The sequence below is a fragment of the Sphaerotilus sp. FB-3 genome, from assembly GCF_023706025.1.
GTDB classification, from domain to species: domain Bacteria; phylum Pseudomonadota; class Gammaproteobacteria; order Burkholderiales; family Burkholderiaceae_C; genus Sphaerotilus; species Sphaerotilus sulfidivorans.
In genome coordinates this window covers 1-229,241 of record NZ_BQWE01000006.1, presented here as the reverse complement: position 1 = coordinate 229,241, position 229,241 = coordinate 1, and the positions used below count along the sequence as shown (strand labels likewise).

General features: G+C 69.7%; 190 protein-coding genes, 4 tRNA genes, 1 CRISPR repeat array and 1 riboswitch (1 of these 196 running past the window's edge). Of the genes, 84 read left to right on the top strand and 110 right to left on the bottom strand.

Annotated elements, in window-relative coordinates:
* The 7 genes from NFT33_RS02545 to NFT33_RS02515 all read right to left on the bottom strand — a co-directional run.
* Positions 1-583, bottom strand: partial view of a 3-hydroxyacyl-CoA dehydrogenase NAD-binding domain-containing protein gene (locus NFT33_RS02545; RefSeq protein WP_251672927.1) — the beginning only. It extends 1,517 nt beyond the left edge of the window; only the first 583 of its 2,100 coding nucleotides appear in the window; it begins with the start codon at positions 581-583; its stop codon lies off the left edge, out of view.
* A gap of 205 nt (positions 584-788) precedes the next feature.
* Complete coding sequence (locus NFT33_RS02540; RefSeq protein ID WP_076459038.1) at positions 789-1,490, bottom strand: ABC transporter ATP-binding protein; 702 nt, start codon at positions 1,488-1,490, stop codon at positions 789-791.
* A gap of 11 nt (positions 1,491-1,501) precedes the next feature.
* Positions 1,502-2,275, bottom strand: coding sequence for an ABC transporter ATP-binding protein (locus NFT33_RS02535; RefSeq protein ID WP_246606930.1), 774 nt, complete (start codon positions 2,273-2,275; stop codon positions 1,502-1,504).
* Complete coding sequence (locus NFT33_RS02530) at positions 2,275-3,603, bottom strand: branched-chain amino acid ABC transporter permease (RefSeq protein WP_251673052.1); 1,329 nt, start codon at positions 3,601-3,603, stop codon at positions 2,275-2,277. Before NFT33_RS02530 ends, NFT33_RS02535 begins: the two co-directional genes overlap by 1 nt.
* A gap of 49 nt (positions 3,604-3,652) precedes the next feature.
* Positions 3,653-4,630 carry a branched-chain amino acid ABC transporter permease gene (locus NFT33_RS02525; protein WP_251673050.1) on the bottom strand — a complete coding sequence of 326 codons (978 nt, stop codon included), beginning with the start codon at positions 4,628-4,630 and terminating at the stop codon, positions 3,653-3,655.
* Between the two features lie 160 nt (positions 4,631-4,790).
* Positions 4,791-5,966, bottom strand: a complete 1,176-nt coding sequence (locus NFT33_RS02520; RefSeq protein ID WP_251673048.1) for a branched-chain amino acid ABC transporter substrate-binding protein — start codon at positions 5,964-5,966, stop codon at positions 4,791-4,793.
* A 253-nt stretch (positions 5,967-6,219) separates the two neighbouring features.
* Entirely contained in the window at positions 6,220-7,884 is a 1,665-nt protein-coding gene (locus NFT33_RS02515; protein ID WP_309296100.1) for a 3-(methylthio)propionyl-CoA ligase, read from the bottom strand.
* Positions 7,885-8,093: 209 nt separating this feature from the next.
* On the opposite strand from NFT33_RS02515, the gene NFT33_RS02510 reads away from it, so the two are divergent.
* The 4 genes from NFT33_RS02510 (at position 8,094) to NFT33_RS02495 (ending at position 11,453) form a co-directional block, all read left to right on the top strand.
* Positions 8,094-9,608: a protein adenylyltransferase SelO gene (locus NFT33_RS02510; protein WP_220784459.1), complete on the top strand. Its 1,515-nt coding sequence runs from the start codon at positions 8,094-8,096 to the stop codon at positions 9,606-9,608.
* A 102-nt stretch (positions 9,609-9,710) separates the two neighbouring features.
* Positions 9,711-10,343, top strand: a complete 633-nt coding sequence (locus NFT33_RS02505) for a septation protein A (protein ID WP_251672925.1) — start codon at positions 9,711-9,713, stop codon at positions 10,341-10,343.
* Positions 10,340-10,606, top strand: a complete 267-nt coding sequence (locus NFT33_RS02500) for a BolA family protein (RefSeq protein ID WP_037478136.1) — start codon at positions 10,340-10,342, stop codon at positions 10,604-10,606. The genes NFT33_RS02505 and NFT33_RS02500 overlap by 4 nt, the downstream gene beginning before the upstream one ends.
* A 40-nt stretch (positions 10,607-10,646) precedes the next feature.
* Positions 10,647-11,453, top strand: a complete 807-nt coding sequence (locus tag NFT33_RS02495; protein ID WP_251672923.1) for a peptidylprolyl isomerase — start codon at positions 10,647-10,649, stop codon at positions 11,451-11,453.
* A gap of 74 nt (positions 11,454-11,527) precedes the next feature.
* On the opposite strand, the gene alaS is transcribed toward NFT33_RS02495, so the two are convergent.
* Positions 11,528-14,170: an alanine--tRNA ligase gene (gene alaS / locus NFT33_RS02490; protein ID WP_251672921.1), complete on the bottom strand. Its 2,643-nt coding sequence runs from the start codon at positions 14,168-14,170 to the stop codon at positions 11,528-11,530.
* Positions 14,171-14,227: 57 nt separating this feature from the next.
* Positions 14,228-15,682 (bottom strand): aminotransferase-like domain-containing protein, encoded by a 1,455-nt coding sequence (locus NFT33_RS02485; RefSeq protein ID WP_251672919.1) that lies wholly within the window; start codon positions 15,680-15,682, stop codon positions 14,228-14,230.
* Positions 15,683-15,885: 203 nt separating this feature from the next.
* On the opposite strand from NFT33_RS02485, the gene gabT reads away from it, so the two are divergent.
* The 6 genes from gabT to speB all read left to right on the top strand — a co-directional run bounded on the left by gabT (position 15,886) and on the right by speB (position 23,287).
* Complete coding sequence (gabT, locus tag NFT33_RS02480) at positions 15,886-17,190, top strand: 4-aminobutyrate--2-oxoglutarate transaminase (protein WP_251672917.1); 1,305 nt, start codon at positions 15,886-15,888, stop codon at positions 17,188-17,190.
* A 766-nt stretch (positions 17,191-17,956) separates the two neighbouring features.
* A complete protein-coding gene (locus NFT33_RS02475; protein WP_251672913.1) occupies positions 17,957-19,042 on the top strand; it encodes an ABC transporter ATP-binding protein in 1,086 nt (361 codons plus the stop codon).
* A 68-nt stretch (positions 19,043-19,110) separates the two neighbouring features.
* Entirely contained in the window at positions 19,111-20,151 is a 1,041-nt protein-coding gene (locus NFT33_RS02470) for an ABC transporter substrate-binding protein (RefSeq protein ID WP_220784452.1), read from the top strand.
* A gap of 48 nt (positions 20,152-20,199) precedes the next feature.
* Positions 20,200-21,462 (top strand): ABC transporter permease, encoded by a 1,263-nt coding sequence (locus NFT33_RS02465; protein WP_149503632.1) that lies wholly within the window; start codon positions 20,200-20,202, stop codon positions 21,460-21,462.
* A 38-nt stretch (positions 21,463-21,500) separates the two neighbouring features.
* A complete protein-coding gene (locus tag NFT33_RS02460; RefSeq protein ID WP_220784450.1) occupies positions 21,501-22,334 on the top strand; it encodes an ABC transporter permease in 834 nt (277 codons plus the stop codon).
* Positions 22,331-23,287: an agmatinase gene (gene speB, locus NFT33_RS02455; RefSeq protein ID WP_251672910.1), complete on the top strand. Its 957-nt coding sequence runs from the start codon at positions 22,331-22,333 to the stop codon at positions 23,285-23,287. Before NFT33_RS02460 ends, speB begins: the two co-directional genes overlap by 4 nt.
* Before the next feature lie 6 nt (positions 23,288-23,293).
* On the opposite strand, the gene NFT33_RS02450 is transcribed toward speB, so the two are convergent.
* From NFT33_RS02450 to NFT33_RS02415, 8 genes are all read right to left on the bottom strand, one after another.
* The gene (locus NFT33_RS02450) at positions 23,294-26,419 is read right to left on the bottom strand and encodes a type I restriction endonuclease subunit R (protein ID WP_251672907.1); all 3,126 of its coding nucleotides are present in this window, start codon (positions 26,417-26,419) and stop codon (positions 23,294-23,296) included.
* Positions 26,416-28,224 (bottom strand): AAA family ATPase, encoded by a 1,809-nt coding sequence (locus NFT33_RS02445; RefSeq protein ID WP_251672904.1) that lies wholly within the window; start codon positions 28,222-28,224, stop codon positions 26,416-26,418. The genes NFT33_RS02450 and NFT33_RS02445 overlap by 4 nt, the downstream gene beginning before the upstream one ends.
* Complete coding sequence (locus tag NFT33_RS02440) at positions 28,202-29,509, bottom strand: restriction endonuclease subunit S (protein ID WP_251672901.1); 1,308 nt, start codon at positions 29,507-29,509, stop codon at positions 28,202-28,204. Before NFT33_RS02440 ends, NFT33_RS02445 begins: the two co-directional genes overlap by 23 nt.
* 175 nt (positions 29,510-29,684) lie before the next feature.
* Positions 29,685-31,526, bottom strand: a complete 1,842-nt coding sequence (locus NFT33_RS02435; RefSeq protein WP_251672899.1) for a type I restriction-modification system subunit M — start codon at positions 31,524-31,526, stop codon at positions 29,685-29,687.
* 203 nt (positions 31,527-31,729) lie between these two features.
* Positions 31,730-32,272 (bottom strand): excalibur calcium-binding domain-containing protein, encoded by a 543-nt coding sequence (locus NFT33_RS02430; RefSeq protein ID WP_251672898.1) that lies wholly within the window; start codon positions 32,270-32,272, stop codon positions 31,730-31,732.
* Positions 32,273-32,325: 53 nt separating this feature from the next.
* Complete coding sequence (ccoG, locus tag NFT33_RS02425; RefSeq protein ID WP_251672895.1) at positions 32,326-33,750, bottom strand: cytochrome c oxidase accessory protein CcoG; 1,425 nt, start codon at positions 33,748-33,750, stop codon at positions 32,326-32,328.
* Between the two features lie 55 nt (positions 33,751-33,805).
* On the bottom strand, positions 33,806-34,492 hold the full coding sequence (locus NFT33_RS02420; protein WP_251672892.1) for an acyl-CoA dehydrogenase family protein: 687 nt from the start codon (positions 34,490-34,492) through the stop codon (positions 33,806-33,808).
* A 64-nt stretch (positions 34,493-34,556) separates the two neighbouring features.
* Positions 34,557-35,462, bottom strand: a complete 906-nt coding sequence (locus tag NFT33_RS02415; protein ID WP_251672889.1) for a DMT family transporter — start codon at positions 35,460-35,462, stop codon at positions 34,557-34,559.
* Positions 35,463-35,497: 35 nt separating this feature from the next.
* Here NFT33_RS02415 and NFT33_RS02410 point away from each other — a divergent pair, with 35 nt between their 5' ends.
* Both NFT33_RS02410 and NFT33_RS02405 read left to right on the top strand, forming a co-directional pair.
* Entirely contained in the window at positions 35,498-36,934 is a 1,437-nt protein-coding gene (locus NFT33_RS02410; RefSeq protein ID WP_251672887.1) for an aminotransferase-like domain-containing protein, read from the top strand.
* A gap of 10 nt (positions 36,935-36,944) precedes the next feature.
* Positions 36,945-38,540, top strand: coding sequence for an ATP-binding protein (locus NFT33_RS02405; RefSeq protein ID WP_251672886.1), 1,596 nt, complete (start codon positions 36,945-36,947; stop codon positions 38,538-38,540).
* On the opposite strand, the gene clpB is transcribed toward NFT33_RS02405, so the two are convergent.
* Entirely contained in the window at positions 38,515-41,103 is a 2,589-nt protein-coding gene (clpB, locus tag NFT33_RS02400; protein ID WP_251672883.1) for an ATP-dependent chaperone ClpB, read from the bottom strand. The two genes, NFT33_RS02405 and clpB, sit on opposite strands and share 26 nt — an antisense overlap.
* Before the next feature lie 136 nt (positions 41,104-41,239).
* Here clpB and NFT33_RS02395 point away from each other — a divergent pair, with 136 nt between their 5' ends.
* Complete coding sequence (locus tag NFT33_RS02395; RefSeq protein WP_251672881.1) at positions 41,240-42,268, top strand: radical SAM protein; 1,029 nt, start codon at positions 41,240-41,242, stop codon at positions 42,266-42,268.
* Positions 42,269-42,290: 22 nt separating this feature from the next.
* Here NFT33_RS02395 and NFT33_RS02390 read toward each other — a convergent pair whose 3' ends face one another.
* Genes NFT33_RS02390 through NFT33_RS02380 form a run of 3 tightly spaced genes read right to left on the bottom strand, consistent with a single transcriptional unit; the run spans position 42,291 to position 48,130 of the window.
* Positions 42,291-43,685, bottom strand: a complete 1,395-nt coding sequence (locus tag NFT33_RS02390) for an efflux transporter outer membrane subunit (protein WP_251672878.1) — start codon at positions 43,683-43,685, stop codon at positions 42,291-42,293.
* 20 nt (positions 43,686-43,705) lie between these two features.
* The gene (locus NFT33_RS02385) at positions 43,706-46,882 is read right to left on the bottom strand and encodes an efflux RND transporter permease subunit (protein ID WP_251672876.1); all 3,177 of its coding nucleotides are present in this window, start codon (positions 46,880-46,882) and stop codon (positions 43,706-43,708) included.
* Positions 46,883-46,903: 21 nt separating this feature from the next.
* Complete coding sequence (locus NFT33_RS02380) at positions 46,904-48,130, bottom strand: efflux RND transporter periplasmic adaptor subunit (protein ID WP_376744116.1); 1,227 nt, start codon at positions 48,128-48,130, stop codon at positions 46,904-46,906.
* 135 nt (positions 48,131-48,265) lie between these two features.
* On the opposite strand from NFT33_RS02380, the gene NFT33_RS02370 reads away from it, so the two are divergent.
* Complete coding sequence (locus NFT33_RS02370) at positions 48,266-48,904, top strand: TetR family transcriptional regulator (protein ID WP_309296099.1); 639 nt, start codon at positions 48,266-48,268, stop codon at positions 48,902-48,904.
* Here NFT33_RS02370 and NFT33_RS02365 read toward each other — a convergent pair.
* From NFT33_RS02365 to NFT33_RS02320, 10 genes are all read right to left on the bottom strand, one after another.
* On the bottom strand, positions 48,861-50,225 hold the full coding sequence (locus tag NFT33_RS02365; protein WP_149503651.1) for a sigma-54-dependent transcriptional regulator: 1,365 nt from the start codon (positions 50,223-50,225) through the stop codon (positions 48,861-48,863). The genes NFT33_RS02370 and NFT33_RS02365 overlap by 44 nt on opposite strands.
* 4 nt (positions 50,226-50,229) lie before the next feature.
* Complete coding sequence (locus NFT33_RS02360) at positions 50,230-52,236, bottom strand: sensor histidine kinase (protein ID WP_251672873.1); 2,007 nt, start codon at positions 52,234-52,236, stop codon at positions 50,230-50,232.
* 5 nt (positions 52,237-52,241) lie between these two features.
* A complete protein-coding gene (locus tag NFT33_RS02355) occupies positions 52,242-52,976 on the bottom strand; it encodes an amino acid ABC transporter ATP-binding protein (RefSeq protein WP_037483544.1) in 735 nt (244 codons plus the stop codon).
* Positions 52,977-52,999: 23 nt separating this feature from the next.
* Complete coding sequence (locus NFT33_RS02350) at positions 53,000-53,665, bottom strand: amino acid ABC transporter permease (protein WP_149503652.1); 666 nt, start codon at positions 53,663-53,665, stop codon at positions 53,000-53,002.
* Between the two features lie 19 nt (positions 53,666-53,684).
* Positions 53,685-54,428, bottom strand: a complete 744-nt coding sequence (locus NFT33_RS02345) for an amino acid ABC transporter permease (RefSeq protein WP_251672870.1) — start codon at positions 54,426-54,428, stop codon at positions 53,685-53,687.
* A gap of 89 nt (positions 54,429-54,517) precedes the next feature.
* Positions 54,518-55,411: an amino acid ABC transporter substrate-binding protein gene (locus tag NFT33_RS02340; RefSeq protein ID WP_251672866.1), complete on the bottom strand. Its 894-nt coding sequence runs from the start codon at positions 55,409-55,411 to the stop codon at positions 54,518-54,520.
* Between the two features lie 69 nt (positions 55,412-55,480).
* The gene (locus NFT33_RS02335) at positions 55,481-56,371 is read right to left on the bottom strand and encodes a transporter substrate-binding domain-containing protein (protein WP_376744115.1); all 891 of its coding nucleotides are present in this window, start codon (positions 56,369-56,371) and stop codon (positions 55,481-55,483) included.
* Positions 56,372-56,657: 286 nt separating this feature from the next.
* Positions 56,658-57,227: a TMEM165/GDT1 family protein gene (locus tag NFT33_RS02330; protein WP_251673042.1), complete on the bottom strand. Its 570-nt coding sequence runs from the start codon at positions 57,225-57,227 to the stop codon at positions 56,658-56,660.
* 32 nt (positions 57,228-57,259) lie between these two features.
* Positions 57,260-57,431, bottom strand: a riboswitch (yybP-ykoY riboswitch).
* Positions 57,432-57,476: 45 nt separating this feature from the next.
* Positions 57,477-57,830 carry a YegP family protein gene (locus NFT33_RS02325; RefSeq protein WP_251672862.1) on the bottom strand — a complete coding sequence of 118 codons (354 nt, stop codon included), beginning with the start codon at positions 57,828-57,830 and terminating at the stop codon, positions 57,477-57,479.
* A gap of 83 nt (positions 57,831-57,913) precedes the next feature.
* Positions 57,914-58,975 (bottom strand): MerR family transcriptional regulator, encoded by a 1,062-nt coding sequence (locus NFT33_RS02320; RefSeq protein ID WP_251672860.1) that lies wholly within the window; start codon positions 58,973-58,975, stop codon positions 57,914-57,916.
* A 195-nt stretch (positions 58,976-59,170) separates the two neighbouring features.
* Here NFT33_RS02320 and NFT33_RS02315 point away from each other — a divergent pair, with 195 nt between their 5' ends.
* The 3 genes from NFT33_RS02315 to NFT33_RS02305 are packed head-to-tail and all read left to right on the top strand — an operon-like array spanning position 59,171 to position 62,278.
* Positions 59,171-60,280 carry an NAD(P)/FAD-dependent oxidoreductase gene (locus NFT33_RS02315; protein WP_251672858.1) on the top strand — a complete coding sequence of 370 codons (1,110 nt, stop codon included), beginning with the start codon at positions 59,171-59,173 and terminating at the stop codon, positions 60,278-60,280.
* On the top strand, positions 60,277-61,590 hold the full coding sequence (locus NFT33_RS02310) for an FAD-binding domain-containing protein (RefSeq protein WP_251672856.1): 1,314 nt from the start codon (positions 60,277-60,279) through the stop codon (positions 61,588-61,590). The genes NFT33_RS02315 and NFT33_RS02310 overlap by 4 nt, the downstream gene beginning before the upstream one ends.
* Positions 61,511-62,278, top strand: a complete 768-nt coding sequence (locus NFT33_RS02305; protein WP_251672854.1) for an SDR family NAD(P)-dependent oxidoreductase — start codon at positions 61,511-61,513, stop codon at positions 62,276-62,278. The genes NFT33_RS02310 and NFT33_RS02305 overlap by 80 nt, the downstream gene beginning before the upstream one ends.
* Positions 62,279-62,341: 63 nt before the next feature.
* Positions 62,342-64,326: a CRISPR direct-repeat array (repeat unit 29 nt; unit sequence CGGTTCATCCCCACGCCCGTGGGGAACGC).
* Positions 64,327-64,407: 81 nt separating this feature from the next.
* Here NFT33_RS02305 and cas2e read toward each other — a convergent pair.
* The 10 genes from cas2e to NFT33_RS02255 form a co-directional block, all read right to left on the bottom strand.
* Complete coding sequence (gene cas2e, locus NFT33_RS02300; RefSeq protein ID WP_220784421.1) at positions 64,408-64,695, bottom strand: type I-E CRISPR-associated endoribonuclease Cas2e; 288 nt, start codon at positions 64,693-64,695, stop codon at positions 64,408-64,410.
* On the bottom strand, positions 64,676-65,602 hold the full coding sequence (gene cas1e / locus NFT33_RS02295; RefSeq protein ID WP_220784420.1) for a type I-E CRISPR-associated endonuclease Cas1e: 927 nt from the start codon (positions 65,600-65,602) through the stop codon (positions 64,676-64,678). Before cas1e ends, cas2e begins: the two co-directional genes overlap by 20 nt.
* Positions 65,599-66,306 carry a type I-E CRISPR-associated protein Cas6/Cse3/CasE gene (gene cas6e / locus NFT33_RS02290; RefSeq protein WP_251672852.1) on the bottom strand — a complete coding sequence of 236 codons (708 nt, stop codon included), beginning with the start codon at positions 66,304-66,306 and terminating at the stop codon, positions 65,599-65,601. Before cas6e ends, cas1e begins: the two co-directional genes overlap by 4 nt.
* A 5-nt stretch (positions 66,307-66,311) precedes the next feature.
* Complete coding sequence (gene cas5e, locus NFT33_RS02285; protein WP_251672850.1) at positions 66,312-67,079, bottom strand: type I-E CRISPR-associated protein Cas5/CasD; 768 nt, start codon at positions 67,077-67,079, stop codon at positions 66,312-66,314.
* A gap of 5 nt (positions 67,080-67,084) precedes the next feature.
* Positions 67,085-68,146, bottom strand: a complete 1,062-nt coding sequence (gene cas7e, locus NFT33_RS02280; RefSeq protein WP_251672848.1) for a type I-E CRISPR-associated protein Cas7/Cse4/CasC — start codon at positions 68,144-68,146, stop codon at positions 67,085-67,087.
* 68 nt (positions 68,147-68,214) lie between these two features.
* Positions 68,215-68,751 (bottom strand): type I-E CRISPR-associated protein Cse2/CasB, encoded by a 537-nt coding sequence (casB, locus tag NFT33_RS02275; RefSeq protein WP_251672846.1) that lies wholly within the window; start codon positions 68,749-68,751, stop codon positions 68,215-68,217.
* A gap of 30 nt (positions 68,752-68,781) precedes the next feature.
* Entirely contained in the window at positions 68,782-70,437 is a 1,656-nt protein-coding gene (casA, locus tag NFT33_RS02270) for a type I-E CRISPR-associated protein Cse1/CasA (RefSeq protein ID WP_220784415.1), read from the bottom strand.
* 317 nt (positions 70,438-70,754) lie between these two features.
* Positions 70,755-73,547: a CRISPR-associated helicase Cas3' gene (gene cas3 / locus NFT33_RS02265; protein WP_251672844.1), complete on the bottom strand. Its 2,793-nt coding sequence runs from the start codon at positions 73,545-73,547 to the stop codon at positions 70,755-70,757.
* A gap of 153 nt (positions 73,548-73,700) precedes the next feature.
* A complete protein-coding gene (locus NFT33_RS02260; protein ID WP_251672842.1) occupies positions 73,701-74,117 on the bottom strand; it encodes a signal peptide prediction in 417 nt (138 codons plus the stop codon).
* Positions 74,114-74,512: a VOC family protein gene (locus NFT33_RS02255; protein WP_220784412.1), complete on the bottom strand. Its 399-nt coding sequence runs from the start codon at positions 74,510-74,512 to the stop codon at positions 74,114-74,116. The genes NFT33_RS02260 and NFT33_RS02255 overlap by 4 nt, the downstream gene beginning before the upstream one ends.
* A gap of 114 nt (positions 74,513-74,626) precedes the next feature.
* On the opposite strand from NFT33_RS02255, the gene argA reads away from it, so the two are divergent.
* The 6 genes from argA to moaA all read left to right on the top strand — a co-directional run bounded on the left by argA (position 74,627) and on the right by moaA (position 80,096).
* On the top strand, positions 74,627-75,967 hold the full coding sequence (argA, locus tag NFT33_RS02250; protein ID WP_149503668.1) for an amino-acid N-acetyltransferase: 1,341 nt from the start codon (positions 74,627-74,629) through the stop codon (positions 75,965-75,967).
* A gap of 32 nt (positions 75,968-75,999) precedes the next feature.
* Positions 76,000-76,272, top strand: coding sequence for an oxidative damage protection protein (locus NFT33_RS02245; RefSeq protein WP_037477070.1), 273 nt, complete (start codon positions 76,000-76,002; stop codon positions 76,270-76,272).
* Positions 76,273-76,459: 187 nt separating this feature from the next.
* A complete protein-coding gene (locus NFT33_RS02240) occupies positions 76,460-77,512 on the top strand; it encodes an extracellular solute-binding protein (protein ID WP_251672840.1) in 1,053 nt (350 codons plus the stop codon).
* 123 nt (positions 77,513-77,635) lie between these two features.
* Positions 77,636-77,989 carry an H-NS histone family protein gene (locus tag NFT33_RS02235; RefSeq protein WP_149503670.1) on the top strand — a complete coding sequence of 118 codons (354 nt, stop codon included), beginning with the start codon at positions 77,636-77,638 and terminating at the stop codon, positions 77,987-77,989.
* Between the two features lie 336 nt (positions 77,990-78,325).
* Positions 78,326-78,859: a C40 family peptidase gene (locus tag NFT33_RS02230; protein ID WP_180692943.1), complete on the top strand. Its 534-nt coding sequence runs from the start codon at positions 78,326-78,328 to the stop codon at positions 78,857-78,859.
* A 61-nt stretch (positions 78,860-78,920) separates the two neighbouring features.
* Positions 78,921-80,096 (top strand): GTP 3',8-cyclase MoaA, encoded by a 1,176-nt coding sequence (moaA, locus tag NFT33_RS02225; RefSeq protein ID WP_251672838.1) that lies wholly within the window; start codon positions 78,921-78,923, stop codon positions 80,094-80,096.
* Positions 80,097-80,109: 13 nt separating this feature from the next.
* Here moaA and ispF read toward each other — a convergent pair whose 3' ends face one another.
* The 3 genes from ispF to ispD form a co-directional block, all read right to left on the bottom strand.
* Positions 80,110-80,622, bottom strand: a complete 513-nt coding sequence (gene ispF / locus NFT33_RS02220) for a 2-C-methyl-D-erythritol 2,4-cyclodiphosphate synthase (RefSeq protein WP_251672836.1) — start codon at positions 80,620-80,622, stop codon at positions 80,110-80,112.
* Positions 80,623-80,636: 14 nt separating this feature from the next.
* A complete protein-coding gene (locus NFT33_RS02215) occupies positions 80,637-81,212 on the bottom strand; it encodes an NYN domain-containing protein (protein WP_149503672.1) in 576 nt (191 codons plus the stop codon).
* A gap of 72 nt (positions 81,213-81,284) precedes the next feature.
* Positions 81,285-81,989, bottom strand: coding sequence for a 2-C-methyl-D-erythritol 4-phosphate cytidylyltransferase (ispD, locus tag NFT33_RS02210; protein WP_251672834.1), 705 nt, complete (start codon positions 81,987-81,989; stop codon positions 81,285-81,287).
* Positions 81,990-82,083: 94 nt separating this feature from the next.
* Here ispD and NFT33_RS02205 point away from each other — a divergent pair, with 94 nt between their 5' ends.
* Together NFT33_RS02205 and mfd are read left to right on the top strand one after the other, a co-directional pair.
* A complete protein-coding gene (locus NFT33_RS02205; RefSeq protein ID WP_149503673.1) occupies positions 82,084-82,725 on the top strand; it encodes an FABP family protein in 642 nt (213 codons plus the stop codon).
* Positions 82,726-82,771: 46 nt separating this feature from the next.
* Complete coding sequence (gene mfd, locus NFT33_RS02200) at positions 82,772-86,233, top strand: transcription-repair coupling factor (RefSeq protein WP_251672832.1); 3,462 nt, start codon at positions 82,772-82,774, stop codon at positions 86,231-86,233.
* Between the two features lie 95 nt (positions 86,234-86,328).
* Here mfd and NFT33_RS02195 read toward each other — a convergent pair whose 3' ends face one another.
* From NFT33_RS02195 to NFT33_RS02140, 12 genes are all read right to left on the bottom strand, one after another.
* Positions 86,329-87,603: a patatin-like phospholipase family protein gene (locus NFT33_RS02195; RefSeq protein WP_251672830.1), complete on the bottom strand. Its 1,275-nt coding sequence runs from the start codon at positions 87,601-87,603 to the stop codon at positions 86,329-86,331.
* A 123-nt stretch (positions 87,604-87,726) separates the two neighbouring features.
* Positions 87,727-89,784, bottom strand: coding sequence for a phenylacetic acid degradation bifunctional protein PaaZ (gene paaZ / locus NFT33_RS02190; protein ID WP_251672828.1), 2,058 nt, complete (start codon positions 89,782-89,784; stop codon positions 87,727-87,729).
* Positions 89,785-89,798: 14 nt separating this feature from the next.
* Complete coding sequence (locus NFT33_RS02185; RefSeq protein WP_251672826.1) at positions 89,799-90,953, bottom strand: ABC transporter substrate-binding protein; 1,155 nt, start codon at positions 90,951-90,953, stop codon at positions 89,799-89,801.
* Positions 90,950-91,576, bottom strand: a complete 627-nt coding sequence (locus NFT33_RS02180; protein ID WP_251672823.1) for a TetR/AcrR family transcriptional regulator — start codon at positions 91,574-91,576, stop codon at positions 90,950-90,952. Before NFT33_RS02180 ends, NFT33_RS02185 begins: the two co-directional genes overlap by 4 nt.
* A gap of 69 nt (positions 91,577-91,645) precedes the next feature.
* On the bottom strand, positions 91,646-92,737 hold the full coding sequence (paaE, locus tag NFT33_RS02175) for a 1,2-phenylacetyl-CoA epoxidase subunit PaaE (RefSeq protein WP_251672821.1): 1,092 nt from the start codon (positions 92,735-92,737) through the stop codon (positions 91,646-91,648).
* Positions 92,738-92,759: 22 nt separating this feature from the next.
* Positions 92,760-93,299 carry a 1,2-phenylacetyl-CoA epoxidase subunit PaaD gene (gene paaD, locus NFT33_RS02170; RefSeq protein ID WP_251672819.1) on the bottom strand — a complete coding sequence of 180 codons (540 nt, stop codon included), beginning with the start codon at positions 93,297-93,299 and terminating at the stop codon, positions 92,760-92,762.
* The gene (paaC, locus tag NFT33_RS02165; protein WP_251672817.1) at positions 93,299-94,090 is read right to left on the bottom strand and encodes a 1,2-phenylacetyl-CoA epoxidase subunit PaaC; all 792 of its coding nucleotides are present in this window, start codon (positions 94,088-94,090) and stop codon (positions 93,299-93,301) included. The genes paaD and paaC overlap by 1 nt, the downstream gene beginning before the upstream one ends.
* A 16-nt stretch (positions 94,091-94,106) precedes the next feature.
* On the bottom strand, positions 94,107-94,427 hold the full coding sequence (gene paaB / locus NFT33_RS02160) for a 1,2-phenylacetyl-CoA epoxidase subunit PaaB (RefSeq protein WP_149503681.1): 321 nt from the start codon (positions 94,425-94,427) through the stop codon (positions 94,107-94,109).
* On the bottom strand, positions 94,424-95,455 hold the full coding sequence (paaA, locus tag NFT33_RS02155) for a 1,2-phenylacetyl-CoA epoxidase subunit PaaA (protein ID WP_149503682.1): 1,032 nt from the start codon (positions 95,453-95,455) through the stop codon (positions 94,424-94,426). Before paaA ends, paaB begins: the two co-directional genes overlap by 4 nt.
* A gap of 29 nt (positions 95,456-95,484) precedes the next feature.
* The gene (gene paaK / locus NFT33_RS02150) at positions 95,485-96,798 is read right to left on the bottom strand and encodes a phenylacetate--CoA ligase PaaK (RefSeq protein ID WP_251672815.1); all 1,314 of its coding nucleotides are present in this window, start codon (positions 96,796-96,798) and stop codon (positions 95,485-95,487) included.
* A gap of 18 nt (positions 96,799-96,816) precedes the next feature.
* Positions 96,817-97,266 (bottom strand): hydroxyphenylacetyl-CoA thioesterase PaaI, encoded by a 450-nt coding sequence (gene paaI, locus NFT33_RS02145; RefSeq protein WP_251672813.1) that lies wholly within the window; start codon positions 97,264-97,266, stop codon positions 96,817-96,819.
* Between the two features lie 22 nt (positions 97,267-97,288).
* The gene (locus NFT33_RS02140) at positions 97,289-98,143 is read right to left on the bottom strand and encodes an enoyl-CoA hydratase-related protein (RefSeq protein ID WP_251672811.1); all 855 of its coding nucleotides are present in this window, start codon (positions 98,141-98,143) and stop codon (positions 97,289-97,291) included.
* Positions 98,144-98,233: 90 nt separating this feature from the next.
* On the opposite strand from NFT33_RS02140, the gene NFT33_RS02135 reads away from it, so the two are divergent.
* On the top strand, positions 98,234-98,836 hold the full coding sequence (locus NFT33_RS02135) for a phenylacetic acid degradation protein PaaY (RefSeq protein ID WP_251672808.1): 603 nt from the start codon (positions 98,234-98,236) through the stop codon (positions 98,834-98,836).
* 43 nt (positions 98,837-98,879) lie between these two features.
* Here the strand turns inward: NFT33_RS02135 and NFT33_RS02130 are convergent, their stop codons facing one another.
* From NFT33_RS02130 to NFT33_RS02110, 5 genes are all read right to left on the bottom strand, one after another.
* A complete protein-coding gene (locus tag NFT33_RS02130) occupies positions 98,880-99,839 on the bottom strand; it encodes an LD-carboxypeptidase (RefSeq protein WP_251672806.1) in 960 nt (319 codons plus the stop codon).
* A complete protein-coding gene (gene tadA, locus NFT33_RS02125) occupies positions 99,836-100,498 on the bottom strand; it encodes a tRNA adenosine(34) deaminase TadA (protein WP_251672804.1) in 663 nt (220 codons plus the stop codon). Before tadA ends, NFT33_RS02130 begins: the two co-directional genes overlap by 4 nt.
* Positions 100,499-100,537: 39 nt before the next feature.
* Positions 100,538-101,614, bottom strand: a complete 1,077-nt coding sequence (locus NFT33_RS02120) for a GGDEF domain-containing protein (protein ID WP_251672801.1) — start codon at positions 101,612-101,614, stop codon at positions 100,538-100,540.
* 159 nt (positions 101,615-101,773) lie between these two features.
* On the bottom strand, positions 101,774-102,478 hold the full coding sequence (locus NFT33_RS02115) for a winged helix-turn-helix transcriptional regulator (RefSeq protein WP_251672799.1): 705 nt from the start codon (positions 102,476-102,478) through the stop codon (positions 101,774-101,776).
* Positions 102,479-102,570: 92 nt separating this feature from the next.
* Complete coding sequence (locus NFT33_RS02110) at positions 102,571-103,260, bottom strand: nucleoside/nucleotide kinase family protein (protein WP_251672797.1); 690 nt, start codon at positions 103,258-103,260, stop codon at positions 102,571-102,573.
* A gap of 192 nt (positions 103,261-103,452) precedes the next feature.
* On the opposite strand from NFT33_RS02110, the gene NFT33_RS02105 reads away from it, so the two are divergent.
* The 12 genes from NFT33_RS02105 to NFT33_RS02050 all read left to right on the top strand — a co-directional run bounded on the left by NFT33_RS02105 (position 103,453) and on the right by NFT33_RS02050 (position 117,351).
* Positions 103,453-104,784, top strand: coding sequence for an NAD(P)/FAD-dependent oxidoreductase (locus NFT33_RS02105; protein ID WP_251672795.1), 1,332 nt, complete (start codon positions 103,453-103,455; stop codon positions 104,782-104,784).
* A 157-nt stretch (positions 104,785-104,941) separates the two neighbouring features.
* Complete coding sequence (locus tag NFT33_RS02100) at positions 104,942-105,742, top strand: gamma-glutamyl-gamma-aminobutyrate hydrolase family protein (protein WP_251672793.1); 801 nt, start codon at positions 104,942-104,944, stop codon at positions 105,740-105,742.
* A 100-nt stretch (positions 105,743-105,842) separates the two neighbouring features.
* Entirely contained in the window at positions 105,843-107,210 is a 1,368-nt protein-coding gene (locus tag NFT33_RS02095; protein ID WP_251672791.1) for a glutamine synthetase family protein, read from the top strand.
* Between the two features lie 182 nt (positions 107,211-107,392).
* Complete coding sequence (locus tag NFT33_RS02090; protein WP_251672789.1) at positions 107,393-108,790, top strand: aspartate aminotransferase family protein; 1,398 nt, start codon at positions 107,393-107,395, stop codon at positions 108,788-108,790.
* Positions 108,791-109,673: 883 nt separating this feature from the next.
* Complete coding sequence (locus tag NFT33_RS02085; protein WP_251672787.1) at positions 109,674-111,167, top strand: aldehyde dehydrogenase; 1,494 nt, start codon at positions 109,674-109,676, stop codon at positions 111,165-111,167.
* A gap of 141 nt (positions 111,168-111,308) precedes the next feature.
* Positions 111,309-112,436, top strand: coding sequence for a polyamine ABC transporter substrate-binding protein (locus tag NFT33_RS02080; RefSeq protein WP_149503698.1), 1,128 nt, complete (start codon positions 111,309-111,311; stop codon positions 112,434-112,436).
* Between the two features lie 31 nt (positions 112,437-112,467).
* Entirely contained in the window at positions 112,468-113,568 is a 1,101-nt protein-coding gene (locus tag NFT33_RS02075; RefSeq protein WP_251672785.1) for an ABC transporter ATP-binding protein, read from the top strand.
* Between the two features lie 12 nt (positions 113,569-113,580).
* Entirely contained in the window at positions 113,581-114,519 is a 939-nt protein-coding gene (locus NFT33_RS02070; protein WP_251672782.1) for an ABC transporter permease, read from the top strand.
* Complete coding sequence (locus NFT33_RS02065; protein ID WP_251672780.1) at positions 114,516-115,361, top strand: ABC transporter permease; 846 nt, start codon at positions 114,516-114,518, stop codon at positions 115,359-115,361. Before NFT33_RS02070 ends, NFT33_RS02065 begins: the two co-directional genes overlap by 4 nt.
* Positions 115,358-116,308: a DMT family transporter gene (locus NFT33_RS02060; RefSeq protein WP_251672778.1), complete on the top strand. Its 951-nt coding sequence runs from the start codon at positions 115,358-115,360 to the stop codon at positions 116,306-116,308. The genes NFT33_RS02065 and NFT33_RS02060 overlap by 4 nt, the downstream gene beginning before the upstream one ends.
* A gap of 92 nt (positions 116,309-116,400) precedes the next feature.
* A complete protein-coding gene (locus tag NFT33_RS02055) occupies positions 116,401-116,877 on the top strand; it encodes a MarR family winged helix-turn-helix transcriptional regulator (RefSeq protein WP_149503702.1) in 477 nt (158 codons plus the stop codon).
* A gap of 48 nt (positions 116,878-116,925) precedes the next feature.
* Positions 116,926-117,351: an organic hydroperoxide resistance protein gene (locus NFT33_RS02050; RefSeq protein WP_220784376.1), complete on the top strand. Its 426-nt coding sequence runs from the start codon at positions 116,926-116,928 to the stop codon at positions 117,349-117,351.
* A gap of 45 nt (positions 117,352-117,396) precedes the next feature.
* Here the strand turns inward: NFT33_RS02050 and NFT33_RS02045 are convergent, their stop codons facing one another.
* Positions 117,397-118,389, bottom strand: a complete 993-nt coding sequence (locus tag NFT33_RS02045; protein ID WP_251672776.1) for an asparaginase — start codon at positions 118,387-118,389, stop codon at positions 117,397-117,399.
* A gap of 54 nt (positions 118,390-118,443) precedes the next feature.
* Here NFT33_RS02045 and lexA point away from each other — a divergent pair, with 54 nt between their 5' ends.
* Entirely contained in the window at positions 118,444-119,115 is a 672-nt protein-coding gene (lexA, locus tag NFT33_RS02040) for a transcriptional repressor LexA (protein WP_251672774.1), read from the top strand.
* Positions 119,116-119,270: 155 nt separating this feature from the next.
* Positions 119,271-119,708: a hypothetical protein gene (locus NFT33_RS02035; RefSeq protein ID WP_251672772.1), complete on the top strand. Its 438-nt coding sequence runs from the start codon at positions 119,271-119,273 to the stop codon at positions 119,706-119,708.
* Between the two features lie 89 nt (positions 119,709-119,797).
* On the opposite strand, the gene phbB is transcribed toward NFT33_RS02035, so the two are convergent.
* From phbB to phaC, 3 genes are all read right to left on the bottom strand, one after another.
* On the bottom strand, positions 119,798-120,535 hold the full coding sequence (gene phbB, locus NFT33_RS02030) for an acetoacetyl-CoA reductase (protein ID WP_251672770.1): 738 nt from the start codon (positions 120,533-120,535) through the stop codon (positions 119,798-119,800).
* Between the two features lie 79 nt (positions 120,536-120,614).
* Complete coding sequence (locus NFT33_RS02025; RefSeq protein WP_149503708.1) at positions 120,615-121,793, bottom strand: acetyl-CoA C-acetyltransferase; 1,179 nt, start codon at positions 121,791-121,793, stop codon at positions 120,615-120,617.
* A gap of 71 nt (positions 121,794-121,864) precedes the next feature.
* Positions 121,865-123,493, bottom strand: a complete 1,629-nt coding sequence (gene phaC / locus NFT33_RS02020; RefSeq protein WP_251673040.1) for a class I poly(R)-hydroxyalkanoic acid synthase — start codon at positions 123,491-123,493, stop codon at positions 121,865-121,867.
* Positions 123,494-123,664: 171 nt separating this feature from the next.
* On the opposite strand from phaC, the gene NFT33_RS02015 reads away from it, so the two are divergent.
* Complete coding sequence (locus tag NFT33_RS02015) at positions 123,665-123,961, top strand: hypothetical protein (protein WP_251672768.1); 297 nt, start codon at positions 123,665-123,667, stop codon at positions 123,959-123,961.
* A gap of 72 nt (positions 123,962-124,033) precedes the next feature.
* On the opposite strand, the gene pgeF is transcribed toward NFT33_RS02015, so the two are convergent.
* Both pgeF and maiA read right to left on the bottom strand, forming a co-directional pair.
* Positions 124,034-124,888 carry a peptidoglycan editing factor PgeF gene (gene pgeF, locus NFT33_RS02010; protein WP_251672766.1) on the bottom strand — a complete coding sequence of 285 codons (855 nt, stop codon included), beginning with the start codon at positions 124,886-124,888 and terminating at the stop codon, positions 124,034-124,036.
* Entirely contained in the window at positions 124,875-125,516 is a 642-nt protein-coding gene (maiA, locus tag NFT33_RS02005; protein ID WP_149503712.1) for a maleylacetoacetate isomerase, read from the bottom strand. The genes pgeF and maiA overlap by 14 nt, the downstream gene beginning before the upstream one ends.
* Positions 125,517-125,633: 117 nt before the next feature.
* Between maiA and NFT33_RS02000 the strand changes: the two genes are divergently transcribed.
* The 4 genes from NFT33_RS02000 (at position 125,634) to NFT33_RS19200 (ending at position 136,846) form a co-directional block, all read left to right on the top strand.
* Positions 125,634-126,179 (top strand): NUDIX hydrolase, encoded by a 546-nt coding sequence (locus tag NFT33_RS02000; RefSeq protein WP_149503713.1) that lies wholly within the window; start codon positions 125,634-125,636, stop codon positions 126,177-126,179.
* Between the two features lie 20 nt (positions 126,180-126,199).
* Complete coding sequence (locus tag NFT33_RS01995) at positions 126,200-128,422, top strand: type I secretion system permease/ATPase (protein WP_251672764.1); 2,223 nt, start codon at positions 126,200-126,202, stop codon at positions 128,420-128,422.
* A gap of 19 nt (positions 128,423-128,441) precedes the next feature.
* Positions 128,442-129,869 (top strand): HlyD family type I secretion periplasmic adaptor subunit, encoded by a 1,428-nt coding sequence (locus NFT33_RS01990; RefSeq protein ID WP_251672762.1) that lies wholly within the window; start codon positions 128,442-128,444, stop codon positions 129,867-129,869.
* 233 nt (positions 129,870-130,102) lie between these two features.
* Positions 130,103-136,846 (top strand): Calx-beta domain-containing protein, encoded by a 6,744-nt coding sequence (locus NFT33_RS19200; RefSeq protein ID WP_309296097.1) that lies wholly within the window; start codon positions 130,103-130,105, stop codon positions 136,844-136,846.
* A gap of 104 nt (positions 136,847-136,950) precedes the next feature.
* Here NFT33_RS19200 and NFT33_RS01970 read toward each other — a convergent pair whose 3' ends face one another.
* Entirely contained in the window at positions 136,951-138,852 is a 1,902-nt protein-coding gene (locus tag NFT33_RS01970) for a bifunctional diguanylate cyclase/phosphodiesterase (RefSeq protein WP_251672760.1), read from the bottom strand.
* Positions 138,853-138,932: 80 nt separating this feature from the next.
* The gene (locus NFT33_RS01965) at positions 138,933-139,601 is read right to left on the bottom strand and encodes a transglutaminase-like cysteine peptidase (protein ID WP_251672758.1); all 669 of its coding nucleotides are present in this window, start codon (positions 139,599-139,601) and stop codon (positions 138,933-138,935) included.
* Positions 139,602-139,952: 351 nt separating this feature from the next.
* On the opposite strand from NFT33_RS01965, the gene NFT33_RS01960 reads away from it, so the two are divergent.
* From NFT33_RS01960 to NFT33_RS01940, 5 genes are all read left to right on the top strand, one after another.
* Entirely contained in the window at positions 139,953-141,818 is a 1,866-nt protein-coding gene (locus NFT33_RS01960; protein ID WP_251672756.1) for a TolC family outer membrane protein, read from the top strand.
* A gap of 286 nt (positions 141,819-142,104) precedes the next feature.
* Positions 142,105-143,181, top strand: coding sequence for a TonB-dependent receptor (locus NFT33_RS01955; protein WP_251672754.1), 1,077 nt, complete (start codon positions 142,105-142,107; stop codon positions 143,179-143,181).
* The gene (locus tag NFT33_RS01950; protein WP_251672752.1) at positions 143,181-144,671 is read left to right on the top strand and encodes a TolC family protein; all 1,491 of its coding nucleotides are present in this window, start codon (positions 143,181-143,183) and stop codon (positions 144,669-144,671) included. The genes NFT33_RS01955 and NFT33_RS01950 overlap by 1 nt, the downstream gene beginning before the upstream one ends.
* Positions 144,672-144,786: 115 nt before the next feature.
* Positions 144,787-146,088 carry a diaminobutyrate--2-oxoglutarate transaminase gene (ectB, locus tag NFT33_RS01945; protein WP_251672750.1) on the top strand — a complete coding sequence of 434 codons (1,302 nt, stop codon included), beginning with the start codon at positions 144,787-144,789 and terminating at the stop codon, positions 146,086-146,088.
* Between the two features lie 31 nt (positions 146,089-146,119).
* Positions 146,120-150,253, top strand: coding sequence for a Pls/PosA family non-ribosomal peptide synthetase (locus tag NFT33_RS01940; RefSeq protein WP_251672749.1), 4,134 nt, complete (start codon positions 146,120-146,122; stop codon positions 150,251-150,253).
* A 31-nt stretch (positions 150,254-150,284) separates the two neighbouring features.
* On the opposite strand, the gene NFT33_RS01935 is transcribed toward NFT33_RS01940, so the two are convergent.
* The gene (locus NFT33_RS01935; RefSeq protein ID WP_251672748.1) at positions 150,285-151,160 is read right to left on the bottom strand and encodes an alpha/beta hydrolase; all 876 of its coding nucleotides are present in this window, start codon (positions 151,158-151,160) and stop codon (positions 150,285-150,287) included.
* Positions 151,161-151,353: 193 nt separating this feature from the next.
* Between NFT33_RS01935 and NFT33_RS01930 the strand changes: the two genes are divergently transcribed.
* Positions 151,354-151,941 carry a DUF4124 domain-containing protein gene (locus NFT33_RS01930; protein WP_251672747.1) on the top strand — a complete coding sequence of 196 codons (588 nt, stop codon included), beginning with the start codon at positions 151,354-151,356 and terminating at the stop codon, positions 151,939-151,941.
* Positions 151,941-152,510 carry a hypothetical protein gene (locus NFT33_RS01925; RefSeq protein WP_251672746.1) on the top strand — a complete coding sequence of 190 codons (570 nt, stop codon included), beginning with the start codon at positions 151,941-151,943 and terminating at the stop codon, positions 152,508-152,510. The genes NFT33_RS01930 and NFT33_RS01925 overlap by 1 nt, the downstream gene beginning before the upstream one ends.
* A gap of 108 nt (positions 152,511-152,618) precedes the next feature.
* Here NFT33_RS01925 and NFT33_RS01920 read toward each other — a convergent pair.
* The 8 genes from NFT33_RS01920 to tolB form a co-directional block, all read right to left on the bottom strand.
* A tRNA-Lys gene (locus NFT33_RS01920) sits at positions 152,619-152,694 on the bottom strand.
* A gap of 41 nt (positions 152,695-152,735) precedes the next feature.
* Positions 152,736-152,811, bottom strand: a tRNA-Lys gene (locus tag NFT33_RS01915).
* A gap of 56 nt (positions 152,812-152,867) precedes the next feature.
* Positions 152,868-152,943: transfer RNA gene (locus NFT33_RS01910), tRNA-Lys, on the bottom strand.
* A 49-nt stretch (positions 152,944-152,992) separates the two neighbouring features.
* Positions 152,993-153,068 (bottom strand) — tRNA-Lys (locus NFT33_RS01905).
* 69 nt (positions 153,069-153,137) lie between these two features.
* Positions 153,138-153,905 carry a tRNA threonylcarbamoyladenosine dehydratase gene (locus tag NFT33_RS01900; protein ID WP_251672745.1) on the bottom strand — a complete coding sequence of 256 codons (768 nt, stop codon included), beginning with the start codon at positions 153,903-153,905 and terminating at the stop codon, positions 153,138-153,140.
* Positions 153,906-153,943: 38 nt separating this feature from the next.
* The gene (gene ybgF, locus NFT33_RS01895) at positions 153,944-154,765 is read right to left on the bottom strand and encodes a tol-pal system protein YbgF (RefSeq protein WP_251672744.1); all 822 of its coding nucleotides are present in this window, start codon (positions 154,763-154,765) and stop codon (positions 153,944-153,946) included.
* A gap of 1 nt (position 154,766) precedes the next feature.
* Positions 154,767-155,330, bottom strand: a complete 564-nt coding sequence (gene pal, locus NFT33_RS01890; protein WP_251672743.1) for a peptidoglycan-associated lipoprotein Pal — start codon at positions 155,328-155,330, stop codon at positions 154,767-154,769.
* Between the two features lie 28 nt (positions 155,331-155,358).
* Entirely contained in the window at positions 155,359-156,645 is a 1,287-nt protein-coding gene (gene tolB / locus NFT33_RS01885; protein WP_251672742.1) for a Tol-Pal system beta propeller repeat protein TolB, read from the bottom strand.
* 185 nt (positions 156,646-156,830) lie between these two features.
* Between tolB and NFT33_RS01880 the strand changes: the two genes are divergently transcribed.
* From NFT33_RS01880 to NFT33_RS19195, 5 genes are read left to right on the top strand one after another with little or no spacing between them, the layout of a single operon-like run.
* Complete coding sequence (locus NFT33_RS01880) at positions 156,831-157,607, top strand: glycosyltransferase family 2 protein (protein ID WP_251672741.1); 777 nt, start codon at positions 156,831-156,833, stop codon at positions 157,605-157,607.
* 21 nt (positions 157,608-157,628) lie between these two features.
* Entirely contained in the window at positions 157,629-158,246 is a 618-nt protein-coding gene (locus tag NFT33_RS01875) for a peroxidase-related enzyme (RefSeq protein WP_251672740.1), read from the top strand.
* Positions 158,247-158,253: 7 nt separating this feature from the next.
* Entirely contained in the window at positions 158,254-159,135 is an 882-nt protein-coding gene (locus NFT33_RS01870) for a glycosyltransferase family 2 protein (protein ID WP_251672739.1), read from the top strand.
* 7 nt (positions 159,136-159,142) lie between these two features.
* Positions 159,143-160,258: a glycosyltransferase family 9 protein gene (locus NFT33_RS01865; RefSeq protein ID WP_251672738.1), complete on the top strand. Its 1,116-nt coding sequence runs from the start codon at positions 159,143-159,145 to the stop codon at positions 160,256-160,258.
* The gene (locus NFT33_RS19195) at positions 160,150-161,337 is read left to right on the top strand and encodes a glycosyltransferase family 4 protein (RefSeq protein WP_309296096.1); all 1,188 of its coding nucleotides are present in this window, start codon (positions 160,150-160,152) and stop codon (positions 161,335-161,337) included. The genes NFT33_RS01865 and NFT33_RS19195 overlap by 109 nt, the downstream gene beginning before the upstream one ends.
* Here the strand turns inward: NFT33_RS19195 and NFT33_RS01855 are convergent.
* From NFT33_RS01855 to NFT33_RS01805, 11 genes are all read right to left on the bottom strand, one after another.
* Positions 161,286-162,416, bottom strand: a complete 1,131-nt coding sequence (locus NFT33_RS01855; RefSeq protein ID WP_251672737.1) for a glycosyltransferase — start codon at positions 162,414-162,416, stop codon at positions 161,286-161,288. The two genes, NFT33_RS19195 and NFT33_RS01855, sit on opposite strands and share 52 nt — an antisense overlap.
* A gap of 94 nt (positions 162,417-162,510) precedes the next feature.
* Positions 162,511-164,268, bottom strand: a complete 1,758-nt coding sequence (locus tag NFT33_RS01850; protein WP_251672736.1) for an ABC transporter transmembrane domain-containing protein — start codon at positions 164,266-164,268, stop codon at positions 162,511-162,513.
* Positions 164,269-164,284: 16 nt separating this feature from the next.
* Complete coding sequence (gene rng / locus NFT33_RS01845) at positions 164,285-165,766, bottom strand: ribonuclease G (RefSeq protein ID WP_220784347.1); 1,482 nt, start codon at positions 165,764-165,766, stop codon at positions 164,285-164,287.
* Positions 165,767-165,830: 64 nt separating this feature from the next.
* Complete coding sequence (locus NFT33_RS01840) at positions 165,831-166,445, bottom strand: Maf family protein (protein ID WP_251672735.1); 615 nt, start codon at positions 166,443-166,445, stop codon at positions 165,831-165,833.
* A 16-nt stretch (positions 166,446-166,461) separates the two neighbouring features.
* The gene (gene rlmH / locus NFT33_RS01835) at positions 166,462-166,932 is read right to left on the bottom strand and encodes a 23S rRNA (pseudouridine(1915)-N(3))-methyltransferase RlmH (protein ID WP_037478939.1); all 471 of its coding nucleotides are present in this window, start codon (positions 166,930-166,932) and stop codon (positions 166,462-166,464) included.
* 15 nt (positions 166,933-166,947) lie between these two features.
* Positions 166,948-167,634 carry a ribosome silencing factor gene (rsfS, locus tag NFT33_RS01830; protein WP_149503730.1) on the bottom strand — a complete coding sequence of 229 codons (687 nt, stop codon included), beginning with the start codon at positions 167,632-167,634 and terminating at the stop codon, positions 166,948-166,950.
* Positions 167,634-168,314 carry a nicotinate (nicotinamide) nucleotide adenylyltransferase gene (gene nadD, locus NFT33_RS01825; protein ID WP_251672734.1) on the bottom strand — a complete coding sequence of 227 codons (681 nt, stop codon included), beginning with the start codon at positions 168,312-168,314 and terminating at the stop codon, positions 167,634-167,636. Before nadD ends, rsfS begins: the two co-directional genes overlap by 1 nt.
* Entirely contained in the window at positions 168,304-169,290 is a 987-nt protein-coding gene (gene hemF / locus NFT33_RS01820; protein WP_246606918.1) for an oxygen-dependent coproporphyrinogen oxidase, read from the bottom strand. Before hemF ends, nadD begins: the two co-directional genes overlap by 11 nt.
* Position 169,291: 1 nt before the next feature.
* Positions 169,292-170,590 (bottom strand): phosphoribosylamine--glycine ligase, encoded by a 1,299-nt coding sequence (purD, locus tag NFT33_RS01815; RefSeq protein WP_251673036.1) that lies wholly within the window; start codon positions 170,588-170,590, stop codon positions 169,292-169,294.
* A 12-nt stretch (positions 170,591-170,602) separates the two neighbouring features.
* Entirely contained in the window at positions 170,603-172,246 is a 1,644-nt protein-coding gene (locus tag NFT33_RS01810; RefSeq protein ID WP_251672733.1) for a phosphoethanolamine transferase, read from the bottom strand.
* A 130-nt stretch (positions 172,247-172,376) separates the two neighbouring features.
* On the bottom strand, positions 172,377-173,096 hold the full coding sequence (locus NFT33_RS01805) for a YebC/PmpR family DNA-binding transcriptional regulator (protein WP_149503734.1): 720 nt from the start codon (positions 173,094-173,096) through the stop codon (positions 172,377-172,379).
* A gap of 87 nt (positions 173,097-173,183) precedes the next feature.
* Here NFT33_RS01805 and NFT33_RS01800 point away from each other — a divergent pair, with 87 nt between their 5' ends.
* From NFT33_RS01800 to NFT33_RS01760, 9 genes are all read left to right on the top strand, one after another.
* Positions 173,184-174,719, top strand: a complete 1,536-nt coding sequence (locus NFT33_RS01800) for a helicase HerA-like domain-containing protein (protein ID WP_251672732.1) — start codon at positions 173,184-173,186, stop codon at positions 174,717-174,719.
* A 79-nt stretch (positions 174,720-174,798) separates the two neighbouring features.
* On the top strand, positions 174,799-175,155 hold the full coding sequence (locus NFT33_RS01795) for a heavy metal-binding domain-containing protein (protein ID WP_251672731.1): 357 nt from the start codon (positions 174,799-174,801) through the stop codon (positions 175,153-175,155).
* Between the two features lie 149 nt (positions 175,156-175,304).
* Positions 175,305-175,919: a hypothetical protein gene (locus NFT33_RS01790; protein WP_251672730.1), complete on the top strand. Its 615-nt coding sequence runs from the start codon at positions 175,305-175,307 to the stop codon at positions 175,917-175,919.
* Positions 175,916-176,626: an ABC transporter ATP-binding protein gene (locus NFT33_RS01785; RefSeq protein ID WP_251672729.1), complete on the top strand. Its 711-nt coding sequence runs from the start codon at positions 175,916-175,918 to the stop codon at positions 176,624-176,626. The genes NFT33_RS01790 and NFT33_RS01785 overlap by 4 nt, the downstream gene beginning before the upstream one ends.
* Complete coding sequence (locus NFT33_RS01780; protein ID WP_251672728.1) at positions 176,623-177,852, top strand: ABC transporter permease; 1,230 nt, start codon at positions 176,623-176,625, stop codon at positions 177,850-177,852. Before NFT33_RS01785 ends, NFT33_RS01780 begins: the two co-directional genes overlap by 4 nt.
* A 12-nt stretch (positions 177,853-177,864) precedes the next feature.
* Positions 177,865-178,656, top strand: coding sequence for an outer membrane lipoprotein-sorting protein (locus NFT33_RS01775; protein ID WP_251672727.1), 792 nt, complete (start codon positions 177,865-177,867; stop codon positions 178,654-178,656).
* A 6-nt stretch (positions 178,657-178,662) separates the two neighbouring features.
* Positions 178,663-179,748, top strand: a complete 1,086-nt coding sequence (locus tag NFT33_RS01770) for a hypothetical protein (protein WP_251672726.1) — start codon at positions 178,663-178,665, stop codon at positions 179,746-179,748.
* Positions 179,748-180,899 carry a sensor histidine kinase gene (locus tag NFT33_RS01765; protein ID WP_251672725.1) on the top strand — a complete coding sequence of 384 codons (1,152 nt, stop codon included), beginning with the start codon at positions 179,748-179,750 and terminating at the stop codon, positions 180,897-180,899. Before NFT33_RS01770 ends, NFT33_RS01765 begins: the two co-directional genes overlap by 1 nt.
* The gene (locus tag NFT33_RS01760) at positions 180,896-181,726 is read left to right on the top strand and encodes a LytR/AlgR family response regulator transcription factor (RefSeq protein WP_251672724.1); all 831 of its coding nucleotides are present in this window, start codon (positions 180,896-180,898) and stop codon (positions 181,724-181,726) included. The genes NFT33_RS01765 and NFT33_RS01760 overlap by 4 nt, the downstream gene beginning before the upstream one ends.
* 15 nt (positions 181,727-181,741) lie before the next feature.
* Here the strand turns inward: NFT33_RS01760 and NFT33_RS01755 are convergent, their stop codons facing one another.
* From NFT33_RS01755 to puuE, 3 genes are read right to left on the bottom strand one after another with little or no spacing between them, the layout of a single operon-like run.
* Positions 181,742-183,001 (bottom strand): M20 family metallopeptidase, encoded by a 1,260-nt coding sequence (locus NFT33_RS01755; RefSeq protein WP_251672723.1) that lies wholly within the window; start codon positions 182,999-183,001, stop codon positions 181,742-181,744.
* Positions 182,998-184,779 carry a 2-oxo-4-hydroxy-4-carboxy-5-ureidoimidazoline decarboxylase gene (gene uraD / locus NFT33_RS01750; protein ID WP_251672722.1) on the bottom strand — a complete coding sequence of 594 codons (1,782 nt, stop codon included), beginning with the start codon at positions 184,777-184,779 and terminating at the stop codon, positions 182,998-183,000. Before uraD ends, NFT33_RS01755 begins: the two co-directional genes overlap by 4 nt.
* Before the next feature lie 5 nt (positions 184,780-184,784).
* Positions 184,785-185,741 (bottom strand): allantoinase PuuE, encoded by a 957-nt coding sequence (puuE, locus tag NFT33_RS01745; RefSeq protein WP_251672721.1) that lies wholly within the window; start codon positions 185,739-185,741, stop codon positions 184,785-184,787.
* 89 nt (positions 185,742-185,830) lie between these two features.
* Here puuE and uraH point away from each other — a divergent pair, with 89 nt between their 5' ends.
* The 9 genes from uraH to NFT33_RS19190 all read left to right on the top strand — a co-directional run bounded on the left by uraH (position 185,831) and on the right by NFT33_RS19190 (position 194,019).
* Positions 185,831-186,187, top strand: a complete 357-nt coding sequence (gene uraH / locus NFT33_RS01740; protein WP_251672720.1) for a hydroxyisourate hydrolase — start codon at positions 185,831-185,833, stop codon at positions 186,185-186,187.
* A gap of 3 nt (positions 186,188-186,190) precedes the next feature.
* Entirely contained in the window at positions 186,191-187,408 is a 1,218-nt protein-coding gene (locus NFT33_RS01735; protein ID WP_251672719.1) for a urate hydroxylase PuuD, read from the top strand.
* 6 nt (positions 187,409-187,414) lie between these two features.
* A complete protein-coding gene (locus NFT33_RS01730) occupies positions 187,415-188,239 on the top strand; it encodes a J domain-containing protein (protein WP_251672718.1) in 825 nt (274 codons plus the stop codon).
* A 106-nt stretch (positions 188,240-188,345) separates the two neighbouring features.
* A complete protein-coding gene (locus NFT33_RS01725) occupies positions 188,346-189,623 on the top strand; it encodes a glycerate kinase type-2 family protein (RefSeq protein WP_251672717.1) in 1,278 nt (425 codons plus the stop codon).
* A gap of 163 nt (positions 189,624-189,786) precedes the next feature.
* The gene (locus NFT33_RS01720) at positions 189,787-190,440 is read left to right on the top strand and encodes a hypothetical protein (RefSeq protein WP_251672716.1); all 654 of its coding nucleotides are present in this window, start codon (positions 189,787-189,789) and stop codon (positions 190,438-190,440) included.
* Positions 190,441-190,551: 111 nt separating this feature from the next.
* On the top strand, positions 190,552-191,643 hold the full coding sequence (locus NFT33_RS01715) for a carbonic anhydrase (RefSeq protein ID WP_251672715.1): 1,092 nt from the start codon (positions 190,552-190,554) through the stop codon (positions 191,641-191,643).
* A gap of 70 nt (positions 191,644-191,713) precedes the next feature.
* Positions 191,714-192,391, top strand: coding sequence for a riboflavin synthase subunit alpha (locus tag NFT33_RS01710; protein ID WP_251672714.1), 678 nt, complete (start codon positions 191,714-191,716; stop codon positions 192,389-192,391).
* On the top strand, positions 192,388-192,948 hold the full coding sequence (locus NFT33_RS01705; protein WP_220784323.1) for a DUF1415 domain-containing protein: 561 nt from the start codon (positions 192,388-192,390) through the stop codon (positions 192,946-192,948). The genes NFT33_RS01710 and NFT33_RS01705 overlap by 4 nt, the downstream gene beginning before the upstream one ends.
* A gap of 483 nt (positions 192,949-193,431) precedes the next feature.
* Entirely contained in the window at positions 193,432-194,019 is a 588-nt protein-coding gene (locus NFT33_RS19190; protein ID WP_309296095.1) for a septal ring lytic transglycosylase RlpA family protein, read from the top strand.
* 7 nt (positions 194,020-194,026) lie between these two features.
* Here NFT33_RS19190 and NFT33_RS01695 read toward each other — a convergent pair whose 3' ends face one another.
* The 6 genes from NFT33_RS01695 to NFT33_RS01670 form a co-directional block, all read right to left on the bottom strand.
* On the bottom strand, positions 194,027-194,980 hold the full coding sequence (locus NFT33_RS01695) for a hydroxymethylglutaryl-CoA lyase (protein WP_309296094.1): 954 nt from the start codon (positions 194,978-194,980) through the stop codon (positions 194,027-194,029).
* Positions 194,981-194,988: 8 nt separating this feature from the next.
* Positions 194,989-197,007, bottom strand: coding sequence for an acetyl/propionyl/methylcrotonyl-CoA carboxylase subunit alpha (locus tag NFT33_RS01690; RefSeq protein ID WP_251672713.1), 2,019 nt, complete (start codon positions 197,005-197,007; stop codon positions 194,989-194,991).
* Positions 197,008-197,010: 3 nt separating this feature from the next.
* Positions 197,011-197,838, bottom strand: coding sequence for an enoyl-CoA hydratase/isomerase family protein (locus NFT33_RS01685; RefSeq protein WP_251672712.1), 828 nt, complete (start codon positions 197,836-197,838; stop codon positions 197,011-197,013).
* A 13-nt stretch (positions 197,839-197,851) separates the two neighbouring features.
* Positions 197,852-199,459, bottom strand: coding sequence for a carboxyl transferase domain-containing protein (locus NFT33_RS01680; protein ID WP_251672711.1), 1,608 nt, complete (start codon positions 199,457-199,459; stop codon positions 197,852-197,854).
* Positions 199,460-199,469: 10 nt separating this feature from the next.
* Positions 199,470-200,642 (bottom strand): isovaleryl-CoA dehydrogenase, encoded by a 1,173-nt coding sequence (locus tag NFT33_RS01675; protein WP_251672710.1) that lies wholly within the window; start codon positions 200,640-200,642, stop codon positions 199,470-199,472.
* A gap of 83 nt (positions 200,643-200,725) precedes the next feature.
* Complete coding sequence (locus NFT33_RS01670; RefSeq protein WP_251672709.1) at positions 200,726-202,411, bottom strand: AMP-binding protein; 1,686 nt, start codon at positions 202,409-202,411, stop codon at positions 200,726-200,728.
* Positions 202,412-202,614: 203 nt separating this feature from the next.
* Here NFT33_RS01670 and NFT33_RS01665 point away from each other — a divergent pair, with 203 nt between their 5' ends.
* Both NFT33_RS01665 and NFT33_RS01660 read left to right on the top strand, forming a co-directional pair.
* Positions 202,615-203,349, top strand: coding sequence for a TetR/AcrR family transcriptional regulator (locus NFT33_RS01665; RefSeq protein ID WP_149503756.1), 735 nt, complete (start codon positions 202,615-202,617; stop codon positions 203,347-203,349).
* Positions 203,350-203,441: 92 nt separating this feature from the next.
* Entirely contained in the window at positions 203,442-204,821 is a 1,380-nt protein-coding gene (locus NFT33_RS01660) for a dicarboxylate/amino acid:cation symporter (RefSeq protein ID WP_251672708.1), read from the top strand.
* On the opposite strand, the gene NFT33_RS01655 is transcribed toward NFT33_RS01660, so the two are convergent.
* Together NFT33_RS01655 and NFT33_RS01650 are read right to left on the bottom strand one after the other, a co-directional pair.
* Positions 204,797-205,951 carry an acyltransferase family protein gene (locus tag NFT33_RS01655; RefSeq protein WP_251672707.1) on the bottom strand — a complete coding sequence of 385 codons (1,155 nt, stop codon included), beginning with the start codon at positions 205,949-205,951 and terminating at the stop codon, positions 204,797-204,799. The two genes, NFT33_RS01660 and NFT33_RS01655, sit on opposite strands and share 25 nt — an antisense overlap.
* Positions 205,952-205,985: 34 nt before the next feature.
* Positions 205,986-206,189 (bottom strand): hypothetical protein, encoded by a 204-nt coding sequence (locus NFT33_RS01650; RefSeq protein ID WP_149503759.1) that lies wholly within the window; start codon positions 206,187-206,189, stop codon positions 205,986-205,988.
* A gap of 284 nt (positions 206,190-206,473) precedes the next feature.
* Here NFT33_RS01650 and NFT33_RS01645 point away from each other — a divergent pair, with 284 nt between their 5' ends.
* Positions 206,474-207,088: a CAP domain-containing protein gene (locus NFT33_RS01645; protein WP_251672706.1), complete on the top strand. Its 615-nt coding sequence runs from the start codon at positions 206,474-206,476 to the stop codon at positions 207,086-207,088.
* A gap of 22 nt (positions 207,089-207,110) precedes the next feature.
* Here NFT33_RS01645 and NFT33_RS01640 read toward each other — a convergent pair whose 3' ends face one another.
* From NFT33_RS01640 to coaBC, 7 genes are all read right to left on the bottom strand, one after another.
* Positions 207,111-207,827, bottom strand: a complete 717-nt coding sequence (locus tag NFT33_RS01640) for an energy transducer TonB (protein WP_251672705.1) — start codon at positions 207,825-207,827, stop codon at positions 207,111-207,113.
* A gap of 19 nt (positions 207,828-207,846) precedes the next feature.
* Positions 207,847-208,287, bottom strand: a complete 441-nt coding sequence (locus NFT33_RS01635) for an ExbD/TolR family protein (RefSeq protein WP_251672704.1) — start codon at positions 208,285-208,287, stop codon at positions 207,847-207,849.
* A gap of 13 nt (positions 208,288-208,300) precedes the next feature.
* The gene (locus NFT33_RS01630) at positions 208,301-208,744 is read right to left on the bottom strand and encodes an ExbD/TolR family protein (protein ID WP_251672703.1); all 444 of its coding nucleotides are present in this window, start codon (positions 208,742-208,744) and stop codon (positions 208,301-208,303) included.
* The gene (locus NFT33_RS01625) at positions 208,741-209,460 is read right to left on the bottom strand and encodes a MotA/TolQ/ExbB proton channel family protein (RefSeq protein WP_251673033.1); all 720 of its coding nucleotides are present in this window, start codon (positions 209,458-209,460) and stop codon (positions 208,741-208,743) included. The genes NFT33_RS01630 and NFT33_RS01625 overlap by 4 nt, the downstream gene beginning before the upstream one ends.
* The gene (locus tag NFT33_RS01620; RefSeq protein WP_251672702.1) at positions 209,426-209,857 is read right to left on the bottom strand and encodes a Fur family transcriptional regulator; all 432 of its coding nucleotides are present in this window, start codon (positions 209,855-209,857) and stop codon (positions 209,426-209,428) included. The genes NFT33_RS01625 and NFT33_RS01620 overlap by 35 nt, the downstream gene beginning before the upstream one ends.
* Positions 209,858-209,909: 52 nt before the next feature.
* The gene (locus NFT33_RS01615; RefSeq protein ID WP_251672701.1) at positions 209,910-212,660 is read right to left on the bottom strand and encodes a TonB-dependent receptor domain-containing protein; all 2,751 of its coding nucleotides are present in this window, start codon (positions 212,658-212,660) and stop codon (positions 209,910-209,912) included.
* A gap of 111 nt (positions 212,661-212,771) precedes the next feature.
* Positions 212,772-214,049 carry a bifunctional phosphopantothenoylcysteine decarboxylase/phosphopantothenate--cysteine ligase CoaBC gene (gene coaBC / locus NFT33_RS01610; RefSeq protein WP_251672700.1) on the bottom strand — a complete coding sequence of 426 codons (1,278 nt, stop codon included), beginning with the start codon at positions 214,047-214,049 and terminating at the stop codon, positions 212,772-212,774.
* A gap of 92 nt (positions 214,050-214,141) precedes the next feature.
* On the opposite strand from coaBC, the gene NFT33_RS01605 reads away from it, so the two are divergent.
* Positions 214,142-216,463, top strand: a complete 2,322-nt coding sequence (locus NFT33_RS01605; protein ID WP_251672699.1) for a TonB-dependent receptor plug domain-containing protein — start codon at positions 214,142-214,144, stop codon at positions 216,461-216,463.
* 61 nt (positions 216,464-216,524) lie between these two features.
* The gene (locus NFT33_RS01600; protein WP_251672698.1) at positions 216,525-217,598 is read left to right on the top strand and encodes an RNA methyltransferase; all 1,074 of its coding nucleotides are present in this window, start codon (positions 216,525-216,527) and stop codon (positions 217,596-217,598) included.
* Between the two features lie 29 nt (positions 217,599-217,627).
* Here the strand turns inward: NFT33_RS01600 and NFT33_RS01595 are convergent, their stop codons facing one another.
* Positions 217,628-218,359, bottom strand: coding sequence for an IclR family transcriptional regulator (locus NFT33_RS01595; protein WP_251672697.1), 732 nt, complete (start codon positions 218,357-218,359; stop codon positions 217,628-217,630).
* Between the two features lie 66 nt (positions 218,360-218,425).
* On the opposite strand from NFT33_RS01595, the gene NFT33_RS01590 reads away from it, so the two are divergent.
* On the top strand, positions 218,426-219,415 hold the full coding sequence (locus NFT33_RS01590; RefSeq protein ID WP_251672696.1) for a hydroxymethylglutaryl-CoA lyase: 990 nt from the start codon (positions 218,426-218,428) through the stop codon (positions 219,413-219,415).
* Positions 219,412-220,671 carry a CaiB/BaiF CoA transferase family protein gene (locus tag NFT33_RS01585; RefSeq protein WP_251672695.1) on the top strand — a complete coding sequence of 420 codons (1,260 nt, stop codon included), beginning with the start codon at positions 219,412-219,414 and terminating at the stop codon, positions 220,669-220,671. The genes NFT33_RS01590 and NFT33_RS01585 overlap by 4 nt, the downstream gene beginning before the upstream one ends.
* Here NFT33_RS01585 and NFT33_RS01580 read toward each other — a convergent pair whose 3' ends face one another.
* Positions 220,672-222,105: a phenylacetate--CoA ligase family protein gene (locus NFT33_RS01580; RefSeq protein ID WP_251672694.1), complete on the bottom strand. Its 1,434-nt coding sequence runs from the start codon at positions 222,103-222,105 to the stop codon at positions 220,672-220,674.
* Positions 222,106-222,264: 159 nt separating this feature from the next.
* A complete protein-coding gene (locus NFT33_RS01575) occupies positions 222,265-226,551 on the bottom strand; it encodes a beta strand repeat-containing protein (RefSeq protein ID WP_251672693.1) in 4,287 nt (1,428 codons plus the stop codon).
* 532 nt (positions 226,552-227,083) lie between these two features.
* Here NFT33_RS01575 and NFT33_RS01570 point away from each other — a divergent pair.
* The gene (locus tag NFT33_RS01570) at positions 227,084-227,392 is read left to right on the top strand and encodes a DUF485 domain-containing protein (RefSeq protein ID WP_220784300.1); all 309 of its coding nucleotides are present in this window, start codon (positions 227,084-227,086) and stop codon (positions 227,390-227,392) included.
* Positions 227,389-229,203 carry a cation acetate symporter gene (locus tag NFT33_RS01565; RefSeq protein ID WP_251672692.1) on the top strand — a complete coding sequence of 605 codons (1,815 nt, stop codon included), beginning with the start codon at positions 227,389-227,391 and terminating at the stop codon, positions 229,201-229,203. The genes NFT33_RS01570 and NFT33_RS01565 overlap by 4 nt, the downstream gene beginning before the upstream one ends.
* Positions 229,204-229,241: the final 38 nt, after the last annotated feature.

Here is a 229,241-nt window from a genome sequence, read left to right as displayed (position 1 = left end):
CGTCGGCGATCTCCTCGGCGAAGGCCACCGCGCCGGCGATCAGCTCGCCCTCGATCAGGCGGTCGATCAGGCGCTGGCCCGGCACCTGCGCGAGCTGCTCGCTCCTGACCGGCTCGCCCGAGACGATCATGTTCAGCGCCGTCTCGACGCCGAGGGCGCGCGGCAGCCGCTGCGTGCCGCCGGCGCCCGGCACCAGGCCGATCTTGACCTCCGGCAGCGCGATGCTGGCGCCCGGCGCGGCCACGCGGTAGTGGCAGCCCAGCGACAGCTCCAGGCCGCCGCCCATGCAGGTGCCGTGGATCGCGGCCACCACCGGCTTGGTCGCACGCTCGACCAGCAGGATCAGGCTGAGCAGATTGGGCTCGGCCACCGCCCTGGGCGAGCCGAACTCCTTGATGTCGGCTCCGCCCGAGAACACCCGGCCGGCGCCGGCGATGACCATCGCGGCGATCTGCGGATCGGCCTCGGCGGCGTGCACCTGCGCGGCCAGCGCGCGGCGGGTCTCCAGGCCCAGGCCGTTGACCGGCGGGTTGTCGAGCGTGATGACGGCAACGCGGCCGTGGCGTGCGAGGGAGGCGGTCATGGAAGCAATCTCCATCCAGTCCAGGGGCTGAGAGCAGGGGCTGAGAACCAGTCTAGGAGGCCCGATCCCGCACTTCGTGTCCGATTCGGGACAATCCGAGGGAATGCCCGGGCACGGGACTTCATGTCTTGCAGCCACGCCCAAACAGAAGCCAGAAGCCCCGCAGTGCGGGGCTTCTCGGGGCTTCTTGTGGGAACCAGCCGGATCACACCTCCAGCCACTCCCGCCTCACCCCCGCATTGGCGCGCAGCTCCGCCGGCGTGCCCTCGAAGACGATGCAGCCGTGGCCCATCAGCAGGCAGCGCTGCGAGACTTCCAGCGCGATGGTGAGCTTCTGCTCGACCAGCAGCACCGCGATGCCGCGGCGCTGCAGTTCGCGCAGGTAGTCGGCCACCAGTTCGACGATCTTGGGCGCCAGGCCCTCGGTGGGCTCGTCGATCATGATCAGGTCGGGGTCGCCCATCAGCGTGCGGCACAGCGTCAGCATCTGCTGCTCGCCGCCGGAGAGCACGCCGGCCTCGGTGTGCTGGCGCTCCTTCAGCCGCGGGAACATCGCGTACATGTCGTCGAGCTGCCAGCGCGCGCCGGGCGTGCCGCCGGCCTTCTTCTGGCCGAGCAGCAGGTTCTGATGCACGGTGAGCCGGGGGAAGATGTCGCGGCTCTCGGGCACGTAGCCCAGGCCGTGGTGCGCGATCTGGTGCGCCTTCAGCCCGAGCAGCTCGCGGCCGCCCCAGCGCACCGAGCCGCTGCCCTCGACCAGGCCCATGACGGCCTTGACGGTGGTGGAGCGCCCCGAGCCGTTGCGCCCGAGCAGCGCGACGATCTCGCCGGGCGCGATGCGCATCGTCACGCCGTGCAGGACGTGGCTCTTGCCGTAGTAGGCGTGGAGGTTGTCGATTTCCAGCATGGTGAAGACGCTCAGTGGCCCTGGGCGAGCACGGAGCCGAGGTAGGCTTCCTGCACCCGCGGGTCGGCGCGCACGCGCTCGGGCGTGTCGAAGGCGATGACCTCGCCGTAGACCAGCACCGCGATGCGGTCGGCCAGGCCGAAGACCACGCCCATGTCGTGCTCGACGGTCAGCAGCGTGCGGCCTTCGGTGACCTCGCGGATCAGGCCGATGAAGCGGGTGGTCTCGCTGCGGCTCATGCCGGCGGTCGGCTCGTCGAGCAGGATCACGCGCGCGCCGCCGGCGATCGTCAGGCCGATCTCGAGCGCGCGCTGCTCGGCGTAGGTCAGGTTCATCGCCAGCACGTCGCGGCGGCGGTCCAGATGCAGCCGTTCGAGCAGCGCCTCGGCGCGGGCGTTGGTCTCGTCCAGATCGGCGAGGAATTTCCAGAAGGCGTAGCGGTGGCCCTCGCTCCAGAGCATCGCGCAGCGCAGGTTCTCGAACACGCTCAGCTTCGGGAACAGATTGCTGACCTGGAAGCTGCGCGCCAGGCCGCGCCGGTTGATCTCGTGCGGCGTGCGGCCGTCGATGCGCTCGCCGAACAGGCGGATCTGCCCGGCCGAGGGCGCCAGCCGGCCGCTGATCAGGTTGAACAGCGTCGACTTGCCGGCGCCGTTGGGGCCGATGATGGCCACCCGCTCGCCGGCACGCACCTGCAGGCTGGCGCCCCGGATGATCTCGGTGCGGCCGAAGGACTTGCGCACCGCGTCAAGCTCGACGGCCAGGTTCATGGTCACGGGCTTCATCACAGGCTCTCCCGGCGCTTGATTTCCTTCTCGATCGCTTCCTGCGTCTCGTCCCATTCGCGGCTGAACTGGCGCCGCGCCAGCTCGAACAGGCCGGCGCCGGTCAGCAGCAGCAGCAGCGCACCGATCCAGGCGTCGGGGCTGCGCACATCGAGCGTGGCGCCCAGGAAGCGCATCCGGTCGCCCAGCGCGGCATCGAGCTGGCGGTGGTAGACCATTTCCACCATCGCGCCCAGACCGGCCAGCGCCGCCAGCGCGGTGCCGGCCAGACCGAGCCAGGCGCACCACAGCGTGCGCAGCCGCCCGAAGGCCGCCACCCGCAGGTTCATCATGATCAGGCTGGCCAGCCCGCCGGGCGCGTACACCACCATGAACAGGAAGACCAGGCCCAGGTAGAGCAGCCAGGCCATCGTCAGCTCCGACAGCAGCACCAGCGCGATCACCATCAGGATGGCGCCCAGGATCGGCCCGAAGAAGAAGATCGCGCCGCCCAGGAAGACGAACAGCAGATAGGCGCCCGAGCGGTGCGCGCTGACCACCTCGGCGGTGACGATCTCGAAGTTCAGCGCCGCCAGACCGCCGCCGATGCCGGCGAAGAAGCCGGCGATGGTGAAGGCGATCCAGCGGATGCGGCTGGCGCTGTAGCCGATGAACTCGACCCGCTCGGCGTTGTCGCGCACCGCGTTGAGCATGCGCCCCAGCGGTGTGCGGGTGAAGGCGAACATCAGCGCGGTGCAGACGAAGCAGTAGAGCGCGATCAGGTAGTAGACCTGGATCTGCGGCCCGAAGGTGATGCCCAGCACCGGCGGACCGACGACGCGGTTCGACGAGATGCCGCCCTCGCCGCCGAAGAACTCCGGCAGCATCAGCGACATCGACCAGACCAGCTCGCCCACGCCCAGCGTGATCATCGCGAAGGTGGTGCCCGACTTGCGGGTGCTCACATGCCCGAGCAGCAGCGCGAACAGCCCGCCACCCAGGCCGCCCACCAGCGGCACCAGGCTGACCGGCAGCGCCAGGGTGCCGGCGCCGACCTGGTTGAGGGTGTGGATCGCCAGATAGGCGCCCAGGCCGCTGTAGACCGCATGGCCGAAGCTGAGCATGCCGCCCTGGCCGAGCAGCAGGTTGTAGGACAGGCAGACGATGATCGCGATGCCCATCTGCGACAGCATCGTCAGCGCGAAGCTGCTGCGCCATAGCAGCGGCGCCAGCACCAGCAGCAGCGCGAATCCCCCCCAGACCAGCCAGCGCCCGACGTTCCAGGGCTGGAAGCGGTAGCTGCGCCGGCGCGTGGCGGGCGTCTTCTTCTGCGTCGTCGTCGTTGTCATCGGCATGGCCTCGGAGCGGGCGGAGGTCAGGGAGGTCGCGGCCATGTCTTCAGCCCTCCCGGGTGCCCAGCAGGCCACGCGGACGCAGGATCAGCATCAGCACCAGCAGCAGATAGGGCAGGATCGGCGCGGCCTGCGCCAGCGTGATGCGCAGCAGCGGCCAGCCCGGCGAGTCCGGCCCGATGCCGGCGTCCAGCAGCCGGTTCAGCAGCGTCGCCAGCGAGGCGTCGACGGTCAGCGGCAGGGTCTGCAGCAGCCCGACCAGGATCGATCCGGCAAAGGCGCCCGCCAGCGAGCCGATGCCGCCGACCACCACCACCACGAAGATGATCGAGCCGACCACCGCCGCCATCGACGGCTCGGTCACGAAGGTCACCCCGCCGATCACCCCGGCCAGGCCGGCCAGCGCGCAGCCGCTGCCGAAGACCAGCATGAAGACGCGCGGCACATCATGGCCGAGCGCCTCGGCCATTTCAGGATGGGTCAGCGCGGCCTGGATCACCAGGCCGATGCGGGTGCGCGTCAGCAGCAGCCACAGGGCCAGCAGCATCAGCAGCGCCACCAGCATCATGAAGGCGCGGGTCATCGGAAAGCGCGAGCAGGCGATCTGCACGCCCTCGGCGGCGCGGCACATCGCCTCGGGTGCCGCGCCCCAGACCAGCGACAGCCCGTCGCGCGAGGACTGCACCAGCGTGAAGGCCGGCCCCTGCAGCTCAGGCGGCGGCGTGAACGGCACCGAGCTGCGGCCCCACACCAGCTGCACCAGCTCCAGGATCACGTAGGACAGTCCGAAGGTGATCAGCAGCTCCGGCACATGGCCGTGGTGATGCACCCGGCGCAGCACGCCGCGCTCGAACAGCGCGCCCAGCACGCCCACCGCCAGCGGCGCGAGCACCAGCGCCGGCCAGAAGCCGACCGCGCCGGAGATCATGAAGGCGATGTAGGCGCCCAGCATGTAGAAGCTGGCGTGGGCGAAGTTCAGCACGCCCATCATGCTGAAGATCAGCGTCAGGCCCGAGCTGAGCATGAACAGCAGCAGGCCGGAGCTCAGTCCGTTCAGGAGATTGATGAGGATCTGGTCCACGGTGGATCCACGGTGCGAGGGGGTTGCGTGCCTGGAATCATCGCGCAGGCGCGGCGTGGGCCCTCGCCTTCGCGAGGGTGACGGCTCAGGGCCCCGCCGGTCTTCACCCCGGCCGCTTCATCTGGCACGAGGTCGGCGTGCTGGCGACATAGGGCTCGTAGGTCGCCACCGGGGCCAGCGTGTAGCCGGTGTTCTCCGGCGAGTACGGGAACTTCGCGTCGGCCTTCTGCCAGCGGGTGATGTAGAGCGTCTGCTGCAGCTGGTGGTCGGTGCGACGCATCTCGACCTCGCCGTTGAAGCTCCTGGTCTTCAGCCCCTCCAGCGCGGCGGCCACCTTCACCGGGTCGGTCGACTTCGCCTTGGCCATCGCCTCGCCCAGCAGCGTGTAGATGTGGATGACGCTGCCGGTGTAGAAGTCGGCATTGAACTTCTTCTGGAACTCGTCGCGCCAGGCCGCCATCTGGCCGGGCAGGTGGTAGTGGTTGTAGGAGACCTGGAAGACGCGGCCGTCGCCCTGCCCGCCCAGCGCGGTGGGCGTGCCGGTCACGCCGGTGTAGTAGGTGTAGAACTTCGCCGTCAGGCCGGCCTCGTTGGCGGCCTTCAGCAGCAGCGACAGGTCCGAGCCCCAGTTGCCGGTGATGACGGTGTCGGCGCCGCTGGCGCGGATCTTGGCCACATAGGGCGCGAAGTCGCGCACCTGTGCCAGCGGGTGCAGATCCTCGCCGACGAACTGCACATCCGGGCGCTTGCGGCCCAGGATTTCCTTGGCGTACTTGGCGACCTGGTGGCCGTGCGCGTAGTTCTGGTTCAGCAGGAAGACCTTCTGGATGTCCTTCTGGTCCTTCATGAAGCTGGTCAGCGCCTCCATCTTCATCGAGGTGTCGGCGTCCATGCGGAAGTGCCAGTAGCTGCACTTGCTGTTGGTCAGGTCGGGGTCCACCGCCGAGTGGTTGAGGTAGACGACTTCCTTGCCGGGGTTGCGCTCGTTGTGCTTGTTGATCGCGTCGATCAGCGCAGCCGCCGCGCCCGAGCCGTTGCCCTGGGTGACATAGCGGATACCCTGGTCGATGGCGGCCTTCAGCGCGGTCAGCGACTCGGCCGGGCTGAGCTTGTTGTCGAAGGGCACGATCTCGAACTTCACGCCGGCCGGATTGCCCGCGCCGCTGAACTTCTCGGCGAAGAAACGGAAGCTGTTGACCTGGTTCTGGCCGACCGGCGCCATCAGGCCCGACAGCGGATCGATCCAGGCGATCTTCACCGTCTCGCCCTTCTGGGCCATCGCGCCCGAGCTGGCCGCGGCCAGCAGCGCGGTCAGCGCGAGCGAGCGCACCGTCAAGGACCAGGAAGGGGAGCCATGGGAACAATGGGAAGAAGCGGAAGCGGGGCTGCGAACCATCTCGTCGTCTCCTTTTCATGTCGCCGGACCGGCCGGGCTGGATGTGGAAAGGATGGTGGCCCCGCGTCGTCATCGCCGCGTCAGGGATGTCCATTAGCGGCTGTCGCCGCCGGGACAAGACCGCGACAGCCCCGTCTCAGACCCCGGGCAGCCGGTGCTCGCGGAACATCTCGCGCAGCCGGGCCTTGAGCATCTTGCCGGTGGCGGTGTGCGGGATCTCGTCGACGAAGACCACGTCGTCGGGGATCTGCCACTTCGCGATGCGGCCTTCGTAGAAGTCCAGCATCTGCTCGCGGCTCAGCTCGCGGCCGGGCTTGCGCACCACCACCAGCAGCGGGCGCTCGTCCCACTTCGGGTGATGGCAGGCGATCGCGGCGGCCTCCAGCACGTCGGGATGCGCCATCGCGATGTTCTCCAGCTCGATCGAGCTGATCCACTCGCCGCCGGACTTGATCACGTCCTTGCTGCGGTCGGTGATCAGCATGAAGCCGTCGGCGTCGATCGAGGCGACGTCGCCGGTCGGGAACCAGGCCTTGCCGTCGATCTGCTGCAGCGGCGAGTCGTCGCGGTTCAGGTAGCCGCTGACCACCCAGTGGCCGCGCACCACCAGGTCGCCGGTGCTGCGGCCGTCCCAGGGCTGGGGCTCGCCGCTGGCGCCGATGATCTCCATGTCGATGCCGTAGACCACCCGGCCCTGCTTCTCCAGCAGCCGGTGCTGCTGCTCAGGAGGCAGGTCGCGGTGCTTGGCCTTGAGCCTGGACAGCGTGCCCAGCGGCGACAGCTCGGTCATGCCCCAGGCGTGAATGACCTCGACGCCGAAGTCGTCCTCGAGGGTGCGCATCATCGCCGGCGGGCAGGCGGAGCCGCCAATGACGGTGCGCTTCAGGGTCGAGAGACGCAGGCCGTTCTGCTTCATGTGGTTGATGACGCCCAGCCAGATGGTCGGCACGCCGGCGCTGAAGGTGACGCGCTCGGACTCGAACAGCGCATGCAGCGACTTGCCGTCCAGGTGCGGCCCCGGAAAGACCAGCCTGGCGCCGACCAGCGGCGCGCTGTACGGCAGGCCCCAGGCGTTGACATGGAACATCGGCACCACCGGCAGGATGGTGTCTGCCGAGGAGCTGGCCATCGCGTCAGGCAGCGCCGAGGCCAAGGCGTGCAGCACCGTGGAGCGGTGGCTGTAGACGGCGCCCTTCGGGTGACCGGTGGTGCCGGAGGTGTAGCAGATGCAGGCCGCCTCGTTCTCGTCGAACTCCGGCCAGGCCCAGTCGCCGTTCTCGGCCTCGACCAGCTCCTCGTAGCACAGCAGTGCGGGAATCGTCGTGCTGGCCGGCATGTGGGCGCGGTCGGTCATCAGCACGAAATGGCGCACGCCGGGCAGATGCGGCGCGAGCTTCTCGACCAGCGGCAGGAAGTTCAGGTCGAAGCACAGCACCCGGTCCTGCGCGTCGTTGATGATCCAGGCGATCTGCTCCGGGAACAGCCGCGGGTTGATGGTGTGCAGCACCCGGCGCGAGCCGGAGCTGCCGTAGTACAGCTCGAAATGGCGGTAGCCGTTCCAGGCCAGCGTGCCGATCCGCTCGCCCGGCGCGCAGCCCAGCCGCTCGATCGCCTGGGCCAGCTTGCGGCTGCGCAGCTCCGCGTCCCGGTAGGTGTAGCGGTGGAGGTCGCCCTCGACGCGCTTCGAGACGATCTCGGTGTCGCCGCTGTGGCGGGCCGCATGGACCAGCAGCGAGGAGATGGTCAGCGGCATGGTCATCATGTGCGCGCTCAGGCTCAGTGCAACGGGGGTCGTGTTCATGTCGGTCATGGGGGCGCCATCAGGTGGATCGGTCGCCCCAGTCTAGGAATCTCCCCCGGCGGGCGGGACGCGGTTTTCCCGGGTGAAATGTCGTCTTGGTGACGGCCTGGCGTCGATCTCCGAACGATTTCCGCACGATCTCAGTGCGATCCTCGCGCCGAATTCCCCCGGCCGGCGGCCCCGCAGGCCCCTCGCCTACACTGCCGCGCATGACTGCCGATGCCCCCGCCTTCGATCCGCTCACGCTGCGCTGGATCAACCGCCATGCCCGACTGCAGGCCCCGTTCGCCACGCCACAGGCCGGCGAGGCGCTGCCGGCGCCGCACTGGATCGCCACCAGCGAGGCCGCGGCAGCCGAGCTGGGCTGGCCGGCCGACTGGTGGCAGGCGCCGGGTGCGCTCGAGGCCTTCTCGGCCGGAACGCCGTGGCCGGGCATGGCGCCGGTGGCCACCGTCTACAGCGGCCACCAGTTCGGCCAGTGGGCTGGCCAGCTCGGCGACGGCCGCGCGCTGCTGCTCGGCGAGGTCGACACGCCCGCCGGCCCGCGCGAGATCCAGCTCAAGGGCAGCGGCCGCACGCCCTATTCACGCCGGGGCGATGGCCGCGCGGTGCTGCGCTCGTCGATCCGCGAGTTCCTGTGCTCGGAGGCGATGCACGGCCTGGGCATCCCGACCACCCGCGCGCTGGCGCTGATCGGCTCGCCGCTGCCGGTGCAGCGCGAGCGGGTCGAGACCGGCGCGATCGTCGTGCGCACCGCGCCGAGCTTCCTGCGCTTCGGCCATTTCGAGCACTTCTGCCATCACGCCCGCGCCGGCGACTATCGCGCGCTGCAGCAGCTGCTCGACTTCGTCATCGAGCATCACCACCCCGCCTGCCGCGAGGCGGAATTCCCCGCGGTGGCGATGCTGGCGGAGATCGCCCGGCGCACCGCCGAGATGATCGCCGCCTGGCAGTCGGTGGGCTTCTGCCACGGCGTGATGAACACCGACAACCTCTCGGTCCTGGGCCTGACGATCGACTACGGCCCCTTCGGATTCCTCGACGGCTTCGACCCGCAGCACATCTGCAACCACTCCGACCACCAGGGCCGCTACGCCTTCGCGCAGCAGCCGCAGATCGCCTGGTGGAACCTGCACGCGCTGGCGCAGGCGCTGGTGCCGCTGGCCGGCAGCGTGCCCGAGGAGGCGGCCGAGCGGCTCGGCGAGGCGCTCGGCGCCTATCCGGACACGCTGCAGGCGGCGATGGGCCGGCGCATGTTCGCCAAGCTCGGCCTGAGGACCCGCCAGGACGGCGACCGCGAGCTGCTCGACGACCTGATGCGCGAGATGGCGCGCTACCGCGCCGACCACACCCTGGTCTGGCGCCGGCTGGCCGATCAGCGCGCCGACGGCGGCGCGCCCGACACGCCCGAGCCCGCGCGCGATCTCTTCGTCGACATCGCCGCCTTCGATGCGTGGGCAGTGCGCTATGCCGCGCGGCTGCGCGCCGAGGGCAGCGTCGACGCCGAGCGGCGCGAGCGCATGAACGCAGTCAACCCGCGCTTCGTGCTGCGCAACCACCTGGCCGAGATCGCGATCCAGCGCGCCGAGCGCGGCGACTTCTCCGAGGTGCAGCGGCTGCTCGCGGTGCTGTCGCGCCCCTTCGACGAACAGCCCGACCAGGCCGACTGCGCCGCGCTGCCGCCCGACTGGGCGCAGACGCTGGCGGTGTCGTGCTCGTCCTGATCGCGGCCCCCATCCCGGGAACAGGCGGCGGCGCCGCGCGCAAGCTTCGCTAGACTCCGCCCTGCCCCGGCTCCAGCCGTCCCGTCCTGAGAAAACCGCCTGATGAAGATCCTTCTCGACTTCCTGCCGATCGTCCTGTTCTTCCTGACCTTCAACCAGGCCGAGAAGCGCCCGGACGAGGCCGCCGCGCTGGCCACCGACTGGTTCGGCTTCATGGTCTCGGGCGGCGCGGTCGGCGCCAAGGAGGCGCCGGTGCTGCTGGCCACCGTGGTGGTCATCCTGGCCACCGTGCTGCAGGTGGTCTACCTGAAGCTGCGCGGCCAGAAGGTCGACACCATGCTGTGGGTCAGCCTCGGGCTGGTCACGGTGATGGGCGGCGCCACCATCTACTTCCACAGCGAGACCTTCATCAAGTGGAAGCCCAGCGTGCTGTACTGGGTGATGGCCGCGGCTTTCTGGCTCAGCCCGATCCTGTCGGGCCGCAACCTGCTGAAGATGATGATGGGCGAGCAGGTGGAGCTGCCCGGCTTCGTCTGGCGCAACCTGAACCTGGCCTGGATCGGCTTCTTCAGCCTGATGGGCGTGCTCAACCTCTGGATCGCCTACAGCTACGACACCAGCACCTGGGTCACCTTCAAGTCCTTCGGCGGCATGGGCCTGATGCTGGTCTTCATGGTCGCGCAGGGCATCTACATGAGCCGCCACATGAAGCCGGCCGAAGGCGACAAATCATGAACGCACCGAGAGTCTCCGTTTCCGCCATCGAGCAGGCGCTGCGCGATGCGCTGGCGCCCGAATCCCTGCAGGTCATCGACGAAAGTCACCTGCATGCCGGCCACGCCGGCGCCGCCTCCGGAGGACATTACCGGGTGCTGATCCGCAGCGCGCGCTTTGCCGGATCGAGCCGGATTGCCCGACATCGCCTCGTGTATGATGCCCTCGCCGGGCTGATCCCCCTGGGCATCCATGCCCTGGCCATCGAAGCCGATGCAGCCTGAGCGCCCCGACCGCTGAACAAAGCAAAGGCTCACCCACTCCATGAAGAAGCTCTCGATCGCTGTCTCCGCCGTCGCCATCGCTGCGGCGCTGCTGCCGGCCCTGGCCTCGGCCCAGAACATCGCCATCGTCAACGGCAAGGCCGTGCCGAAGGCGCGCTTCGAATCGTTCATGACCCAGATCACCAAGCAGGGTGGCCAGGAACGCACGCCGGAGCTGGAGCAGCAGGTTCGTGACGAGATCGTCCTGCGCGAGATCTTCGTGCAGGAAGCCGAGCGCCGCGGCCTGCAGCGTGATCCGGAATTCCGCGCGCAGATGGAAGTCGCGCGCCAGAGCCTGCTGATCCGCGAGCTGTTCAACAACTACCAGAAGACCAGCCCGGTCAGCGACGATGACCTGAAGGCCGAGTACGAGCAGATCAAGTCCGCCAACAGCGGCAGCGAGTACCGCGCCCGCCACATCCTGGTCGAGAAGGAAGACGAGGCCAAGGCGCTGATCGCCCAGCTCAAGGGCGGCGCAAGCTTCGCCGAGCTGGCCAAGGCCAACTCGAAGGACCCGGGCTCGGCGCCGAACGGCGGTGACCTCGACTGGGCCTCGCCGGGCAACTATGTGCCCGAGTTCTCGCAGGCGATGACCAAGCTGACGAAGGGCCAGTTCACCGACGCGCCGGTGAAGAGCCAGTTCGGCTACCACGTCATCCTGCTGGAAGACACCCGCTCGGCCTCCTTCCCGTCCTTCGAGGAAGTCAAGCCGCAGCTGGCCCAGCGCGCCCAGCAGCAGAAGCTGGCCAAGTACCGCGATGACCTGAAGAACAAGGCCCGCACCGACTACAAGTTCGGCGCGCAGTGATCCACCCCTGAGATCCTCGGCAAGAAAAGGCCCCGGCCGCGCGAGCGACCGGGGCCTTGTGCTTCAGGGGCGCATCAGACCTTGGCCGCGACCCAGCCCTGAACGCTCGCCAGCGCCTCGGCCAGCTTCGACGCGTCGGTGCCGCCGGCCATCGCCATGTCCGGCTTGCCGCCGCCCTTGCCGCCGACCTGGCCGGCGACGAAGTTGACCAGCTCGCCGGCCTTGACGCGGGCGATGCTGTCGGCGGTCACGCCGGCCGCGATCTGCACCTTGGCGCCATCGACCGCAGCCAGCACGATCGCGGCGGTCTTGAGCTTGTTCTTCAGCTGGTCCATCGTCGTGCGCAGCGTCGCGGCGTCGGCGCCTTCCAGGCGCGCGGCCAGCACCTTGAGGCCGCCCACGTCCACCGCCTGCGCCAGCAGCGCGTCGCCCTGGCTGGAGGCCAGCTTGCCCTTGAGCGCGGCGATTTCCTTCTCCAGCGCGCGCAGCTGCTCCTGCAGGCCGCCGACCCGGGCCTCGACCTCGCTCGGCGCGGCCTTCAGCGCGCCGGCCACGCCATTGACGGTGGCTTCCAGCGACTGCAGATAGGCCAGCGCACCCTCGCCCGTCACCGCCTCGATGCGGCGCACGCCGGCGGCCACGCCGGATTCCGCGACGATCTTGAACAGGCCGATGTCGCCGGTCGCCTTGACATGCGTGCCGCCGCACAGTTCCTGGGTACTGCCGATGCTCAGCACGCGCACCGTCTCGCCGTACTTCTCGCCGAACAGCATCATCGCGCCGGTCTTCTGCGCGTCGTCGATCGACATCAGCTGCGCGACGGTGCCGACGTTGCCGAGGATCTCGGCGTTGACGATCGCCTCGATCTGGCGGATCTGCGCATCGGTGACCGGCGCGTTGTGCGCGAAGTCGAAGCGGGTGCGCTCCGGCGTGACCAGCGAGCCCTTCTGCTGCACATGCGTGCCGAGCACCTCGCGCAGCGCCTTGTGCATCAGATGGGTGGCGCTGTGGTTGCGCACGATGCGCGCGCGGCGCTCGCCGTCGACCTTGGCCGTGAACACGTCGCCGACCTTCACCGCGCCTTCGACGACGCGGCCCTGGTGGCCGAACACGTCAGCCTGGATCTTCATGGTGTCGTCGATGACCACGCGGGTCGTGCCGTTGCGCAGCTCGCCCGAGTCGCCGACCTGGCCGCCGGACTCGGCGTAGAACGGGGTGTGGTCGAGCACGATCACCGCATCGTCGCCGGCGCCGGCCGACTCGACCTGCGTGCCGTCGACATAGACCGCGACCACCTTCGAGGTCTCGCAGACCAGGTGCTCGTAGCCGTGGAAGGCGGTGGCCACGCCGTCATAGGCCAGACCCGCGGCCATCTTGAACTTGCCGGCGGCACGCGCCTGCTCGCGCTGGCGGTTCATCGCCGCCTCGAAGCCGGCGCTGTCGACCGTCACGCCGCGCTCGCGGCAGACGTCCGCGGTCAGGTCGACCGGGAAGCCGTAGGTGTCGTGCAGCTTGAACGCCGTCTCGCCGTCGACCTGCTTCGTGTCGCCGGCCAGCGCGCCTTCCAGGATCTCCATGCCGTTGGCGATGGTCTGGAAGAAGCGCTCTTCCTCGGTCTTCAGCACCGCGAAGATGCGGTCGGCGCTCTGGCGCAGCTCGGGGTAGGCCTCGCCCATCTCGACCGCCAGCGGGTGCACCAGCGTGTGGAAGAACGGCGCGCGCGCGCCGAGCTTGTAGCCGTGGCGGATCGCGCGGCGGGCGATGCGGCGCAGCACATAGCCGCGGCCTTCGTTGCTCGGGATCACGCCGTCGGCGATGGTGAAGGCGCAGGCGCGGATGTGGTCGGCGATCACCTTCAGGCTCGGGCTCGCCGCGTCGCAGCCGGCGCTGCCGTCGGTCACGCCGGCGGCGAAGTCGACCGCGTTCTTCGCTGCGGCCAGCAGGTTCTGGAACAGGTCGATCTCGTAGTTGCTGTGCTTGCCTTGCAGCACGGTGGTGATGCGCTCCAGGCCCATGCCGGTGTCGACCGAGGGCTTGGGCAGCGGGTGCATCACGCCGTCTTCGGTGCGGTTGAACTGCATGAAGACGTTGTTCCAGATCTCGATGTAGCGGTCGCCGTCTTCATCGGGGCTGCCCGGAGGGCCGCCGGCCACGTCCGGACCGTGGTCGTAGAAGATCTCGGTGCACGGGCCGCAGGGGCCGGTGTCGCCCATCATCCAGAAGTTGTCGGACATGTAGCGGCCGCCCTTGTTGTCGCCGATGCGCACGATGCGCTCTTGCGGCACGCCCACCACCTTGTTCCAGATCTCGTAGGCCTCGTCGTCCTCGGAGTAGACGGTGACCCAGAGCTTGTCCTTCGGCAGCTTGAAGTGTTCGGTCAGCAGCTCCCACGCGAACGAGATCGCGTCGTGCTTGAAGTAGTCGCCGAACGAGAAGTTGCCCAGCATCTCGAAGAAGGTGTGGTGCCGCGCGGTGTAGCCCACGTTGTCGAGATCGTTGTGCTTGCCGCCGGCGCGGATGCACTTCTGCGAGGTGGTGGCGCGGCTGTAGGCGCGCTTGTCGAAGCCCAGGAACACATCCTTGAACTGGTTCATCCCGGCGTTGGTGAACAGCAGCGTCGGGTCATCGCCCGGCACGACCGGGCTGGAGGCGACGATCTGGTGGCCCTTCGACTCGAAGAACTTCAGGAAGGTGGAACGGATTTCGGAGGCTTTCATCCTTGGGCTTTCGACGGCTGGCCGGGTGGCCTGGGGTGAGCGGAGCAAAGTTTTCGATTATAGAAGTTCGCCCTCGGGGCGGTCGCCGGAGTCGCCGCCGTCGCGCCCGCCGGCGCGGATGCGCTCGGCCAGGAAGTCGAACAGGCGCTCCTCGCCGCAGAAGGCGACGTTGAAGCGGATCCAGGCGGTGGGCTGCATCGCGGCGGTGAACAGGTGGCCGGGGCCGAGCATGATGTCGCTGCCGGCGGCCTGGTTGGACAGCATGCCGGCGTCGGGCAGCTGCGGATGGCGCGCCCACAGGAACATGCCGGCCTTCGGCTCCGAGAAGATCTCGAATCCCAGGCGCGCCAGCCGACCCGCGACCCGCTGGTGCGCCTCGGCCAGGCGGTCGCGCAGCGCCTTCAGGTGCTTGCGCCAGCGCCCCTCGGTGAGCGCGCCGTAGACCAGCCGCTCGCTGAACTCCGACGAGGTCAGGCCCGAGATCATCTTCAGCTGCGCCAGATCCTCGATCAGGTCCGGATGCGCCACCAGATAGCCCACCCGCAGGTTCGGCGAGATGGTCTTGGAATAGCTGCCGACATAGAGCACCCGCGAGAGCTGGTCCAGGCTGGCCAGCGACGGGCGCGGCTCCGGATCCAGATCGACATAGATGTCGTTCTCGACGACGAGGAAGTCATGCTTCTCGGCCAGCTGCAGCACCCGGTGCAGATGCGCGAGCTGTGCGGTCGAGCCGGTCGGGCTCTGCAGGCGCGGCTGGGTGAAGAAGATCTTGGGACGGTGCTCGATGATGAGCTTCTCGAGCGTGGGCAGGTCGTAGCCGTGCGGCGTGCGCGGCACACCCACCAGCTTGGCGCCTGCGAAGCGCAGCGAGAACAGCAGGTTGGCGTAGCCGGGATCGTCGACCAGCACCGCGTCGCCGGCGCGCACCAGCCGGCGCGCGGCCAGGTCGAGCGCCTGGCTGGATCCCTGCGTCAGCAGCACCTGCTCGGGCGCGATGGCGATCTCCTGCTCGGCCATCGCGTCGCGGATGAACTCGCGCAGCGCCGGAAAGCCCTTGGGGTCGCCATAGCCGCCGAGGTCGATGCTGTCGGCCGCCAGCGCGCGCAGGCTGCGCCGCACGCCGTCCTCGAACAGCCACTCGTGCGGCAGCCAGCCGCAGCCGGCCTTCATCGACAGGTGGCGGTTCTCGAAGATCTTGCGCAGGTACCAGGCCGAATCGAAGCTGTAGCCGCCGCCGGGCACGCCAGGCGGGCCGGACTCGCGGTTCTCGACCGCCGCGCGCTTGCGCACGAAGAAGCCGGAATGCGGTCGCGAGACCAGATAGCCGAGCGCGACCAGGCGGTCGTAGGCCTCGACAACGGTGAAGACGCTGACCTCGTGCGCATGGGCGAACTGGCGGATCGAGGGCACCTTGGTGCCGGCACGCAGGGACCCTTCGTCGATCAGGCGGCGCAGGCCGTCGACGATCTGGGTGACCAGCGGGATGGAGGACTGGGGCTGGAGGGTGAACATGGCTGGCGACAAGTCTAGCGCCGCGCTGCAGCATGATCGCCGAGGCTGTACCGGTGCAGGAACCTGCACAGTGCGCAAGCCGATCACGCTGGCTGTACATGGTCCGTCGCGGAACAGGCCCCTAGAGTCGACGCCTAGTCGAAGCCTGCCACGGCTCACCCTCGCCACCCCGACTTGCCCTCCCCCCCGACCAGGACCTCCCGATGCAACGCGAACCGAACCTGACCAACGCCGCCCTGATGGCCCGCCGCCGCGCCGCCCTGCCCGCCGGGCTGGGCCAGGCCCACGAAGTCTTCGTCGACCGGGCCGAGAACGCCGAGGTCTGGGATGTCGAGGGCCGTCGCCTGATCGACTTCGCCGGCGGCATCGCGGTGCTGAACACCGGCCACCGCCACCCGGCGCTGGTCGAGGCGGTCAAGGCCCAGCTCGACCGCGTCACGCACACCTGCTTCCAGGTGCTGGCCTACGAGCCCTATGTCGAGCTGGCCGAGCGCCTGAACACGATGGCGCCGGGCGCCTTCGCGAAGAAGAGCTTCTTCATGACCACCGGCGCCGAAGCGGTCGAGAACGCGGTCAAGGTCGCGCGCGCCTACACGAAACGCTCGGGCGTGATCGCCTTCGGCGGCGGCTTTCACGGCCGCACGATGATGGGCATGGCGCTGACCGGCAAGGTCGTGCCGTACAAGGTCGGCTTCGGTCCCTTCCCGGCCGAGGTCTATCACGCCAAGTTCCCGTGTGCGCTGCACGGCGTGAGCACCGCCGATTCGCTGGCCTCGATCGAGGCGCTGTTCAAGTACGACGTCGAGCCCTCGCGCGTGGCCGCGATCATCCTGGAACCGGTGCAGGGCGAAGGCGGCTTCTATGAAGCCCCGATCGACTTCGTCAAGGCGCTGCGCGAGCTGTGCGACCGCCACGGCATCCTGCTGATCGCCGACGAGGTGCAGACCGGTGCCGGCCGCACCGGCCGCTGGCTGGCCTGCGAGAGCTGGTTCGAGCAGGCGGGCGTGGCGCCGGACATCATCACGATGGCCAAGTCGCTGGGCGGCGGCTTCCCGCTGTCGGCGATCATCGGCCGCGCCGAGGTGATGGACGCGCCGGCACCGGGCGGCCTGGGCGGCACCTACTCCGGCAACCCGCTGGCCTGTGCCGCCGCGCTGGCGGTGATCGAGACCTTCGAGAAGGAAAGCCTGCTCGCGCGCAGCCAGGCGGTGGGCGAGCGCCTGAAGGCCAGCCTGAAGCAGATCGCCGAGCGCCACAGCGCGATCGGCGACATCCGCGGCCCCGGCGCGATGATCGCCATCGAGCTGTTCACCGACGGCGACCTGGCCCGCCCGGATGCCGACCGCACCCGCCGCATCGTCGCGGAAGCCCTGCGCCGCGGCCTGATCCTGCTGTCGTGCGGCGTGTACGCCAACGTCATCCGCATCCTGGTGCCGCTGACCGCCTCCGACGCGGTGCTCGACGAAGGCATGGCGGTGCTGTCGGACTGCTTCGACGCGACGGCCTGACGGTCCGGGGGACCGCGTGGGTGCCCGCCTGCGCGGGCATGACGGGGATGGATGGGCGTGACGGAGGCGAATTTCGCGTCATGCCGGCATCACATCCCCATGCCGTCATCCTCGCGAAGGCGAGGACCCACGAACACCCCACCGCCCATCCCCGCCTCACCCCTCTTCCCGCCCCCCGCCACGCCACGAGGCCGGCAAAAGCGCTTTTCTTGGTCAAGACTGCCGGCGGAGCCGGAAGGCTCTGGATCGGTTTGCCATGCCTGAGTGAATTGCACGGGTTGTTTCTTGATGGTTTGCAAACCGCTTAGCTGTTAGTATTTAAAATGACCGAAAAGGGTGGGAGCCCGAACCTGTTCCAGACCTGAACAGCAGCGGCGACACCTCGGCACGCTGTCAACTTTCTGCAACACGGCGTGGGAGACGGAAAAATTTTTCTGCCCCTCGCCTGGGCCTGATGGCGCGCATCGGTGCGGATTTCATGCGTTTCTGCCGCATCGTGAACGATTGCGATGGGGTTTCGCCGTGTGATCGCCTCTTTTCGGGGCATGCACCGCACCAGTGCCAGACATGCCGCACCGCTCTTGAACAGAGGGCAAGTCTGTACAGGCAGTACCGCCTGCACAGTGCGTCGGAACCGGGCCCTGTCTGTGCATGTTGTCGCGACAAGCCCCCTCCTACAGTCCGGGCGTCCTGCAGCACGGCCCCCCCAGTCCGCCGCGCCCCGCGTCGAGCCTTTCCCCGATCCACACCCGAGCACCCGAAGACGATGAGCAACCCTGCCCTGGTTCAATTCAAAGGCGTCCAGAAGACCTATGACGGCCTGAGTCTGGTGGTGCGCAACCTCGATCTGGACATCCGCCGCGGCGAGTTCCTGTCGCTGCTGGGCCCGTCGGGTTCGGGCAAGACGACCACGCTGATGATGCTGGCCGGCTTCGAGTCGCCGACCGCCGGCGAGATCCTGCTCGACGGCCGGCCGATCACGAAGACGCCGCCGCACAAGCGCAACTTCGGCATGGTGTTCCAGAACTACGCGCTGTTCCCGCACATGACGGTGGCGGCCAACGTGGCCTATCCGCTGACGGTGCGCAAGGTGCCGAAGGTCGACATCGACAAGCGCGTGGCGCGTGCGCTCGACATGGTCCAGCTCGGCGGCAAGGGCGACCGCTTCCCCTCGCAGCTCTCCGGCGGCCAGCAGCAGCGCGTGGCGCTGGCACGCGCGCTGGTGTTCGAGCCGCAGCTGGTGCTGATGGACGAGCCGCTGGGCGCGCTGGACAAGCAGCTGCGCGAGCACATGCAGATCGAGCTGAAGGAGCTGCACCGCCAGCTCGGCGTGACCTTCGTCTACGTCACCCATGACCAGGGCGAGGCGCTGACGATGAGCGACCGCGTCGCCGTCTTCAACGACGGCCTGATCCAGCAGATCGACATCGTCGACCGCCTCTACGAGACCCCGTCGAACCGCTTCGTGGCCGGCTTCGTCGGCGACAGCACGGTGCTGGAGGGCACGCTCGGCGCCGACGACCACCACGGCCGCTGCGAGCTGGTGCTGCCCACCGGCGAGCGCCTGGCCGGCGTCAATGTCAACCAGGTCCAGCCCGGCAGCCGCGTGACCGCCTCGGTCCGCCCGGAGCGCATCGAGGCGATGCTGACCGCGCCGGCAGCCAACGACAGCAACATCATCCAGGCCGCGATCAACGACGTCATCTACTTCGGCGACCACCTGCGCCTGCGCTGCGCGGTGGCCGGCCAGGCCCAGGCCACCGTCAAGGTGCCGCTGGGCGACCAGGCGCCGCAGGCCGGCCAGCCGGTGTGGCTGCGCATCGCGCCGCAGTTCCTGCGCGTCTACGCCTGACGCCGCCCCGATTCCCCATTCCCCTGATTTTCCCCCGCCCCTTCCGCTCTCACTGAGGAACCCTCGTCATGAAGAACGCTACCGTTTCCCTGGTCGTGGCCGCCGCGGCCTCGCTGCTGGCCGGCTCGGCGCTCGCGCAGAGCCAGCTGACCGTCGTCAACTTCGGCGGGGCCAATGGCAACGCGCAGAAGAAGGCCTATGTCGAGCCCTTCGAGAAGGCCACCGGCACCAAGATCGTCGGCGTCGAATACAACGGCGAGCAGGCCAAGATCAAGGCCATGGTCGAGACGAAGAAGGTGACCTGGGATGTCGTCGAGGTCGAGAGCCCGGACGCGGCACGCGGCTGCGACGAAGGCCTGTTCGAGAAGATCGACTGGGCCAAGGTCGGCAACAAGGCCGACTTCCAGCCGGCGGCGGTGCAGGAATGCGGCGTCGGCATCTTCATCTGGTCGACCGTCATGGCCTACAACGGCGACAAGCTGAAGGACGGCCCGAAGACCTGGGCCGACTTCTGGGACACCAGGAAGTTCGCCGGCAAGCGCGGCATGCGCAAGGGCGCGCGCTACAACCTCGAGTTCGCGCTGATGGCCGACGGCGTGCCGTCGAAGGACGTCTACAAGGTGCTGGCCACGCCGGCCGGCGCCGAGCGCGCGTTCAAGAAGATGACCGAGCTGAAGCCCTCGATCCAGTGGTGGGAGGCCGGCGCGCAGCCGCCGCAGTTCCTGGTCGCCGGCGACGTGGTCATGACCACCGCCTACAACGGCCGCATCGACGCCGCGCAGCGCGAAGGCAAGAACCTGCAGATCAGCTGGACCGGCGGGATCTATGACCTGGACTACTGGGTCATCCCGAAGGGCACGCCGAACAAGGACCTGGCGATGAAGTTCATCGCCTCGGCCTCGCAGCCGGCCGCCCAGGCCGAATACGCCAAGCTGATCTCCTACGGCCCGACCAACAACAAGGCCCTGGGCAGCCTGGATGCCAAGACCCTGGCGCTGCTGCCGACCTCGCCGGCCAACTCGAAGGACGCGCTGAAGTTCGACATCACCTTCTGGGCCGACCAGGGCGAGGCGCTGGAGAAGCGCTTCGCCGCCTGGGCCGCCCAGTAAGCCGCGCGCTCGAGCCGAACGCCCCTCCGCCCCCGCCCGACTGACGCCATGCACAGCCTCGCCCTCGACGAACAGGAAGCCGCCGCCCCGCGCGGCCAGGATCTCGCCCGCGCGCTCCAGCGCGCCGAGCGCCGCCGCAAGCTGACGGCCGCCAGCCTGACGCTGCCGCTGCTGGTCTTCCTGCTGCTGACCTTCCTGGTGCCGATCGGCGCGCTGCTCAAGCGCGCGGTCGAGAACCCGGAGGTGGCCGACGTGCTGGTGCACACCGGCGAGGCGCTGTCGGGCTGGGACCGTCACGGCACGCCGCCCGCGGCCGCCTATGCGGCCCTGGTGCGCGACCTGGGCGCGCTGCCGGAGACCGCGCAGGCCGGCACGCTGGCGCGCCGGCTCAACTCCGAGGTGCCCGGCGCGCGCTCGCTGGTGATGGGCACCTACCGGGCGCTGCCGCTCGGCGAGGGCCTGAGCCCCGAGCAGACGCGCGATCGCCTGCTCGAGATCGACGCGCGCTGGGGCGAGCCGCTCTACTGGCAGGCGATCGCCAAGAACGCCAGCCGCTGGACGCCCGACTACCTGCTCGCCGCGGTCGACCTGCGCCGCGATGCCGAAGGCCATGTCGAGGCCATGCCGGCCGAGCAGGCGGTCTTCGGCAAGATCCTGCTGCGCACCTTCAACATCTCGGCGGTGGTCACGGTGCTGTGCCTGCTGCTGGCCTACCCGCTGGCCTACTGGCTGTCGACGCTCGACGCGCGCCGCGCCAACCTGCTGATGATCCTGGTGCTGGTGCCGTTCTGGACCTCGATCCTGGTGCGGGTCGCGGCCTGGATCGTGCTGCTGCAGCGCGAGGGCCTGGTCAACTCGGCGCTGGTCGGCATGGGCCTGATCGAGGAGCCGCTCGCGCTGCTGTTCAACCGCACCGGTGTGGTCATCGCGATGGTGCACATCCTGCTGCCCTTCATGATCCTGCCGCTGTACAGCGTGATGAAGTCGGTGCCGCCGACCTATCTGCGCGCGGCCATCAGCCTGGGCAGCTCGCCGCTGGCGGCCTTCTTCCGCGTCTATGTGCCGCAGACCTGGTCGGGCGTCGGGGCCGGCGCGCTGCTGGTCTTCATCCTGAGCATCGGCTACTACGTGACGCCGGCGCTGCTGGGCGGCGCCGACGACCAGATGCTGTCGTACTACATCGCCCAGTACACCAACGTCGAGGTCAACTGGGGCATGGCCTGCGCGCTGGGCGCGGTGCTGCTCGCCGCCACGCTGATCCTCTACGGCGTCTACCGCCGCGTGGTCAAGTCCGAGCTGAGCCTGGGCTGAGCGCCGCCCGCAAGAAGCAAGAAGAAGGAAGACGACCGATGAACGCGATCCTGTCCGCGATGAACCCGCAGTTCCCGGCCTACGCCACGCTGGCCGACAAGCTCGGCTGGTGGCTGATGCGCCTGTTCTGCATCGGGATGCTGGTGTTCCTGCTGCTGCCGATCCTGGTGATCGTGCCGCTGTCCTTCTCGTCAAGCTCCTTCCTGGCGTATCCGATGCCGGGCTGGTCGCTGCAGTGGTACGAGAACCTGTTCAACGCGCCGGAATGGGGCCGCGCCGCGCGCAACAGCTTCATCGTCGCGCCGGCGGCCACGCTGATCGCCACCGTGCTGGGCACGCTGGCGGCCGTGGGCCTGTCGCGCACCGACTTTCCCGGCAAGGGCCTCCTGATGAGCATCCTGATCGCGCCGATGGTGGTGCCGATCGTGGTGGTGGGCGTGGCCTGCTACCTGTTCTTCGCCAGGCTGGGCTTCGCCGACAGCTACCTCGGCCTGATCGTGGTGCACGCCGCGCTGGGCGCGCCCTTCGTGCTGACCACCGTGCTGGCGACGCTGCAGGGCTTCAACCACAACCTGGTGCGCGCCTCGCTGAGTCTGGGCGCCGGCCCGGTCGAGACCTTCTTCCGCATCACGCTGCCGGTGATCGCGCCGGGCGTGATCTCGGGCGCGCTGTTCGCCTTCGCGACCTCCTTCGACGAGGTGGTGGTGACGCTCTTCGTCGCCGGCCCCGACCAGGTCACGCTGCCGCGCCAGATGTTCACCGGCATCCGCGAGAACATCAGCCCGACCATCGCCGCGGTGGCCACGCTGCTGACGATCTTCACCACCGGCCTGATGCTGGCGCTCGAATGGATCCGGGGCCGCCGCGCATGAGCCGCCCAGACGCACTGAACCAGCCGCTCGGCGGCAACGAGATGCCGCGCTTCGGCGGGCTGGCCTCGATGATGCGCCTGCCGGTGGCCACCCATGCCGCCGGCCTGGACGCCGCCTTCATCGGCGTGCCGCTGGACATCGGCGCCTCCAACCGCGCCGGCGCGCGCTTCGGCCCGCGCCAGATCCGCGCCGAATCCAGCCTGATCCGGCCCTACAACATGGCCACCGGCGCGGCGCCCTTCGACGCGCTGCAGGTCGCCGATCTGGGCGACGTGCCGATCAACACCTACTCGCTGGAGAAGTCGGTCGGCATCATCACCGACTTCTACCGCGAGGTGCTCGGCCACGGCTGCGTGCCGCTGACGCTGGGCGGCGACCACACCATCGCGCTGCCGATCCTGCGCGCGGTGGCCGAGCGCCACGGGCCGGTCGCGCTGATCCATGTCGACGCCCACGCCGACGTCAACGACGAGATGTTCGGCGAGCGCATCGCGCACGGCACGCCCTTCCGCCGCGCGGTGGAGGAAGGCCTGCTGCAGACGAACAAGGTCTGGCAGATCGGCCTGCGCGGCTCCGGCTACGCCGCCGACGACTTCGACTGGCCGCGCCGCCAGGGCTTCACGATCATCCCGGCGCACGAGGTCTGGTGGCAGTCGCTGGCGCCGATCATGGACAAGGTGCGCGCGATCATCGGCGACGCGCCCTGCTATCTCAGCTTCGACATCGACGGCATCGATCCTTCTTTTGCCGGCGGCACCGGCACGCCCGAGATCGGCGGATTGAGCGTGCCGCAGGCGCTGGAGATCATCCGCGGCTGCCGCGGCCTGAACCTGGTGGGCGCCGATCTGGTCGAGGTCTCTCCGCCCTACGACCCCAGCGGCAACACCGCGCTGCTGGGCGCCAACCTGCTGTACGAGATGCTGTGCGTGCTGCCGGGGGTGCCAGTGCGGTGAGGCCCGTCATCCTCGCGAAGGCGAGGACCCACGCCCCGCCCACGCGCGCTCGCGCAGCGCCTCCCAGAGCTGCCCCGGCCCGAGCAGCACGTCGCGCAGGCCGTCCTGCAGCCGCTCCGAGCCCAGGGCCTGCGTACTCATCGTCTGGTGCGCGTCGAGCGCGTCCATGATGGCGTCGAGCAGCGCCGAGCGCAGGTCGGGCGAGCTGGCGAACTGCTCCTTGCTGTTGCTGGCGGCCTGCTGCACCAGCAGCGCGTTCTCCAGCAGCTTGCCGCGCAGCACGCCGTTGACGTAGACGAGCTGGTCGGTGTCGGACAGCTCGCCCTCGAACAGGCCGTTGACCTTCTCGATGATCTCGGCCAGATAGTCCTTCTGCTTCTCCTGCACCTGGCCGGTGCCGGTGCCGTCCAGACCGGCGAGCGGATAGAGGCCGCCGGCCGTCAGCGCCAGCGGCTGCGCCCCGCGGTTCTTCAGCGTGTGGTGGGTCAGCACCACCTGGCTCAGGTCGACGGTGTCGCGCTCGCGGCCGAAGTCCAGCAGCGGCAGCAGCCGGCGGAAGAAGAGAAAGCGCTTTTCCAGCGCCGTCTGGCCGTAGTCGAAGATCTGGCTGAGGAAGGCATACAGCCGCACATAGGCGCCGAGGTCGCCCTTGAACAGCAGCAGCGCATCGCGCGTGTCCTGGGCCTCGGGGCCTTGCGCGGCCTTGTAGCGGCGCAGCAGCCGGTCGGCCACCGGCGCGATGGCGGCATCGAGCTGCTTCTGCGTGCCGGCCGGATCCAGATCGACGCGCGCCACGCGCTCGACCTCGGCCTCGGTGTAGTGGCCGGCGGCGTCGAGCTTGGCGCGCAGGTCGAAGACCTGGTGCGGATCGGTCGGCATGTCCAGCGCCGCGGTCTGGTAGTAGGTCTGGAAAGCCGCCAGCACCTCGGCCGGGTCGTTGACGAAGTCGAGGATGTAGGTGGTGTCCTTGCCCGGGTGGGCACGGTTCAGGCGGCTGAGCGTCTGCACCGCCTGGATGCCGCCGAGCCGCTTGTCGACATACATGCCGCACAGCAGCGGCTGGTCGAAGCCGGTCTGGAACTTGTTGGCCACCACCAGCAGGTGCTGATCCTCCCGCGCGAAGGTCTCGCGCAGGTCGCGGCCCTGGAGCGCCGGATTGACGTCGGCGCTGGCCTCGCTGACCGGTGCCGGGTAGCTCTCGGCATCGTCCACCTCGCCGGAGAAGGCGGTCAGCACGCCCAGCATGTAGCCCTGGCGGGCGATGTAGGCGCGCATCGCCTTCTGCCAGCGCACGGCCTCCTTGCGGCTGGCCACCACCACCATCGCCTTGGCGCGCCCGGCCAGCAGCGGCTGCACGTTCTCGCGGTAGTGCTCGACGACGATCTGCACCTTCTGCGCGATGTTGTACGGGTGCAGCCGCACCCACTGCATCAGGCCCTTCATCGCGGTGCTGCGCTCGACCTGCTGCTCGTCGAGCGTGCGGCCCTCGTGTGCCAGCCGGAAGGCGAGCTGGTAGCTGGTGTAGTTCTTCAGCACGTCGAGGATGAAGCCCTCCTCGATGGCCTGGCGCATCGGGTAGACGTGGAAGGGCTGCGGCAGGCCGTCGGGCCCGTCGGCCGGGTCGCGGCGGCCGAACAGCTCCAGCGTCTTGGCCTTCGGGGTGGCGGTGAAGGCGATGGAGGTCAGGCCTTTCGGGCTGGCCTTGGCGGCCATCTGCGCGGCCAGCAGCGCCTCGGTGTCGATCTCGCCGCCGTCCTGAAGACTGCCGGACAGGCTGGCCCAGTCCTCGGCCGACAGCAGCTGCTTGAGCCGGGCGGCCGCCTCGCCGGTCTGCGAGCTGTGCGCCTCGTCGGCGATGACGGCGAAGCGCTTGCCCTCGGTGGCGGCCAGCGCCTGCACCGCCGCCAGCGCGAACGGGAAGGTCTGCAGCGTGCAGACGATGATCTTCTTGCCCTCTTCCAGCGCCTGCGAGAGCTGGCCGCTCTTGCTGCCGGACTCGCTGGTGATGGTGGCCACCACGCCGGTGGTGCGCTGGAACTCGAACAGCGCCTCCTGCAGCTGCGCGTCCAGCACATTGCGGTCGCTCACCACCAGCACGCTGTCGAAGACCTTGCGGTGCTGGTCGTCGTGCAGATCGGCCAGGAAATGCGCGGCCCAGGCGATCGAGTTGGTCTTGCCCGAGCCGGCCGAGTGCTGGATCAGGTAGCGCAGGCCGCCGGCATCCTCGCCGCGGTTGACGCTCTGGCGCACGTCGTCCACCAGCCGGCGGGTGGCGTCGAGCTGGTGGTAGCGCGGGAAGATCCAGGTCTGCAGCTGCTGCCTGCGGTCGCGCCTGGGCGTGAGGTAGCGGTGCAGCAGGTCGAGCCAGCTCTCGCGCGCCCAGACCTCTTCCCACAGGTAGGCGGTGGCGAAGCCCTCGGGGTTGGGCGGATTGCCGGCGCCGCCCTCGCAGCCGCGGTTGAAGGGCAGGAAGCGGGTGGCCGGGCCGGCCAGCCGGGTGCACATCATCACCTCGCTCTGGCTGACGGCGAAGTGCACCAGCGCGCCGCCGGGGAAGCCCAGCACCGGCTCGGGCACGCCGCCCTTGGGGTGGGGATGGCGGTCGAAGCGGTACTGGTCGACCGCGTCGTGCACGCTCTGGGTGAAGTCGCTCTTGAGTTCGGCGGTGGCCACCGGCACGCCGTTGAGGCACAGCACCAGGTCGAGCGCGTCGCGCGGCTGGTTGGGCGAGTGGTGCACCTGGCGCAGCACCCGCAGCCGGTTGGCGGCCAGGCGCGCCTGCGTCGTCGGGTTCAGCGCCAGCGCGGGCCGGAACTGCGCCAGCGCCAGCGGCTCGCGCAGGCCCAGCATCTCCACGCCGCGGCGCAGCACCTCCAGCGTGCCGCGCTCGTCCAGCAGCTTGCGCACCCGCTCGGCCAGCACGCGCCCGGCGGCCGCGCCGTGGCTCTTGCTCAGGCGCTGCCAGGCCTCGGGCTGGCTGGCCTCGATCCACGCCAGCAGATCGGGCAGGTAGAGCCCGCGCGCGGCGTCGAAGTCGCGCGCGGCGCCGTCCTCGTGCAGCCAGCCGTGCGCGCCCAGGTGCTGGCAGATCTCGGTCTCGAAGTGGATTTCGCGGTGCAGCGTGCTGCTCATGTCTCGCTCGCCTCCTCGGTCTCTGGCGGGACCGCCTGCGCAAACAATCCTGCCAGCAGATCGAGCTTTTCCACCACTTCGGTGGGCAGGTCCTCGACCGGGGCGAGCGCGACCAGACGGTGCAGTTCCCCCTTGGTCAGCAGCATGGGGCCGCCGAGCCGGGCAGCCAGTTGGCGGAAGAACTCCTCGGCCAGCCGACTGAGCTTGCGGCGCTCGGTCTTGGTGTCCCAGACCAGGCGCGCCACCTCCGGGGGGGACTGTTTCCAGATCCGGAAATCGCTTTCGATGCCGTCGAACACCTGGTCCTGCACCAGTTCGTCGAGCACCGCATCGATTTCCAGGCGGTGGGCGTCGAACAGATCGAGGTCGGCGTAGCACGACAGCGCGTAGCGGCGCAGCAGTTCGGGCGTGACGAAATAGTTTTCGGTCTCGTAGCGGCGCCAGTAGCTGATGGTCAGCCCGCCCAGCCGCACGGATCGGCGGTCGCGGCCGTCGTTGTCGAGGATGGCCAGCCCGCGCAGTTCGGGCAGCAGGTTTCGCAAGCCCATGAAATGGTCCTTGGGCGTGATGCCGAAGCCGCCTTCCACCCGCTCCAGCTCGGCCTGCAGGTCCTGGTCCGGGTAGTTGTTCTGCACGTAGAAGGAATTGACGCGCTCATCCCAGCACGCCGCCGCCGGGTGCTGCAGCCGCCTGGCCAGCGCGCGCAGCATGTCCACGTCGGTGCCGCCCTCCACGTACAGCACATAGCCACGCTCTCGCGCCTTGATGTAGTGGTCGGCGCCGAAGTGCTTGAGGCTGTTGCGGATCTCGGTCTTCCTGGCCAGGTTGTCCGCCTGGCCGTCCAGCAGCAGCGTCAGGTTGGTGTCGAGTGCCTCGTCGAGGATCACCTCGGAGTGCGTCACCAGCACCACCTGCGAGCCGTTCTCGCTGGCGATGTCGCGCAGCAGCACGTAGACCTGCTTCTGGCGCAGGATCTCCAGATGCGCATCCGGCTCGTCCACCAACAGCACGCTGCGCGGGTGCGAGTACAGGTAGGCCACCACCAGCAGCATCTGCAGAAAGCCGCGTCCGGCCGACGACACGTCGAGCAGCTCCTTGGCGCCCGGCTGGCGGTAGTGCAGCGCGATGCTGCCGCGTGCGGTTTCCTTGGGCTGCTGCAGCTCGACGCCAAACAGCCGCTGCATCAAGGTGGTGATGCGCTGCCAGTCGTCGGCGGACGACTTCACCACGCTCAGGCAGAGGTTGCGCAGCACATCGGCGGTGCGGCCCTGGCCGAGCAGCACGTCGATGCGGCCGGGCTGCAGGATCGGCTCCTCGGTGTCGAGGCCCGACATCGGGTAGAGCAGTTCGACGTTCAGCGAGGCGGCGTGGGCGATCAGCTCCAGGTCGCCGATCACGGCCGGGTCGGGCGTGCAGTAGACCAGCTCGTCGCCCTGGTTGCGAAAGCGCATCGACAAGGGCCGCACCTGGCCGCGAAACTCCACGCCGACCGTGATGACCAGCGGAATGTCGCGGTTGCCGGTGCGCACCTGCGTGTTGTGCCAGAAGAAACGCGTGCGCTGCACCGGCACTGCGACGATGTTGAGCCGGTTCAGCGAGGTGGCGGTGCGCTCGCGCGCCGAGGAGGCCTTGCGCACGTCAAACCAGGTCTGCACCGCCTGCGACCACAGCGCCAGCGCCTGGATGGCACTCGTCTTGCCGCAGTTGTTCGGCCCGATCAGCACCGCCGGATGATCCAGCTCGATGCGCTGCAACTCGCCGAAGCGCTTGAAGTTCTGGATCTCAAGATAGTGCAGCAACCGCATCGCGCGACTCCCCGCCGTTCAGGATTTCCGAATTCTGCCGCACGTCAATCTGCCCGGTCACCGCCGCCGCGATGAGCGCCGCGCGGCGCTCCTTGAGCAGGGCGATGGCGCGTTCGGCTTCGTTCTGCAACTGCGCAAGCCTTGTCATTTCCTGTTCAATGAATTGCGCAATCCGTGCCTGCTCCGGAATGGGCGGAACAGGCAAAAGCATCGACGCCCACGCATCCATTCTCAGCGCCTTGGTTCCATGCCCGGCTTCATCCAGTCGCCGAAGGGAATCATCGGACGTGCCACGCAGCAGCCAGGCTAGAAACTCGGAGTCTATTCTTTCGCCTGGAATGACCGCCTTCAAGTCCTGATTGATCGCCATCGGCGTATCCACGATCGACACCGGGAACATCCGAGCCAAGATCATTCCCCGAACCACGACGAGAACCGCACCGCGCGGAACCAGATCGGCCGCCTTTTCCTCAATCGCGACTGCCGTGATGTGATCGATGGTATCGGCCAGTCGATCGGTTTTCATGTCCTTGGCTGAAGCCCAAGGCACATCGCCATTCCAGTAGTTCAGCTTTTCTTTGCTGGGGGTTCCGCCGCTGCGAAAATTCACAAGATGCTTGAGAGGCGTCACAGTCCAATGCGCCGGCACCTCCCCCAGCCACGCCACGCCGGAATCCTTCATCGGCGCGGCGGGGTCGAGGCCGCGCGTGACGGCGTGCGAAATGGTGGCCTGGCGCTTCTCGGCCAGCAGATGGATGAGCTTCTCCTGCTCGGCGATCAGGGCGTCGATCTTGGCGGTTTCGTGGTCGAGGAAATGCGCGATGGCGGTTTGCTCCGCAATACTTGGCACAGTCACTGCAACCACATGAATATCGTTTCTATCAACCCCTGGAACAGCCGCCTTCAAAGAGTTCAAAACAAAATGCTCTGATATGCTTTGAAGCATATACCAAGCCCATCGCGGTGAATTCCCGAAAAGATCGATAGAGTAAAGTGCCGTATTCAGAGGCCAGTAGTCGGTCTCAATGAAAGAGAAATTTCCTATAGAACCATATCGACCAGTAACAATTCCTGGGGCACTCGCAACAGCCTTTGAATGCGTTCCTGTTACACCGCCAGACGAAACAACTGGAATATCTCCCTCTTCACGCTGATCGGATGGCAAGTCATGTCCGCGCTGGAAATAAACCACACGCCTTAAGGCACTCACTTCCCAATGCGCCGGCACGTCGCCCAGCCATTGCACGCCGCTGGGCTTGTAGTGCGGATATTTCGGCAAGCTCATATGGCGTCCTTCTGCCAGACCGGCCGCGTGCGCCAGTCTTGTGGGAATCCTATGGCGGCATGAACCCGCCCCCAAAAGATAAACCCCCCGGTTTGAGCATCAGGGCAGCGCGCTGTCCGAGAGGCTTGGGGGGTGTTGTTGCCGCCCATCCTACCCGCATTTCTTTGCCCACGGCTCATTCCGCCAGCTCCCCCAGCATCTTCATGATGTTGGCCGAGACCGCCTTCAGCTCCTCGTCGATGGCGTGCAGGCTGCGCGGCGGCTCGAAGACGTAGAAGTGGCGGTTGAAGGGGATCTCGTAGCCGACCTTGCTTTTCTCGGTGTCGATCCAGGCATCGGGCGCGTGCGGCAGCACCTCGCGGGCGAAGTAGGCGCTGATGTCGTCAGCGAGGGGCACGTTCTCGGTGTCGCGCAGCGCGCTGTCGGGCTGGGGGCGGCCTTTCTGCTTGCCCTTCTGGCCGAGGACCACCGCGCCGGCGGCGTCGCGCAAGGGGCGCTCGACGGTGATGGTGGTGTAGCCGAACTCCTCGTTGCGGAAAATGCGCGCGATCGGCACGCGCTTCAGGCGCCCGCCCTCGGGCGGCCGCGGCGCGGTGTCGGTGCCGGTGACCAGACTCGGCTCGGCCACCGGCTGGCCCTGGGCGTCGAGCACCGTCACCTGCTCGGCCTCGGCGAAGTCGCCGAAGAGGCGCGTCACGGTGGCGATGTGCTCGTCGCTCATCTCCCGGCGCTTCGAGCCCAGGCTCTTCCTCATCTTCTGCCAGAAGCCGCTGGCGTCGATCAGCTGCACGAAGCCGCGCCGGTCCTCGGGCTTGCGGTTGGAGACGATCCACACATAGGTGGCAATGCCGGTGTTGTAGAACATGTCGGTCGGCAGGCCCACGATGGCCTCGACAAGGTCGTTCTCCAGCAGATGGCGGCGGATCTCGCTCTCGCCGCTGCCCGCGCCGCCGGTGAACAGCGGCGAGCCGTTCAGCACGATCCCGAAGCGGCTGCCGCCCTCGGCGGGCGGGCGCATCTTGCTCACCAGATGCAGCAGGAACAGCATCGAGCCGTCGCTCACCCGCGGCAGGCCGGGGCCGAAGCGGCCGTCGAAGCCCTTGAGCTCATGCTCCTGGCGCACCTGGCGCTCGACCTTCTTCCACTCCACGCCGAAGGGCGGATTGGCCAGCATGTAGTCGAAATGGCGCTGGGCATGGCCGTCGTCGCTGAGCGTGTTGCCGCAGACGATGTTGGCCACGTCCTGGCCCTTGATCAGCATGTCGGCCTTGCAGATCGCGAAGGACTCGTCGTTGAGTTCCTGGCCGAACATGGTCAGGCGCGCCTGCGGGTTGTGCGCCAGCAGATGCTCGGCCGCCACCGACAGCATGCCGCCGGTGCCGGCGGTCGGGTCGTAGACGGTGCGCACCACCGCGCGGCCGGGCGCCAGCACCTCGCTGTCCTCGATGAACAGCAGGTTCACCATCAGCCGGATCACCTCGCGCGGGGTGAAGTGCTCGCCGGCCGTCTCGTTGGAGATTTCGGCGAACTTGCGGATCAGCTCCTCGAAGACGCTGCCCATCGTGGCGTTGTCGACCGCGTCCGGGTGCAGATCGATGCGGGCGAACTTCTCGGTGACCAGATAGAGCAGGTCCGCCTTGGCCAGCCGCTCGACCTGGGCGTGGAAGTCGAAGCGCTCGAAGATGTCGCGCGCCGCCGGCGAGAAGGCCTGCAGGTAGGCGTGCAGGTTCTGGCGGATGTGGTCCTGGTCGCCCAGGAGCGTGGGCAGGTCCAGCGGGCTGGCGTTGTAGAAGCCCACGCCGGTCTTGCGCAGCAGGAAGGGCTCGGGGTTCAGCCCGGCCTGGGTGCGCGCCGCATGCTCGGCCAGCACCGCCGGCTTGGTGGCCTCCAGCACGCAGTCCAGCCGGCGCAGCACGGTGAAGGGCAGGATGACGCGGCCGTATTCGCTTTGCTTGTAGTCACCACGCAGCAGGTCGGCGACCGACCAGATGAAGGACGAGAGGGCTTGGGAATTCATTCAGGGCAGCGGCGATCAGACCGGTCGGCTTCAGGGCCGGGCGATGATAGCCGCGGGCCTGGCGTCTCTGCCGCTCGTGGGTGCCCGCCTTCGCGGGCATGACGGAGGTGAACGGCCCCGCCACACTCGCGGACCATCCCGTCATCCTCGCGAAGGCGAGGAACCACGCCCGCCACCCTGCCCCACCCCTCAGCCCCGCCGGCTCACCACCCGCTGCGGCACCACTGCTTCTCGCACGGCACGCCGTCATGGTTGCCGTCCATCTCCACGCCGGGGCAGTTGGCCAGGAAGAACTTCGCCTCCTCGCAGGAACTCATCTGCGAGCAGTGGCGGCGGCCGTCGCAGCGCCAGCGCGAGGGTGCGGTCGGCAGAGAAGATGTCGCCGTGCCCGCTGCGGTCGGCGGAGGGATGATCGCCGGAGCCGCTGCCGTCGCAGGCAGGCGCCCGGCGGGTACGGCAGACGCTCCAGCGGCGGCGGCCGCAGCGCGCGGCGCCACCGGACGGGTTTCGCGATGCCGACTCTCAGCCGCGGCGCGGTCGCGCTCCAGGCTGCGCGCCGGGCCGGTGCCCGGACAGGGCGTCTGCTGATACGTCACCTGGCCGCCCTGGACGCATTTGTGCAGCGTCTGCGCCGCAGCCGGCAAAGACAGCGCCATGCCCAGCAACACGGCGCCAATCCACGCAGCAGCCCGACTCGCCTGACTCTTGTGCTGCGTCATCGTTTTCAACGCGGGGGAAATCCTCATCCCGGTCCTCCTGATTTTTCGAATCAGGATTATCTACAGGCGCCGTCTCGCCCTCACCTCGGCACGATGAAGGTGCTGCGCTCGCTCACCCGCTCGCCGGTGGGCAGGGTGACGCGCAGCTCGACCGGCAGCGTGCGGCCGGCGCGCTCCAGCGCGGCCTCGGCCGGCAGGCGCACGCTCAGCACCATGTCGGCCGTGCCGGCGGCCGGCAGCGGCGCGATGCGCGCGGGCTCGGCCCCCAGCGCCAGCCCGTCGTCGGTGCGCACCGCGAGCTGTCCGTCGAGCGGGCGGCCGGTGTGGTTGCGCAGCCGCAGGCGATAGACGTTCTCGACCGCGCCGTCCTCGACCGGACGGGCCATCACGCCGCGGTCGCGCAGGATGTCGAAGCCCAGCGGCGCGCGCGCCGCCAGCCCCCAGGCCATCGCCGCCAGCGTCAGCGCCAGCAGCCCGGCGTAGACCGCCACCCGCGGGCGGGCCAGCCAGCCGCGCAGCCCCGCCAGACCGCCGGCCACGGCACGGTCGCGGGCGGCGAAGCGGATCAGGCCGGTGGGACGCTGCAGGCGCTCCATCACCCGGTCGCAGGCATCGATGCACACGCCGCAGCCGATGCACTCGTACTGCATGCCGTCACGGATGTCGATGCCGACCGGGCAGACCTGCACGCACATCGTGCAGTCGATGCAGTCGCCGGCGCCGGGCGCCTTGTCCTTGCCCGCCTTGGCCGGCTGGCGCGGCTCGCCGCGCGGCAGGTCGTAGCTCACCACCTGCGTGCGCGGATCCATCAGCGAGCCCTGGAAGCGCGCGTACGGGCACATGTGCAGGCAGATCTTCTCGCGCAGCCAGCCGGCATTGCCCAGCGTGGCCAGACCGTAGAACAGCACCCAGAAGATTTCCCACGGCCCCGTGGTGCCCGCCGGCACCGAGGCCGCCAGCTCGCGCATCGGCGTGAAGTAGCCGACGAAGGTGAAGCCGGTCCACAGGCTGAAGAGGATCCAGGCCAGATGGCGCCCGCCGCGGCGCAGGATCTTGTCCGCCGTCCACGGCGCCGCGTCCAGCCGCAGCCGCGCGCTGCGGTCACCCTCGAAGCGGTGCTCGATCCACAGGAAGATCTCGGTGTAGACCGTCTGCGGGCAGCTGAAGCCGCACCACACCCGCCCGGCCAGCGCGGTGGCCAGAAAGAGCAGCAGCGCCGAGGCCACCAGCACGCCGGTCAGATAGATCAGGTCCTGCGGCCACAGCACCAGGCCGAACACGTCGAAGCGCTGGCGCTCCAGATGGAAGAGCAGCGCCTGGCGGCCATCGACCTGCAGCCACGGCACACCGAGGAAGAAGGCCTGCGTCAGCAGCACCATCGCCCAGCGCCAGCGGGTGATGCGCCCCTGCGTCGCGCGGGGCTGGATGCGGCGGGCCGGCTCGATGACCGGCTGGATCGGGATCACCCGCGGCGTCACGCGCGCGGGCAGGTCGTCGGGTTTCATGAGGATGGGGTCGGTTCGGGTTGGGGAAGGTGCGGGCTCGCGGCTCAGGCTCGGCTCAGGTCAGTGCGGCGCGCAGCACCCGGTCGACCGCGGCGATCTCGGCCCGGCGCTCGGCGCTCAGGCCGGCGTCGGGCTCGTCGGCGATGTCGAGGATCTCGTCGTCGCGGAAGAACAGCGCCTGCGCCTGCAGCTCGGCGGTGCGGGTGCCGTGCCAGTCGGCCTCGGGCCGGTCGGGACTGCGGCGCAGGCCGTCGTCGTCGCCGCTGAGCAGCACCCGCGCGCGGCGGCCGCCCTCGAAGCAGGCCGGCGCCACCAGCACGAAGCCGGCCCACTGCAGATTGGCCGCCAGGCCGAGCCGCCCCTGCAGCCGCCAGCCGCGCTCGAGCCGGCGCGCCGCCAGCGGCACCGGCGCCGAGGCGGACGGCAGCAGGCAGGCGCCGGCGCGGTGCCCGGCGATCAGGTCCGGCAGCAGGTAGTCGGCCACCGCGCGGTTGTGCGCGGCGTGCAGCTGCTCGATGCACAGCCGCTGCGCCCACAGCACCCACGCCGCGCCGGGCGCATGGCGCGCCAGCGTCCGGGCCGCACGGCCCAGCTCGGCCAGCGTGCCGCCCTGCCCGCCGGCCTCGGGCGGCAGCGCCAGCGCGGTCAGGCCCTCGCGGGCGATCCAGGCAAGCCACAGGTCGCCCTGGATGACCGGGTTCAGATGGGCGGGAACGGCGGCAAAGACAGGATCAGCAAGCATGGCGCCGACTGTGCGCGCACCCCTTCTGATCCGACAGACTCAGAAATCGTCAAAACAGACCGGATCAGATGCTACGCAGCCGGCGCCGCGCCAGCGCGTTGTCCCAGGCGATCAGCAGCCCGGCGGCGACGATGACCAGACAGCCGGTCACCATCGCCGCATCCACCCGCTCGCCGAAGACCAGCGCGCCCACCGTCAGCCCGAACAGCAGCCGGGTGTAACGGAACGGCGTGACGGTGGCCAGATCGCCGGTGCGCATCGCCTTCATCAGCGCCGCATAGGCCAGCGTGCCCACGCCGACCGCGCCGGCCAGCAGCGCCAGCACTGCCGACGAGGGCCGCGTCCAGGCCGCGGGATGCCACAGGCCGTAGAGCGCGCCGGCCAGCGCCAGCGTCAGGAAGCCGAACACGCCCAGATGCAGCGTGCCCAGCGCCGGCGGCACCGCGCGGCTGGCCAGATCGCGCCCGGCAAAGCCGATCATGCCCACCACCGCCAGCAGCGACAGCGCCGAGAAGTCGCCCGCGCCCGGACGCAGCACGATCAGCACGCCGAGCAGCCCCACCCCGACCGCCACCCAGCGCCGCCAGCCCACCCGCTCATGAAAGAACAGGCTGCCGCCCAGCACCACCAGCACCGGCGTGGCCTGCAGGATCGCGGTGGTCGTGGACAGCGGCGTCAGCGCGATCGCCAGCGCGTAGAACAGCCGCCCGACCAGCTCGAACAGCGCCCGGCCCGCCATCAGCCGCGAGCGCGCCGCCGGCTGCAGCAGCCGCACGCCCTGACCCCAGGCCAGGACCGCGAAGACCAGCGCGCCGCCCAGGCCGCACAGCACCAGCACCTCCGACAGCGGCAGCGCCTGCACCGCGCGCTTGACGAACAGGTCCTCCAGCGCAAAGGCGGCCATCGACAGCGTCATCCACAGGATGCCCTGGACATTGGGAGGAAGCGAAGGCTTCAGCGAATGTGTCATCGGGCGATTGTCGTGGCCCCGCGACAATCGCGCCCATGCCCCTCTACACCGATCTGGCCGACGAACTGGCCGACGCGATCCGCCGCGGCGCGCTGCGACCGGGCGAGCGCCTGCCCTCGGTGCGCCAGGCGCGCGCCAGCCGCCGGGTCAGCGCCGCCACCGTCTTCAAGGCCTATGACCTGCTGGAGTCGCGCGGCCTGATCGAGTCGCGGCCGCGCTCGGGCTTCTTCGTGCGGGCGGCCCGCGCGGGCAGCGCCGCCGAGCCGCAGGCCGCGCCCGCCTCGCCCGAGGCCACCGAGGTCAGCATCGGCGACCTGGTGATGCAGGTGCTGGGCTCGACCCGCGACCGCGATGTCGTGCCGCTGGGCTCGGCCTTCCCGAGTCCGCGGCTGTTCCCGCTGCGGGAACTGGCGCGCTGCGGCGCGCGGGCGCTGCGGGCGCTCGACCCGGACCGGCTGCTGGAGGACCTGAGCGCCGGCAACGAGCGGCTGCGCCATCAGATCGCCCGGCGCCAGGCGCTGGCCGGCATCGCGGTCGATCCGGACGAGATCGTCATCACCCACGGCGCGATGGAGGCGCTGGACCTGTCGCTGCAGCTGCTGACCCGGCCGGGCGACATCGTCGCGGTCGAGTCGCCGACCTTCTACGCGGCGCTGCAGGCGCTGGAGCGTCACGGCCTGCGCGCGGTCGAGCTGCCCACCGATCCGCGCGACGGCGTCGATCCGGACGCGCTGGCGCAGGTGCTCGAGCGCCACCGGGTGGCCGCCTGCTGGCTGATGCCCAATTTCCAGAACCCGCTCGGCAGCCTGATGCCCGAGGAGCGCAAGCGCGCGCTGGTGGCGCTGCTGGCACGCCACGGCCTGCCGCTGATCGAGGACGATGTCTACGGCGAGCTGCACCACGGCAGCCGCCGCCCGCTCCCCGCCAAGGCCTTCGATGCCGCCGGCGAGGTGCTGCACTGCACCTCGTTCTCGAAATGCCTGGCGCCGGGCTACCGGGTCGGCTGGGTCGCGGCCGGGCGGCATGCGCCGGGGCTGCGCCGGCTCAAGACGCTCACCTCGCTGGCCACCGCGGTGCCCTCGCAGCTGGCGATCGCCGAATACCTGGCACAGGGCGGCTTCGACCGCCACCTGCGCGGGCTGCGCCGCCAGCTCGCGGCGCAGCAGGCGCGCATGCATGCGCTGGTCGAGGCGCATTTCCCGGTCGGCACCCGGCTGGCGCGACCGCAGGGCGGCTATTTCCTGTGGGTCGAGCTGCCGGAGGGCGGCGACAGCCTGGCGCTGCAGGCGCGGGCCGCCGCGCTGGGCATCAGCCTGGCGCCGGGCGCGCTGTTCAGCGCCTCGGGCGGCGACCGGCGGCTGCGGCGCGGCCTGCGGCTGAACTTCGGCCACGCGCCGGGCGATGCGCGCATCGAGCCGGCGCTGGCCGCGCTGGGCCGGCTGGCCACCGCAGGCGGCACGCCTGGCACGTAAACTTGCTCGCATGACCACCTCGTCCACGCCGCCCCGCCTGAAGCTGCCCCTGGGCCTCCAGAACCTCCGCGAGATCCGCGAGGGCGGGCACTACTATGTCGACAAGAGCGGCATGGCGGTCGACCTGGTCGAGGCGGGCAAGTACTACTTCCTGAGCCGCCCGCGCCGCTTCGGCAAGAGCCTGCTGATCGACACCTTGAAGGAGCTGTTCGAGGGCAACCAGGCGCTGTTCACCGGCCTGGCCGCCGAATCGCGCTGGGACTGGTCGACACGCCATCCGGTCATCCGCATCAGCTTCGCCGGCAGCGTCAGCGATCCCGCCCGCCTGGAAGAGCGCATTCACGAACTGATCGACGAGAACGAGCGGCGCCTGGGCGTGCAGTGCAGCTACCGCAGCGTGACCGGGCGCTTCACCGAACTGATCCGGCTCGCGCACGAGCGCCATGGCGCACCGGCCGTGGTGCTGATCGACGAGTACGACAAGCCCATCCTGGACCGCATCGCCGAGCCGGCGCAGGCCGAGCGCATGCGCGAAGGTCTCAAGGAACTCTACGAGAGCTTCAAGGCGGTCGACGAGCACCTGCGCTTCGTCTTCCTGACGGGCGTGTCGAAGTTCAGCAAGGTCAGCCTGTTCTCCGGGCTCAACAACCTCACCGACATCACGCTCGATGCCCGCTGGAGCGCGCTGTGCGGCTACACCGACGAGGACATCGACACCGTCTTCGCGCCGGAGCTGCCCGGGCTCGACCGCGACGAGATTCGCCGCTGGTACAACGGCTACAACTGGCTCGGCACCGGGGTCTACAACCCCTACGACGTGCTCAACCTGTTCCAGAAGCGGGTGTTCGGTGCCTACTGGTTCGAGACCGGAACGCCCTCCTTCCTGGTCAGGCTGCTGGCTGAGCGCAAGGTCTTCCTGCCGCGGCTGCAGGCACTGCACACCAATGCGGCGCTGCTCTCCAGCTTCGATGTCGACCGCATCGCCCCGGAGGCGCTGCTGTTCCAGGCTGGCTACCTCACCATCCACGATGTGCGCCAGCCGGTGCTGGGCAGGTGGATGTACACGTTGGGCTATCCGAACCGCGAGGTCGAAGCCAGCCTGAACGAGGTGCTGCTGCCCGAATACGGCGTGCAGGGCGACGCCGAGGCGCAGGAGCGGCTGACGGTGATCCTGCAGCGTGGCGCACTCCACGAGCTGGAGACCCTGATCCGATCGCTGTTCGCCAGCATACCGAGCGACTGGTACCGCAGCAACCCGCTCGCCGGCTTCGAGGGCCACTACGCCAGCGTCTTCTACAGCCACTTCGCTGCACTCGGACTGGATGTGCGGGTGGAGGACGCTACCAGCCACGGCCGCATCGACATGGCGGTTCTGCACGCCGGGCGGGTGTTCCTGTTCGAGTTCAAGGTCGTTGACCGCCAAGCGACCGGTGCAGCGCTCCAGCAGATCAAAGCGCGGGGCTACGCCGACAAGTACCGCGCCCGGGGCGAGCCGATCCATCTGGTCGGCATCGAGTTCGGGCGCGCAGAGCGCAATGTCGTCGGCTTCGAGGTGGAGACGATCCAGGGGCTCGCGCCCCTCAGTGCACCGTCCGCCCGAAGCTGAAGCCGCCGTCGGCGCCGACCTCGATCGGAATCACGTCCTTCGGCCCGAACTTGCCCTCCAGGATCAGCCGGGCGACCGGGTTCTCGATGCGCTGCTGGATCGCGCGCTTCAGGGGCCGCGCGCCGAACACCGGATCGAAGCCGACCTTGGCCAGCTCGGCCAGCGCCGCCGGCGACACCTCGAGCTGCATCTCCATCTTCGCCAGCCGCGCCTCCAGGCCCTTGAGCTGGATCTTCGCGATCGACTCGATGTGCGTCTGGTCGAGCGCGTGGAACACCACCGTCTCGTCGATGCGGTTCAGGAACTCCGGGCGGAAGTGCTGCTTGACCTCGCCCCAGACCGCGTCCTTGATGTCCTGCGGCGGCTGGCCGGCCATCGACATGATCAGGTGCGAGCCGAGGTTGCTGGTCATCACGATCACGGTGTTCTTGAAGTCCACCGTGCGACCCTGGCCATCGGTCAGGCGCCCGTCATCGAGCACCTGCAGCAGCACGTTGAAGACATCCGGGTGCGCCTTCTCGACCTCGTCGAGCAGCACCACGCTGTAGGGCTTGCGCCGCACCGCCTCGGTCAGGTAGCCGCCCTCGTCGTAGCCCACGTAGCCCGGCGGCGCGCCGATCAGGCGGCTGACGGTGTGCTTCTCCATGAACTCGCTCATGTCGATGCGGATCATGTGGTCTTCCGAGTCGAACAGGAAGCCGGCCAGCGCCTTGCACAGCTCGGTCTTGCCCACGCCGGTCGGGCCCAGGAACAGGAAGCTGCCCAGCGGCCGGTTTGGATCCGACAGGCCCGCGCGGCTGCGCCGGATCGCGTCCGAGACCGCGACGATCGCCTCGTCCTGGCCGACCACGCGCTCGTGCAGGCGGCCCTCCATCTTCAGCAGCTTGTCGCGCTCGCCCTGCATCAGCTTGGACACCGGGATGCCGGTGGCGCGGCTGACCACCTCGGCGATCTCCTCGGCGCCGACCAGGGTGCGCAGCAGCTGCGGCTTGCCGCCGGCGGCCCTGCCGGCCTCCTTGGCCTGCGCCTCCTTCAGGCGCTTCTCCAGCTCCGGCAGCTTGCCGTACTGCAGCTCGGCGACCTTGTCGAAGTTGCCCTTGCGCTTGAGATCCTCGATCTGCACGCGGATGCGATCGATTTCCTCCTTCACCTGGGCCGAGCCCTGGGCCTGCGCCTTCTCGGCCTTCCAGATCTCCTCGAGGTCGGCGTACTCGCGGCCCAGGCGCTCGATCTCCTCCTCGAGCAGGCCCAGGCGCTTGATCGAGGCCTCGTCCTTCTCGCGCCGGACCGCCTCGCGCTCGATCTTCAGCTGGATCATGCGGCGGTCGAGCTTGTCCATCACCTCCGGCTTGGAGTCGATCTCGATCTTGATCTTGGCCGCGGCCTCGTCGATCAGGTCGATCGCCTTGTCGGGCAGGAAGCGGTCGGTGATGTAGCGATGGCTCAGCTCGGCCGCGGCGACGATGGCCGGGTCGGTGATCTCCACGCCGTGGTGCACCTCGTACTTCTCCTGCAGGCCGCGCAGGATGGCGATCGTGGCCTCGACGCTCGGCTCGTCGACCAGCACCTTCTGGAAGCGGCGCTCCAGCGCGGCGTCCTTCTCGACGTACTTGCGGTATTCATCCAGCGTGGTCGCGCCGATGCAGTGCAGCTCGCCGCGCGCCAGCGCGGGTTTCAGCATGTTGCCGGCATCCAGCGCGCCCTCGCCCTTGCCGGCGCCGACCATGGTGTGCAGCTCGTCGATGAAGAGAATGATGCGGCCCTCGTCCTGGCTGACCTCCTTCAGCACCGACTTCAGACGCTCCTCGAACTCGCCGCGGAACTTGGCGCCGGCCAGCAGGCCCGCCATGTCCAGCACCAGCACGCGCTTGTCCTTCAGGCTCTCGGGCACCTCGCCGTTGACGATGCGCTGCGCCAGGCCCTCGACGATCGCGGTCTTGCCCACGCCCGGCTCGCCGATCAGCACCGGATTGTTCTTCGAGCGGCGCTGCAGCACCTGGATGGCGCGGCGGATCTCGTCGTCGCGGCCGATCACCGGGTCGAGCTTGCCCAGGCGGGCGCGCTCGGTGAGATCGAGCGTGTATTTCTTCAGCGCTTCGCGCTGGCCCTCGGCCTCGGCCGAGTCGACGTTCTGGCCGCCGCGCACCGCGTCGACCGCGCCTTCCAGCGCCCGGCGGGTCAGACCGCAGGCACGCACTGCATTGCCGTAGTCGGTCTTGGCGTCGCTCAGGGCCAGCAGCACCATTTCGGTGGCCAGGTACTGATCGCCGCGCTTCGAGGCCTCCTTCTCGGCGGCCTGCAGCAGCGCGACCAGGTCCCGGCCGGGCTGGAGCTGCGCGCCGTCGACCTTGGGCAGGCGCGAAAGCGCCGCGTCGGTCGCCTCTTCGAGCGCGCGCAGGCTGACGCCGGCGCGCTGCAGCAGCGAGCGCGGGCCGTCGTCCTGGTTCAGCAGCGCCTGGACGAGATGGGGGGGTTCGATGTAGGCATGGTCGGCCGTGTTGGCCAGGCTCTGCGCGTCGGCCAGGGCCTGTTGCAGCAGCGTGGTGAGCTTGTCGAGTCGCATGGGGATGGCTCCTTCCAGTTGAGCTGCACTTGGGGAGGCGACGGAGGCATTTCAAGAGGCGAAGCGGCGCGAGGCCCTGCGGCCCGGATTGATCCATCGCAAGGGCGGTCACGGGCGCATGGCAGACTTGCGGCTCATGCAATCCGACCTTCCTGCCCGCCTGGAGCGGCTGCGGCGGCAGACAGAGCGCGAGGGCTGGGATCCCCCGGAGAATGCGCCCGGCGCACCGCCGCCTCCGGTGACGATCGACGAGCCCTGCCGCAGCCTGCTGCGCGCCAACGACTCGCCCGATGTCGACATGCCGCTGTCGATCAACCCCTACCGGGGCTGCGCGCATGCCTGCCTTTTCTGCGAGGCGCGCCCGGACGGGACCGAGGCCCGCCTCTTCGCCAAGACCCATGCCGCCGAGCGGCTGCGCGAGGAGCTGCGCCGTCCCGGCTACCGGCCACGACCGATCAATCTCGGCGCGGCCACCGATGTCTACCAGCCGGCAGAGCATCGGCTGGGCATCACCCGCGCGCTGCTGGAAGTGCTCGAGGAGGCGCACCATCCGCTGGCCATCGTCACCCGCTCGGCCGGCATCGTGCGCGATCTGGACCTGCTGGCGGCGATGGCCGCACGCGGCCAGCTGCTGGTGCTGATCAGCCTGATGACGCTGGACGTGGCGCTGGCGCGCCAGCTCGAGCCGCAGGCCTGCGCGCCGGCGCAGCGCCTGGCGGCGATCCGGGCGCTGGCACGGGCGGGCGTGCCGGTCGGGGTGAACCTGTCGCCGCTGGTGCCGCTGCTGAACGAGCCGGAGATCGAGCCGATCATCGCCGCGGCCGCGCGGGCCGGCGCGCGCACCGCGCACGGCACGGCGCTGCGGCTGTCCGACACCACCGCGCCGCGCCTGAGGCGCTGGCTGCAGGACCACCGGCCCGAGCTGGCCGCGCAGGTGCTGGTGCAGGTTCAGGTCGACGACAGCCCGGACATGACGGCCGACCCCGGCACCGCGGCAGCCGCGGCCGACCGGATGCGCCACCGCCTCGAGGCCGCCGCCGCACTGCACGGCCTGGCCCTGACACCGCCCGCGCTGGACCTGGGCGGCTTCCGCCCCCCGCGTGCACCGCTGCCCCGGCATGCCGCGCACTTCGAGCACCGCACCGGGCAGGGCCGGCTGTTCTGATCGGACCCGGTCGAGGAACGGCTCACCCGCCCAGCACCTTCCACAGCGCCACCCGGTTGAGCTGCTCGCCCAGGCGGACCTGCACCAGGGCCTGCTCGGCCGACAGCAGGCTGCGCTGGGCGTCGAGGCGCTCGAGCTCGCTGGCGGCGCCGTTCTGGTAGCGCAGGTCGGTCAGGCGGGCGGTCTCGCGGGTCGCGTCGAGCTGGGTCTGCTGGGCGGCGAGCTGGTCGCGCCAGGTGTCCAGGCCGGCCAGCGCGTCGGCGGTGTCGCGGAAGGCGGACTGCACCGCCTTCTCGTACTGGGCGACCGCGATGTCGCGGGCGATCTTCGCGCCCTCCAGATTGGCCTTGTTGCGACCGGCGTCGAAGACGGTCGCCAGCAGCTGCGAACTCATCGTCCAGGCGAACTGGCCGGCGCTGAACAGGTCCGACAGCGAGGTCGAGGCCTGACCGGCGCTGGCGGTCAGCGTCAGGCGCGGGAAGAAGGCCGCGCGGGCCACGCCGATGTTGGCGCTGGCCGCCACCAGCTGCTGCTCGGCCTCGATCACGTCCGGGCGCTGCAGCAGCACCTGCGAGGACAGCCCCACCGGCACCGCCGCGAGCGTGTCGCCCGCCATCGCCGAGGTCGAGGCGGTCGGCAGCAGCTCGGCCGGCACCGGGCCGCCGGCCAGCAGCGTCAGCGCGTTCAGGTCCTGGTCGCGCTGACGCTGCAGCTGCGCGCGGGCCGCGCGGGCCTGCTCCAGCAGCAGGCGTGCCGACTGCAGCTCCAGCGAGGAGGCCGCGCCCTTGTCGAAACGCAGCTGCGCCAGCTTCATCGAGGCCTCGCGGCTCTCGACCAGCCGACGGGTGCTGGCCAGCAGATCGGTGTCGGCCGCCAGCGTCAGCCAGCTCGAGGCCACACCCGCCACCAGCGCCAGCTCGGCGCTGCGCCGGCCGGCTTCGCTGGCCAGCACCTGGGCCTGCGCCGCCTCGCCCAGATTGGCCAGACGACCGAACAGGTCGATCTCCCAGCCGCTGACCTGCAGGCCGGCGGTGTAGCTGCGCGCCGTGCCGCCGCCGCTGGGCGTGGCCGACTGGGTCAGGCCGGCACCGACGGTGGGGAGCCGATCGGCGCGGGTCACGCCCAGCTGCGCCTGCGCACGCTGCACGTTCAGCACCGCCAGGCGCAGATCGCGGTTGCGCTCCAGCGACAGCTTCACCAGCTGCTGCAGCGGCGCGGAACGCAGGAAATCCGGCCAGGCGGTGGAAGCGGCGGCGGCCGGGGCCGAGGCGGCCAGCGAGGCCGGCAGCGGCAGCTCGGCCGGCACCGGCGCGGCCGGGCGCTCATGGCGCGGCGCCAGGCTGGTGCAGCCGGCCAGCACCAGGGAGGCCACCAGCGTCGAGCCCATGGAGAGGAAGCGCGGCTTCGTGGAGATCATGTGGGGGATCATGTCGACGGTCACTTCTTGTCGTCCTTCAGCAGAGCGGCCAGTTCGGCATCGGCGACCGTGCTGAACTGCCCCGGCGCATGCGGCACCTCATGACCGCCCGGGAACAGGCGGCGAATGACGACGAAGAACACCGGCACCAGGAACACCGCCAGCACGGTCGCCGTGATCATGCCACCCATCACGCCGGTGCCGATCGCGCGCTGGCTGGCCGAGCCGGCGCCGGTCGAGACCGCCAGCGGCAGCACGCCCAGGATGAACGCGAACGAGGTCATGATGATCGGGCGGAAACGCAGGTGGCAGGCGGTGAGCGTCGCCTCCAGCAGGCCCGTGCCCTCGGCCATCAGGTCCTTGGCGAACTCGATGATCAGGATGGCGTTCTTCGCCGACAGGCCGATGATGGTGATCAGGCCGACCTTGAAGTAGACATCGTTGGGCATGTCGCGCATCCACACCCCGGCCAGCGAGCCCAGGATGCCGAGCGGCACCACCAGCAGCACCGCCACCGGGATCGACCAGCTCTCGTAGAGCGCGGCCAGGCACAGGAACACCGCCAGCATCGAGAACGCCAGCAGGATGGTCGCCTGCGAGCCCGAGAGCTTTTCCTCACGCGACTGGCCGGTCCACTCGAAGCCGAAGCCGGCGGGCAGCTGCGCGGCCAGACGCTCCATCTCGGCCATGCCCTCGCCGGTCGAGCGGCCCGGGGCCACGTCGCCGGAGATCTTCATCGCCGGATAGCCGTTGTAGCGCACCGTCTGCACCGGGCCGGTCACCCAGCGGGTGCTGGCGAAGGCCGAGAACGGCACCTGCTGGCCCTTCGTGTTGGTCACGTTGAGCTTGAGCAGATCCTCGGGCGCCATGCGCGCCGGCGCGTCGGCCTGCACGATCACCCGCTGCAGGCGACCGGCGTTGGGAAAGTCGTTGACATAGGTCGAGCCGAAGGCGGTGGCCAGCACCGAGGCGATGCTGTCGTAGCTCACGCCCAGCGCGGCCGCCTTCTCGCGGTCGATGTCGAGCTTGACCTGCGGCGCGTCCTCCAGGCCGTCGGGGCGCACGCCCGCCAGGACCGGACTCTGCGCGGCCATGCCCAGCAGCTGGTTGCGTGCGGCCAGCAGCGCCTCATGGCCCTGGCCGGCGCGGTCCTGCAGCCGGAAGCTGAAGCCGGTGGCATTGCCCAGCTCCGGAATCGGCGGCGGCGACAGCGGGAAGACGAAGGCGTCGCGGATCTGCATCATCGCGCCGAAGGCCCGGCCGGCCAGCGCCTGAGCGCTGTGCTCGGGGCCCTGGCGCTCGCTCCAGTCCTTCAGCGGCACGAAGGCCAGCGCGGCGTTCTGGCCCGAGCCGGAGAAGCTGAAGCCCGTCACGCCGACGACCTGGTCGACCTCGGGCTGCTTCAGGAAGAAGCCCTCGACCTGCTGCAGCACCGCCTCGGTGCGGCTGACGGTGGCGCCCGGCGGCAGCTGCACATTGACGATCAGATAGCCCTGGTCCTCGTTGGGCAGGAAGGAGGTCGGCAGCCGGGTGTAGAGCCAGCCCACCGCCGCCAGCACCGCGACATAGATGACCATCCAGCGCCCGGCCTTGCGGATGATGCGCGCCACCAGTCCTTCATAGCCGTGCGTGGTGCGGCTGAACACCCGGTTGAAGGCGCCGAAGAAGCCCTTCTTCTCGTGGTGGCCGCCCTCGATCGGCTTGAGCAGCGTGGCGCACAGCGCCGGGGTGAGCGTCAGCGCCATCAGCGCCGAGAACAGCATCGAGGCCACCATCGACAGCGAGAACTGCCGGTAGATGTTGCCCACCGAGCCGCTGAAGAAGGCCATCGGCACGAACACCGCCACCAGCACCACGGTGATGCCGATGATGGCGCCGGTGATCTGGCCCATCGCCTTGCGGGTGGCCTCGGCCGGGCTCAGGCCCTCCTCGGCCATGATGCGCTCGACGTTCTCGACCACCACGATCGCGTCGTCGACCAGGATGCCGATCGCCAGCACCATGCCGAACAGCGTCAGCACATTGATCGAGAAGCCGGCCGCCAGCATCACGCCGAAAGTGCCCATCAGCGCCACCGGCACCACGATGGTCGGGATGATGGTGTAGCGCCAGTTCTGCAGGAACAGGAACATGACCAGGAAGACCAGCGCGATGGCCTCGAGCAGCGTGTGGATCACCTGCTCGATCGAGATCGAGACGAACTTCGAGCTGTCGTAGGGCACCTCGTAGCTCACGCCCTCGGGCATGAACTTCTGCAGCTCGGCCATGCGCGCGCGCACCGCCTTGGCGGTGGCCAGCGCGTTGCCGCTGGGCGCGAGCTGGATGCCGATGCCGGTGGCGGTCACCCCGTTCAGGCGCGAGGTGGTGGCATAGGCCTGGCCGCCCAGCTCGATGCGCGCGACATCCTTCAGCCGCACGCTCGAGCCGTCGGCATTGGCGCGCAGCAGGATGCGGCCGAACTCCTCCACCGAGGTGAACTGGCCCGAGACGCTGACGGTGGCGTAGAAGCTCTGCGCGGCCGGATTGGGCGTTCCGCCCACCGTGCCCGCCGAGACCTGCACGTTCTGGGTGCGGATCGCATTGACGACCTCGGCGGTGCCCAGGCCGTAGCCGACCAGCCGGGCCGGATCGATCCAGACCCGCATCGCGCGCTCGGTGCCGAAGAGCTGGGCCTGGCCGACGCCGGGCACCCGCAGCAGCTCGGGCTGGATGTTGCGCGCGGCATAGTCGCCCAGCGCCACCGGGTCATAGGCCGGGTTCTTCGAGCTGAGCATGACGAACAGCAGGAAGTTCGAGCGGGCCTTGTCGACCCGCACGCCCTGCTGCGTCACCGCCGAGGGCAGGCGCGGCGTGGCGCGGCTCAGGCGGTTCTGCACCTCGATCTGCGCGATCGACACATCGGTGCCCGGCTCGAAGGTCACGGTGATCGAGCCCGCGCCGCTGGCGTCGGCGCTCGACTCCATGTAGATCAGGCCGGGCGCACCGTTGAGCTCCTGCTCGATGACCGCCAGCACGCTGTCCTCGAGCACCTGCGCCGAGGCGCCCGGATAGGCGGTCGAGATGATGATGGACGGCGGCGCCACCGTCGGGTACTGCGCCACCGGCAGCTTGGTGACCGCCGCGCCGCCCAGCACCAGGATGAACAGCGCGATCACCCAGGCGAAGATCGGCCGGTCGATGAAGAATCGGGAAGACATCGTGTCGTCTCTCCTGGGCGATCAGCGGCTGGCCGCCGAGGCGGCGGGGGCCGCGGCGGCGACCGGCGGCGTCCACGGCACCGGCGTGACCGGCGTCGGCGTGCGCGGGTTCATCTTCTGGAAGCCGTCGACGATGACGCGCTCGCCCTCCTTCAGGCCGTCGAGCACCACCCAGCTGGCACCGCGGCTGCCGCCGATCTTCACCGGACGACGTGCAGGCAGATTGCCCTCGCCGACCACCATCACGGTGTCGCCGGCGCTGCCGCGGGTCACCGCCTGCTGCGGCAGCAGCATCGCGCGTGGCGCCTCGGCCTGCGCGGTGCGCACCCGCACGAACAGACCCGGCAGCAGGGTGCCCTTGGGGTTGGGCACCTCGGCGCGCAGCGTCACCTGGCCGGAGGTGGCATCGACCGACAGGTCGGAGAACAGCAGCCGGCCGGGCTGCGGATGTTCGCTGCCGTCGTCGAGCACCAGGCGCACCTCGGCGCCGCGCCCGCCCCCCTGGCCGAGCTGGCCGGCCTCGACCGCGCGGCGCAGCCGCAGCACCTCGGCGGCGGACTGGGTGAAGTTGACATACATCGGGTCGGTCTGCTGGATCAGCGCCAGCTGCGTGACCTCGCCCTGCCCGACCAGCGCGCCCTCGGTGACCAGCGCACGGCCGATGGTGCCGGAGATCGGCGCCCGGACCTGGGCGTAGTCGACATTGAGCCGCGCGGTGGTGACCGCCGCCTTGGCGGTGGCGACATCGGCCTGCGCCTGCTTCAGCGCGGTCTGCGTCGCCACCCATTCGGTCTGGCTGATCGCCTTGGCCGCGGCCAGCGGCTCGTTGCGCGCCAGATTGGCCTGGGCCTGGGCCAGATTGGCCTCGGCGCGGGTCTGCGCGGCCTGCGCGCTGTCGAGCGCCGCGCGATAGGGCGCGTCATCGATCTGGAACAGGGCCTGACCGGCCCTGACCTCGCTGCCCTCGGTGAACAGGCGCTTGCCGACCACGCCGGCCACCCGCGCGCGCACCTGTGCGGTGCGCCAGGCCTCCAGCCGGCCCGACAGCTCAGTGTCGATCGCCACCGGCTCGGCCTTGACCGTCAGCACGCCGACGGCCGGCGGCGGCGGGGCGGCACCGCCACCCGCGGCGGCCGGCTTGTCGCCGCTGCCACCGCCACAGGCCGTCAGCACGGCCGCCAGCACCGCCACGCTCAGCGTCGCGGTCATGCGCGCACCGCCGACCAAGCGGCGCGCGCGGCAATTCATCTCGGGGAAAGCGTTCATCGCAGGCTGTCCAGGCAATTTGGGTCTTGAGAACGATCAGGATGGCGCCATCATACATACAATCATAAATGTATGTTCGCGAGACGTACCATCGCGCCCCTGCAAGGAGACTGGACCGTGGCAAGGAAGACAAAGGAAGAGGCCGCCGAGACCCGCGAGCGGCTGCTCGACACCGCCGAGGAGGTGTTCCTGCGCGAGGGCGTGACACGCACCTCGCTGCAGCGCATCGCCGAGGCGGCCGGGCTGACCCGCGGCGCCATCTACTGGCACTTCCAGGACAAGGTCGACCTGTTCAACGCGATGATGGAGCGGGTCTGCCTGCCCTGCGAGGAGGCCTGCATGCTCGACACCCAGGCGGATGCGGCGCAGGCGCTGCGCGAGTTCGCGCGCCAGCCGCTCGAGCGCATGATGGAGGACGAGCGCACCCGGCGGGTCTTCACCATCGCGATCCACCGCACCGAGTACAGCGAGGAGATGCGCGCCGCCTTCGAGCGCCACCTGGAGGCGATGGAAGCCTTCCGCACCCAGGCCGAGTCGATCGTGCGCCGCGGTCAGGCCGAGGGCGACTTCGAGGCCCGGCTCGACAGCCGCGCCGCCTCGGTGGCGATGATCGCGCTGATCGACGGCCTGCTGTCGCGGGCCACCTCGGCGCCGACCGGCCCGGACGAACTGCACGACGCCTTCGCGGCGATCGACCTGTTCGTGGCTGGGCTCACTCCCCGGCCTGAAGCCGGTGCTTGCGGATCTTGTCGTTGAGCGTGGTCTTGGGCACGCGCAGCGCCTTGGCGGTGCGGGCGATGTTGCCCTGCTGGCGGCGCAGCTCGGCGGCGATCAGGCTGCGCTCGTAGCTGTCGACCGAGTCGGCCAGCGACAGGCCCTCCTCGCCCGCGCCCTCGCCGGGCTCGGACGCCTCGACCGGCGGCGGGCCGAGCAGATCGTCCTTGCGCACGCCCAGCACCAGGCAGTCGGCCGCATTGCGCAGCTCGCGCACGTTGCCCGGCCAGTGGTGCGCCATCAGCCGGTGCATCTGCTCGGTGGTGACATTCGGCGGCGGGCGGTTGAAGCGGCTGGCCGCCAGCACCATGAAATGGTCGAGCAGCACCGGAATGTCCTCGCGGCGCTCGCGCAGCGGCGGCAGCTCGATGGTGACCACGTTCAGCCGGTAGTACAGGTCGGAGCGGAAGCTGCCGGCCTGCGCGCGCGCGATCAGGTCATCCTTGGTCGCGGCCACCACCCGCACATCCACCCGCAGCGGCTGGTTCGAGCCCAGGCGCTCGATCTCGCGCTCCTGCAGCACCCGCAGCAGCTTGATCTGCATCGGCAGCGGCATGGATTCCAGCTCGTCGAGAAAGAGCGTGCCGCGGTCGGCATGCTCGATCTTGCCGATGCGGCGCTTCTGCGCGCCGGTGAAGGCGCCCTGCTCGTGGCCGAAGAGCTCGCTGTCGAGCAGGCTGTCGGGCACGCCGCCGCAGTTCAGCGCCACATAGGGCCCGGCGCGGCGGCCGGAGAAGTCGTGCAGCGCACGCGCCACCACCTCCTTGCCGGTGCCGGTCTCGCCGTGGATCAGGATGTCGACCGGCGAGCCGGCGACCTCCGAGATCAGCCGGCGCACCCGCTGGATCTGCGGCGAACGCCCGACCAGCTTGCCCTCCAGCCCGTCGCGGCCGGCCAGCGCCGCGCGCAGCGTGGCCACCTCCAGCGTGAGGCTGCGCTTCTCGATGGCGCGGCGCACCACCTCGACCAGCAGCTCCGGCGAGAAGGGCTTGGGGATGAAGTCGTAGGCGCCGCTGCGCATCGCCTCGACCGCCAGCGTCACGTCGCCGTGGCCGGTGATCATGATGACCGGCAGGTCCGCGTCCAGCCCGTGGCAGTGGCGCACCAGCGACAGGCCGTCGGCGCCGGGCAGGCGCATGTCGGTGACGATCACGCCGGCAAAGCCCGGCGTGATCAGGCCCATCGCCTGCTCGGCCGAATCGACCGCCTCGACCGACAGGCCGGCGAGCTGCAGCGCCTGGACGCAGCCGAGCTGCATGTGGAAGTCGTCCTCGACGACAAGAACGGAGAGTTCGCGGGTCATGGGGTCAGGAAATGGAAGGCGAGACCGTGTCGGGGTCGGACGCCGCCTCGGCCGGGGGCAGCGGCAGCCGCAGCGTGAAGCATGCACCACCTTCCGGGTGGTTGCTCGCCTCGAGCTCGCCGTGGAACTCGCGCACGATGTCGCGCGAGATCGCCAGGCCCAGCCCCAGGCCGACGCCCGCCTCCTTGGTGGTGAAGAAGGGCTCGAACAGCCGGGCACGCACCGACTCCGGCACGCCGGGTCCGCTGTCGACCACATCCAGGCGCAGCGGCGGCTCGCCGTCCCGGGCCGCGGCATCCGGCCCGGCCGAGATGCGCAGGCGTCGCACCGGGCTGTCCTTCATCGCGTCGGCGGCGTTGCCGATCAGGTTGATCAGCACCTGCTCGAGCCGGTTCGGATCGCACCAGGCGACCACCTCGCCGGGCACGCACAGATTGCGCACCTCCACGCCCTCGCGGCGCAGGCGCTGGTCGTAGAGGAAGAGCGCATTGGCCACCGCATGGGCCACATCGGTGGCCGCCGGCACCGCGGCCGACTTGCGCGCGAAGCCCTTGAGCGGCTGGATGATCTGACCCATCTGGTCGGCCAGCCGGGTGATGATGCCCAGGTTGCCCGACACCGCCTTCTGGTCGCCGCGGCGCTGGAACTCGACCGCATTGCCCGCCAGCGTGCGGATCGCGCCCAGCGGCTGCGCCAGCTCATGCGTGATGCCGGTGGCGAGCTGGCCCAGCGCGGCCATCTTCCCGGCGTGAACCAGCTCGTCGTGGGCCTCGCGCAGCGTGCGCTCGGCCTGCTCGCGCTCGGCGATCTCGCGGCGCAGCCGGGCATTGGTCTCGGTCAGCGCCCGGGTGCGGCGGGCGACCTTGTGCTCGAGCTCGGCATTGGCGCGCTCGAGCAGCTGCTTGGCCTCGAGCTTCTCGCGCATGCTGCGCCGGCGCTGGTTCAGGAACAGCGTCAGCAGCAGCACGAAGCCGACCGCCACCGCCGACAGCATGCTGTGCAGCACCGCCTGGTTGCGCACCACCCGCAGGTCCGGGAAGATCATCAGCCGCCAGTCCATGCCGTCGAGCGCCCGTCCGAGCACCAGCACGCGGGTGCGCACCGGGCGCTGACCGTCCTCGGGCGGCAGCAGGCCCGGCGGCAGCACATCGTCGACTTCCCTGCTGGCCTCGATGCCCGCACTGCCCTCGCTGTCCTCGTCGCCGTCGCCGCTCTCGGCATCGGCCAGGCGCAGCGGCACCGGGAAGCGCGGCAGCGGCTGCTCGTCGTAGAGCCGGGTGATCTGCATCTCGACGCGCTGCTCCAGCGTCGGATCGCTCAGCGTGGTGTAGCGCCACTCCGGACGCGACGACAGGATGACCACCCGGTTGGTGTCGGCCAGCAGCGCCGGCGCGCCGAGCATCTCCCACATCTGCTCGATCGGCTCGAGGCTGATCTTGATGGTGGCCACGCCCAGCACCCGCGCGCCGTCGCGGATCGGATGCGAGACGAAATAGCCCGGCTGGTGGGTGCGCGCACCGATGGCGAAATGCCGCCCGACCTGGCCCGACAGCGCCTCCTGGAAATAGGGGCGGAAGGAGAGATCCTCGCCGAGCTGGCTGTCGTCGCCGGCCTGGTCGCTGCTGGTGGCCACCACGATGCCGCGCTCGTCGAGCACGAACACCGCCAGGCTGCCCAGGTGCGCATTGAGCCGGCGCAGATAGCTGTTGGCCGCGCTGACCCGCAGCGCATGATGCGGCTCGAGCAGCAGCGCCTGGACCTCGCGGTTGAGCTGGATGGTGGCCGGAATGTGCTCGAGCCGGCGGATCGCGCCCTGCGCGGCCGAGGCGAACAGGTCCAGCCGGTGGTCGGCGTCGTCGCGCAGCAGCGCCAGGCCGTGGCGCTCGCTCAGCACGAAGCCGCTCCAGCCGGCCGTCAGCACCGTCAGCAGCGCCAGCAGCACGCCGGCGAGCTGACGCACCGCCGGCCACAGCGGACGGCGCGGCCCGAACAGCCGGGACGGAACGGACACAGGCCTCAGTGGCCGAGAATCTTCGACAGGAACTCCTTGGCGCGCGGCGAGCGGGCGTCCGGATTGCCGAAGAACTCGTCCTTGCGGCAGTCCTCGATGATCTGGCCCTTGTCCATGAAGATCACCCGGTGGCTGACCTTGCGCGCGAAGCCCATCTCGTGGGTCACGCACATCATGGTCATGCCCTCGTTGGCCAGCTGCACCATCACGTCGAGCACCTCGCCGACCATTTCCGGGTCGAGCGCCGAGGTCGGCTCGTCGAACAGCATCACGATCGGGTCCATCGACAGCGCGCGCGCGATCGCCACGCGCTGCTGCTGGCCGCCGGAGAGCTGGCCCGGGAACTTGTCCTTGTGCGCCATCAGCCCGACGCGGTCGAGCATCTTCAGGCCGCGCTTGACCGCATCGTCCTTGGAGCGGCCCAGCACCTTGATCTGCGCCAGCGTCAGGTTCTCGGTCACCGACAGGTGCGGGAACAGCTCGAAGTGCTGGAACACCATGCCCACGCGCGAGCGCAGCTTGGGCAGGTCGGTCTTCGGGTCGGCGATCGAGATGCCGTCGACGACGATGTCACCCTTCTGGAAGGGCTCGAGCGCATTGACGGTCTTGATCAGCGTGGACTTCCCCGAGCCCGAGGGGCCGCAGACGACGACCACCTCGCCCTTCTGGATCGAGGTGGTGCAGTCGGTCAGCACCTGGAAGCTGCCGTACCACTTGGAGACGTTCTTGATGTCGATCACGATGGGAGTCCTCGATCAGGAATTCAGCGAATGATGGCGATCTTCTTCTGCAGGTGCTTGACCAGCATCGACAGCGAGAAGCAGATGACGAAATAGATCAGGGCCGCGACGATGTAGGTCTCGACCGGGCGGTTGAAGTTCTTGCCGGCGATCTCGAAGCCCTTGAGCATGTCGTAGGCGCCGATGGCGTAGACCAGCGAGGTGTCCTGGAACAGGATGATGGTCTGCGTCAGCAGCACCGGGATCATGTTGCGGAAGGCCTGCGGCAGCACGACCAGCTGCATCGTCTGGCGGTAGCTCATGCCCATCGCGTAGCCCGCGAAGACCTGGCCGCGCGGCACCGACTGGATGCCCGCGCGCATGATCTCCGAATAGTAGGCCGCCTCGAACAGCGTGAAGGTGATCAGCGCCGAGACCTCCGCGCCCATCGGCCGGCCGATCATCAGCGGGATCAGCAGGAAGAACCACAGGATCACCATCACCAGCGGGATCGAGCGCATGGTGTTGACATAGGCCGCGGCCGGCCCGGCCAGCCAGGGCTTGCCGGAGAGCCGCATCAGCGCCAGCAGCGTGCCCAGCACGATGCCGCCGACCATCGCCACCAGCGTGAGCTGCAGCGAGAACAGGAAGCCCTTGGTGACGTAGGTGGCGATGACCTCGCCGCTCAGGAAGGAAAAGTCGAGTTGCATGGGAAGCCTTTGCTGCCGCTCACTTGCCGGCGCCGATCGTGCCGGGAATGCGCAGGCGCTGCTCGATCAGCCGGGCCACCTGGTAGACCAGGATCGAGGTGATGAAGTAGAGCGCCGTCACCGCCAGATAGATCTCGATGCCGCGCGAGGTCTCCTCCTGCGCCTGGCGGGCGAACATCGTCAGCTCCGCCACCGAGACCGAGAAGGCCACCGACGAGTTCTTGACGATGCCCATGCTCTCGCTGGTCAGCGGCGGAATGACGATGCGCAGCGCCGAGGGCAGCAGCACATGGCGGTAGGTCTGCGGCAGCGTCAGGCCCAGCGCCTGGCCGGCCATGCGCTGGCCGCGCGGCAGGCTCTGGATGCCGGCCTTGACCTGCTCGGACACCCGCGCCGAGGTGAAGAATCCCAGGCCCAGCACCACCAGCAGGAAGCTGGGAATCTGCTTGAGCGCCGGCACCAGCTCGGGCACGACGAAGTACCAGAGAAAGACCTGCACCAGCACCGGAATGTTGCGGAACAGCTCCGTCCAGGCATCGCCCAGCAGCACCAGCCAGCGGTTGGGCGTGGTGCGCAGGATGCCCATCAGGCAGCCGAACAGCATCGCCACCGCCAGCGCCAGCAGCGAGACCGATGCCGTCCAGCCCCAGGCCGAGAGCATCCAGTCGAGATAGGTGATGTCACCGCCTGCGCCAAAGCAGCTCGGGCGGGCCTCGCCGTCGATCGTGTCCCTGCAGAAGACCTGCCAGTCCCAGTCAGCCAATTGATTCTCCTCGTCGTCCAAGGCGGACGGGCCGCATGTCGCGGCCCGTCCGCTGTGGATGACCCTGCGGGTCATCCGATGCCTTCATCTCACTTCTTCGCGTACTCTTCGGCCGGCTTGTCGTTGGGGTTGGCCCAGGCCGCCTTGGTCGCCTCCGACAGCGGCAGACCCACCGGGGTGTTGGACGGCGGGATCGGCTGCATGAACCACTTGTCATAGAGCTTGGCCAGGTCGCCGCTCTTGATCATGCCCTTGATGCTGTCGTCGACCGCGGTCTTGAACGCCGGGTCGTCCTTGCGCAGCATGCAGGCGATCGGCTCGACATTGAGCACCTCGCCGACGATGCGGAAGTCCTTCGGATTCTTGGCCTTGGCGATGTTGCCCGCCAGGATCTGGCCGTCCATCACGAAGGCGTCGGCGCGGCCCGACTCCAGCAGCAGGAAGCTGTCGGCATGGTCCTTGCCGAAGACTTCCTCGAAGTTCACGCCGTTGGCGCGCTCATGCTTGCGCAGCAGCTGCACCGAGGTCGTGCCGGTGGTGGTGGCGACCTTCTTGCCGTTGAGCTGCGAGATCGAGGTGATGCCCGAGTTCGCCTTGACCGCGATGCGCACTTCCTCGACATAGGTCGTCACCGCGAACGACACCTGCTTCTGGCGGGCGGCGTTGTTGGTGGTGGAGCCGCACTCGAGGTCGACCGTGCCGTTCTCGATCAGCGGAATGCGGTTCTGCGAGGTCACCGGCTGGAACTTGACCGTCAGCGACGACAGGCCCAGCTTCTTGCGCAGGTCGCCGGAGATGCGCTCGGCCATCTCGGTGTGGAAGCCGACATACTTGCCGTCACCCAGCGTGAAGCCGAGCGCACCGGAGGACTCGCGCACGCCCAGCGTGATCGTGCCGCTCGACTTGATCTTGTCGAGGGTGCCCGAGGCCTGCACGACACCGGCGGCCAGCAGCGCCGCGACGAGAACGAAGGATTTCTTCATGGCTCTTCCTTGTGGGAGGGGTGGAATGGGTGGGTGAATGGGCAAGGGGTTGGAGGTGGGGCCGCGGCCTCAGCCCAGGGGCCGGTCGTTCGGGCTGCGCTGCAGCTGCAGCATCGCCGGCGAAGGTGGCCAGTTCAGGTTCAGGCCCCAAGGCGGTATCGGCTCCTGGAACCAGCGCTGATAGGTGCGCATCGCCTCGCCGGACTGCATCAGGCGCACCAGCGCACGGTCGACCGCCGCCTTGAACTCGGGGTCGCCCCGGCGCATCATGCAGGCGTAGGCCTCCTGGGACATCGGGGTTCCCACGACCTCCCAGTCGCCCGGGCGCACCGCGCGGGCCCGCGCGCCATACAGCAGCGCGTCATCCATCATGAAGGCCTCGGCGCGGCCGGACTCCAGCGCCAGGAAGGCCTCCTCATGGTCGCGCACGGTCACGATGCGCACCTCGAGCCGGCGCCGTTCGACATGCGTGCGCAAGAGGCGCTCGGACGTGGTGCCGGCCGTCACCACGGCGGAGCGTCCGGCCAGATCGGAGAAGTCGCGGATCGGCGAGCCGCGCCGCACCAGCAGCCGGGTGCCGGCGATGAAGAAGGTGGTCGAGAAGGCGACCTGACGCGCCCGGTCCGCGGTGTGGGTGGTGGAGCCGCACTCCAGGTCGACCGTGCCGTTGCGCACCAGCGGAATGCGGTTCTGGGTGGTCAGCGGCACCAGGCGCAGCGTCAGCGCCGGCAGCTTCAGCTCGGTCTTCAGGCTGTCGACCACCCGCAGCATCAGCTCATGCGAATAGCCGACCACCCGCTTGCGGCCGTCGTAGTACGAGAACGGCACCGAGGACTCGCGGTGCCCGAGGCTGATCGTGCCGGTCTCGACGATGCGGCGCAGGGTTTCCGACTCCGGCAGCGACTGCTCCGGCGCCGGGCGCGGCTGGGCCAGCGCCAGCATCGGCGCCAGCGCCAGCATCGGCGCCAGCGCCAGCAGCAGGGCCGCACCCACGCGCACCCGGGCCGTCAGGCGGCCGGGGCTCGAAAGGTCGGGGGTCTTCGCGTCGTTCATTGCACCAGAACAGAGCATGACTCGTGCCAGCCCGTGACGAGGCCGCCGTCGCCCCAGCCTGCCGACGAAAAGCAGGGCCGACCGGGACCGAGCGACGCGTGCCGGGTCCGGCAATCCGTCACGGCCACCGGCCAGGCAATCGGATTTCCGGCCCGGCGCGCGAATGCAGCGTCAGCCTGCAGCGCCAGAGCAGTCAGAGCATCCGGCCGACATTGAACAGCGTCATCACGCCCAGCACCGCGAAGATGGCCGCTGAAATGCCGTGCACCAGCCGCATCGGCAGCCGGGTCGCGGCCTTCTCGCCGATCAGCACCGCCGGCACATTGGCCAGCATCATGCCCAGCGTGGTGCCGCAGACCACCTGGACCAGCTCGGTGTAGCGCGCCGCCAGCGCGACCGTGGCGATCTGGGTCTTGTCGCCCATCTCGGCCAGGAAGAAGGCGACCACCGTGGTGCCGAAGACCCCGAATCGACCCGCCTCGGCCTCGGCCTCGTCGATCTCGTCGGGCACCAGCATCCAGCCGGCCATCGCCAGGAAGGACAGGCCGATGACCCAGCGCAGCACATCCGGCCCGAGCAGCCGGGCCACCGTGTCGCCGACCAGTCCGGCCAGCGCATGGTTGAGCAGGGTCGCGGCCAGGATGCCGAGAATGATCGGCACCGGGCGGCGGAAGCGCGCCGCCAGCAGCAGCGCCAGCAGTTGCGTCTTGTCGCCGATCTCGCCCAGGGCGACGATGCCGGTCGAGACGAGGAAGGGTTCCAGGGCGAGGGCCATGTGATTGTTCTCCGGGGCCGGTGGTGCAGGATCAGCGATGACCATGCAGCACCACCGGCCCGTCCGGAGGCTGCATGGTCATCGGTCTTGCCAGGCCCGGAGGGGGCTGCCCGCGCCATGTCCGTGAGGGACAAGCATGTTGACGCGAGGCACCGGACAGGGTCCGGTCAGCTACTCCCCGATGACGGGAAGGCCGCGATTGTGCCTGCGCAGGCGCCCTTGCGGCGAGTGCCGGGCTCAGCTCGCGCTCAGATCCTTCAGCTCGGCCTCGGGTGCGTTGCGCGCAACCGACAGGATGCCGTTCTCCATGCCGGCCGCCGACGAGTACATCTCGCTCTGGCCGATGATCTGGCCGTTGCCGGCCTTCAGCACGAAATACGGCTCGCCGGCCTTGGACTCGCGCCGGTCGAAGCGCTCGGGCAAGGCCGCATTGGTGCGCACCGACTCGATGCCGCCGAGCGCCGCCGCATGGCTGGCGTAGCTCTGGCTGCTCAGGATGACCTGGTGATTGCCGGCCTTCAGCACGAAGCGGAAGCTGCCGGTGCCGGACGGGTGAAGCTCGAAGCGACCTGCTGTCATCGCGATGTCCATCACGGAAGTGGAGGGTTCGCACAGCCTAACGGGTGGTCGCCGCCCTGGTCCCCGGGCGAACCCGGGTCCGATCAGGGTGTTCATCACGCCTTCATCAGGCTGTCATCGACATCGAGCTGCCAGCCCTCCTCGGCGGCGATGCGGCGCAGCGCCTGCTCGAAGCGCTGGCGTGCCAGCGCCGCGGTGCGGCCCAGCTCGTCATGCAGGCGCCGGTCGGCCGGGGTGTCGACCGCGCAGCGGGCGCTGTAGTCCTCGAAGTCGCCCAGCAGCTGGATCAGCTCGGCAAGATGGCGCGGACATTCGCACAGCACCCGGCTGGTCAGGCGGGCGGCACGCGCCAGCGCCTCGGGCGACAGCGCCGGCTGCGCGGCCACCGGCGGGTCGGCCGGCTCCTGAGGCCAGCGGGTCTCGGCGCCGGCCAGCTCGAGCAGCGTGGCGCGCAGCAGCCGGGCCATCTCGGCGCGCCCGAGCGGGCCGCGCCAGACCGACACGCCCGCCTCGCGCAGGCGCTGCACCAGCCGGTCCGAGCCGAAGCCGTAGACCACCACCAGCTCGCGCGCGATCTGCTCGCGCTGCAGGGCCAGCAGCCGCTCGACCCCGTCCGGATGCAGCGTGTCGATCTCCAGGGCCAGCAGGTCATGATCGCCCCGGGACAGCGGCAGCGCCGACTGCGCCGCCCAGTCCAGCAGCCGGTGCTCGCCCGGCAGCGCGCCGAGCTGCACGGCCAGCACCGCCGGCAGGGTGCGCCCGCCGCCGCACACCACCAGCGCCCGCGCACGCGGCGCCGGCTCGCCGCGCGGCCGGGCCGACAGGCGCGAGGCGGCCGGCTCGGTCGCGGCCGGCGCCGTCTGCCCGTTCACCAGCAGCTCCTGCAGCGCCGGCTCGGCCAGCGGCGCCAGCGTGCCGATCGCATGGCCCTGCTCGACCAGCGACCGGATCATGCCCAGCCGGCGCACATCGGCCGAGGAATACAGCCGGTGGCCCGACACCGACTGCGGCGGCGCGACGATGCGGTAGCGCCGCTCCCATACCCGCAGGGTCGCCACCGCGATGCCGGTCATGCGGGCCACCGCCGCGGTGCGGAAGCGCGGCACCGCGTCATCGCCCCGGGACACCGGTTCGCCGTGAAAGAGGGCTGTGTTCATGTTGATCACCTTTCTGGTCTGGATCGCTTCCATCGTTTGTCTCTGATTTGTCCTCGTCTTGACCCGCATGACTTGGACAGACAAACCCAGGAATTCAGATGAACCGATTTTGCATCGCTTCAAAGCGGGTTCATGATACGCCCCATCGGCCGATCATGCAGTGCAGATCGGTCACGAAACCTCCGGAGCCCTTCGATGTCCTCTTCTTGTCTCACCTCCATCGGGACGCCGCGGATTGCGGTCATCGGCGCGGGCGTGTCCGGCGCGCTGTGCGCGCAGGCCCTGGCGCAGGCCGGCGCGCAGGTCGAGCTGTTCGACAAGGCGCGCGGCCCCGGCGGGCGCATGGCCACCCGGCGCCATGGCGAAGACGCGCAGGCGCTGCACTTCGACCATGGCGCCACCGGCTTCGAGAGCCACTCGCTGGCCCTGCAGCCCTGGATCCGGCGTGGCGCCCAGGCCGGCTGGCTGGCGCCGTGGCGGGCGCAGCGCCCGGACGGTGCGGACCCGGTGCGCTGGGTGGCGACGCCGGGCATGAACGAGATGGTGCGCCAGCTGGTCGGCACGCTGCCGCTGCAGCTCGGCCAGGCGGTGAGCGCGCTGCATGCGCAGCCGCAGCACACGACCGCACCGGAGAGCGCGCCGCGGCGCTGGCGCCTGCAGCTGGGCGAACAGCCGCTGCTGCCGCGCAGCCATGACGCGGTGGTGCTGGCGATGCCGCCGCAGCAGGCCGCGGTGCTGCTGGAAGCGCATCGGCCCGACTGGGCCGAGGCCGCCCGGCAGGTCGAGATGGAACCCTGCTGGACGCTGATGGCCGAGACGGACGATCCGCCCGCGTGGCCGGCCTCGCTGCTGCGCCCGGCGCATGGTCCGATCGCGCTGCTGCTGCGCGACGACCACAAGCCGGGACGGCGACTCCGCCCGGGGCGGGCCTGCTGGGTGGTGCAGGCCCGCCCGGAATGGTCGCAGGCGCACCGCGACGAGCGGCCCGAGCAGATCGTGGCGCGGCTGCTCGACGCGCTGCGCGCCGAGGTCAATCCCGGCGGCGACCTGCCGGTGCATGTCGCGATGGCGCATCGCTGGCTCTACAGCCGCCCTCGCCCGCTGCTGCGCGCCGGCCCGAGCTGCTGGTGGGATGCCGAGCTGGGCCTGGGCGTCTGCGGTGATTTCCTGGGCGGCGGCACGGTCGAGCTGGCGGCGCTGTCGGGCCTGGATCTGGCCGAGCGCATCGGCCGCGAACCGCCGCGCCCGCTGCTGCGCGAGCGGCCCGCCCCGGCCGACCTCCATCGCCAGGAACAGCCGGCATGACCAGCCCCGACCCCAGCCGGCCTGAGGCCCTGCGCCGCATCGCCGCGATCGATGCCGAAGCCTATGCCCGCACCCGCAACGCGCTGGACGGCGCGGTGACCGGCCTGTCGCCGTGGATCACGCACGGCATCGTCACGCCCGCCGAGGTGCTGGCCGGCGCGATCGCCGCCCACGCGGCGGCCGGGCGCCGCACGCCGATCGGCCTGCAGCACCGGCTGGTGATGGAGCTGGGCTGGCGCGAGTATTTCCGCCATGTCTGGCACCACCGCGGCGACGCGATCCTGCGCTCGCTGCATGAGGGCGTGCTGCCGGGTGCCGCCTATGCCGATGCGGTGCCCGACGATGTGCGCCAGGCGCGCACCGGCGTGCCGGTGATCGACCGCGCGGTGCGCGAGCTGCACGCCCGCGGCCATCTGCACAACCATGCGCGGCTGTGGCTGGCCAGCTATCTGGTGCATCTGCGCAAGGTGCACTGGCGCGCCGGCGCCGACTGGCTGTGGCCGCGACTGCTCGACGGCGATCTGGCCAGCAACCACCTGAGCTGGCAATGGGTGGCCGCCACCGGCAGCCGCAAGCCCTATCTCTTCAACGCCGAGAACATCGCCCGCCATGCGCCGCCCGAGTGGCACAGCCCGGGCAGCGTGCTCGACACCGACTACGACAGCCTGGAGCGCATCGCGCGCAGCCCGACACCGGTGCGCACCCGGCCCCGGCCGGATGCCGAGGGCCTTCCCGAGCCGGCGCTGCAGGCCGAGCCGCCGGACGGCATCCCCACCCGCATCGGCGCCGAACTGCACGAGCAGGTGCGCGGCCGCGAGGTCTGGCTGGCGCACCCGTGGGCGCTGGGCGATCCGCCCGCCGACCTGCCGGCCGGCACGGTGGTGATCGGCCTGCTGGTGGCCGAGACGCACCGGGCGCGGCCCTGGAGCGCCGCGCGCTGGAACTTCGTGATGCCCCGGCTGCGCCAGCTCGCGCCGCACTGTGCGCTGGCGCCGCTGGCGCAGTGGCGCGCGCTGCTGCGCGACGCGCGCCGGGTGCATGCCCGCGACGACCCGCATCTGCGCCCGGCGCTGGAAGCGCTGGCGACCGATCTGCGCCCCGCGCCGCGGCTGTTCCCGCACATCGCGCGGCCCTGCGATTCCTTTTCCCAGTGGTGGACCCGGGTCGGGCGCGAACTCTCGCCGGCGGATCCCGTCTTTTCCCTTGTCTGTCCCGTTCCAGGAGACCCTGATGCCGACCTCGTCGCCTACCCCGTCCTCCCTCCCCCCCGTCGTGCTGGTGACCGGCGCGCGCGGTGGCATCGGCCGTGAGCTGTGCCGCCGGCTGAAGGCCGACGGCCTGCGGGTGGCCGCGGTCGGGCGCGATGCCGGCGCCCTGCAGCCGGTCGAGGCCGATCTGCGCATCGCTGCCGACACCACCACGCCCGAGGGCGCGCAGCTCGCGGTGGCCGCCTGCCAGGAGGCCTTCGGCCAGGCGCCGCAGCGGCTGGCGCACTGCGTCGGCAGCACGCTGATCGCGCCGCTGCACCGCACCCGCGCCGAGCAGTGGGCCGAGCTGCGCCGCGTCAACCTCGACAGCGCGGTCTTCATGCTCGGCGCCTGGATCGAGGCGCTGCGCGCGGCCGGCCAGCCCGGCGCGGCGGTGCTGTGCAGCTCGGTGGTGGCGCGCATCGGCGTGGCCAACCATGAGGCGATCGCCGCGGCCAAGGGCGGCGTCGAGGCCCTGGCGCGCAGCGCGGCGGCCACCTACGCGCCGGCCGGCCTGCGCATCAACGTGGTCGCGCCCGGCATGACCGAGACGCCGATGACCGCCCCGATGCTCAAGGTCGAAGCCATGCGCGAGGCCGCCGCGCGCCAGTACCCGCTCGGCGGCGTGCAGGGCGCCGACACCGTGGCCGCCACCACCGCCTGGCTGCTGAGCGACGAGGCCTCGCGGCTGACCGGCCAGGTGATCGCGGTGGATGGGGGGTTCAGCACGGTCAGGCCGCTGGTGAGGTGAAGCCTGCCACGGCCAGGCTATTGAACACGTCCCCGGTTCAGCAGGCGCACTTTCAAATGTGGCCTGTTCATCCCCACGGAGGTGGGGAACGCCTGGTCGGCGGGCAGCCGGCCACGTCGTGGACCGGTTCATCCCCACGCCCGTGGGGAACGCTTTGACATCGAGGACACAGCCATGCCCCAGGTCGGTTCATCCCCACGCCCGTGGGGAACGCCCGGCCGGGATCGACCCCGTGATCGGCGCGACCGGTTCATCCCCACGCCCGTGGGGAACGCGGACACCCGGCGGTTCTCGAGCGTGGCGACCTGCGGTTCATCCCCACGCCCGTGGGGAACGCTCTTCGATCGACTCGCGGGAGATGCCCAGCGTCGGTTCATCCCCACGCCCGTGGGGAACGCGGGAGACGGCAGCCCCTCCCACTCCTTCGAGTGCGGTTCATCCCCACGCCCGTGGGGAACGCCGCATGCGCGGCACGATGCAGGTGCCGGTGATCGGTTCATCCCCACGCCCGTGGGGAACGCACGGCACTCTGAACGACGCCGCACATCGGGCACGGTTCATCCCCACGCCCGTGGGGAACGCTCCAGCTCGGCCGGCACGATCTCGCCGCTGACCGGTTCATCCCCACGCCCGTGGGAACGCCGTCTCGGATCGACAGCGACCTGGACGCGGCCCGGTTCATCCCCACGCCCGTGGGGAACGCTCCGGCGGCGCCACGAAGTCGATGGTGACTCGCGGTTCATCCCCACGCCCGTGGGGAACGCCTCTACATCCTCGTTCGCGACGAGTGCGAACCCGGTTCATCCCCACGCCCGTGGGGAACGCGAGGGCTTGCGGCAGCAGATAGCGGGCGTCCTCCGGTTCATCCCCACGCCCGTGGGGAACGCTCCATATCGGCTGACTCGATCATGAAATCGTGCGGTTCATCCCCACGCCCGTGGGGAACGCTACTCGCCGATGGCCTGATGATCGGGCAGAACCGGTTCATCCCCACGCCCGTGGGGAACGCCGAAGCCGCCCGACTCAAACGGGATCATATGCCGGTTCATCCCCACGCCCGTGGGGAACGCCGGCTTCTGGGGGGTGTTCACAGCTCACCTCCCGGTTCATCCCCACGCCCGTGGGGAACGCCCCTCAAGCAGCAGGGCCGCCATCAGATGAGTCGGTTCATCCCCACGCCCGTGGGGAACGCCGAATGATGATCATCAGCGGCCGGCGCTGTTCCGGTTCATCCCCACGCCCGTGGGGAACGCGTCGCGGAATCTCGTCTAGCGTCATCGTCTGGCCGGTTCATCCCCACGCCCGTGGGGAACGCCTCCTCTACGTCCACGCCCAAGGCATCCGCTACGGTTCATCCCCACGCCCGTGGGGAACGCCCGGCTGGGATGCTGGTCGCCACCTTGCCATACGGTTCATCCCCACGCCCGTGGGGAACGCACCCGCATCCGCGCACTGCGCGACATCCCCCGCGGTTCATCCCCACGCCCGTGGGGAACGCACGTGCACCGTTCCCTCGGCCGCCTCGCGGACCGGTTCATCCCCACGCCCGTGGGGAACGCGCGCCTGACGTGGCGGAGCGCTGGGCGCCCGTCGGTTCATCCCCACGCCCGTGGGGAACGCTCGGTCGTGGTGTGCGACAGCACATAGACCCGCGGTTCATCCCCACGCCCGTGGGGAACGCTCGGCCGGCGCCAGGTTGCGCATGCTGGCCGACGGTTCATCCCCACGCCCGTGGGGAACGCTGAAACAGGCGAAACACCAGTAACATCAACGACGGTTCATCCCCACGCCCGTGGGGAACGCACCCTGATGGAAACCTCAGGCGACAGGGCCAGCGGTTCATCCCCACGCCCGTGGGGAACGCTGGACGCGGCCCTTGACGATGCTGAGGACGAACGGTTCATCCCCACGCCCGTGGGGAACGCCCGCCCGCCCGTGCTGCGCCCCGGCGCCCTCGACGGTTCATCCCCACGCCCGTGGGGAACGCCGGAGAACGTCAGGCTCGGTCAGGATGCGCATCGGTTCATCCCCACGCCCGTGGGGAACGCTCTAATCCTATCTCATTGATTCGGAAAGAGTTTTCAGCCTCTCAAAAATCTACCGAGGAAAGGCAGGTTCGAGTCGAGTTGTTAAAGAGCGGTGTCGGGATGGAAGCTCACCAGCTGCACGCCATCGAAGTCGGCGGGCATGCGACGGTTCGTTCCGAGGGTCTTGAACTCGAAGCCGGCTTCGGCGCTGCTGCGCCAGACCATCACCGCGTTGCCGTCCTCGATGCCTTCCTCGACCTGCGACCAGATCTGCTCGCGGACCCGCTTCGAGTAGTTGCCGACGTAGACGCCAGCGCGGACTTCGAGCAGCCAGACCGCCAGCCGCCCGCGCAGACGCGGCGGCGCGTTCTCAAGCACGATGACCAGCATCACCGAAACCTTCAGGATTGGGCAAGGCCGGGCCGACGGCATCCGCCGGTGCCTCGGGCCGGGGCACCTCGCCGGCGGCCAGGATCTCCTCGATGTCCGGAATGATCCGGTCCAGCAGCTTGGTCTGCCGGAAGATGTCGCGGCATCCCAGCCGTACCGCCCGCTCGGGATTGCCCTCAGGCTTGCTGGCCGCCACCCTGAACGCGATCGGCACGACCGTGTCGAACTTGTAGATGTCGGCCATGTCGTAGACGAAGGACAGCGGCTTGCCGGTGTGAATGAAACCGACGGCCGGCGCATAGCCGGCAGCCAGGACCGCCGCTTCCGTCACGCCATACAGACAGGCGGTCGCGGCGGACAGGCAGCGGTTGGGCAGATCCGCCGCATCCCAGTCCTCGGCGTCATAGTCGCGGCCGGTCCACGGCACGCCGTACTGCCGGGCCAGCAGCTGGTAGGTGCGGCGCACCCGGGCGCCCTCGATGCCGCGCAGCTGGTCCACGCTGCGCCGCGCCGGAGGCTCCTCGCCGAAGCGCACCGCATACATCTTGCGCACCACCTTCAGCCGCAGCGTCTCGTCCAGCGCCAGCCGGGCCTGGTAGAGCAGCCGGTCGGCCCGCGCACCGCCCGGCTGCCCCGACGAGTACAGCCGCACGCCCGCCTCGCCGACCCACACCAGCAAGGTGCCCACCCTCGCCGCCAAGGCGGCAGCCCGGTGCGACACCCGCGTGCCCGGCTCCAGCATGATGCAGGCCACGCCGCCCACAGGCACATGCGTGCGCACGCCCGACACATCGACCACGACGAACGCGCCATCGAGCACGTCGATCTCGCCACGCTCGATGAAGATGACCGACATCCGCTCCTTGATCGGAATCGGCCGGAGCGGCGGCAGCAGCGCACCACTCATGGTCCGGCCGGCGCAAGACGACGGACCAGCATCAGACCACAGCCGAATGCCTTCGCACTGCCGATCCCGGACATCAGTGCAACGCGAAATGCCTCGGGATCGACCACGGTCAGCTGCCCCGAGAAGTCCACGGTCGAGAAGCGCAGATTGCGGTCGGGCTGCTCATGGTGCTGGTCATAGCCCTCGACCCGCAGCGACGAAGCCTCGACGGCAAAGCCGCAGCGCAGCGCGCGCTGGTCCAGCCACGCGGAGCAGGCGTCATGCACCAGCTGGGCCGACGACGGCCGGCTCTCGTCCTCCTCAGGCCAGTCAGCCCAGCGCGCCAGCCCGCGGCCGTCCAGCAGCATGCGCTTGGCATTCATGACCACGTCATGCCGGCGGGACTTGCCGCCGTGGCCGTGCCGCACCGTGGGGTTGGCGCGCAGCTCGAACGTCAGCACATCGCCGCCATCGAGCTGGGGCGCATAGGGCCGGGTCACCGCGCGCCAGGCCCCGAGCTGCTCCAGCGGAGGCCGGGACGACAGCAGGTAATACCGCAGCCCGTCCGGCCCCTCGTGTCGGCGGAAGAGAAAGTCGCGCCGGGCCTGCGGATCGACAGGAAACCAGCGCCAGAGCCATTGATGGTCGGCATAGGGGCCGCCGAAGCGCTCGTGCAAGGCCTCGCGGTCCTGCCCGGCCGCCGGGGTGATGAGACTGAAGAACATCGGCGTCAGGTCTCCATGGCCACGGTGGACGGTGGTGGTGCGGAAGGCACCAGGGCAATGTGCTCGTTGCGATCACCGAACTGCCAGCCCCGACGCCGGATCAGCCGGTCCTTGCGCGACACGGTCAGGTCACGCGGCAGGCCGGCGACGACATGGTCATCGAAGGTGATCCGTCGGATGGGTGGCAGCGGCTCCAGCATCGTGGCCTTCTGGCGCGCGGCCTCGAAGCGCTCCACATACTGCTGAAAGGCGATCCAGGCCGATTCCGCCTCGATCACCTGCGGCCACAGCGGTGCGCCCGGCGCACAGGACTTGCGCCCCAGGTACAGCGTGAACTGCGGCGTTCTCAGCGCCTGCGCCAGGCCACCGAGAGCGTGCGGCGCCTCAGGGCGCGGCTGCAGGGCCACCAGGCTGGCCGCGTTCTGGCGATAGTCCCGCGTGGACAGGATGGTGCCGAGATCATGCCGGGGCACCTGAAGCTCCTGCCGCCGGGTGGCACGGGGACGGCCCTTGAGATGCGCCCGGGAAGGCACCTGGGCGGTGTGATAGTCGCGCAGCAGGCTGCCCGGCGACAGCAGCGCCACCGCGATGCCGTAGCCATCGCGCAGCGCGACATGCGCCGCCTCGTCACCCCGATCCAGACCCAGGGCCGCCCCCAGCAGACCGACCACGGCCGACTGCGTCGGGGCATCCCCGGTGCCGCGGAATTCGCCCACTGCCGGTTCACCCCAGGACGACAGGGGCGCCTGCAGCTGAAAGACCAGATGCTCCATGGCCGTCACTCCGAGACGAACCGGATCAGGTCATCGATGCGGCCCTGCGGCTTCTCGACGTTCACCGTCTGCCGACTCTCGGCGCAGATGCCATACACCTCGTCGAAATTGGCGCAGCGGGTTTCCAGGGCACCAACCGCCTTGTCGAACAGGCTCTCCTCGCCATAGGGCTTGACCGGCTTGAGGAAGGCCTGGGCCAGCGAGCGGGGCTGCTGGTCGCCCTTTTCGGCCATGACATAGCCGGCATAGGCCCGCGACGCGAAGCTGTTCTGCATGCCGGTGGGCGCCACCCGGGTCACGGCAGTCACCAGGGCCGCCAGGGCACGCGCCGTCAGGGCATCGTCATGGCCGAGGTTCTTCCTCAGCAGGGCGCGGTCGATGGCGATGTAGAGATAGAACAGGCCGGCGCCATAACCACGTTCGCCGATGTGACCGGCCCCCGTGGCCCCACGCGTGTTCAGGTCATCGACGGCGCTGAAGTAGTCGTCCTCGACCGCGGCACGGTGCACGGTGATGGCGTGCGCCACCTGCACGGCGGCCTCGACGTTGTGAGCCGGCGAGTCGGCCAGCATGCGGCCGAACATGGCAATGTCCACCGCCTGACGCGGGTGGGCCAGCAGCTTCAGCTCGTCCTCGGTCGGCTTGTCCTTGCGCTCGATCAGCCGGCCCACCAGCGCCTCGATGGCCGCCAGTTCCTCGGGGCTGAAATGCGCGAGCTGCTCGATATCCAGATCCTCGTTGTTCTCCGTCTTCTTGTCCGACTTGGGCTTGCCGAACTGGCGCGCGATGTCCTTGGCCCACTCGCGGGCCGACTTCTCGCCCACCCCGCCCTCGACCAGCTGGTCGAAGACCTGTCGGCCGATCTGCTTGGTGCGGGTGCCGAGATGCCCGGCCAGGGCCGACTCGAAGGCCTCGGAGGTGCGCCAGGCCCGCTTGAGACTCTGGGACGACACGCGCAGCCGGTTCGCGTCACCGACCAGCGCGGTCTTCGGGCGACCGGTGTCGTCGCGGTTCAGGTTGGAAGGCGGGTAGCTGGTCAGGACATGCAGCTGGATGAAACGGGACATGGTCAACCTCTCTGTCTCTCGAATGAATGAACGTGCGTGCGTGCAGGCAGGCAGGCGGATGGGCGGACTCAGGCGCCCGGCTTGTCGGGCCAGCGATAGGCGTAGGCCCACTGCTTGCGGACAAAGTCACCCCAGCCGAACAGGTCGTCTGCCAGGCGGGCCGGATCGGCACGGTGCTCGATCAGGGGCAGGGTTCGCCTCAGGCCGACGAACAGAGCATCCAGATCGGGCGACTCCAGCAGCCGGGCAAACCTCAGCTCGCTGACGGCATTGCGGTCGGACCCTTCCGCACGCCGGCTCATGGCGTCCGGCAGAGAGCTGCCATCCTGATCTTTCAGGTGCGCAGCCAGGCCGATCAGCGCCGCGATGCGGTCCTGTTCGTGAGGCAGCCAGGGCGCACCTTCATGCCGGTCAAGCAGACGCCGGTAGATGCGCTGATAAGCCGGCAGGCAGACCACGGCAGAAACGGACTCGGCACGTCTCAGGGACGCACGGTCGGCACGCACAGGGCCAGGCGCGGTCTCGCTGTGAAGCTGGTGCCACCAGGACAGGAATTCGGCCTTCACGGCGGACTGCAACCGATGGCGGGAATGTGGGCTGGACATGGTTCCTCCTCTGGCAGGGGTCGGTGGGATTCACTTTCCGGTTCGGACCGGACTCGCCTTGCCAGCCTTGCCGGCCTTTTCCTTCTTGGCAGGCTTGGCCTCGACGGGCAGCGCCAGGGCGGTGCGCAGCTTCGGTCCGTACAGACTCTTGCGCAGCTGCTCATGCGCCTTGGCAATGCGGGCCGGGTTCTGACGCTCGATCACGCCCGTCCCCACCCACTCGGTCTCGAACAGCGCCAGGACATGGCGCTGCAACGCAGACAGCCAGCGCTCCGCCAGCGAAGCGCTCGGCTCCGCGGACCGATTGCGCGCAGCGTGAATCAGATCGCGCAGCAGCCGATAGAAATCCGCTTCAGTGCGCGACCAGAACGACGCATCGACATGGCTGAACTCGCCCCGGGCGTCATGACTGAACCAGGCATCCTTGACCGCACCGCGCAGATAGCTCGCCGCCAGCTCCGCGCCGTTGATCCAGTCGGTCACAGCCTCACGGATCCGGGACTGTGCCGCTGTGTCGCAGCCCGTCAGGTCATAGAGAGGCATGGCGGACTCGTACCAGCAGCGAGCCTTCATGTTGTCCATGTCATAGCCAAAGGCCCACAGCCTCAGCCCGATGCCCAGATCCGTCTCGCCCTGGGCCATGAAGAAGGCGGCCACCACAGTCGCCTGCTCGACCCGGCGCTTCTCGCTGGTCATGCCCAACACCCAGCCCAGCCAATGCCGGTAGCCGAAGCCCCCCGGCTGGGGATGCATCGGCAGCATCCCTTCCTTGGCCTGGTAGTAGGGACTGAGCGGATGCTTCCACGCTCCCTTGTAGTTGAGCCCCTGAGGGCGAGCCACATACTGCTGCAGACAGCGCTCCGAGGCACGGCCACAGATGTCGCAGGAGCCGGACGTGACAGCATCGAAGTCCAGCCGGATGCGCCTGGGCATGCCCCAGTACGCATGCAGCGGATGAACCTGAGAGGGGGCCGTCTCGCCGCCCGCCTTCTGGATGCGTCCGATGCTGGCCATCCATGGAAAGATGCGGAACAGCTCGTCGGACTCCGGGTCATCGCCGATCGGACTCAAAACGACCTGTTCCAGAACATTGAGCCAGAGCGTACGCCACAGCGGTGCGTCGCCCCCCGCATCCTGATTCGCCAGCAACAGCGTGGTCAGTGGCCCACCTCCTCTCAGGCCTGTGCGATTGCCCGCTCCGCCCGACGGCGCATTCGTCTGCAAGGTGAACAAGGCCAGGCCGGCACAGTGCGGGCACATGAGGCGGACATGGTCGCGCTTGATGAAGTGATCGCTGTTGTTCTTGATCGTGTTTTCGCCAGGGGATTCGATCAGGAGGCTGCTGATGTTCACCGCATCGCCATCGGCTGCCCGCAGGTCGAAGTCCTGCATGAACCGGGGGCCATCGCCATCAAGCTCGAAAGCGGCGGCATGAGGCTCAAACGCCGCCTGCAGAGCGGCTTCGTCCGGCGGGGTCGCCAGCAGCCTTTTCCACCGTGCGACGCTTTTCGGCGCCATGCTGCTTTGCAGCAGCGCGATCGCGAACTGGGCCAGAGCGCCGTTGAAATCGGCCCGATCGGCGTCAAACGCCACCCAGGCGGGATGGCTCAGCTGACAGGGCCGAATCCAGACTCTTTGACCATCGGCAGCGCGAACCGGGATCCAGGACTCTGCAAGAAGGTTCATGACAGGCTCCTGTTCGCGCAGATCGGCTCACGGCTCTGCTCCTCGCCCCACCGGGCCTTGATGACAGACCCTCGCCAAAACACGTCACTCCACATCTTTCACCTCCCGTCAGATCCGGACCCGTGTCAGTGCACAGAACAGCCCGCAGTCTATACAAAAGCAGGTTGTCCGAGTCCATAAATCTGAAAAATCTTGATGTGCCACACTCGCGCCGCAAGTTCTCCTTCCAAAGCTAAGGAGATGAACCGCAGGTAGGCCGTGTCCAGATGGCCGAATCGGTCTGTTCCTCATCGCGATGGGGATCCGGCGCCGGGTGTTCAACCATCCGGCGCCATGTTCACCAGACCGCTGCGGGCGTCATATCGCCACTGCCGGATGACCTCGCCGTCTCGCGCATTTGCAGCGACGGCCTGGCCGGTGAACTGCCCCCCGATGGCCTCCAAGGGCAGCAGCACCACCCAGCGCCCGCCTCCGGGCAATGACTCCGCAACAGCCTCGATCTCGGCCTGACGCACCGGATCGGTTTCCACAGGCGTGCTTGCGATCAACCGCCGCGGCACTTTCACGGTGCTGTAGGCCCAGGCATGGGCGATGGGCTTGTCATGGCGCCAGGGCAGCAGCCGCCCCCCATCCCAGCAGCCGAGCAGCACATCCATCGTGTCCTCGCCAAGACGCGAAGGCGCCACCGTGTCCTCACTCCAGTCGAGCCCAAGGCGCCGATAGCCCCGATCCAGATGCGCCCCGTTGCGGTCCGCAAGCGAGCGATCTCCCCAGGCCTCGCCCTCGGCGCGGTTGGCATGACCCTGCAAGCCCGGCGGCACGGCACTGTCCTCACCGAAGACGCCCTCGATCAGCGCGCGGGCATCGTCAGGCATGGCAAATGCGCCCCGCTGCAACCAGCGCGCCGTCAGCCACAGATGACCAGGGTTCGGATAGACCCTCGCAGACTTCGGGAAGACCTTCTTGAACCACGACGCCTCTGGCGCCTCGCTCCAGGCCGGCCCCAGCACCCACAGGCACGGCTCGCCGCGCTGGTCGGCTGCGCTGCGGTCCGCAAGCCGATGCCCCAAGGCATCACGCACATGGCGCCGCAGGCGCCCGGCACGCTGGATGAGTCGATCGATCGGCGCGAGGTCGGACACCACCAGATCAAGATCGATGTCCAGCGACTGCTCAGCCACCTGAGTGGCGATGAGCAGGCGGCCAGCCCGCTGCCGGGGACCGCTGGCCGGGCCGAAATGCGTCAGCACGTGCTCCTCGATGTCCAGCCGATCGCCGAGCGTGAATCGGGCATGGAACAGCACGATGCGATCTGCATCGATGAGGGCCGACAGCTCGGCCTGGGCCTCCAGGGCATCGCTGACGGTGTTGCGGATCCAGGCCGCGCACTGCCCGGCATCCAGCGCCGCACGGATGGTCTCGACGACCGCAGCACGGTCCGACTCGTAGCGAACCCGTACCGTACGGCGCACGTCCGGCCGTGTGGCCACAGGCGTCTCGACCACAAGGGATGGCAAGGCGGCACACCAGGAAGTGGTCAGCGGATAGCGCTGCTGTGCCAATGCCGGCAGGCGACGCTGACCACGGCCCTTGGCAAAGGCTTTCAGCAACGCACTCTTCATGGCCTGCGGCAGCGTCGCCGACAGCAGCACCGCACTGCCGCCCGATCGGGCATGGAACTCCAGCAGCAACTCCAGCACGCGCTGCATGTAGGCGTCGCAGGCATGAACCTCGTCGATGACCAGCACCTTGCGCATCAGCCCAAGCAGTCGCAGCGACTGATGCTTGCTCTGCAAGGCCGCCAGCAGCGCCTGATCGACCGTGCCCACACCGGCAGGCGCCAGCAAGGCCCGCTTGTTGTGGTCGGCCAGCCAGCGTGTGCAGCGCCGCGTGGCGCTTTCGTCGGCCTGCCGTGGATCGTGTTCGTCGACGCCCGGCGGAAGAATCGAGCCCGCGAACTCCTCGACCAGCTTCTTGTTGCGGTGCGCCAGCACCAGGCTGACGGGGTGAGCGAAGAGCCGGTCGTACAGGTCAGCGATGCGTCCGTACATCGCATTGGCCGTGGCCATCGTGGGCAGGCCGATGAAGAAGCCATCAGCACACCCGGCCGCCATCAGCCGGTGAACAAGCATCACGGCGGCTTCCGTCTTGCCTGCCCCAGTGACATCCTCGAGCAGATGGATCTGGGGCCCGGAGGCCAAGGGCACAGCACGGGCCCAGTCCTGCAATGGGGACGGCACCGCGATGTGCGGAAACAGGAAGTCGAACGCATGCTCGACCGCGCGACTCGCCGGCAGAACCCCACAGGCATCGACCGCCCGCTCGGCCTTGGTCTGGGCGAGCACCCAGTAGTCGCCGAGCGCCATGGGAACCGACTGGTAGTCGAAGACTTCGGCATTCGATCCGATCCAGTCGGCCAGCACGGCCAGCCCGGCCATCCACCAGGAGAGCTCCTGACTGATCTCACAGAACGCATCGACATCGAACAGACGCGGGAACGCCACGGCCTCGGAGGGCAGCAGCAAGGTGCGAACGCTGCGAACGAACTCGATGGCCGCCTCGATGTCCTGCGGGCGGAAATGGCGGTGAAGCGCATGGGACTGCTCGATGGGCGGCTGCCCGTGGTGCCCCATGACGGATCGAGCCCAGTACAGGAGACCCTCGCCGATCTCGGCATCGTCGCCGAACCAGGCTTCCTGCCTGGCAACAGGCTGAATCACGCTGGCCCACAGCCACATGCCCAGGCTGTCATGCCTGACCCCAGGCAAGCCCAGATTGGCAGGCACCACGCCCTGCAGACGAGCCACCAGCTCCGGGCACTGCCCTTGAAAGCTGATCGAGAACTTGCCAAGGTCGTGAATCGCCAGCCAGAAGGCAAGCCAGGCGATGACGGCCTCCTCGCTCAGCTCTTCTTCACAGGAAGTTCGCAGCCTCTCCTGAATCCACCGCAGCAGTCCAGGCGCTCGCCGCAGATAGGCCCGCCCCACGGCAGCGACATCCAGACAGTGGAAGGCCAGCAGATGATGATCTGGCCCCGAGCTGTCCGCGACGGGGCGAGCCTTGCCCCAATAAGGCGATACACCGACAAAGAGTCGATCTTTTTCCAGCATCACATCCTGCCCTGAATGCATGTGCCCGAAGTCTCTTCGCTTCGATAGGCACAGGCACCATAGCCGGGGAAGTGAAAGTCACATTTCCGGCACCGTGCGGCATCACCGCTTGCCGTGAAAAATCACACACCAGCCAAGGCAGGCGGCGCCGGCTCATGCGCGGCGCGCCGGCCGGTGCGCACGCGCCTCGGCCTGCCGCTCGAACAGGTTGTCATGGTAGAGATGCCCTCCGCGCGCCCAGGCCCACAGGCTGGCCAGCGGATAGGCGAGCAGGAACAGCGCCCCGAGCTGCTCGTACTGGCGCACATGCACCTGCTCGTGCGGCCGCAGCCGCGCCAGCAGCTCGTGGCTCTGGCCGATGACCACATGCCCGAGCGTGATCGCGCCGAACGGCAGCGCCCTCACCCGCCGCAGCAGCCCCGCCTGGAGCGGCCGCAGCCCGACCTCCAGCACGCCCTCGACACGCCGCGCGCTGCCCCCGGCCAGCAGCACCGGCGCCGCGGCGACCAGGCCGACAAGGGTGCAGGGCAGCGCCCACAGCCGAGGCAGCAGCCGGCCCGCCCCGATCACGGCACCGCCGGCAGATACCCGATCACCCCGAACACCGCCCCCTGAGGATCCTGCAGCATCGCGAAGCGGCCGATCTCGGGAATGTCGGTCGGAGGCAGCAGCACCCGGCCGCCGAGCGCGGCGCATTCGCCGGCGGTCTCGTCGACGTTGTCGACCGTCACATAGCTGCCCCAGTGCGGCGGCATCGCCGGCGGGGCGTCGGGCGGCATGGGCATGATGCCGGCGACCGGCTCGCCCTCGAGATGGGCAACGCGGTAGCCCTCGGGCAGGTCCGGCATGGCGCGGGTCTGGAAGGTCCAGCCGAAGAGCTGGTGGTAGAAGTCGGCGGCACGCGCCGGGTCGGGCGTCATCAGCTCGTTCCAGCTGAACACACCGTGGGTGTTGACGGGATCCATCAAGCTGCTCCTTTGGCGAGAGAGTCGGAGGACGCAGCGATCGTGTGACGCGAGGTGCGGCGCGTCAACCGGCTCCGACCCCGATCGGCCTGCTCGGGCACAATGCCGCTCACCATGAGTCTCGTCTTCCCGCACACCTTCGTCCCCTGGTTCCGTTCGGTCGCGCCGCACATTCATGCGTACCACGGCAAGACCTTCGTCGTCGGCATGGCGGGCGAGCTGATCGCCGCCGGCAAGCTCAACGCCTTCGCGCAGGACCTGTCGCTGCTGCACGCGATGGGCATCCGCCTGGTGCTGGTGCACGGCTTCCGGCCGCAGGTCGACGAGCAGCTGCGCGCCAAGGGCCAGACCTCGCGCTACAGCCACGGCAAGCGCATCACCGATCCGGTCGCGCTCGACTGCGCCCAGGAAGCCGCCGGCCAGCTGCGCTTCGAGATCGAGGCCGCCTTCTCGCAGGGCCTGCCCAACACCCCGATGGCCAACTCGACCGTGCGGGTGGTCTCGGGCAACTTCCTGACCGCGCGGCCGGTGGGCATCGTCGACGGCGTCGACTTCATGCACAGCGGCCTGGTGCGCAAGGTCGACTCGGGCCTGATCCGCCGCGCCATCGACATCGGCGCGCTGGTGCTGCTGTCGCCCTTCGGCTTCTCGCCGACCGGCGAGGCCTTCAACCTGACGATGGAGGATGTCGCCACCGCCACCGCGGTTGCGCTGCAGGCCGACAAGCTGCTGTTCCTGACCGAGATCGCCGGCATCCGCGAAGACCTCGACGACCCGGAAAGCGCCATCGACACCGAGCTGTCGCTGGCCGAGGCGCGCCGGCTGCTCGAGCGCCTGCCCGCCCCCACCCGCCCGACCGATCCGGCCTTCTACCTGCAGCACTGCGTCAAGGCCTGCGAGGGCGGCGTGGAGCGCTCGCACATCCTGCCCTTCGCCGCCGACGGCTCCATCCTGATGGAGATCTTCACCCACGACGGCGTGGGCACGATGGTGGTCGACGAGAAGCTCGAGAGCCTGCGCGAGGCCACCTCCGACGATGTCGGCGGCATCCTGCAGCTGATCGAGCCCTTCGAGCGCGACGGCACGCTGGTCAAGAGGAGCCGCACCGAGATCGAGCGCGACATCGGCGCCTACACCATCATCGAGCACGACGGCATCATCTTCGGCTGCGCCGCGCTCTACCCCTACCCCGAGGCGCGCACCGGCGAGATGGCCGCGGTGACGATCTCGCCGCAGGTGCAGGGCCAGGGCGACGGCGAACGCATCCTCAAGCGCATCGAGCAGCGCGCCCGCGCGATGAAGCTCGACAGCATCTTCGTGCTGACGACCCGCACCATGCACTGGTTCGTCAAGCGCGGCTTCCAGCAGGTCGACCCCGACTGGCTGCCCGAGGCCCGCAAGCGCAAGTACAACTGGGACCGGCGCTCGCAGGTGCTGGTCAAGAAGCTGAACTGATCCCTCTCCACGACAAGAAAGGAAGAATCCCCATGGCACGTACCGTCCAATGCGTCCTGCTGAAGAAGGAAGGCGACGGCCTCGACTTCGCGCCCTATCCCGGCGAGCTGGGCAAGCGCATCTACCTGAACGTCTGCAAGGAAGCCTGGCAGCAGTGGCTCAAGCACCAGACCATGCTGGTCAACGAGAACCGCCTGAACCTGGCCGATGCGCGCGCACGCCAGTATCTGGCCCGCCAGATGGAGAACTACTTCTTCGGCGCCGGCGCCGACCAGCCGACCGGCTACGTGCCGCCGTCGGCCTGAATTCCCGGGCCCCGGCCCGAACCGGACCGAGCCGGCCGCGTGCCGGCTTTTTTGCGTGCGTGCGCGCCACGCCATGCCGCGGCAAACCAGACCGTCATCCGTGGACAAAAGAACACAATTGCGAATGATTCACGTTAACTGATATCATGTCCTGGCTCACCAACCTGCCGGCGCTGGCCGGACTGCCATGACTGCAAAGAACACCCTGAAGACGCTCGCCGGACTGATTTCCTGCCTCGGCGCCCTGGCGGCCACCCCGGCCCTGGCCCAGGAACAGGTGCTGAACCTGTATTCGGCGCGGCATTACCAGACCGACGAGGCCCTGTTCTCGAATTTCACCAAGGCCACCGGCATCAAGATCAACATCGTCAGCGCAGACGATGCCGGCATTCTGCAGCGACTGAAAAGCGAAGGCGCCGCCAGCCCGGCCGACGTGATCCTGCTGGTCGATGCGGCGCGGCTGTGGTTCGCGCAAACCAATGACCTGTTCGCACCGGTCAAGTCGAGCTATCTGGAGCAGCGCATTCCGGCGCAGCTGCGCGGCAAGGACGCCGGCCAGGGTTCGGAATGGTTCGGCTATTCGACCCGCGCCCGGGTCGTCGTCTACAACAAGCTGAAGGTCAAGCGCGAGGATGTGGACAGCTACGCCAAGCTGGCCGATCCGAAGCTCAAGGGCCAGTTCTGCTCGCGCAGCGGCTCGCATCCCTACAACCTGTCGCTGTTCGGCTCGTATCTGGAGCATGCCGGCCCGGCCGCGACCGAAGCCTGGCTGAAGGGCCTGGTGGCCAATCAGGCGCGCGACCCCAAGGGCGGCGACACCGACCAGATCAAGGCCACCGCCTCGGGCGAATGCGGCGTGGCGCTGAGCAACACCTATTACATCGCCCGGATGATGCGCTCGAACAAGCCCGACGAGCGTGCCGCGATGGAGCAGGTCGGCGTGGTCTTCCCCAACCAGCAGAGCTGGGGCACGCATGTGAACGTGGCCGGCGGCGCGATGGCCCGCCATGCCAGGAATCGTGTCGCCGCGGTCAAGTTCCTCGAATATCTGGCCACCGATGAGGCCCAGCGCTACTTCGCCGATGGCAACAACGAATATCCGGCAGTCAGCGCGGTCAAGATCTCCAATCCGGCGCTGGACACGCTGGGCCCTTTCAAGCAGGAACTGATTCCGCTGTCGGCCGTGGGCCAGAACACCCCGAAGGTGCAGCAGATGCTGGACCGCGCCGGCTACAAGTGACACCACGCGAAGTGGCACGGTTCAGGATAACTTCCTGATTTTCCCGACAGGGATGGACAGCACGGGCGGATTGTTTCTAGAATCCGCCCGCACATCCATCCACCCTTCCGTTGGGAAAACAACATGAGCACCTATCAGGAACTCCTTGCCCGCCAGCAGGAACTCGCCCGCGAGCAGGCAGAACTCGAACGCCAGATCCAGGAAACCCTGCGCGCCGAGCGCGCCGGCGTGATCCAGCAGATCAAGGCCATGATGGCCGAACACGGTCTGACGGTCGCCGACCTGAGCAGCGGAAAACCCGGCCGGCCGGCCCGCGCCGCTTCGTCCGGAGATACCACGCCGGCCCGCAAGGTCGCGCCGAAATACCGCGACCCGGAGACCGGCGAGACCTGGTCGGGCCGCGGCCTGAAGCCGAAGTGGCTGTCGCACGCGATCGAGAATGGCCGCACGCTCGAGGAATTCACCATCGCCCAGTGATTCGTCCGAGTCACGAACGCAGCGGTCGCTGCACATGGCCGGGCTCGGCCAGTGCGACCGGTGCTGCAAGGCTGCCTGCGGGCAGCCTTTTTGCTGGTGCTCGCACGACGCCCGTGTCCGCAAATGTTTCTGATACATTTTCGGACTTTTGCAGATGCCGGAAGTGGCACCGAACGAAAAACCAACCCGTACCCCATCAGATCAGACTTTGGCGAGTCTTAAACCTTGCGCAGCCGTTCGGCATTGACATCTGCACACACCGTCCCTATCCTCGCCGGTGACTTTTCTCACACTTCCTCACCCATGACAGGCTTGCGCACAAAGACTCGCTCGAAGATGCTGATCGGTTCGGTGCTGCTGGCCCTGTCGATGAGCAGCACGGGGGTCCGGGCTGCCCCGGAAGATGCGGCGGATCCGATCCTGCGCTTCCTGGGTCAGCAGACCCAGAAGGCCTCCGAGACCGCCTCCGACCTGATCATGTCGGCGATGAACTTCCTGGGCGTGCGCTACCGCTTCGGCGGCACCAGCGAGGAAACCGGTTTCGACTGCAGCGGCTTCACCCGTCATGTGTTCGAGAACAGCGTCGGCCTGCTGCTGCCGCGCCGTGCCTCCGAACAGGCCGAGGCCGCAGGCCTGCTGACGGTGCGCAAGGAAGATCTGAAACCCGGCGATCTGGTGTTCTTCAACACCATGCGCCGCGCCTTCTCGCATGTGGGCATCTATGTCGGCGACGGCAAGTTCATCCATGCGCCGCGCACCGGCAGTTCCATCCGGGTCGACGACATGAACCAGTCCTACTGGACCACCCGCTTCGACGGCGCACGCCGCGCGCCGCAGGTCAATCCCGACGCGCCGGTGGTGCTGCGCTGAAGCGCTGAAGCCCTGACGCCGTGCAGATGCACGGCCTGCCCTTCGGGCACAATCGCGCCTCATGTCCGAACGCAACATCATCGCGATCCATGACCTGCGCAGCCCGGCGACAGGCGCGGGAATCCCGGAAATACCCGCGCTGCCTGCAGGCACCGAACTCTCGCCCGGCCTGCTGTCGGATTCCCTCGGACGCACGCTGCACGACCTGAGAATCTCGGTCACCGACCGCTGCAATTTCCGCTGCAGCTACTGCATGCCGAAGGAAGTCTTCGACAAGGACTATCGCTTCCTGCCGCAGACCGCCCTGCTGAGCTTCGAGGAAATGCTGCGCATCGCGCGCATTTTCGTGGCCTGCGGCGTGCGCAAGATCCGGCTGACCGGCGGCGAGCCGCTGCTGCGCCGCCATCTCGAGCATCTGGTGGCGATGCTGGCGGATCTGCGCACCCCGGACGGCGATCCGCTCGACCTGACGCTGACCACCAACGGCTCGCTGCTGGCGCGCAAGGCCGCTGCGCTGCGCCAGGCGGGTCTGCGCCGGGTCACCGTCAGCCTGGACGCGATGGACGACCGCATCTTCCGGGCGATGAACGATGTGGACTTTCCGGTGGCCGACGTGCTGGCGGGCATCGACGCGGCGGTGGCGGCCGGCCTGGGACCGGTCAAGGTCAACATGGTGGTCAAGCGCGGCACCAACGAGAACGAGATCGTTCCGATGGCACGCCATTTCCGCGAGCGCCATGGCGGCCAGGTGGTGCTGCGCTTCATCGAATACATGGATGTGGGCGCCACCAATGGCTGGCGCATGGACCAGGTGCTGCCTTCGGCCGAGGTGCGCGCGCGGCTGCATGCGGCCTTTCCTCTGGTGCCGCTGGACGCCGCCCAGCCCGGCGAGACAGCCGAGCGCTGGGCCTATGCCGACGGACGCGGCGAGGTGGGCTTCATCTCCAGCGTCACCCAGGCCTTCTGCGGCGACTGCAACCGCGCGCGGCTGTCGACCGAAGGCCAGCTCTATCTGTGCCTGTTCGCCGAACGCGGCCACGATCTGCGCACGCTGCTGCGCGGCGCACACCCCTCCGGCCGACCGTGGAGCGATGCGGAGATCGCCGCGGCGATCGGTCTGATCTGGCAGCGCCGCGACGACCGCTACTCGCAGCTGCGCGCCAGCCGGCCGGCCGAGACCGACACGCCAGAGAGCGGCGGCCGGCGCCGCATCGAGATGAGCTACATCGGCGGCTGAACACCGCCGGAATTCAGACCCGGGCCAGCAGACAGACCGCGCGGGCCTCGATCGACTCGCCGCGGCCGACCGGCCCGAGCTTCTCGGCGGTCTTGGCCTTGACATTGACGCAGGCCACATCGATGCCGACGCAGCGGGCGATCGACTCGCGCATCGCGCCGATGTGCGGCGCCATCTTCGGCGCCTGCGCGACGATGGTGCTGTCGATGTTGAGGATCTGCCAGCCCTCGGCGCGCACCCGGCGCGCCGCCTCGGCCAGCAGCCGGGCGCTGTCGGCGCCCTTGAACTCGAGCGCGGTGTCGGGGAAGTGCCGGCCGATGTCGCCCAGCGCAGCCGCGCCGAACAGCGCATCGGTGATCGCGTGCAGCAGCGCGTCGGCGTCCGAGTGGCCCAGCAGACCGCGGTCATGCGGGATGGTCACGCCACCCAGGATCAGCGGCCGGCCGGCGACCAGCGCATGCACATCCCAGCCCTCGCCGATGCGCAGCGCCGGCATCGTCATCGCAGCAGTCGTCGTCGTGCTCATGGGGCCGGTCGCACTCATGCGTGCGCGTGGTGGTGGGCGCCCGCCATCGCCGGCTTGTCCTTGTCGATCGCCGGGTGCATGTCGTCCATCCACAGCACCTGGTCGGCATAGCACTGCAGGTCGGTGGAGAGGTTGGACATCGCGCCGTGCAGCCAGAACTCCTTGTGCAGCTCGGACTTGATGTAGGTGATCGCCTCCTGGAAGTCGCCGTCGCCGGCCGACAGGATCAGGCGGTCGTAGACGCCCTGGGCCGCCAGCTTGACGATCAGCGTGGCGATGCCGACATCGACGCCCTTCTGCACCGAGCGGTGGAACTGGTGCGAGCAGTTCGGGCAGGTGGTGTTGAGGTCCTTGATGGTGTAGAGCTGCACGCGCATCTTCGGGCCGCGCGGCGGCGCCGACTTCAGCCAGCTGTGAAAGGCGTTCTGGCTCTCGGTGGCCGCATCCGGCGTCGAGTTCAGGTAATAGCACTCGTGCAGCGGGCCGCCGTTGGCGCGGGTGATCTCGGCCTTGAGCTTCAGGTAGTCGAAGGGCCGGTTGCGGCCATAGTTGAAAAGATAGGCTCCATCAACAATCCAGACAGTCTTCATGTGTTTTGTCTAAGTTAATCAGTAAAAACCAGATACGGCAGCGCATCATGCCACGATGGGCACAAGCGGAAATTAGACCGCGCCGAGCAGCCGTTCGGCGAGGGCAAAGTCCTCGGGCCAGGTGACTTTCAGATTGAGCAGATCGCCGCGCACCAGACGCGGGTCGTGGCCAAGGGCCTCGATCGCGCTGGACTCGTCGGTGATGTGCTCGCCGGCCTGGCGCAGCGCCGGCTGCAGCAGGCCCAGGCGGAACATCTGCGGCGTCTGCGCCACCCACTTGCCGGCACGGTCGACGGTGGCGGCCACCCGCGCGTGCGGCGCCTGCGCGGCCTGCTGCTTCAGGGTGTCGGCCACCGGCAGCGCCAGCAGGCCGCCGACCTCGTCGTCCCTGCAGGCGTCGATCAGCCGGTCGACCCAGGCCGGCTCGACCAGGCAGCGCGCGGCGTCATGCACCAGCACCCAGTCATGCGGCATCACGCCCTGCTCGAGCAGCGCCTGCAGGCCACCGGCGACGCTCTCGGCACGGCTGGCGCCGCCGCAGCGCGCCACCCGCAGCCGGGGATCGTGCGCCAGCTCGCCCACCGCGGCCTCGAAGGCGGTGTCGTCCGGCGACAGCACCACCAGCACCGAGGCCAGCCGCTCGACCTTCAGCAGCGCGCGCAGCGTGTGCACCACCATCGCCTCGCCGGCGATCGCGCGGTACTGCTTGGGCGCGCCGGCACCGGCGCGCTGGCCGACGCCGGCACAGGGCACCAGCGCATGACAACAGGGGGACATTCCGATCAGCATCCCGCGATTGTCGCCGCTGCGGCGATATAGAGTGATCGCAGCCTGCCATTGCAGCCACAGCCACAGCCACGAGCGATTCCCCATGAGCGACTTTCCTCAGGACATCTACACCGAACCGTCCGGCTACAGCCTCGACACCCTCGCCTGCCTGGGCCCGCTGCGGCGCATGGCCGGCGTCTGGACCGGCCGGCGCGGCCTGGACGTCAAGCCCAAGGCCGACGGCCCGCGCAAGCAGGCCTATGTCGAGCGGCTGGAGCTGCAGCCCGTCGACCCGGTCACCAACGGTCCGCAGCTGCTCTACGGCCTGCGCTATCACACCCACATCACCAAGCCCGAGCAGGTCAAGACCTACCACGAGCAGGTCGGCTACTGGCTGTGGGAGCCGGCCACCGGCTGCGTCATCCACACGCTGACCATTCCGCGCGGCCAGGTGGCGATGGCCGCCGGCCAGGCCAGCGCCGAGGCCGACCACTTCGAGCTGCACGCCACCCAGGGGCTCGACACCTGGGGCATCTGCTCCTCGCCCTTCCTGGACCATGCGTTCAAGACCACCGCGTTCCGCATCCGCGTCGACTTCCATGACGACGGCAGCTGGTCCTACGAGGAGGACACGGTGCTGCAGATCCGCGGCCGCGACGAGCCCTTCCACCATGTCGACCGCAACCACCTCGAGCGCGTCGCCGAAGCGACGCCCAATCCGCTGGCGCGGGTGAAGGCCGGCTGAGCCGCCGGCCGGCAGGCCCGGGGCGGCGCGCCTAGAATCGCCGCCCATGCAGCTGCCCCAGATCGCCCCCGGAAAACGCTTTACCGTTCCCCGCCCGACCGGCTCGGCCGACGCGCTGCTGCTGGCGCGCTTCGCCGAGCGGCAGGCCGAGCAGAAGAAGGTGCTGGCCGTCATCACCGCCGAGCCCGCCGACGTGCAGCGCCTGCCCGACGAGCTGGCCTTCTTCGCACCCGGCCTGCGGGTGGCCGTCTTTCCCGACTGGGAGACGCTGCCCTGGGACAGCTTCAGCCCGCACCAGGACCTGATCTCCGAGCGCCTGGCCACGCTGTGGCGCATCCACTCCGGCGAGGTCGACGTGGTGCTGCTGCCGGCCACCACCGCCCTCACCCGGCTGGCGCCGCCGGCCTTCCTCGCCGGCTACACCTTCCATTTCAAGAAGGGCCAGAAGCTCGACGAGGCGGGCCTGAAGTCGCAGCTCACGCTGGCGGGCTACCAGCATGTCAGCCAGGTGGTGTCGCCGGGCGAGTACGCGGTGCGCGGCGGCCTGATCGACCTCTACCCGATGGGCTCGGCCGTGCCCTACCGGGTCGACCTGTTCGACGACGAGGTCGACTCGATCCGCGTCTTCGACCCCGACAGCCAGCGCAGCCTCTATCCGGTGCCGGAGGTGCGGCTGCTGCCCGGGCGCGAGTTCCCGATGGACGAGCGCGCCCGCCAGGACTTCCGCGCCCGCTGGCGCGAGCGCATGGACGGCGACCCGAGCAAGGCGCGGCTGTACAAGGACATCGCGCAAGGCATCGCCGGCGGCGGCATCGAATATTTCCTGACGCTGTTCTTCGACGAGCCGGGGACGATCTTCGACTACCTGGGCGACGGCGCGGTGCTGGCCCTGCACGGCGAGGTGGGCGAGGCGATCGAGCGCTTCCATGCCGAGACGCGCGAGCGCCACCGGCTGATGCAGCTCGACCCCGAGCGGCCGATCCTGCCGCCCGAGGAGGTCTTCCTGCGTCAGGAGGACTTCTTCCAGCACTGCAACCGCCACGCGCAGCTCTCGGTGCGCGGCGCCGAGCCGGTCGAGTGGGCGCGGCCCCTGCCGGACCTGAGCGTCGACCGCAAGGGCCAGGACCCGCTGCACCGGCTGGAGGCCCACCTGGCGCGGCTGAGGAACGAGACCGGCGGCGCGCGCCTGCTGCTGGTGGCCGAGTCGGCCGGCCGGCGCGAGAGCCTGCTGGAGCTGCTGCGCGACCACCGGCTGGAGCCGCCGGCGGTGGACTCGCTCGCCGCCTTCCTGGCCAGCGATCACCGCTACGCGATCACCACCGCGCCGCTGTCGTCCGGCTTCATCTGGACCGACGCCGGCCCCGGCGGCGCGGTGCAGATCGTCACCGAGACCGAACTCTTCGACAGCGCGCCCACCACCCGGCGCCGGCGCCGCCAGGAGGCCACCAGCGATGTCGACGCGCTGATCAAGGACCTCTCCGAGCTGAAGATCGGCGACCCGGTGGTGCATTCCAGCCACGGCATCGGCCGCTACCAGGGGCTGGTCAGCATCGACCTGGGCGAAGGCCCGACCGAGTTCCTCTTCCTGGAATACGCCGACAAGGCCACGCTCTATGTGCCGGTGTCGCAGCTGCAGCTGATCAGCCGCTACACCGGCGTGAGCGCCGACGAGGCGCCGCTGCACAGGCTCGGCTCCGGCCAGTGGGAGAAGGCCAAGCGCAAGGCGGCCGAGCAGGTGCGCGACGCCGCCGCCGAGCTGCTCAACCTCTACGCCCGCCGCGCCGCGCGCGAGGGCTTCGCCTTCCGCTATTCGCCGCAGGACTACGAGGCCTTCGCCACCAGCTTCGGCTTCGAGGAGACGCCCGACCAGGCCGCCGCCATCCACGCGGTCATCCAGGACATGATCAGCCCGCGGCCGATGGACCGGCTGGTGTGCGGCGATGTCGGCTTCGGCAAGACCGAGGTGGCGCTGCGCGCGGCCTTCGTGGCCGTCACCGGCGGCAAGCAGGTGGCGCTCTTGGCGCCGACCACGCTGCTGGCCGAGCAGCACTACCAGACGATCGCCGACCGCTTCGCGCCCTGGCCGGTCAAGGTGGCCGAGATGAGCCGCTTCCGCTCGCCCAAGGAGGTCAAGGCGGCGATGGAGGGGCTGGCCGCCGGCACCATCGACATCGTCGTGGGCACCCACAAGCTGCTCAGCCCCGACACCAAGTTCAAGAATCTGGGCCTCTTGATCATCGACGAGGAGCACCGCTTCGGGGTGCGCCACAAGGAGCAGATGAAGGCGCTGCGCGCCGAGGTCGACGTGCTGACGCTGACCGCCACGCCGATTCCGCGCACGCTGGGCATGGCGCTGGAAGGCCTGCGCGACCTCTCGGTGATCGCCACCGCGCCGCAGCGCCGGCTGGCGATCAAGACCTTCGTGCGCAACGAGAACAAGGGCACCATCCGCGAGGCGGTGCTGCGCGAATTGAAGCGCGGCGGCCAGGTCTATTTCCTGCACAACGAGGTCGAGACGATCGAGAACCGGCGCCAGGCGCTGCAGGAACTGATTCCCGAGGCGCGCATCGGCGTCGCGCACGGCCAGATGCCCGAGCGCGAGCTGGAGAAGGTCATGCGCGACTTCGTCGCCCAGCGCCACAACCTGCTGCTGTGCTCGACCATCATCGAGACCGGCATCGACGTGCCCACCGCCAACACCATCGTGATGAGCCGCGCCGACAAGTTCGGCCTGGCGCAGCTGCACCAGCTGCGCGGACGCGTCGGCCGCAGCCACCACCAGGCCTACGCCTACCTGCTGGTGCCCGACATCGAGGGCCTGACCAAGCAGGCCGCGCAGCGCCTGGACGCGATCCAGAGCATGGAGGAGCTGGGCTCGGGCTTCTACCTGGCGATGCACGACCTGGAGATCCGCGGCGCCGGCGAGGTGCTGGGCGACAGCCAGAGCGGCAACATGATGGAGGTCGGCTTCCAGCTCTACAACGAGATGCTGGCCGAGGCGGTGCGTGCGCTGAAGGCCGGCAAGGAGCCCGACCTGCTCTCGCCCACCGGCTTCTTCGGCGGCACCACCGAGGTCAACCTGCATGCGCCGGCGCTGCTGCCCGACAGCTACTGCCCGGACGTGCAGGTGCGCCTGAACCTCTACAAGCGCCTGGCCACCGCCGACCGGCTGGACAAGATCGACGCGATGCTCGAGGAATGCGTCGACCGCTTCGGCAAGCTGCCGGCGCAGGGCCAGGCGCTGTTCGACCTGCACCGGCTGCGGGTGCAGGCGCGGCCCTACGGCATCCAGAAGATCGATGCCGGCCCGGCGGTGATGAACATCCACTTCCGCCCCAACCCGCCGATCGACCCGATGCGCATCATCGAGCTGGTGCAGAAGAACCGCAGCGTCAAGCTTGCCGGCAACGACAAGCTGCGCATCGAGCGGGCCTACCCGGACGCCAAGGACCGTGCGCAGTATGTGCGCGACGTGCTGCGGGCGCTGGGGCAGCCGCTCGGCGCGTGATCGAAGCCCACCGCAGCACGCCCGCTGCGCCCCGCCCGCCATCCCGCGTGGGTGCCCGCCTGCGCGGGCGTGACGGCAGGGGCGGGCCGCAGCCTCTACGTCATCCGCATCCGCCCGGTCGTCGAGGCCGAGGCGGTCGGGAAGACCAGCCGCGAGCGCAGCTCCCGGTAGGCCTCCCAGTCGAAGCGCTCGAGAAAGTCCACCGCCCGGGCGGCGCCTTCGCGGAACAGCGCGGCGCGGGCGCGGTCGTCCATGCTGAAGTCCAGCCAGTTCACGTCGCGGCAGGCGATGTGCTGCACCAGCTGGCGGTAGTCGTGGTTGTTCGACAGGAAGTCGTAGTCCAGCGCATGGCGGGCCGAGTCGAAGACCGCACCGAACAGGCTCAGCGGCCCGTCGATGCGGCGCCGGCGCTCATCCTGCTGCAGCTTCACGCCGAAGGTCGGCCGGGTCGGAATGCGGCTGTAGTTGTGGAAGAGATGGATCGGGAAGTTCGAGATCACCCCGCCGTCGACGAAGATGCCCTGCGACGGCAGCCCGCCCTCCTGAGCGGCGTCATAGCCGACCGCGTCGCGCCAGCGCCGCACCGCGCCGTCGTCCTGCGGCACGCTCAGGCGCAGCGGCTCGAAGAAGAAGGGAATCGACATCGACGCCCGCGCGAACAGCGCCGGATCGGCCCGCGCCGGGTCGGCGAAATACAGCGCCGCATGGTCGGGAAAGACCACCTTGCTCTCGGAGGCCACATCGGCAGCGACGATCGCCAGCCGCCCACGCGCCTCGTGCGGCTCGAGCAGCCGGTTCTGGCGCCGGTTCCACAGCCCCGGCGGCGACTCGGCCAGGCGCGCCTGCAGCGCCTCGAGCGTGCCCACGCCCTCGCGCGCCAGCACGCCGTGAATCCAGTCCTGGAAGACCGCACCCGGATTGAGCCCGAGCCGCGCCTTCAGCAGGCGGCGCACACGCCAGGCCCGCCAGGCCAGCCGCCAGGGGCTGGGGTCGGGCTCCAGCGCCGCATCGATCAGCCGGCGGCTGCGGCGCCCGCCGTCGACGAAGCCGCGAAAGTCCAGCGCCGCCAGATCCTGCAGCAGCTGCGACCCCTTGGCCTGGGCCGGCGGCCCCAGCGCCGCCAGCAGCAGCGCGTTGATCGAGCCGGCCGAGGTACCGCCCAGCCCCAGGAAGCGCAGCCCCGCCTGCTCCAGCGCCCAGGTGTAGCCCACCAGCGCGATGCCGAGCATGCCGCCGCCCTCCATCACCAGGTCCACATACTGGTGGCCCTGCTGGTCGACCAGATCGCTGAAGCGCTTGTCGCGCAGGCGCTCCAGCCGCGGCATCAGCGCCTGCAGCGACGGATGACGGATCAGCGCATCGATGTCCATGGCCTGTTGCTCCCCCCGGAGATGGCACGGAGTGCCTCAGGCGCGCAGTATCGCCCGCGGACAGGGCTGGCACATCCTCGGGATGGAGGATGCGGGGAACGGCTGCCGCCCCCCGCCCCGCCCTCACCCCCGCTTGGCCACCAGCGTCAGGATGTCGTAGCTGGCCACCAGCTCGCCGTGCTGGTTGCTGACCTCGACATCCCAGGCCACCACGCCCTGGCCGACGCCGCTGGGATCGACCCGGTTGCGGTCGATCTTGCGCTTGCAGGTCAGCCGCGCGCGGATGGTGTCGCCGATGGCCACCGGCTTGACGAAGCGCAGCGTGTCCAGCCCGTAGTTGGCCAGCACCGGCCCCGGCGCGGGCGACACGAACAGGCCCGCGGCCGCCGACAGCACGAAATAGCCGTGCGCGATGCGCTGGCCGAACTGCGTCTGCCGGGCCGCGACCTCGTCGAAGTGCATGTAGAAGAAGTCGCCCGAGATGCCGCCGAAGGCGACGATGTCGGCCTCGGTCACGGTGCGCCGGTGCGTCAGCAGCGACTCGCCGACCTGCAGATCCTCGAAGTGGCGCCGGAACGGGTGCACCTCGGTCTCGATGAGGTCGGCGCCGCGCACATGCTCGCCGGTGACGGCCGCCAGCATCGTCGGCGAGCCCTGCACCGCGGTGCGCTGCAGCAGGTGCCTGACCGCACGGATGCCGCCCAGCTCCTCGCCGCCGCCGGCGCGCCCCGGCCCGCCATGCTTGAGCGACGGCAGCGGCGAGCCGTGGCCGGTCGACTCCTTGGCGGAGACGCGGTCCAGCACATGCAGCCGCCCGTGCAGCGCCGCCATCGCCGGCACCACCTGCGCGGCCACCTTCGGCGAGCGCGTCACCAGCGAGGCCACCAGCGAGCCGCGCCCGCGCGCGGCCAGCTCGACCGCCTCGTCCATCGAGTCGAATGGCATCAGCGTGCTGACCGGGCCGAAGGCCTCGACATCGTGCACCGCGCCGTGCTGCCACGGGTCGCGGCTGAGCAGCAGCGTCGGCGCGAAGAAGGCGCCGTGATCGGTCCCGGCGCCGAGCGGGATCACATCGGTGCCGCCACCGCAGACCAGCTCGGCATGCTCGCGCAGCAGCGCCACCCGCTCGGCCACATCGGCCTGCTGCGCGTGCGAGGCCAGCGGACCCATCTTCACGCCCTCCAGCGCCGGGTCGCCGACGACGATGCGGCCCAGACGGGCCTTGAGCCGCTCGGCCACCGCGTCGAGATGGCGCCGCGGCACCAGCGCGCGGCGGATCGCGGTGCATTTCTGCCCGGCCTTGACCGTCATCTCGCGCGCGACCTCGCGCACGAAGAGCTCGAACTCCTCGTCGTCCGGCGTCACGTCGTCGGCCAGCACCGCGCCGTTGAGCGAATCGGCCTCGGCGTTGAAGGGCACCGACTGGCGCACCAGGTTCGGATGCACCCGCAGCCGGGCGGCGGTGTCGGCCGAGCCGGTGAAGGTGACCACGTCGCGGCCGTCGAGCCGGTCGAGCAGGTCGCCGGTGGCGCCGATCACCAGCTGCAGGCTGCCCGCCGGCAGCAGGCCGCTGGCATCGATCAGCCGCACCAGCGCCTCGGTCAGGTAGCTGGTCGCGGTCGCCGGCTTGCCGATGCACGGCAGCCCGGCCAGGAAGCTGGGCGCGAACTTCTCCAGCAGGCCCCAGACCGGGAAGTTGAAGGCGTTGATGTGCACCGCAAGGCCCCGGCGCGGCACCAGGATGTGCGTGCCGGCAAAGCCGCCGCCCTTGCCCAGCGGCATGACCGGGCCCTCGTGCAGCACGTTGCCCGAGGGCAGCTCGCCCGCGCCCAGGCTGGCGTATGCGAACAGCGTGCCGATGCCACCCTCGATGTCGATCCAGGCATCGCTGCGGGTGGCCCCGGTGGGCACGGAGGCGGCGTAGAGCGTCTCCTTGTGCTCGAGCAGGTATTTCGCCAGCGCCTTCAGCCGCTGCGCGCGCTGCTGGAAGTCCAGCGCCAGCAGCCCGCGCAGGCCGGCCGCACGGGCGAAGTCGACCGCCTCGCCGAAGTCGATCGCCTCGGCATGGGTGTGCGCGACGACGCGGCCGTCGATCGCGCTGCGCAGCGCCGCGGCCGGCTCGGCGCCGATCCAGCGCCCGGCGATGAAGCTCTGCAGAGGCATCACGGTGCTCGTGCTCATGATCGGCACCCCGCTCACGGTGCGTACTTCCAGGTGCCCTTGTCGATCCTGACCATCACGCGGGCGCGCTGGTCCAGGCCCAGGTGATCGGCCGCCGACAGGCTGAAGATGCCGTGCGCGCCGGGCAGCTCGCGCACCTGCTCGATCGCGTCGCGTAGCGCGGCGCGGAATTCCGGCGTGCCGGGCCTGGCCTTCTTCAGCGCCACCGGGGCGGCGGCGCTCATCAGCAGGCCGGCATCCCAGGCATGGCCGCCGAAGGTCGAGACGCTGCCCTTGCCGTGCGCCGCCTCGTAGGCGGCGACATAGGCCAGCGCCGACTTGCGCACCGGGTGGCTGGCGGGCAGCTGCTCGGCCACCAGCACCGGGCCGGCCGGCAGGAAGGTGCCCTCGACATCCTTGCCGCCCACCCGCAGGAAGTCGGCATTGGCCACGCCGTGGGTCTGGTAGAGCTTGCCCGCGTAGCCTCGCTCCTTCAGGGTGCGCTGTGGCAGCACCGCCGGCGTGCCCGAGCCGGCGATCAGGATCGCGTCGGGCTGCGCCGACATCAGCTTCAGGATCTGGCCGGTGACCGAGGTGTCGGTGCGCGCATAGCGCTCGCTGGCCACCACACGCAGCTTCTTCAGCTCGACCGCCTTGGTGAATTCCTGGAACCAGCCCTCGCCGTAGGCGTCGGCGAAGCCGATGAAGCCCACCGTGCGCACGCCGGCAGACGCCATGTGCTCGGCGATCGCCAGCGACATCTGGATGTCGTTCTGCGGCGTCTTGAAGACCCAGCGCTTCTTGGCGTCCTGCGGCTCGACGATGCGCGCCGAGGCCGCCATCGAGATCATCGGCGTCTGCGCCTCGGCCACCGCGTCGATCATCGCCAGAGAGTTGGGCGTGGTGGTCGAGCCGATGATGATGTCGACCTTGTGCTCGGTCAGCAGCTTGCGGGTGTTGGCCACCGCGGTGGTGGTGTCGGAGGCATCGTCCAGCACGATGTAGTTCACCTTCTCGCCGCCGATCGTCTTGGGCATCAGCGCGATGGTGTTCTTCTCCGGAATGCCCAGCGAGGCGGCCGGGCCGGTGGCCGAGACGGTCACGCCGACGTTGATGTCGGCCAGCGCGGCGGTGCTGAGCAGCGCGGCAGCCAGCGCCAGCAAGGTGCGGGGGGCGGGGGTCTTCTTCACGGTGTGTCTCCTCTGGGGGGTGGGGCGGGCACGCTCACATGCGGCAGCCCGCCAAGAAAGAGATCGGCGACGATCGGGGCCATCGCCTCGTGGTCCAGCGAGCCGTCGGGCCGCAGCCAGGTGAACATCCAGTTGATCATGCCGAACAGCAGCATCGACACCGGCACCGCCAGCCGCGCCGCGTCCAGGTCCGGGCGCAGTTCGCCCAGCGCGCGCGCGAAGCCGTCGACCACCCGGCGCTCGGTCACCAGGATGCGCTCGCGGTCGGTTTCTTCCAGGAAGCGCACATCCTCGGTCAGCACCCGGTGCGCGTTCTGCGCGCCGGCATATTCCTGCACGAAGCGGATGATCAGCCGGTGCAGGCGCGGCCGCGCCGGCAGGCCCTCGGCCTCGATCTCGGCCACCAGCTCGGCCAGCCGGCCGACATGGCCCTCGGCGATCTGCACCAGCAGCGCGTACTTGTCGCGGTAGTAGTGGTAGAGCGTCGGCTTGGACAGGCCGCAGGCCTCGGCCAGCTGGTTCATCGAGGTGGCGGGATAGCCGCGCCGCGCGAACAGGTCGGCGGCATGGGCGAGGATCATCTCGCGCTGGTCGTCATAGGCGGGGGAGCGGGTACGGGCCACGGGATCAGGATGCGTCGGGGGTCGGGCGTCGGTCGGGGCGCAGGCGCGTCGAGGCGGGGCAGGACGCGCTCAGCGCTCGTCGAAGGACAGCACGACCCGGGGGGTCAGCGGATGCGACTGGCAGGTCAGCACGAAGCCGGCGGCCACCTCGTGGGCCTCGAGCGAGAAGTTGCGATCCATGCGCACCTGCCCCTCGAGCACGCGGGCCCGGCAGGTGCAGCATACCCCGGACTTGCAGGAATACGGCACGTCCAGTCCGGCACGCGCGGCCGCCTCCAGCAGGCTGGCGTCGCCGGCGCGGAACTCGATCTCGCGGCGCAGGCCGTCGCGCACGATGCTCACCGTCGCCTGCGGCGCGTCGCCCGGCAGCACCGGATGCAGCTGCGCGGGCGACTGGCCGCGCTCGGCATCCGGCACGCCGAAGCGCTCGACATGCAGACGCTCGGGCGCCACGCCGGCGGCCTTCAGCCCGGCCTCGACGGTGTCGTTGAAGCCATGCGGGCCGCAGACGAAGGCCTGGTCGATCCGGTCCGCCGGCACCACGGTGCGCAGCAGCAGCGCCAGCTTGGCCTCGTCCAGCCGGCCGGCGTTGAGCGGCGTGTCCACCGGCTCGACCGAGAAGACGGGGTGCAGCGCCAGCCGGGTCAGGAAGCGGTTCTTCAGGTCCTCGAGTTCCTCGCGGAACATCGTCGAGCGCAGCGAGCGGTTGGCATAGACCAGCGTGAAGCGGCTGGCCGGCTCGGTCTCCAGCACCGTCTTCAGGATCGACAGGATCGGCGTGATGCCGCTGCCGGCCGCGAAGCCGACGACATGGCGCGCCGCGCCCTCGGCCGCCGGCGCGGGCAGCGTGAAATGGCCCTGCGGCGGAAAGACCTGCAGCGTGTCGCCGGCCTTCAGCCGCGTGCCGATCCAGTTCGAGAAGCGCCCGCCGGGCACCCGGCGCACGCCCACCCGCAGCACGCCGTCCCGCGGCGCGGCGCAGATCGAGTAGGAGCGGCGCAGGTCCTCGCCGCCCACCTCGGCGCGCAGCGTCAGGTACTGGCCGGCCTCGAAGCGGAAGGTCTCGGCCAGCGTCTCGGGCAGCTCGAAGCTCAGCAGCACCGCCTCGTCGGTGTCGGGGCGGACCTCGCGGACGGTGAGTTCGTGGAAATGCAGGCTCATGATGTCGGGATCCGGTTCGGATTCAGATCGGCTTGAAGTGCTCGAAGGGCTCGCGGCAGGCCAGGCAGCGCCACAGCGACTTGCAGGCGGTCGAGCCGAAGGCCGACAGCCTCTCGGTGCGCGGGCTGTCGCAGCGCGGGCAGGACGGATCGGCCGACGCCGCCGGAGCGGACGCGGACGCGCGGCGATGCAGCCGCACCGGCACGCCCTCGCCGGCCGCCACCGGCCCCGGCGGCGCGATGCCGTACTCGCGCAGGCGCTGGCGGCCCTGTTCGCTGATCCAGTCGGTGGTCCAGGCCGGCGCGCGGCGCAGCGTGACCGCGAAGGGCGCCAGGCCCGCGGCCTCCAGCGCCTCGGCGACGCTGGCCGAGATCACCTCGGTGGCCGGGCAGCCGCTGTAGGTGGGCGTGAGCACCACCTCCAGCGCGCCCTCCGCGTCCAGACGCACCTCGCGGACGATGCCGAGATCGCGCAGCGTCAGCACCGGGATCTCCGGATCGGGCACCGGGTCGATCGCCTGCCACGCCGCCTCGATGCGGCCGAGCACCTGCGCGCCGCACATCACCAGGCTCCGCCCGGATAGGCGCGCTGCAGATGCTGCATCTCGGCCAGCAGCCGGCCCATGTGCTCGCTGTGCACGCCGCGCCGGCCGGTGGTGACATGACTGCCCGTGGCCGGCGCACGCACGCCGGCCTCGTCCAGCAGCGCCTGCATCGCCGCATGCCAGTCCTCGCGCAGATCGGCCCAGCGCGGGCCCAGGCCGCTGGCCGCCGCCGCCTCGTCGACCGCATCGGCCTCGAACAGCTCCGGCGTGTAGCGCCAGAGCCGGTCGAGCGCGTCCTGCAGCCGGCGGTGCGACTCGGTCGTGCCGTCGCCCAGGCGCACCACCCAGTCGGCCGCATGCTGCTCGTGGTAGCGCGACTCCTTCAGCGCCTTGGCGGCGATCGCGGCCAGCTCGGCGTCGCGGGAAGCCTGCAGCCGCGTCCACATCAGCCGCATCCAGGTGGCGACCGCCGCATTGCGCAGCACGGTGAAGGCGAAGTCGCCGCGCGGCAGCTCCACCAGCGTCGGGTTCAGGTAGTCGCGCTCCTCGCGCAGGAAGGCGAGCTGGTCCTCGTCGAAGGCGGCCGGTGCGCCGCGCTCGTGGCCGACCTGGCCGGCGCGGGTCAGCAGCGCACGCGCCTGGCCGATCAGGTCGAGCGCGAGATTGGTCAGCGCGATGTCCTCCTCGAGGATGGGCGCGTGGCCGCACCACTCGCCCAGGCGCTGCGCATGGATCAGGCAGAAGTCGCCCAGGCGCAGCAGGTACTGCACCGCCGGATCGCGGCCGGGCTGGATGGAAGGCGTGCTCATCGGTCGGTCGCTCCGCTCACATGTGGTTCACGGACTCGGGCAGCGCGTAGAAGGTCGGGTGGCGGTACACCTTGTCCTCCATCGGATCGAAGTAGATGTCCTTGTCGCCGGGATCGCTGGCGGTGATCTGGCTGGAGGGCACCACCCAGATGCTGGTGCCTTCCTGGCGGCGGGCATAGACCTCGCGGGCCAGCTGGATGGCCATCGCGGCATCCGGCGCATGCAGGCTGCCGCAGTGCTTGTGGTCCAGGCCCGCCTTCGGGCGGACGAAGACCTCCCACAGCGGCCATTCGTTGCGGGCGGCTTCGTGGCCGGTCGGTGCGTTCGGGGTGCTCATGCGGAAACCTTCTCCGGTTCGGTGTGCTTGCGGGCGTGGGCGAGTGCGGCCTCGCGCACCCAGGCGCCCTCTTCCCAGGCGTCGACGCGCATCTGCAGCCGCTCGCGGTTGCAGGGTCCGTCGCCGCCGACGACGCGCCAGAACTCCGCCCAGTCGATCGGACCGAAGTCCCAGTGCTGGCGCGCCTCGTTCCACTTCAGGTCCGGGTCGGGCAGCGTGACGCCGAGCACCTCGGCCTGCGGCACGGTGGCGTCGACGAACTTCTGGCGCAGGTCGTCGTTGGAGATGCGCTTGATGCCCCAGCGCATCGACTGCGCCGAGTTCGGGCTCTGGTCGTCGGTGGGGCCGAACATCATCAGGCAGGGCCACCACCAGCGGTCCACCGCGTCCTGCACCATCGCGCGCTGCGCCTCGGTGCCCTCCTTCATCATCACCAGCAGGCTGTCGTAGCCCTGGCGCTGGTGAAAGCTCTCCTCGCGGCAGATGCGCACCATCGCGCGCGCATAGGGCGCGTACGAGCAGCGGCAGATCGGCACCTGGTTCATGATCGCCGCGCCGTCGACCAGCCAGCCGATCACGCCGATGTCGGCCCAGGTCAGCGTGGGGTAGTTGAAGATCGAGCTGTACTTGGCGCGGCCCGAGTGCAGCGCGCCCAGCATCTCGTCGCGGCTGGAGCCCAGCGTCTCGGCCGCGGCATAGAGGTAGAGGCCGTGGCCGCCCTCGTCCTGCACCTTGGCCATCAGGATGGCCTTGCGCTTGAGCGTGGGCGCGCGGGTGATCCAGTTGCCCTCGGGCAGCATGCCGACGATCTCCGAGTGCGCGTGCTGGCTGATCTGGCGCAGCAGCGTGCGGCGGTAGTTCTCGGGCATCCAGTCCTTGGCCTCGATGAAGCCGCCGTCGTCGATGCGCGCGTCGAAGCGCTCCTGCAGATGGCGCTCGCGCTGCATCTCCTCGACGCTGCGCACCGGGCGTGCGGCGCCCTCGCCGGGGCCGTCGCGGCCCATCGTGTCCATGGCTTGCGTGTACATGCTTGGCTCCTGAATGCGGAAGGGCCGCCTCAGCGCGGGCGGCGGTCGAACACCCGCCGGGCCTTGCCGACCAGCGTGCGCTCGAGCGAATCGCTGGGCAGCACCTCGACCCGGGTCGAGATGCCCACCAGCGTCTTGATGCGCTGCGTCACCCAGTCGGCCGCGGCGCGGGCATCGGCCGGCGACAGCGCCAGCCCCGGCTGGCTCTCGCAGCACACCCGCACCTCGTCGAGGTGCCCCTCGCGCCCGACATGGATCTGGTACTGGCCGGAGAGCTGCGCATGCGCCAGCACGATCTCCTCGATCTGGGTCGGGAAGACATTGACGCCGCGGATGATCAGCATGTCGTCGCTGCGGCCGACGATCTTGCCGATGCGCCGGAAGGCGCGCGAGGTCGGCGGCAGCAGCCGGGTGAGGTCGCGGGTGCGGTAGCGGATCACCGGCAGCGCCTCCTTGGTCAGCGTGGTGAAGACCAGCTCGCCCTCCTGGCCGTCGGGCAGCACCTCGCCGGTCTCCGGGTCGATGATCTCGGGGTAGAAGTGGTCCTCCCAGATCACCGGGCCGTCCTTGCTCTCGACGCATTCGCTGGCCACGCCCGGGCCCATCACCTCCGACAGGCCGTAGATGTCGACCGCGTCGATCGCGGCCTTCTCCTCGATCTCGCGGCGCATCGCCTCGGTCCAGGGCTCGGCGCCGAAGATGCCGACCTTCACCGACATCCCGCGCGGGTCCAGCCTCTGGCGCGCGAACTCCTCGACGATCACCTGCATGTAGCTCGGCGTGACCATGATGAGGTCGGGCTGGAAGTCGCGGATCAGCTGCACCTGCTTCTCGGTCTGGCCGCCCGACATCGGGATCACGGTGCAGCCCAGGCGCTCGGCGCCGTAGTGCGCCCCGAGGCCGCCGGTGAACAGGCCGTAGCCGTAGGCGATGTGCACGATGTCGCCGGCACGGCCGCCGGCGGCGCGGATCGAGCGCGCCACCAGATCGGCCCAGCGGTCGATGTCGCCCGAGGTGTAGCCGACCACGGTGGGCTTGCCGGTGGTGCCCGACGAGGCATGGATGCGCGCCACCTGGGTGCGCGGCACCGCGAACAGCCCGAAGGGATAGTTGTCGCGCAGATCCTTCTTGGTGGTGAACGGAAACTTCGCCAGGTCGGCGAGCGTCTTCAGGTCGTCCGGATGCACGCCGCGCGCGTCGAACGCCTGGCGGTAGTGCGGCACGTTGTCATAGGCATGGCGCAGCGTCTGGCGCAGGCGCTGGAGCTGCAGCGCGGCGATCTCGTCGCGGCTGGCGGTCTCGATCGGCTCCAGGTCGCCGGGGGCGGGTTGGCGCACGGGCATGGGGCGAAATCTCCTCACTCAGACGGCGGGCGGCACGGTCGGCCGACCCTTCATGCGGTGGGAGCGCCCGCGGAAGACCGCGATGCGCTCGCCGCGCTGGTTGGTGACAGTCACGTCGTACACGCCGGTGCGCCCGGCCAGCGAGACCTCCTCGGCCGCGGCGGTGAGCAGGTCGCCCTCGCGGCCCGGCGCCAGGAAGTCCACCGACAGGCCGGAGGCCACCGTCAGCTCGTTGTACGCGTTGCAGGCATAGGCGAAGGCCGAGTCCGCCAGCGTGGCGATCAGCCCGCCGTGGCAGATGCCGAAGCCGTTGAGCATGTCGGGGCGCACCGCCATCGTCATCACCGCGCGGCCCGGCGCGATCGACGCCACCGCGATGCCCAGCGCCTGGCAGGCGCGGTCCTCGCGCATCATCGCGACGGCCACATGGTCGGCGGTGGCCTGGGGGCTCAGATCGTGTCCGTTCATGGCGCTCGCTCAGCGGTCGGAATCAGCGGTCGGAAAAGCTCGGCGCGCGCCGGGCCATGAAGGCGGCCACGCCTTCCTGATAGTCGTGCGCGAAGCCCAGCTCGCGCTGCAGCGCCTGCTCGTGGTCGAGCGCGCCGGCCAGGTCGGTCTGCTGCGCGGCATCCAGCGCGCGGCGGGTCTCGACCAGCGCACGCGTCGGCATCGCGGCCAGCCGCGCGGCCAGCGCGCCGACCTCATCCACCAGCTCGGCATCGTCGACGCAGCGCCAGATCAGGCCGATGCGCTCGGCCTCCACGGCGGGCAGGCGCTCGCCCAGCATCGCCAGGCCCAGCGCCCGCGCCCGGCCGACCGCGCGCGGCAGCAGCCAGGTGCCGCCGCAGTCCGGCACCAGGCCGATCTTCGAGAAGGCCTGGATGAAGCTGGCCGAGCGCGCCGCCACCACCAGATCGCAGGCCAGCGCCAGGTTGGCGCCCGCGCCGGCGGCCACGCCGTTGACCGCCGCGATCACCGGCACCGGCATCGAGCGCAGCCGCAGCAGCATCGGCCGGTAGAAATGCGCCAGCAGATGGCCGATGTCCTTCGGCGCGGCGCCGCTGGCGCGCGCGGCCTCGTCCGGCGGCGAGATCGCCGGATCGGCCAGATCCTGCCCGGCGCAGAAGGCCCGGCCCGCGCCGGTCAGCACCACGCAGCGCACGCTGGCATCCTCGGCCGCCGCGTCCAGCGCCAGGAAGAGCGCGCGCAGCAGCTCGGTGGTCAGGCTGTTGAGCACCGCCGGTCGGTCCAGCGTCAGCGTCAGCACCGCGCCGGTGCGCTCCAGGCGCAGCGGAGATTCAGGGGCCGCAGAGGGTGCAGAGGGTTCGGGCGTCACGTCAGGCATCAGGGTGTCTCCTGGGGTCTCGTCAATTGACCGACCGTTCGGTAGATATTAGGCTCCCAGCTTGATCCCGGACAATCAAGGAGAACCCCGATGCCCTGCTACAGCCTCGAAGGCGTCATCCCGGTCGTGCATCCGAGCGCGCATGTGCATCCGACCGCGGTGCTGATCGGCGACGTGCATGTCGGCCCGGACTGCTATGTGGGCCCGTGCGCGAGCCTGCGCGGCGACTTCGGCCGCATCGTGCTGGAGGAAGGCGCCAATCTGCAGGACACCTGCGTGGTGCACGGCTTTCCCGAGCAGGTCACGCTGATCGAGCGCAACGGCCACATCGGCCACGGCGCGGTGCTGCACGGCTGCACCGTGCGCCGCGACGCGCTGGTCGGCATGAACGCGGTGGTGATGGACGAGGCGGAGATCGGCGCGGAGGCGATCGTCGCGGCCTGCGCCTTCGTGCCGGCGGGCGCACGGGTGGCGCCGCGCACGCTGGTGGCGGGCATGCCCGCGAAGCGGATGCGCGAACTCAGCGAGGCCGAGGTGGCCTGGAAGCTCGAGGGCACCCGCACCTATCACGACCTGACCCGGCGCTGCCTGGCCACGCTGGTCGAGGTGCAGCCGCTGGCCGAGGCCGAGGCGGTGCGCCCGGTGCTGCAGGCGCCGCAGGTGAAGTCGCTGATCGCGACGCGGCGGGGGTAGGTCTTCGCCTTCGCGAGGATGACGGCGTCACGGCGTCACGGCGTCAGTCGTGGTCGTGGTCGCAGGCCCAGGACAGCAGCACGTCGCGGCGCAGCACCTGCAGCTCGACGCAGCGGCCCACCGGCAGCGTCACCTTGGTCGGCACATGACCGAAGGGCAGACCGGTCAGGATCGGCACCGGGCAGACCGCGCGCAGCTGCGCCACCATGGTCTTGAGCGTGTAGCCGCGATCCAGCGGCGACTTGCGCCAGCCGCCGAAGTCGCCCAGCAGCACCGCCTTCTGCGCCGCCAGCACCCCGGCCTGGTGCAGCTGCAGCAGCATGCGCTCGACCCGATAGGGATGCTCGTTGATGTCCTCGACGAACAGGATGCCGCCCTCGATGCGCGGCCAGTGCGGCGTGCCCAGCAGCGAGCACAGCACCGTCAGGTTGCCGCCCCACAGCACGCCGTGGCCGTGCAGGCCGTCGAAGCCCGCCGCGGTGCGAAAGCCGACCGCCTCCAGCTCGCCGCTCATCGCCTCGATGAAGCAGTCGGGCGTGAGGTCGTCCAGACCGCCGGGGCCGTCGCCGTCGGTGCGGCCGAAGTCCTCGATGCCCAGCGGGCCGTGCCAGCTGCTGCGCCCGGTGTGCGCCAGCAGCGCCAGCTGCAGCGCGGTCTGGTCGCTGTAGCCGACCCAGCGGGTGCCGCGGTCGACCGCCGCGGCCAGCCGGTCCCATTCGATGCGGTCGAGCAGCCGGGTCAGGCCGTAGCCGCCGCGGGTGGCCAGCGCGATCGAAGGCGCCGCATCGGCGACACGGTGCAGCGCCGCCAGCCGGGTGTCGTCGTCGCCGGCGAAGCGCTGGAACTTGGCGGTCGCGCTGGCGTCGACCGTCACCGCGAAGCCCAGCCGCTCCAGCCGGGAGGCGGCGCGGCGCAGGTCGGGCGCGCGCATCACCACGCCGGAAGGGCTGTAGAGGGTCAGCGTCGGCCGGGCCACGCTGACAACGGATTCGCTCAGGCTCATCGCTTGAATCCCGGTTGGTTCAGATCACTGAGATCACTCAGATCGTTCAGATCGTTCAGATCGCTCAGGCCGGCCAGCTGGGCGGCATCGAGTTCGAGCGCCTCGCCGGCCGGGATGGCGGGCAGCTCGGCCGCCGGCGCCTGCAGGCCGGCCAGCGCCTCGCGCTCGCGCTGGCGCTGCGCCTTCTGCTCGGCGCGGCGCCGGGCGAAGAACTCGCGCAGCAGATCGCCGCAGGGCTCGGCCAGCAGCCCGCCCTGCACCGTGGTGTGGTGATTGAGCTGCGGCTGCGCGAACAGGTCGACCACCGAGCCGGCCGAGCCGGTCTTCGGATCCCAGGCACCGAACACCACCCGCTTGAAGCGCGCGTGCATCAGCGCCATCGCGCACATCGCGCAGGGCTCCAGCGTCACGAACAGCTCGCAGTCGGGCAGGCGGTAGTTCTCGAGCAGCTCGGCGGCATGGCGCAGCGCCACCATCTCGGCATGCGCCGTCGGGTCGTGGGTGGTGATCGGGCGGTTGTAGCCGGTGGCGATGAGCTGGCCGTCGCGCAGGATCACCGCGCCGACCGGCACCTCGCCGACCAGCGCGGCATTGAGGGCCTGGTCGAGCGCCAGGCGCATCGCGCGCTCGTCGGCGGGCGTGAAGAGGGAATCGGACATGCGCCGATCATAAGGAAGCCCGGCCCGGCCCGGCCCGGTTCAGCCCAGGCCGGACTCGACCCGGTTGCGCCCGGCCTGCTTGGCGCGGTAGAGCGCCCGGTCGGCGCGGTCGATCAGCCGCTCGATCGGCTCGCCCTGCCCGCTGGCCCAGCCGATCGACAGCGTGACCGTGATCGGCTCGGCCGTGCCGCCGCCCGGCTCGATGCGCAGCGCCTCCACCCCGCCGCGCAGCCGCTCGGCCAGCGCCCGCATGCGTGCGGCGCCCCGGTCGGGCAGCAGCAGCAGGAACTCCTCGCCGCCGTAGCGGCAGACCACCTCGGCACCCTCCTCGTGCGCCAGCGCCAGCAGCCGCGCCACCGCCTGCAGCACCCGGTCGCCGGCCAGATGGCCATGCCGGTCGTTGACCTGCTTGAAATGGTCGATGTCGACCAGCATCACGCCGATCGACGTGCAGGCCCCGCTGCCGCTGCGCGTCAGCTCATGCACCCGCTCGGTCAGGAAGCGCCGGTTGTGCAGCCCGGTGAGCGGATCACGCCGTGCCTGCTCGGTCAGGCGCTCCTGCAGCGCCGCGATCTGGTCGAGCCGCTGCTGCAGGTCGCGCTCGCGCTGCTGCAGCTCGGCCCGGGTGCGGTGCAGCAGCATCGAGCGCTGATAGGCGCCGTAGGCGAAGCCGAGCAGATAGACCTCGAGCGTCAGCAGACTCAGCAGCGTGGCGATCCGGTCGGTCTCGAGCACCGGCGTGATGCCCAGGCCCAGGGTCATCAGCGCACCGCCCCCCAGATAGAGCCCGAGCGCCTGCAGCGCGCCGCGGGGCCCGCGAAAGGCCATCAGGTTGGCGGTGATGCAGACCGAGGTGGCGGCGGTGATCCACAGCGGATGCCCCAGCCAGCCCGACCACAGCCCGAAGCAGAGCGCATCCAGCAGCATGTGGCCGACCTCGGTCTCCCGGGGCTGGGTCGACTGGCAGGCACGCCAGTACATCAGCTGCGGCAAGAGCAGCAGGTGCAGCGTCAGCAGCGTCCAGGCCAGCGGTCCGGCCGCTTCGATCCCGCGCATCTGCGCCGCCATCGCCGGCCACAGCAGCACGAAGGCCATCGACCGGTTGCGACGGTTCATCGCCACCAGCCAGTGAACCCGACCGGTCGGCACGCCGGGCTGGACCGTTTCGGATATCTGCAATGACATGGGGCAAGGAGGTGCGTTTATTTCATTTTCGCACTCCTCGCCGCGGATGCAAGCCAGGTTTCAGGCCGACAGGGAAGACAGGGAATGGCTTCAGGCAGTCGCGCCCTCGCTGAAGCGGTAGCCGATGCCGCGCACCGTGCGGATCAGCTCGCCCGCATCGGCCTCGCCCAGCTCGCGGCGCAGCCGGCGGATGTTCTGGTCGACGGTGCGCAGATCGACCGCCGCCCCCTCGCCCCAGACCTGGCTGCGCAGCATCTCGCGGGTCAGCACCCGGCCAGGCTGCTCGACCAGACAGCGCAGCAGCCGCAGCTCCACCGGCGACAGGTCAAGCTCGACCCGCCGGCCCTGGCGCCGCACGGTGATCAGGTGGCGGTCCAGATCGATCTCGAGCCCCCCCTGCCGGCTCAGGTCGGGCGAATCGTCGCGGTCCGGCAGGCCCTGCAGCCGCTCGACCAGATCACGGGGCGCATAGGGCTTGTGCAGGCACAGCGCGACCCGGGGCACCCGGCTGCAGCAGGCCGGCGAGCCCGACAGCACCACGATGCGCACCGCCTCCGACAGGCGGGCGCAGAAGGCCAGATCGGCGCATTCGGGCGCATCGGGATCGATCAGCAGCACATCGGGCAGCACCTCGCCGGCCAGACGGCAGGCCTCGGCCGAGGTGGCGGCGGTGACCGCAAAGAAGCCGGCCTCGCGCAGATGCAGCGCCAGCAGCTCGCGGATCACCGGGTCGGCCACGACGGTCAGCACGGTACGGCGGACGGCTCCGGCAGCGGATCGGGCGACATCGGACATGGCAGACGGACTCCGGCAAATGTGAAACAGGATCTGACCCGCGATGCTGTCGCCCTCCCGTGACAACCGTTTGACAATGGATTTGACGGGACTCAGCCGATCATGACGGTCCAGTCGGCGCGCTCGCGGGTGGCGGCGATGCGCCGGGCATTGGGCTCGTCGGTCGACTCGGCCCACGCCTCGGCCTCGGCGGGGGTGCGGCCGAAGCGGACATGGCGCTCGACCAGCCGGCGCCGGCGCAGCGCGTCGTCGACGCCGACATACCAGGACGCGTCCAGCAGCCCGCGCACCGGCGCCCAGCCATGCTCGTCCAGCAGCAGATAGTTGCCCTCGGTGATGACCAGGCGCACGGTGTCGGGCACGCCGATCGCGCCGGCCACCGGCTCCTCGATCTCGCGGCGGAAGACCGGCGCGTAGACCGTCTCGCCCGCGACCGGCGCCCGCAGCCGGCGCAGCAGCGCCACGAAGCCCGCGCTGTCGAAGGTGTCGGGCGCGCCCTTGCGCGCGGCGCGGCCCAGGCGCTCGAGTTCGGCCTGCGCCAGATGGAAGCCGTCCATCGGCACCAGGCAGGCCAGGCCGGGCTGCAGGCGCTCGCAGTGCTGCAGCAGCGCCTCGGCCAGCGTCGACTTGCCGGCGCCCGGCGCCCCGACCAGGCCGAGCACCCGCCGCCCGCCGGTGCCGGCCGCGCCGGCCGGACAGGACAGCAGCGCCTCGAGCCGCTCGAGGGCGCCTGCAGGCAGGGCGGGAGACGGCACGCCGGAAGACGGGCAGAGAGAGGACATGGGCAAGCTCCGTGCGATCGAAACGGTCAGGAAAACGGTCAGGGAATCAGGGAAGCGATTGTTCCACTGCGCGCCTGGGTGCGTGACGGGACGGGATCGGTTCCAGGTCGTGACAGGCTTCACGCGCCGCAGCGCCTGCCGCACAATCAGTGCGAACCCGGCAGCCGCCGGACAGGGAGAGACGACGCGCGCATGCTGCTGCAGACCGACCGATCGCTGGCCCGCCATTCCTGGTACGCCGAGACGGCATCACGCCGGCAGGACCACCGCGCGCTGCACGGCGAGGTCCGCGCCGAGGTGGCAATCGTCGGCGGCGGCCTGGCCGGACTGTCGGCCGCGCTGGAGCTGGCGCAACGTGGCCGGCAGGTGGTGCTGCTGGAGGCGCAGCAGCTCGGCTGGGCGGCCTCGGGGCGCAACGGCGGCCAGGCCCTGGGCGGTCTGGCCTGCGGCATGGACGAGATCGAGGCCCAGCTCGGCCTGGCCGATGCGCGCCGCCTGTGGGCGATGACGCTGGAGGCGCTGACGCTGATCCATGCCCGGCGTGACCGCTACCGCATCGCCTGCGACTGGCAGTCGGGCGCGCTGACGGTGGCCACCAGCGCGCGCAAGGCTGCCGCGCTGCGCCGCGATGCCGAGCGCATGGCCAGCGTCTACGATCATCCGACCCAGTGGCTGGACCGCGCGGCGCTGGGCCTGCACATCCGCAGCCCGCGCTACCACGGCGGCTGCTACGACCGCCGCGGCGGCCATCTGCATCCGCTCAAGTACGCGCTCGGCCTGGCCGACGCCGCCTGGCGCGAGGGCGCGCGGCTGCATGAGCACAGCCCGGTGCAGCGCGTCGAGCGCCACCGCAGCGTCACGCTGCTGCGCACGCCGCAGGGCCAGGTGGTCGCCGACCAGGTGCTGCTGGCCGGCAATGTGCACCTGCCGGCGCTGGCCGGCGTCGGCGCGCTGCCGCCGGGCACCGGCGCGCGCATCATGCCGGTGGGCACCTATGTCGGCGTGACCGAGCCGCTCGATCCCAGCGAGATGGACGGGCTGCTGCCCACCCGCGCGGCGGTCTGCGACAGCAACTTCGTGCTCGACTATTTCCGCCCGACCGCCGACCAGCGCCTGCTCTTCGGCGGCAAGGTCAGCTACAGCACCCTGACCCCGCCGAACCTGGCCGGCAGCCTGCAGGCGCGCCTCGCCCGGGTCTTCCCGCGTCTGGCCTGGCGGCCGCTGACCCATGTCTGGGGCGGCTTCGTCGACATCACGATGAACCGTGCACCCGATTTCAGCCGCCTGCCCCCGGATGGGGCGGCCGGTGCACCGATCTATCTGCTGCAGGGCTTCTCGGGCCACGGTCTGGCGCTGTCCGGGCTGGCCGGCAAGCTGGTGGCCGAGGCGATCTGCGAGGACGCCAGTCGCTTCGACCTGTTCGCGCGGCTGCGGCACCGCCCCTTTCCCGGCGGCGAGCGCCTGCGCACCCCGACGCTGGTGCTGGGCATGCTGTGGCACCGGCTGCGCGACCTCACCGGCTGAAGACCGCAGCCCGGCCATTGCCATCGGGGGAACCCGGTGGACGCACCCGATTGGTGCTGGCACACTCCATGCAACACCTCGGTGCCCCTTGTCCGACCCGCAGTGAGGTCAGTAAGCCCAGCGCCTCCAGGCCAATAACCTGGTCGCGGCAAGCCCAATGAACAGCTCGATCCCGTCCCGCCGGCCCCCTGTGGTGCTGGTCCCGGCCTGCAACCGGATGCTCGGACAGCATCCCTTCCATGTCGCAGGCCAGAAGTATGTCGATGCGGTGCGCCTGGCCGGCGCACTGCCGCTGGTGGTGCCCTCCGCCTCCCGCGAGGAACTCGACGCCCTGCTCGACCTGGCCGATGGCGTGCTGCTGACCGGCTCGCCCTCCAATGTGCACCCGAGCCATTTCGGCCAGGCGGTGCATGACGACACCCTGCCGCTCGATCCGGCGCGCGACGACTGGACGCTGCCGCTGATCCCGAAGCTGGTCGCGCGCGGCATGCCGCTGCTGGCGATCTGCCGCGGCTTCCAGGAGGTCAATGTCGCGCTCGGCGGCACGCTGCACCAGGCGGTGCAGGAAGTCGACGGCCTGGCCGACCACCGCTCGCGCAGCGAGGATCCGGTCGAGGTTCAGTACGGTCCGGCCCATCCGGTCCGCCTGGCGCCCGAGGGCCTGATGGCGCGCGCGCTGGGCACCCTGGGCCGACCGGCCGACATCGTCGTCAACAGCGTGCATGGCCAGGGCGTGAGCCGTCTGGCCGAGGGCCTGAACATCGAGGCCCGCGCGCCTGACGGCCTGGTCGAGGCCTTCTCGATCGGCGGCCACCCGCAGGGCCCGGTCTTCCAGCTCGCGGTGCAGTGGCATCCCGAGTGGCAGGCCGCCTCCAACCCGGTGTCGATGGCGCTGCTGCGTGCCTTCGGTCTCGCCTGTCAGGACTACCGGGACCTGCACCGCCCACCCAGTCGCTGAGTCCGCGCGCCCTGCCCCGACCGAGCCCGATGCCGCATGCGAGCCCCCCCCCTGGCGCGCCATGCCGGTGCGGCTCGCCCGCATGTGAACGAGACTCCCCATGAACAGCGACAGAAAGCATTTCAACTTCAACGACCTCGAGCAGTGGCTCGACCGGCACCGCGTCACCGAGATCGAATGCCTGGTGCCCGACCTGACCGGCGTGGCGCGCGGCAAGATCCTGCCGCGCCAGAAGTTCACCGAGGACCGCGGCATGCGCCTGCCGGAAGCGGTGGTGGCGATGGGCGTGACCGGCGAGTTCCCGTCCGAGGGACCCTACTACGACGTCATCAGCCCGACCGACCACGACATGCACCTGCGCCCGGACCCGCGCACCGTGCGCATCGTGCCGTGGGCCAGCGACCCGACCGCGCAGGTGGTGCACGACTGCTATGACAAGGCCGGCAACATCGTGCCCTTCGCGCCGCGCTCGGTGCTGCGCCGGGTCTGCGAGCTGTTCGAGGCCGAAGGCTGGAACCCGATCGTCGCGCCGGAGCTGGAGTTCTATCTGGTGGCGCGCAACACCGATCCGGACATGCCGCTCAAGCCCCCGATCGGCCGCTCGGGCCGGGCCGAGACCAGCCGCCAGGCCTACTCGATCGACGCGGTCAACGAGTTCGACCCGCTGTTCGAGGATGTCTACTCCTACTGCGAGCAGATGGAGCTGAATGTCGACACGCTGATCCACGAGATCGGCGCCGGCCAGATGGAGATCAACTTCTTCCACGACCACCCGCTGGGGCTGGCCGACGAGGTGTTCTTCTTCAAGCGCACGGTGCGGGAAGCCGCGATGCGCCACAACATGTTCGCCACCTTCATGGCCAAGCCGATCGCCGGCGAGCCGGGCAGCGCGATGCACATCCACCAGAGCATCGTCGATGCGCAGGGGCGCAACATCTTCAGCAATGAAGACGGCAGCGCCAGCGACATGTTCCGCTGGTACATCGGCGGGCTGCAGAAGTACATCCCGGCGGCGATGGCGCTGTTCGCGCCCTATGTCAACAGCTACCGCCGTCTTGCGCGCTTCACCGCCGCGCCGATCAACATCCAGTGGGGCACCGACAACCGCACGGTGGGCATCCGCTCGCCGGTGGCCTCGCCTGCGGCGCGGCGCATCGAGAACCGCGTCATCGGCGCCGACGCCAACCCGTATGTGGCGCTGGCGGCGACGCTGGCCTGCGGCTATCTGGGCATGAAGAACCGCGTCGAGCCCACGCCCGAGTGCAAGGGCGACGCCTACCTCGGCGACTACCAGCTGCCGCGCAGCCTCGGCGAGGCGCTGGAGAAGCTGCGCGCCGAGCGCGACCTGGCCACCGTGCTGGGCGAGTCCTTCATCACCGTCTACACCGAGGTCAAGGAAATCGAGTACGCCGAGTTCATGAAAGTGATCTCGCCGTGGGAGCGCGAGCACCTGCTGCTGCACGTCTGAGCGCCCGGCCCCGACACACCCACCCGTTTCACCCACCCGTCGTCCCGCCCCTCATCCGTCATGCCCGCGAAGGCGGGCACCCACGCAGGCCCCCACACCGCGCCCGGCGTGGCTCCCCGCCTTCGCGGGGATGACGGCAGCGCGCCAGGGATGACGGCGACACGCCACTCAGGACATCGACCATGACCACGACCACCCGCACCACCGCCGACTGGCAGGCCCTGGACGCCGCCCACTTCCTGCATCCCTTCACCGACTTCCAGGCGCTGGCGAAGAAGGGCTCGCGCATCATCGAGCGCGGCGAGAACGTCTACCTCTGGGACTCCGACGGCCACAGGCTCTTCGACGCGATGAGCGGCCTGTGGTGCGTCAACGTCGGCTACGGCCAGCAGGCGCTGATCGACGCCGCCACCGCGCAGATGGCCAAGCTGCCCTTCTACAACAGCTTCTTCCAGACCACGACGCCGCCGGCCGTCGAGCTGGCCGAGCTGCTGGCCGAGGTGACGCCGCCGCAGTTCAAGCACGTCTTCTTCGCCGGCTCCGGCTCGGAGGGCAACGACACCGTGGTGCGCATGGTGCGCCGCTACTGGGATCTCAAGGGCCAGCCCGAGCGCCAGGTCATCCTCAGCCGCTGGAACGGCTACCACGGCTCGACGATGGCGGGCGCCTCGCTGGGCGGCATGAAGTACATGCACGCGCAGGGCGGCCTGCCGATTCCCGGCATCGACCACATCGACCAGCCGCACTGGCTGGAGCACGGCGCCGGCATGACGCGCGACCAGTTCGGCCTGAAGGCGGCCGGCTGGCTGGAGCAGAAGATCCTGGAGGTCGGCCCCGACAAGGTGGCCGCCTTCATCGGCGAGCCGGTGCAGGGCGCCGGCGGCGTGATCGTGCCGCCCGCGACCTACTGGCCGGAGATCCAGCGCATCTGCGACAAGTACGACATCCTGCTGGTCAGCGACGAGGTGATCTGCGGCTTCGGGCGCACCGGAAACTGGTTCGGCTGCGAGACGATGGGCACCCGGCCCGACCTGATGACGTTTGCCAAGGGCGTGACCTCGGGCTATGTGCCGCTGGGCGGCGTGATGGTGGGCGAGCGCGTCGCCAAGGTGCTGATCGAGCAGGGCGGCGAGTTCGAGCACGGCTACACCTACAGCGGCCATCCGGTGGCCTGCGCGGTGGCGGTGGCCAACATCCGCCTGATCCAGGAACTGAAGCTGGTCGAGCGGGTGCGCGACGAGACCGGCCCGCGCCTGGCCGCCGTCTTCGAGTCGCTGCGCGATCACCCGCTGGTCGGCGAGACGCAGAGCTGCGGCCTGATGGCGGCGCTGCAGCTGGTGCGCGCCAAGGACGGCACGCAGGACGGCCGCGGCACGCCCTTCGACCCGGCGCTGGAAGTCGGCATGGTCTGCCGCAGCCACTGCTTCGGCAACGGCCTGATCATGCGCGCCGTCGGCGACCGCATGATCATCGCCCCGCCGCTGGTGATGACCGTCGAGCAGGTCGACGAACTCGCCGGCCTGATCCGCCACTGCCTGGACCTGACGCTGGCGGATCTGCGCGAGCGTGGGTGGGCTTGAATTCGGGGTGACAAGCCGCTGCGGTGGTTTTGCCGCGGGCGGCTTGTTGTTGGAGGTTCAGCGCGAGGTTTAGTTAATTACTCATGCAGAATTTTGTCTGTTTTGCAAAAATCAAAATAATTGACTCGGAAAAAATTTTATGCATTCCTCGGTAGTAGAGCACTCAATCAATACTGCGACGGAACACGCTGTCCGTCTTTGGGCGCTTACCAGTTCGCAGTACCCCCGCCGTCACGAGCCACTCATCAACGGAGTGGTAATCAGTATGATCGAGTCGGTTAGCTCATTTGCACTAAATGCCCGAAGAGCACTTGAGGTACTCCCAGCAGGGAAAAAATTTGCACTGGACAATCCTCGCTGGCGTTGGCAACCCTCAACCGGTCAGCCGACCGTTACCGATCTTTGGGAAGCAACGAACAGAATTATCCACGCAAAGTCACTACTTATAGGCATTGAGCATATACCCGATCAAACCAGTTGGATCTCCTCTGAATCAGTGGCTGTACCATACGTCCAAGCGGAAACTGATCGCAAAGAACTCAGCTTCATCGATCCCTTCGCAATGTCACACGCATTTCTTTACCAAGCATTACCCGCACTCTACTCCGCACGCCCCAAAAAATTCAGTCAATCGGAAAACCGATAACATCCACCAAAAATTCATTACTCCGACAATAAAACATTATTTTGAAAAACACGCAAGTCATTGATTTTGAAGAAAAAACTTAATTCATATCATTTAGATGACTGCCGACCCAATAATTTAATGGAGCATACGGAATCCCCAAAAGCACAATTCATTCAGACCAACACCACAAATCTACCGAAGCCAAGCCAGTCCACCCAATAAAACCCCCACTTCCCAAAGCGCACGGAGCCCCCCATGACCCCCTCCCCCACCTGGCACGACCGTGCCGCCGCCCTCACCCTCGACGGCCGTGCCTTCATCAATGGGCAGCGCGTGGCCAGCGCCAGCGGCGAGACGTTTGACAAGCATTCGCCGATCGACGGGCGGCGGCTGGGCGCGATTGCGCGCGGGCAGGCGGCGGATGTCGATGCGGCGGTGGCCTCGGCCCGCGCGGCCTTCGACGACGGGCGCTGGGCGCGCCAGCCGCCGGCGGCGCGCAAGAAGGTGCTGCAGCGGTTTGCCGAAGCGATCCTGGCGCACCGCGACGAGCTGGCGCTGCTCGAAACCCTCGACATGGGCAAGCCGATCCGATTCGCCCGCAGCGTAGACGTGCCGGCCACCGCGCGCACCATCGCCTGGTATGCCGAGGCGATCGACAAGGTGTATGACGAGATCGCGCCGACCGGGCCACAGGCGCTTGCGATGATCACGCGCGAGCCGATGGGCGTGATCGGCTGCATCGTGCCGTGGAACTACCCGATGATCATGGCGGCCTGGAAACTCGGGCCCGCGCTGGCCACCGGCAATTCGGTCGTCATGAAGCCGAGCGAGAAGTCGCCGCTGACCGCCCTGCGCCTGGCCGAGATCGCGGTGGAAGCCGGCCTGCCGCCGGGCGTGTTCAACGTCGTGCCGGGCTTCGGCCACGAGGCCGGCGAGGCACTGGCGCTGCACATGGAGGTCGACGCGATCGGCTTCACCGGCTCGACCCGCACCGGCCGGCGCATGCTCGACTACGCCGGGCGCTCCAACCTCAAGCGCGTCTACAACGAGCTGGGCGGCAAGTCGGCCTTCCTGGTGTTTCCCGACCACAAGGATCCGGCGCGCGCGGCGCGCACCGTCGCGCAGAGCCTGTTCTTCAACCAAGGCGAGTCGTGCAACGCGCCCTCGCGGGTGCTGGTGCACGAATCCATAGCCGACGACTTCGTCGCCGAGGTGCGCGCGCAGATGCCCGCCTGGCAGCCGGCCGATCCGCTGGACGAGCGCACCACGATGGGCGCGCTGGTCGACGAGGGCCAGCTGCGCACCGTGCTGGGCTACATCGACGCCGGCCGCGCCGAGGGCGCCACCTGCCACGGCGGCGCGCAGGCCCGCGCCGAGACCGGCGGCTTCTATGTCGAGCCGACCGTCTTCGACCACGCCACGAACGCCATGCGCATCGCCCGCGAGGAGATCTTCGGCCCGGTGATGGCAGTGATACGCTTCGGAACCGAGGAGGACGCCGTGCGCATCGCCAACGACTCGCCCTACGGTCTGCAGGCCAGCGTCTGGTCGCACGACCTGGACCGCGCGCACCGCGTGGCACGCGCCTTGCGTGCCGGCACGGTGCATGTGAACCAGTACGACGAGGATGACATCACCGTGCCCTTCGGCGGCTTCAAGCAGAGCGGCAACGGCCGCGACAAGTCGCTGCATGCGCTGGAGAAGTACACCGAGCTGAAGACCACCTGGCTGCGCATCGACGGGGCCTGAGCGGCGTGATGAAATGACGTGCGCTCACGCCATAATCGCGGCCGCGCGCCGGGAGCCATGCAGCCTGTCACGCCGGCGCACCGGTTCACGGCCCTGCCCGTCCAACGACCCATCCCTACGACTGTCCTGACTGGAGTGTTCATGAAGCTGTTCTCGTCGCGGCCCGCCAAGGCCCTCAATGTCGTGGTCGCCGCCGTCGCGGCGCTGTGCGCGACCGGCGCCCAGGCGCAGGAATCCAAGGTCCTGAACATCTACAACTGGGCCGACTACATCGCCGAGGACACGATCAAGAACTTCGAGAAGGAGACCGGCATCAAGGTCCGGTACGACAACTTCGACTCGAACGAGGCGCTGCACGCCAAGCTGATCGCCGGCAAGACCGGCTACGACATCGTCGTGCCCGGCTCGAACTGGGCCAAGCAGCAGATCGAGGCCGGCCTGCTGATGAAGCTCGACAAGAGCAAGATCCCCAACCTGGCCAACCTCGACCCCGCCATCCAGGCGCAGCTCGCCAAGATGGACCCGGGCAACGAGCACATCGTCGACTGGCTGTGGGGCTACACCACGGTCGGCATCAACGTCGACAAGGTCAAGGCGGCGCTGGGCGACAAGCCGATGCCCGACAACGCCTGGGATCTGGTCTTCAACCCGGACTATGTGAGCAAGCTCAAGGGCTGCGGCGTGGCGGTGCTCGACACCCCGTCGGAGATCATGCCGCTGGCGCTGAACTACATCGGCAAGGATCCGCACAGCAAGAACGCCGACGACTACAAGGCGGTGGCCGAGATGCTGAAGAAGGTGCGCCCGTCGGTGACCCGCTTCGTGGGCTCGGGCTCGGACTACATCGACCAGATGGCCAAGGGCCAGCTCTGCGCGGTGGTGGGCTGGTCGGGCGACATCATGATCGCCAAGGACAAGTCGGCCAAGGCCAAGAAGCCGCAGAACCTCGAGGTGCTGCTGCCCAAGAACGGCGGCCTGCTGTTCTTCGACACCATGGCGATCCCGAAGGACGCCAAGAACGTCGACAACGCCCACAAGTTCATCAACTACATCCTGAAGCCCGAGGTGCATGCGTCGCTGACCAATGCGGTCTTCTACGCCAACCCGAACAAGGCCTCGCTGAAGTTCGTCAAGCCGGAGCTGGCCAAGAACCCGGCCGTCTTCCCGGACGAGGCGGCGCTGGCCAGGATGATCGCCCCGGGCGTGCCTGACCAGGCCACCCGCAAGCTCATCACCCGCACCTTCACCAACTTCAAGGCCGGTCGCTGACCCAGGCTCCCAGAGAAGAGGACACAGACTCATGGCCAAGCCCCAGGCGGACGGCGCCTTCCTGCGGATCGACTCCGTGGTGAAGGAGTTCGGCGACTTCCGCGCGGTCGACCAGGTCAGCCTGGACATCGCCAAGGGAGAGATCTTCGCGCTGCTCGGCTCGTCGGGCTGCGGCAAGTCGACCCTGCTGCGCATGCTCGCCGGCTTCGAGACGCCGACCTCGGGGCGGATCATCCTCAATGGCCAGGACCTCGCGGGCAAGCCGCCCTACGAGCGTCCGGTCAACATGATGTTCCAGTCCTATGCGCTGTTTCCTCACATGACGGTGGCCGACAACATCGCCTTCGGCCTGCGCCGCGACGGCCTGCCCAAGGCCGAGATCGCGCAGCGGGTCGAGGAGATGCTGCGACTGGTGCAGCTGACCCGGCTGGCCGCGCGCAAGCCGCACCAGCTCTCGGGCGGCCAGCAGCAGCGCGTGGCGCTGGCGCGCAGCCTGGCCAAGCGCCCGCAGCTGCTGCTGCTCGACGAGCCGCTGGGCGCGCTCGACAAGAAGCTGCGTGAGGCCACCCAGATCGAGCTGGTCAACATCATCGAGCAGGTCGGCGTGACCTGCGTGATGGTGACGCACGACCAGGAGGAGGCGATGACGATGGCTTCCCGCATCGCGGTGATGAGCGAGGGCCGCTTCCTGCAGGTCGGCAGCCCGGCCGACATCTACGAGACGCCGACCACCCGCTTCGTTGCCGACTTCATCGGCAACGTCAACCTGACCGACGGCCGCATCGTCGTCGACGAGGCCGACCATGTGCAGATCGAGTGCGCCGACTTCATGCACCACATCGGCCACGGCATCACCGGCTACCTGGGCCAGCAGGTCACGGTGGCGGTGCGCCCGGAGAAGATCTCGCTGAGCGCCGAGCAGCCCGCGGGCCGCTTCAACCAGGTGCCCGGCACGGTCAAGGAAATGTCCTACTTCGGCGACACCACGCTCTACCACCTGGAGCTGGCCAGCGGCGCGCGGCTGAAGGTGACGGTCGAGAACGACAGCCGCGACCGCAGCAATGCGCCCACCTGGGGCGATCGGGTCTGGGCGCACTGGCAGCCCAATGCCCAGGTCGTGCTGACCCAGTGAGGAGCTGAAGGCATGGCCCGACCCTCTTCCGTCGCGACACGGCTGCGCTCGCTGTTCAGCGGTCGCACGCTGCTGATCGGCACGCCCTTCCTGTGGCTGCTGGTGTTCTTCCTGCTGCCCTTCCTGATCGTGCTGCGCATCAGCCTGGCCGAGATGGACGGCGCGATGGTGAGCGACCTGTTCACCTACGCGAACAACGAGCTTTTCATGAAGCTCAAGCTGCAGAACTACCTGACCATTCTCGAGGACGACCTCTACCTCAGCACCTACGCGCAGTCGCTGAAGTACGCCGGCATCACCACTGCGGTCTGCCTGGCCATCGGCTACCCCTTCGCCTATTTCATGGCGCGTTCGCCCTCCACCGTGCAGCCGCTGCTGCTGATGGGCGTGATGCTGCCGTTCTGGACCAGCTTCCTGCTGCGGGTCTACGCCTGGAAGGGCCTGCTGGACGCCGACACCGGCTGGGTCGGCACCTTCCTGAACACCATCGGCGCCGACAAGCTGCTGCTGCCGCTCGGGCTGATCTCGGCCGAGGGGCAGTACATGTACACGCCCTTCTCGCTGATCCTGGGCATGGTCTACACCTACCTGCCCTTCATGATCCTGCCGCTGTACGGCACGCTGTCCAAGCTGGACCTGCGCCTGCTCGAGGCCGCACAGGATCTGGGTGCCACGCCCTGGCAGGCCTTCTGGCGCATCACGGTGCCGCTGTCCAAGGGCGGCATCATCGCCGGCGCGATGCTGGTGTTCATCCCGTGCGTGGGCGAGTACGTGATCCCCGAGCTGCTCGGCGGCCCGGAGACGCTGATGATCGGCCGGGTGCTCTGGGACGAGTTCTTCTCCAACAACGACTGGCCGATGGCCTCGAGCGTGGCCGTCACCATGGTGCTGCTGATCATCGTGCCGCTGGCGATCTTCAACCGCAACCAGGCGCAGGAGGCGCGCAAGTGATCATCACCCCCGCCGCCCGCTGGACCAGCCGCATCTGGCTGACTGCCGGCTTCCTGTTCCTTTACCTGCCGATCATCGCGCTGGTGGTCTACAGCTTCACCGACTCGCCGGTGCCCAATGTCTGGGCCGGCTTCTCGCTGCGCTGGTACGAGAAGCTCGTCGGCGACGAGGACATCCGCCATGCGCTGTTCCTGTCGCTGCAGATCGCCGCGGCCAGCGCCACCGGCTCGGTGGTGCTGGGCACGCTGGCGGCGCTGACGCTGGAGCGCCATCCGCGCTTCCGGGGCCGCACCCTCTTCTCCGGCATGATCAACGCGCCGCTGGTGATGCCCGAGGTGATCGTCGGCCTGTCGCTGCTGCTGATGCTGGTGTCGATGCAGCGCCTGTTCGGCGTGCCCGAGCGGGGCCTGACCACCATCTGGCTCGGCCACATGCTGGTCGGCATGGCCTATGCGACGGTGGTGATCGCCGCGCGGCTGCGCGACCTCAATCCGCAGTTCGAGGAGGCCGCGCAGGATCTGGGCGCGCGCCCGCTGCAGGTCTTCTTCCTGGTGACGCTGCCGATGATCGCGCAGTCGCTGCTGGCGGCCTGGCTGCTGACCTTCACGCTCTCGCTCGACGATGTGGTGATGTCGGCCTTCCTGTCGGGCCCGGGCTCGACCACGCTGCCGCTGGTGATCTTCAGCCGTGCCCGCCTGGGGCTGGACCCGACGGTCAATGCGCTGGCCACGGTGGTCATCGTGGTGGTGGCGATCTTCGTCGTGGTCTCGAGCTACATGATCGCGCTGCGGGAGAAGCGTCTGCAGCAGGAGCAGAAGGCGGCGATGAAAGCCGCGGGATGAGCGCCGCAGCGGGCGGCGTGCTGACGGCCACGAACCGCATGCCCTGGCGCGCCTGGGCCTGCCTGGCCGCCAGCATGGCGCTGGTCGGCAGCTATGTCGGCCTGTCGAAATGGCTGGTCGCGGTCTTTCCGGTCTTCCTGCTGGCGGGCCTGCGCTTCGGCATCGCCGCGGTGGCGATGGGCGGCTGGACCCGCCGCCCGGCCGACGAACCCGAGCAGACCCGGCAGGACCGCGGGCTGCTCTTCCTGCTGAGCCTGCTGGGCAATTTCCTGTTCTCGATCTGCATGCTCTTCGGCGTGCAGCTCAGCACCGCGCTGGCCGCCGGCGTGATCATGGCGGCGCTGCCCGGCGTGGTGGCGCTGCTGTCGCGCGTCTTCCTGGGCGAGCGGCTGTCGCGCCAGGTGCTGGCGGGCATCGCCTGCGCGGTCAGCGGCATCGCGCTGGTGACACTGAGCAAGACCGGCGCCACGGCCGAGACCGGCGCCTCGCCGCTGCTGGGCAATCTGCTGCTGCTCGCGGCGGTGGTCTGCGAGGCCAGCTATGTGGTGATCGGCAAGAAGCTCTCGGGGCGGCTGGGCCCCAAGCGCATCAGCGCGCTGGTCAACCTCTGGGGCCTGGCGCTGGTGGCGCCGCTGGCGCTGTGGCAGGCACGGCAGTTCGACTTCTCGCAGGTGGCGCTGCCGACCTGGGGCCTGCTGGTGTTCTACGCGCTGGCCGCCAGCATGATCACCGTCTGGCTGTGGATGACCGGGCTGCGCCATGTGCCGGCCTCGCAGGCCGGTGTGTTCACCGTGATGCTGCCGGTGTCGGCCGCCGCGGTCGGCGTGCTGCTGCTGGGCGAGCCCTTCAGCGCCGCGCAGGCCGGCGCCTTCGCGCTGGCGCTGCTGGGCGTGGTGCTGGCCACCTGGCCGGGGCGCGGCAACATCGCAAGCACATCTGCGCACTGATCGCCGGCGGGGCCGGCTGCGGCCCTGCCGCGCACAGGGGCAGAGGCCTCTGCCCGGCGAATTCAATTGCACACAACTAGACTGTGCACATCATGAATTCCGGCTCCGCAGATTCCCCCCTCCCGGCAGACGCCTGGCTGGCCCTGGACCAGCAGCTGTGCTTTGCGCTGTATTCCGCCTCGCTGGCGATGACGAAGCGCTACCGCCCGCTGCTCGACGCGCTCGGCCTGACCTATCCGCAGTACCTGGTGATGCTGGTGCTGTGGGAGCGTGACGGCCAGGGCGTGGGCGAGCTCGGCGAGCGGCTCTCGCTCGACTCCGGCACGCTCACGCCGCTGCTGCGCCGGCTCGAGGAAGCCGGTCTGCTCGAGCGCCGCCGCAGCCGCGACGACGAGCGCCGCGTCACGGTCGTGCTGAGCACCGCCGGCCAGGCGCTGAAGGCCCGCGCGGGCGAGATTCCGCGCCAGATCGCCGCCTCCACCGGCTGCTCGCTCGACGAACTGGCCGCACTGCGCGGCCAGCTCGCCCGGCTGCGTGCGGCCCTGCTCCAGTCTCCCCCCGGCCCCTGAGCCGCCCCTTGACCGCCCCTTGACCTGTTCCCCCTGAAAGGAAAGACCATGTCCCTGCAGCAAGTCCTCTACACCGCCCGCGCCACCGCCACCGGAGGCCGTGACGGCGCCGCCACCAGCGACGACGGCCGCCTGAACGTCAAGCTCTCGGTGCCCAAGGGCCTGGGCGGCGACGACGGCGCCGGCACCAATCCCGAGCAGCTCTTCGCCGCCGGCTACGCCGCCTGCTTCATGGGTGCGATGAAGTTCGTCGCCGGCCAGAAGAAGATCGCGCTGCCGGCCGACCTGAAGATCGACTCGGAAGTCGGCATCGGCCCGATCCCGAACGGCTTCGGCATCCAGGTGACGCTCAACATCCATGTGCCCGGCATCGAGCGTGCGGTCGCCGACGAGGTGGTGCAGGCCGCCCACATCGTCTGCCCCTACTCGAACGCGACCCGCGGCAACATCGAGGTGACGCTGAACCTGGTCTGATCCCGGTCTGACCTCGGTCGGGGCCCGGCCCGAGGCGGCCGGACCTCAGCCGCCGCGGCGCGCCAGCAGCCGCAGCAGCACCTCGATGCGCGCCTGCGCCGAGGTCAGCGCGCCGGCATCCGGCAGCAGATCGGTCGCCGAGGGCACGATGCAGCCGGCGCCGCCGCGCAGCGCGCGCAGCACCAGCACGCCGGCGGCCTGCGCCCGCAGCAGCGCCGCCATCAGATCCTGGTGCACCGAGCCGTTGCCGGTGGCGGCCACCACCAGGCCCTGCACCCCGACCTGCACCAGCAGGTCGACCAGCCGGCCGTCGGCGCCGGCATGGCTGGTGACGATCTGCACATCCGGCCAGATGTCCGCCGCCAGCACCTTCAGGCCCAGCGGCTGCTCCACCGGCCATTCGCGCAGCCGGCGCAGCTGACCGGCCTCGACATGCGCCAGCGGGCCGGCGTCGCCCGCGCTGAAGGCGTCCAGCCGGTACGGGTGGATCTTGCGGACCTCCGCGCCCGACCAGACCTGCCCGCCCAGCACCGCCATCACCCCGCGCGCGCCGGGCCAGCCCACCACCGTCAGCGCATCGTCCAGGTTCTGCGGCCCGTCGGGCTGCGGCGCACTGGCCGGACGCATCGCCGCGGCCAGCACCACCGGGCGCGACGGCGCCAGCACCCGATGCAGCAGGTAGGCGGTCTCCTCCAGCGTGTCGGTGCCGTGGGTCACGATGATGCCGTCGACCTCCGGCCGGTCCAGATGGTGCTGCACCCGCTCGGCCAGCCGGCGCCAGATCGCGTGGCTCATGTCCTTGCTGTCGACCTGCGAGACCTGCTCGGACTCGATGCGCCAGCCCGCGTCGATGCGCCGGCGCAGGCCCGGCACCCCGTCGATCAGATCCTGAACCGCAACCTGGCCAGCCTTGTAGCCGACCACATCGGTGCTCTGCTCGGCCCGACCGGCAATCGTGCCGCCGGTGCCCAGAATGACGATATGGCGGCCGTTCTGCGCGGGCCGAGGGGAGAGCACATCGCTGCTTGTCATCTGCATGGAACTGGATAAAAATACAGGCACTGGATATCTGAACAGCCCCAAGGACATGCCATGGACGCGAGCCCGAAGCTCACCCCTCGCCAGCAGGACATCATGGCGCTGATCCTGCGCACGATCGAGACGACCGGCGCACCGCCCACACGGGCCGAGATCGCCACCGAATTCGGTTTCCGCTCGCACAATGCCGCCGAGCAGCATCTGCGCGCGCTGGCCCGCAAGGGCGTGATCGAACTGGTCGGCGGCACCTCGCGGGGCATCCGGCTCAAGTCTGACATATTGCGCAGCCTGAGGTCGGGCGGCACCTACCCCGCCGACGCCCCTGCGCCCGACACGATGAGCGTGCCGCTGGTCGGCCGGGTCGCCGCCGGCAGCCCGATCCTGGCGCAGGAACACATCGAACGCAGCTACACGATCGAGCCCCATCTCTTCACCCGCCGCCCCGACTACCTGCTGAAGGTGCGCGGCATGAGCATGCGCGATGCCGGCATTCTCGACGGCGACCTGCTGGCGGTGCAGCGCGGTGCCCGGGCCCAGGTCGGGCAGATCGTCGTCGCCCGGCTGGGGGACGAGGTCACCGTCAAGCGCCTGCGCCACGGCCCGGCGGGCATCGAACTGCATCCGGAAAACCCGGATTTCCCGGTCATCCATGTGCAGCCGGATGATCCGGACTTCTGCATCGAGGGCCTGGCGGTCGGTCTGATCCGCAACAGTCCGATGCTGTAGCCCGCGGCGGCCACGCCGCCTGCGGGCTGACGGCCGCTGCACTGTCCTCTCGTCCCGACCCGGACTCGCGGGTCCCCTGTCGCGCCATGCGGCCCTTCCGGCCGGGCGGGCTGACGCTCGCCTGCACCGGTACCCTAAAGATCCAGGAGGTTCCGATGTTTCCGATGCTCGCCCGCTGGCTGCGCCGTGCTCCGCGCCCGGTCCTGTCGCCGAATCTCGCAGCAGACATCGCTGCGGACCTCGCACCCGATCTCGATCTGGCAGCGGTCGCGGCGATGTCCGACCGGCCGCTGCCCCGGCCCTCGCTCTCGCCTCTCTCGCCCCTCTCGCCCCGTTCGACGACATCGCCCATCGCGCCACAACGGCCCGCGCATCCGCAGGGCATCGTGCTTTCGCGCAGCATGCTGACCTCGGTGCGCCATGCCGACTCCCGTCGTCTGTGGCCCGCGCAGGCCCTCGCCGCCGACCCCGACGACATCCCCGACGAACGCCTGCATCTGCAGATCGATCCCCAGGATCCGCGCCGGGTGCGCATCAGCGGCAGCATGCGCGAGGTCTGCGCCGCACTCGACGCGCTGATCGCGGTGCAGTGATCCGGCAAAGCCCCGGGAAAAGCCGAAGGAAGCAAAAAGGGCCGGCAAGGCCGGCCCTCGGATTCGCAGGCGTCACCGCCAGCAAGGCATCAGCCCATGTGCAGGCCGCCGTTGCAGGAGAAGTCCGCGCCGGTGGTGAAGCCCGAGTCCTCGCCCGCCAGCCAGCCGACGATCGAACCGATTTCCTCCGGCGTGCCCAGACGCTTGACCGGAATGGTGGCGATGATCTTGTCGAGCACGTCCGGACGGATCGCGCGGACCATGTCGGTGCCGATGTAGCCCGGGCTCACGGTGTTGACGGTCACGCCCTTGGCGGCCAGTTCCTGCGCCAGCGCCATCGTGAAGCCGTGCATGCCGGCCTTGGCGGCCGAGTAGTTGGTCTGGCCGGCCTGGCCCTTCTCGCCGTTGACCGAGGAGATCTGGATGATGCGGCCGAAACCGCGCTCGACCATGTCGCCGACCACCTGCTTGGTGACGTTGAACATCGAGGTCAGGTTGGTGCTGATGACCGCGTCCCAGTCCTCGCGGCTCATCTTCAGGAACATGCGGTCCTTGGTGATGCCGGCGTTGTTGACCAGCACGTCGATCGGACCGTGCTCGGCCTTGGCCTTGGCGAAGGCCTCGACGGTCGAGTCCCAGTCGGCGACGTTGCCGACCGAGGCGTAGAAGGTGTAGCCGGCCGCAGCCTGCTCGTCGAGCCACTTCTGGAAGTCACGGGTCGGGCCGCAGCCGGCGATGACCTTGAAGCCGTCCTTGTGCAGACGACGGCAGATCGAGGTGCCGATGCCACCCATGCCGCCGGTGACGTATGCGATTTTCTGTGCCATGTCTGTCTCTCCTTGTGATGGGTCTGCGCTCACAGCGAGCGCAGACGAGTGAAGGCTCGCGAAAAGGACCAGAGGGAAATCAGCGCTCGACCGTCAGCGCGACACCCATGCCACCGCCGATGCACAGCGAGGCGATGCCCTTCTTCGCGTCACGGCGCTGCATCTCGTGCAGCAGCGTGACCAGGATGCGGCAGCCGGAGGCGCCGATCGGGTGACCGATGGCGATCGCGCCGCCATTGACGTTGACCTTCGACAGGTCCCAGCCCATTTCCTGGTGGACCGCGCAGGCCTGGGCCGCGAAGGCCTCGTTGATCTCGAGCAGGTCGAGGTCGGCCGCGGACCAGCCGGCACGCTCGAGCGCGCGGCGGGCGGCCGGCACCGGGCCCATGCCCATGAAGGCCGGATCCAGGCCGGCGCTGGCGTAGGAGGCGATGCGCGCCATCGGCTTCAGGCCCAGCGCCTCAGCCTTGGCGGCCGACATCAGCATCACGGCGGCGGCACCGTCGTTGATGCCCGAAGCATTGCCCGCAGTGACCGAGCCCGCCTTGTCGAAGGCCGGACGCAGGCCGCCCAGCACATCCAGGCTGGTCTTGCGGTTGATGAACTCGTCCTTGGCGAAGACGACCGGATCACCCTTCTTCTGCGGAATCGAGACCGGCACGATCTCGTCGTCGAAGCGGCCGGCGTCCTGGGCGGCGGCGGCCTTCTGCTGCGAGGCCAGCGCCAGCGCGTCCTGCATCTCGCGGGTGATGCCGTACTTCTTGGCGACGTTCTCGGCGGTGATGCCCATGTGGTACTGGTTGTACACATCCCACAGGCCGTCGTTGATCATGGTGTCGACCAGCTTCCAGTCGCCCATGCGCTGGCCGTCGCGCGAGTTCGGCAGCACATGCGGGCTGGCGCTCATGTTCTCCTGGCCGCCCGCGATGATGATCTCGGAATCGCCGTCACGGATGGCCTGGGCGCCCAGCATCACCGCCTTCAGGCCCGAGCCGCAGACCTTGTTGATGGTCATCGCCGGCACGCCCTGCGGCAGGCCGGACTTGATGACGGACTGGCGGGCCGGGTTCTGGCCCGAGCCGGCGGTCAGCACCTGGCCGAGAATGACTTCGCCGATCTGCTCGCCGGACAGGCCCGTGCGCTGCAGCAGCGAGCGGATGACCGTGGCGCCCAGCTCAGGCGCCGCGGTCTTGGCCAGCGTGCCTCCGAACTTGCCCACGGCGGTGCGTGCCGCTGCAACGATCACGATGTCGGTCATGCGTTTTCTCCTGATTCAGTGTCCAGTGGGTCCTTTGCGGACCGCGGTTGAAAGACGGGCACGCCGCGTCGTCAGACCTTCTGCTTGACGTAGCGCCCCGGAGCCGGCTCGATGACCTTGTGCTGGCGGTTGCCATAGGCCTTCGGCGCGGCCTTCTTCTTGCCGGCATGCTGCGCCAGCCAGTCGGCCCAGTCCGGCCACCAGCTGCCCGGCACCGAAGTGGCGCCGGCCAGCCAGTCGTCGGCCGAGGCCGGCAGTTCGTCGTTCGTCCAGAAGTTGCGCTTCTTCTTGGCCGGCGGATTGACCACGCCGGCGATGTGCCCGGAAGCGCCCAGCACGAAGCGCCGCGGGCCCTTGAACAGCTTCGTGCTCTGGTAGGCAGCGTCCCACGGCACGATGTGGTCCTCGCGCGAGGCGTAGAGATAGACCGGTGCCTCGATCCTGCCGATGTCGACCTTCTCGCCGCAGACAGTCAGCGCGCCCGGCACCTTGAGCTTGTCCTCGAGGTAGGTGTGACGCAGATACCAGCAGTACATGTTGCCCGGCAGGTTGGTGCTGTCGGAGTTCCAGTACAGCAGGTCGAACGGCGGCGGCGTCTCGCCCTTCAGGTAGTTGCCGACCACATAGTTCCAGACCAGATCGTTCGGGCGCAGGAAGCTGAAGGTGGCCGCCAGCTCCTTGCCGCGCAGCATGCCCGGGCCCTGCGGCGCGTCCGCGCCGATGGTCATCTCGCGCAGCCGCACCGAGGTCTCGTCGACGAAGATGTCGAGAATGCCGGTGTTGCTGAAGTCCAGCAGCGTGGTCAGCAGCGTGACGCTGGCCGCCGGCTGCTCGCCGCGCGCGGCCAGCACCGCGAGCGCAGTGGTCAGGATGGTGCCGCCGACGCAGAAGCCCAGCGTGTCGATCGTGTCGCTGCCGCCGATCTCCTGGACCACCCGGATGGCCTGGATGACCGCCTTCTCGATGTAGTCGTCCCAGGTGAAGGCGGCCATGTCGTCGCCGGGGTTGCGCCAGCTGACGACGAAGAGGCGGTGGCCCTGCTCGACGGTGTAGCGGATGACGGAGTTGTCCGGCTGCAGGTCGAGGATGTAGTACTTGTTGATGCACGGCGGCACGAACAGCATCGGGCGCTCGTGCACCTGCGCGGTCAACGGCTTGTACTCGATGAGCTGGAACAGCTCGTTCTCGAACACGACCGCACCCTCGCTGGTGGCGACGTTGCGGCCGACCTCGAAGACCGACTCGTCGGTCTGCGAGACATGACCCTGGCGGATGTCGTTGACCAGCTGCTGCACGCCCTGGGCGATGCTCTCGCCGCGGGTTTCCAGCGCCTTCTTCTGCGCCTCGGGATTGAGCGCCAGATAATTGGACGGGGCGCTGGCATCGATCCATTGCTGGACCGCGAAGCGGATGCGGGTACGGGTTTTCTCGTCCCCCTGCACCGCATCGGCCAATTGCATCAGCGTGCGGGCGTTGAGCAGATAGCTGGCCGCCGCAAAACCGGAAGCCGGATTGTCGGTCCACTCGGCGGTGGCAAAACGGCGATCCTTCGGCAGGCTGACCTTGCCGCCGGACTGCAGCCCGGCATTCCAGAGCTCGGCGGCTTCCTTCAGGTATTCACCCTGGATGCGGGCCAGCTCCTGAGGCGGGATCTGCATGCGCGAGAACGTGAGCAGGTTCTCGCCGACACTCTGGCCCATGCCCTGCAGCTTCTCGCCGGTCCGGCCGAAGGCGGACAGGTCGGGCAGGTTGAACGTCGACGGGTCGAAAGGGTTCATTCATCTCCTCCGAAGGCACGGTATCTGCGTTCAGAGGCATTATGCACGGCCATTTCATACAGAACCCTTTCTCCGACATCGCAGGAAACCCCCATGTACCTGATTGCGATCGCGTGGCTTTATGTCAGCTTGATGATGGCCGCCGCCGAGGCGATGCACCCGCAGGGCACCATACTCGGTGCGATCTTCACCTTCCTGCTCTATGGCGCGCTGCCGCTGTCGATCGTCATGTATCTGATGGGCACACCGATGCGGCGCCGGGCGCGTCACCTTCAGGAACAGGCCGAACGCACGCACGCCCAAGAATTTGATGCCGATCAAATGAAAACCCGCAACACCGCGGGAAAACCCGAAACAAGTGCTCACGATTTGCCGCACAAGGAATCGTAAGACACGGCCCAGTACCCATTTTTAGTCGGATTGCAGCAACAGCCGGACGGAAATTCCGCACGAATGCTCAGGTCAGCCGCCAGATTGGGGCGTGATTGCCGGACCAAGCCAGATCAGCGCGGCCATGCGGCCGGTGCAGGCACTGTGGCGATAGGAGAAATACCGCGCCGGATCGTTGCGCGTGCACCACGACAGGCTGCTGTCGTTGCCGCCCAGCGCCATCACCCCGGCGCGACGCAGGCGCTCGCGGCCCAGCGCAGCCAGATCCAGCATCGATCGCCCCTGGCCGCCCGGCGAAGGCTGGTGAAAGGCGCTGCGCTCAGCCGCCGCCGTGCCGAGAAAGGCCGCCACCACTTCCGGGCCGACCTCGAAATGCGTCGGACCGATGCAGGGTCCGAGCCAGCACTCGATCTCGTCCGGTGCGGTGCCCGCCAGACGGCACACCCGCGCGAGCGTGGCCTCGAGCACGCCAGCAGCCAGTCCGCGCCAGCCCGCATGGGCCGCGCCGACCGCACGCCCCTGCCGATCGGCGAACAGCACCGGCAGACAGTCGGCCACCTGGATCTCGCAGGCCAGCACGGATGCGGCGGTCGCGCAGCCGTCGGCACGCACGCGCTCGGCCGGCGGCGCCTGTTCGGCGCCGGGGGGCAGATCCTCCAGCAGGCAGACCTCGGCGCCATGGACCTGCGCCAGCAGCACGCTGGGGCGGCCGATCGCCGCATGCAGCCGGGCGCGGTTCTCGCGCACCGCCAGCGGATCGTCGCCGACCTCGTCGCGCAGATTCAGGCTGTCCCAGGGCGCCTGGCTCACGCCGCCGGCGCGGGTGGTCATCACCGCGCCGACGCGCGGACTGGAGAAGACCGGGCGCAGCCAGTCGGCCGGCCAGGCCGTGTCGATCGGAGCCGGCACCGGTTCAGGCCTCGGCATCGGGGCAGGACGAGGGCTGGGCGGCCTGGAAGGCCGGCCGTGCCATGCAGGCCTCGAAGACGCGCATCACCGTCGGCACATGGTCGAGGCGGCAGTGGAAGCGCTGCGCATTGAAGATCTGCGGCACCAGCACGCAGTCGGCCAGCGTCGGCGTGTCGCCATGGCAGAAGGCGCCGGTGGCGGCGTCGGCGGCCAGACGGCGCTCGACGACCTCCAGCCCGCTCTCGACCCAGTGGCGATACCAGGCGTTCTTCGCGTCCTCGCTGGCGCCGAGCTCCTTGACCAGATAGCGCAGCACGCGCAGGTTGTTGAGCGGATGGATCTCGCAGGCGATGTCCAGCGCCAGCGAGCGCACCCGCGCGCGGCCGAGCGGATCGCGCGGCAGCAGCGCCGGCTCGGGATGGACCTCGTCGAGGTATTCGATGATGGCCAGCGACTGCGTCAGCGTCGCGTCGCCGTCCTGCAGCAGCGGCACCAGCCGCTGCGGGGAGATCTCGGCATAGGGCGCGTCGAGCTGCTCGTTGCGCACCAGATGCACGCCGCGATAGTCGTAGGGCAGGCCCTTGAGCGCCAGCGCGATGCGCACGCGAAAGGATGCGGAGGAACGGAAGTAGCTGTACAGGTCCATGGCTTGCAGGTCTCCTCGGTCAGCGAAGCGGCGCGGCGCGCCGCGGCATGAACGACTCCTCGTTGTTTGTGTTCATTGTTTCAGATCATGCCATGCACGGCGCACTACACTGGCCGGATGCTCCTGCCGCGCCGTATCAAGCACTGCCGCGAATGCGGCTCCCCGGTCGACTACCGCATTCCTGCGGACGACAACCGCGAACGCGCCACCTGCCCCGCCTGCGCGACCATCCACTACGAGAACCCGCTCAATGTCGTCGGCACCGTGCCGTTCTGGCAGGACAGCGTGCTGCTGTGCCGGCGCAACATCGAGCCCCGGCACGGCTTCTGGACGCTGCCCGCCGGCTTCATGGAGCTGGGCGAGACGGCCGCCGAGGGCGCGCTGCGCGAGACGCACGAGGAGGCCGGCGCCCGCATCGAGCTGCTGGAGCTGTTCTCGCTGCTGAACGTGGTGCGGGTCGGCCAGGTGCATTTCTTCTACCGCGCCCGGCTGCTCGACACCCGCTTCGACCCGGGCCCGGAGACGATAGAGGCCCGGCTGTTCCGCCATGACGAGATTCCCTGGGACGAACTCGCCTTCCGCACGGTGCGCCTGACGCTGGAGCGCTATTTCGCCGACCAGGCGCGCGGTCAATACGGCCTGCACTGCGCCGATATCGCCTGAGCCCGGACTGACTCCTGCCCATGAACCCGAACCGACCCGGCGCGCCTGGCGCGCCTGCGGCGGCGACGCCCCCCGCGCCGCCGTCCGCGCCCCGCGATCCCGCCACCGAGCGTCTGCGCGAGGACCTGATCCACCCCGACCCGCTGCTCGACTGCCTGCTCGAGGTCTGCCGGCTGCACGGCGTGGCCAGCTCGCGCGCGGCGCTGTCGGCCGGGCTGCCGCTGGAGAACGGCCGGCTGACGCTGGCCCTGGCCGAGCGTGCCGCGCAGCGCGCCGGCCTGTCGACCAAGCTGCAGCGCCTGCGCGCCGACCGCATCGACACCGCCACGCTGCCGGCGATCCTGGTCCTGCGCAGCAGCGGCGCCTGCGTGCTGCTGGGCTGGACCGAGGACGGCGACGCCCGCGTGCTGCTGCCCGAGACCGGCCAGGGCGCAGTGGTGATGCCGCGCAAGGATCTGGCGCGGCGCCACGGCGGCGTGGTGCTGTTCGTGCGCCCGCACTTCCGCTTCGACGAGCGCACGCCCGAGGTGCGCCGCACCCGCTCCGGCCACTGGTTCTGGAGCGCGATCGCCAGCCAGCGCGGCGTCTACCGCGACGTGCTGTGGGCGGCGCTGCTGATCAACCTGTTCGCGCTGGCCTTCCCCATCTTCACGATGAACGTCTACGACCGGGTGGTGCCCAACCATGCGGTCGAGACGCTGTGGGTGCTGGCGCTGGGCCTGCTGCTGGTGCTGCTGGCCGATCTCTACATGCGCTCGCTGCGCAGCCACTTCGTCGACGAGGCCAGCGCGCGCATCGACGTGCAGCTCTCCTCCTCGCTGATGGAGCGGGTGCTGGGCATGCGCCTGGAGCACCGGCCGCAGTCGGTGGGCTCCTTCGCGGCCAACCTGCGCGGCTTCGAGACGGTGCGCGACTTCATCGCCTCATCGACCGTCACCGCGATGATCGACCTGCCCTTCGCGCTGATCTTCATCGCGGTCATGGCCTGGATCTCGCCGTGGATGGTGCTGCCGGTGGTGGCGGCCTTCGTGCTGATCCTGGTGATCGGCTTCATCCTGCAGCACCGGCTGCACGAGCTGTCGGAGTCGACCTACCAGGCCAGCGCGCAGCGCAACGCCACGCTGGTGGAGGCACTGACCGGCATCGAGACGATCAAGACCCAGGCCGCCGAGGGCGTGATCCAGGCCCGCTGGGAGCGGGTCAACCTCTTTCTGGCCCGCACCAACGTGCGCATGCGCGCGCTCTCCAGCCACGCCAGCTACGGCACGCAGTGGCTGAGCCAGATCGTCTCGCTCAGCGTGATCCTGATCGGCGTGCACCTGATCTCGCAGCGCGAGCTGACGATGGGCGCGCTGATCGCCTGCACCACGCTGGCCAGCCGCGCGCTGGCGCCGGCCGGCCAGATCGTCGGCCTGCTGATGCAGTACCAGGGTGCGCGCACCGCGCTGGAGTCGCTCGACCGCATCATGGCCCAGCCGGTCGAGCGAGAGCCGGGTGCGGCCTTCCTGCACCGGCGCGAGATCCGCGGCGACATCGAGCTGCGCGACGTACGCTTCGCCTATCCCGGCCGCGACGATCCGGTGCTCGACGGCATCAGCCTGAAGATCGCGCGCGGCGAAAAGGTGGCGCTGATCGGCCGGGTCGGCTCGGGCAAGACCACGATCCAGAAGCTGATGCTGGGCCTGTACCAGCCCACCAGCGGCGCGGTGCTGCTCGACGGCATCGACCTGCGCCAGCTCGACCCGGCCGACGTGCGTCGCAACCTGGGCTATGTCTCGCAGGACGTGACGCTGTTCTACGGCTCGCTGCGCGAGAACATCACGATGGGCCTGCCCTACGCCGACGAGAACGCGGTGCTGGCCGCCGCCGAGACCGCCTGCCTGCTCGACTTCGTCAACCGCCATCCCAAGGGCTTCGACATGCCGGTGGGCGAGCGCGGCGAGCTGCTCTCGGGCGGCCAGCGCCAGAGCGTCGGCCTGGCGCGCGCGGTGCTGCACAACGCGCCGCTGCTGCTGCTCGACGAGCCCACCAGCGCGATGGACTTCTCGACCGAGGCGCAGGTGACGAAGCGGGTGACCGAGTTCGCGCAAGGGCGCACCGTGGTCCTGGTGACCCACCGCACCTCGATGCTGGCGCTGGTCGACCGGGTCGTCGTCGTCGACCAGGGCCGCATCGTCGCCGACGGTCCGCGCGACCGCATCCTGGAGGCCCTGCAGTCGGGCCGCATCGCGAGGGCCGCCTGAGCGCGGGCGGACACAGCAGATGAACGAGAAACTCATGAAGAGCGGCAGCGGCCTGATCGGCGTGCTGGAGAAGACCCGCGTGGCCCTGGACCCGCTGAGCCGTCGCCTGCTCGGCCGCACGGTGGCCGACGAAGGCAGCCAGCCCGCCGGCCTGGCCGACTTCGAGCGCGAGGCCGAGGAGCTGATGTCGCGCCAGCGCACCGCACGGGCCCAGCGCATCGTGCGCTCGGCGGTGGTGGTGGTCTGCGGCCTGATCGTCTGGGCCGCCTTCGCCGAGATCGACGAGGTCACCAAGGGCGACGGCCGGGTCATTCCGTCGCGCCAGCTGCAGGTGGTGCAGTCGCTTGACGGCGGCGTGGTCTCCGAGATCCTGGTCCGGGAGGGCCAGCAGGTCGAGGCCGGCCAGCTGCTGCTGAAGATCGACGAGACCCGCGCGACCTCGGGCGTCAACGAGAGCGCCGCGCAGGCCTTCGCGCTGCAGGTCAAGCAGGCGCGGCTGAAGGCGCTGGCCGAGGGCGTCGCCTTCCGCCCGCCCGCCGGCAGCGGCTCGCCCGACGAGAACCGCATCGTCGACGAGGAGCGCAACCTCTACCAGTCCAAGGTCTACGAGCTGGAGTCGATGATCTCGGTGGTGCAGCAGCAGGCGGCGCAGCGTCAGCAGGAAGTCTCGGAGGCGCAGGCGCGGCGCGCCTCGGCCCAGCGCTCGATCGACATCTCCACCCAGGAGCTCAAGCGCACCCGGCCGCTGCTGGCCTCCGGCGCGGTCTCCGAGGTCGAGGTGCTGCGGCTGGAGCGCGACATCAGCCGCTTCCGGGGCGATGCCGAGCAGGCCGCGGCGCAGATCGGCCGGGCCCAGGCCGCCATCGGCGAGGCCCAGCGCAAGGCCCGCGAGACCGAGCTGACCTTCCGCAACGAGGCCCGGCGCGAGCTCTCCGAGGTGCTGGGCAAGCTCAACGCGCTCAACCAGGGCGCGGTCGCACTGGCCGACAAGGTCGACAAGGCGCAGGTCAAGTCGCCGGTGCGCGGGCGGGTGCAGCGTCTGCTGGCCAACACCATCGGCGGCGTGGTGCAGCCGGGCAAGGACATCGTCGAGATCGTGCCGCTGGACGACGCGCTGGTGCTCGAGGCCAAGGTGCTGCCCAAGGACATCGCCTTCATCACCCCGAACCAGCCCGCCACCGTCAAGTTCACCGCCTACGACTTCTCGATCTACGGCGGCCTGGACGCCAAGGTCGAGAACATCAGCCCCGACACCCAGGTCGACGAGAAGGGCAACGCCTTCTACGTGGTGCGGGTGCGCACCGGCCAGCCCAGCTTCGGCGACGACAAGCCGATCATTCCCGGCATGACCGCCGAGGTCGACATCCTGACCGGCAAGAAGACGGTGCTGTCCTATCTGCTCAAGCCGGTGCTCAAGGCCAAGGCCTACGCGCTGCGCGAGCGCTGAAGGTCGGCGCCACCGCCCGAAGCCCCTCGATCGAGGGGCTTTTTTCTACCTGCAACACAAGATTCCCCTGCAGACCACTGCACCCCCTGCCCGGCGATCGCGCAAATCGTTATCCTGTTCACGAACCCTGTTCCGGTGAAGCCGATCACGGATGAAGGCGCTTTTCACGCATTAGCGCCTACCGGAAATGAATTATTCTGGCGAGATCGCCAAGACGAACAGAGAGGCCCCTCATGGCAACGAGCCCCGTCCCCGCCGCGTCCCCGAAGTCCGCGCTGCTCAGCGCCCAGGCCAGTCTGCTGCAGAGCCTGCAGAAGCTGACGCTGCAGCAGAACTATGTGCCGGCGCGTCTGCCCGAAGGCAAGGTGGTCGGCATCTGGGGCGAGGCGATCGTGCGCATGCCCGACGGCGAGGTGCGCGAGCTCAAGATCGGCGACATGGTGCGCAAGGGCCATGTGATCCTGACCTCGCAGAACGGCATCGTGCAGCTCGAGGTCGACGGCAGCCGCTACGCGCGACTGCCCGCGCGCGAGATGCTGGACGCACCCGCCGCCGGTGTCAGCGGCGGCGAGGACGGCTCGCTCAGCGACAGCCTGCGCATCGCGCGCATCGCCGAGGTGGTCTCGCCGGCCGAATATGAATACGGCTTCGACGGCAGCGATCCCTATGTGCCCTTCGGCGCGGTCGGCGACATCACGATCGGGCTGCCGGTCATCCAGCCCCTGCCCGACCAGACGGTCAATGAGGGCGCCGGCACCGTCACCTTCACCATCACACTGTCGCGCCCGTCCGATCAGACGATCAGCGTCGACTACCGCACCGTGCCCGGCACCGCGCTGGCCGGCCAGGACTACAGCGCCATCACCGGCACGCTGACCTTCGCGCCCGGCGAGACCACCAAGACCCTGACTGTTCCGGTCATCGACGATACCGTCTTCGAGGGCGCGGAGACCTTCACGCTCGAGCTGAGCAACCCGGTCAACACCAGCGTGAGCAAGCCGGTCACCACAGTGACCATCGTCGATGACGGCAGCGGCAGCGTGCCGCCGGAAGTGATCCCGACCGACGACACGCCACGCGTCAGCAGCGTCTCCAGCCCCAGCACGGTCGAAGGCGGCAATCTCGACTTCCAGGTGGTGCTGAGCAACGTCTCGACCACGCCGCAGGTGATCTCGGTGGTGCCCGGCTCCGGCACCGCCACGCTGGGCACCGACACCAGCGCGCCGCGGGTCTCCTTCGACGGCGGCGTCACGTTCACCCCGATCACCGGCACCACCGTGACCGTGCCGGCCGGCAGCACAAGCTTCATCGTCCGGATTCCGACGGTCGACGACAGCATCAGCGAGCTGACCGAGACGGTGCGGCTGGACGTGCGCGCACCGGGCGACACCGCGCCGACCACCGGCATCGGCACCATCACCGACAACGACGGCACGCCCACCGTCTCGATCAGCGGCCCGGCCGAGGTCGGCGAGAACGCCGGCACCGTCACCTACACCATCACGCTGTCGAATCCGAGCAGCCAGACGGTCACCGTGCGGGTCGCCGCCCAGGACGGCACCGCCACCGTCGGCAGCGACTACACGCAGATTCCGGTCGACCAGCAGCTCGTGAGCTTCGCGCCCGGCGAGACCACCCGGACCGTGACCCTCACGGTCATCGACGACGCCGTCTTCGAGGGCAAGGAGACCTTCTCGGTGGTGCTCGACAGCCCGAGCCAGGCCGCGCTGGGCACCGCCCGCGTCACCACCACCATCAGCGACGACGGCACCCAGGGCGAGACCGACGACCGGCCGACGATCGCCATCAACGATGTGGTCGTCAACGAGGCCGGCAACTACGCCGAGTTCACCGTCACCCTGACAGGCGCGACCGCGCTGCCCGTCAACGTCGCCTTCACCACCCGGGACGGCACCGCGCTGGCCGGCACCGACTACACCGCCACCTCCGGCCTGCTCACCTTCGCGCCCGGCGAGACCACCAAGACCATCCGCGTCCCGATCGTCAACGACAGCCCCGCCGTCTACGAGGGCGCCGAGGCCTTCACCGTCGAGCTCTCCGCCTCGGCCGACGCCAGCCAGCCGCTCAACGCCCGCATCACCGACCCCAGCGGCACCGGCACCATCGTCGATGACGGCACCGGCACGGTGAACCCCAATCCGGACGGCAGCACCCCGACCCCGGACGACGACCGCCCGAGGATCTCCATCAACGATCCGGCCGAGGTCAACGAGGGCGACGGCACCAACACCGTCACCTTCACCGTCACCCTCAGCAATGCCAGCAACCTGCCGGTCACCGTCGCCTACGCCACCGCCAACGGCACCGCGCTGGCCGGCTCCGACTATGTCGCCCAGAACGGCACCCTGACCTTCGCGCCCGGCCAGACCACCGCGACCATCACCGTCGTCATCCTGGACGACGAGGTCTACGAGGGCCCCGAGTCCTTCTCCGTCGTGCTCTCCAGCCCGACCAACGCCGTCATCCTCGACGGCTCCGGCTCCACCACCATCAAGGACGACGGCACCGGCACCATCGTCGACCCCACCCCGACCGATCCGCCGCCGACGCCGGACGACGACCGGCCCCACGTGCTGGCCATCAGCAATGCCGTCGCGGCCGAAGGCTCGCCGCTCGACTTCACCGTCACGCTCAGCAACGCCGCCAAGGCAGCCACCACCGTCACCCTGACCCTGACCGACGGCTCCGCCAACATCGCCACCGACACCCCGCAGTTGCTGCTGGTGTCCTTCGACGGCGGCACGACCTTCACCACGCTGAGCGCCATCACCAGCGGCACAGCCGTGAACATCTCGGTGCCGGCCTACGTGACCAGTTTCCTGGTGCGCGTCCCGACCTCCGACGACGCCGCCGCACCGGTCTTCGAAGGCCCGGAAACCCTCACTCTCCAGGCCTCCACCACGGCAGACATCGAGCGTCTGACCAGCACCACGGGCGCCGTCCCCGTCACCGGCACCGGCACCATCCATGACGACGGGTCCCAAGGCGGCGATGACGACCGCCCCCGCCTCTCCATCAACGATGTCGTGGTCAACGAAGGAGCGGGCACTGCCACCTTCACCGTCACGCTGACCGGCAGCACCGAGGTGCCCGTCAACTTCGCCTACACCACCAAGGACGGCACTGCAAAGGCTGGCAGCGACTACACCGCTCAGTCCGGCGTACTGACCTTCGCCCCAGGCGAGACCACCAAGACCATCACTGTTGCCATCAGCAACGACACCCCGCCGATCTACGAGGGCCCGGAGACTTTCACTGTCGAGCTCTCGGCACCGGTAGACACCAGCAAGCCGCTCAATGCCGTCATCACCGACCCGATTGGCGAAGGCACCATCAAGGACGACGGTACTGGCCCGGGTGGCACCGATGACGACCGGCCGACGATCGCCATCAACGACGTGGTCGTCAACGAGGCCGGCAACTACGCCGAGTTCACCGTCACCCTGACCGGCGCGACCCTGCTGCCGGTCCATGTCGCCTTCGCCACCAAGGACGGCACCGCGCTGGCCGGCACCGACTACACCGCCACCTCCGGCCTGCTCACCTTCCTGCCCGGCGAGACCACCAAGACCATCCGCGTCCCGATCGTCAACGACAGCCCCGCCGTCTACGAGGGCGCCGAGGCCTTCACCGTCGAGCTCTCCGCCTCGGCCGACGCCAGCCAGCCGCTCAACGCCCGCATCACCGATCCCAGCGGCACCGGCACCATCGTCGATGACGGCACCGGCACGGTGAACCCCAGCCCGGACGGCAGCACCCCGACCCCGGACGACGACCGCCCGCGGATCTCCATCAACGATCCGGCCGAGGTCAACGAGGGCGACGGAACCAACACCGTCACCTTCACCGTCACCCTCAGCAATGCCAGCAATCTGCCGGTCACCGTCGCCTACGCCACCGCCAACGGCACCGCGCTGGCCGGCTCCGACTATGTCGCCCAGAACGGCACCCTGACCTTCGCGCCCGGCCAGACCACCGCGACCATTACCGTCACGATCCTGGACGACGCGGTCTACGAGGGCCCCGAGTCCTTCTCCGTCGAGCTCTCCAGCCCGACCAACGCCGTCATCCTCGACGGCTCCGGCTCCACCACCATCAAGGACGATGGCACCGGCACGGTGAACCCCAATCCGGACGGCAGCACCCCGACCCCGGACGACGACCGGCCGCGCATCTCCATCAACGATCCAGCCGAGGTCAACGAGGGCGATGGCACCAACACCGTCACCTTCACCGTCACCCTCAGCAATGCCAGCAATCTGCCGGTCACCGTCGCCTACGCCACCGCCAACGGCACCGCGCTGGCCGGCTCCGACTATGTCGCCCAGAACGGCACCCTGACCTTCGCGCCCGGCCAGACCACCGCGACCATCACCGTCACGATTCTGGACGACGCGGTCTACGAAGGCCCCGAGTCCTTCTCCGTCGAACTCTCCAGCCCGACCAACGCCGTCATCCTCGACGGCTCCGGCATCGCCACCATCAAGGACGACGGTACCGGCACCATCGTCGATCCCACGCCGACCGATCCGCCGCCGGCGCCCGATGACGACCGGCCGCGCGTGCTGGCCATCAGCAATGCCGTCGCGGCCGAAGGCTCGCCGCTCGACTTCACCGTCACGCTCAGCAACGCCTCGACCACCGCCACCAGCATCACGCTGACGCTCAGCGACGGCAGCGGCAGCATCGCCACCGACACCCCGCAGCAGATGCTGGTGTCCTTCGACGGTGGAACGACCTTCACCACGCTGAGCGGCATCACCAGCGGCACGGCCGTGAGCATCTCGGTGCCGGCCGGCGTGACCAGCTTCCTGGTGCGCGTGCCCACCACCGACGACACCGTCTTCGAAGGTCCGGAAACGCTGACGCTGCGGGCGGCCACCCCGACCGACACCGGCGCGGGCACGCTGCCGGTCATCGGCACCGGCACCCTCTACGACGACGGCACGAACAAGAGCGTCAACGATCTGGTCTTCAGCGGCGCGCTGTCCGAGGAAGGCCTGAGCGGCGGTCTGGCCGACACCACCGGCGCGACGACCGGTGCCGACACCACCAATGCCACCACCTTCACCGGCACCCTGGCGCTGTCGAGCGCGCTGACCAGCGCCGGCCTGGTGCTGGCCTGGAGCGCCACCCAGGCCGCCTCGCTGCAGTCCTCCGCCACCGGCACCGCGCTGACCTGGACCGTCAGTGCCGACGGCCGGACCCTGACCGGAGCAGCCGACGGCAGCACCATCCTGACCGCGGTGCTCAACGACACCGGGGCCTACAGCGTCACGCTGTCGGGCCCGGTGCGCCATGCCGGCAGCGGCGAGGACACGCTGTCCTTCAACCTCGGCTTCACCGCCACCCAGGGCAGCTACAGCGCCAGCGGCGTGGCCACCATCACCGTCGAGGACGATGCGCCGGCCACGATCGCCGACCAGTCCACCAGCGTCACGCTGCAGGACACCAACCTGCTGATCACGCTCGACACCTCCGGCTCGATGCTGTCGACGCTGACCACCGGCGCCCTCACAGGCACGACCCGGCTGGATGCCGCGATCGCGGCGATCAAGAAGCTGCTCGACAGCTATGCCGAGTTCGGCAATGTCGCGGTGCAGCTGGTCACCTTCTCCGACTCCGCCACCACACCCAGCAGCACCTGGATGAGCGTCAGCGCGGCCAAGCTGCTGCTGGAGAACCTGACGACCGGCGGTAATACCAACTATGACGCCGCGCTGGCAGCGGCGCAGGCCGCCTTCTCGACCTCCGGCCGGCTGACGACCGGCCAGAACGTCGCCTACTTCTTCTCCGACGGCAACCCGACCGCACCGGAAAACTCCATCGGCGTAAACGCCACCGAGGAAGCCGCCTGGGCCAGCTTCCTGGCCTCGCAGCAGATGAACGCCTACGCGATCGGCATGACCTCCGACGTCAGCGCCTCGCGGCTCGACCCGATCGCCTGGACCACCACCGGCGGCACCGCGGCCAGCTCGATCATCGTGACCGATCTGAACCAGCTCAGCGGCGTGCTGCAGAGCACCGTGCCGATCCCGACCGGCGATCTGGTGACCGGCGGCGAGATCCGCAGCGGCGGCCAGATCGGCGCCGACGGCGGCTTCGTGCAGTCGGTGACCATCGACGGGATCAGCTACACGCTGGCCAGCGCCAGCGCCCGCACCATCGTCGTCAGCGGCGGCACCAGCACGATGCAGTCCTTCGACCCCTCCAGCAAGCTGCTGACGGTCACCACCGCGCAGGGCGGGCGCTTCATCATCGACATGGACGACGGCACCTACGAATACCGGGTGCCGGCCAGCGTTGCGGCCAAGGTCGCCACCGAGGAGATGCGCTACGTGGTGTCGGACAAGGACGGCGACACCGCCTCGGCCACCGTGACGGTGCGGGTCAACGATCCGTCCATCGTCGGCACGATCGGGAACGACTCGCTCAACGGTACCGGTGACGCCACGACGCCCGACTACATCCTGGGTCTGGGCGGCAACGACACCCTCAGCGGCCTGGGCGGCAGTGACACCCTGGTGGGCGGCACCGGCAGCGACTGGCTGACCGGCGGCGCGGGCAATGACGTGTTCGCCTGGTCGCTCAATGACCAGGGCAGCAAGGGTGCACCGGCGGTCGACACCATCACCGACTTCGAGTTCCGCGCCGACATCCTGGACCTGCGCGACCTGCTGGTCGGCGAGGGCTTCGGTGCCGGCAACACCGCCGGCAACCTGGCGAACTATCTGGACTTCGAGGTCAGCGGCACCACGACCACGATCCATGTCAGCACCACCGGCGCCTTCACCGGCGGCACCTACAGCGCCGCCGCCGAGGACCAGACCATCGTGCTGCAGAACGTCGACCTGCCCTCGGCGCTGGGCCTGACCAGCGGCGCGACCGACGCGCAGATCATCAGCGCGATGCTGACCCAGGGCAAGCTGGTGGTGGACCCGGCCTCGGGCACCTGATCGGATCAGACCGACAAGAACGAAGGGGCTGCAGTCGCAGCCCCTTTTTCATTGCATCGCGCGGCGGATCCGCGCTCGCATCAACAGTCGGCTCAGCGGTCGGATCAGCGGATCGCCGGCCCGGTCACGCCATCGACCCCGGCCGCCCACAGCGCAGGCAGATCGGCCGGATCGCGCACGCCCTCGACGAAGACCTGCAGCCCCACCCCGTGCAGCATGCCGACCGAGCTGCGCAGCCAGAGCCGGCGCGTCTCGTCGCCAGCCAGACCGGCGGTCCAGGTCGAGGCCAGCTTCACATAGTCCAGACCCGCCTCGAGCAGCCGGCCGATCGAGGCCAGCCGGTCGCCGGCATGCTCCAGCCCGACCCGCACGCCCAGCGGCCGCAGCAGCCGGCACAGTTCGTCGAGCGACTCCGGATGGCGCTGCAGCGCCATCTCGTCCACCTCGATCCACAGCCACTGTGCGGCTTCGCCGGCCGCAGCCACCCGCGCACGCAGCCTCGGCAGGAAATGCGGATCGGCCAGCGACTGCGGCGACAGGTTGACGCCACGCGGCTGGTGGTCGGCGCCGATCGCGGTCAGCACCAGCGCGACCGCGGCCATGTCGACATCGCTGCCCAGCCCGGTGCGCAGGGCCATCGGCAGCCAGCGGCTGGCCGGCTCCAGCGGTCCGCCCTCAACCAGCTGCAGCCGCATCGGACATTCCTGATGCAGCAGCACCCCGCGCGCATCGCGCACCGGATAGGGCTGCAGCTGGATGCGCGCGGCCATCAGCGTGTCGAGCAGCGCCCGGCGCCAGGCATCCTCGCCGCCCTGCACCGGCGCCTCGTCGATGCCATCGAGGTGGCAGCGGAACGGCCCGGCCGCCTCGGCCACCGCCAGCGCCCGGTCGGCAGTGGCCAGCAGCTCGGCCACCGGGCGATCGCGGTGGCAGCCGGTGGCCGACATCACCACCGCGACATCGTCCAGCCCCTCGATCACCGTGCGCAGGCGCCGCATCAGCGCCTCGGTCAGCTCGCGCACGGGGCGCTCGCGCGAGTGGATCACCGCGAAGTCGCTGCCGTTGAGCCGGCCAGCCACCAGCGGTGCCGGCTGTCCGGGCGCCGCCTCGGCCAGCACCGCGGCGATCGAGCGCAGCAGCTCGTCGGTGCGCAGATGGCCGAGACGGCGGTTGACCTCGGCCAGCGCCAGCAGCCGCACCAGCACGATCTGCGTCTCGCCGGCGCCGTCCTCGCGGCCCAGCTCCGACTCCAGCACCGCCATGAAATGCCCGCGGTGCGCCAGCCCGGTCAGCGCGTCGCAGCTGGCCTGACGCCGAAGCTGGTCGACCTGGCGCGACTGCTCCTGGAAGAACTGGTTGACCCGCCCGACCATCATGTTCATCGCCTGCGCCACCCGGCGCAGCTCCGGCGTGGCCGGCTCGGCCATGCTGACGAAGCGGCGCTGCGTCAGCGCCTCGGCCTGCTCCACCACCTCATCGAGCTGTCCGCGCAGGCGCCGCACCGCCAGATGGCCGACCAGCGCGGCCAGCACGCCCACGCCCAGCGCCCACAGCGTCATGCGCACGCTCGACCACCACAGATCGGCATGCGCGAAGGCCGACTGGCTGCGCAGCTCCAGCGTGCCGATCTGGTTCCAGCCGTTCGAGACCTGCGCCACCCCGGCACGCGGATGCACCGGCACCTGATCGACGAACCAGGCCGGCACGTCGCGCACCACCACCTGCGCGGTGCGCTCCACCAGGACACGGCCGTCGGCACCGACCAGCCGGATCGACTGATAGTGCCCGGTGTCGAACTGCGAGGCGATCGCCAGCTCCAGCAGCGCCGCGTCCCCGCGCTGCTGCGACAGCGACAGCGCCAGCGTCTGCGCGTTGTCGTTGTTTTTCATCGACAGCTGGGTCTCGAGCGAGCCTCGCGCCGTCCAGACCGACATCAGCACGCTGCCGGCGCTGGCCAGCACGATCGTGCCCATGATGAGGATCCACACCTGCCGGATCAGGGACATGGCGGCTCCTTCGAAGTGCGTGTCGTCGTCATTGCAAAAATCATCGTTGTTTTTTCACCAACCGGTACCAATGCAAAGCCTCAGAAAAGACCCTGCTCGCGGGCCTTGATCAGCACCTCGCGCCAGCGGGACAGCCGCGCCGTGGGATCCCCGGCGCCGGGGCCCTGCGTGCCCTGCCACAGTCCGTCGGCATTGAAGCTGAACACCGGCTGCAGGTCGGGCCGGCGCGAGGCCGGGCGGATGTCGCCGATCAGGTTGTCGAGGATCAGCGGCTCGGCCGTCGGTGCCGGATAGTAGGCCAGCACCATGTGCGCCTGCTGCACCCCGCCGACGCCGCCCAGCGTCGCGCGCACATAGACCAGACGCAGCTTCGCCTGCGGCACGCCCGCGGCCATCAGCGCGAAATACTTGCCGATCGCGTAGTCCTCGCAGTCGCCCTGGCCCTGGGCGAACATCTCCAGCGGCGTGGCCCAGTAGTCGACCTGCCCCCAGACCTCGATGTCGTCACGGAAATAGATGCGCCGGTTGAAGAACTGGTTGACCAGCTCCAGACGACGCTCGTCGTCCATGCGCTGGCCCATCTGCACCGTCTCGATCAGGGCCTGCGCCAGATCGACGCTGCGTGCGCCGTGGCGCTGCGCCTGGCGCAGCATCTGCTGGGTGTCCCAGGCCCGTGCGCCGGCCGACCACAGTCCGCCGCCCAGCGCCAGGACCAGCGCGGCCACCACCGGCAGCAGCGCCAGCAGCACCGGCGAGGCCCGCCCCCGCAGGGACCGGCCTCGCCAGCGACTGAGTCCAAGCGGAGGTGAACCGGACACGACAACATCCATGCCCGCCTTGTCGGCAAGGAGTTGTCAGAACCGTAGGCATCGGTCACGAAACCGCACGCCCGGAAGTGAACAATGCGATTTTGTGCTCAGGCCACTTGGAGTCGACCGACCCGCTGTGGAATACTCGTTGAAGGTTGTTCGCGAGTTGCTTTCACATTTCCGCTCGGGAATCCAACCTCCATCCGCGTGTCACGAAGGGAGAGACACGCCGGCAATGTGTTTCTCCATCAAATGTCCCGTCCGAAGGCCAGCACAAGGATCCAGGAAACAATGAACAAGGCAGCCTCTCATCTCGTCATCGGCCTGATCGCCTTCGCCTGCCAGGTCGCCGTTGCCCAGAGCACCGACCCGCTCAAGGATGCGGTCCAGCGTGCGATCACCACCAACCCCGAGGTCACTGCACGGCTCAACGCCTTCCGGGCCTCCACCGACGAGATCGACGTGGCCCGCGGCGCCTACTACCCGCGCGTCGACCTCTCGGCCGAGGCCAACCGGATCAACGAGCGCATCGGCTCGGTCACCCAGAACATGAACAGCGCGGGTGTCGCGCTGTCGGCCACCCAGCTGCTGTGGGACGGCTTCCAGACGATGAACCAGGTCGACCGGCTGAACCATGCCCGCCTGGTGCGCTATTTCGAGTTCATCGACACCAGCGAGCAGGTCGCGCTCGAGAGCGTGCGCGCCTACATCGACGTGCAGCGCCAGCGCAAGCTGGTGCGCATGGCCGAGGACAACTATGTCCAGCACCGCCATGTGCATGACCAGATCCAGTCGCGGGTGCGCGCCGGCGTCGGCCGCGGCGTCGACCAGGAGCAGGCCGCCGCCCGTCTGGCGCTGGCGGAGTCGAACCTGACCACCGAGACCTCCAACCTGCATGACGTGACCGAGCGCTTCCGCCGGCTCACCAGCGGCCTGCCGCCGGTCGAGATGCCGGCAGTGACCGGCCTGGAGCGCGGCCTGCCCGCCACCAGCGGCGCGGCGCTGGAGCAGTCGGTCAAGCGCAATGCCGCGATCGCCGCGGCGGTCGAGAACCTGCGCGCCGCGCAGTCGGTCTCGCGCGAGCGTGAAGGCAATCTCTACCAGCCGCGGGTCGAGGCCCGGGTGCGTGCCGCGGCCGGCCGCAACCTCGACGGCACGCTCGACCAGAAGCGCGACACCACCGCCGGCGTGGCGCTGAACTGGAACCTGTTCAACGGCGGCGCCGACAAGGCCCGCGTGCGCCAGGCAGCCAACCTGCTGGGCCAGGCCACCGACACCCGCGACAAGGCCTGCCGCGATGCCCGCCAGACCGCCGCGATCGCCTACCAGGACACCCAGAAGCTCGCCGAGCAGATGGCCTACCTCGACCGTCATGTGCTGTCGAGCGAGAAGGTGCGCGATGCCTATCGCCAGCAGTTCGACATCGGCCAGCGCACGCTGCTGGACCTGCTGAACTCCGAGAACGAGCTCTACGGCGCCCGCCGCGCCTACGTCAATGCCGAGCATGACCTGCAGGTCGCACGGGCCCGCACCCATGCGGCCACCAGCAGCCTGGTCGCCTCGCTCGGCCTGACCCGTGCCGGCAGCGCGGAAGACGAGCCCGCGGAAGGCCGCTACTGGCAGGCCGGCGACGATGCCGCCACCCGCTGCCCGATCAGCGCCACCGATCTGGTCGTCACCCCGAAGGCCGATCTGGACGCACGGGCGCGTCAGCTCGGCGCCTCGCTGGCGCCGATGCCGGCCGCACGCGGCGCCGCGCCGGCAGCAGCAGCCGCGCCGGCCGCCCCGGTCGACATCTCCGCACCGGATCCGGCGCCCAGCACCCCGGTCTCGCAGCGCCTGCTCGACTGGGCGGCCACCTGGACCAGCAAGGACGCGACCCGCTACCTCAGCTTCTACGACCCGAGCTTCAAGCCCGAAGGCAGCGCCTCGCGCAGCACCTGGTTCGCCAATCGCACCAAGCTGCTGCAGAAGAGCGGCCCGGTCGAGATGAAGATCGCCAATGTGCAGCGCCGCACCGTCTCGGCCAATGTGGTGGAGACCCGCTTCGACCAGATCTACACCTCCAAGGACCTGAACGACAAGGCCCAGAAGGTGCTGACCTGGAAGCGCCGTGGCGCCGAGTGGTACATCGTCAAGGAAAGCACCAAGCGCTGATGCACTGACTGCAGCGCTGTCGCCGGCATCGCACGATGCCGGAAACGACACCCTGCCGGCCCGCGTGGCCGGCAGCCTCTCCGGCTCCGCGCCACTCGCTTTCTCTTCCTCCCCTGTCTTCGTCGCCTGATCGATGCTCGGCCGGCCTGCGGCCGATCGTGGCGGAGCCTTGTCGATCAGGCGCAACAGCACCTCATGTTCATGGCGTGTTCTGGCGTCCTCGCAAGATAATGACAATTCATTATTAAATAAAAGCGAGATTGCGCATGTCCGTTCATGTTCCGATGTGGCCCCGAAAATCCTGCCGCTGGCGGTGGCCGCCGCGCTGGCCAGCCTGATGCCGTCGGCCCGCGCCGAGGCCGACGCCACCGCGTCGCCCGGTGCCTCGACTGCCGGCGATCCCGCGATCGTGCTGGGCGGCGTGACCGTGAGCGGCCGCAGCAGCGGTGTGCTGAAGACCCGCCAGGTGCTGACCTCGGTCGACATTCTCGGGGCCGACCGCATCGAGGATCGCAACGTCGCGCAGAGCTGGGAACTGCTCGGCCTGCTGCCCGGCATCCAGCTCACCGAGACCCGCATGGGCGCCGAGTCGGGCAAGCCGACCTTCCGCGCCTTCAACGGCGAGGGCTACATCAACGGCATCAAGGTGCTGATCGACGGCATCCCGAGCAATGTCAACAGCGGCAACCAGCGCTTCATCGACATGGTGTTCCCGCTGGACATCGACAGCATCGAGGTGGTGCGCGACACCAATGATCCGCGCCACGGCCTGCATGCGATCGGCGGCAGCATCGATGTGGTGACCCGCCAGGGCGGCAACGACGGCGAGGCACGGCTGAGCGCGGGCAGCTTCTCGACCCGCGAGGTCCAGATCGCGTTCGGGCAGGAGGCCGACGGCTTCGCGCAGAACTACTTCATCGGCCACCAGCATTCCGACGGCTACCGGGCGCACTCGGCGTCGGAGCGGCAGGCGGTCGGCGGCAAGTGGTTCCTGTCCTCGCCGAGCGGCGACCTGCGGCTGGGCCTGATCGCGCGTCTGTCGGCGCAGCGGGCCGAGGAGCCGGGCTTCATGACCGCAGCGCAGATGGCCGCGGACCGCTGGCAGAGCTTCGCGCACAACGCCAACGACGGCGACACCCGCGACATGCGCCAGGCCAGCGTGCATCTGGACTGGAAGATCCGCCCCGATCTGCACCTGTCGGGCCGGCTCTACAACAACATCTACCAGGACGATCGCCGCGTCACCTTCACCGACAACAGCGGTCTGGGCAACAGCCCGCGCCAGCGCCGGGTCTGGGACGACCGACTTGTGACAGGATGTGTCCTTTGCGACTTGTCCGCCCTGCCGTGCCCTTCTCTCTGATGTTCTCCCTGCCCCCGTCGGGCCTTGCCGCTTCGGTCCGCGCAGGCCTGGCGGCGACAGCGATGGCCTTCGGCCTGATGCCGCCGGCGCAGGCCTGCACGCTGCCTGCACCGGGCAGCCTGCTCACGCTGGCCGAGGCGATGAGCCGCGCGCTCTGCCACGATCCGCGCACCCGCCAGAGCACCGCGCTGCTGCAGGCCCAGGCCGCACGCGAACAGCTCCAGCAGGCCGCACGCGCTCCGGTGCTGGGCGCCCGGCTCGATCTGGGCCGGCAGTCGGGCGCCTGGGCCGATGCAAGCGGGCGCAGCCGCTCGATCGCGCTGGAACTCGACTGGCTGCTGCTCGACGGCGGCCAGCGCGAGGCAGCGCAGGACGCGGCGCGGCAGCAGCTGATCGAGGCCGCCGCCAGCCATGACGCGGTGGTGCAGACCGTGCTGATCGAGACGGCCGAGGCGCACCGGGCCGTGCTCGACGACAGCGAGGGGCTGCGGCTGTGGCGCGACCTGGAGCTGCGGCTGGCTGAGCTGCAGCGCCAGTCGCGCCTGCGCAACCGCCGCGCCGACGGCCCCGACCATGCCGACGTGATCGAGGCCCGGCTGGCGCTGGAGCAGACCCGGCTCGCCCGGCTGGAGGCCGAGGAGGCGCTGGCGCTGGCCCAGGGCCGTCTGGCCTGGCGGCTTGGCGCGTCGGCCGGCACCGTCTGGCGGCTGCCGCCGCCTTCGTCGGACACTGCGCCGGCCAGCTCGCCCGGCGAAGTGGCGCAGCAGATGCCGCAGTGGCTGGAAGCGGTCGAGCGCGAGCATCCGGAGCTGCGGGCCGCAAGGGCACGCGCCGCCGCGGCCCAGGCCGCGCGCGTCCAGAGCGAGCGGGCGGGACGACCCTCGCTGTCGATGTCGGCGCGGATCGGGGCGGGCCGGCGCGACGATCCCACGCTGGAGAGCGGCCGGCTGAGCGGCGGTGCCCGGCAGGCCGCGCTGACCCTGAGCCTGCCGCTGCTCGACGGCGGCGCGCAGGCCGCACAGGTCCGCGCGGCGCGCGCCGAGCATGAGGCGGCCCTGGCAGCGCTGGACAGCGTGCGGCGCGATGCCACCCTGACCGCCTGGGAGCACCTGCTGGTGCTGCGCCATGCCGATGCACTGCGGCAGGCCCATGCCGATGTGCTGCGCACCCGGCGCGCGCTGCTCTTCACCGAACTCGGCCGTCACCGCGACAGCGATGCCTCGGCGGCCGACCTGGCCGACGCGATGCTGTACGAGACCGAAGCCCGCATCGCGCTGCAGCGCGCCGACAGCCGGGTGCAGCTGGCACGCTGGCGCCTGGCGCTGGCGGCCGGCCAGCTGCCACAGCGGCCAGCGATCGAGACCGCCTCGGCACCCGCCATGGCCCCCCTGCTCCCCGGGGCCGATCGGACCGAACCCGCGCCGCGCCCGGGCAGCCCCTGCCGCCTCGGTGCGCCGCCGCCGCGCGAGGGCTGGTGCGTGCCGCGCTGAGCGCCGAAGAACGCCCAGGAAATCGGTTCCATCGTGATAATGTAAACAAAATTTACCAATTGTTTCACTGATTCACACTGGCGTCTCCAACCCACCCGGCCTCAGGAGACCCGACATGAATCCGATTCCCGCCATCGCATCGACCGGACCGCAGGACCGCGCCGTCTTCGCGCGCCGGGAATCCGCCGTGCGCGGCTACTGCCGCCGCTTCGACACGGTGTTCACCTCCGCGCGCGGCAGCCTGATGCGCGACGAGAGCGGCCGCGAGTACATCGACTTCCTGGCCGGCTGCGCGGCGCTGAACTACGGCCACAACGAGCCGGCGATGAAGGAAGCCCTGCTGCGCCACATCGGCTCGGACGGCCTGGCGATGGGGCTGGACCTGCACTCGGCGGCCAAGCGCGATTTCCTGGAGCGCTTCGAAGCGCTGATCCTGCAGCCGCGCGGGCTGCCGCACCGGGTGCAGTTCACCGGCCCGACCGGCACCAATGCGGTCGAGGCCGCGCTCAAGCTGGCCCGCAAGGTCACCGGCCGACACAACATCATCGCCTTCACCAACGGCTATCACGGGGTGACGATGGGTGCGCTGGCGGCCACCGGCAACCGCTACAACCGCATGGGGCTGCCGCTGTCGGGTGTGACCCGGGTGCCGTTCGACGGCTATCACGGCGAGGGGATCGACACCAGCGCGATGCTGGCGCGGCTGCTCGAGGACCCGTCCGGCGGCATCGATGCGCCGGCGGCCATCCTGCTGGAGACGGTGCAGGGCGAGGGCGGGCTCAATACCGCCTCCGCCGCCTGGGTGCAGCGCATCGCGCTGCTGGCCCGGCAGCATGGCGCGCTGCTGATCATCGACGACGTGCAGGCCGGCTGCGGCCGCACCGGGCAGTTCTTCAGCTTCGACGGCATGGGCGTGGTGCCCGATCTGGTCGTGATGTCGAAGTCGCTGTCGGGCTTCGGCCTGCCGATGGCGCTGGTGCTGGTCCATCCGGAGCATGACCGCTGGCAGCCGGCCGAGCACAACGGCACCTTCCGGGGCAACACCCATGCCTTCGTGACCGCGGCCGCCGCGCTCGACGGCTACTGGCGCGAGCCCGGCTTCACCGACGAGATCGCGCGCCGCGCCGCGCTGGTGCATGCGCATCTGGAGCGCATCGCCCGCGAGGTGCCGGGCGCGCGGCTGAAGGGGCGCGGCATGATGCAGGGCCTGGACGTGCTCAGCGGCGATCTGGCCGCGCGGGTGTGCACGCTGGCCTTCGAGCGCGGCCTGATCATCGAGACCTCGGGCGCGCATGACCAGGTGCTCAAGGTGCTCGCGCCGCTGAACATTGCGCTGCCGCTGCTCGAGCAGGGTCTGGCGCTGCTGCACGGCGCGGTGGCCGATGCGGTGGCCGGCACGCTGCGCCGCGCCGCCTGACTCGGACCAGAAGGCCCGGATCGCACCCGTCATGGACCGTCTGACCCCGCCGCCGGCCCTGCTGCAGCAGGCCGATGCCGATCACCGCCTGCGCTGGCAGCCGCACGAGCGGCTGCATCATCTGTTCGAGGCGCGCTGCGATGCCTGGGCCCGCGAAGGCCGCGCCGAAAGCGCCGCCGCGCTGCAGACCGACGAAGGATCGGTCAGCTACGCGGAGCTGGACCGGCGCACCAACCGGCTGGCCCGGCATCTGCGCGACGCACTGGGCCTGTGCCCGGGCGAGCGGGTCGCGCTGCTGTTCGACAAGACGGTGCACGGCCATGTGGCGATGCTGGCGGTGCTCAAGGCCGGCGCGGCCTATGTGCCGCTCGACCCGGGCTTTCCGGACGAGCGCTGCGCCTTCATCTGCGCCGATGCCGAGGTCGGCCGGGTGCTGTCGGTGCAGCGCCATGCCGGCCGGCTGGCCGGACTGGGCGTGCCGGGGCTGTGCCTGGATGACCCGATGCTGGAGGCGGCTCTGGCGCCTGTGGACACCGCCCGCCTGCCGAGCCCGGAACGCGGCGCGGCGGACGCCCTGTGCTATGTCATCTACACCTCCGGCTCGACCGGGCGCCCGAAAGGCGTGCCGATCGATCACTCGCAGATCTGCAACTTCGTGCGGGTCGCCGCCGAGACCTACGGCTACCAGGCCGACGACCAGGTCTACCAGGGCCTGACGATGGCCTTCGACTTCGCGGTCGAGGAAACCTGGGTGCCGCTGAGCGTGGGCGCGACGCTGCATCCGAACCAGAGCGGCGCCAGCCTGCTCGGCGCCGATCTGGGCGAGTTCCTGCGCCGGCGGCACATCACCGCGCTGTGCTGCGTGCCCACCGCGCTGGCCACGCTCGAGGAGGATCTGCCCGAGCTGCGGCTGCTGATCGTCTCGGGCGAGGCCTGTCCGCGCGATCTGGTGCAGCGCTGGGCCACGCCGGCGCGGCGCATGCTCAACGCCTACGGCCCGACCGAGACCACCGTCACCGCGACGCTGGAGAGACTCGATCCGGCCGCGCCGGTCACCATCGGCCGGCCGCTGCCGACCTACAGCGTGCTGATCCTCGATCCGGACACGCCCCGGGTGCTGCCGGCCGGCGAGACCGGCGAGATCGTCATTGCCGGCGCGGGCGTGGCGCGCGGCTACCTGAACCGGCCGGAACAGACCGCCCGGGTGTTTCTCGACGACTTCGTCGGCGTGGACCCGAATCCGTCGGGGCGGCTCTACCGCACCGGCGACCTCGGCCGCCTGCGCGAGGACGGACGGGTCGAATACCTCGGCCGCATCGACACCCAGGTCAAGATCCGCGGCTACCGCATCGAGCTGACCGAGATCGAGTCGGTGCTGATGGCCCAGCCCGGCGTGCGCCAGGCGGTGGTGCACACCGGGTCGACCTCGCCCGGCCAGGTCGAGCTGGTGGCCTACTGGACGGTGCGCCCCGGCTGGCCCGATCCGCCCTCCCCGGCCGGACTGCGCGAGGCGCTGCGCGCGCAGCTGCCCGACTACATGGTGCCGCGCCTGTACGAGCAGCTCGACGAGATGCCGATGCTGGCCAGCGACAAGGCCGACCGCAAGGCGCTGCCCGCGCCGCGAGCGCCCGCGCTGTCCGGCGGCACCGAGGCGATGGATCCGGACGAGCGGCCGCGTCCGGGCACCGAGCAGACGCTGGCCGCCGCGCTGGCCGCGGTGCTCGGCGGCGCGGCGCACGAGCTGTCGGCCACCGCCCATTTCTTCGATGAGCTGGGCGCCAATTCGCTGCTGATGGCGGGATTCGGCGCGCGGCTGCGCCGCCAGCTCGGACGCAGCGACGTGACGATGCGCGCGATCTACGCGCATCCCAGCCTGCGTGCGCTCTCGACGCATCTGGAGCAGACCGCAGCCCCCACGACCACCGTCACCGCGGCCATGGCCGAACCGGTGCCGCAGTCGCAGGCCGAGGCGCCCGCCTGCGCACCACGCGCCGCCTATCTGGGCTGCGGCCTGGCCCAGGTGCTGATGGCGCTGGCCTGGCTGACGCTGAATTTCCAGGCCCTGCTGATCGGAATGGACTGGCTGCTGACCGCCACCGATCCGCTGCAGGCCTATCTGCGGGCCGCGCTGGCCGGCTCGGCGCTGTGGGCGCTGGCGGTACTGCTGCCGGTGGCGCTGAAGTGGCTGCTGGTCGGCCGCTGGCAGGCCGGCAGCTTCCCGCTGTGGAGCGGCCGCTATCTGCGCTGGTGGGCGATGCGGCAGCTGATGCGCTTCAATCCGATGGTGCTGTTCGCCGGCTCGCCGCTGCTCAACGGCTATCTGCGGCTGCTGGGCGCGCAGGTCGGCGCGCATGCGCACATCGCCACCCCGGTGCTGCCGGTCTGCACCGACCTGATCCGCATCGGCGACGACAGCCTGATCGGCCGTCAGGTGCGCCTGCCCGGCTGCCGGGCCGAGGCGGGCCGGATGTGGCTCGGCCCGGTCGAGATCGGCCAGGGCTGCCATGTCGGCGACCATGCGCTGCTCGACATCGACACCCGCATGCAGGACGGCAGCCAGCTCGGCCATGCCTCGGCGCTGCTGCGCGGCCAGACGCTGGCCGCCGGCGTGCATGCGCACGGCGTGCCGGCCCAGCCGACTCCCACCGAATTCTGCCGGGTGCCGGCGCAGCCCCGGCCGACGGCGCTGCGCCGCCGGCTGTATGCGCTGTGGCAGCTGCTGGTGCTGGGCGGCGTGTCGCTGCCGCTGCCGCTGTGGGGGCTGTGGCTGCTGTCGGGCGAGCCGGGACGGCGGCTCGAGGAGCGCTTCGACCTGCATCTGCTCGGTCACGGCCATGCGGCGCACTGGGCCGATCTGGGCGGGGTCGCGCTGGGCGGCGCGCTGGCGCTGCTGGGCGGCATGACGCTGTGGGCGCTGCTGATGGCCACGCTGCCCCGGCTGCTGTCGCGGGCGATCGTGCCGGGGCGGCTGTACCGCTTCTACGGGCTGCACCACTGGCTGCTCGGCCTGATCACCGCCTGGAGCAACTCGCGCTGGCACAACATGCTGGCCGGCGACAGTCCGGATGTGGTGGCCTGGCTGCGCGCGGTGGTCGGTTACCGCTTTGTCGGCGGCATCGAGCAGACCGGCTCGAACTTCGGCCTGACGCAGCAGCATGACCTGCCCGGACTGAGCCACTTCGGCCCGGGCGCGATGGTCTCCGACGGGCTGACGATGGCCCAGGTCGAGCCCGGCCCGGGCGGCTGGCGCGTCGGTCCGACCCGGCTGGGCGCGCGGAGCTTCGCCGGCAATGCGGTGCTGCTGCCCACCGGTGCGCCGCTGGGCGACAACTGCCTGCTGGCCACCCGGGTGATGGTGCCGCTGGACGGCCCGCTGCGCGAGAACATCGGCCTGCTCGGCTCGCCGGCCTTCGAGATCCCGCGCTCGGTGCTGCGCGACCGGCCCGATCCGCGCTGGAGCGATCCGGCCTGGCGGGCGCAGGCGCTGCGGCGCAAGACCGCAGTCAACCGGCTGACGATGCTGCTCTTCGTCGGCGCGCACTGCATCGGCGCGGCGCTGGCGGCGGTGGTGCTGTACGGCGCCTATGTCGGCGTGCCGGGCGTGCCGCCGGCGCTGTCGCTGGCGGCCGGCACGCTGGTGGCGATCGCGCTGGAGCTGCTGTGGTTCGTGCTGGTCGATCGCGCCAGCCTGGGCTGGCGCCCGCTCGAGCCGCTGACCTGCTCGATCCTGGAGCCCGGCTTCTGGCGCCATGAGCGCTTCTGGAAGCTCGGCTTCGCCGGCGACGGCGTGCTGATGACCGCGCTGCGCGGCACGCCGATCATGGGCCTGCTGTGGCGGATGCTGGGCGTGCGGGTCGGGCGACAGCTCTTCGACGACGGCGCCTCCATCGTCGAGAAGACGATGACCACGCTGGGCGATCACGTCACGCTTGGCGATCAGTCGCTGATCCAGGGGCATTCGCTGGAGGACGGTCTGTTCAAGTCCGGCCGCATCGTGCTGGGCGACCAGGTCACGCTGGGCGAGCGGGCCTTCGTGCACTATGGCGTGCAGGTCGGAGCGCAGGCGCGGATCGCGCCGGAGTCCTTCGTGATGAAGGGCGAGCAGCTCGAGGCCGGCAGCCGCTGGCAGGGCAACCCGGCGCAGGCGACCGGCGGGGCCTGCTGAACGGCCGGCATGGCAGCCGGGCCGGGTGCGCTCAGGGCGCCGCCGGCACGCTCAGGCCGAACAGCTCCGCCATCGCCACCCGGTACTGCGCCAGGCCGATGGCATTGGTGTTGTGGTGGGTGCCGCCCTCGACCAGCTCGAAGCGCTTGGGGCCGCGCGCAGCCTCGAACAGGCGCCGGCCCAGCTCGGGCCGGATGGTGCGGTCCTCGCTGCCATGCACCACCAGCAGCGGCGAGCCGATCTGCGCGACCCGCTCGACCGAGGCGAAACGCTGGGTGATCAGCGGCTCCAGCGGCAGCCAGCCCCAGCGGTAGGAGGCGACCACCTCCGGAATCGAGGTGAAGGTGCCCTCCACCAGCGTGCCGGCCTCGTCCGCCACCCGGGCGGCCAGATCGATCGCGATCGCCCCGCCCAGCGAGTGCCCGAAGATGTAGCGCGGCCGCCCGGGATGCGCGCGGGCCAGCCAGTCCCAGGCCGCCCAGGCGTCCTCCAGGGCCAGGGTCTCCGAAGGCAGCTCATCGCTGCTGCGGCCAAAGCCCCGGTAGTCGATCGCCAGCACCGAGAAGCCGAGCTGCCGCAGCCGCTGCGCCCGCGCCGCCGAGCCCACCACATTGAAGCGCGCTCCGTGCAGATAGAGCAGCACCGGCGCCTGCGGATCACTGGCGAAGCGCTCGTGCGCGCTCCACAGGCCATGCAGCCGCACCGGCCGATCCGTCTCGGCGGAGCGGAAATCGATCCAGACCTCGTCCATGCCTCGCGCGATCTCCTCGGCTCGCCCCCAGCTGCGATCCGAGGGCTGGAAGATCCAGGCCCGCTGACGCTCGTCCAGAGAACTGCAGCCCGCCGACAGCAGCGCCAGCGTGGAAGACAGGATCAGCAGGAAACTCAGCGTGGACAGGCGTTTCATGGCCGGCGCATGGTCGCAGAAACGGGAAAGGGGAATGCGGCATGGGGGTTCCCATATCTCGTCGTTCTGCCCTTGCGGCTCTTGCTGCGTGAACAACACGTGAAGGAGCGGGCATCTCCTCGGAATCCGAATGTGATCAATGCACTCCGTTGCCGCCGGGCGGTCGTGTACCTTGGCGGGCAAGGAGGAAGACATGCGAGCAAGCGTCTTCATGATGGCCGTCGGCATGGCGACGGTCGGGGCACCTGTCTGGGCCCAATACAAATGCACCAGTCCTTCGGGGCAGGTGTCGTTTCAGCAGCAGCCGTGCGCCGGCCAGCAGCGTCAGCAGGCGCTGGATCTGAAGACCTTGCCGCCGCCCAGCGCTGGCACGCCTGCGCCGGACTTCGCCAAGCAGAACGCCGAGCTGGACAAGCGCCTGGCCATCCGGGCTGCGATCGAAGAGCGGCGCCCGGTCGTGGGCATGACGGTCAGTGAGCTGCAGCTGGCCATGGGGGCGGCCAACAACGTGAATCGCAGCCAGGCGGGGGATGTGGTCAGCGACCAGCATGTCTATCAACGCGGGGCGCGCACTGTCTATGTCTACACCCGCAACGGCGTGGTGACCTCAATCCAGGACACTGCATCGGGGCAGGCATCGGCGCCGGTGGCCGGCAAGTGCCTGAGCCGGCGCGAAATCTGGGAGCTGGAGGTGGAGGCCTCCCGCAACGACATCCGCTACAACGAGGCGGCCCAGGAGCGCTATCGGCGGCGCATTGCTTTGGCGAAGGACTGCAGCTGATGAGCGCCCCCACGAGACGTTCATGCGGTGGCCGGGCGCTGCTGTGGGTGCTGGTGGCTGCGGTGGTCGCGGTGGGCGGCGCCATGCTGCTGCAGGCCAACCGGCGGGCCGAGCAGGTGGCGCGCACGGCGCAGGAGCAGGCCGCCGAGCAGGCGCGGCAGAAGGCGGCGCAGGCAGCCGAGCAGGAGATGCATGCGCGCCAGCGGGCGCAGGCCGAGCAGTCGAGGGTGGAGCAGGCCTATCGTGCGGCCGACGATCTGCTGCAGCGCTGGGATGATGCCAATGCGCTGGCCGCCGCAGCGCCGCGCATGGCCCTGGCAGACCGGGTGAGCGCGCTTCAGGCGCTGGTGCGCGAGGCCGACGCCCTGGTGCTGCCGGCCTGCATGGACCCGCACCGGCCGGCGCTGATCAAGGGCCTGCGCGGCGTGGTGGACGGATACCTGGCCTTCCTGCAGGACGTCAACCTGGGCCGTCTGGTGGCGCAGGCGGCAATGGATGATGGCCGCTCGGCGCTGCAGGCCTTCCGGCTTGAGCTGTCGTCGTGCCGCGCGGCGGTGGCCCGGCCCTGAGGCTGTGGTCATCAAGCACCGCAACGAATACGGCTCAACGCCAAGCAAAAAAGGACTTGGCACTGCTGCCAAGTCCTTGTCGCTGAACGCTTGTTGCGTCTTCTGTTCTGGTGGGCCCTGAGTGACTCGAACACTCGACCTACGGATTAAGAGTCCGCTGCTCTACCAACTGAGCTAAGAGCCCGTCACCACCGCGTGTGCGGTGAACGGTGAAACACTGAATTCTGGTGGGCCCTGAGTGACTCGAACACTCGACCTACGGATTAAGAGTCCGCTGCTCTACCAACTGAGCTAAGAGCCCGCATCACTGCCCATGGGCAATGAAGACGAATGAAACACACGACAGTCAGGCAAGTCTGGTGGGCCCTGAGTGACTCGAACACTCGACCTACGGATTAAGAGTCCGCTGCTCTACCAACTGAGCTAAGAGCCCTTGCCTGCTGGCCCTGATTTTCATCAAGACTGTGACTATATCATGTTTTTGGTGGGTCGTGCGGGACTCGAACCTGCGACCTACGGATTAAAAGTCCGCTGCTCTACCAACTGAGCTAACGACCCCCACCGCCCCGGCCAATCAGTCACTGATCAGCCGAGCCCTAGATTCTAATACACCTCACCTTGGTGTCGTCAAGCACCTCGTGCGTCTGCGCGCACGCCTTCGAGAATCTGCGCCGCAGCAGCCAGACCGAAACTGGCGGTGACCATCACGCTGGAGCCGTAGCCGTGGCAGTTCAGGCCGCCGTCGACGGCGCAGGCGCCGTCCGTCTGCGGGCGCTGCACCGTCTCGCGCGAGAAGATGCAGCGCACGCCGATGCGCCCCTGGCGCGGCGCGCCCTCGCGGCGCAGCTGCTGGCGCAGCCGGGCCAGCAGCGGGTCGTGCGTGACCTCGGCCAGATCGGCCGCCTCCACCCGCTCGGGGTGCGACTTGCCGCCTGCCGCGCCAGCCATCACCAGCCGGTGCCCGCCGGCCAGCGCCCAGCGCGCCATCGCCAGCTTGGCGGCATTGCGGTCGCAGGCGTCGATGACCCCGTCGACCTCGATCGGCAGCAGAGCCGGCCAGTTCTCCGGCTCGACGAAATCCTCGACCGCATGCACCCGGCAGCCCGGGTGGATGTCGGCGATGCGCTCGCGCAGCGCCTGCACCTTGGCCGCGCCGACGGTCGCGCCCAGCGCCTGGATCTGGCGGTTGATGTTGGATTCGGCGACATGATCCAGATCGATCAGCACCAGCTCGGCCACGCCGCTGCGTGCCAGCGCCTCGACCGCCCAGGAGCCGACGCCACCGACGCCCACCACCGCCACCCGCGCCGCGCGCACCCGGGCATAGGCCGCGTCGCCCCAGAGCCGGCGCAGGCCACCGAAGCGGCGCTCGAGATCGGCATCACCCTCTTCCATGGCCGACGCAGAGGTCACGGAAACCACCGGAGCCACGCTCACTTCAGCTGCCTGATGCGCTCGGCCGCGGCCTGCGCGGCCTCGGACTGCGGATAGTTGCGCACCAGTTCCTCGAGGGTGCGGCGGGCGCTCTTCGGATCCTTCAGCTCGATCTGGCAGTTGGCCAGCGCCAGCAGCGCCTCGGAGGCGCGCGGATGGTCCGGCGTCGAGCTGACCAGCGTGCGGAAGATGGTCATCGCCTCCTTGACCTCGCCCTTGCCGTAGAGCGCGTTGCCGAGCCAGTACTGCACATGGCCCTGGTAGGGGCTGGAGGGAAAGCGCTTCTGGAAGCTGGTCAGCGCGGCGGCGGCATTGGCGAACTCGCCCTTGCGCAGGATGCCGATCGCCTCGTCGTAGGCCTTCTTCTCGGGCGCCTCGACCACCGCGTCGCGGCCGTCGAGCGAGACGCGCTGCGGCTCGAGCCGGCGCATGCGCTCGTCGATCGCGGCGAACTGGTCCTTGAGCTTGCGCTGCAGCTCGGCGATCTCGCGGGCCAGGTCCTTGCCGGACTGCACCTGCTGCTCGTCCTGGCCACGCAGCTTCGCCAGGTCGGCGCGCAGCGATTCGATCTGGGCGTTGAGGTCCAGCAGGCTGCGCTTGAGCGTCTCGACCTGCTCGGCCAGCTCGCGCTGGCGCGCATCGCGCTCGCTGTTCTCCTGCTGGGTACGTTCGAGGCGGCCACGCAGCTCGACGATGGCCTTGCGGGCCTCCTCGTCATCGAACAGGCCGGCCTGGGCGCCGACGGGCCAGGCCGCGGCCAGCGCCAGCAGCAGCGCCGCCGGAGCCCGTGCGGCGCGGATCGACAGGGGGCGGCGCGTCATCTCAGCGGTCCTTCAGCTCGGCGCGGCGGTTCTTGGCCCAGGCGGCCTCGTCGCTGCCCTGGGCGGCCGGGCGCTCCTTGCCGAAGCTGACCGCCTCGAGCTGGCCGTCCTGCGCGCCCAGCAGCACCATCGAGCGCACCACCGCATCGGCGCGCTTCTGGCCCAGCGCCAGGTTGTACTCGCGGCCGCCGCGCTCGTCGGTGTGGCCCTCGATGATCATGCGGCGCTTGCGGTCGGCGCTCATGCGGCGGGCATGGGCCTCGACGACGCTGCGGTACTCGTCCTTGACGACGAAGCTGTCGAAGTCGAAGTAGACGACACGGCCGGCGCCCGCCGCCGCATCGGCATTGCGGCCGGTGTCGACCGGGGTGACGGCGGAGCTGCCGACGCCGCCGGTGCCGGCCCCCTGGGCCGCGCCGGTGCCGGCGCCGGAAATCGTGCCGGTGCCGCGACTCTCGACCGGCGCGGGCGGCTCGACGCGGGTGTTCGAGGCGCAGCCCGCCAGGAAGGCGGCGCTCAGGCCCAGGGACAGGAAGGCGGCGCGGGAGCGAAGGATCTTGGACATTGCATGTTCTCCGTGAAAGCGGCCAGGTTCAGCGGCCGAAGGGACCCCAGACCGGCTCGCGCACATCGACCATCGGCGGGCTCAGGCGGGCCTTGATGGACCCGTCGAGCGTGGTGGTCATCAGCACATCGCGCCCGCCGGAGCGGCTGGCGTAGATGATGAGCCGGCTGTTGGGCGCGAAGCTCGGGCTTTCGTCGTCGTTGGTGTCGGTGAGTGCGGTCACGGTTCCCGAGGACAGGTCCATCAGCTGCAGGCGGAAGGCGCCGCCGCCGTTGCGGGTGATGTAGGCCATCCAGCGGCCGTCGGGGCTCAGTGCGGGACTGATGTTGTAGCTGCCGGAAAAGGTCACCCGCTCGGCGTTGCCGCCGGCCGCACTCATGCGGTAGATCTGCGGGCCGCCGCCGCGGTCGCTGACGAAGTAGATCGAGCGGCCGTCGGACGACCAGGCGGCCTCGGTCTCGATGCTCGAGGCCTGGGTGAGCCGGCGCGGCTCGCCGCCACCGCCGCGCCCCACCAGATAGATCTCGGAGTTGCCGTCGCGCGTGAGCGTCACCGCGATCTGGCTGCCGTCGGGCGACCAGGCCGGCGCGCTGTTGGAGCCCTTGAAGCTGGCCACCACCCGGCGCTGGCCGGAGGAGACGTCCTGCACATAGACCACCGGCTTGCCGCTCTCGAAGGAGACATAGGCCAGATCGCCGCCGTCGGGCGACCAGGCCGGCGAGATGATGGGCTGCGCGCCGCCGACCGCCACCTTCGCGCCCTCGCCGTCGGCATCGGCGACGAAGAGCGTGTAGCGGCCGGCGCTCTTGGAGACATAGGCGATGCGGGTCGAGAAGATGCCGCGCTCGCCGGTGAGCTTCTGGTAGATCTCGTCGGCGATGCGGTGCGCGGCGCGGCGCAGGTCCTCGCGCGGCACCGCCAGCGACTGGCCGAGCAGGTCGGCGCCCTTCACCACATCCCAGAGCCGGTAGCGCAGGTCATGGCGGCCGTCGGCCAGGCGGGTGGCCGAGCCGCCGGCCAGCGCGTCGGCGCCCCGGTTGCGCCAGCCGGGAAAATCGGGGCGAGAGAGCTCGTCGATCGCCTCGCCGGCGGCCGGCACGATGCGGAACAGCCCGCTGCGCTCCAGGTCGGCGCGAATCACCTGCGAGATCGGCACCGCGGCACGGTCCTCGTCGCGGAAGGGCGCGATCGCGACCGGGATCTGCGAGGCGCCGATGCCGGAGATCTCGACGCGGAACTGGGCGTGGATCGATTGCGATCCAGCCAAGGAGGTCAAGCCCAGTGGAAGCACACAGAATTGGCGTCGTGAAATCATGAACAGAGCTATCCAGAGCGCGACTGTCGTCAGCAGAACGGCGCGTAGGTTACAACAGTCGAGTACCACCCGGATTCGCCCGAGCTTCGCGTGGATCAAGCCGAGGCCTGTAGACACAGGCATGACCGATAATCGCAACCCCTGTTGCTCAGCTTCCTTACCGTCCTTTCGCTCCATTAGGAACCATGGTCCGCCTCAGCATCGTCATCGCCGCCAAGAACGAGGAACGCAACATCAGCGATTGCGTGCGCAGTGCGCGTTTTGCCGACGAAGTGATCGTGCTGGACTCCGGCAGCACGGATCGCACGGCCGAACTCGCTCGTGAGGCTGGCGCCACCGTGGTAGCCACCGACTGGCCCGGCTACGGCCTGCAGCAGCAACGCGGCTTTTCACTGGCGCGAGGCGATTGGGTTCTATCGTTGGATGCCGATGAGCGCATCAGCGCCTCGCTGCAGAGCGACATCCTCGGGGCCATCGCCACTGGTAAGCACGACGGTTATCGCATTCCGCGCCTGTCGGAGCTGTGCGGACGATTCATTCACTACGGCGGCTGGCGCCCCGACTACACCCTACGACTAGCCCGACGGGCGAAGGCAGGCTTCACCGATCACTTCCTGCATGCGCACATGACGGTGGATGGCACGGTCGGCCAGTTACGCCATAGCTTGATCCACCATAGCTACCCAGACGTGTCGGACATGCTGGAGAAGCTCGACCGCTACTCCAGCGGCCACGCCCGTGACATGGCTGCCCGAGGGCGGGATTCAGGGGTATTCGGTGCGGCGCTGCGTGGCGCCTGGGCCTTCATGCGCACCTATGTGCTACGACTTGGCCTGCTTGACGGCGGGCATGGGCTGATGCTGGCCATCTATAACGCCGAGTACACCTATTACAAGTACCTGAAGCTGGCGCACCTGCGCCGCCCCCCGTCCCGCCCCCCGGCACCGACCCCGGATGTCTAGCCGGGCATGCGCCCTGAAAGGATGTACACGATGACGCCTTCGCGAGCCCCCACCCAGGCAGCGGCCCCGATCAGCCGCTTTCCCGTGCCCGACCTGGCCGACCTGCCCGAGGACCTGCGCACGCGCATCCTGGCGGTGCAGGAGAAGGCCGGCTTCGTGCCCAATGTTTTCCTGGCGCTGGCGCACCGCCCGGACGAATGCCGCGCCTTCTTCGACTACCACGACGCGCTGATGCTGCGCCCCTCCGGCCTGAGCAAGGGCGAGAAGGAAATGATCGTCGTGGCGACCTCGGGCGCGAACCGCTGCCTGTACTGCGTCGTCGCGCACGGCGCGATCCTGCGCATCCTCGAGAAGAATCCGCTGATCGCCGACCAGATCGCGATCGACCACCGCAAGTCCGACGCCACGCCGCGCCAGAAGGCGATGCTCGACATGGCGCTCAGGCTCTGCCGCGAACCCGACGCGGTCGACGAGACCGACTTCGCCCGGCTGCACGAGCACGGCTTCTCCGACGAGGACATCTGGGACATCGGCGCGATCACCGCCTTCTTCGGCCTGTCCAACCGCATGGCCCACCTGCTGGCGATGCGGCCCAACGACGAGTTCTTCTTGGTGGGCCGGGTGCCCCGCAGCAAGTAAGGGACGCATGTTCTCGATCATCATCCCGACTTGGAACAACCTCGCCTTCCTGCAGCTGGCAGTCGAGACGATCCGGCGCCATTCGGCCCACGAGCACGAAATCCTCGTCCACGTCAACGACGGCTCCGACGGCACACTGGACTGGGTGCATGAGCAAGGGATCGCGCACACGCACAGCCCCGGCAACATCGGCATCTGCTTCGCGGTGAACCGCGTCGCCGCGCAGGCGACGCAGCCTTACCTCGTCTACATGAACGACGACATGGCGGTGCTACCCGGCTGGGACACGCGACTGCTGGAGGTGGCCGCGCAGCTCGACGGCCAGCGCTTCATGATCTCCTCGACGATGATCGAGCCGGGCGGCGCCAACAACCGCTGCACCATCGCCGCCGACTACGGCCGCGCCCCGGCCTCGTTCCGCGAGGCCGAGCTGATCCGCGATCTGCCGAAGCTCAAACGCGGCCACTGGCTCGGCTCGACCTGGCCGCCGACGCTGCTGCCACGCTGGATGTGGCACGAGGTCGGCGGCTACAGCACCGAACTCTCGCCCGGCATGAGCAGCGACAACGACCTGTCGATGAAGCTCTGGCACGCCGGCTGCCGCATCTTCGTCGGTCTGGGCGACAGCCTCGTGTATCACTTCGCCTGCGTCTCCACGGGTCGCATCGTCAAGAACGACGGGCGGCTGCAGTTCCTGCACAAGTGGGGCATCAGCCAGCGCGACTTCGACCGCATCTGCCTACACCGGGGCGAAGAGACCACGCTGGATGCCGCGATGACCGGCCGCCGCCTCGACGCCACCGATCTGCGCCACCTGCGTCAGGCCCGGCTGCGCGCCGGACTGTTGCTGCGTCTGAAGCCGCCGGTGCAGATCGAGCTGCTGCCCTGACGCCGCGATGAGACTGCTCCGCCCCCTGGCAGATGCCACCAACCTGCAACCGCTGTCAGCGCCGGTACCGGCCGACGACGCCGCATTCCGCGCTCGCAAGGGCGAGTTCAAGCTCGCGCTGCGCACCATGCGCCGCGCGTTGCAGCTGAGCATGAGCGGCCAGCGGCGCCGACTGTGCACGCGCATCGACCCGGCGCAGCGTCGCATCCTGTGGATTCACCAGGGCATGCCGCAGGTCGGCGATGCGCTGATGGATCTGGCACCTCGCAGCCTGCTGGCCGAGCAAGGCTACATGGTCGATCTTTACGCTGTACCGCATCTGGTCGCATTGTTCCGTGATGATCCCTGGTTCAGCCGCACGCTGAGCGATCCGGCTGAGGTCGATCCAGCTCGCTACGACCTGGCCATCGTGCTCGGACATGACCGCAAAGCGCTCGAACTCAAACAGACGCGCCTGCCACAGCTCCCCTGGGTGTCGCTGCACGGTTACTACGACTCGCCGGGGTTCCACCGCGCCCGCTACGTTGCGCAGCGGCTGGCCGACCTGCTCGGGATCGTGCTCGACACCGACGCGATGGCGCGCCACTCGGTGCAGAAACTCGCTACGCTGTCTGCAAACGCAGCCTGGGCCACGGCACAGTGTCCGCAGCCGGCCGACGCCGTGATTGCGGTCGGCGGCGTCTCGCCAGATCGCACCTATTTCCACTGGGATCGGGTCGTCGCCGGACTGCATGCCGACGGAATGCGCCGCATCATCCTGATCGGCAGCGACAACGGCCGCGCGATGGCCGATCGCATCACGGCACTAGCCACCACGCTGCCCGGGCTGGAGTTGATCGACTGCGTCGCTCGCACCACGCTGCCACAGGCCCATGCGCTGGTCGGACGCGCCCGCATCGCGCTGTGCGCCGACGGAGGCCTGATGCATCTGGCCCTAGCCACCTCGACGCCGGTGATCGGGCTCTACTGTGGGGCGATCCGCCCAGAGTGGCGCGAGCCGCTGCGCCACGCCGGTTGCAGTTTGGTCGCACCGCAGCACGACACCAGCACCATCGACCCGGCGGAGATCCTCTGCGCAGCCCGCATGCTGCCGTCGCCGGTGTCCGCCCACTTCACCGAATGACCCGTCCTACCCTGAACATCGGCATCAGCTTCGGCCAGATTGACACACTCGTCGATGGACTGGGCGAGTTCTCCTGCCAGATCGCGACCAGCCTAGCCGAGCGCGCCGACGAACTGCACGGACGCCACGGCATCGTGATCTACCTGCACATGCCGCGCCAGTGGCACGGCCGTTTCGGCCCGCAGGTCAGATACCTCGATCGTCACAGCCTGCAACGCCACTTTCATCTGCGCGGTACGCGCTTCAGCCTCTGGCACACGCTCAACCAGCTCAGCCGGCTGAGACCGCCGGCGCTAAGCCGGCACCGGATCATGACGATCCACGATCTCAACTTCCTCTACACCGGCGAGCCGCAGGACAAGGAAGCTCGTGCGCTGCGGCGCATCCGGCACAGCCTGAGCTGGCACGATCAGGTCACCACACTGACGCACTACGTCGAGGGCGACATCCGCCGCCACCTCGGCTGGCAGCGCCCGATCGAGGTGATCCCGAACGGCGTGCGTGACCTAAGCCACGACCTGGCCGAACCGGTAGAACATCTGCAGCAGCGCCCGTTCATGTTCCATCTGAGTCGCATGGCGTCATCGAAGAACCCGGACTGCCTGCTCGATCTGGCACGCATCTGGCCGGAGCAGCATATCGTGCTGGCCGGCCCGGCCAGCGCGGAGAGTGCACACCTGCGCAAACGCATCCGTGCCGAGCGGATCGACAATGCCGAGATTCTAGAAAACATCAGCGAGGCGCAGAAGACCTGGCTGTTCCAGCACTGCCGCGCCTTCCTGTTCCCGTCGCTGACCGAAGGCTTCGGCCTCCCCCCGCTGGAGGCGATGAAGTTCGGCAAGCCGGTGTTTGTTTCGAACCTGACCTGTCTGCCCGAGGTGGTAGGCAACGCCGGCGGCTATCTCGACAGCTTCGATCCGGCAGCGATGCGCCAGCGCATCGAGCGCGATTTACCTCGCCTAGAGAACCTGCCCGACCAGATCCGGCTGCATGCCAGCCGCTACGACTGGCGCCAAACCACGTCGGCTTACCTGAGGCTGTATCTGCGGCTGCTCGGACTCGACAGCTCGGCCATCTGATCGCGGCTGGCCAGACCGAGTTGTTGCCGGTAGTAGTCCAGATACCCAGCGCAGCAGCGGTCCCAGGTGAAGCTGGCGGCATGGGCCCGCATCTGCTCGACAAAGCCGGGACGCTCCGCCTCGGCAAGCCCGGCCTCAATCACGCCGCGCATGTGCCCGGCCGAAAACTCGCGCCAGTAGAACGCATGCGCGCCGCCGATCTCGGGCAGGCAGGTCAGGTTCGACAGGAATACCGGCTTGCCATGGCGCATGGCCTCGATCACGGTCAGGCCGAAGCCCTCGGTCCATGACGGCAGCAGGAACCCCAGGCAGTTCTGGTAGAGCCAACTCTTCTGCCCTTCGGTAATGTCGGTGAGTACCATCACATTGTGCAGACCGCGAATCCTTGCCATGCCACGGATATTCTCAGCATCTGCACTTGACGGTCCAGCCAGTACGAATGACTGTTCCGGCCAATTCTGAGCCAGATTCAAAATGGCACGCGGATTTTTTGATGGAGCCATCCGGCTAAGGTGAAAAAGGTAGCGCCCGGCAGGCAGTTCAGGCAAACCAGCAGAATCAGCCAGAGCATCTGCGCTGGCACCATTATAAATCCGCTCAATCGGCTTGGAATAGCCAAATTTTTCACGCAAATCACCAGCCACGTAATCACTAATCGCAATTACAGAATCAGTTCGAGCAAGTCTAAATCTATTTTTCAAATTTTCTGAAGTTTTCTTCCGAGCAGCAGGATCATAAAGAAAATTAAAATCATGCACAGTCATGACCCAATGCTTTGTACCTAGCGGCGCCGCAAATTTGGCATGTTGATTGAGCGTGTGCCATAAATTAAATTTAATGCCGGCTCGATGAATAAATTTTTGATTTTTATTCTGAGGCAGATAAAAAACATCTTCCCCAAAAAGACCATGCAACTCATTACGTATATGAAAACTAAAAATGACGCCGTATCGCCGCCGCCACTCAGATGCTTGCGAGGCAATTCGTCTCCCCAACTGCACAGAAAATTCGCCAAGCCCATCATGCAGAATCCGCATATGATCAAATCCAACGCCGATATTAATTACATTTTTTTTCATGTTGCCGCCAAAAAATTTAAATTAAAACACAGATTGCAGTTGAAAAACTCAACCGCACTCGAAGTAAATTAATTATCAAAAATATATTTCAACATCAGTCTTCATCGTTCAGACTCTGCGCACGAACCATCCCCGCATAGATTCCACCCTTTTCAACAAGAGCACTATGCGTGCCCGATTCGACCACCCGCCCGTCCTCGAACACGAAGATGCGGTCGGCACGCCGCACCGTGCTGAGCCGGTGCGCGATCAGGATGATCGTCTTGTCGCCGGAGAGTTGCTCGATGCTTTGCTGAACGACCCGCTCGGACTCGGCGTCCAGCGCCGAGGTGGCCTCGTCGAAGATCCACACCGCGCTGTCCTTGTAGAGCGCGCGCGCGATGGCCAGGCGCTGGCGCTGGCCGCCCGAGAGCCGGCTGCCGTTGACGCCGATGGCGGCCTCCATGCCATCAGGCTGCTGCTCGACGAAGCTCCACAGGTTGGCCGCCCGCAGACAGGCCTCGACCCGTGCGTCGTCGCGCGGCTGCGCGTAGGTGACGTTGGCGGCGATCGAGCCGTCGAACAGCACGATGTCCTGCGACACCACCGCGAAGTGGCGCCGCAGCGAGGGCCGGCGGATGTCCTGGATCGACACCCCGTCGATCAGCACGTCGCCGCCGGTGGGCTGCACGAAGCCCAGCAGCGTGCTGACCATCGTGGTCTTGCCCGCCCCGGAGGCGCCGACGAAGGCCACCGTCTGGCCGGGGCGGATCGCCATCGACACGCCGTCGATCGCCGGACGCGGGCTGTCGGGATAGCACACCTCGAGCGCACGCACGTCGATGTCGCCGCGACAGGCCGGCAGGTCGCGCGAGCCCGGGTCGGGCTCCTCGGGCGCGTCGATCAGGTCGAAGGCGCCACGCAGCCCGATCAGGCTGTGAATGAAGGACTGCGACACGTCGGTGAGCTGCTTCAGCGGCGAGATCGTCATCAGGAGCGCGGTCAGGAAGGCGACGAAGTCGCCGACGCTGGCCTCGCCATTGCGCGCCTGCCACAGCGCCAGCGACAGGATGATCGACACCGCCAGCGCCGAGACGATCTGGGTCGCCGGCGTCAGCAGCGCGCTGCTGGCGATGCGCTTGACCATCAGCCGGCGCAGCGTCCAGGCCTCGGACTCGAAGCGGCCGCGCTCGAAGGCATGCGCGTCGAAGGTGCGCACGATGCGCCAGGCGCGCGCGGCATCGTCGACGATATTGACCAGACGCTGCTGCGACTCGTACTCCAGGCTGCCCACCGCACTGACGCGCTTGTGCAGCCGCCGCACCACGAAGATCATCAGCGGCACCGTCACCATCGCCAGGATGGTGAGCTGGAAGTTCAGGTACAGCAGATAGCCGAACAGGAACAGGAAGGTCGAGGACGCCCGCAGCAGCGTGTTGAAGTTGTTCGACAGCGTGGTGATCGAGCCCTGCGGATCGTTGATCGTCTTGCTGACCGCCAGGCCCGGCGTCAGCCAGCCGAAGACCTTGGCATCGACCTTCAGCAGCGAGCCCATCAGGTCGCGGCGCACGTCGTAGACCACCCGCGAGGAGGCGTCGGCCATCAGGTAGGTGCCGGCGAAGGTGGTCAGGCCGCGCACCGCGAACAGCAGGATCACCACCACCGGCACCATCCAGATCGGGAAGCTGTCGGCCGCCTGGAAGCCGCTGTCGAGCAGCTTCTTGAACAGCGCCGGGATCAGCGGCTCGATCGCCGAGGTCATCAGCAGCGCGACGATCGCGGCGATGTAGCGGGCCTTGTGCTGCGCCACATAGGTGAGCAGCCGCCGGAGCGTGTCGCGATGGCTGGGCTGGGCGGGAGTCTCTGTGCTCATTCGTCTCGGTCGGTCGTCACATCAGGACGATGTCGTACTGCTCCGGGTTCATCGTCGCCTCCGCCTGCAGCGAGATCGGCTTGCCGATGAAGTCGCTCAGGCCGGCCAGGTGCGGGCTTTCCTCGTCGAGCAGCATCTCGATCACCGCCGGGCAGGCGATGACGCGGAATTCCTTCGGATTGAACTGCCGCGCCTCGCGCAGGATCTCGCGCAGGATGTCGTAGCAGACCGAGCGCGCGGTCTTGACCTGGCCGCGGCCGCCGCAGGTCGGGCATGGCTGGCACAGCATGTGCGCCAGCGACTCGCGGGTGCGCTTGCGGGTCATCTCGACCAGACCGAGCTGGGTGAAGCCGCTGACCGTGATCTTGGTGCGGTCGCGCGCGAGCTGCTTGCGCAGCTCCAGCAGCACCTGCTCCTGGTGGTCGGAGCGGGTCATGTCGATGAAGTCGATGATGATGATGCCGCCCAGATTGCGCAGCCGCAGCTGGCGCGCGATCGCCTGCGCGGCCTCGAGATTGGTCTTGAAGATGGTGTCGTCGAAGTTGCGCGCGCCGACGAAGCCGCCGGTGTTCACATCGATGGTGGTCAGCGCCTCGGTCTGGTCGACCACCAGATAGCCGCCCGACTTCAGGTCGACCCGGCGCGCCAGCGCGCGCTCGATCTCCTGGTCGATGTTGTAGAGGTCGAAGATCGGCCGCTCGCCGCGGTAGTGCTGCAGCCGCCCGACCGCGCCGGGCGTGTAGAGCTGGCCGAACTCGCGCAGCAGGTCGTACTGCATGCGCGAGTCGATGCGGATCGAGCCGGTGCGGTCATCGACCAGATCGCGCAGCACCCGCTGCACCAGGCTCAGGTCCTCGAACAGCAGCGAGCCCGGCGGCGACTTCAGCGCCCGCTCGCGGATCAGCGCCCAGGTCTTGCGCAGGTAGGCGATGTCGTCGCCCAGCTCGGCGTCGGACGCATCCTCGGCATTGGTGCGCAGGATGAAGCCCCCGCCGCCGCCGGTCTCGCGGTTGCCCACCAGCGCGGTCATGCGCTGGCGCAGCTGGTCGCGCAGCTCGTGCGAGCCGATCTTCTGCGAGATGCCGATGTGGTCGTCCTGCGGCAGATGCACCAGCAGCCGCCCGGCGATGCTGATCTGGGTCGACAGCCGCGCGCCCTTGGTGCCGATCGGGTCCTTGATGACCTGCACCACCAGCGTCTGGCCTTCATAGACCAGCTTCTCGATCGGCGGCAGCGTCGTGCCCTCGCCGTGGTGGCCTCGGGCCGTCTGGCCGTTGATCTGCACATCGGCGACATGCAGGAAGGCGGCGCGCTCCAGGCCGATGTCGATGAACGCGCTCTGCATGCCGGGCAGCACGCGCGCGACACGGCCGGCATAGATGTTGCCGACCAGACCGCGCTCGAGCGTGCGCTCGACATGCAGTTCCTGGATGGCTCCGTTCTCGACGATGGCCACGCGCGTCTCCTGCGGCGACCAGTTCACCAGAATGTCATGCATCGGCATCGGTGGGGCTTTCTGTCTGTGTTGTGGCGGCGCTGCCCGGATCAGGCCCGGATCAGGATCAGACCGTGGCGCCGGCCTCCCGCAGCAGGCCCGCGGTCTCGAACAGGGGCAGGCCCATGATGCCCGAATAGCTGCCGGCGATGTGCTCGATCCAGGCGGCCGCGCCGCTCTGGATCGCATAGGCGCCGGCCTTGCCCATCGGCTCGCCGGAGGCCACATAGGCGGCGATGCGCTCGGGGCCGATCGGCGCGAAGCGCACCGTCGAGCGGCTCAGGCGCAGCAGCGGCGCGCGCGCGTCCGGCAGCGGCCAGGCCAGCGCGACCGCGGTCAGCACCTGGTGTTCGCGGCCCGACAGCGCCGTCAGCATCTCGCGGGCCTCGGCGGCGTCGGCCGGCTTGCCCAGGATGCGCCCGTCCAGCGCCACGGTGGTGTCGGCGCACAGGATGGGCAGCGGCGCCAGCCCGCGCCGCTCCAGCCGCAGCCGCGCGGCCTCCAGCTTGGCCAGCGTGACCCGCTGGACATAGTCGAGCGCCGCCTCGTCCGGCAGCACGGCCTCGAGCGCCTCGGCATCCTCGTCGTCACCGGGCAGCAGCAGCTCGTGGCGCACGCCGATCTGGTCGAGCAGCTGGCGCCGGCGCGGGCTCTGCGAGGCAAGGTGGATCCGGAAGGTCATCGAAGGCGACTCGGGCTCATTCACGGTGATAGGGATGGCCGGCGTTGACCGACCAGGCGCGGTAGAGCGCCTCGGCCAGCATCACCCGCACGAAGGCATGCGGCAGCGTCAGGTCCGACAGGCGCACGCGCTCGTCGGCGTCCTCGCGCAGCGCCGGATCGAGCCCGTCGGGCCCGCCGATCAGCAGCGCGACATCCCGCCCGTCGTGCTGCCAGGCCTGCAGCCGCTCGGCCAGCGCGACGGTGCTCAGCCGGGTGCCGCGCTCGTCGAGCACCACCCGGCGCACGCCACGCGGCAGCGCGGCCTCGATGCGCGCGCGCTCGGCCGCCATCAGCGCCTCCACCGGCTTGCCGGTGGTGCGCGGCTCGGTCTTGACGGCCTTGAGCTCCAGCCGGCAGTCCGGCGGGAAGCGCTTGGCATAGTCGTCATAGGCCGTCTCGGCCCAGGCCGGCATGCGCTGGCCGACCGCGACGATCGTCAGCTTCACGGCGCGGACCGGGCGTCAGCCGCGCTTGGGCGCCGCGCGCTTGCGGGCAGCGGGTGCGGCGGCCTTGCGCTCGGGCGCGTTGATGACGACGGTCTGGATCTTCGGCGTGGACTTGCGGGCGGCCGTCTTGCGCGGGGCGGCGGTCTTGCGTGCGGCCGGCGCGCCTTCCGTGGCGGAGGCCGCACGCGGAGCGCGCTTGGCAGCCGGCTTGACCGGCTTGGCCACCGCTTCGGCAGCGGAGGAGCCGCGCTTGCGCGCGGCCGCCTTGCGGGCCGGCACGTCGACGCCGGCCTGTTCGCCCTCGCCGTCGTCCTCGTCGGCCGGTCCTTCCGAGGCCTTGGCCAGACCCTTGCGCTGGCTGGCCAGCTTCATGCGCACCGCCTTGCCGCCCCAGATCTCCTCGAGGTGGTAGTACTGCCGGATGGCCGGCTGCATGATGTGGACGACGGCCGAGCCACAGTCGACGATGATCCACTCGCCGTTGTCCTCGCCCTCCATGCTCAGGATCTCGCCACCGATGCCCTTGACCTCGTCGCGCACGCCGGCGGCGAGGGCCTTGGTCTGGCGGTTGCTCGTGCCCGAGGCGATCACCACCCGCTCGAAGAGCGGCGAGAGATGCTCGGTGTTGAAGACCACGATGTCCTGGGCCTTGACGCCCTCGAGGCCATCGACGATGGCGCGTTGCAGCTTGCGGATGTCCATTAGATCCGTTCTTGTTCCGTGTTCGGGGGGTGGGGATGGTACAGGCCGTGGCGTTCAATATAGCCTGCCACCGCCGGCGCCACCATCCGGGGCGCCAGGCTGGACGCCGGCTCGCCTGCAGCCAGCCGCGTCCTCAGTTCGGTCGACGACACCGTCATCGGCATCATCGCCAGCGGCACGACCCGCGCGCCGGCCTCGGCCAGCGCCACGGGCATCTGCACCGCGTCGCCGGCCCGGCCGGCCACCGCCAGAACGACCCGCCCGAGCAGATCGCGCCAGCCGTGCCAGGTGGCGAAGTTGGCCAGCTGGTCCTGTCCGATGATCAGGAACCAGTCGGCCGGCTCGCCCGGATGCCGCTGCCCGTCGCGCCGCTGCAGCTCGGCGACGGTGTCGAGCGTGTAGCTCGGTCCGTCGCGTTCGATCTCGCAGCGCTCGAGCACGAAGGCGGGATTGTCGCCGATCGCGAGCCCGACCATCGCGGCGCGATGCGCCGCCGGGGCCATCTGTCGGGTTTTCTGCCACGCCCGACCCACCGGAATCCAGCGCAGCTCGTCCAGACCGAGCTGCGCCAGCGCCGCGTCGGCCAGTTCGCGGTGCGCCTGGTGGACCGGATCGAAGCTGCCGCCGAACAGGCCGATGCGGCGCCCCCGCCGCCCGGCCCGGAGCGACTCAAAGGCCATCGGTGCCGGATGCTTCGGCGGCTTCGGCTTCGGCGAGCCAGTCGCGTGGACGCAGGAAGTCGGTGGCCAGGCGCGCCTCGGGCGTGCCGGGCTCCGGCGCCCAGCGGTAGCGCCAGCTCACGTTCGGCGGCATCGACATCAGGATGGATTCGGTGCGCCCGCCCGACTGCAGACCGAACAGCGTGCCGCGGTCCCAGACCAGGTTGAACTCGACGTAGCGACCACGCCGGTAGGCCTGGAAGTCGCGTTCGCGCTCGCCGTACGGGGTGTCGCGGCGGCGCTGCGCGATCGGCAGCCAGCCCTTGAGCAGCGCGTCGCCCACATCCTTCAGCATCGCGAAGCTGCCCTGCGCGCCCAGCGCCGAGAAGTCGTCGAAGAAGATGCCGCCGATGCCGCGCGGCTCGTCGCGGTGCTTCAGGAAGAAGTACTCGTCGCACCAGGCCTTGAAGCGCGGGTACAGCGCCGGATCGTGCGGCGCCAGCGCATCGCGGCAGGCGCGGTGGAAATGCACCGCGTCCTCCTCGAAGCCGTAGTAGGGCGTGAGGTCCATGCCGCCGCCGAACCAGCGCACCGTCTGCCCGGCCGCCGGGCCCTCGGTCGGCGTGGCCGAGAGCATGCGCACATTCATGTGCACCGTCGGCACATAGGGGTTGCGCGGGTGGAAGACCAGCGACACGCCCATCGCCTCGAAGGGCGCGCCGGCCAGCTCCGGCCGGTGCTGCGTGGCCGAGGGCGGCAGCGCCGGCCCTCGGACCTGCGAGAAGGCGCAGCCGCCGCGCTCGAGCAGCGCGCCGCCCTCGATCAGCCGGGTGATGCCCGCACCCTCGAGCCGCCCGCCGGGCGGGCGCTCCCAGGCGTCCGTCAGGAAGGGCGTGCCGTCCTCGGCACCGACCGCATCGCAGATCGACTGCTGCAGGCCCAGCAGCCAGCCGCGCACCGCCTCGTTCGACAGCGGCTGCTCGTCGGGCATGGCCATGTCAGGCGCTGCCGCCGCGCTTGATCGCGCGGTAGCCGATGTCGTTGCGGTACTGCATGCCATCGAACTGGATCGACTGCACGCCGATGTAGGCGCGCTGCTGCGCGGTGCGCACCGAGTCGCCCAGCGCGGTCACGCACAGCACCCGGCCACCGCTGGTGACGACGGTGCCGTTCGGGCCGGTGGCGGTGCCGGCATGGAAGACCTTGCAGTCCTCGGTCTCGGCCGGCAGGCCGCGCAGCGTGTCGCCCTTCTTCGGGTCGAGCGGGTAGCCACCGGCGGCCATCACCACGCCCAGCGCAACGCGGCGGTCCCAGTCCAGCGTGACCTGGTCGAGCGAGCCGTCGGTGGCATGCAGCAGCACCTCGAGCAGGTCGCTCTTCAGGCGCATCATGATCGGCTGCGTCTCCGGGTCGCCCATGCGGGTGTTGAACTCCAGCGTCTTCACGCCGCCGGTGGGGTCGATCATCAGGCCGGCGTACAGGAAGCCGGTGAAGGGCATGCCGTCGCGGCGCATGCCCTCGACCGTCGGCCGGATGATCTCCTGGATCACCTTGGCATGGATGTTGGGCGTGACCACCGGCGCGGGCGAGTAGGCGCCCATGCCGCCGGTGTTCGGGCCCTGGTCGGCATCCTGCAGGCGCTTGTGGTCCTGGCTGGTCGCCAGCGCGAGGATGTTGCGGCCGTCCACCATGACGATGAAGCTGGCCTCCTCGCCCTGCAGGAACTCCTCGATGACCACCCGGGCGCCGGCGTCGTTGTGCTGCACGCCGAGCTTGTTGTCGAGCAGCATCCAGTCGACCGCCTCATGGGCCTCGGCCAGCGTCATCGCCACGACCACGCCCTTGCCGGCGGCCAGGCCGTCGGCCTTGACGACGATCGGCGCGCCGATCTTGTCCACATAGGCGTGTGCGGCGGCGGCATCGCTGAAGGTCTCGTAGGCGGCGGTCGGGATCCTGTGCCGCTTCATGAAGTCCTTGGCGAAGGCCTTGGAACTCTCGAGCTGCGCGGCCGCCTTCGACGGGCCGAAGATGCGCAGGCCACGCGCACGGAAGGCGTCGACCACGCCCAGCGCCAGCGTCGCCTCGGGGCCGACCACCGTCAGGCCGATCTTCTCGGATTCGGCGAAGTCGGCCAGCGCGCCCACATCGTTGCCGATCGGCACGTTGACGATGCGCTGGTCCAGGGCGGTGCCGCCGTTGCCCGGCGCCACATAGACCTTGTGGACCCGGGGGGACTGCGCCAGCTTCCAGGCCAGGGCATGCTCGCGGCCGCCGCCGCCAATAACCAGTACTTTCATAGACATCCGAAATCAGTCGAGGTAGTTTGCCACAGCGATCGGCAGCACCGGAGGCTGCCAGCGGTAGTCGTCCGAGAGCGCATCGCGCGCGGAATCCGCGCCCGGCAGCGTGATGCCCAGCCGGGGCAGCAGCAGATCGGCCAGCCAGTCGGCCCGCACCGGACGCTGCTCAAGGGCCTGCGCATCGGGGGTCGGAACGTGGCCGGATTGCCACAGCAGCAGGGGAATGCGGTAGCCGGCCGGCGTCATCGGGCTGTGGCCGGCATGGTTGCGGTCATGGCCGACATCCTGGCCATGGTCGGACACCGCCAGCCAGAGCTTGTGGGTCAGCTCATCGCCCGGCACGGACTGGAGCTGCTTGAGCAGCGCCGCCAGCACCCCGTCGTGATAGCGCAGCGCGGTGTCGTATTCGGTGCGGAAACGCCGGATCCACGGCCAGCGGCCCTGCTCGACCATCGCCGCGGAGACCGCATCGTCGGCGGAGCCGGTCTCGGGCTGGCCTTCCGGGTAGCGGTAGCGGTAATGCGGATGGGCACCCAGCAGATGCACCACGATCAGCTTCAGCGGCGCCGGATCGGCCAGCGCGCGGTCGACCGACGGCAGCAGCTCGCCGTCGAGCGTGCGCGCCGAGCGGCCCGGCACCCGGTTGATGTAGACCTGCTCGTCGGCCAGACCGCCATGGCGGGTGCGGATCGCCAGATCGTCATGGTTGCTGATCCAGTGGATGCGGTAGCCGGCCGCACGCGCCAGCGCCAGCAGGTCCTGGCGGCTGCCGTCGGCGGCGGTCGGCCGCAGCATCGCGTCGAGCGCCGGCACGGTCGAGGCCGCAACCGACCAGGCATGGCGCATCACCAGCAGCTCATGGCGATGACGATCCAGCGCCGGGGAGGTGGCCCGCGCATAGCCGTACAGGCCGAGGTTGTCGCGGTTGATGCTCTCGGTGATCACCAGCATCGCGACATGGCGCCGGGTCGCAGGCCCCGCCACGCCGGACCGGATCGCGCGGTCGATCCAGCCCTGGTGCTCGAGCGCGGCGTCGCGCAGCGCCGCCCGGGTGCCGGCCAGCTGCGCCGGCCACTGCGGCCAGAAGGCCAGCGGATGCATGTCGCGCCACGGCCCGCTGGCGGTGGCGCCCAGCGCCAGCAGCACCGGCAGCAGCGCCTGCGGCCAGCTCAGCCCCCAGGACAGGCCGCGATCGTCCGGACCAGGATCGCGGGCCAGGACCTCGCGGGCGATGCGGTCCAGCACCGTCAGCGCCGCCAGCACCAGCAGACTGGCCAGCGCCACCGGCACCACATGCTGCTCCAGGTATTGCAGCGCCTCGTCGCCGTGGGTGTTGGCCAGCGAGGTCAGCACCAGCGAGCTGTCCGGCGCCGCACCATAGCTGAAATGCAGGAAGCCGCGCACCGCCGCATCGACGACGAAGGGCACGGTCCACAGCAGGAAGGCGGGCCGTCGCAGCGCCGGCCGAATGATGCGCAAGGACAGCAGCCACCATCCGGGCAGGAACAGCACTGCCATCTTGGCCGCACCCAGCAGCGGCTGGCCCGGCAGGCCCAGCAGCAGCAGCAGCACCGAGCCCAGCAGCAGCCAGCCTGCACGCGCCGCACGTCGCGGCCGCTCGACCGCCATCGCGGCGGCCGCCGACATTTCCATTGCCATCGCCTGTCCCCTCGCACCGCGCCTGGACCGCACCCGCAGAGGCGCGCGGCCCGGGCTCGAGCTTGTCGTGTCGTATCGTGTCTTGTTCTGTCTGGTTCCGCGCTCCGGGCCTGAAGCCCGGGGTTCAGAGCACCGCGTTGTGGAACACGTCCTGCACGTCGTCCAGATCCTCGATGACATCGAGCAGCTTCTGCATGCGCGCGGCATCGTCGCCGGCCAGCTCGACCGGGTTGTCGGCGCGCATCGTCACCTCGGCGATCTCGGCCTGCAGGCCGGCGGCCGTCAGCGCGTCGCGCACCGCCTCGAAGTCGGTCGGCGCGGTCAGCACCTCGATCGAGCCGTCGTCGCCGACGACCACATCGTCGGCGCCGGCCTCCAGCGCCACCTCCATCACCTTGTCCTCGCTGGTGCCCGGCGCGAAGACGATCTGGCCGCAGTGCTTGAACTGGAAGGCCACCGAGCCTTCGGTGCCCAGGTTGCCGCCGTACTTGCTGAAGGCGTGGCGCACCTCGGCCACCGTGCGCACCCGGTTGTCGGTCATCGTGTCGACGATGATGGCCGCGCCGCCGATGCCGTAGCCCTCGTAGCGGATCTCCTCGTAGGTCACGCCGTCGAGGTTGCCGGTGGCCTTGTCGACATTGCGCTTGATGTTGTCGGCCGGCATGTTGGCCGCCTTGGCCTTCTCGATGGCCAGACGCAGGCGCGGATTCATCGCGATGTCGCCGCCGCCCTCGCGGGCCGCGACGATGATCTCGCGGGTGATGCGGGTCCAGACCTTGCCGCGCTTCTCGTCCTGACGACCCTTGCGGTGCTGGATGTTCGCCCACTTGGAATGACCGGCCATGGATGGATGCTCCTGTAACTGTTGTTCAGCTGAGTTCGATAGACTGACATTCTACTTTTCGGCGTCCTGCTGCCCGGAGAACCTGCCATGGCCGATCCGATCCTGCTCGCCCGTCACGGCGCGACTGAAGCCCTCCTGCTGCCCGCCCTGGCCAACCGCCACGGCCTGATCACCGGGGCCACCGGCACCGGCAAGACGATCACGCTGCAGAAACTCGCCGAGGGCCTGTCCCGCCAGGGCGTGCCGGTCTTCATGGCCGACATCAAGGGCGACCTGACCGGCATCAGCCAGACCGGACGCAGCAGTCCGAAGCTCGAGCAGGTGCTGCGCGAGCGCGGCCTCGAGGCGCCGGACTGGGGCGGCTGCCCGACCCTGCTGTGGGATGTGTTCGGCGAGCAGGGCCATCCGGTGCGCGCCACCGTCTCCGACATGGGCCCGCTGCTGCTGGCGCGCATGCTCAACCTCAACGAGACGCAGCAGGGCGTGCTGCAGCTGGTCTTCCGCATCGCCGACGACAGCGGCCTGCTGCTGCTCGACCTGAAGGACCTGCGCGCGATGCTGCAGCATGTCGGCGACAACGGGAGCACCTTCCAGACCGAGTACGGCAACATCAGCGCCGCCTCGGTGGGCGCGATCCAGCGCGGCCTGCTGCAGATCGAGAGCCAGGGCGGCGACCGCTTCTTCGGCGAGCCGATGCTCTCGATCGAGGACCTGATGCAGACGATCGACGGCCAGGGCGTGGTCAGCATCCTGGCCGCCGACAAGCTGATGAACGCGCCGCGCCTGTACGCGACCTTCCTGCTGTGGATGCTGTCCGAGCTGTTCGAGACCCTGCCCGAGGTCGGAGATCTGGACAAGCCCAAGCTCGTCTTCTTCTTCGACGAGGCCCATCTGCTGTTCAAGGACGCTCCGGCGGTGCTGACCGAGCGCATCGAGCTGGTGGTGCGGCTGGTGCGCTCCAAGGGCGTGGGCGTGTATTTCGTGACCCAGAATCCGATCGACATTCCCGAGACGGTGCTCGGCCAGCTGGGCAACCGGGTGCAGCATGCGCTGCGCGCCTTCACGCCACGCGACCAGAAGGCGGTGCGCTCGGCAGCCGAGACGATGCGGCCGAACCCGGCGCTGGACATCGGCGCCGCGATCACCGAGCTGGGCGTGGGCGAGGCGCTGGTGAGCCTGCTCGATGCCAAGGGCCGCCCCGGCGTGACCGAGCGGGTCTTCATCCTGCCGCCGGGCAGCCAGATCGGCCCGATCAGCGCCGAACAGCGCCAGCAGCTGCGGGAGGATTCGCTGGTCGCCGGCGTGTACGAGAAGGCGGTCGACCGCGAATCGGCCTACGAAAAGCTCCAGGGCCGGGTCATGGCCGCCAACGAGGCGATAACGGCACGGCCGGCACCGGCCGGGTCCGGCGATCCGGCCGCCCCGTCCGAGGCTGGCGGCCTGCTCGGCGGAGCGCTGGGCGCGCTGCTGTTCGGCTCGACCGGCCCGCGCGGCGGCCAGCGCGACGGTCTGGTGCAGGCGGTCGCCAAGACGGCGGTGCGCCAGATCGGCTCGTCGGTCGGGCGCGAGATCGTGCGCGGCGTGCTGGGCTCGCTGCTGGGCGGCGGCGGGCGGCGCCGCTGACCCGCCGCCGCGCCTGCGCGCCCCGGCGTCTCTTTCCCCTTCCTTCCCCTCCCTTCCCCTTTTCAGCCAAGGAGTCCACATGGGCTGGTTCTCGAAGCAGGATGACGGTTTCTTTCTCGCCACGGTGATCCCGAACGGCGAAGGCGGCGCGCGGGTCGAGCGCTTTCTCGGCGTGGTGCACGGCGAGGCGATCATCGGCGCCAACATCTTCCGCGACCTGTTCTCGTCGGTGCGCGATGTCGTCGGCGGCCGCGCCGGCGGCTACGAGCGCGCACTGGCTGGCGCACGCGATGCGGCGGTCGCGGACATGAGCGCCGCAGCGAAGGAACTCGGCGCCGACGGCATCGTCGGCATCGACTTCGACTACGAGGTGCTCGGCGAGGCCAACGGCATGATGATGGTCGCCGTCAGCGGCACCGCGGTGAAGATGGCCTGAGCGCGGCTGCGGCGCAGCCGCCGGACCTTTCCCGCCGGCAGAAGCGCCGTTCGCGCCGGAATGCGACGCTTCGTCGCATCGCGGCTGCGCAGCGGCGACGGACAGCGAACCATGACGTCATCGTCAACGCTTTCCGGGAGAGGCCCTCCATGCCACGCCGCACCCTGTTCCTGCTGCTGGCCGCCGTCAAGATCGGCGTGCTGGTCGCCATCGTCGCACCGACGGTTCCAGCCTTCTCGGCCGACGGAGTGCCCTCCGGCGCACCGGCCACCGCCACCGCAGCCGCAGCATTCGCCCCCTCGGCCGAGGCCTTCGACCAGGCCGACGCCACCTTCCGCCGCGCCAGCGACGGCGACCGCGCAGCCATCGCACCAGCGCTGGCGCAGTTCACCGCACTGCTGCAGGCCCGCCCCGGCGATCCCCGGCTGATGGCCTATGCCGGTGCGGCCACCGCGATGCAGGCGCGCACCACCTGGCTGCCGTGGAAGAAGATCGGCCATGCCGAGGACGGTCTGGCGCTGATCGACCGGGCCCTGGCGCGGCTGACGCCCGCGCACGACGCGGAACGGCATCACGGCGTGCCGGTGGCGCTGGAGACGCGGCTCACCGCCGCCGCCACCTTCCTGGCGCTGCCGGCGATGTTCCACCGCGGCGAGCGCAGCAGGCGCCTGCTCGAGCAGGTTCAGCGCGACCCGGCGCTGGCCGCCACGCCTGCGGCCTTCCGCGAAGCGGTGCAGCGCCTGGCCGCGAAGGAGGCCGCATGAACACCCCGACACGCGCTCCGGTGATCAAGCTGCAGGGCGTGCACAAGACCTACCGGCTCGGCGCGCACACGGTGCCGGCGCTGCGCGGCGTCGACCTGGCGGTGCGGCCGGGCGAGCTGGTGGCGCTGACCGGCCCGTCGGGCAGCGGCAAGAGCACGATCCTGAACATCGCCGGCCTGATCGACGGCGCCGACGCCGGCACGGTGCGGCTGCGCGGCCGGGCGGTCGATGCCGGCGACGAGGCCGCCGCGACCGCGCTGCGCCGCGACGCCATCGGCTTCATCTTCCAGGGCTTCAACCTGGTGCCGGTGATGACGGTGGCCGACAACGTCGACTACCCGCTGTTCCTGGCCGGCGTTCCGGCGGCCGAGCGGCGCGCGCGCGTCGCCGCGGCGCTCGACGCGGTGGGCCTGCGCGAGCACGCCGGCCACCGCCCCGACGCGCTCTCCGGCGGCCAGCGCCAGCGCGTGGCCATCGCCCGTGCGCTGATCAAGCGCCCGGGTCTCGTCATCGCCGACGAGCCGACCGCCAGCCTGGATTCGGCCACCGCCGCGCAGATGCTCGACCTGATGCGCGAGCTCGGCCACCGCGACGGCGCCGCCTTCCTGATCGCCACGCACGACGAGCGGCTGACGCGCCGCTGCGACCGCGTCATCGCGCTGCGCGACGGCGTGATCGCCACCGCCGACACGGAGATGCCCGCATGAACCCCCTCACCCCCCTGCTCGCCTGGGCGCGCTTCGCCTGGCTCAACACGCGGCGCAACCGGCGCCGCTCGCTGGTCACGGCGGCGATCGCCGCGCTCGGCACCGCGGCCATCCTGCTGGCCGGCGGCTTCGCGCTCTCGACCTACCAGGGCCTGGCCGAGGCCTCGGCGCGCACCACCGGCCACCTGGTGCTGGCGCACGCGGCGCAGTTCGACGGCTTCGAGGACACGCCGCTGCAGCACGGCCTGACGGATGCCGATGCGCTGCGCCGGCGGCTGCTGGCCGACCCGGCGGTGCGCCAGGTGCTGCCGCGCGTCGAGTTCGGCGGGCTGATCAGCAACGGCGACAAGTCGGTGATCATGATGGGCGTGGGCATCGAGCCGGACGCCGAGTTCGCGGTCAAGGGCCCCTTCCTGACCGTGCAGGCCGGGCGCGAGCTGGCCGGCGCCGAGCGCGGCGCGGTGATGCTCGGCGCCGGGCTGGCGCGCAACCTGAAGGCGCAGCCGGGCACGTCGCTGACGCTCCTGGCCGGCACGACCGAGGGCGCGATGAACGCGCTCGACGTCACGGTGGTCGGCGTCGTCTCCACCGGCGTGCCCGAGATCGACCAGCGCCTGGTCTACACCGATGTCGCCACCGCGCAGCGCCTGCTGGTGACCGACCGGGTGTCGAGCCTGGGGATTTTCCTGGACCGCATGGAGGCCACGCTGCCGGCGCGCGCGCGGCTCGGCGCGAGCCTGCCCGACCTGACGCTGCGCACCTGGGAGGAACAGGCGCCCTTCTACCGCAGCGTGCGCGCGCTCTACAACCGCATCTTTGGCGCGCTCGGGCTGATCATCGGCGTGATCGTGGTCGTGGTGGTCGCCAACGCGATGGCGATGTCGGTGATCGAGCGCACCCGGGAGATCGGCACGCTGCGCGCGCTGGGCACCCGGCCGGGTCAGCTGCTGCAGACGCTGGCGATGGAGGGGCTGCTGCTGGGCGCCGCCGGCGGCGCGATCGGCGCGGCGATCACGGTGGCGGTGTCGGTGGCGCTGCAGCTCTTCCCGGTGATGATGCCGCCGCCGCCCGGACGCTCGACCGGCTATCCGCTGCTGATCACGCTGGACGCCGGGCTGATGCTGGCCACGCTCGGGCTGGTGACGGTACTGGTGGCGCTGGCCTCGGGTTGGGTGGCGCGACGCACGGTGCGGCTGCCGGTGGTCGCAGCGCTGGGCCATGTCTGAAGGAGGTCGATCATGACCATGAACAAGCTCTTCTCGCTGCAGCCGCTGCTGCTGGCCGCCCTCTGCGCCGCATCCGCCCTCGCCTTGCCCGCCCGGGCTGCGGACCCCGGCCCCGACGTCGCCCGCCTGCTCGCCGACGCCGACCGCTACCGCATGACCGACGACAACCTCGTCGTCGAGACGCGCGTCACCACCACCTCGCCCGACAAGGAGCGGCTCTACACCGTCTACGCGCAGAGCGGCCGGCGCTCGCTGGTCGTCATGCGCTCGCCGGCCGAGCAGGGCCAGAAGGTGCTGATGCTGGGCGACGACTTCTGGCTGCTGATGCCGGGCACGCAGCGGCCGATGCGCATCACGCCGATGCAGAAGCTGCTGGGCGACGCCTCGACCGGCGACATCGCCACGCTGCGCTGGTCGCAGGACTACGCCGCGGCGCTGGTCGGCGCCGAGCCCTGCGCCGAGGGCGCAGCGCCGTCGGCACCGGCAGCGGCCACCTGCTGGCACCTGAGTCTGGCGGCGCAGCGCAAGGGCGTGAGCTACGCGCGCATCGAGCTGTGGATCGGCCGCACGCACCACGAGCCGGTGCGCGCCGACCTGTACGTGCAGTCGGACAAGCTGGCCAAGCAGGCGCGCTTCATCGCCGACCGGCCCGAGCGGCCGACCCGCATCGACGTGATGGAGCTGAGCGACCAGCTCGGCAACGGCCGCCGCACCCGCATCGAGTACCTGTCGCGTCAGGTGCGCCGCGTGCCGGAGTCCTGGCTGAACCCGATGGCGCTGGTGCGCAACCCGACGCTGGAGTGACGACCGATGACACCGATCGCGCCCCTGCTGGCGATGGCGATGGCCATGGCGGTGCCCCCGGTGGCCCGCGCCGACGAGGCGGCGCCGTCCTCCACCTCGACCCGCTTCGCGCTCTCGGGCGAGCTGCAGCTGGCGCGCGAGTTCCAGCAGCCGGCCACCACCGGCGCCTGGGCCGAAGCGCAGGCGCGCTGGCCCGGGCGCATCGCCGCACCGCGCCACCGCAGCAGCGCGCAGGTCCAGCTGCGCGCCGACGCCCGCCGTGCGCTCGACGCTCAGACCGGCCTGGGCCTGCATCTGGACGCCCAGACCGCGCTGCAGCGCACCGACGGCGACGCGCAGATCGCCACGCCGGGCCGCGTCAACGAGCTGTATGCCCACCTCGACCTCGCCGACTGGCAGCTCGCCGCCGGCCGGCGCATCGTCGCCTGGGACGTCGGCCAGGCCTTCCGGCCGAACGACGTGGTGCAGCGCGAGGAACGCCGCCCGCTGCTGCCGATCACGCCGCAGGGCCGCGCGGTGCTGCAGGCCGAGCAGGTCGATGCCGACAGCGCCACCAGCCTGGTCGCGGTCGAGCCGCAGCGCGAGGCGGCCGAGCGCGCGCTGGCGCTGCGCCATTTCCGCCGCCTGGGCGCGCTGGATGCCCATCTGCACGCCGACTGGCGCCAGGACCGCCGCGCCGGCCTCGGCGCCGCGCTGGCCTGGGTCGCCAGCGACGCGGTGGCGCTGCATGCCTCGACACGCTGGCAACCGCACCAGGCGCGCCACCAGACGCTGGCCGGTCTGAGCTGGACCGGCGGCCCGGACCTGACGCTGCTGGCCGAGGCCTGGCATGACGGCACGGCCGCGAGCCGCCCCGCGCAGCGCAACCTCTACCTGCGCGCCAGCCTGAAGAGCGGCGCCTGGGAGCCCTTGCTCGATCTGCTCTGGCAGCCGCGCGACGGCGGGCTCAGCCTCGGCGCCGGCCTGCGCTGGAGCGGCGACCGCTGGCGCGTCGATGCCGCGTGGCGCCGCCTCGGCGGCCCCCAGGCTGCGGCGATGCGACAGGGCGCCCTGCGCCAGAGCGGCGCGATCGCGGCGACACTGGCGTTCTGATGACAAGCCCACAAGCCCTGCCCTCGCCCCAGCCGCTGCACCATGGCATGGCCCGCCGCGTGCTGTGGACGATCGGCGCCTGCGTGCTGATCGCCCTGTTCCTGATGACCATGCTCGGTCACCCGCTCGGCCCCGGGCTGGTGTATTCGCTCTCGATCGGCCTGAGCTGCTGGGCACTGATCGATGTCGGCCGGCTGCTGGTGGCACGCTGGCGCCTGGCGCGCAACCCCGGCGACGTGCCGGCCGCGCATGGCTGGCCGGGCTGGGGCTGGATGGGCACGCTGATCGTCTTCGGCTCGCTGGTCGGCTATCTGGGCGGCGGTCGCCTCGGCGCCTGGCTGAACGGCCACGCGCCCGGACAGCTCAACCCTCTGCACGAGGCGGCCGGCATCAGCATCGGGCCGATGCTGATGGTCACGCTGACCGTCGGCCTGGTGCTGACCGCCTTCCAGTCGCTGCAGAGCCGCCGGCTGCTGGCCGAGGCCGAGGCCGAGGCGGTGCGCCGCCTGGCCGCCGAGACCCGCCTGAAGCTGCTGGAAAGCCAGCTCGAGCCGCACATGCTCTTCAACACCCTGGCCAATCTGCGGGTGCTGGTCGATCTGGACCCGCCACGCGCGGGCGTGATGCTCGATCACCTGATCGATTTCCTGCGCGCCACGCTGCAGGGCTCGCGGGTGGCCGAGCATGCGCTGGCCGACGAGTTCGACCGGCTGCGCGACTATCTGGCGCTGATGCAGGTGCGCATGGGCGAGCGGCTGGAAAGCCGCTTCGAGCTGCCGCCCGAACTGGCCGCGCTGCCGGTGCCGGCGCTGCTGCTGCAGCCGCTGGTCGAGAACGCGATCCGCCACGGCCTGGAGCCCTGCGTCGACGGCGGCCGGCTGACGGTGCGCGCCGCGCAGTTCGACGGACGGCTGCGCCTGACGGTGCACGACACCGGCGTCGGCCTGGACGGCGCGCCGGGTGCGGGGACGCAGGCCATGCCGCCGGGCACCGGCTTCGGCCTCGACCAGGTGCGCGAGCGGCTGCGCACGCTGCACGGCGATCAGGCGCAGTTCACGCTGCAGTCGGGACCTGAGGGCACGCAGGCCTGCGTCGAGCTGCCGATGCCCGCCGCCCTTTCAAGCTCGAACACAGGAGAGCTGGCCCGATGAACCCCGACCTGGACGCCAGCGCGCTGATCGCCGAGGACGAGCCGCTGCTGGCCGCGCACCTGCGCCACGCGCTGCAGCAGGCGTGGCCGGCGCTGCGCATCGTCGGCCTGGCCGCCAACGGCGCGCAGGCACTCGAGCGCACGCTGGCGCTGCGGCCGCAGATCGTGTTTCTCGACATCCGCATGCCCGGCCTGGACGGGCTGGAGGTCGCCCGCGCGCTGGCCGAGGACTGGCCGGAGGCCGACGCGGCCGGCTTCCCGCTGCTGGTCTTCGTGACCGCCTACGACCAGCACGCGGTGCAGGCCTTCGAGCTGCAGGCGGCCGACTATCTGCTCAAGCCGGTGCAGCCGGCGCGGCTCGCCCGCTGCCTGGAGCGACTGCAGACGCAGCTGCAGGCCCAGCAGGAGCCGCGCCCGGACGCCGCGCCGCCATTCGAGGAGCTGGTGGGCAGGCTGCAGCAGCTGATGCAGGCCGCCGAGCCGGCCGCGCGGCGCCCGCCCGAGCGGCTGGAGGTGATCGCCGCGCAGCAGGGCGCGGTCACCGAGATGGTGCCGGTCGACGACGTCATCTACTTCGAGGCCGCCGACAAGTACCTGCGGGTGGTCACCGCACGGCGCGAGCACCTGATCCGGCTGTCGCTGCGGGAACTGCTCGGCCTGCTCGACGAGCAGCGCTTCTGGCAGATCCACCGCGGCACGGTGGTGCAGGCACGCTGCATCGCCCGCGCGGTGCGCGACGAGCAGGGCCGCACCACGCTGGAGCTGCGCGACCGACCCGAGCGGCTGGCGGTCAGCCGGGTGTTCGCGGGGCGCTTCCGGGGGCTTTGACCCCAAGGCGTCGACTCAGCCCAGCATCTCCAGCAGCGTGCGCGCCACCACCTTCGTGGCGCGGCGCAGGTCATCGAGCACCAGATGCTCGTCGGCGCGCTTGGCGTTGGACTCGCGCACGGTGCGGGGGCCGGCGCCGTAGATCACCGCCGGAATGCCCTGCGCGCAGTACAGCCGCACATCGGTGTAGAGCGGCGTGCCCGACACCGGAATCGCCTCGCCGAAGACCTCGGCGCCGTGGCGGCAGATCGCCTCGACCAGCGGCCGGTTGCCCGGCAGCGGCTTGAGCGACTCGGCCAGCAGCAGGCGGCGGATGTCGACGCCGACGCCGGGCCGGCTGGCAGTGGCCTCGGTGATGAGGCGGCGGATCCCGGCCTCGACCTGCACCGGATCCTCCTCGGGAATCATCCGGCGGTCGATCTTCATCACCACCTTGCCCGGAACGACGTTGGTGTTGGTGCCGCCCTGGATCCAGCCGATGTTGGTGTAGGGATGGCTGATGCCCGGCACCTGCGAGCGGATCTCGGCGCGATAGCGCGTGTTCTCGGCGTAGAGCGCGTTCATGATCGCCACCGCGCCCTGCAGCGCGTCGACGCCGCTGTCGGGAATCGCGGCATGCGCCATCACGCCGTGCACCGTCACCTCCAGCTGCAGGCAGCCGTTGTGCGCGGTGATGACCTCGTGGCCGAAGCCGGCGGCGATCAGGTAGTCGGGCTTCGTCAGGCCTTGTCCGAGCAGCCAGCCGGGGCCCAGCTCGCCGCCGAACTCCTCGTCGTAGGTGAAATGCAGCTCGATGCCGCCCTTCAGGGGCACACCGGCGGACCGCAGCGCCTCCACCGCGCGGGTGGCGAAGGTGAAGGTGGCGAAGTCGCTCTTGCTGACCGCAGCGGCGCGGCCGTAGAGCCGGCCGTCGACGATCTCGCCGCCGTAGGGGTCGTGGGTCCAGCCCTCGCCGGGCGGCACCACGTCGCCGTGGGCGTTGAGCGCGATGACCGGGCCGCCCGCGTCATAGGCGCGGCGCACGATCAGGTTGGTGATCGACTCCAGGCCGTAGTCGCGCACCTCCTGCTGCGGCACGGCGTGCTGCTCGGCGTCGAAGCCGAAGCCGGCGAGCAGCTCGGCGGTGCGCTCGGCGTGCGGGGCGTTGTTGCCGGGGGGCGTGTCGGTGGGCACCTGCACCAGCGCCTGCAGGAAGCGCACCTCGTCGTCGAAATGGGCGTCGATCCAGGCGTCGAGCTGGGCGAAGCGGTCGGAGTGGCTGGGGGTCGTGGTCATGCGGAGTGCTCCCGGTTCAGTTGTTCGAGCAGGTCGGCGAAGGCGCGCACGGCCAGTTCGGTGTCGTCGTTGGTGGTGGATTCGAGCGGGTTGTGGCTGATGCCGCTGTTCAGGCCGCGCACGAAGAGCATGGCCTGCGGCATCAACTCGTGCAGCTTCATCGCGTCATGGCCGGCGCCGCTGGGCAGGCGGTGCACGGGCAGGCCCGTCGCGGCCACCGCCCGTTCCCAGCGCGCCTGCCATGCCGGATCGCTCGGGGCAGCCGAAGCGCGCATCGTCTCGTCGAGTGCCACCGACACGCCGCGCCGCGCGCAGATGGCCGCGAGTTCGGTGCGCACATCGTGCAGGCAGGCGTCGCGCGCCGCGTCGGTCGTCGCGCGGATGTCCAGGCTGAAGCGGCAGCGGCCCGGCACGACGTTGATCGAGCCGTTGGGCACCTCCAGGATGCCGACCGTGCCGACCACATTCGGCACCGAAGCCGCGCGCCGCTCGACGAACAGCGCCAGCTCGGCCACGGCGAGCGCGGCGTCGCGGCGGCGGTCCATCGGCGTCGTGCCGGCGTGGCTGGCCATGCCGGTGACTTCGCCGACGAAGCGCACGCTGCCGTTGATCGAGGTCACCACGCCCAGCGGCAGGTCCAGCTCCGCGAGCACCGGCCCCTGTTCGATGTGGACCTCGACAAAGCCGAGATAACGCGCCGGATCGCGCTGCAAGGCGGGAATGTCGTCCACGCACAGGCCGGCATGCTCCATCGCGGCGCACATCGTCACGCCGTCGGCGTCCTGCTGGTCGAGCCAGGCCGGATCGAACTGGCCGACCAGCGCGCCCGATCCGAGGAAGGTCGCCTTGTACCGCTGGCCCTCCTCCTCCGCGAAGCCGACGACCTCGATGCCGAAGGGCAGCCGGCGCCCGGCGCGGTGCAGCTCGGCCACCACCGCCATCGGCACGAAGATGCCCAGGCGGCCGTCGTACTTGCCGCCGTTGCGCACGGTGTCATAGTGGCTGCCGGTGAGCAGGCGCGGCGCGGCGCGGTCGCTGCCGTGGTAGACGCCGACGACGTTGCCGACCGCGTCGATCTCCACCTCGTCGAAGCCGCAGTCGGCCTTCATCCAGTGCGCGAGCCGCTGCGCGCAGGCGCGGTGCGCGTCGGTCAGGTAGGTCACGGTCAGCTCGCCGCGCTCGGCATAGCCGGGGTCGCTGTGCTGCGCGAGCTTCTCGGCCCAGTCCCACACGCGGTTGCCCAGCTCCGGCGACACGCCGAACTTGTCGTTCAGGCGGATCTCGGCGATGCGGTGGATGTTGCGCAGGCACTCGTCGCGCTCGAAGTCCACCGGGTTGCCCAGCCGGCGGGCGAAGGTGGCGATGATCTCGTGCCGCCCCAGGCCGAGGCCACGCGGCCCGCGCACGGCCAGGATGAAGGGGAAGCCGAACTTGGCGTTGTAGTCGGCGTTGAGCTGCTGCAGCCGGGCGAATTCCTCGGGCGTGCAGTCGGTCAGACCGGCCTTGCCCTGCTCGTTCGTCGATTCGGCGGTGAGCGTCTTCGACACCATCGCCTTGCCGGCCAGCTCCGGGTGGGCGCGGATCAGCGCGAGCTGCGGCTCCAGCCCCGCGTCTCGCACGACGGTGACGAGAGCGTGTTTCAGCCCGGCCAGGCTCGTGAACGGACGGAGTGCGGCGGCGCGTTCGGCGATCCACGGCGAGTGCTCGTAGGTGCCGTCCAGCAGCGCCACGAACTCGGCGGGCGTGGCGGCGTTGAGCTGTTCGATCGTCAACGGCATGGTGCTCATTCCCAGACGAAGGCGGTGTCGGCGTTGAAGGGATGCACCTGCTGCCAGTGGCGGGCAATGTCGATGCGACGACAGACCCAGACACGCTCATGCGCCTGCACATGGTCGAGGAAACGCTGCAGCGCCCGCATCCGGCCCGGGCGTCCGAGCAGGCGGCAGTGCATGCCGATGCTCATCATCGACGGCCGCTCGTCCCCTTCGGCGTAATGCACGTCGAAGGCGTCGCGCAGGTACTGGAAGAACTCGTCGCCGTGGCTGTAGCCCTGCGGCAGCGCGAAGCGCATGTCGTTGCAGTCCAGCGTGTAGGGCACGACGAGGTGCGGCGCGAGCGCGCCGTCGGTCTTCCTCACCTGCAGCCAGAACGGCAGGTCGTCGCCGTAGTAGTCGCTGTCGTAGGCGAAACCGCCGTGGTCGGCGACGAGGCGGCGCGTGTTGGGGCTGTCGCGGCCGGTGTACCAGCCGAGCGCACGCTCGCCGGTCAGCCGCTCGATGATCGCCATCGCCTCGGCCAGGTGGGCGCGCTCGGTGGCCTCGTCGACGTTCTGGTAGTGGATCCACTTCAGGCCGTGGCAGGCGATCTCGTGGCCCAGCTCGCGGAAGGCCGCCGTCACCTCGGGCGAGCGCTCGAGCGCCGTCGACACGCCGAAGATGGTCAGCGGCAGGCCGCGGCGCTCGAACTCGCGCAGGATGCGCCAGACGCCGACGCGGCTGCCGTACTCGTAGATGCCCTCCATCGACAGATGGCGGGCCGGGTAGCTGGCCGGGTTGAACATCTCGGACAGGAACTGCTCGCTGCCGGCATCGCCGTGCAGCACCGAGTTCTCGCCGCCCTCCTCGAAATTGAGGACGAACTGGACCGCGACACGGGCCTGGCACGGCCATTGCACGTGAGGCGGGTTGCGGCCGTGGCCGCGCAGGTCGCGGGGATAGCGGGCAGGCAACGAATCGGTCATGGCATCGGCTCGCGGCAGGATGAGAAGATTGACGTGTATCCCGAAGTGTATACACTTTCCTTCATTCTGCAATTTTCAAAGGATCTCCCATGGGACGCTTCAGCACCCATGTGCTCGACACGATGCACGGCAGCCCGGCGGCCGGCATGGCGGTACGCCTGGAACGCATCGGCGACCAGGGCACCGAACTGGTGCAATCGATCGTGCTCAACGACGACGGCCGCAACCCGGACGGCCCGCTGCTGGGCCCCGGCCCACTGCCGACGGGCCGCTACCGGCTGACCTTCTCGGTCGCCAGCTATTTCCGTGCCCGCGGCGTCGTGCTGCCCGAGCCGGCCTTTCTCGACGAGGTGCCGATCGAGTTCGGCATCGCCGAGCCCGAGGGCCATTACCATGTGCCGCTGCTGGTCAGCCCCTGGGCCTACTCGACCTACCGAGGCTCCTGAGCGATGGACATCGCCTATCTCTTCGACTGGCTCAACCTGCTGCTGCGCTGGGCCCATGTCATCACGGCCGTCGCCTGGATCGGCGCGTCGTTCTACTTCGTGATGCTGGACAACAGCCTCTCGCCGCCCACCCATGACGACCTGAAGAAGAAGGGCGTCGACGGCGAGATGTGGGCGGTGCACGGCGGCGGTTTCTACCACTCGAACAAGTACATGGTGGCGCCGCGCTGGCTGCCACTGCCCGACAAGCTGCACTGGTCCTACTGGGAGAGCTATTCCACCTGGCTGACCGGCTTCGGGCTGTTCACCACGCTCTATCTCTACAACGCCGGCACCTTCCTGGTCGACAAGACGGTGTTCGACTGGACCCCGGGCGCGGCGATCGGCGCGGCGCTGGGTTTCCTGGCGGCGTTCTGGGTGATCTATGACGGCATCTGCCGCACGCTCGGCCAGCGCAAGAACGGCGACATCGTCGTCGGTATCTGCGTCTTCGTCTTCGTGGTGTTCGCGTCCTGGCTGGCCTGCCAGCTCTTTGCGGGGCGGGCCGCCTTCCTGCTGGTCGGCGCGATGCTGGCCACGGCGATGAGCGCCAACGTCTTCTTCTGGATCATTCCCGGCCAGCGCAAGGTGGTGGCCTCGCTGCGCGCCGGCCAGACACCCGACCCGGTCCACGGCAGGCGGGGCAAGCAGCGCAGCGTGCACAACACGTATTTCACGCTGCCGGTGCTGATCGCGATGATCTCCAACCACTACGGCTGGCTGTACCAGGGTCCGGACAACTGGCTGGTGCTGGTGCTGCTGATGCTGGCCGGCGCGCTGATCCGCCACAGCTTCGTCGCGCGCCACAAGGCGCATGTGCTGGGCAAGCGCACGCCGTGGGAGCACGCCGTCGCCGGCACGCTGGTGCTGCTGGGTCTGGCGATCTGGCTGGCCCCGCCGCCGCCGAGTGCTGCCGCGCAGGCCGCTGCCGCCAAGCCGGTCACCTTCGCCGAGGTCAAGACGGTCATCGACCAACGCTGCACGATGTGCCACAACGCGCAGCTGCAGAACAAGAACATCGCGCTGCACACGCCGGAGCTGATCCAGCGGCACGCGCAGGCGGTCTACCAGCAGACCTCGGTGCTGAAGCTGATGCCGATGAACAACGCCACGCAGATCACCGAAGACGAGCGCGCGCTGATCAGGCGCTGGTTCGAGGCAGGCGCGCCCTCGGCGCCGTGAACCGCCGTGCCTGACCACTACCAGACCCTGGGCCTGGCACGCCACGCCGAAGCCGTCGTCATCAAGGCGGCCTACCGGGCGCTGGTGTCGCTCTACCACCCGGACCGCAACCCGGCCCCGGACGCGATCGAGCGGATCCAGCGCATCAACATCGCCCACGATGTGCTCTCGGATCCGGCCCGCCGGCTCGCCTATGACGCCACGCTGGCCGGCGCGCCGCCCCCGCCCGCGGCGGACACGGACGACGGCGCCGACACGATCGCCGAACGCTGGAAGATCGCCTCGAACTTCTTCCCGGAGATCGGCCGGCACCATGCCCGGCTGGAACGGCTGTCGGCGCACCTGGCCGACGAGTTCCAGCGGCACCTGCTCCAGCGTCAGCAGTACGCCGACGCGGCAGCGATCGCCGATCGTCTGCGCATCGAGTTTCTCGGCCGCCACTTCGGCACCGACGAAGCCGTGCTCGCCTATGCGGAGCAGCTGCTGCTGGCGCGGGAGGTCGATGCGGTGCGCTTCGTCAGCCAGATCGTCTCGGTGCTCGGGCGCAGCGTCGACGCCGACAGCGTGCGCGAGAAGGTCTCGCAGCGCTTTCCCCGCACCGTCGACAGCCTGCGCAAGCGCGCCCTGTACGCCCGCATCGCGCACCAGGGCGACGGCGCGCCCGACCGGCAGGCCCTCCACGACCTGGTGAGCCTGTGCGGCGGCGTCGTTCAGCGACCGCTGCTACGCGCCGGCGGCACGCTGCTGCTCGGCATGCACGATCTGAAGTTCGAGAACGACGAAGAGCTGCGCCAGCTCGTCGTGCGTCGTCTGGCCGCCGAATTCGGTTGAAGGTGCCCCATGGACAACATGGGGTGCCAAGCCCATGTCGAGCGCGTGCGCTGGAGACGATGTCCAATGCCAGCCTCGTCCCCGCCACCGAATGCCCCGAGACGCCATGACCTTCGCCGACCCCGCCGCGCTGCTGCGCCAGCTCTTCGATGCCGCCGTGGCCAGCGCGCAGCCCGCGCTGTGCGTGCCGCCGCACCTGCCCGATCCGGCCCGCGTGCGCGGCCGGCTGATCGTCATCGGTGCCGGCAAGGCCTCGGCAGCGATGGCGCAGGCGGTGGAAAAACACTGGCCGGGGCCGCTGGCCGGGCTGGTCGTCACCCGCTACGGCTACGGCGCGCCCTGCGAGCGCATCGAGATCGTCGAGGCCGCGCATCCGGTGCCCGACGCCGCCGGGCTGGCCGCGGCGCAGCGGCTGCTCGCGCTGCCCGAGACGCTCGCCATCACCGCAGACGATCTGGTGCTGTGCCTGATCTCGGGCGGCGGCTCGGCGCTGCTGCCGCTGCCGGCCGGCGCGCTCACGCTGGAGGACAAGCAGGCGATCAACCGCGCGCTGCTGGCCTCGGGCGCGACCATCTCGGAGATGAACACCGTGCGCCGGCACCTGTCGGCGATCAAGGGCGGACGGCTGGCCGCGGCCTTCCATCCGGCGCGCATGCTCACGCTGCTGCTGTCGGACGTGCCCGGCGACGATCCCGTCGACATCGCCTCCGGCCCGACGGTGGCCGACCCGAGCACCTGCGCCGACGCGCTCGAGATCGTCGCCCGCCACCGCATCGCGCTGCCCGAGGCGGCGCGGCGGCTGCTTGAATCAGGCGCGGGCGAATCGGTCAAGCCGGGCGACCCGCGCCTGGCGGCCAACGAGGTGCGCATGATCGCGGCGCCACAGATGGCGCTGGAGGCCGCAGCCCGCGTGGCCGAGGCGGCCGGCCTGCCGGCCCACATCCTCGGCGACGCGATCGAGGGCGAGGCGCGCGAGGTCGGCCGGGTGCTGGCCGGGCTGGCGCAGCAGGTCGCCGGGCGCGGCCAGCCCTTCGCGGCGCCGTGCGTGCTGCTGTCGGGCGGCGAGACCACGGTGACGGTGCGCGGCCCGGGTCGCGGCGGTCGCAATGTGGAATGCCTGCTCGGCTTCGGCGTGGCGCTGGGCGAGCACCCGCGCGTTCACGCGCTGATGGCCGACACCGACGGCGTCGACGGCCGCGAGGAGATCGCCGGCGCGCTGTGGACGCCGGGCACGATCGCGCGCGCCGCGGCCGCCGGCCTGAAGCCCCGCGCGCACCTCGACGACAACGACGGCCACGGCTTCTTCCAGGCACTCGACCAGTCGCTCGTCACCGGCCCGACCCGCACGAACGTGAACGATTTCCGGGCGATTCTGGTGATCTGAGCGGCTCAGCCCCCGGTTGGCGCATCGAACATGACTTTGGTCATGTCGTTACCCGCTCGCCACATCCCGATCTGAAAATGAATCTACTCTCCCGGCAGGGCCTCGTGCCTCGCCAAGGTCGCAGGCTGTCGCGCGGCCGGCATGTCTTTTTCGGGAGAGTCAGATGAACCGTCCACCCTTCGCACGCCAGGCCCTTGCGCTGGCACTGGCCACCACCACCCTGGGCGCCGCAGCCCAGACCACGCCCGCAGCCCAGCTCGAAAAGTCGCAGGTGCTCGCCGGCGGCAATGTCGTCACCGCCTACCGCGTGCCGGTGGTCAGCAGCACCGGCGCGGTCAAGTACTACGACATGTCCTTCGTGCTGGGCGTCAGCACTGCCGGCGTGCCGAGCTTCTCGAAGTTCACTACGGCGGTTTCGCCGACCACTCAGGGAACGAAGTTCATCGCTGGCAAATACAAAACACCAGAAGGTCGCATCTGTCAGGTCACGACCGCCGTGCTGAGCGGTGGCCGCCAGCAGCTCAACATCAGCTGCAACAACCCGACCACCAGCAATGACGCATTGACCATGAGTCTGGCGACAGGAACGATTTCGGGCCACCCCTACCAGACCGACCTGACCGCCGCGAAGATCGGCGACATCACCGGCTACGCCCAGTACGCCTGGGGCAAGGCGCTCTTTGCACAATGGTGGAACTGGGTGTGTCTGGGCACCGGTCACGTCGTCAGCGCCGTTCAGGCCGGCAACCAGATCGCCATCAGCGCCTATGGCCTGGAAAACAAGCAAATCTGCGGTTCGATCATGACACTGCAGTGAACTGAGCCACTCCAGCGCAGCAGAAAACACCAGATCGGGTCAAGTCGCGACCTGTGGGCGCCGAAATCGGCAGTCATGTCGATTGACCGCCCTTGGGCCGGAGAACACATCATGACCCGACCGAATCCCGTGCTGCCGCGCCTGCTGCCTGTGCTGCTGGGCGCCTTGCTGATCAGTGGCACCGCTCAGGCGGGCGAGGCTGCCTCCGCGCCTGCGCATGTCTCGCCCGCCAAGGCAGCAGCCAAGGCGGCTGCGCAGGCCGCGGCCCAGAAGGAAGCGGCCAAGCCTGAGGCTGCACCCGCCAAGGAGGCCCCGGCGGCCGCCGCAGCCGCGCCGGCGCGTGTCAGCGACGAGGAGCTGCGCCAGCGGCTGGAGGCCCGCATCGCCGCGGTCCGTGCCGCCCAGGCCGAGCACAAGCCGGCGGCGCGCAAGCCGGCGCATGTGCGCAAGGTCGCCGCGCCGGCCGCCGCACTCGGTGCCGCGGCGGTGGCCGCCCATGCCGCCGCAGGCCACGGGGGCGGGCATGCCGCACCGCACTGGTCCTATGGCGGCGACGGCGGCCCGGCCGAGTGGGGCAAGCTGCAGTCCGAGTTCTCGCTGTGCAGCAGCGGCAAGCGCCAGAGCCCGATCGACATCCGCAGTGGCGTCAAGGTCGATCTCGAACCGATCCGCTTCGACTACCGGCCCACCGGCTTCAACGTGATCGACAACGGCCACACGGTGCAGGCCAATCTCGGCAGCGGCAACACCATCGAGGTCGGTGGCAGGCGCTACGAGCTGGTGCAGTTCCACTTCCATCGCCCGTCGGAGGAGCGCATCAACGGCCGCCAGTTCGAGATGGTCGCCCACCTGGTGCACAAGGATCCGGAAGGCCGCCTGGCGGTGGTGGCGGTGCTGATGGACCAGGGCAAGCAGCATCCGATGGTCCAGCTGGTCTGGAACAGCCTGCCGCTGGAGAAGAAGGAAGAGACGATGTCGCCGGTGCCGATCGACATGAACCTGATGCTGCCGGAGGACCGCCGCTACTACACCTACATGGGCTCGCTGACCACGCCGCCGTGCAGCGAGGGCGTGCTGTGGCTGGTGCTCAAGCAGCCGGCGCAGCTGTCGGCCGAACAGCTGGCGGTGTTCGCCAAGCTCTATCCGATGAACGCGCGTCCGATCCAGCAGGCCAGCGGCCGCATGATCAAGGAATCGAACTGAGCGGTCCCGCGACGGTGCCGAGGCTGATAGGCTCGGCACCGTCGTTCGTTTCCAGAGACCGCATTCCATCATGTTCACCGGCATCGTCCAGGCCGTCGCCACCGTGGCGGCCCTCTCCGACCGCCCCGGTCTGCGCAGCTTCACGCTGCAGTTCCCGCCCGGCTTTCTCGCCGGCCAGGAGATCGGCGCCAGCGTCGCCTGCGACGGCACCTGCCTGACCGTCGTCCGGCATCATGACAGCGACCGCGCCGACTTCGACGTGATGCAGCAGAGCCTGGCGCTCACGACGCTGGGCACGCTGCAGGTCGGCAGCCGCCTCAACGTCGAACGCGCCGCACGCGACGGCGTCGAGATCGGCGGCCACCCGCTCTCCGGCCACATCGACTTCCAGGCCACGCTGGTCGAGGTTCGCCACCCCGAGAACAACCATGTGCTGCGCATCCAGGTGCCGCCGCAGTGGATGCGCTACATCTTCCCGAAGGGCTACATCGCCATCCACGGCGCCAGCCTGACCATCGCCGAGGTCGACCGCACGGCCGGCTGCTTCGAGGTCTGGCTGATCCCGGAGACGCTGCGCCAGACCACCTTCGGCGACAAGCGGCCCGGCGACGCGCTCAACATCGAGATCGAGCGCCAGACCCAGGTGATGGTCGACACCGTGCGCGCGGCGGTCGACGAGCGGCTGGGCAGCATGCTGCCGGCGCTGAAGGCACTGCTGCGCGAGCGCGGCGTGGAGATCGACGCATGAACACCCCGAAGACCGTCCCGTCCGACGCCCAGGCCGTCGCCGACACCGTCGAGTGGCTGGAGAAGGCCGTCATCGGCCTGAACCTGTGCCCCTTCGCCAAGGCGGTGCATGTCAAGCAGCAGATCCGCTACCAGGTCAGCCACGCCACCGACGCCGAGGGCCTGCTGCAGGAGCTGGTGAGCGAGCTCGAGCTGCTGGCCGAGACCTCGCCCGAGAAGATCGAGACGACGCTGCTGATCCATCCACAGGCCCTGACCGACTTCATGGACTTCAACGACTTTCTCGAGGTCGCCGACGCGGCGGTGGAGGCGCTGCAGCTCGACGGCATCCTGCAGGTCGCCAGCTTCCACCCCGACTACCAGTTCGACGAGACGCACGCCGACGACATCGAGAACTTCAGCAACCGCTCGCCCTGGCCGACGCTGCACCTGATCCGCGAGGCCAGCATCGACGCGGCGGTCGAGGCCTTCCCCGACGCCGCCGACATCTACGAGCGCAACATCGAGACGCTGCAGCGGCTCGGTCACGCCGGCTGGAAGAAGCTGTTCACCGCCTGATACCATTGCGTTCCACGCGAATCGGGGGCCGCACCCGTGAAAGCATCATGGTGCTGACGTGCCCTGTTCTTTCATTTGTGACATGAATCAAGCTGCTGCAGCCTGTTTTCCTGTTGCGATCTGACGGAAAAGCCCCGCCTTTCATCGGGCTTCACATCCGAGATTCAAGGCGATGATGTGAATTGTCGACAGAACTGACGGCAATCCTCGCTATGCTCGGGCTTGTCGGCAGTCGAAGAATCGGGCTATTCGCAGGCTCGTCGCGTGAGCCTGAAGGTCGGTCCAGCACCGGCCACATCTGAAAAATCAGGACACGACCCCATCGGGGGTACCCGATTCACAGCAGCTGGCGTGCTCGCTAGACTGCGCCCACTTTTCGATCACCCGATCGGAAGCCCACGCAACTCAGGCAAGGAGACCCCCCAGATGAATGCACGGACTGTCCGCTCTGTCGCTCTTCACACGACGCTCTGCACGCTGCTGATGAGCGGTGCAGGCCTGACGATGGCGGCCCCGGAACCGGCCGCGAGCGATGAAGGGGATCGTCCTGCGCTGCTGTCGGTCTCCACGCTGACCAGCACCACCACCGCAGCGGTCGCCGCCGTGGCCGAGGCGGCCTCCGCACCGGTCAGCGCCGCGGTCAGTGCGGTCAGCGCCGTCACCACGGCCATCGCCGAGCCGGTGCAGCGCATCCGCAGCGCCGCAGCCACCACCACCGCACGGGTCACCGGCCAGCCTCACCAGACCGGCGCGGCCTCCTACTACGCCGACAAGTTCCACGGCCGCAAGACCGCCAGCGGCGAGACCTTCGACAACGGCGAGCTGACGATGGCGCACCGCACGCTGCCGCTGGGCACGCTGGTGAAGGTGACCAATCTGGCCAACAACACCAGCGTGGTGGTGCGGGTCAACGACCGCGGCCCCTACTCCGGCGGCCGAGTCGCCGACCTGTCGCGGGCAGCGGCCGAGAAGCTCAAGATGATCCAGCGCGGCATCGTCGACGTGGCGCTGCACATCGTGCCGCCAGGCACGGCCGACAAGGACGGCAGCCCCAAGCGCGGCAGCAACTGAGGTCGGATCAAGAAGCGCAGCGGGCCCGCAGCGCCCGCCCGGCGCGCGAGCCGTTCGGCCGGCCCAGCTCGGCGCAGATCCATTCGCCGCAGGCGGCCAGCGCCTCCAGGTCCACGCCGGTGGACTCGCCCAGGCCGTGCAGCAGCCAGACCAGGTCCTCGGTCGCCACATTGCCGGTGGCGCCCTTCGCGTAGGGGCAGCCCCCTAAGCCGGCCACCGAGCTGTCGAACACCCGCACGCCCTGGCGCCAGGCCTCGGCCACGTTGGCCACGCCCATGCCCCAGGTGTCGTGGAAATGGCCGGCCAGACGCGCCACCGGCACCTGCTCGCCCACCGTGCCGATCAGGCGCTGCACGCCCGCGGGCGTGCCGATGCCGATGGTGTCGCCCAGCGAGACCTCGAAGCAGCCCATCTGCAGCAGCTCGCGCGCGATCGTGGCCACCGCCTCGGGCGCGACCTCGCCCTGGTAGGGGCAGCCGAGCACGCAGGAGATGTAGCCGCGCACCCGCACGCCGGCGGTCTGCGCCGCCGCCAGGATCGGCTCGAAGCGCGCGATCGACTCGGCCACCGTGCAGTTGATGTTCTTCTGCGAGAAGGCCTCGGAGGCCGCGGCAAAGACCGCGACCTCGCGGGCGCCGGCCGCCAGCGCCGCCTCGAAGCCCTTGAGGTTGGGCGTCAGCACGGGGTAGTTCACGCCGGGAAACTCGGCCGCCGACGGCAGACCGGCCATCACCTCGGCATGGTCGGCCATCTGCGGCACCCACTTCGGCGAGACGAAGGCGGTGGCCTCGATGTCCTTCAGGCCGACGGCGGCCAGGCGGCGGATCAGCGCGAGCTTGGTCGCGGTCGCAATGGCCTGGCGCTCGTTCTGCAGGCCGTCGCGCGGGCCGACCTCGACCAGGCGCACCGTCGGGGCCGCGGGAGATGCAGGGGGCGCAGGAGGGCGGGAAGACATGCTCATGGCGCCCATCATGCCGCAGCGCCCGTGCCCGCGGCCTCGGCCGCCTCCGCGGCGAAGTCCACCAGCTCGGCGCCGTCGCTCACCTGATCGCCGACGGCGAAGCGAAAGGCCTGCAGCCGGCCGCGTGCCGGCGCGGTCAGCGTGTGCTCCATCTTCATCGCCTCCATCACCAGCAGCGGCGTGCCGGCCTCGACCACCGTGCCCGGCGTGGCCAGCAGCGCGATGACCTTGCCCGGCATCGGCGCCTTCAGGCCGCCGCCGTGCTCGTCGCCGCGCCCGCCGGCCTGCAGCCGCGCCACCCGCACCACCGGCCAGGTGCGGCCGTCGAGAAAGACCTGGCGGCGCTCGGCGCTGACCACCACCGCCGCCTGCACCCGGCGCTCGCCCAGCCGCGCCGCCAGCGTGCCGTCGGGGCCGAGCCGGCCGCTGGCCTGCAGCCGCGTGTCGCCGATCGACAGCCACCAGCCGCCGGCCGCATCGGGCTGCGCGCCGACCGTCAGCGCCTGCTCGCCGCAGCGCAGCGCAAGGCGGCGCTCGGGCGCGAGGTTGAGCCGCCAGCCGTCGGCCACGCTCCACGGCGAGGCAGCGTCGCCGGCCGCGGCCTCGGCCGCCTCGCGCTGCAGCTCGGCCAGCGCCGCCAGCGCCCAGACCTCGTCGGGCACCGGCTGCGGCGCCGGGAACAGCAGCGCCTGCTCGCGCTCGATCAGCGCGGTGTCGAGATCGGCCTGCGCGAAGGCGGGCGTGGCCACCAGGCGCTGCAGGAACTCGACATTGCTGGTCACGCCGGCGATGCGGTACTGCGCCAGGGCCGCGCGCAGGCGCGCCAGCGCCCGCGGGCGGTCGCGGTCGTGCACGATCAGCTTGGCGATCATCGGGTCGTAGTGCGGAGTGATCTCGTCGCCCTGCTCCACCCCGGTGTCGACGCGCACATGCGGGCCCTCCAACGGCGGCGCCAGGTGCAGCAGCCGCCCGGTCGACGGCAGGAAGCCCTTGTCCGCATCCTCGGCATAGACACGGGCCTCGATCGCGTGGCCGTCGATCGCCAGCGCCTCCTGCGTCAGCGGCAGCGGCTCGCCGGCGGCCACCCGCAGCTGCCACTCGACCAGATCGAGGCCGGTGATCATCTCGGTGACCGGGTGCTCGACCTGCAGCCGGGTGTTCATCTCCATGAAGTAGAAGGCGCCGTCGGGCTGGACGATGAATTCCACCGTGCCGGCGCCGACATAGCCGACCGCCCGCGCGGCATCCACCGCCGCGCGGCCCATCGCGGCCCGGCGCTCCGGCGTCATGCCGGGCGCGGGTGCCTCTTCCAGCACCTTCTGGTGGCGGCGCTGCACCGAGCAGTCGCGCTCGAAGAGAAACACGCAGCCGCCCAGGGTGTCGCCGAAGACCTGGATCTCGATGTGGCGCGGGCGCAGCACATACTTCTCGACCAGCACATGCGGATCGCCGAAGGCGTTCAGCGCCTCGCGCTGGCAGGAGGCCAGCGCGGCGGCGAAGTCCTCCGGGCGGTCGACCCGGCGCATGCCCTTGCCGCCGCCGCCGGCGCTGGCCTTGATCAGCACCGGATAGCCGATCTCGGCGGCGCGCTCGGCCAGGAAGTCCGGCTCCTGCCGATCGCCGTGGTAGCCGGGCGTCAGCGGCACGCCAGCCTCGGCCATCAGCGCCTTGGCGGCGGACTTGCTGCCCATCGCGCGGATCGCGCCGGCCGGCGGGCCGATGAAGACCACGCCGGCGGCGGCACAGGCCTCGGCGAAGTCCTCGTTCTCGGACAGGAAGCCGTAGCCGGGGTGAATCGCCTGCGCGCCGGTGGCGCGGGCCGCCTCCAGGATGCGGTCGCCGCGCAGATAGCTCTCGCGCGCGGCGGCCGCGCCGATGCAGACCGCCTCGTCGGCCAGCCGCACATGGCGCGCGTTCGTGTCGGCCTCGGAATGCACCGCCACCGTGGCGATGCCCAGGCGCCGCGCGGTGCGGATGACCCGGCAGGCGATCTCGCCGCGGTTGGCGATCAGGATCTTCGTGAACATGGCTCAGGCTCCGGAATCGGGGGATGACGGCAGCGTCCAGGCCGCCGGCCGCTTGTCCAGGAAGGCGGCCAGCCCTTCGCGGGCCTCGTCGGTGGCGCGCAGCGTGGCGATGCGCCGCGCGGTGTCCTCGACCAGCGCATCGGTGATCGGCCGGCTGGCGACGGCGCGGATCAGCTCGGTCGCCGCGGCCTGCGCCTGCAGGCCGCCGGTCAGCAGCGCCTCGATCAGCGCGTCGACCTGGGTGTCGAGGCCGTCGTCGGTCGTCACCTCATGCACCAGCCCCAGCTCGCGGGCCCGCGCGGCCGGGATGCGCTCGGCGGTCTGGAAATAGCGGTACGCCTGGCGCTCGCCGATCGCGCGGATCACATAGGGGCTGATCGCCGACGGAATGATGCCGAAGCGCACCTCGGAGGTCGCGAACACCGCCCGCTCGGCGGCGACGCAGAGGTCGCAGGCGGCCGCCAGCCCCATGCCGCCACCGAGCGCGGCGCCCTGCACCCGGGCGAGCGTCGGCGTGACGCAGGTCGACAGCGTGCGGAACAGCCCGGCGAGCCGGCGCGCGTCGGCGAGGTTGTCCTCGACCGAGGCCTCGCCCTGGCGGCGCATCCAGTTCAGGTCGGCGCCGGCCGAGAAGCTGCGGCCCTCGCCGGCCAGCACGATGGCGCGCACCGCCGGGTCGGCGTCGAGCTGGCGCAGCGTGTCGGTCAGCTCGGCGATCAGCGTCTCGTCGAAGGCGTTGTGCACCGCAGGCCGGGCCATCCAGATCCAGGCCGCCGGGCCGCGGCGCTCGATGCGCAGCGTCGCCAGGGATGTCGTCGTGGAGATCGTCATCGGTCCGTCCCCCTCACATGCGGAACACGCCGAACTTCGTCGGCGCCACCGGCGCGTTCAGCGCCGCCGACAGCGACAGCGCCAGCACCCGGCGGGTCTGCGCCGGATCGACCAGCCCGTCGTCCCAGAGCCGCGCGGTGGCGTAGTACGGGTGGCCCTGGGCCTCGTACTGCGCACGGATCGGCGCCTTGAACGCCGCCTCGTCGTCGGCCGACCAGGCACCGCCCCTGGCCTCGATGCCGTCGCGCCGCACGGTGGCCAGCACGCTGGCGGCCTGCTCGCCGCCCATCACGCTGATGCGCGAGTTCGGCCACATCCACAGGAAGCGCGGGCTGTAGGCGCGGCCGCACATGCCGTAGTTGCCGGCGCCGAAGCTGCCGCCGATCAGCATCGTCACCTTGGGCACCTGCGCGGTGGCCACCGCCGTCACCATCTTGGCGCCGTCCTTGGCGATGCCGCCGCTCTCGTATTTCTGGCCGACCATGAAGCCGGTGATGTTCTGCAGGAAGACGAGCGGGATGGCCCTTTGAGCGCACAGCTCGATGAAATGCGCGCCTTTCTGCGCCGACTCGCCGAACAGGATGCCGTTGTTGGCGATCAGGCCCACCGGCATGCCGTGCAGATGCGCGAAGCCGGTCACCAGCGTCGCGCCGTAGCGCGCCTTGAACTCATCGAAGCGCGAGCCGTCGACGACACGCGCGATCACCTCGCGCACGTCCCAGGGCTTGCGGGTGTCCAGCGGCACGATGCCGTGGATCTCCTCGGGATCGTAGAGCGGCGCCTCGACCGGCGCGAGCCTGAGCGGGTCGGGCTTCCTGCGGTTCAGGTTCGCGACGATGCGCCGGCACAGGAACAGCGCATGGCTGTCGTTCTCGGCCAGATGGTCGGCCACGCCCGAGAGGCGGGTGTGCACGTCGCCGCCGCCCAGGTCCTCGGCCGAGACCACCTCGCCGGTGGCGGCCTTCACCAGCGGCGGGCCGCCCAGGAAGATGGTGCCCTGCTCGCGCACGATGATGGTCTCGTCGCTCATCGCCGGCACGTAGGCGCCGCCGGCGGTGCACGAGCCCATCACCACCGCAATCTGCGGGATGCCCATCGACGACATCGTCGCCTGGTTGTAGAAGATGCGGCCGAAGTGGTCGCGGTCCGGGAAGACCTCGTCCTGCAGCGGCAGGAAGGCGCCGCCGGAGTCGACCAGGTAGATGCACGGCAGATGGTTCTGCAGCGCGATCTCCTGGGCGCGCAGGTGCTTCTTGACCGTCACGGGATAGTAGGTGCCGCCCTTGACGGTGGCGTCGTTGGCGACGATCAGGCACTCCACGCCCTCGACCCGGCCGACGCCGGCGATCATGCCGGCCGAGGGCGCCTCGTCGCCGTACATCCCGAAGGCGGCCATCTGGCCGATCTCCAGGAAGGGCGTGCCCGGGTCGAGCAGGTGGTCGATGCGCTCGCGCGGCAGCAGCTTGCCGCGGGCGACATGCCGGGCGCGCGCGGCCTCGCCGCCGCCCAGCGCCACCTGCGCCGCCTTCGCGCGCAGGTCCTCGACCAGCGCACGCATCTGCGCCGCGTTGGCCCGGAAGTCTTCCGAGCGCGGATTGATCTTGCTCTGCAGCACCTGCATGGCGGCGTCCTCAGCAGGTCTCGCTGAACAGCTCGCGGCCGATCAGCATGCGACGGATCTCGGAGGTGCCGGCGCCGATCTCGTAGAGCTTGGCGTCGCGCCAGAGGCGGCCGGTCGGGTATTCGTTGGTGTAGCCGACGCCGCCCAGCGCCTGGATCGCCTCGCCGGCCATCCAGGTCGCCTTCTCGGCGGTGTAGAGGATCACGCCGGCGGCGTCCTTGCGCAGGGTGCGGCTGTGGTCGCCGCGGTCGCAGGCCTGCGCCACCGCGTAGCCGTAGGCGCGGCAGGCCTGGAAGGTCGAATACATGTCGGCCAGCTTGCCCTGCATCAGCTGGAACTCGCCGATCGACTGGCCGAACTGCTTGCGCTCGTGCACGAAGGGCACGACCACGTCCAGGCACGCCGCCATGATCCCGAGCGGCCCGCCCGACAGCACGATGCGCTCGTAGTCCAGGCCCGACATCAGCACCTTCGCGCCGTTGCCCTCGCCGCCGAGCACGTTCTCTTCCGGCACCTCGCAGTTGTCGAAGAACAGCGGCCAGGTGTTGGAGCCGCGCATGCCGAGCTTGTCGAGATGGTGGCCGTGGCTGAAACCCGCAAAGCCCTTCTCGATGATGAAGGCGGTCATGCCACGCGCGCCCATCTCCGGCTCGGTCTTGGCGTAGACCACCAGCGTGTCGGCGTCGCCGCCGTTGGTGATCCACATCTTCGAGCCGTTGAGCACGTAGCGGTCGCCCCGCTTCTCGGCACGCAGCTTCATGCTGACCACATCCGAGCCGGCGCCGGGCTCGCTCATCGCCAGCGCGCCGATGTGCTCGCCGCTGATGAGGCGGGGCAGGTATTTCTGCTTCTGCGCCTCGGTGCCGTTGCGCTTGATCTGGTTGATGCAGAGGTTGGAATGCGCGCCGTAGCTCAGGCCGACCGAGGCGCTGGCGCGGCTGATCTCCTCCATCGCCACCATGTGCGCCACATAGCCGAGGTTGGTGCCGCCGTACTCCTCGGGCACCGTCAGGCCGTTGACGCCGAGGTCGCCGAGCTTTTTCCACAGCGCATGCGGGAAGAGGTTGTCGCGGTCGATGTCGGCCGCACGCGGCGCGATCTCGTTCTGCGCGAAGTCGCGCACCGCCTCGCGCAGCGCGGCGATGTCGTCGCCGAGGGGGAACTGGAAGGTGGATTCGAACATGGGGGGCCTCTGGCGTGGATCCCCGCCTGCGCGGGGATGACGGAAAACGGGGGAAAAACGGGGGAAAAGACGGCTCGGACCGCTCAGGCGGTCCGGTCCTCGTCGCGCGCCAGCGCCTCGGCCATCGCGCGGCGCATCATGAATTTCTGCACCTTGCCGGTGATCGTCATCGGCATCTCGGTGACGAAGCGGATGTGGCGCGGGATCTTGTAGTGGGCGATCTGGTCGCGGCAGAAGGCCTGGATCTCCTCGTCGGTCGCCGTCTCGCCCGGCCGCAGCATGATCCAGGCGCAGACCTCCTCGCCGTACTTCTGATCCGGCACGCCGAAGACCTGCACCGACTGCACCTTCGGGTGGCGGAACAGGAATTCCTCGATCTCGCGCGGGTAGATGTTCTCGCCGCCGCGGATCAGCATGTCCTTCACCCGGCCGACGATGTTGCAGTAGCCCTCGGCGTCGATCGTGGCCAGGTCGCCGGTGCGCATCCAGCCGCCCTCGACCACCGCCTCGCGCGTGCGGGCCTCGTCGCCCCAGTAGCCCTGCATCACCAGATAGCCGCGGGTCCACAGCTCGCCCGGCGTGCCGACCGGCACGGTGCGGCCGTCGGCGTCGACCACCCGGGCCTCGACATGCGGCTGCACCCGGCCGACCGTGGTGACGCGGCGCTCCAGCGGGTCGTCGGTGCTGCTCTGGAAGGAGACCGGGCTGGTCTCGGTCATGCCGTAGGCGATGGTGATCTCGCGCAGGTTCATGCGCGCGACCACCTTCTTCATCGTCTCGATCGGACACGGCGAGCCGGCCATGATGCCGGTGCGCAGGCGCGACAGGTCGAAGCGCTCGAACTCCGGGTGGTCCAGCTCGGCGATGAACATCGTCGGCACGCCGTGCAGCGCGGTGCAGCGCTCCTCGGACACCGCCGCCAGCGTGGCGCCGGCATCGAAGACCTCGCCCGGGAACACCATCGCCGCGCCGCTGGCCACGCAGGCCAGCACCGCCAGCACCATGCCGAAGCAGTGGTACAGCGGCACCGGAATGCACAGCCGATCGGCCTCGCTGAAGCGCATCGCCGCCGCCACCGCGATCGCGTTGTTGACGATGTTGTGGTGCGTCAGCGTCGCGCCCTTCGGGTGGCCGGTGGTGCCGCTGGTGAACTGGATGTTGATCGGGTCATGGCAGCCCAGGCCGGCCGAGATCGCGTCGAGCGCGGCCCGGTCGACCTCGTCCGCGGGCACGAGCACATCGGCGTAGCGGCGCATGCCCGGCGTCTCGCCCTCGCCGAGCCGGATCACGCATTGCAGCGCCGGCAGCCGCGGCGCGACCTCGGCCAGCATCGCCAGGTAGTCGGCGCCGCGCAGCCGCTCGGCGGCGATCACCGCGCGGCAGCCGGCCAGCCGCAGCGCGTATTCCAGCTCCGCCAGCCGGTAGGCCGGGTTGATGTTGACCAGGATGAGACCCAGCCGTGCGGTGGCGAACTGCGTGACCAGCCACTCGGCCCGGTTCGGTGACCAGATGCCGACGCGGTCGCCGGCCACCAGGCCCAGCCGGCGCAGGCCGTCGGCGAGCCGGTCGATCTCGAGCGCGAACTGCGCCCAGTTCCAGCGCAGGCCCTGCTCGCGCAGCACCACCGCGTCGCGCTGCGGCCAGCGCGCGACGGTGGCCGCCAGCAGCGCCGGCAAGGTCAGCGCGGACAGCGGCCGGGAACACTCGCCCTGCACATGGGACAGGCCGTCGACCGGGACGATGCCGAAAGAACCGGACGAATCAGACAAACCAGACGAACCAGACATGAGGCGCCACTCCTTGCTGAGCCTTGCCGACATTTGTTGAGCTTCACTCATTTTCATTCTGCACCATGTCGATTGCTTTGCACCGAGGGTGAACCCGGGTTGCAGCCTGCGCGAAGACATCAAGAATTGAGCAAGGCTCATCTTTCAGGGCCTGTCGACCCTTCCGCTGCCGGACAATGCCGCCCATGAGCACCCGCACCGCCCTCCCCCCCGACGACGCCGGCGGCCCGGCCCGATCGCCGCAGCGCCGCAGCCCGGCCAGCGCCAAGTCCGAGCAGCGCATCCGCGACCTGCTGCGCGTCGGCCGCGAGGTCTTCGCCGAGAAGGGCTACGAGCGCGCCACCACCACCGAGATCGCCCAGCGCCTGGGCATCAGCGAAGCCACCGTCTTCACCTACTTCCGCGGCAAGCGCGAGCTGTGCGTGCGGGTCATCGAGGACTGGTACGACGAGATCGTCGCGGCGATGGAGGCCGGCCTGCCGCGCGAGGCCTCGGCGCGCGAGCAGCTCGACCATCTGGTGCGCACGCATCTGCGCCTGTTCCTGATCCAGGGCACCGGGCTGTGCGCGCTGGTGCTCTCCGAGGGCCGCTCCAAGGGCCAGGAACTCGGCGAGAGCTTCCTGCCGCTGCAGAAGCGCTACACCGCACCGCTGATGGAGCTGCTCGCGCGCGGCCAGGCGCGCGGCGAGATCCGCGCCGACATGCCGCTGCGGCTGCTGCGCTCGCTGGTGCTCGGGCCGATGGAGCACATCCTGTGGGAGGTGGTCGCGCAGGATCGCCCGGTCGACCTCGACGCGATCGCGCAGGATCTGGTCGAGATGCTGTGGTCGGCGCTGCGGGCGCCCGGCACCGAGCTGGCGGCGCTGCGCCGGCTGCGCGACGAGGTCGACCAGGCGCTGCGCCACAGCCGCTCGGCTTGATCCAGCGCTACGTGGAACCCACGACAGACGGGCGGACTTCGGCTTCTAGACTGGTGAAAACCCTGTCAAGGTAAACCCGAAGAAAGACCCCGATGACAAGCACTCCGGCCGCGGCAGCCCAAACGCCGTTCTATCGATCTCTCTATGTCCAGGTGCTGGCCGCGATCGCGATCGGCATCGCGCTGGGCCACTTTGCGCCGGCGCTGGGCGAGCAGATGAAGCCGCTGGGCGACGGCTTCATCAAGCTGATCAAGATGATCATCGCGCCGATCATCTTCTGCACCGTCGTGCTGGGCATCGCCGGCATGGACGACATGAAGAAGGTCGGCCGCACCGGCGGCCTGGCGCTGCTCTATTTCGAGATCGTCTCGACGCTGGCGCTGATCATCGGCCTGGTGATCGTCAACGTCGTGCAGCCGGGCGCCGGCATGCATGTCGACCCCAGCTCGCTCGACACCAAGGGCATCGCCGCCTATGTCGAGCCGGGCAAGATGAAGGGCACGGTCGACTTCCTGCTCGCGATCATTCCGTCGAGCGTGGTGGATGCCTTCGCCAAGGGCGACATCCTGCAGGTGCTGCTGTTCTCGGTGATGTTCGGCTTCGGGCTGCAGAAGTTCGGCGGCCGGCGCAACATCGTCTTCACCTTCATCGACAAGTTCTCGCATGTGCTGTTCGCGATCGTCGGCATCATCATGAAGGTCGCCCCGATCGGCGCCTTCGGCGCGATGGCCTTCACCATCGGCAAGTACGGCGTGGGATCGCTGATGCAGCTCGCGCAGCTGATGGCCACCTTCTACGCCACCTGCCTGATCTTCGTGCTGGTGGTGCTGGGCGGCATCGCCAAGGCGCACGGCTTCTCGATCACCGCCTTCATCCGCTACATCAAGGAAGAGCTGCTGATCGTGCTGGGCACCTCCTCGTCGGAGTCGGTGCTGCCGCGCATCATGAAGAAGCTCGAACACGCCGGCGCCGAGAAGTCGGTCGTCGGCCTGGTGGTGCCCACCGGCTACTCCTTCAACCTGGACGGCACCTCGATCTACCTGACGATGGCCGCGGTCTTCATCGCCCAGGCCACCGACACGCCGATGACGCTGACGCAGCAGATCACGCTGCTGGGCGTGCTGCTGCTGACCTCCAAGGGCGCGGCCGGCGTGACCGGCTCGGGCTTCATCGTGCTGGCGGCGACGCTCTCCGCCGTGGGCGGCGTGCCGGTGGCCGGTCTGGCGCTGATCCTGGGCATCGACCGCTTCATGTCGGAAGCCCGTGCGCTGACCAACCTGATCGGCAACGGCGTGGCCACCCTGGTCGTGGCCAAGTGGTGCGGCCAGCTCGACAGCCATCAGATGAATGCGGCGCTCAACGGCCAGTCGCCGATGCCGGCCGAAGAGACCCTGACCCACGCGATCGACGCCGCGCTGCCGCACGGCGACGACGCGCATGCGCCGGCTCAGCCCGGCACCGCCGCGCGCTGATCCGCCACGACGGCGCCCGCCGCCGGCCGCTGCCGGGCACGCTCGCGGCCGTCCAGCGCCGACTGCAGCGCCCAGCCCGCCAGCAGGCTGAGCGCCCAGGCCAGCACCAGCCCGAGCGCATGCACTTGCGACGCATCCGGCCACAGGCGGCCGATCAGCGCGCCGGTCAGCAGCAGCACCGGGTAGTGCAGCAGGAACACGGTGTAGGAGATGTGCGAGAGCGCGGCCACCGGCCGCGCCAGCCAGGCCGGCAGGCGCAGATCCAGCGGCACCAGCAGCGCCAGCACCAGCGCGCTGGTGCCGGCCAGCAGGATGCGCACCCGCCAGTCCAGCCACAGCGCCAGCCCGGTCAGCGTCAGGATGGCCAGCAGCCAGCCGATGCGCGAGACCGGCCGCCGGGCGCTCGCCGCCCAGTGCGCCAGCATGCCCAGGCCGTAGGCGCCGACGAAGTAGATCGCCCAGACATCCAGATCAGGCTCGCGGTTGAACAGCAGCAGCGACAGCGTGACGCCGGCCAGCAGCAGCAGCGCCGTCAGCGCCGACCGCGCCGGACGGGCGATGCCGCGCCGCAGGCCGCACAGCAGCGCCACCAGCGCAAAGAGCTGCAGGTCGATCGCGACATACCAGACCCCGGCCGAGAGCGCCTCCAGACCCGCCACATCCTGGACCATCAGCAGATGGGCCAGCACCTGAAGCAGCGTCGGCGCCTCGGGAATCGTCGGGTGATCGATCAGAGCGCGCGCGACCCAGGCCGCGAACATCGCAGCCAGCAGCGCCACCCAAGCCGGCTCGGCCAGACGCAGGAAGCGCCGGCCGATCGCGGCAGCCACCCCGGTGGCACGCGGCTCGGCTGCCGGATGCGGCAGCATCGAGCGCGCCGCCAGGAAGCCCGCCATCACCAGGAAGACCTGCACCGCCAGCCGGCCCTGCTCGACCAACCAGTCGCGCAGCGCCGGCGCCAGCGACTCGGCCACCTCGCACATCGGCCCGTACAGCGCCAGGTGATGCCAGACGATCAGCTGCGAGGCCAGCGCCTTGCCCAGATCGACCAGCGGCAGCGCCTGGGATCGTGAAGCTTGTGAAGCTCGTGAAGAAAAAGACGGAATATCCGTGGAGACGTGAATTGACATCGCCGGATCGTACCCGGCGAACCTTTCAAGATCTTCACCGTACCAGGCGACGCCCCGGACGGAAGGTCGGCTGGCGGCGCAGACCGGCGCTCAGGCTCCAGCGAGCCCGACCATGGCGGGCACGCCGGGACGGGCGGTCGCTCTCGGCGAAGGTGATGCGCCAGACGTTCGGCCGAACCATGACCACCGGCGGCGTGTCCGGGTGGGCGTGGTGCTTCGGCGCGGCGAGGAAAGACATGCTGACTCCTGTAGCCGATCCGAACAAGTTGCCAACGAGGCGATGCAGCTTATTTCAGATTCGGCATCGCCAGTCTGATCGGAGCCGGATCGCTTCGCTACGGCCCCAGCCCCCTCGAACACGGGCATGTCCGACAAGATCCGTGAAGATGGCGCAGGTTGGCGCGTGTAGAAGCCACAACCCCCGCAACATGGCGCCCACCGCCCCTTGCCGGACAGGAGCGGCTCTCCAGAATGAAGTCCATCGAGCCGACAACACGGCCAGCCACCTGACTTCGTCCCGCCATGATCCGCACCTGTAACAAGCGCCTGTCCCTGCCCGCCATCACCACCGCGCTGCTGGCCGCACTGCTGGCCGGCTGTGGCGGCGGCTCGGACGATGGCGGCTCGGCCGCCAGCACCACCTCCAGCGTCAGCGCCGGCACCGGCAGCACCGCCCAGACCGCATCGGCGATCGCGGCGAGCGAACGCTGCGGCATCGACGGCTACCAGAGCGCGATGCTGGCCGAGATCAACCGCCGGCGCGCCAGCGCTCAGAGTTGCGGCAGCCGTGGCAGCTTCCCGGCCGCGGGCGCGCTGAGCTGGAACGATCAGCTGTTCGCCGCGGCGGCCGGACATGCGAAGGACATGGTCGCCAAGGGCTTCTTCAGCCACACCGGCTCCAGCGGCAGCAACGTGGCCGACCGGGTCAGTGCAGCGGGCTACGCCTGGTCGACGGTGGCCGAGAACATCGCTGCCGGCCAGCCCGGCATCACCCGGGTGGTCGACGCCTGGATGAACAGCGACGGCCACTGCGCCAACCTGATGAACGCGACGGTGCGGGATGTCGCAGTCGCCTGCGTGGTCAACACCGCCAACCAGTCGAACTACTGGGTGATGAACCTGGCCAAGGCCCGCTGACGGCCGAGCCCGCGCTCCCGGCTCACTCCTCGCGCAGGCTGATCTCGAAGTTCACCTGCACCTCGTCGGCCCCGCTGGCCTGGCATTTCATGCGCCGCGCCGCGCTGACCGCCAGCCGGTGGTATTCACGCGGCCCGGACAGCACGCTGGCCTCCACCACCTGACCGCCGCGCACCAGCATGCGCACCTTCACCACGCCAGTGATGCCGTAGCGGTCGAAGGCACCGGCCATCGTGTCCTGGATGATCTGCGCATAGCCCGGGCAGGCCAGGCCGACCTCGGCGCGCACCGGCGCGGCCGGCGCTGCCGGAGCCGCGACAGGCGCCGGTGCGGCGGGCGCAGGCGGTGCCGGCGGAGCGGGTGGCACAGGCCGAGGCGGCTCGGGCTGCACCGCCTGCACCGGCGCGGCGGCAGGCGCAGGCGGTGGCGTGATCTCGGGCTGAGGCGCCCAGACCTTGGGCGCGGGTGGGGGCGGCGCTACCGCCGGGGGCGGGGGCGTCTTCGGCGCCGGGGCGGGCGGAGGCGGCGTCTCCTTCGGGCGGGGCGGCGGCGGCGGGGGCGGCGGCGGTGCTGGCGCGTCAATGATCGCCATCTCCACCGTCTGGCGCACCGACTCGACCGTCTGGCGCGCCAGACCGGACATCAGCGCCCAGCCCGCCAGCAGGTGCAGGCCGACCACCGCAGCGGCACCGGCCCAGCGCGGCGCGCGTGACGGGTTCTCGAATTCGGGCAGCGGCATCGTGCGGACTCTCCCCGTTTCAGCGCGCAGGCTCGAACTGCTCGAGGCCGGCCACGCCCAGGCGCTTCAGCCCCGCACGCTGCGCCTCGACCATCACCTCGGCAAAGGCGGCATAGGCCGAGCCCGGTGCCGGGCGGATGTGCAGCTCGGCCGGACGCGGCCGCGCCGCCTCGGCCTGCAGCCGCGCCACCAGCGCGGCACGGTCGGCCAGCGGCTCATCCTGCCAGCGCAGCGCACCGTCGGGCGCGATGTCGATGCGCACCACCTCCGGCGGCTCGACCGGCGGTGCGGCCGGCGCCACCGGCAGGTCGAGATCGGCCGAATGCAGCTGGATCGGGATCGTGATGATCAGCATCACCAGCAGCACCAGCATCACGTCGATCAGCGGCGTGGTGTTGATCTCCATCAGCGGCTCGTCGTCGCCGCCGGCGGTGTCGCCGGGGCCGAGGTTCATCGCCATCGGATCGGTCCTTTCAACGCAGCGCCTGCGGCTCGGTGATGAAGGAAATGCGCGCGATGCCGGCGCGCTGGCAGGCCAGCACCGCCTGCGCGACCGGATCGAAGGCGCTGCGGCGGTCGCCGCGCACCTGGACCTCCGGCGCCTGGCCCGGCGGCGCACGGCGCGCGGCCTCCAGCAGCCGGGCCTTCAGCGCCTCCGGCCCGGCCAGCGGCAGGTCATGCCAGAAGATGCGCCCGGCCGCATCGACCGAGATGACGATGCTGTCGGGCCGGGTCTCGCGCGGCTGCAGCCGCTCCTGGGGCAGCTCGACCGGCACCGAGGTCGCCACCACCGGGATGGTGATCAGGAAGATGATCAGCAGCACCAGCATCACGTCGACCAGCGGCGTGGTGTTGATGGTCGAGATCACCGCATCCTCCTCGGGCGGCGCGTCGAAGGGGCCGCGGGGCAGCGTCATCGCGGCTCGGCCAGCAGCACCGCGTGCAGGTCGGCGGCGAAGCCGCGCACCTCGTCCATCACCGCCTTGTTGCGGCGCACCAGCCAGTTGTAGCCCAGCACCGCCGGCACCGCCACCGCCAGACCGATCGCGGTCATGATCAGCGCCTCGCCCACCGGCCCGGCGACCTTGTCGATCGAGGCCTGACCCGCCACGCCGATCGCGGTCAGCGCGTGGTAGATGCCCCAGACGGTGCCGAAGAGGCCGACGAAGGGCGCCGTCGAGCCGACGGTGGCCAGCAGCGCCAGCCCGTTCTGCAGCCGGCCCTGCACCCGCTCGATCGCGCGCTGGATCGACATCGTGATCCAGGTGTGCAGGTCGATGCGACCGAGCAGGCCGGCGTGCTTGCCGCTGGCCTCGACGCCGGCCTGGGCGATGAAGCGCAAGGGGCTGCCGCGCTCGAGCTGCTCGGCGCCCTGCGCGACGCTGGCGGCCTGCCAGAAGGACTCGGCCGCACGCGCCTGGCGCAGCATGCGCTGCTGCTCCAGCCACTTGACGACGATGACATACCAGCTCGCCGCCGACATCACCACCATCATCAGCAGCACCAGCTTGGCGACCAGGTCGGAGCCGGCCCACAGCGCGGCCAGTCCGTAGGGATTGCTTTCAGTCACCGAAGGAAGCTCCTCAAGGAAAGTGCGTTCAGCGGCAGCCGTCGTGGCCGGGCGCATGGGCATGCCCATGGGCGGAGGTGCGGTCGGCCTGTCCGGCGCAGTCGGCGCAGCAGCCGTACAGCGTCAGGTCGTGGTCCTCGACCGAGAAGCCCGGCGGGGCCAGCCGGGACAGGTCGCCCGGGCAGGCGTGCACGTCGAAGACGCGCTGGCAGCGTCGGCACTGGAAATGGTGATGGTGGCGGCGGCTGACCGGCTCGTAGCGCGGGTTTTCGCCGGGCAGCTGCACCACCGCCAGCGTGCCGTCATCGACCAGGGCCTTCAGATTGCGGTAGACGGTGGCGATGCCCAGGCCCGGTGCGAGCGACTGGGCCTGGTCGAGCACCTCCTGGGGCAGCAGCGGCCGGCGGGCCACCTCGATCGCCTCGCGGATGGCGATGCGCTGACGGGTATTGCGTTCCATGCCGCAAGGTTAGCCGATCCGCCGCCCCCCCAAGGCCCCAAGGCGCCTCGGCTCAGAAGCGCCAGTCCAGTCCGAGCTGCAGCGTGCGGCCCTGGCCGCTGGCATAGCGCGGATCGAAGCCGATCATGTGCGCGCCGCTGGTGCGCAGCGTCAGCGGCGGATCGCGGTCGAGCAGGTTGAGCACCGACAGCGTCAGCGTCAGGTCGGCGCGCGGCTGCCAGCGGCTGGTCCAGTCCAGCGTCCAGTGCGAGGGCACCCGGCGCTCGACGGCCATGCAGCTCAGGCCGTCGGCGCTGGTGACCGCGCAGCCGGCCTCGGTCTGCACCATGTCCTGGTAGCCGCTGCGCCAGTTCACCCGCGCCTGATGCGACCAGCGGCCACGCTCGAGCGCCGCCGACAGCGCCACCACATGGCGGAAGGCCACCCGGTCGTCGAGGCCGAAGCGGCCCAGGCTGGAGGCCCATTCGCCATCGCTGCCCGGCACGGTGTAGCGCGAATGCAGCAGCCAGGTGCCTTCGATGCGGTGGGTGACACGCCCCCAGGGCGAGCCGTGGCGCAGGTGTGCCTGCCAGTCCAGGCCGCGCTGCTCGACCCGGCCGATGTTGACCGGCAGCTGCCGCAGCGCCAGCACGTCGGTGCCGGTGGCGGCGCTGGTCTTGCGGGTGTAGAGGCTGGCGTAGCGCACCGGGTCGTTGAGGATCAGCTGCTCGCTGATCTCCTGCACCGCATCGCGGATGCGCACCGACCACAGATCGGCGCCGAAGCCCAGATCGGCCGAGGGCTCCAGGCGCAGGCCGGCCGACCAGTGGCTGGAGCGCTCCGGTTTCAGGTCCGGGTTGCCGCCCTTGAGCAGGTCGATCTGGTTGCTGCCCGGCCAGCACAGCGCGGCATAGGGATGCGAGCCCAGGCCGTTGGCGGCGGTGAAGGGGCAGGCGTAGCTGCCGGCGGTCACGCCGTAGTCCTGCTCGGCGCGGGCGACCTGCAGCAGATCAGGCGCCCGGAAGCCGGTGCCGGCCGCGGCGCGCCACATCAGCCCGGCCGAGGGCTGCCAGCGCCAGCCGATGCGGCCGGTGGCCTCGCTGGCCGAGCGGCCGATGCTGCGGTCGGCCAGATGATCCTGCACCGGGCCGATGCGGTCGGCGCGCAGCGAGGCATCCAGGCGCATGTCGCGCCGCAGCGGCAGCGCCAGCTCGCCGTAGGCGCCGGCGCTGTCGCGGCTCAGGTCAGCGGCGGTCTGCGCGTCGCTCGACAGCAGCGCGCCGCTGCGGGCGGTGTCCGACAGCGTGCGGCTCCAGCCGCTGCGCCGCCACTCCGCGCCCAGACCGAGCTGGGCCGGGCCGCCCGGCAGCTCGAACAGCGTGGTCGATCCGCCGGTCTCCAGACCGGCCAGATGGGTGCGCGCGGTGTCGTAGCGGCCGCGCCAGCCCGAGGCCGACAGCGCCGCCAGACCGCCCGCGTCCTGGCTTGCGGCAAACGGGTCGAGCCGGCCGTCGGCCAGCGCCGCCTGGAAGGGTGCCGCCAGCAGCCAGCCGTCATGCAGGTTCTGGCGCTGCTCGTGCAGCGACAGCAGCGCGCGGGTGCGCAGCTGCCAGCCGCCGGCCTCGCCGTCGAGCCCGGCGCTGACATGCATGCGGCGGTTGCGGTAGTCGACCACCCGCGGCCCGGCGTCCTGCAGGCGCCAGCTCACCACGGTGCTGTCATGGCCGTCGATCTGCTCCTGGGTCAGCCACGGGGCCAGGCTGCGGGCGAAGGCGGCCGAGCCGGCCTCGAGCGAGACATCGGTCGGATACGGCGCCACCGTCGCACGGGTCAGGGTGTCGCGCCACAGCGCGGTGCCGCGCAGCGTCCAGCCGGCATCGAGCCGGCGCGCGCCGTCCAGCGTCAGGCCGGCGCTCTGGGTCTGCGGCGCCACATCCACCGTCGAGGCGTAGTCGTAGTAGCACAGCCCGCCGGCCTCGATGTGGCGGCTGCCGCAGCTGCCGCTGGCCTGCAGGCCCGGATTGATCCAGGCGGTGGCGGCCTCGCCGGCGGCGTCGGTGTAGCTGACGGTGGCGTTGGCCGGCACGGTGCGCATCGAGCCGTTGAAGAACAGCAGATCGCGCCCCTGCGCGTCGCGGAAGCGGATCAGGCCGGTCGAGGCGAAGGGGCGCTGCGAGGCACGGACCGCCTCGGTGCGCGCCAGCTCCAGCGTCCACGACAGCGTGCCGCCGTCGCGCAGCTCGTCGCCCAGGCCCTGCGACAGCGAGGCGCTCCAGCCACGCCCGCCCGCCTGCTGCGGCCGCAGCGCGCGCGCCGAGAGCGCCAGCGGCCGCTCGCCACGGCGCAGGATCAGGTTGACCACGCCGCCGATCGCGTCGGCACCGTACAGCGCCGAGGCGCCGTCGCCCAGGATCTCGATGCGCTCGAGCGCGGCCAGCGGCAGCGTGCCCAGATCGACCACCGAGCCGGAATCGGCCGGCGCCAGGCGCTGGCCGTCGAGCAGCACCAGCGTGTAGCGCGCGCCCAGGCCGTGAATGGAAGCCGCGGTCACGCCGTTGCCGTCATTGCCGACGCTCTCCGACAGCGCCAGCATGCCCTGCATCTGCGGCAGCCGCTCGAGCAGCTCGGCCACGGTGCTGGCGCCGGAGCGCTCGATCTCGGCGCGCTGCAGGGTGCGCAGCGGCGCACTGCCCTCGCCCACGCTGCGCAGCATCCGGCTGCCGGTCACCTCGACCCGGGAAAGCTCGAGGGCTTCGGCGGCAGCAGCGGCCACCGGCAGCAGCGCCAGTGCGGCGGTGGCCGCCAGCCTGGTGTTCTTCTTCATTTCAGTCCGTCAATGATGTTGTCGATCGGAAACCCAACTCGACAAATCTTAACGTACCGTTAATTAACTATATGTCAAGGTCTTGTTATTTTTCACTTCGTTGCGGATACATCACGCTCCGAGATGAAGCCGCCGCGCGATCTCCGCCACCAGCGCACGCGCCAGCGTCTGCTTGTCGCAGGCGCGGCCGTCCTCGGGCAGCGGGCGGCTGTGCTCGGCATCGACCAGCAGCAGCGCGTTGTCGTCGCGGCCGAAGGTGGCCGGGCCCAGGTTGCCGACGATCAGCGGAATGTTCTTTCTCTGAAGCTTTTCGCGCGCGTGCTGCTCGAGCTTCTCGCTCTCGGCGGCAAAGCCGACGCAGAACGGGCGCTGGTCCTCGGGCAGGCGCGCCACCGCGGCCAGGATGTCGGGGTTCTCGGCCAGCTCGAAGCTCGGGGCGACCTTCTTGCCGTCCTTCTTGATCTTGTGCTCCGACAGCGAGGCCGGGCGCCAGTCGGCCACCGCGGCGGTGGCGACGAAGAGATCGTGCAGCGGCGCGCGCGGCATCACCGCGTCGAGCATCTGCTGCGCCGAGCGCACATCGATGCGGGTCACCCCGCGCGGCGTGTCCAGGTGCACCGGGCCGGCCACCAGCGTCACGTCGGCGCCGGCCTCGCGGGCGGCGCGTGCGATCGCGAAGCCCATCTTGCCGCTGGACAGATTGGTGATGCCGCGCACCGGGTCGATCGCCTCGAAGGTCGGGCCGGCGGTGATCAGCAGGCGCCGACCGGCCAGCGGTTTCGGCGACAGCGCCGCCACCAGTTCCTCGACGATCGCCTCGGGCTCGATCATGCGGCCGTCGCCGATCTCGCCGCAGGCCTGCGCGCCGGCGTCGACGCCCAGCACCAGCGCGCCGTCGGCGGCGATCTGGCGCAGGTTGCGCTGCGTGGCCGGGTGCGCCCACATCTCGCGGTTCATCGCGGGTGCCACGATCAGCGGCACCGGACGCGCGTCCGCCGCACCGCTGGCCAGCGGACGCGCCAGGCAGGTCAGGCTGAGCAGGTCGTCGGCGCGGCCCTGCGCCAGACGGGCGATGAAATCGGCGCTGGCCGGCGCCACCAGCACCGCGTCGGCGCCGCGGGTCAGGTTGATGTGCGGCATGCCGTTGGGCTCGCGGGCGTCCCAGGTGTCCAGCGCGACCGGATGGCCGGAGAGCGCCTGCATCGTCTCGGCGGTCATGAAATGCAGCGCGCCGGCGGTCATCGCGACCCGCACCTCGGCGCCGGCCTTGACCAGCAGGCGCGCGAGCTCCGCGCTCTTGTAGCAGGCGATGCCGCCGCTCAGGCCGAGCACGATGCGGCGGCCGGCGAGATCGGCCCGGGGGCCCGGGGCGGACGGAGCGAGGGTCATGAGCGTGGATTCGGTCATGGGCCGCGAGTCTATACGGGCGAGCAACGCGGCAGACAATGAACGCCGTGTCCGAAAAATCTACCCCTCCACGTATGAACACTCCGAAGAAGGTCACCAGGAACGCTCGAACGACCGCCCGGACGAAGGCCCCAGGCCAGCGAGGCGCGCGCCTGCTGCTGCCGCTGGCCTCGGTCGCCGCGCTGGCCGCCGCGCAGGTCCAGGCGCAGGAGAACAGCGCGCCGGCCGCACCGGTGCCGCCGCCGCAGGCCACGCTGGAGCGGGTCGAGATCCGTGCCAGCCGGCCCGACGAAAGCCGCGAGCGCCGCCAGGCCACCGCCGCCAGGACCGTCATCGGCCGCGAGGAGCTGGAACGCCAGGGCGACGCCACCGTGACCGAGGTGCTCAAGCGCCAGCCCGGCGTGACGCTCGACGGCCGCCCCGGGCGCGGCGGCAATCCGCGCCTGCGCGGCCTGGGCAGCGGCTACACCCAGATCCTGATCAACGGCGAGCGCATGCCGATGGGCATGAGCCTGGACGCGCTCACCCCGGGCCAGGTCGAGCGCATCGAGATCACCCGCGGCCCGACCGCCGAGACCGGCGCGCAGGCGGTGGCCGGCACCATCAACATCGTGCTGCGCGAGGATGTGCGCCAGCGCCTGAACGATCTGCACCTGAGCCTGGGCCGCGACGACGGGCAATGGCAGCCGGGCCTGAGCTGGACCCGCGCCGAGCAGATCGAGGATCTGTCCTACAACCTCTCGGTGCATCTGCGCGAGAGCCGCAGCGATGACGGCAGCCTGCTGCGCACCGTCGAGACCACGCAGGCCGACGGCCAGCTCGCGCGCGACCAGGACCGGGTGGACGACAGCCGCTCGCGGCGCCGCTCGCTGCATGCCGGCGGGCGGGTGCAGTGGCGGCTGGGCGCGGGCGAGAGCTTCGCGCTGATGCCCTTCTTGCTGCGCTCCGAGAGCGTCAGCGAAGGCAGCCGCACGCTGCTCACCCGCGCCGGCAGCGCCGACTACGCCCAGGCGGCCACCTCCGGCGAGAGCGGCTTCTCGCTGGCGCGGCTCAACGCGCAGTGGCAGACCCGGCTGGAGGGCGGCCTGCGGCTGGAGCTGCGCGCCGGCGCCACCGGCTCGCGCTCGGACGGCAGCAGCCGGCGCACCGAGGCCGATGCCGCCGGCAGCCCGCTGCGCCGCATCGACGAGGAGCGCGACGGCCGCGACCGCTGGCTGAGCACCGGCGGCAAGGCCAGCCGGCCGCTGGTGGAAGGCCGCCATCTGCTCGCGCTGGGCTGGGAGCTGGAGAGCGGTCGCCGCGACGAGAGCCGCAGCACGCTGCAGACCGAAGCCGACGGCAGCACCCGCGTGCTCGACGGCGACTTCGGCGACGCGCTGCAGTCGCGCAGCCGCCGCACCTCGCTGTGGATCCAGGACGAATGGACGCCCACGCCGCAGTGGTCCGTCCAGGCCGGCCTGCGCCATGAGCGCATCGACACCCGCGGCAGCACCGGCACCGCCGGCCAGGCCGAGGGGGTCAACCGCAGCCGGGTCACCGCGCCGATGCTGCATGCGGTCTACCGGCTGGAGGAAGGCGGCCGCAGCCTGATCCGCGCCGGCCTGACCCGCAGCTACAAGGCGCCGACGCTGGCGCAGATGATCGCCCGCAGCACCCGCGCCAGTGGCAGCAATCTGGAGATCAACCCCGACCGCGGCGGCAACCCGGCGCTGCGCCCGGAGCTGGCCACCGGCCTGGACCTGGCCTGGGAGCAGCATCTGGCGCAGGGCGGCGTGTTCAGCGTCGGCGTCTTCGAGCGCCGCATCGACGATCTGATCCGCAGCCAGGTCACGCTGGAGAACACCGGCGACGAGGCGCTGCGCTGGGTCTCGCGGCCGCAGAACATCGGCCGCGCACGCTCGCGCGGGCTGGAGCTGGAGGCCAAGGCCCGCGCCGCCGAGCTGGCCGCCCTGCTCGGCCCGCGCGCCGAAAACGCCCCGCCCTTGCCCGCCGTCGACCTGCGCGCCAACCTCAGCGTCTACCGCTCGCGGGTGGAATCGCTCTCCGGCCCCGACAACCGCCTCGACAGCCAGCCCGGCTGGAGCGCCGGCGCCGGCGCCGACTGGCGGGTGCGCGGCACGCCGCTGACGCTGGGCGGCAGCATCAGCTTCACGCCCGGCTACGCGGTGCAGCTCGACGCCAACCGCAGCGCCACCGTCGACACCCGCCAGGTCATCGACGCCTACGCGCTGTGGACCTTCGCGCCGGACCTGAAGCTGCGCGTCTCCGCCAGCAACCTCGCCGCCCGCGACAGCGTCTCGACCACCACGGTGAACGGCGCCACCACCCGCCAGACCGCGACCACCTGGGGCCGCAGCAGCACGGCGTGGGCGGTGAGGCTGGAGATGAAGCTGTGAGGATCGCCGACAATCATGCCCCTGCCGCGGCCCGCCCGCAGCCTGCCTGACCCGACGACCCATGCGCCTCCCCGACCTCACCTCCCGACTGCACGCCCTGGGCGCCGGACCGTCCCATGTGCAGCGCGTGCTGCGCCACTGGGCGCAGGCCCACCCACATGACCGGGGCGCCCATGCGCCCGAGCATTTCTATCCGAAGCCGCTGCTCGAAGCGCTGCCCGCGCTGCGCGAGGAGCTGGCCGGGCTGGCGCGGCTGCAGGCCAGCCATCCCGGCGAGGACGGCTCGGCGCGGCTGCTGGTGCGGCTGGGCGACGGGCAGATGGTCGAGAGCGTGCTGCTGCCGGCGGGCCCCAAGGGCGGGGGCATGTGCGTGTCCACCCAGGTGGGCTGCGCGGTGGGCTGCCGCTTCTGCATGACCGGCCAGGGCGGCCTGGTGCGCCAGCTCGGCAGTGCCGAGATCGTCGCGCAGGTGGCTCTGGCGCGGCAGCAGCGCCCGGGCCTGAAGGGCGTGCGCCGCGTGGTCTTCATGGGCATGGGCGAGCCGGCGCACAACCTCGACGAGGTGATGGACGCCATCGAGCTGCTCGGCACCGCCGGCAACATCGGCCACAAGGAACTGGTGTTCTCGACCGTCGGCGACCTGCGGGTGTTCGAGCGCCTGCCGCAGGGGCGCGTGAAGCCGGCGCTGGCGCTGTCGCTGCACACCACGCGGCCCGCGCTGCGTGCCGAGCTGCTGCCGCGCGCACCGGCCCTGGCCCCGGCCGAGCTGGTGCGCCTGGCCGAGGACTACGCGCGCGCCACCCAGTACCCGATCCAGTACCAGTGGACGCTGCTCGAGGGCGTCAACGACAGCGACGACGAACTCGAAGGCATCGCCGAGCTGCTGGCGGGCAAGTACGCGATGATGAACCTGATCCCGTTCAACAGCGTCGAGGGCAGCGGCTTCCGCCGCCCGAGCTGGGAGCGCGCCGCCGAGATGGCGCGCTGGCTCAACCAGCGCGGCGTGCTCACCCGCCTGCGCCGCTCCGCTGGCCAGGACGTGGACGCCGGCTGCGGCCAGCTGCGCGCCCGCGCCGAGCGCCCGCAGCACCCCGCGCGCCGGGTGATCAAGGTGCGGCCGGCCGTGGCAGGCTGAGGCCGGCCCTGCACGCCCACCTCCCAAGCTCAGCCCGCGCCCAGCGCCGCGCTCAAGCGCGCGGCCGTCTCGCGCAGCGCGCCGACCAGCTCGGGCCGCATGCGCGGCTCGGGCACCGTCAGCGTCAGCGCCCCCACCAGCACCGGCGCGGCGCCGGCCGCGCCGCCTGAGCGCCACACCGGCGCCGAGATGCCGGTGAGCCCGGCCACCCGGTCGCCGGTGCGCAGCAGATGGCCCTCCCGGCGGATCTGCTCGTGCAGCGCGCCGGGTTCGCCGGCAAAGGCCAGCAGCACCCGGCCGCCGGCGCCGCGCTCCAGCGGCAGCAGGTCGCCGGCGCGCACATGGTCGCGCAGCAGATGCGGCGAATCCACCCGCAGCAGGCACAGCCGCTGCGCGCCGGAGCGCACATGCAGCGCCACGCTCTCCTGGGTCGCGGCCACCAGCGCGCGCATCAGCGGCAGCGCCACCGCCTCCAGCGGAAAGGCCGCCGCGCGCACCTGCGCCAGCCGGTCGATCTCCGGCCCCGGCGACCAGCCGCCCGTCTCGTCGCGCACCAGCAGCCCGGCATGCGCCAGCGAGTTCAGCAGCCGCAGCGCGGTGCTCTTGTGCAGCCGGGTGCGCTCGGCCAGCTCGGTCACGCCCAGCGCGCGGTCGCCGGGCCGGAAGGCCGACAGCAGGCTGAGCGCGCGGTCGACCGCCGCGGTACCGCCGGGCGCGGCGCCCTCGTCGGCGACCGACGGATTCGTGGACTTGCGGGGCATCGGCTATGATCCTGATCGTTCATTGAAACGCTTGTTTCATTCTACAGAACAACCCAAGGATTCCCGATGCCCTTGCCGTCATCCCCTGCGTCCCCGGCCGCTCCGGCGGTGCTGATCAGCGAGGTCGGCCCGCGCGACGGCCTGCAGAGCGTCGCCGCGGTGATGCCGACCGCCGCCAAGCTGGCCTGGATCGACGCGCTGCACGCCGCCGGGGTGCGCGAGATCGAGGTCGGCTCCTTCGTGCCAGCCTCGCGCCTGCCGCAGATGGCCGACGTGGCCGAGGTGGTGCGCCATGCGGTGACGCGCCCCGGCTGGACGGTGATGGCGCTGGTGCCCAATCTGCGCGGCGCCGAGGCGGCGCTGGCCGCCGGCGCCCACAAGCTGACGCTGCCGCTGTCGGCCAGCGAGGCGCATTCGCAGGCCAACGTGCGCCGCAGCCGCGCGCAGATGCTCGAGGAGCTGCGCGCCATCGCCCGGCTGCGCGACCGCGTCGCGCCCGGCGTGACGCTGGAGGTCGGCATGTCGACCGCCTTCGGCTGCACGCTGCAGGGCCCGGTGGCCGAGGACGAGGTGGTGCGGCTGGCCGCCGCCGCGGTCGAGGCCGGCGCCGACGAGGTCGGCCTGTCCGACACCACCGGCATGGCCGACCCGGCGCAGGTGCGCCGGCGCTTCCGCCAGGTCCATGCGGCGATCGGCCGGCACCTGGGCGCCGCGCATCTGCACAACACCCGCGGCCTGGGCCTGGCCAATGTGCTGGCGGCGCTGGACGCGGGCGTGCGCACCTTCGACAGCTCGCAGGGCGGGCTGGGCGGCTGCCCCTACGCGCCGGGCGCCTCGGGCAATGTGGTCACCGAAGACCTGGTCTTCATGCTCGAGGCCATGGGCCTGGACACCGGCATCGACCTGGAGCGGCTGATGGCTGCGCGCGAGGTGCTGCGCGCCGGCCTGCCGGGCGAGCCGCTGCACGGCATGACGCCCGAGGCCGGGCTGCCGCCGGGCTTCGTCTACGCCGACGGCCGCCGGCCGGCCGCCGCCACCGCACCGGAGGCCGCATGAGCGCCGCCCCCACCCCGGACACAGGCCACGACGACGCGCTGCCGCTGGCCGGCGTGCGGGTCATCGAGTTCACCCACATGGTGATGGGCCCGAGCTGCGGCATGGTGCTGGCCGACCTGGGCGCCGAGGTGATCAAGGTCGAGCCGCTGGCCGGCGACAACACCCGCCGGCTGCTGGGCTCGGGCGCGGGCTTCTTCGGCATGTTCAACCGCAACAAGAAGAGCATCGCGCTCGACATCAAGAGCGCGCGCGGCCGCGAGATCGTGCTGCGGCTGGCCGCCGGCGCCGATGTCTTCAGCGAGAACTTCAAGAGCGGCACGATGGAGCGGCTCGGCCTGGGCTTCGAGGTGCTGGAGCGGCTCAACCCGCGGCTGATCCATGTCTCGCACAAGGGCTTCCTGCCCGGCCCCTACGAGCACCGCACAGCGCTCGACGAGGTGGTGCAGATGATGGGCGGCCTGGCCTACATGACCGGCCCGCCGGGGCGGCCGCTGCGCGCGGGCAGCTCGGTCAACGACATCATGGGCGGGCTGTTCGGCGCCATCGGCGTGCTGGCGGCGCTGGCCCAGCGCGAGCGCACCGGCCGCGGCCGCCAGGTGCAGAGTGCGCTGTTCGAGAACAACGTGCTGCTGATGGCGCAGCACATGATGCAGTTCGCGGTGACCGGCCGCCCGGCCGCGCCGATGCCCGCGCGCATCAGCGCCTGGGGGCTGTACGACGTGTTCGAGGTCCGGGGCGGCGAGCAGATCTTCCTGGCCGCGGTCAGCGACACCCAGTGGACGCTGCTGTGCGAGGCCTTCGACTGGCGCGACCTGAAGGACGACGCCCGCCTGATGACGAACAACGACCGGGTGCGCGCCCGCGAGTGGCTGCTGCCGCTGCTGCGCGAGCGCTTCGGCGGCTTCGACGCAGCCGAGCTGTCGGCGCGCTTCGAGCGCATCGGCCTGCCCTACGCGCCGATCGTGCGCCCGCACGAGCTCTTCGATGATCCGCACCTGGCGGCCACCGGCGGCCTGGCGCCGGTCACGCTGCCGGCCGACGCCAGCGGCGCCGGCCAGCCGGTGGAGACGCGCCTGCCGCTGCTGCCGCTCGCGCTCGACGGCCAGCGCCTGCCGCTGCGCCACGCGCCGCCCTCGATCGGCGAGCACGGGCCGGCGCTGCTGCGCGAGCTGGGCTACGGCGAGGACGAGATCGCGCGGCTGCACGCCGACGGCATCGTCGGCGGGCCCGGCGATGGAATTCCGGACTCGGCCTGATCAGTCCGCCATCACGATGACCTGGCGCAGCTTGCCGCTGGCCGGGTCGACACTGGGCGGCGCGGCATCGACGCTGAGCTTGATCTCGGGCAGGCCCTGGCGGCGCAGATAGTCGCGCAGCACCGCCAGCGCGCGCTCGCGCAGGCGCGCCGGATCGCTGCTCAGGCTGTCGTCGAGCCGCAGCGACAGCGCGTCCGGCGACGTCTGCAGCAGCTGGAAGCGGTGCAGGTCGGCGCCCTCCTCCAGCACGGTGGTCACCGCCAGCGGCGACAGCCGCACCTCGGCCGAGCGCGCGTCGCGCAGCCGCAGCGTGTCGTCGCCGCGGCCCTCGATGGTGAAGGACGGCCGGTGGTTGCCGCAGGGGCAGTCGTCCGGATGCATCGTGACGCTGTCGCCCAGGCGGTAGCGGATCAGCGGCTGCACCCGGTTGGCCAGGTTGGTCAGCAGCACCGCCTTCGACGGCGTGCCGGGTTCAACCGGCCGGTCATCGGCGTCGACCGGCTCCATCACGACCCAGTCGTCGTTCAGGTGCATGCGACCGTGCGGGCATTCGAAGGCGATGCTCAGGCACTCGGAGGCGCCGTAGTCGTTGATGACCGGCGCGCCGAAGACCGACTCGATCCAGTCGCGGGTGCTCGCCGGCAGGCCCTCGCCGCCAGCCCACAGCGCCAGGGGCGTGAGCCGCAGCCGCCCCGCCTGCTGCTGGCGCGCCAGCTCGGCCAGCATGCTGGGGTAGCTGGCCAGGAAGGCGGGCCGCCATTCCTGCAGGCCGGCGCAGATCTCCTCGATCGGCTGCGTCACCGAGAAGGCGCGCGAGGCGCTGCCGGAGACCGGATTGAAGCGGCACTGCCGGCGCCAGAACGAGACGCTGGCGTAATGGCCGTCGAGCGCGGCCACCAGCGCGCTGCGCGGCTGCAGCCCCCACGGGCCGAAGGCGCCGCTGGCGGCCATCGGCCACCAGCGCTGGGTCGCGAAGCGGCGGTCCATGCGGCTCTCGAGCATCGCGGTGTAGACCGCCAGCGCGCCGCTGTCCTGGACGAAGATGCCCGGCTCGCCGCTGGTGCCGGAGCTGGTCCAGATCGCGTAGCGACGCAGGAAGTCCTCGCCGATGCGCGAGCGGTCGGCCAGGAAGTCCTCGACGCCGGCGCGGGTGATCGCCGGATCGGTGACCCACTGGTCGAAGTTCGCCATCAGCGTGGTCTTGTCGACCGGCGGCAGATCCTGCCAGGCCGGCATCAGCGCGCCGGGATGGCGGCCGTGATGGCGCCGGTAGAACTGGCTGCGCGCATGGGCATGCTCGAGCAGGTCGCGCTGGCGCCGGCGCACCAGATCGGCGGAGGCGGCCGGTGCCCGGTTCGCCATGCCCAGCCAGCCGGCCGGGGACCAGGACTGCATCCAGTCCACCCAGGGTTCGTCATGCACGAGTGCTGCCATGTGCTTGTCTCCTTCTCTCCCGAGGGGGTTTGCGGCCAGCGCGCGAAGAGCGGTCAGATGCCGCCTGCGGCCGGTCCTTGCGTCCGTTTGTCACGGACATCTTGGACCGCCCGGCGAACATCTGCCTGACATGCATCACTCAGGACATGGTTTTTACATTCAGGAAGACCAGGTACCTGCAATCACCGGCTGCAGTGCCGTCTGATAGTCGGCCGGCAGCGTGGTCGTGCCGATCGAGGGCATGGCGAAGGCCGACATCGCCTCGATCAGCGTGTCGACCTGCGCGGCCTGCAGCGTGCGGCCATCGGCGGTGCGGAAGACCTCGATGCGCGCGGCCGGATCGGTGTCCCAGTCCATCAGGTAGATGCGGTTCCAGGTGCCCAGGATCGTGACCTCGACGAAGCCGTCCAGGCGCTGGAACCAGAGCTGCTCGGCGCTGATGCCGGCATCGAACTCGACCACATCCTGGTTGCCCGCGGTGTCGTCCCAGTCCCAGATCACGTCCAGGCTGGTGTCGCGGCCGATGCGATAGACATCGTTGCCTGCCCCGCCGGCCAGCGAATCGGCGCCGCCGCTGCCCAGGAGGGTGTCGTTGCCGGACGAGCCCAGCACCAGGTCGGTCCCGCCACCGGCGTCGATCAGCAGCCCGCCCAGCACCGTCGTGCCGCTCAGATCGATGATGTCGTCGGAACTGGTGCCCAGCAGCCGGGCCTGCCCCGCAACCCCCCGCACATCCAGGATCTCGATGCCGCCGGCCGACAGGTCGCGCACGCCGATGTCCATGCTGCCGGCGCTGATCGCGACGATGCGATCGGTGCCGTCCAGGCCGGTGTCCGCCCAGGTGTCCCAGCCCATGAACTCGGTGCTGCCGTAGACACCGCCGGTGATGCGGTAGGTGTCGCTGCCCTCGCCACCGTCGAGCAGATCGTCGCCCGCACCGGCCACGATGGTGTCGTCGCCGGCGCTGCCGAAGACGGTGTCATGGCCCCGGTTCGCATCGATGACCAGATTGGCGCCGGTCAGCGTCGTGCTGCGGAAGTCGAACAGGTTGTTGCCGGTGTCGCCCAGCAGCCGGACGGTGCCGGCGGCCCCGCTGGCATCGATCTGCTCGATGCCGGTGTCGACCCAGGAGCGCAGGCCGATGTCGACCGGCCCGCTGCCCAGCGCCACGATGCGATCGGTGCCGCCGGCGCCGCTGTCCTTGAAGGTGTCGTAGCCATGGAAGCCGGACCAGCCCCCCGCCTCGTTGCCGCTGATCTGGAAGGTATCGCCGCCCTCGCCGCCGTCGAGCAGGTCGTCCGCTGCGCCACCGACGATCGTGTCCGCGCCCGCGCTGCCCAAGACGGTGTCATTGCCGTGTCCGGCGTCGATCACCAGGTTCGTGCCCAGCACCGTCACCCCGCGCAGATCGATCAGGTTGGCGTCGCCGGTGTCGAGCAGCCGCACCGTGCCGGTCGCGCCCCGGGCGTCGATCTCCTCGATGCCGGTGGCCGAGAAGCCCCGCACGCCGATGTCGACGTTGCCGGTGCCCAGCGCCACGATGCGGTCGAGGCCCTCGGTGCCGCTGTCCTTGAAGGTGTCATAGCCGTGGAAGCCGGTGGCGAGGTTGCCCGTCACGCGATAGGTGTCCCCGCCACCCGCGCCGTCGACCACATCCTCGCCGTTGTGGCTGACCAGGGTGTCGGCCGCCGCGCTGCCGAAAATCGTGTCGTTGCCGTTGCCGCCGTCGATCACCACGTTCGTGCCGGTGATCGTGATGCCGCGCAGGTCGATCACGCTGGCTGTGCTGTCTCCCAGGATGCGCACCGTGCCCGTCGCCCCGCTGCCGTCGATCACCTCGATGCCGGAGGCCGCGGCATTGAACGCACCGGCCAGGCCGATGTCGACAGGGCCGGTGCCGGTGGCCACGATGCGGTCGGTGCCGCTGGTGCCGCTGTCCTTGAAGGTGTCGTAGCCGTGGAAGCCAGTCGTGGTGTTGCCCGTCACCCGGTAGGTGTCCCCGCCACCCGCGCCGTCGACCACATCCTCGCCGTTGTGGCTGACCAGGGTGTCGGCCGCCGCGCTGCCGAAGATCGTGTCGTTGCCGTTGCCGCCGTCGATCACCACGTTCGTGCCGACGATCGTGATGCCACGCAGGTCCAACACGTTGGCACTGCTCTCGCCCAGGATGCGCACCGTGCCGGTCGCGCCGCTGCCGTCGATCACTTCGATACCCGACAGCGCCGCGCTGAAGTTGCCCGCCACACCGATGTCGACATGGCCGGCGCCCAGCGCCACGATGCGGTCGACGCCGGTCGTGCCGCTGTCGCGCCAGGTGTCGTGGTTGTGGAAGCTCGACCAGCCGCCGGCCTCGTTGCCGGTGACGCGGTAGGTGTCGCCGCCCTCGCCGCCGTCGATCCAGTCGTTGCCGCCGGCGCCGACGATCGTGTCCGCGCCCGCGCTGCCGAAGATCGTGTCGTTGCCGAAGTTCGCGTCGATCACCACGTTCGTGCCGACCACGCTCACCCCGCGCAGGTCGATCAGGTTGGCCGCGTCGGTGTCGAGCAGCCGCACCGTGCCGGTCGCGCCACGGCCATCGATCTGCTCGATGCCGCTGGCCGAGAAGCCGCGCACGCCGATGTCGACGTTGCCGGTGCCGATGGCCTCGATGCGATCGACACCGCTGGTGCCGGTGTCCTTGTAGGTGTCGTAGCCCTGGAAGCCGGTCGTGGTGTTGCCGCTCACCCGCCAGGTGTCGCCGTCGCCCGCGCCGTCGAGCACGTCGTCGCCGCTGCCCGCCACGATGAGGTCGGCCGCGGCGCTGCCGAAGACGGTGTCATTGCCACTGCCGGTGTCGATCACCAGGTTCGTGCCCAGCACCGTCACGCCGCGCAGGTCGATCAGGTTGGCGTCGCCGGTGTCGAGCAGCCGCACCGTGCCGGTCGCACCCCGGGTGTCGATCTCCTCGATGCCGGTGGCCGAGAAGCCCCGCACGCCGATGTCGACGTTGCCGGTGCCCACCGCCACGATGCGGTCGATGCCCTCGGTGCCGCTGTCCTTGAAGGTGTCATAGCCGTGGAAGCCGGTGGTGAGGTTGCCCGTAACCCGGAACGTGTCACCGCCACCCGCACCGTCGACCACATCCTCGCCGTTGTGGCTGACGAGGGTGTCGGCCGCGGCGCTGCCGAAGATCGTGTCGTTGCCGTTGCCGCCGTCGATCACCACGTTCGTGCCGGTGAGCGTGATGCCGCGCAGGTCGATCACGCTGGCTGTGCTGTCTCCCAGGATGCGCACCGTGCCCGTCGCCCCGCTGCCGTCGATCACCTCGATGCCGGAGGCCGCGGCGCTGAAGTTGCCCTTCAGGCCGATGTCGACGTTGCCGGTGCCGGTGCCGGTGGCTGCGATGCGATCAACACCGCTGGTGCCGGTGTCCTTGTAGGTGTCGTGGCCCTGGAAACCGCTGGTGGTGTTGCCGCTCACCCGCCAGGTGTCGCCGTCGCCCGCACCGTCGAGCACGTCGTCGCCGCTGCCCGCCACGATGAGGTCGGCCGCCGCGCTGCCGAAGACGGTGTCGTTGCCGCTGCCGGTGTCGATCACCAGGTTCGTGCCCAGCACCGTCACACCGCGCAGGTCAATCAGGTTGGCATCGCCGGTGTCGAGCAGCCGCACCGTGCCGGTCGCGCCCCGGGTGTCGATCTCCTCGATGCCGGTGGCCGAGAAGCCCCGCACGCCGATGTCGACGTTGCCGGTGCCCAGCGCCACGATGCGGTCGATGCCCTCGGTCCCAGTGTCCTTGTAGGTGTCGTAGCCCTGGAAGCCAGTCGTGGTGTTGCCCGTCACACGGTAGGTGTCGCCACCGCCTGTGCCGTCGAGAAGATCGTCTCCAGCACCACCGACCATCGTCTCGGCCGCCGCGCTGCCAAAGATCGTGTCGTTGCCGTTGCCGCCGTCGATCACCAGGTTCGTGCCGGTGATCGTCACGCCGCGCAGGTCGATCAGGCTGGCTGCGCTGGTGTCGAGCAGCCTCACCGTGCCGGTCGCGCCCCGGGCGTCGATCTCCTCGATGCCGGTGGCCGCAAAGCCCTTGATGCCGATGTCGACGTCGCCGGTGCCCAGCACCACGATGCGGTCGATGCCGTCGGTGCCGCTGTCCTTGTAGGTGTCGTGGCCGTGAAAACCGGTCGTGCTGTTGCCGCTGACCCGGTAGGTGTCACCGTCCTGGCCACCGTCGAGCAGATCGTCGCCCAGCTCGCCGACCAGCAGATCGGCACCGGCGCCGCCCAGCAGGGTGTCGTTGCCCCAGCCGCCCCAGATCGTGTCTTCCCCGCCACCCCCGGCCAGGGAATCGGCACTGCCGTAGCCGAACACTTCATCGGCGCCATCACCACCCGTCAGGGTGTCTGCTGATTCCTTGCCGGAAATCACCGTGACGACACCCGACAAACTCGAGATCTTGAATCCGCTCATGAGGGTTAACCCTGTTATCGATCCTGTCACCGACCGAGAATTTCCCGTCCTCGGTCACCCCGCAGGCGATGCCGGCACCCATGCTGGCGCGCGAGCATCGCCCTGAAATGGAAAAACAGTCTCTTTTAGCGGAGCAAGATGTCCGTGGACAGCCCAAGGATCCGGGTCAGCCTCAAGGGGGCGATCGCATACCCCATGATGTGTGCAAAAAGCACGGTCCGACAGCGTCGCACCACCACGCCAGCGTGGTGACGCCGCGACTTCCTCGACGCTGGCACGGCTTGTCAGAAGTAGGTCAGATACCACACACAAATCGGCACCAGTAAGCACCAATTTCAGTAAGAAAAATGTCAGGAACTACGCGTCACCATCAACCCAAAAACCATTGATCCCCATCAATAATTAGTAAAAACCCTAGCACCCATTAAACCAGCCAGCAAGATCAATATCAACAAACGGTCAGTATTTGGTCAGTATCGCTTCCTAGACTGAAATCCGGATATTCAACAACCATTCCAATCCGGAGCACCAAATGTCAGATCCTGTGGTCGCCCGCATCAGGGCAAACCCGAAGTATGCGGAACTGAAAAGCAAGCGCAGCAGCTTCGGCTGGTGGCTGACGCTGCTGATGATGATCGTGTACTACGGCTACATCTCGCTGATCGCCTTCAACAAGGAGTTCCTTGGCCAGCGCATGGGCGAAGGCGTGACCACGCTGGGCGTGCCGATCGGCATGGGCGTGATCATCTTCACCATCGTGATCACCGGCATCTATGTGCGCCGGGCCAACGACGAGTTCGATCGTCTGACCAAGGAAATCATGCAGGAGGTCTCCAAGTGAGCCGCACGCTGAAGACTCTCCTCGCGCTGGCGGGCACCCTCGGTGCCGGCGCCGCGCTGGCAGCCGGTGCCGACATGGGCACCGCCGCCAAGCAGGCGACCAACTGGACCGCCATCGCGATGTTCGCCCTGTTCGTGGCGGGCACGCTCTACATCACCAAGTGGGCAGCGGCCAAGACCAAGTCGGCCGCCGACTTCTACACCGGCGGCGGCGGCATCACCGGCTTCCAGAACGGCCTGGCGATCGCGGGCGACTACATGTCGGCCGCCTCCTTCCTGGGCATTTCCGCCGCGGTGATGGCCAGCGGCTACGACGGCCTGATCTTCTCGATCGGCTTCCTGGTCGGCTGGCCGGTCATCACCTTCCTGATGGCCGAGCGGCTGCGCAACCTCGGCAAGTTCACCTTCGCCGACGTGGCCGGCTACCGCTTCCAGCAGACTCCGATCCGCGCCTTCGCGGCCTCGGGCACGCTGGTGGTGGTCGCGTTCTACCTGATCGCGCAGATGGTGGGCGCCGGCCAGCTGATCAAGCTGCTGTTCGGCCTCGACTACTGGCTGGCGGTGGTCATCGTCGGCGCGCTGATGATGGTCTACGTGCTGTTCGGCGGCATGACCGCCACCACCTGGGTGCAGATCATCAAGGCGGTGCTGCTGCTGTCGGGCGTGACCTTCATGGCCTTCATGGTGATGGCGCAGTTCGGCTTCTCGCCGGAGGCGCTCTTCGCCAAGGGCGTCGAGGTCAAGGCCACGATCGCTGCCAACGCCAAGACCGCTGCAGTGGCTGCCGCTGCGGCCAGCGCCGCGGTCGCGCAGACGCCGGAAGCGGTGGCTGCCGCTGCCGCTGCCGCGTCGAAGGCCGAGGCGATGGACCCGGCCAAGATCGGCCAGGCGCTGATGGCCCCGGGCGGCTTCGTGAAGGATCCGATCTCGGCGATCAGCTTCGGCATGGCGCTGATGTTCGGCACCGCCGGCCTGCCGCACATCCTGATGCGCTTCTTCACCGTCCCGGACGCGAAGGAAGCCCGCAAGTCGGTGTTCTGGGCCACCACCTGGATCGGCTACTTCTACATCCTGATCTTCATCATCGGCTTCGGCGCGATCACCCTGGTGCTGACCAACCCCGAGTTCGCCGACACCGCCAAGGGTGTCATCAAGGGCGGCGCGGGCACGGCCAACATGGCGGCGGTGCTGGTGGCCAAGTCGGTCGGTGGCGACGTGTTCTACGGCTTCATCTCGGCGGTGGCCTTCGCGACCATCCTGGCGGTGGTGGCCGGTCTGACGCTGTCGGGCGCCTCGGCGGTGTCGCATGACATCTACGCCACGCTGATCAAGAAGGGCAAGGCCGACAGCGCTGCCGAGCTGAAGGTCTCGCGCATCACCACGCTGTCGCTGGGCCTGCTGGCGGTCGTGCTGGGCATCGCCTTCGAGAAGCAGAACATCGCGTTCATGGTCTCGCTGGCCTTCGCGATCGCCGCCTCGGCCAACTTCCCCGTGCTCTTCATGAGCGTGCTGTGGAAGGACTGCACCACCAAGGGCGCCGTGATCGGCGGCTTCCTGGGCCTGATCAGCTCGGTCGGCCTGACCGTGGTGTCGCCCTCGGTGTGGGAAGTCACGCTGGGCAATCCGAAGGGCTCGGCCTGGTTCCAGTACAGCTCGCCCGCGCTGTTCTCGATGACCATCGCCTTCGTCGGCATCTGGATCTTCTCGCTGATGGACCGCAGCGCCCAGGCGCAGAAGGAGCGCGCCGACTTCGAAGCCCAGCAGGTCCGCTCGGAAACCGGCCTGGGTGCCGCCGGCGCCTCGGGTCACTGATCGCCTTGCACTGACCGCCCGGAGGTCCGCGGACCTCC

Bases quoted from the DNA above. Each gene is read 5' to 3' on its own strand.
- NFT33_RS02540 (WP_076459038.1), bottom strand. From the start codon at position 1,490: ATGCTGGAAATCGACAACCTCCACGCCTACTACGGCAAGAGCCACGTC.
- NFT33_RS02535 (WP_246606930.1), bottom strand. From the start codon at position 2,275: ATGAAGCCCGTGACCATGAACCTGGCCGTCGAGCTTGACGCGGTGCGC.
- NFT33_RS02530 (WP_251673052.1), bottom strand. From the start codon at position 3,603: ATGACAACGACGACGACGCAGAAGAAGACGCCCGCCACGCGCCGGCGC.
- NFT33_RS02525 (WP_251673050.1), bottom strand. From the start codon at position 4,630: ATGCTCAGCTCGGGCCTGACGCTGATCTTCAGCATGATGGGCGTGCTG.
- NFT33_RS02520 (WP_251673048.1), bottom strand. From the start codon at position 5,966: ATGGCCCAGAAGGGCGAGACGGTGAAGATCGCCTGGATCGATCCGCTG.
- NFT33_RS02515 (WP_309296100.1), bottom strand. From the start codon at position 7,884: ATGAACACGACCCCCGTTGCACTGAGCCTGAGCGCGCACATGATGACC.
- NFT33_RS02510 (WP_220784459.1), top strand. From the start codon at position 8,094: ATGACTGCCGATGCCCCCGCCTTCGATCCGCTCACGCTGCGCTGGATC.
- NFT33_RS02505 (WP_251672925.1), top strand. From the start codon at position 9,711: ATGAAGATCCTTCTCGACTTCCTGCCGATCGTCCTGTTCTTCCTGACC.
- NFT33_RS02500 (WP_037478136.1), top strand. From the start codon at position 10,340: ATGAACGCACCGAGAGTCTCCGTTTCCGCCATCGAGCAGGCGCTGCGC.
- NFT33_RS02495 (WP_251672923.1), top strand. From the start codon at position 10,647: ATGAAGAAGCTCTCGATCGCTGTCTCCGCCGTCGCCATCGCTGCGGCG.
- alaS (WP_251672921.1), bottom strand. From the start codon at position 14,170: ATGAAAGCCTCCGAAATCCGTTCCACCTTCCTGAAGTTCTTCGAGTCG.
- NFT33_RS02485 (WP_251672919.1), bottom strand. From the start codon at position 15,682: ATGTTCACCCTCCAGCCCCAGTCCTCCATCCCGCTGGTCACCCAGATC.
- gabT (WP_251672917.1), top strand. From the start codon at position 15,886: ATGCAACGCGAACCGAACCTGACCAACGCCGCCCTGATGGCCCGCCGC.
- NFT33_RS02475 (WP_251672913.1), top strand. From the start codon at position 17,957: ATGAGCAACCCTGCCCTGGTTCAATTCAAAGGCGTCCAGAAGACCTAT.
- NFT33_RS02470 (WP_220784452.1), top strand. From the start codon at position 19,111: ATGAAGAACGCTACCGTTTCCCTGGTCGTGGCCGCCGCGGCCTCGCTG.
- NFT33_RS02465 (WP_149503632.1), top strand. From the start codon at position 20,200: ATGCACAGCCTCGCCCTCGACGAACAGGAAGCCGCCGCCCCGCGCGGC.
- NFT33_RS02460 (WP_220784450.1), top strand. From the start codon at position 21,501: ATGAACGCGATCCTGTCCGCGATGAACCCGCAGTTCCCGGCCTACGCC.
- speB (WP_251672910.1), top strand. From the start codon at position 22,331: ATGAGCCGCCCAGACGCACTGAACCAGCCGCTCGGCGGCAACGAGATG.
- NFT33_RS02450 (WP_251672907.1), bottom strand. From the start codon at position 26,419: ATGAGCAGCACGCTGCACCGCGAAATCCACTTCGAGACCGAGATCTGC.
- NFT33_RS02445 (WP_251672904.1), bottom strand. From the start codon at position 28,224: ATGCGGTTGCTGCACTATCTTGAGATCCAGAACTTCAAGCGCTTCGGC.
- NFT33_RS02440 (WP_251672901.1), bottom strand. From the start codon at position 29,509: ATGAGCTTGCCGAAATATCCGCACTACAAGCCCAGCGGCGTGCAATGG.
- NFT33_RS02435 (WP_251672899.1), bottom strand. From the start codon at position 31,526: ATGAATTCCCAAGCCCTCTCGTCCTTCATCTGGTCGGTCGCCGACCTG.
- NFT33_RS02430 (WP_251672898.1), bottom strand. From the start codon at position 32,272: ATGAGGATTTCCCCCGCGTTGAAAACGATGACGCAGCACAAGAGTCAG.
- ccoG (WP_251672895.1), bottom strand. From the start codon at position 33,750: ATGAAACCCGACGACCTGCCCGCGCGCGTGACGCCGCGGGTGATCCCG.
- NFT33_RS02420 (WP_251672892.1), bottom strand. From the start codon at position 34,492: ATGCTTGCTGATCCTGTCTTTGCCGCCGTTCCCGCCCATCTGAACCCG.
- NFT33_RS02415 (WP_251672889.1), bottom strand. From the start codon at position 35,462: ATGACACATTCGCTGAAGCCTTCGCTTCCTCCCAATGTCCAGGGCATC.
- NFT33_RS02410 (WP_251672887.1), top strand. From the start codon at position 35,498: ATGCCCCTCTACACCGATCTGGCCGACGAACTGGCCGACGCGATCCGC.
- NFT33_RS02405 (WP_251672886.1), top strand. From the start codon at position 36,945: ATGACCACCTCGTCCACGCCGCCCCGCCTGAAGCTGCCCCTGGGCCTC.
- clpB (WP_251672883.1), bottom strand. From the start codon at position 41,103: ATGCGACTCGACAAGCTCACCACGCTGCTGCAACAGGCCCTGGCCGAC.
- NFT33_RS02395 (WP_251672881.1), top strand. From the start codon at position 41,240: ATGCAATCCGACCTTCCTGCCCGCCTGGAGCGGCTGCGGCGGCAGACA.
- NFT33_RS02390 (WP_251672878.1), bottom strand. From the start codon at position 43,685: ATGATCTCCACGAAGCCGCGCTTCCTCTCCATGGGCTCGACGCTGGTG.
- NFT33_RS02385 (WP_251672876.1), bottom strand. From the start codon at position 46,882: ATGTCTTCCCGATTCTTCATCGACCGGCCGATCTTCGCCTGGGTGATC.
- NFT33_RS02380 (WP_376744116.1), bottom strand. From the start codon at position 48,130: ATGAATTGCCGCGCGCGCCGCTTGGTCGGCGGTGCGCGCATGACCGCG.
- NFT33_RS02365 (WP_149503651.1), bottom strand. From the start codon at position 50,225: ATGACCCGCGAACTCTCCGTTCTTGTCGTCGAGGACGACTTCCACATG.
- NFT33_RS02350 (WP_149503652.1), bottom strand. From the start codon at position 53,665: ATGCAACTCGACTTTTCCTTCCTGAGCGGCGAGGTCATCGCCACCTAC.
- NFT33_RS02340 (WP_251672866.1), bottom strand. From the start codon at position 55,411: ATGAAGAAATCCTTCGTTCTCGTCGCGGCGCTGCTGGCCGCCGGTGTC.
- NFT33_RS02335 (WP_376744115.1), bottom strand. From the start codon at position 56,371: ATGCTGGCGCTGGCGCCGATGCTGGCGCTGGCCCAGCCGCGCCCGGCG.
- NFT33_RS02325 (WP_251672862.1), bottom strand. From the start codon at position 57,830: ATGGACATCGCGATGACAGCAGGTCGCTTCGAGCTTCACCCGTCCGGC.
- NFT33_RS02320 (WP_251672860.1), bottom strand. From the start codon at position 58,975: ATGAACACAGCCCTCTTTCACGGCGAACCGGTGTCCCGGGGCGATGAC.
- NFT33_RS02315 (WP_251672858.1), top strand. From the start codon at position 59,171: ATGTCCTCTTCTTGTCTCACCTCCATCGGGACGCCGCGGATTGCGGTC.
- NFT33_RS02310 (WP_251672856.1), top strand. From the start codon at position 60,277: ATGACCAGCCCCGACCCCAGCCGGCCTGAGGCCCTGCGCCGCATCGCC.
- NFT33_RS02305 (WP_251672854.1), top strand. From the start codon at position 61,511: ATGCCGACCTCGTCGCCTACCCCGTCCTCCCTCCCCCCCGTCGTGCTG.
- cas2e (WP_220784421.1), bottom strand. From the start codon at position 64,695: ATGCTGGTCATCGTGCTTGAGAACGCGCCGCCGCGTCTGCGCGGGCGG.
- cas1e (WP_220784420.1), bottom strand. From the start codon at position 65,602: ATGAGTGGTGCGCTGCTGCCGCCGCTCCGGCCGATTCCGATCAAGGAG.
- cas6e (WP_251672852.1), bottom strand. From the start codon at position 66,306: ATGTTCTTCAGTCTCATCACCCCGGCGGCCGGGCAGGACCGCGAGGCC.
- cas5e (WP_251672850.1), bottom strand. From the start codon at position 67,079: ATGGAGCATCTGGTCTTTCAGCTGCAGGCGCCCCTGTCGTCCTGGGGT.
- cas7e (WP_251672848.1), bottom strand. From the start codon at position 68,146: ATGTCCCGTTTCATCCAGCTGCATGTCCTGACCAGCTACCCGCCTTCC.
- casB (WP_251672846.1), bottom strand. From the start codon at position 68,751: ATGTCCAGCCCACATTCCCGCCATCGGTTGCAGTCCGCCGTGAAGGCC.
- casA (WP_220784415.1), bottom strand. From the start codon at position 70,437: ATGAACCTTCTTGCAGAGTCCTGGATCCCGGTTCGCGCTGCCGATGGT.
- cas3 (WP_251672844.1), bottom strand. From the start codon at position 73,547: ATGCTGGAAAAAGATCGACTCTTTGTCGGTGTATCGCCTTATTGGGGC.
- NFT33_RS02255 (WP_220784412.1), bottom strand. From the start codon at position 74,512: ATGGATCCCGTCAACACCCACGGTGTGTTCAGCTGGAACGAGCTGATG.
- argA (WP_149503668.1), top strand. From the start codon at position 74,627: ATGAGTCTCGTCTTCCCGCACACCTTCGTCCCCTGGTTCCGTTCGGTC.
- NFT33_RS02245 (WP_037477070.1), top strand. From the start codon at position 76,000: ATGGCACGTACCGTCCAATGCGTCCTGCTGAAGAAGGAAGGCGACGGC.
- NFT33_RS02240 (WP_251672840.1), top strand. From the start codon at position 76,460: ATGACTGCAAAGAACACCCTGAAGACGCTCGCCGGACTGATTTCCTGC.
- NFT33_RS02235 (WP_149503670.1), top strand. From the start codon at position 77,636: ATGAGCACCTATCAGGAACTCCTTGCCCGCCAGCAGGAACTCGCCCGC.
- NFT33_RS02230 (WP_180692943.1), top strand. From the start codon at position 78,326: ATGCTGATCGGTTCGGTGCTGCTGGCCCTGTCGATGAGCAGCACGGGG.
- moaA (WP_251672838.1), top strand. From the start codon at position 78,921: ATGTCCGAACGCAACATCATCGCGATCCATGACCTGCGCAGCCCGGCG.
- ispF (WP_251672836.1), bottom strand. From the start codon at position 80,622: ATGAGCACGACGACGACTGCTGCGATGACGATGCCGGCGCTGCGCATC.
- NFT33_RS02215 (WP_149503672.1), bottom strand. From the start codon at position 81,212: ATGAAGACTGTCTGGATTGTTGATGGAGCCTATCTTTTCAACTATGGC.
- ispD (WP_251672834.1), bottom strand. From the start codon at position 81,989: ATGTCCCCCTGTTGTCATGCGCTGGTGCCCTGTGCCGGCGTCGGCCAG.
- NFT33_RS02205 (WP_149503673.1), top strand. From the start codon at position 82,084: ATGAGCGACTTTCCTCAGGACATCTACACCGAACCGTCCGGCTACAGC.
- mfd (WP_251672832.1), top strand. From the start codon at position 82,772: ATGCAGCTGCCCCAGATCGCCCCCGGAAAACGCTTTACCGTTCCCCGC.
- NFT33_RS02195 (WP_251672830.1), bottom strand. From the start codon at position 87,603: ATGGACATCGATGCGCTGATCCGTCATCCGTCGCTGCAGGCGCTGATG.
- paaZ (WP_251672828.1), bottom strand. From the start codon at position 89,784: ATGAGCACGAGCACCGTGATGCCTCTGCAGAGCTTCATCGCCGGGCGC.
- paaE (WP_251672821.1), bottom strand. From the start codon at position 92,737: ATGAGCCTGCATTTCCACGAACTCACCGTCCGCGAGGTCCGCCCCGAC.
- paaD (WP_251672819.1), bottom strand. From the start codon at position 93,299: ATGTGCGGCGCGCAGGTGCTCGGCCGCATCGAGGCGGCGTGGCAGGCG.
- paaC (WP_251672817.1), bottom strand. From the start codon at position 94,090: ATGAGCACGCCTTCCATCCAGCCCGGCCGCGATCCGGCGGTGCAGTAC.
- paaB (WP_149503681.1), bottom strand. From the start codon at position 94,427: ATGAGCACCCCGAACGCACCGACCGGCCACGAAGCCGCCCGCAACGAA.
- paaA (WP_149503682.1), bottom strand. From the start codon at position 95,455: ATGTACACGCAAGCCATGGACACGATGGGCCGCGACGGCCCCGGCGAG.
- paaK (WP_251672815.1), bottom strand. From the start codon at position 96,798: ATGCCCGTGCGCCAACCCGCCCCCGGCGACCTGGAGCCGATCGAGACC.
- paaI (WP_251672813.1), bottom strand. From the start codon at position 97,266: ATGAACGGACACGATCTGAGCCCCCAGGCCACCGCCGACCATGTGGCC.
- NFT33_RS02140 (WP_251672811.1), bottom strand. From the start codon at position 98,143: ATGCCTGACGTGACGCCCGAACCCTCTGCACCCTCTGCGGCCCCTGAA.
- NFT33_RS02135 (WP_251672808.1), top strand. From the start codon at position 98,234: ATGCCCTGCTACAGCCTCGAAGGCGTCATCCCGGTCGTGCATCCGAGC.
- NFT33_RS02130 (WP_251672806.1), bottom strand. From the start codon at position 99,839: ATGAGCCTGAGCGAATCCGTTGTCAGCGTGGCCCGGCCGACGCTGACC.
- tadA (WP_251672804.1), bottom strand. From the start codon at position 100,498: ATGTCCGATTCCCTCTTCACGCCCGCCGACGAGCGCGCGATGCGCCTG.
- NFT33_RS02120 (WP_251672801.1), bottom strand. From the start codon at position 101,614: ATGAACCGTCGCAACCGGTCGATGGCCTTCGTGCTGCTGTGGCCGGCG.
- NFT33_RS02115 (WP_251672799.1), bottom strand. From the start codon at position 102,478: ATGTCCGATGTCGCCCGATCCGCTGCCGGAGCCGTCCGCCGTACCGTG.
- NFT33_RS02110 (WP_251672797.1), bottom strand. From the start codon at position 103,260: ATGTCCTCTCTCTGCCCGTCTTCCGGCGTGCCGTCTCCCGCCCTGCCT.
- NFT33_RS02105 (WP_251672795.1), top strand. From the start codon at position 103,453: ATGCTGCTGCAGACCGACCGATCGCTGGCCCGCCATTCCTGGTACGCC.
- NFT33_RS02100 (WP_251672793.1), top strand. From the start codon at position 104,942: ATGAACAGCTCGATCCCGTCCCGCCGGCCCCCTGTGGTGCTGGTCCCG.
- NFT33_RS02095 (WP_251672791.1), top strand. From the start codon at position 105,843: ATGAACAGCGACAGAAAGCATTTCAACTTCAACGACCTCGAGCAGTGG.
- NFT33_RS02090 (WP_251672789.1), top strand. From the start codon at position 107,393: ATGACCACGACCACCCGCACCACCGCCGACTGGCAGGCCCTGGACGCC.
- NFT33_RS02085 (WP_251672787.1), top strand. From the start codon at position 109,674: ATGACCCCCTCCCCCACCTGGCACGACCGTGCCGCCGCCCTCACCCTC.
- NFT33_RS02080 (WP_149503698.1), top strand. From the start codon at position 111,309: ATGAAGCTGTTCTCGTCGCGGCCCGCCAAGGCCCTCAATGTCGTGGTC.
- NFT33_RS02075 (WP_251672785.1), top strand. From the start codon at position 112,468: ATGGCCAAGCCCCAGGCGGACGGCGCCTTCCTGCGGATCGACTCCGTG.
- NFT33_RS02070 (WP_251672782.1), top strand. From the start codon at position 113,581: ATGGCCCGACCCTCTTCCGTCGCGACACGGCTGCGCTCGCTGTTCAGC.
- NFT33_RS02060 (WP_251672778.1), top strand. From the start codon at position 115,358: ATGAGCGCCGCAGCGGGCGGCGTGCTGACGGCCACGAACCGCATGCCC.
- NFT33_RS02055 (WP_149503702.1), top strand. From the start codon at position 116,401: ATGAATTCCGGCTCCGCAGATTCCCCCCTCCCGGCAGACGCCTGGCTG.
- NFT33_RS02050 (WP_220784376.1), top strand. From the start codon at position 116,926: ATGTCCCTGCAGCAAGTCCTCTACACCGCCCGCGCCACCGCCACCGGA.
- NFT33_RS02045 (WP_251672776.1), bottom strand. From the start codon at position 118,389: ATGCAGATGACAAGCAGCGATGTGCTCTCCCCTCGGCCCGCGCAGAAC.
- lexA (WP_251672774.1), top strand. From the start codon at position 118,444: ATGGACGCGAGCCCGAAGCTCACCCCTCGCCAGCAGGACATCATGGCG.
- NFT33_RS02035 (WP_251672772.1), top strand. From the start codon at position 119,271: ATGTTTCCGATGCTCGCCCGCTGGCTGCGCCGTGCTCCGCGCCCGGTC.
- phbB (WP_251672770.1), bottom strand. From the start codon at position 120,535: ATGGCACAGAAAATCGCATACGTCACCGGCGGCATGGGTGGCATCGGC.
- NFT33_RS02025 (WP_149503708.1), bottom strand. From the start codon at position 121,793: ATGACCGACATCGTGATCGTTGCAGCGGCACGCACCGCCGTGGGCAAG.
- phaC (WP_251673040.1), bottom strand. From the start codon at position 123,493: ATGGGCCAGAGTGTCGGCGAGAACCTGCTCACGTTCTCGCGCATGCAG.
- NFT33_RS02015 (WP_251672768.1), top strand. From the start codon at position 123,665: ATGTACCTGATTGCGATCGCGTGGCTTTATGTCAGCTTGATGATGGCC.
- pgeF (WP_251672766.1), bottom strand. From the start codon at position 124,888: ATGCCGAGGCCTGAACCGGTGCCGGCTCCGATCGACACGGCCTGGCCG.
- maiA (WP_149503712.1), bottom strand. From the start codon at position 125,516: ATGGACCTGTACAGCTACTTCCGTTCCTCCGCATCCTTTCGCGTGCGC.
- NFT33_RS02000 (WP_149503713.1), top strand. From the start codon at position 125,634: ATGCTCCTGCCGCGCCGTATCAAGCACTGCCGCGAATGCGGCTCCCCG.
- NFT33_RS01995 (WP_251672764.1), top strand. From the start codon at position 126,200: ATGAACCCGAACCGACCCGGCGCGCCTGGCGCGCCTGCGGCGGCGACG.
- NFT33_RS01990 (WP_251672762.1), top strand. From the start codon at position 128,442: ATGAACGAGAAACTCATGAAGAGCGGCAGCGGCCTGATCGGCGTGCTG.
- NFT33_RS19200 (WP_309296097.1), top strand. From the start codon at position 130,103: ATGGCAACGAGCCCCGTCCCCGCCGCGTCCCCGAAGTCCGCGCTGCTC.
- NFT33_RS01970 (WP_251672760.1), bottom strand. From the start codon at position 138,852: ATGTCCCTGATCCGGCAGGTGTGGATCCTCATCATGGGCACGATCGTG.
- NFT33_RS01960 (WP_251672756.1), top strand. From the start codon at position 139,953: ATGAACAAGGCAGCCTCTCATCTCGTCATCGGCCTGATCGCCTTCGCC.
- NFT33_RS01950 (WP_251672752.1), top strand. From the start codon at position 143,181: ATGTTCTCCCTGCCCCCGTCGGGCCTTGCCGCTTCGGTCCGCGCAGGC.
- ectB (WP_251672750.1), top strand. From the start codon at position 144,787: ATGAATCCGATTCCCGCCATCGCATCGACCGGACCGCAGGACCGCGCC.
- NFT33_RS01940 (WP_251672749.1), top strand. From the start codon at position 146,120: ATGGACCGTCTGACCCCGCCGCCGGCCCTGCTGCAGCAGGCCGATGCC.
- NFT33_RS01935 (WP_251672748.1), bottom strand. From the start codon at position 151,160: ATGAAACGCCTGTCCACGCTGAGTTTCCTGCTGATCCTGTCTTCCACG.
- NFT33_RS01930 (WP_251672747.1), top strand. From the start codon at position 151,354: ATGCGAGCAAGCGTCTTCATGATGGCCGTCGGCATGGCGACGGTCGGG.
- NFT33_RS01925 (WP_251672746.1), top strand. From the start codon at position 151,941: ATGAGCGCCCCCACGAGACGTTCATGCGGTGGCCGGGCGCTGCTGTGG.
- NFT33_RS01900 (WP_251672745.1), bottom strand. From the start codon at position 153,905: ATGGAAGAGGGTGATGCCGATCTCGAGCGCCGCTTCGGTGGCCTGCGC.
- ybgF (WP_251672744.1), bottom strand. From the start codon at position 154,765: ATGACGCGCCGCCCCCTGTCGATCCGCGCCGCACGGGCTCCGGCGGCG.
- pal (WP_251672743.1), bottom strand. From the start codon at position 155,330: ATGTCCAAGATCCTTCGCTCCCGCGCCGCCTTCCTGTCCCTGGGCCTG.
- tolB (WP_251672742.1), bottom strand. From the start codon at position 156,645: ATGATTTCACGACGCCAATTCTGTGTGCTTCCACTGGGCTTGACCTCC.
- NFT33_RS01880 (WP_251672741.1), top strand. From the start codon at position 156,831: ATGGTCCGCCTCAGCATCGTCATCGCCGCCAAGAACGAGGAACGCAAC.
- NFT33_RS01875 (WP_251672740.1), top strand. From the start codon at position 157,629: ATGTACACGATGACGCCTTCGCGAGCCCCCACCCAGGCAGCGGCCCCG.
- NFT33_RS01870 (WP_251672739.1), top strand. From the start codon at position 158,254: ATGTTCTCGATCATCATCCCGACTTGGAACAACCTCGCCTTCCTGCAG.
- NFT33_RS01865 (WP_251672738.1), top strand. From the start codon at position 159,143: ATGAGACTGCTCCGCCCCCTGGCAGATGCCACCAACCTGCAACCGCTG.
- NFT33_RS01855 (WP_251672737.1), bottom strand. From the start codon at position 162,416: ATGAAAAAAAATGTAATTAATATCGGCGTTGGATTTGATCATATGCGG.
- NFT33_RS01850 (WP_251672736.1), bottom strand. From the start codon at position 164,268: ATGAGCACAGAGACTCCCGCCCAGCCCAGCCATCGCGACACGCTCCGG.
- rng (WP_220784347.1), bottom strand. From the start codon at position 165,766: ATGCATGACATTCTGGTGAACTGGTCGCCGCAGGAGACGCGCGTGGCC.
- NFT33_RS01840 (WP_251672735.1), bottom strand. From the start codon at position 166,445: ATGACCTTCCGGATCCACCTTGCCTCGCAGAGCCCGCGCCGGCGCCAG.
- rsfS (WP_149503730.1), bottom strand. From the start codon at position 167,634: ATGGACATCCGCAAGCTGCAACGCGCCATCGTCGATGGCCTCGAGGGC.
- nadD (WP_251672734.1), bottom strand. From the start codon at position 168,314: ATGGCCTTTGAGTCGCTCCGGGCCGGGCGGCGGGGGCGCCGCATCGGC.
- hemF (WP_246606918.1), bottom strand. From the start codon at position 169,290: ATGGCCATGCCCGACGAGCAGCCGCTGTCGAACGAGGCGGTGCGCGGC.
- purD (WP_251673036.1), bottom strand. From the start codon at position 170,590: ATGAAAGTACTGGTTATTGGCGGCGGCGGCCGCGAGCATGCCCTGGCC.
- NFT33_RS01810 (WP_251672733.1), bottom strand. From the start codon at position 172,246: ATGGAAATGTCGGCGGCCGCCGCGATGGCGGTCGAGCGGCCGCGACGT.
- NFT33_RS01805 (WP_149503734.1), bottom strand. From the start codon at position 173,096: ATGGCCGGTCATTCCAAGTGGGCGAACATCCAGCACCGCAAGGGTCGT.
- NFT33_RS01800 (WP_251672732.1), top strand. From the start codon at position 173,184: ATGGCCGATCCGATCCTGCTCGCCCGTCACGGCGCGACTGAAGCCCTC.
- NFT33_RS01795 (WP_251672731.1), top strand. From the start codon at position 174,799: ATGGGCTGGTTCTCGAAGCAGGATGACGGTTTCTTTCTCGCCACGGTG.
- NFT33_RS01790 (WP_251672730.1), top strand. From the start codon at position 175,305: ATGCCACGCCGCACCCTGTTCCTGCTGCTGGCCGCCGTCAAGATCGGC.
- NFT33_RS01785 (WP_251672729.1), top strand. From the start codon at position 175,916: ATGAACACCCCGACACGCGCTCCGGTGATCAAGCTGCAGGGCGTGCAC.
- NFT33_RS01780 (WP_251672728.1), top strand. From the start codon at position 176,623: ATGAACCCCCTCACCCCCCTGCTCGCCTGGGCGCGCTTCGCCTGGCTC.
- NFT33_RS01775 (WP_251672727.1), top strand. From the start codon at position 177,865: ATGACCATGAACAAGCTCTTCTCGCTGCAGCCGCTGCTGCTGGCCGCC.
- NFT33_RS01770 (WP_251672726.1), top strand. From the start codon at position 178,663: ATGACACCGATCGCGCCCCTGCTGGCGATGGCGATGGCCATGGCGGTG.
- NFT33_RS01765 (WP_251672725.1), top strand. From the start codon at position 179,748: ATGACAAGCCCACAAGCCCTGCCCTCGCCCCAGCCGCTGCACCATGGC.
- NFT33_RS01760 (WP_251672724.1), top strand. From the start codon at position 180,896: ATGAACCCCGACCTGGACGCCAGCGCGCTGATCGCCGAGGACGAGCCG.
- NFT33_RS01755 (WP_251672723.1), bottom strand. From the start codon at position 183,001: ATGACCACGACCCCCAGCCACTCCGACCGCTTCGCCCAGCTCGACGCC.
- uraD (WP_251672722.1), bottom strand. From the start codon at position 184,779: ATGCCGTTGACGATCGAACAGCTCAACGCCGCCACGCCCGCCGAGTTC.
- puuE (WP_251672721.1), bottom strand. From the start codon at position 185,741: ATGACCGATTCGTTGCCTGCCCGCTATCCCCGCGACCTGCGCGGCCAC.
- uraH (WP_251672720.1), top strand. From the start codon at position 185,831: ATGGGACGCTTCAGCACCCATGTGCTCGACACGATGCACGGCAGCCCG.
- NFT33_RS01735 (WP_251672719.1), top strand. From the start codon at position 186,191: ATGGACATCGCCTATCTCTTCGACTGGCTCAACCTGCTGCTGCGCTGG.
- NFT33_RS01725 (WP_251672717.1), top strand. From the start codon at position 188,346: ATGACCTTCGCCGACCCCGCCGCGCTGCTGCGCCAGCTCTTCGATGCC.
- NFT33_RS01720 (WP_251672716.1), top strand. From the start codon at position 189,787: ATGAACCGTCCACCCTTCGCACGCCAGGCCCTTGCGCTGGCACTGGCC.
- NFT33_RS01715 (WP_251672715.1), top strand. From the start codon at position 190,552: ATGACCCGACCGAATCCCGTGCTGCCGCGCCTGCTGCCTGTGCTGCTG.
- NFT33_RS01710 (WP_251672714.1), top strand. From the start codon at position 191,714: ATGTTCACCGGCATCGTCCAGGCCGTCGCCACCGTGGCGGCCCTCTCC.
- NFT33_RS01705 (WP_220784323.1), top strand. From the start codon at position 192,388: ATGAACACCCCGAAGACCGTCCCGTCCGACGCCCAGGCCGTCGCCGAC.
- NFT33_RS19190 (WP_309296095.1), top strand. From the start codon at position 193,432: ATGAGCGGTGCAGGCCTGACGATGGCGGCCCCGGAACCGGCCGCGAGC.
- NFT33_RS01695 (WP_309296094.1), bottom strand. From the start codon at position 194,980: ATGAGCATGTCTTCCCGCCCTCCTGCGCCCCCTGCATCTCCCGCGGCC.
- NFT33_RS01690 (WP_251672713.1), bottom strand. From the start codon at position 197,007: ATGTTCACGAAGATCCTGATCGCCAACCGCGGCGAGATCGCCTGCCGG.
- NFT33_RS01685 (WP_251672712.1), bottom strand. From the start codon at position 197,838: ATGACGATCTCCACGACGACATCCCTGGCGACGCTGCGCATCGAGCGC.
- NFT33_RS01680 (WP_251672711.1), bottom strand. From the start codon at position 199,459: ATGCAGGTGCTGCAGAGCAAGATCAATCCGCGCTCGGAAGACTTCCGG.
- NFT33_RS01675 (WP_251672710.1), bottom strand. From the start codon at position 200,642: ATGTTCGAATCCACCTTCCAGTTCCCCCTCGGCGACGACATCGCCGCG.
- NFT33_RS01665 (WP_149503756.1), top strand. From the start codon at position 202,615: ATGAGCACCCGCACCGCCCTCCCCCCCGACGACGCCGGCGGCCCGGCC.
- NFT33_RS01660 (WP_251672708.1), top strand. From the start codon at position 203,442: ATGACAAGCACTCCGGCCGCGGCAGCCCAAACGCCGTTCTATCGATCT.
- NFT33_RS01655 (WP_251672707.1), bottom strand. From the start codon at position 205,951: ATGTCAATTCACGTCTCCACGGATATTCCGTCTTTTTCTTCACGAGCT.
- NFT33_RS01650 (WP_149503759.1), bottom strand. From the start codon at position 206,189: ATGTCTTTCCTCGCCGCGCCGAAGCACCACGCCCACCCGGACACGCCG.
- NFT33_RS01645 (WP_251672706.1), top strand. From the start codon at position 206,474: ATGATCCGCACCTGTAACAAGCGCCTGTCCCTGCCCGCCATCACCACC.
- NFT33_RS01640 (WP_251672705.1), bottom strand. From the start codon at position 207,827: ATGCCGCTGCCCGAATTCGAGAACCCGTCACGCGCGCCGCGCTGGGCC.
- NFT33_RS01635 (WP_251672704.1), bottom strand. From the start codon at position 208,287: ATGGCGATGAACCTCGGCCCCGGCGACACCGCCGGCGGCGACGACGAG.
- NFT33_RS01630 (WP_251672703.1), bottom strand. From the start codon at position 208,744: ATGACGCTGCCCCGCGGCCCCTTCGACGCGCCGCCCGAGGAGGATGCG.
- NFT33_RS01625 (WP_251673033.1), bottom strand. From the start codon at position 209,460: ATGCCCATGCGCCCGGCCACGACGGCTGCCGCTGAACGCACTTTCCTT.
- NFT33_RS01620 (WP_251672702.1), bottom strand. From the start codon at position 209,857: ATGGAACGCAATACCCGTCAGCGCATCGCCATCCGCGAGGCGATCGAG.
- NFT33_RS01615 (WP_251672701.1), bottom strand. From the start codon at position 212,660: ATGAAGAAGAACACCAGGCTGGCGGCCACCGCCGCACTGGCGCTGCTG.
- coaBC (WP_251672700.1), bottom strand. From the start codon at position 214,049: ATGACCCTCGCTCCGTCCGCCCCGGGCCCCCGGGCCGATCTCGCCGGC.
- NFT33_RS01605 (WP_251672699.1), top strand. From the start codon at position 214,142: ATGAACACTCCGAAGAAGGTCACCAGGAACGCTCGAACGACCGCCCGG.
- NFT33_RS01600 (WP_251672698.1), top strand. From the start codon at position 216,525: ATGCGCCTCCCCGACCTCACCTCCCGACTGCACGCCCTGGGCGCCGGA.
- NFT33_RS01595 (WP_251672697.1), bottom strand. From the start codon at position 218,359: ATGCCCCGCAAGTCCACGAATCCGTCGGTCGCCGACGAGGGCGCCGCG.
- NFT33_RS01590 (WP_251672696.1), top strand. From the start codon at position 218,426: ATGCCCTTGCCGTCATCCCCTGCGTCCCCGGCCGCTCCGGCGGTGCTG.
- NFT33_RS01585 (WP_251672695.1), top strand. From the start codon at position 219,412: ATGAGCGCCGCCCCCACCCCGGACACAGGCCACGACGACGCGCTGCCG.
- NFT33_RS01580 (WP_251672694.1), bottom strand. From the start codon at position 222,105: ATGGCAGCACTCGTGCATGACGAACCCTGGGTGGACTGGATGCAGTCC.
- NFT33_RS01575 (WP_251672693.1), bottom strand. From the start codon at position 226,551: ATGAGCGGATTCAAGATCTCGAGTTTGTCGGGTGTCGTCACGGTGATT.
- NFT33_RS01570 (WP_220784300.1), top strand. From the start codon at position 227,084: ATGTCAGATCCTGTGGTCGCCCGCATCAGGGCAAACCCGAAGTATGCG.